Genomic DNA, 219,289 nt, shown 5'->3' with positions numbered 1-219,289 from the left:
CTCCGAAGGCCGCTTTTCACCCGATCTAAGTGATGCCGCCGTGGACAATGCTCGAAATAGTGCGCAAGGGCGCACATCACTCCCGCTATCACTCACGAGGTTTGCGCGCTATGCCGAGAATCAGCCGACTTGCACTCTGCGCCCTGTCTATGTGTGCCGTCATCCAAACGGGGACCGCATTTGCTGAGCCGACCGTTGCCCAGGTGAATGAGGCAATTCAGCTTGGACAGTACGCTCGCGCAGAGACGCTTCTGCACGAAGTACTGCCTCACCATCCGCATAGCGGGCTGGTCCACTATCTGCTCGCAGACGTGTTGTCGCGCGAAGGTGGACATAAAGAGGAAGCCATGCATCAACTGCAGACCGCGCGAACCTTAAGCCCTGGGTTGCCCTTCGCGCAGCCGCAGGACGTGGCACGAATCGAAGCGGGCGCACGCTCGGCCTCGCCGCTTCCGGTGGCCCCTGAACTAAACGGATCTCAGGAGCCTTCGCCTTTCAGCTTGGTTTGGCTGGTCCGGCACCTCGGGATGGTTTTGTCCGCCGTTGGCCTGCTGCTGCTCGCGATCCTCGCTGCGGCGTTTGCGGTAGTCAAGGGTCGACGAACCGCCCGCGGACTTCACTCGGAAGGTGGAAACGAGGGTATCGAGCCAGAGCTTTTCGGCGGCCCGAGCGGTGAGGAGCGTCACGAGGACCGCCCGCCGGTCGGCGAGCACGAGCCAGCCCGCTCCACGCGACACAATGCCGACGACGACGTTCTTGACCACAGTGCGCCGTACGGTTCAGCCAACTAGCACTCCCGACGTCTTGCGGCCGCCGTACCAGGCGGCGGCCACGGCACGAGACAAGGACGGCGTTGATGGTGCGCGCCCGAGACCTGATTGCGTGCGGCGCCAACCCGCTTCGGGCGCGAACGTCGCGCGGCGAGATCCTGCTGACCGGTGTATCCGCACCGCTTGAACTTCAGACTGGCACAAAGCCTGTGTAGGTCGGTGTCACCCTAACCAGCTTTTCGACAGAGCGCGCCGTTTTCAGTCCCAGGAATCCTGCGACCTCGGACACCGTTGCGCCAGACAGCAGAAGCCGCCGCGCATAGGTCGTACGCAGGACCCGCGGCCCCATGTCATCGCCATGGAAATTGATTTCCCGTAGCGCTTCAGAAACCTGGTTATATACGCTCACGTTCCCTAGCGGCTTGCCGCTGCGGCTTGGGAATGCGAGCGTCGGGTCGCCGCGACTGGGCCCGACGCAGCGTTTGCGCTCCGCAACCCACTCGCGCAACGGCTCAACGCAAAACCCGGAGAGGGCGACGCGATATGCGTCGGCGCCGCGTACGGCCGGACAATCGAATGACGGAACCACGTCGTTGAAAAGGAACTGGTCGAGTCTCGCGTGCGCCGCCTGAGAGGCGGTCAGTCCTGCGCCAGACAGTAGAAGAAGGAGCGCGCGCGTGCGGCGATCCTGCCACGTCGCCGTGGGCATTTCACCAAGCAAATACTCGTGCAGGCGCCCGTCCAACTGGGCTGGCATGCAAACCACCCGTGAGCTCACATTCCGCCCCTTGATCAGGTCGGAAGCGTCCTTCACCGGGTTCTCGCGGCGGTACCCCCGCATGACCAGGTGGTCCATAACGGCATTGATCAGGTTCGTGTAACGCTTAAGTGTCCTGCGCTGTGCCGGAAGCCACGGGCTTTCCTCCTGCTTGCGCAGACCTGGTTCCCCTTGATCGCGCCCAGACACCGACATCAGGAACGACGCCAGACCGTCGACGCCCACCGAGAGAACGGTTGATCGATGCTCGGCAAGGTAGCGGCAGAAGGCGCCAAACATTGCCTGGAACTGCCTGATGCTTCTGTCCGAATATGAGTACTTCTTCTCCATGGTCGCAACATAAAGTGCCCATTGCTGAAAAGCCATGGACGGCGCACTGAGCCAAAACTCGCGCGAAGGCGCGAGATCCTTCGCGCTCTTAGACGGGGTCTCCGTCTCGAGCTCCTCGAAAAGATCGCCTTGAATCGGCATTGCACACCCTCCTCTAACGCGGCATCAACCACCGGGATAGCACCAGGATATCCGGATTCGTTTGCGTTTACAAGAACTTAGATGGCGAAAGATTGTGTCCACACAACCAAACTTCCCTGCCCTTCGGGTATGCATGTCCCCGTGCTGCTGGCGTTGCGGCCCGAAGGGCCGTTTAAGTGAATAAGTGCGCCTTGCCGGTATATTTAGTTCAAGTTGCATTCGCTACTTCTGGCGTTATCCTGCGATATCTTCAACTTGCTGCCTCAGTATTCGATGAGCCAATTCGGCAACGTCACTCACATTCGCCGCGCGTGCGCGACACAGCCGCTTGAGCCGGCGGCGCTGCCGTTTCACTCCTGGGGCCTGGTTTTCGGTTTCAACGAGGCATCCCTCGAGGGAGTTGCAGGTCGACGAGTGGCCTCGAGCAACCTGCCCGGTGAAGTCAACACGTGGTGCGAAGGGACGCAGCCGTGGGCACGTCGCGGCCCCGAGACCTATGCCTTCGCAAGGAACGTCGTTGGGTTTCTTCGCCCGGACTGGCGGGCGTCGTTCTGGTCGCGTGCCTACTTCGAATCGGTCGCTCGGCGGTTTGCGAAGCAATTCCTGATTCCGGCGCCAACGACAGGCGCACGCGTGTCGCGCGCCGACCTGAATGCGTGGCTCGAGTCACTTGGGCTAGCCGCGCTCCCGCTGCCCTGCACCGTTACGCTGGCTCCAATCGACGCCCGATAGCCACAGGAGAGCGACTCGAGAGAGATGATCAATAACCGGGAAAGCACCCCCGCTTTCGACCGGTGTTCCCCAAAGCCGCCTGATACCCTGCCTTTCGAGTTGGCCACCGTACGCTGCATGCTGGCCCCACGGTGGCCCATGTGGCCCGCGCGTTGCTGCGCATAACCCACACAGGATTCGATCAGGTTATGTTGTCCGGCCTCCCCGTTGGTATCGCCTCTACGCTGACACCGCCCGATCCCGCCTTCTATGGTCGGGAAATTGAACCGGTCCTGCGCCCGCTCGGGTCTGCGATCGAGCCTGTCGCCAGGATGATCGTGTTGAGACTCCATGACGCGCTCGCGGTGCCCCGCACTCGCTCTCTCCTGGGCTGTCTCACGGATCTGGAGCGCGACAAGCTCGTACGTCGGCACACGCGCTACCTCCGCACGCTGGCCTCCGCGCGCCTGACTCCAACACGCCATCTTGAGATGGCCCTGCGTCTGGGTCGCTTGCATGCGGAGATCGGTATTCCCCGCGAGGAGCTGTTGGTCGCCTTAAGCGCGACACTGAAACTCCTTCGCGAAGCGCTGCCCGGGACCGACTATGGACACGCACACTACATCCTGAGCCAACGGCTCGTTTCCGATATCGCACAGCAGGCCGTGATGTACCAGGTCCTTCAAGATTCGCGCGCGAGTGTGCTCAGCGAGCTTGAACAGGTTGTGCGAGGGGTGACGTCCAATACGGACCTTCTCTCCCAGTGCGCCAGGGTGATCGGTGAATTGCCTGAGGTTGCCGCCTGCTCCTTTCTCGCGCCGGACACAACCGCCGCCTTCCAGTGGGGATGCATGGCGGGCGACGAGCAAATCCTGAGCGAAATCTCGGCCGTCGGCGTGCCAGACCTCGCGCCCAATGTCTCGCACCCGTCCTGCATTCCGTGGCAGGCGTGGAGCACCGGGCAGTCCATCCATTGCCTCAACGTCCGTTCGGATCCTCGAATGTGGCTATGGCAGACAGCATGCTGCAGCACCGCTGCGCGCTCGCTAGTCTGCGTGCCGATCTCAGCCCGCGACCGCACTCCGCGCGCTTTGCTCGCACTATTTTCACGCAGTCCGGGCGGGTTCGACTCGCCGGATCAACGTGCCCTCGTGCGGCGCCTGCAAGACATCATCGGCGCCGCCTACTCCCGTCTCGACGGGTTGCGCGATTCGGTCGATGCGACGAGATGCGCCCAGCGTAACCGCTGGGCCGAACTCATCAGAGCGGATCGTGCCCTTCAGATCTACTATCAACCGATCATCGACCTCAAAACCGGGCACATCATCAAGGCGGAAGCCCTTGCCCGGCTGCGCGATGGCGACAAGGTGATTGCCCCCGCGGAGTTTTTCCCTGGTCTTTCAGCCGGCGACTTCTACGAGATCTACCGCCGCGGCCTGCACCTCGCGCTGACACAGGGGAGTCAGTGGATAGGTGCCGGACTCAAGTTCCGCATTGCCCTGAATTTGCCCTCCAGCGCCCTAGGTGACCCGCGCTACCTGCATGCAACGACAAGCGCGCTGTCAATGACGCGATTCCCGCCTGAGATGCTCGAGCTGGAACTCCTGGAGACGGATGCCCTTCCCGGGGGGATTGATGTCAGACGCGCGCTCGAACAGTTCAAGGGCCTCGGAATTGCACTGGCCGAAGACGATCTGGGATCGGGGCACAGCAGCCTGAATCGTCTAAGCCAGCTTCCTTTTGACACCATCAAGATCGACCGGGCGATCGTGCGTCTTGCGGGCGCCGACGTCTCCCGTGCGCTGCGGTTCATCTATCAGCTCACGCGACTTGGCCAGTCGCTCGGGAAGAACGTGATTGTCGAGGGAATCGAGGACGTGGAGATGCTCAATGCAGTTCGTATTCTCGGCTCCGATGCCGCGCAAGGCTATGTCATTGCGGCTCCCATGCCTGCCGAGAATCTGGCGGGCTGGGTCAAAACGTACACGCCGTTCAGAATGCCCGCGACGGATTCCCCTGTCGGAATGCCGTCTCGCGTCGCGAGCCTGCTCCTCTGGGAGGAGCGGCTTCACCTGCTGTTAGACCGGGAGGCAGAGCAAACGCGACGGGTCACTGATATTCCGACTCCCTTTCCCTTCGACGGTGATGCCGACACGCACGAGGCGTTGATCGCCGCGGCTCGCCGACACGGTATGCGGAGCGCGCAGTATGCGGCCGCACGAGCGAATCTCCTCCTCGGCCTGTGCTGCCCTGAAGCATCCGCTCATCGACGGCAGCTTTCCGCCTGATCACGACGCCCATGGGCCGGCTCGGTTGGCGTCACAGTCAGCCTATCGATAGCCGCAGCGTCAATGTCAAAATGCGCTCTGACTCGGCAAAAGCGATCCTTCACGAATTTCCGGGGACCCACTACGCGGGCTCTACCCGGCTCCGCGATTCATGAGATTGGAGCAGTCGTCCGCTTATTCACAACACTCGGTCGTTCGATCGCTAAACTACAATTAGTGGCTAGCCCTCGTGACGTCGCGTCAACTGAGGTGCGATCCACGGCCTCGCTGAATTGATCGGCGAGTCGGCTACGATGGCTGCGCTCGAACAACAATCAAATATCTCTGATGATACCTACCAACTTGCTCAATCTCGTCGGCCCCGTGAATCCTGAACAGCGTAGGCAAAACTCTAGGCTTTTCAAAATAGATCGAAAAGATCGGATAGGTCAGATAGCCATGGATCACTATTGGAAGGAGCCTGACGGTTCGGAGGAGCCTGAGGATTGGCAAGGGCCAGACGATCCTGCTGCGAAGTGCTATGACATCGTCCGGGGCAATAATCCCCCAATCGGGTTTATCTGGATTGCTTGTGGCCCCGACGAAGAGATCCCGGAACAACTGAACGTTCACATTGAGTACGTGTTTGTTGTCCCCGCGGAGCGGGGCGGCATGGCGACATGGCTGGCGGATGCAGTGGGCGAGAAAGTGCGAAGCTCGCTTGATAGTCTTGACGCGAACTCGCCGATCACGACCATGAATTCGACATCCCAGCCGGCGACGTCAGTAGGCGTTAATTTTGTTCGCCGCCTAAACGGTGTGCTGAAAGTCCTCAGCCAGAGCCACGGGTTCGATTTCAGGTGTGACGAGGAATACATGCCCGATTGGGACGCTATCTAGACGACCCACAAGAGCGGGGTTAAGCCGCCAGACACTCTGAGCGAACTAAGGCGCGCGCGTTGCAGCGCTGTGGACGAACGTCTCCTATTGGCAAGATAGTCGACTGGCTTCAATACTGGCCGAGTGACACCGATCCGGTCAAACGGCGTCCTTCTCCGGAAATCTACGAAGAAAAAAAAGCCACCCCCGAAGGGGTGGCGTGTTGCCTGTCGTCGGTCTCATGCAGCCAACCTTTCGGCGCCAGCCTGGTGACGTTGACGCTCTCGTTCTTCCCGACGCACTGCGCGATCCGCAAGCCGTTGCAGCCGACGCTCGTATTGCAACTTCCAGACATCGCAGAAGTCCATGCCTTCCTTGATCGGTGCGATCACCCGCACGGTCTTACCCATCGCTCGCAAGCGAGCTGCGAGCAGGCCTGCGTGATGCTCACCCGCGCGGATAAGAACAGATTCGTCCTGGCCGCGTAGCTTGCGCCTTTTCTCCGAGTCGCGATCCGCATAAATGATCACTTCGTCGTACCTTGACCAGTCCAGATCAGCCTTCTCGAGATTGCCGCAATTCAGCATGCTGCGCACCTCGATACGGTTTTCGTACTTGGCGACCACCGCCAATCCGTTCTCCGCACCTTCGGTCAGAGCGACACGTCTGGACACACACGTGTTTAGCCGGATCGAGCCGCCCTGTGGGCCGGCCGGTGATGCCATCTCCTTCTTGGCGGACTCCGGCTCGCCATCCTTGTTGATGAAGGCGATTTTTCCTTGCCCGTTAGGCAGCAGGAAGCACCGCTGAAGCGTGCGTGCAGTCAGATCCCCCGCAGCAACCAGCCGCTGCAGAAAAACCGGAAAGCGCCCCTGCAATTTCTCGTCCATCCAGAAGTCGATCCCAGGATGGAAGCGCAGATCGGGTCCGAGCCACTCAATGCGCAAGCCCGGAATCCTGCCAGAGAGGTAAGTCCACGCTGGCGTCTCCTCTGTAATAGGGCGACTGCTTTCCCAGACCCGACGCAATGCGGCGCGTGCCTCATCCGGCGACTTCTTTTTGTACGCTTTCGCGGGAGTTGCAGGAACCAGAGGTGGACGCCCCTGGTTGTAATTCTTGCTCCGGAGTTCGGCAAAAATCTCCCCGATGGGCTTCCCGGTGATCTCGTGAATGACGCTCACGAGGCCGCTGCCCCCCGTTTCTTCCTTTGCGCAGTACCAGGCTGTGCCTCCTTTCCGGCTATCCCAGATGATGCGGAAGCACTTCGAGCCGGAGCACATAGGACACGTCGTCCACAGGCCGCTCAGGAGGTCCTTGTCATCCAGGTAGTACGGCGCCACGTTGAGCCAATCGACCTTGGTCACGTCGACCCGTTCATTTCCGTCTTTCATGATGTCTGCCTCTTGCCAACTATTGGCTAAATGAAAAGGCGCACTACGTCATCAGACTCGAGTTGAGCCTTCCTGATGGATGCACGCACACCCATCAGGAAAGCCCCCGAAGGGGACTTTCCCGAACCGTTTCCGGTCCTTGTTACATCGTTGACGATGCCCGCTGCCAGTCCGCCAAAGAGGCGTCCAGGAGAAATGGGATGTCGTCATCCGGAGGATCGTCATAGCCGCCATTCGCCGGCACACCGGAGGCCGGTCGATTCGAATGACCGCCGCCCGACCCACCACGCGAAGCGCCACCTTGCGACGGTCGGTTACCGGATGAGCGGGAGGCGCGGGGATTACCGCCCCGATCCTCACCATCAGCACCATCACCGCCACCAGTGCGACCTCCAAGCATCTGCATCTGGTCAGCGACGATCTCCGTTGAGTAGCGATCGGAGCCGTCTTCGGCCTGCCATTTGCGCGTGCGAATACGGCCTTCGAGATACACGGGCGAGCCCTTCTTGAGGTACTCGGACACGATCTCGGCAAGACGCCCGAAGAACACCACCCGGTGCCATTCGGTCGCCTCCTTGAACTCACCCGAGGCCTTGTCCTTGTATCGATCGGTCGTCGCGAGGCGGATGTTCGCCACCGCGTCCCCGCTCGGCAGATAACGCACCTCGGGATCGGCTCCGAGATTGCCAACCAGGATGACCTTGTTCACTGATGCCATTTCATGACTCCCTTGCTCATCTGAGCTGTTGCTAAAAATTCCTGCTTTAGGTGAGGCCGGCCAGCATCGCTGACCGGCCCCCGACCTTATTTGCTTCGACCACGTTTCACGACGTGAACGTCGTAGTGATTGATGGTCTTGTGCTCCGTCTTTCCGTTCGCCTTCGTACGCCACGCCTTCTGGAAGCCGCGTTTCAGGGTGATGGTGTCGCCAGCACGCACGAAGTGCTGCTTGACGAACTCTTCCACCTGGTAGCCACGGAACTGAAGCTCCTCTCCGTTCTTCGTCCGGATGTCGATCGCGTAGATCTCGAACGGCTCGCCCTTTTCCGGCTTTTGAAGTGTCGTGCCGTGCCGCAGCACCACGCCTTCGTGCCGCTTCTGGCCACGATAGGAGATCTCTTCCTCAACCCAGCCACCGTCTACTGTCGTGGCCCCCGCGGGCGCGGGCGCCTCACGGGGCACACGCTGTGGCGCTGGTGCAGGCTCGCGCGTGCGAGACGCTTGGGCTTGCTGCGGTTGCGGCCGAGATTCTCGTTGCGATTGCGCACGTGTGGCCGTGGAGGCCTTTTGCGCATCGAGTTCTTCGGCGCATGGCACATCCATCCACATCGGCGCGTGCTCGTACTGCGACGCAGGCTCATACATCGAGGGGTCGCCTTGGGTCGCCGCTTTTTGGACGGGCGCTGCGGGCTGATCCGTGGCCTTTGCTGCACCGTTAGCCGTTTGCTTCTCCGCCGCAGACGTCGCCTTCTTACGGGTACGCGTTGCCTTTGCGTTCGCGAACTCGCGACCCGTAAAGGCGATCGCCTCGGTAAGCGAAAACGCGGTCTTCTCTCCCGCAGCCGTACTGCGCATGTAGGGGGCGAGCGTGACCCGGGGGTGCCCGAGATGCATGCGACGGATTTCGCTGATCTGGCCGTCCTCGACATAGACTGAGAACAGGACCTTCTTGCCGGCGATTTCCTCCGTGTGGTGTTGGAACGCCACTGACCGCTCGTCACGACGTGCCCAGTAGCCCTTACCCATCGTTGACGGATGATCGGCCGACGCTCGACGAATCACCTTCGCGGGAGCCTCGTCGGTCGCGTCGTTAAGCTTTGAAGGCGAGGAAGCCTCACGCTTCACCGTCCTCTCAGCCTTCGGGGCTGACGCCGCCGGCGCTTCCTTAGCAGTAGCAGCCGTCGTGCGTTGAGCCGCGACTTCCGCTTCGACCGCGCGCTTGGCGTTTGCAACGTCGCGCGCTGCTGCGACCTTCGCACTCAACTTCGAGTACTCGCGACCGGATTTCACCGTGACGAAATACAGCACCGCCCAGGTGAGCTTCACAGCCACGAAGCACAGCTTCAGAAAGGCCGCGAGCATCGCGAACAGCCCAGCGTTATGCGCGGGGCGCCGTCCGTAGCGTCCGAAAGTTTGCGTCTTCAAGATTTCCTCCAATTTGTAACGTCTACGTATTCTTCGAGCTTGCGCTCACATTTCAGAACGAAGCCGGCATCGCAAAGCGCTTCGATTGCTCGAAGCATTGGTGCGAAGTGCTCGCGCACACAGCGAGCAACCACCCGGCGGATTCGCTCTGCGCCCCATCCGAGCCGATGACAGACGAATTCGAACGTCACCATCACGTCGACGATCGATCCCCCGTCAATCGGCTCAGGAGCTCGCGCGTCCTGAAGGCCGTAGATCCACTGCAATGCACCGTAAAGCCGCACCTCGTCGCGATCGCTTTTCTCGAACCCGAAAAGGTCCGCATTGGCGTTCTCGACGAAATTGCGGCGCTTGACGATTGCACGCAGGTCGTTCCACATGAGATTGGCGAGCAGCTTGCACATCACAAGCTCAGCGTCATCGCCGTCATCGATCTGGCACAGCAGCGCATCGAACGCTGCCGGGTCAACCCTGTCGGACGAGTCATCACGCACGGCTCGCTCTTCTTCCTCGCGAGCGCGGCGCGTGGCCGCGCTCTCGTTCATTCCGCCGTCCGCGTGAGCACGGCGGCGGGCATCCTTCATCAGGATTGCCCACGAGCCACCGACGTCTGCCGCACGCGTTACTGCCGCGGGCGTGTCACCTTCGTCGGCCTCGTGCTGGCAGATTTCCATTACGGGTAAAGCACTCCGCTCCACTGCAACGACCCGTACCGGAGGTAAGGGATCGCTCAACAGCGCGGGGAGCTTCGCTGGCGGTGCCAATACGGCTTCGCCAAACAAATTGAGGTTCATATGCATCCCCCTGTGTCGTGCCTCCGAGAGGCAAATAGAAAGCCGGGGATTGCTGTGGGATGCCTTTCCCGTACCGCACCGGGTACGGGAAAGACCTTGTGGGTCTTTCCGGGGTGGCTAGAGATCGGCTACGTTGATCACGTAGTCGGCCAGCCCCTGAACTTCCTTCGACTGAGTCACGAAGTACTCTCGTGCGTAGCCGCCAATCTCCATGCTGCGCCGCTTGAGCTGGACGAACTGACGCTTCTTCGTCTCGTCGAGCAGCCCGTCCGTCTCATCCGAAAAATGGGTGTCGGAATGAAGCCGGTTGCAGCGCGCCAGGTGAAGTGACACCGCACGCATGAGACAGTCGTTCACATAGACCGACTGCCCGCCGGAGAGGTCCCTTACGGGCTTCTCGCGACCATCCTGAGCATCCAGGACCATGATCTCGAAGCCTTCACGAAGCGCGCCGGAGCGCAGCGACTTTTGCGTCTCGAAGCGAAGCGAGAACCGCTGTCCGTAACAGGCAACGAGAAGATCGTTGGCGATCTCCGCAATGCCAGGACCGTCGTCATCGATCGAGAAGGCAACCAGCCCGTTACGGCCAAGTGCCAGAGCCACAAGTTCCCAGCCCTCGATCTCTCGCGCCAGTCGTTCCGCGATCGACGGTAGCGGCTCCAGTCCCACAAGCGAAGCCTGTGCGTGGCCGACCCGCTCGTACGCCTGCGCACGAAGTGTCTGCGCGGAGGCGATATCGGCCTTGAGCGACGCGGTAGTGCGCTCGGCCGCAGCCAAAGCCTCAGCAACTGCCTTGACTGCATTGGGGTCGGCCGTCGCCGGCAATGCCGCCAGCTTCACTTCGATTGCCTTGAGCGCTTCGTGATGTGCGTCGTGTGCCTGCTGAATGAGGCTTTGGCAGGAGGTGTTCGCCACGACGATCTCAGTCTGCAGTGCTGCATGCTGAGCCTGAAGCGCCCTTTGGGTCGCGCGTTTGCCGTCGAGCGTTTCGATCAGCCCAGGCCTCGCGGCCCGTGCTTCTTCAATCAGCGTGGACTTGGCGGCGATCGGCACGAGAGCGTCAAGGTCCTGGACCGCCCTGTCCAGTTCCTTTCGAAGCTTCGTGTCTTCCGCCTCAAGCGCATCCAGCTTAACGACTTCGGCATCTGTCGCAGCAAGGCTTTCACGCAACTGCCTGTAGCGCGCGATCTGCCCTTTGAGCTCGGTCGCGACGTCCGCCAGTTTTGCGCGTGCCTCACGTGCGTCCGTGAGCAACTCGCATTCACGTGCCAGACCAGAACCCGCACATGGCACCCGATCAGCAAGCGATGCCGTCCGCTCGAGCATAGCGTGCTGGGCTCGCGCTGCGGTACCGTTCGCGGTCACCGTCGCAAGGTCCCGCGTATGCGCCATGACGGCGCTGCGATGGGGCTTGAGGATGATGATCTGCTGCCCGATCACAGACAGCGTATCGGTGAGTAGTTGACGGGTCTGCTGCAGCGGCGACACCTTCCGGGCCGCATCGAGCACCGCGCCCTCCTCGGCGATACGCTGATCGAGCAGCAACAGCCGGCTTTCGCCTTCCGTGATGTCTCGCGCGAGCGCCTTAAGCGAGGTTTCGAGCTCCGTACCACGTTGGGTCAGATGCTGGACCTGCTTCGAGAATTGAGCCGTGATCTCGCTGCGGCGAGCAGCCGTGCGCCTTTCCTCGACGTCGATCTGCGCGCGCCATTCCTGACGCTGCGTTTCGACATGCTTGAGACCTGCCGCCTGCGCATCGAGTCGAACGCGCTGCTCACGCAGCGCAATGACCTCTGATTCAGCCTCCCCGAGCGCACCTGCGTGCCGGGAAAGTTGCGCATCGATCGCGCCGACTTCAGCACGGGCTGCATCGAACGCTGCCCGCACCTCCGCACCATCACGGATTCGGGCCTGCACGTCCTCGAGTTCGCGCCGCAGGTGCATGGCGATCTCGGCAGCGCTTGCGCTGTCGCGCAAAAGTTCGTCGTGGCCTAGCCACGCGCTCAGGAGTGCCTTCGCGTCAGCGTGCTCGTAGTCCCCAAGCAGCTTGCGCTTGTGGGCTGCAAACCGCGTGGTGAAGAACACCTCGGGCGAGCCGAGGATTGACTCGACGCAGTGGTCGTAGGTTGCGGTGCTGCCGTCCGAAACAGTGCCGTCGGAAAGTTTCACCGGCGCCCAGTCGTTGCCACTCCAGCGCAGCAGGTACGCCTGCTGGCTTTGCGACTTGCCGGTTGTCTTGAAGACGAGGTCAGTGCGGTAGAGGGTGTTTTCATGAGCCCAGTCGAGTTGCTTCTGGGCCAGGGGTTCAGCGATGACATCCCAGTACGAAAACGCCGATGGGCGATAAATCTTGCACTTTGACGGCATGAGCCGGTACGGGTGCAGGTTATCCATCAGCGTGGTCTTGCCGTCTCCGTTATCGCCGACGAGCGCAACAAGCTTCGCCCATTCGGGGATTTCGGTCAGGTCAAGTGTGATCTGGGATTTACGTCGTCCGGACAGGATTCCGGCGAACCCCCGCAAGAAGAGCTTTGCGGGTTTCATTGCGATCTCCATGCCGCTGTGCGGCGTATCAGAAACGGACGCGAGTGCGTGTTCTGACGTCGGGATCGACGCAGACCAATTTTCGCGCAGCGAATGCGCGGGAAAAATGACTGCGTTTTTGAACTACTGCTTATGCCGCCGTGCGACCAGTTCCAAGACTACACAACTTGTCGGACTGGCGCAACAGGGACCGGCGCTATGGGGCTCGCGCGCGGGCCATCGACTGAATGAATCAAATGTGAGGTTTGGGAAAGCCCGAAAGTCCCCGGAGGGACTTTCGAGTGGTTTCGATTAATCGCTAGGCCGCGAGTTGCTTCGCCGGACGGCGAAACAGGATCGGAAAGAGTGCAACGCCGACCGCTGCTACCGGAGCCACGACACCCATAACCACGTAGCTGGAATGGAGTGCGAGCTTGCTCTCTTGAATCGCGCTCCAAAGGAGCAGGATGAAACCGCTTTCGAAGAGGATTGCGAAGGCCAGAAACGCGTTGGATTTAAAGATCGATTTCATGATTAACCCCTTATGCGAATTAACGCCTGGAAAAGGAGTCAGCGCAAAGCGCTCGGCTGAGGCACTTGCATCAGCGGAACGCGCGGAGCGCCAGCAGTGCGCCACTCCCCTAGGGAAGCGGCGACCTTGCTTTTCAATGGTTACGCGGTAAGCGCACCTTGACGATTCTCCAGCGCCACGATGTGCGGGAGCAGACGTGCATATGCAGCCTTGTCGTCGGTGTCACCACCACGGTAGTTTCGAAGGATGGATGCGAAATAGCGAATTCGGGTCCCGCGAAACTCGAACGTGGGGTCCGAAACAATCGCGAGAAACTCCTCCACATTACCTGCCTGAGCCGCCACTTCGACCGGACGCATCTCGAACGAATTGACGCCATTGACGTCGTTCTCGTTCGGGTTCCAGCCGCTGGTCGTGCGATGACCGGTCAGGCTATAGAGGTTTCGCTTGATGGTTGTGTTCATGATTCACCCCTTTTGCGAATTAACGCTTGGAAAAGGAGTCGGCGCACTGCGCTCGATTGAGGTTCGTGCCTCAATGGAACGCGCGGCAATTCATGAAACGACTTGACTGCTTGATGCTTGGCTTGATGCCGATCTAACGGCTGGGATCGACTATAGCATGGGTCACCCGCCCGGAAGCCACGGGTGCTGACTTATGGTTAGGCACGCACCGCCACCCCCTGAGGGGCGACGGCGCGGTCCGTTAAACCAACATCGTTTCTGGTTGACGAAGTCTCTCGAGCAGCGCCGCTTGATGCACGGTTGCGTCCGGGAACCGCCCCAACGCGCCGGGGAAGTAGTCCAGATTCAGTTCCGTGCCAATCCAGTTCCGCTCCAGCGACTCGGCAACACGTCCGGTCTGGAACGACCCGCTGAATGGATCCCACACCGTGTCGCCTTTCACTGTCGTCATTTTGATGAAGTGTTCTGGCAATCCGGCCGGGAATCGCGCCGGATGCACCTTAAAGCCGTTCTCACGGCAGTGCCGCTGGTACCCGTCATTCGAGGCAGTATTGCTCAAGCTCAAAAGGTTGCCCGGGATCGCGCCGCCGTTGTCTGCCGCGAATGCGCCGTTGTTCATCTGGTGCCCGCTCGGACGGTTCGCGCCTGACTGACCGCCAGCCGCAAGGGTTGCGCGCATAGACTCGCTGTACGGCACGAGGACCTGACGGTTATCTCCATACGGCATGTCGTTGGGCGCGAACCAGTACAACGGCTCAATCGACGTCTTTACTCGGACGCGGCGAACCGTTACCCACTCGGCAGGCGACGGCATCTTCGCAGGGTTGTGCCAGGCGTAGCGTTGACACAACTTCCAGCCAAGCTCGTCCTCCAGGCGAATGATCAACCGCTCCTGGTAAGTCGAGAACGACGGCTCACCGCGATTCATCACGTCGCCCAGGTTGATGACGACCGAGCCGTCTTGGGTGAGCTTCTTCGGCCAGAGTTCCGCGATACGCAGCAACCAGTCGACGTATTCGTGGGCCGCTCGATTGCCATATTCCTTGGCCCTCAGGAGCGGGTAAGGTGGCGAAGTGAAGATGAGACGAACACTGCGATCATCGATGTGCGCCACAGCTTCTTCGGCTCGGCCATAGAGCGCGATCCCCTGCGCCGTTTCGAAGATCGTGATCACAAGGCCTGGGGTCGCACGATGGAGCGATTCCTTGCCTTGCCCGGTCAGTTCCCACACCGCGCGACCTGTCGGTGCCACAAGGCCGAGGGCCTTGGCTTTTTGCTGTGCCCAGCGACACGTGTGCTCGAAGCGGTTGTACGTGCAATCACCCGAAACGAACGTTTCGCTTCGCATTTCGTCGCTCACGCCCATCTTCAGTGCGAGCGCGTCATACAGGTCACCCGTGCGTGCACTACCACCGACGTTCTCCAGACAGTCGAGCAGAGGCAGAACAAACTGCTGCTGCGTGGGCATTGCGCGTTTGCTTTTCATGATTGGCTCCTTTTACCCCGTGGGGTGTTCAAAAAAGGGGCCGGTCTGCGGCGCGACGCAACTTCGATACGTGCCGCGGGGACCGCTTCGATGAGTACTGCCTCATCGAAACGTAGAGTCTCTAGAGCGGCTTGGGGCCGTCCTTTCGGACAGCCCCTCACCTGACAATGTGCAGACGAGCGTTTGACACGTGGTGTGACGCCGGCTGCTTCAAGTCGAGTTTCTAAACCGGCTGTGACTCTCGCCACAGCGTTTGCCAGTGCCCGGTGAAGCGGGCGGCGTATTTAGGCGAATGCCGTATTACGCAAGCGTTTTCTGCATGCTCATCCGAAGCGGCCGCCCGCGTGAAATTGAACGAACCAGTCTCGACCGCCGTGCCATCCAGTACGAGAAATTTGTCATGTAGCATTTGACGCTGATTGTCCACCCGTACGGGAATTCCATTCTCCTTTAGCATGCCAACCTTCGACGCCGGTCGCTGGTTCTCGGTCGCGTCGGCTACGACGGCAACTTGAACGCCACGTTGCTTCGCCGCGATTAGCGCACGCGCGACTTCGACAGAAGTGAACTCGTACGCGGCTACGAGGATCGTCGCGCGATCGCCTGGACGCACACGCACCTCGTTGATCGCCTTAAGCACGCGCGGCAGGGCCCCGCCGTTGGGCGAAAACCCGCAGTCCCATGTCGCACCGGGTTCGAAGGAAACCTCCTCTCCGAAGGGTTGCACGGATTCCGAGCGAGCGACCCGCGTGACACGTTCGGTTGCGCCGCTAAACGCGTGCTGCGCCATCGACATCAGACCTTCCACGGTTTGCGCCCGCGAAGAGGTCGATGCCATCGCCAGCATTAGCGCCAGGCTCGCGGCGAATAGTTTTTGCTTCATTGAATATTTCCTTGATCAGGTTACCTGCAATTGATCGCGCATCGCCAACACCCAGCATGCGCACTCTCGGTACGACGACCGACGCATCGTTCTGCGTTGCTTCGCACCACTTTCCTACCTTCTCGGCGAGCGTCGGTAGCGTTGAAATCCCGCTGCACCGCTGCCTTTGAGTCACCAGCAGCTTCGACTCGATCTGCACGTCGGCTGCGTTTGCGAGTGCCTGACGAACCGCCTGTGTGTCCACCGCCGCCGCATATTCCGCGTCGACTGTGTAGCGCACACGAACGAAGGCCCCCTCACATTCGATTGCTTTCTCGGCGAGCCACGCGACATCGGGGACACCTTCAAACGAGAAGTCCACCATGACCCGAGCGGGCGTTGGATGCAACGTGTGTTGACACGCATGAGAGCCGACAGTCCACACGAGAAATCCCTTTTGCCCAATCTCGCCGTGATGAAAGCGGCCAATGGAACCGCCGTAGGCGATCTCCTGGTGCACCCCGTCGACATCGCGCTCCCAGCTCTGATACTTGTGCAAGTGACCGAGCATCGTGGCTGTGGCTTGCGCGCCGTAAAGCGCACCGGCGGTGAACTCGTGGTCCTTCCCGGCCATCGGAACTCCATGCTCTGTCATCGAACCGCGGACCGTTCCATGGCCAACTTGCACGGTCGGTATGCCGCGTTCGCGTGCGGCGCGGTTCATCGGTCCGAAGACGCCGAGCATGAGGCCCGCGAGCACATCACCCATGGCTTCGGATACGTGCTCTGCGCCGACGGAAGCTACGAGGTCGCCGCGGTTCACGGTGGGAACGCACGACACGAGCAGGCGCGCCCCTTCCAGATCCTCGACCGACGTCACGGGCCGCCAGCTGTTGCCAACGAGAGCGACCTGGCCGATGCGCTCGACCGTCTCCACCGGGTAGCGTCCGCTCGCGAAGCGAAAGAGCGGCAGCATGCCCTGGTAGTCGTGCAGGAAGGTGCCCTGGATGATCAGCACCGGACAGTGATCCGCGAGGCGCCGGATCTGATGCATGAGAGCATGCAGCGCCGGCGAGTGCGCATCCTGCTTGTGGTCAGTCGAATCGCCCGTGAAAATTGCCACGTCCACCCCCTCCCCGATCGCCACGGTTACGGCGTGATCGGTACATCGCGAGGACTCGACGAGGTTGGTTGGGGAGTAATGCAGGTCACCCAACTGGGCAATCCGTACAACACCCGCGCTTTGTTTGCCGTTCATTGGTTGCTCCCATGCCACTGTGTGGCGAACAAGAAAAGGAGCCTTCAGACTTCCCGCTGGTACCAGGCAGCAGAACCTTGGTACCAGCGGGAAGCCTCCCCTGTTGGGGAGACTTCCTGCGGCTTCGAGCCGCGTTACGTTACGACTGGACGACTTCCTCGGGGCAGGCGGCCTTCATTGCCGCGAGCCCGGCATCGCGTCCGTTTGCGAAGAGCTCCCTCACGTGTGCGATGAGGGCACCCATCTGCGTGAAGTTGCGCTCCCACTCCCCGACGGCCTTCTTCGCATATCGTGCAAAGAGAGCAGCATCGATGTCGTAGTCCCGGGGAATGAGACGTGCTTCGAGGAGCAGGTCCACCTTCGGACCGTACTTCGCGATTTTCGCCAGTGCCTGGGTAGCCCCTTCGACCTCCGCGGGTTTGATCTCCCACCCCGTACCGGACCGATGCTCTACGTAACGCAGGAAGAGCTCGCGGTTGATCCCGGCAGAGTGCAACATCTCTTCGATGTGTGCGATCGGACTAGCGCCCTTCTGCACTTCGCTCGCTTCCGGCACGGTCTGCTCCTCACGCGCGAGCGGCTGAGCCTCCGACACGCTTGCCAGCCAGGCAGGCGGCGCGGCAACCGGCATCGGCGTGCGCCCAAGGCTGAGCATCGCAGCGATGTCGATTTCCGGGACGATGGTCGGGACCCACTGCAAGCCCTGCTTCCTGTTCCCGTTGGCGTCGAAGTACGTCCGCTGCTCCTGCACCTTCGTGATCCAGAAAACAGGCCTGCCCGGATCCTTCGGATTGAAGTTCGGCACAAAACCGAGCGCGTTGCGAATCTGATCGAGCGTCGACCAGATGTTCTCCGCTGCATATTCCGAGCTCGTTTCCATTTCCACGAGGCCGAGGCCGACAACGCCCGGCACATAGAACTTCAGGTGCCCGCGAAACGTACAGTGCCCCGCCTGAAATTCCTTGCACACGGAAGGCTCGCAAAGCCCCCGCACTTGCCAGTCGCGCGGAGGCAACCGCTTGACCCCTGCTTCACGCTGCGCCTTGATCGTTTCCGGATCGGGTGCAGCGAGCCGCTCGCAGACTCGAACACCAGCTGCGTTGAACGACGAATGAAACTTGTCGTCGCCGGCGTGGCTCTCGAAGCGATGCGGGAAGAACTCGAAGAGTTCGTTGCTGTGGAAGAACACCGGGAAGCGATGAAGCACGCGGCGCCCAGCCACGTCTTCGCCGTACTGCGCGAGGATTGCTTCCGGCAGGACCGCCATCGTGAAGTCGTCCGCTGCGAGGTGAAACTCCCGCGTGTTCACGGGCCGCATGGGGTTCCTCAGCCTTGTCTTTTCCGTGATCTCTTTCTCGATCAACGACGCGCGACGGCGTGTTGCACGGCCTGTTTCGTAGATCTTTACTGCCTGCTCGTTGGACTGCGCGGGCGCGGTCAACACCTTCGTGCCGCAGCGGATTTTCCCCGAGGCTCGCGGGCCGCCGTACTTCTCGGTGGTGCGATTGCCAAGGATGGTCATGGCCTTGTTCATAGGTTGCTTCCTCTCGGACGTGCGTCCAGATCGGTTATCGCGGGCGGATGCCCTGTCGATCCTCTGATGCCAGTGCTGGCGAAGAAAGGAAGTCATGCGCGAACGCACGGCCATGCGTGACATGGCCGTACTGCGGCAGGTTGCTGCGGTGGAGGACCGGCAGGCGGACAGCAACAGCTGCCCGCCTGACCGTGGTCATATTGAATCGGTCGCGTTTCGGTCAGGCGAGTGCCCACACGCCCTTTTCGACCGGGCAAAAGTCCGGGTAGATCTGGAGCGTCTGGCGTACTTTTTCTCGCCACGTGCTGTTGCTCTCGATCTTGTCGGTCGACGTCGAAACCTTCTCGTAAATCGCCGACAACGGTGCCTTGCCGCCAAGCTGCATGAGCACGCTTCGAACCACGTTGCGCCAGGTTCCCTGCAGACGAGCCTGAGCCTGTGAGGCGATCGCACCGAGCACCGCGAGCACCGTAGCCCGCTTGCGCGAGAACAGCAGGATGTACTCGTGAGTGATGAACGGTAGCTTCATCTTGCCGTACGACTTGAACGAGCTTTGGGCGTTGTGTTGGGCCTTGATGAGGACCCCCGCGAGTTCCGTTGCGGGCATGCGCGCAATGATCTCGGCCTGATACGACGTGTAGACGCCGTTGCGGCGCCAGTCACCGATGATGCAGCCATAGTAGCCGCCCGGTATCGTGGCTTCGCGCTGGTTCAGGAGCGCCAACTGCATCTTGCGGTGGAAGTCTTCGTCGTCTGCGCAGCGCGAGAGGTCATCTTGATGTGCCTCGGTGCCCCACTGCTCGCCGCTGTACGCGATCATGGAGTGGTACGGGGGGTGCGAGAGCACGAGATTGCCTGGCTCGCCCGTCTTCTCAAGTATCGAGTCGCGCAGGATGTTGAATCCTTGGTGCAGGTCGAGCCCGTACGCGCGGATGTTCATCTCCCTTGCTACCTCGATAGAGGTGCCAGAACCCATCATCGGGTCGATGAACACGGGGTCTGCGATGTCGCGCAGTAGCTGCCCGAACAGTTGCTTGTAGACATGGCCACTGCAGTTGCCGCGCCACTTTGCGTCGCCCCAGGGGCCGCGCTCGGGAAAAGACATGATGCTCATTGATGGGTCTCCAGTGATGCCCGGTTGGGCGTAAAAAAGCCTGGAGAGAGGCTTGCGGTACCTGTGGCACCGCAAGCTTGAAAGAAGAAGGGTTCGCGCTACTGCTGCGAACCCCTCTCCTATGGGTTGATGCGTGGCCTTGCGGCGTTGATCAGTGCGTCGTTGCCGACGCCCGGTTCAACCCGAGTGCACCCGTAATGGCGTGCACGATCGGCTTGAGAGGTTGCAACAGTTGGGCAGTAAAGTCGCGCGCTTCTTCGACTACCACCTGTGCATACCGGCTCATGGGCTTTCCTCCTTGTTGATGATTGCCTGCGTTGACCACTTACCGGAAGCGCGTGAAAAAGCGCTTCAGGCCGCACCAGCCTATCCAGACCACAACGACAAGGTGCATGGTCAGCACCACGACATGGCCGGCTTCCAGCACGAAGCTGACGACCGGATCATGTACCACAGTCTCCAGCTTGCCGTTAAGCCAGCCAAATCCTGCGGCGGATGCGCCTACGACAAAAAGCGCGGCCGAACCCAGCACAACGTCCGTCATCAACGACAGGAACATTTTTGCGGCTTCGTCGAGCATTTCTGCCAATTCCTTTTTTATGGTTTTTTTCATGGACTACTCCTTGATGCTTGTCCCATCTGGACCAACCAGACGTATGCCGAACAGTTCGGCGGGATTGATCAGGAGCCCGTAGGTGGGCATACCCAAGCAGAGTGCTTGCATATGTCAACCGCGAGGAATTTCGTGAATGGTGGTGATTGGTGTCCGGTCGTGAGACTCCCGAAGGACTCTCTCCCGAAGGAGTCTCACGTGGTTGCGGTTGACGCGATTACGACTGATGCAGGCGGGAACCGGCGCGACACGCAAGGCGCCACGAACCGGTCCGGACCTTGGCCGCCCTGCGAAGTGCGATGCGCGCAATGGGCACGAAGATGGGACGTGCTTTTGCAATGCATACGTACAGGGTAACGGCGGTCAGTTTGGTGATGACCCACACGAGGCGCATCAGAGCGATGACCAGGTTCAGCGCGACAATCGGACCTTGCTGTTGTGCGCGCTTCCTCTGGTTATTGCGATTGGTGGTGTGATGGTTGCTTTTCATGGTTGCTCCTGTGATTTACAAGTGGTTCCGTGAACGGACCACAAAAAAGCCAGGGAGCGCCAAATGCTGCTGGGCATCTCACGCAAGGGCGACCTTGCGTGAGGCGCGCTCTCCACCATCCTCATGAGGATGGCAGCGAGCGGCGGTTTCGTTTAATGAAGCCGGGCACGGCGAATGTGCCGGGCGTGACGAATCATGTCTTGCGTGATGTCGGCGATGTTGCGCACGCCGAAGAATTTCGCGACCTCCAGATCCGTGAGGTTGACACGGCCGTTGCCCCATTGCTCCGGGTACAGTGCGTCGAACCACTCCATTGCGATGTCGTCGTCGCTTTCTTCTGTGAAGGCGAGACGAAGATCGGCTGCGCTGTGCTGCAGCAGGAAGTCCGTAACATCAACTCGGGACTCCTTTTTCGAGGCATTGAAGCCCGTGATGACGGTTGCCAGGATGAGGGCCGAAGCCGGCGTCGAGAGGTTTCGATTCATGATTTGCTCCTGATGATTTGTAAGTGATTCCGAGTACGGAACCGAGAAGTCAGGAGATGCACGACAGATGGGCATCTCAGGCAAGGCGCCCTTGCATGAGACGTTTTGAATTACCAGGGATGGATGCAGTCCGCCACCCCGAAGGGTGACGGACTGTTGATTGCTGGACGAGAGTCAGATGTCCATGTCGCGGAATGCCTGCACCGATGCACCAATGAGGTACCCGGCCAGACACAGCGGCACGACCACGATCAGGATCGCGAGACCCCATCCTTCGATGACGCCACCGATCAGGGCCGAGTGGCCGATGAGGGCGTCGCCAATGAGTTTCAGCAACGAGATGTTCGCGGCTTCGAGCACGGCGAAATACTCGTTGAGTGCGGCCGTACCGCCTTCACGAAGAAGGTCGAGTCGGCCCCACGCTTCCATTACGCCGCCATAGAGCCACAGAGCGACTCCGATGAGGGAGACGATGAAGAACGGCAGCCACACCTTACGGTTTGCGAGACTCACAACGCCTTCCGCGAATGCACGACGCGCACGCACGGAGGCCGAGGGCTTGCGATAGATGGATTGCACGTTCATGGTTGCTCCTTTGATTTAGAAAATGTTCCGAGGACGGAACCGAAAAGGAGTCAGGCTCGAGCCGCGCGAAGACGCGTCAAACCTTGTCGGGCACACGGTGCCGGGCAAGATGGCTCTGAAATTTGCGCGGGGATAGAGAGGGAAAGGCTCTCAAGGAGCCTTTCCTGTCTCGAATGATGCTTTCGCCCGTTTGCCAGTCGGGGTGGCTGGACGGATCTTCGGTCAATCGCGCGGATGACACGTCATCGGCAAGCGACACGGAAGACCACGGGGACCGTTGCGCGTGAAAGCTACGCTTAACGAATGCAATAATCGTTGCGCATGGAAGCTACGCTTAACGAGTGCAATTGATGGTTCCAAGTGATGGTTTGCCAGTCGTGCCAAAGGAGGCGCGAAATCCTGGTAACCGTCGTGAACTCACCAACGATTTTCGCAGACAACGAATGCGTGCGGAAATTGCCGGGGATTCAGCTTCTACTTCTTCCTACATGATGCCGATCTAACGGCTGCTTGCAGGATAGCATAAAACCACCTGTGCGCCATTGATTGGTTGGGGGACGGTACGCAGACTAAGTCATCATTCCGAGGCCTGTGAAGGCGCCCTGACGCACCTTCGGATGGGTCTTTCGGAAAGAAAAAGGGGTGGCTTTCGCCACCCCTTCCCCGTACTGTGTTGCCGCGGGGGCTAGTTGCCCCCGCCCTGACTTTCAAGCCAACCGGCTTCTATTGGCATGCGTCGCAAAGTTCATATCCATCGTCACCCGGCCGCATCGTGCACACCGGCCCGTCTGCCTCTTCCTGCGCTACGACCGGCGCGCTCGGAACGGCGTTGAGCTGGCCCACTGGCGCCGTCGACTTCTCGACGTGCGTGGCGGACACCGTGCGCAGGTAGTAGGTCGACTTCAGGCCGCGCTTCCAGGCGAGCTTGTACACCTCATCGAGCTTCTTGCCCGACGCGCCCGCCATGTAGACGTTCAGCGACTGCGCCTGGTCGATCCAGACCTGACGTCGTGCTGCACACTCCACAAGGTACGTCGGATCAATCTCAAACGCGGTGGCATAGATGAGCTTGAGATCATCCGGGACGCGTGCGATGTTGCCCAGCGACCCATCGAAGTGCTTCAGGTCGATCGCCATGGCAGCGTCCCACAAACCCCTCGCCTTCAACTCCCGCACTAGCCTCCTGTTGACCACGGTGAACTCGCCAGAAAGGTTCGACTTCACGTAGAGGTTTCGCATGATCGGCTGGATGGCTTCCGATGCGACGACGATATTCGAGATCGTCGCAGTCGGCGCAATCGCCACGCAGTTCGAGTTGCGCATCCCGTACTGCCGGATACTTTCACGAAGCGCCGCCCATTCCGGCAGACGCTCCCTGACCTCGAATCCGAGCGGTTCCCCGCGCTCCTTTTCCAGCAGCGCCACGCTGTCCTGCGGCAGGATACCCCGCGACCAGAGCGAACCCTCGTACGACGGGTAGCGCCCGCGCTCCTTTGCGAGCTCGTTCGATCCCCGGTATGCGTAGAAGCTTACAAGCTCCTGAAGCTCGTCGGCCAGCGCGATCGCCTGCGCAGATCCGTATGGCACACGCATCTCCTGCAGCACGTCGTGAAAGCCGATGATGCCAAGCCCGACGGGACGATGCTTCAGGTTTGCGTTGCGCGCCTTGGCGACCGAGTAGTAGTTGATGTCGATGACGTTGTCGAGCATCCGCATTGCCACCGAGATGGTCCGCCCGAGGGCTTCCCGATCGATGGCCACGCGCCCGTCTTCCAGGATCACCAGATGACGCACGAGGTTCACGCTTCCGAGATTGCAGACAGCGATTTCCGACTCGCTTGTGTTCAGGGTGATCTCCGTACACAGGTTCGACGAATGGACGACGCCCACGTGTTGTTGCGGCGAGCGGATGTTGCAGGGATCCTTGAACGTGATCCACGGATGACCCGTTTCGAACAACATGCCGAGCATCTTGCGCCACAACTGCTGCGCCGGGACCTTCTTGTGCAGCTTAAGATCGCCCCGCGCGGCAGCCTGCTCATACGACTCATATTTCAGGTTGAATGCGGTGCCGTACAGGTCGTGCAGGTCCGGCACGTCCGAGGGTGAGAAGAGCGTCCAGTCGCCGCCTTCCATCACGCGCTTCATGAACAGGTCGGGAATCCAGTTCGCCGTGTTCATGTCGTGCGTGCGGCGGCGGTCGTCGCCGGTGTTCTTGCGCAGTTCGAGGAACTCCTCGATGTCGAGGTGCCACGATTCCAGGTATGCGCACACTGCTCCCTTGCGCTTGCCGCCCTGATTCACCGCGACCGCCGTGTCGTTGACGACTTTCAGGAATGGAACCACGCCCTGCGATTTGCCGTTCGTGCCCTTGATGTGCGAGCCGAGCGCGCGCACGCGAGTCCAGTCATTTCCAAGGCCACCGGCAAACTTGGACAGCAGCGCGTTGTCCTTGAGCGCATCGTAGATGCCTTCGAGATCGTCCGGGACAGTCGTCAGGTAACAGGACGACAGTTGCGCGCGGCGTGTGCCCGAATTGAACAACGTCGGCGTGGACGACATGAACTCGAGCGACGAGAGCACGCCATAAAACTCGATCGCGCGCGCTTCGCGCTCGACCTCGTTCAGGGCAATGCCCATCGAGACACGCATGAGCAGCCACTGCGGCAGCTCGATGCGCACGTCGTCGACGTGAAGCAGGTATCGGTCGTAAAGGGTCGTGATCGACAGGTAGTCGAACGCTTCGTCCTGTTCCGGCCGCACTGCTGCCGCAAGCTTTTCCAGGTCGAACTGCCCCAGCCGGTCGTCGAGCAACTCTGCCTCGATGCCCTTCTTCACGAACGCTGCAAAGCCTTCACGGTAAAAGCTCCCGGCGCCCGCCATGACCACAGTGCCACGCGACACCTCCGACACGAGGTCGGCGATGACGAGTCGAGCGGCCAGCCACGACGCGTCCGGATACATTTCCATGCGCTCGCGAACAGCCATGCCCAGCGCCTCGGCGAGCTTTTCCTCCGGCATGCCGTGGTAGGCCTGCTTGAGAGCTCGCTCCGCAATTTCCGTGAGAGCGGGCAGCTCCAGCCCGTGTGTTAGCGGTTCGAGCCGGGCAACCAGATCGTCCGCCGAAATCCGGTACGTGCTGCCATCGGCGCGCGTCACTTCGCGCGCGCCAGCATCGGTTGCGGACTTTCCTGCGGAATTGCGTGCTTCGCTGCGTTGCGCACGGTACAGCACATAGGCACGTGCGAGGGCATGGTCGCGACGCATGAGCGCAAGCTCGACCAGATCCTGGATGTCCTCGATCGGCAAACTCGCCTGGGTCTTGCGCGCGATGCGCTCGACCACCTCGTCGACTGCCGAATCGATGATGTCACGGTCCGCCTGCGATATGTCGCCGGGGTGGGCCTTGATGCCGCGCACGTCCAGCGTATTTTTCGTGATGGCGACACGAATTTTCGACGCGTCGAAAGGCACCGCGTCGCCGTTACGCTTGACAACTGTCTTGCTGATTAAGAGATCGTTTTTCATACATGCTCCACAGGTTATGGCGCATTGGCGCCGTCAAGAAACAGTGGCAAGCGGGAACGTCGGTAACGACGAGTGATCACCGGACAGGGACGAACCCTGACGGGTGCAAACTCGGTGGATGATGTATGTATCGCGGTGGATGAAATGGAGGGGTACCGGATTTCTCCGGTACCGATCTCGATCTCCAGTTACTCCCAGTTGAGCGCACCGCCCGTCTGGTACTCGATGACGCGCGTCTCGAAGAAGTTGCGCTCCTTCTTCAGGTCTACCATCTCGCTCATCCAGGGAAAGGGATTCGCCTCGTCCTCAAAAAGCATGTCGAGGCCGATCTGCTGGCAGCGACGGTTGCAGATGAAGCGCAGATAGCCCTTGAACATCGATGCGTTCAGGCCGAGGACGCCGCGCGGCATGGTGTCCTCCGCGTAGCGGTACTCGAGATCGACCGCTCGCCGGAACAGGCCCTCGAGCTCCTCCCGAAACGCTGGCGTCCACAGATGCGGGTTCTCCAGTTTGATCTGGTTGATGAGGTCGATGCCGAAGTTGCAGTGCATCGACTCATCACGCAGAATGTACTGATACTGCTCCGCGGCGCCCGTCATCTTGTTCTGTCGCCCAAGCGACAGGATCTGCGTGAAGCCGACGTAGAAGAACAAGCCTTCCATAATGCAGGCGAACACGATCAGCGACTTGAGCAATTTCTGGTCTGCTTCCGGAGTGCCAGTGTTGAACGACGGATCCGTTAGCGTGTGGATGAATGGGATGAGGAACTCATCCTTGTCGCGGATGGCCGGCACCTCATGGTACGCGTTGAAGATCTCGCCCTCATCCAGCCCCAGCGATTCGACGATGTACTGGTACGCGTGCGTGTGGATCGCTTCCTCAAACGCCTGGCGCAACATGTACTGTCGGCACTCTGGCGCCGTGATGTGACGGTAGGTGCCCAGTACGATGTTGTTCGCCGCAAGCGAGTCCGCAGTCACGAAAAATCCCAGGTTGCGTTTGACGATGCGGCGCTCGTCCTCGGTCAGACCATTTGGATCCTTCCAAAGAGCGATGTCGCGCGACATGCTGACTTCTTGCGGCATCCAGTGATTCGAGCAACCCGCGAGATATTTTTCCCAGGCCCACTTGTACTTGAATGGGACCAACTGGTTGACGTCGGTTGCTCCGTTGATGATTCGCTTGTCCGCAACATTGACGCGCCCGGCTGCTTCGGCGGGCTGAGCTGCGATCACGGATACCACAGCCTGGTTCCCCGCCCCCTCCGGGATGACAATTGGCGACGCGATACCGCGTTGGGGGTGCGCAGCGGTCGCTTCCGCGTCGCCCCAGTTCAGACTTGACATGATGAAACTCCATTGGATTTGTGCGCAATAAAGCGCAGTGGAAAAGACCGCTCCGGGCGACGCGCGAGCGAAAGCCGGCCGCAGAGGACTTGAGATGTGGAGATTTCGGGGACGCGCATGAAGCGGCGAATGCCGAGCATGCGGAATTGATTAGACGGGACCGCGCCCGAATAATCAGGGAATTGATGCCGCCTTTCGGCGATTTGAGATTGCGCGAGGCGTGCGCAAGAAAATCAAGAAACTCGTGCCGACAACTCGGCTGAACACATGGTGCATGAATTCGCCGGACAATGCAACAACAGAAAGCACCCCGAATATACGCGGTATTCCCGGTCGTCTTTTCGCAAGCACGGCTCAGAATCGGGCATCACATACGGGCAATCTTGCGAGCGCGTGTGCCGAGCGTGCCAGTTGGCTAGCTTTCGGTGAATCGGGCCGCCCCAGGAACCAGCTAAATGACAGAAACCATCCAAGAACGCGTGATCGAACCGAAGAACCTTGAACGCATCGAAGCGGTGCGCACCAACAAGGTGGCTGTCGTCGATGTGCAGGTACGAAATGCTCTCGTGCGACGTTGGTTCATGCGCGATTTTTACTTCGTCACCGGCCATCTCTTCATTAACGGACGCGCAAGACAGACCCGCGATCGGGTTGAGCGGGAACTACCCGGGCTCCTGAATAGCCTGCAGTACGCGGTCACCGGGTTGATGACGGATGCCGACGCATATCCTGCAGAGTTGCCCGATGATCTGCCGATATACGAGTTTCCGCTCAAGCTGGTGGATCCATGCGCGGCGATAATCTATCGGGAGCTGGTTCGGGCAGACACGGCCGCTGCGCGACTGTACGTGGCAGCGGAGAACGGCACGATCTCAATCGAACAGCGTGACGGCTTTGTCGATACGCTGATATTCGCGCTGCAGATGATCAAGCAGTTGTCGATCAACTACGTGCCGAAGACGGCTGCGGAACTGGCGGACGAACTGAAGATTACGTAAGCGCGGCATTTTCAATCCCGCTGCACGCGGCAGCGGGATTTGCGGACGCAACTTATGCTTCCACTGCCTCTTCTTCTTCCGGCTGCTCCGGTGGCACGATTCGTTCAATACCACTTTCGGCAAGAAACGGGCTGGGCGGCTTGCCGCCGCCGGTAGAGAGCATCAAGTCAATCCGGGCGCGCGTCATGGCGACGAACATCAAACGCCGTTCTTCTTCCAGCGCGCCGTCCTTGGCCGGAAAGACTTCATCTTCAGCGCCGACGATCCACACGTAGTCGAACTCAAGACCCTTGGAGCCGTGCGCAGTCATCAGGTCAACAGCCGTCGCCTTCTCGTCCTCGCCCTCCTTCTTCTGGTCCGCCTTCTCCCGCGCCGCCTTGATGGCTGCGAGCCGCTCACGCACCCCCTGAGCGTCGATGCCCTTGTCGGGATTCGCGCGCCGCGGCGAATACATGTCCCGCGCGATGTCGAGCATTGACTGACTGCGTTTGTCCGGCGCGGAGACGCTTAGCCACTCGTAAATGCCACGGATAAGCAGCGACTCGGCGCCTGCCTTGAGCGTTTCTTCCCAGCCGGTGAAGAGTTGGACGAAGTCGCGCCAGCGCTTTTTCGTCTCATCATCGATGTCGAACCGCTTGAAATCGTCCGCTTGCCCGAGAACCATACTCCCACGAAAGCATTTGTCGAGCTTTCTGAGGCCGTCCTCGGTAACCCCGTTCCAGGAGAGAAGTTCGTCGATTGCGCGTCGCTCGGGCTTGATGACTGTCTCGATCGCTTTGCCGAAGAGCATCACTTCGTGCTTGGCAAGGATCGACTCGCCGGCGGCGCGTCGGTAGGGAATGCCCATGCGCGAGAGCTTGGCCTCGACCTCATCGAGCCGTCGGTTGTTGCGCGCGAAGATCGCCGCTGTCGCTGACTTGCGCAGTGCCTCCTGCGCGTAGACGGCCGCAGCATGCGCCTCGTCATCGCGCGTCTTGAAGACCTGCCATCGCGTACGCCCGCCGTCGCCTTTCATCGCGATCATGGTCTTTTCGACGCGGCTGAGGTTGCGATCGATGACGCGGCTTGCGGCACTGACGATTTCACCGTGACTACGGTAGTTCTTGCCGAGCATCAGGCGTTCGGCACGGAACTCGCGCTCGAACATCAGCACGCCTTCATATCCGAGCGCGTTGCGAAACCCGTAGATGGACTGGTCGTCATCCCCGACCCCAGTGACAATCGTGCCGTTCTCGTGGAGAAAACGCGCCATCTCGAACTGCGGGAGGTCGGTATCCTGGTATTCGTCGATGAATCCGTGGGTCACGTTGAGCGAGGGGACACTCCCATCCTTGACGCCGCGAATAGTACGCAGCAGGATGTCCTGGAAGTCGATAACCTTGTGGCGCGCGAGGATGTCCTCGTAGACGTGAGCCAGTTTCTCATGGACGACTTCCTGCGCCGTGCGGCCGGATTTCACCTGCTCGATGATCCGGCTCGCGTCGTCGATGTCCATTTCCGGCTCGCCGATCTCGTTCATCGCGCGGGCAATGTAGGACCGCCGCGACCCTTCCTGCACCACCTTCCACTTCGTGCGGCCAAATGGCCACGGACGCCCCTCGAGGATGTCACGTCCGAACTCGGAGCGGATCTCCGGGAACGACATCAACTGCATGACCGAATGGAACGTTCCGACGAGCAGACGCGGCTTCGACGCGTCGCCGGCCAGCGCAATGGTCCGCGCGCGAAGTTCAAGCGCCGCTTCCCGGGTGAAAGTTACGGCGACCACGCGCGTATTTGCCTCCTGCAGGAGCGCCGCGATCTTGCGCGAAATCGTGTTCGTTTTGCCAGAACCGGGGCCGGCGATCACCATGCACGGCCCCTGGCACATCGCCACCGCCATTTGTTCCTCGTTCAGCGGCGCGAGGATTTGACGGACTAGCGCGCTCATGCGGCGGCTTCAGAATCGCTGTTCTTCTTTGCCGGGCCGGCCGCGCGGCGGCGCAGTCCGAGATTCGTGCGCGAGGCGAAGCCGTAGATCTTGCCGATTTCCTGCTTGAAGAGAAACTGCCGCTTGGCCACTTCACCGAAATCGACGGCGTCGTTCCATTCGAGCGAGCTCATTTTCTCGAGCGACTTGTCCGCCAACGAGATGGCCTTGAACATCTTGAAGCCCAGCGGGGTGCGGAACACGACGTCCAGTTCCACTGCGGCCGTCAGGATTTGGGGCACGACATATGGGAGCCCTTCTTCCTTGTTTCGCGCTTCAGCCTCGCGGACCATCTGATCGACGCGCCCATGTTCCAGCTTCGTATCCCGCGAGAACTCTTCGATCATCTCGGTGAGTTTGGTGCGCAGCTCCACGTACTTGGCGCCCATGACCATTTCACCGTATCGATCGAGGTTGTGCGCGCACATATCGATCGCACCGACGTAGCGCTCGAATGCCGAGCCCAGCACCCGGTCGCCGACGAGGGCCCGCACGGGCACCAGGACCACACCGCTTTCCTGCGTCGTGAGCGCCTTGCGTCCCTTCTCACGCTGGCTCGCTGCCTTTTTCATGAGGCGCGCACGCGTGGCCGCCGGGTCTTCGACTTCAGCCGCGGGTTCTCCTTCGCCCGGCGCCGCCGTACTTGCAGCAGGACGCGGCCCCCCCTCGGACATGCTCGCAGCCTCGTCCAGGTCGCGCAGGGCTCGTTCGGCCTCGAGCTCCTCCAGGGTCTTTTGCTGCAGCACTTGACCGTCGGCGGCGGCGCCGTCACCACTCAGGCCCGCCGTCACGATATGGCTGATATCTCCCGGCGCGATCTCTTGGGTGCTCATCTTGTTCATCCTTCACAGGGTTAAGGTTGCCTATAGCATCCGCTCCTGCGGGCTCATTCGTGAGCCGATTGACACAGCGTTTCGGGCTCCATTCGATTTTCGGGAGCATCACGACGCGGCGATGCCGTCGTCTGGAGAGAGTCCGCCAGCATCACCAGTTCGATTTCAATCGTGTCCACATCCGATGCGTACGCCTGCACCGAGGGCGGGATCTGCACTGAGGCGCGCATCTCGTCAGTAAGCGCGGGAGACGGCGTGCGCGTCCAATTGACCCCAAAGCGAAACCAGGCGCGTCGACGGACCGTGTCCACGCCGTTGCCCATGCTTCGCAGTTCGGTCACAAGGTTACGGTGCTTGCGCCCGAGGCCCACCACCAGCCGTTTGACTCGCGTCTCGAAGTCCAGGTCACCCTCTTCGCCCAATTGCCCGCTCCTTGCTAGTTCCGAGGGGCGCACTATACCCGCATCGAGGACTCGCTCAGCAGCGGAAAGAGGCCTATTTTCACGCGCGCAGGTTCCTTATGCGCCCGGCCGATTCCGTTGCGGTCCAGTCAGCGGCTGACAGTGTGCGGACGTCTAAGTGTTTGATTTTAATACGACGGCCAGCTTGCCGCAGTTACTACTTACTCCCTGAAGAGTACTGGCGGCAAGTTCACCCGCGCTTCACCAGGCCACAAATGCGGTCTACGACAGGCATTCATTCGGCCACGATCAGGCGCACGCGCTAGCTAGACTGCGCGCATGGTTCTCTGTATATCCGACCCGGCGTCGCGCCCGCTACAGGTGCGGTGGCTATTGTGCATGTTCCTCGCCGGGTGGCTTTGCTCGCACCCGCCATACGCGAGCGCCGGCGCTATCCTTCTTCCCTCCGCCATCTGGGCCCTCGATCGCCAGGGCCAGGCTTCGCCGTTAGCACTCCTGGCCTGGTATCTCGGGGTCGCAGGCCCGGTGCCAATCGCGGTTATCGATGTGGGCTCAGGATGGGCGATGGCGATCACCCTATGGCTGATCTATGGCACAGTCTGCACCGTGTCGACATGGCCAGCACTTCGCTCGCGTTCAACCCTGGAGCGCGCATGCTGGCTTTTCATACCCCTTTCCTTGCCTCCCCTCGGCCTCGCGATGGTTGCGCCTCCGCTCGCGGGGGCTGGATGGTGGTACCCGGGCGCGGGCGTCACGGGTATTGCTTTGATCATCTGGCTCGCTGGCGCAATGGCACGCGCACTCGACGTGCACTCGACACGCCCGCTGATCGCCCCGCTGCTCCTGAGCCTAGCGTTCAACGCGGTGGCGCCAACGACGCACGTACCGGCTGGCGTGCACGCAGTGTCCCTGCCCGTCGAGCAGCCGCCGACGGACCTTAAGGGCGCACTGGAGGCATCCCTGCACTACGGCCAAATGTTGCGATCGCAAGGTAGTTCAGCGTCGCAGAACGGCATGACGGTGATTCCGGAAAACGTGCTCGGTCCTGTTTCTACCGGATCGATCGGCCTGCTTCAACTTCCTCGAACGATGACGCTGGTTGCAGGGGGATTCGCGCCCGTACCATGGGCGGACTCGCCCCAAAAGGGAGTATGGATATTGCCTGCGCGAATATTCTATCCCGCCATCGAGCCCATCCCCTTTGTCGAGCCGCGTCTGCACCCGCACTGGAGTGCCATCGGCCGCACTGCAAAGATCGCTGGCCGCACGTATTCTCTTCTGGTGTGCTTTGAAGCGGCTGCGTCCCTGCCGCTGTATCACCTCCACTATCGGACGCCGGTGCTGCTGCTCGGTAACGGGTGGTGGGATCGACACGGGATCATGGATATCGAGACGTCGCTCGCGAAGGCGTGGGCTCGCCTGTATGCCGCACCGCTTGCGATTTCACGCGGTGAACCCATGCTCTGAAAAGCTCCCTTCTTACCGTTGCATTCGCTCTCACAGCGAAGCGAGCATGCCGTAATGTCATGCTCATGCGTGATATCCCCTCGACCACTACAGAAGCAGCCCGCGCTGGCGTCAGCATCGCGCCTGCAGGGCCGTTTATCGTGCGCAGGCATGCGCCGGGCAAGCCCTATGTCGCGTGGAAGAATGGCGGCTACACGCTCGTGTATCCGAGTGATTCATCCTATACGCCTTCGCTGTCGTGGTTCGCGCGCACGCGCTACTGCATCAACGCTTTTTTGCAGCGTCGTGAAGCGGGGTGGTATCTGCCTGATCTGGGCAAGAACTCATCTCGGGGACCCGATCAGCCGCGCGTTACGCGCTCGCCAAGCGCCTCCCGTGTGACGCGTCGACCGCGCACGCCGATGCGCACCATTGCACGTGCGATCGCATGGACAGGCTTGCGTATCGCCGGCCTCGCGTTAATCGGCTTCCTTGCGATGATGGGTGTTACCCGCTTTGTCCATGTCGATGCGGCAACAATCCTGCGATCGGTGCACTTCAGTATTCCTCACTTTCTGATGCCATGGCGTCCAGAGGAATCGGCTGGCGTCCCCGGTGCGAATGCGCCGAGCGAGAATCCGCAACCCGCGGCTGCGGCTGTGCCCTACCGCGCTCCGACGCAAGCGCAATTTACCGTGCAGCCCGCAGAAAGCATCCGTACGCATGCGGAGCGAAACTGGCTACCAATGCCGAGTGGCCCGCTACCATTTGGGATGCCTGTTTCGGGGCGCGCGGCGACGCCTTCGATCCATATGCAGTCGGGACCTCTCTTCGCGAGCCCGGACTATGACGATGATGCACAGGACTCGGTCACATTGCTCGGACAGGGTTCCGCGCGCGAGGCGACGATAGAACCGACGGTCGCGGAAGAACAGCCGGTTTCCATGGCTGCACCAAGCCCCGCTGCAGTCGAGACGCCGGAGAACCGGGCAACGCCGAACCAGGGTCATGCGTCCGCGGAGGTGCGTCACGCCGCGCCTTCTCGCAAGCCCGAGGCGCCCGCCAGGCCGGTAGTGCATCCGGGGCCTGCTTCGGCACATGCGCTGGCACCGACCCGCCTGCCGGCGAACGTGGCGTCACAAGATCCGTCGCCTCCTCCTCCGGTTCAGGACAGCCACGCAACGGTTGATGTCCAACTGATGCCGGTCGCGACTGCAGGCTCATCGGTGAGCGTTCATACACTCGGCGGCGATTCTGCCGATCAAGCGGGCGCGGGTTCGACGTCTTCGTCAGGTGAATCGGACGTGCGCCCGAAATTCAATGTCATTACGAAAACGGATGACTCGCTGGTCGTGCTCGATCACGGCCGCATGGAACAGATTCCAGTCGGACAGACGCTGCCCGACGGATCGACGCTTACCTCTGTACACGGACAGGGTGGCGGTTTTTCGACCTCGCGCGGCAGCTATGTCGCCTACTGAAACCTAAGGAGCCTCAAATGCTGGCCAATCAGAATACGCAGGACGACTCGTTCGCCCAATCGAGCAGCAGCACCAACGTCGCAAACATCTCGCAGTTCGTCAGGAACGGTGCGGAAAAGGCTGCGTCCGAAGTGGAAGGTCGTGGCACCCGCACGGTGATGCCGCTGCTCGGTCAGGCGCTCAACAATTTTCTCAAGCTGTTCCGCACGGACGACGACAACGTCTTCTATCTCGACCACGCGCAACACAACATCCGCTCATTCCTCAATGCCGACTTCGAGCTGGAAGGCACCATGAAGCTGCGCAATGGCGCGCTCTTCCAGGGGACGCTGAAGAGCCCCGGTTCGAAGGCGAAATCGGAAGGCACGGTGGTCATCGACGCGGGCGCATCGATCGACATCGACATCGAGTGCAAGGTGCTCATCGTCCTGGGCAAGCACACTGGCAAGGCCGTCGTGTCCGACCTCCTCGTCAACGTCGGCGCGCTCAAGGGCGAGTACCTCTGCGGCGCCTACGAGCAACTGCGCGGCTCGAAATTCAGCGGCACGCTGGAGCAGGCAGACTAACGCACAGCGACCATGTCTTCCGGGGTGCTCTCATCACCATGGACTCGCCGCGCAACGGCTGTTGGCGTGCTTGTCTTCTGGGCAGTCAATGGCTGGATGCACCCTGGCCCGTATATCGAAATGGCAAGAGAATCCCACTCTGCGCAGGCCCTGGCCAAGGTGCGCTGCGTCGTAGACCTCATACGGGGCTCTGCCAGCAACGTCTGTGCCGGTGCCCAGCAACCCGGCAAAGGGGCCCATTCATGAGCCGACAGTGGCAAGCATCCTACGAGAACCTGGGCGACGTTTCGGACAGTCTGCGCGATGCAATCAAGATGTTGCGCAAGGCCATACCGAGTTGTTTGCCCGGCCCAAATCCGCAGCCCTCTGGTCCGGTCGATGTCGTATCCGACCTCCAGCAGCGCCTTCAGGAAATGGAGGATCTGCTGAAGCGGTTCGAGAACGACCGCAAGAATTTTTACGTTTCGCATGAGACGCTGCCGACCGCGAAGCCGAGGACAGCATTCGCCTTCGGCCCTCTCCCTGCTGTAGAAAGCGCATGACGGAATCTGACTTGTCGCCAGCGTCCCTCGCCCAACACGGCACCCATCTGTTTCTGCTGGGCCCGCACGGATGCGGGAAAAGTACGTGGGGCAAGGCATTGACGGCGCACGGATACGTGCATCTGAGCGTCGGGCTGATCGCGCGCCTTGCACGCAAGCGTCAGCGCCCATCCGATATTCCGGGGCGCCTCCTTTTGCGACTGGCGCGCCATGTACCCGGTCAACCGATGGACGACGCCGCGGCGCGCGAACTCCTTGATTTCGCGCGGACCCTGGAGCGCGTGGTGATCGACGGTTTCCCAGGGCATGCAGATCATCTGTCGCTCCTGGACGATCGTGAGCGCTGGCGGTTTGTCTACCTCCTGACGCCTCGCCCCGTTCGCGAACAGAGGCTGCTGCAGCGTGCGCAGGACTCCCTCCGTAGCTGGACGCCTGGTGGGCGTTCTGCACGGGACGAGGCGCTTCCGGATCTGTGTCGCGCCCTGCGAGATAGGCACGCACTAACCTGCGTCTCTAACGCCGAAGCCAGAGCGCTCTAGGTGCTCTCCCGAACTGACCAGCACGACAGCGGCCGACGAAGCATTCAACGTCGCATAAACGGGAGCAGGCGCAGACGCGATGAGCAAATGTATTCGAAAAGGAATACGCGAGCGTCGCACGGATCGTCGCCAAGCTCAGCGCCCGCCGCAAGGAAGGCTCTTCGCGAGCATGGCGGGTGATAGTCAGAAGTCGCTACGTTCAGGTTCTCAGGGGACGACATACGACGCGCAAGCGTTCCGTACGCCAGCCGGATGCTGGCAAGCAAAGCAAGGAGAGTTTATGGAAGTCACCCGCAGAGCAAGCCTGCCTGGCCATCGGCTCCCGCTTCTGGCGCTCGCCGTCTTGGTAGGCGTAGCAGCGATTTCGGTTTTCGGCGTCCAGCATTCCGAGCATTCACGACAGCGAGCGGTTTTCTGCGCGCGGTTGAACCTGGACGACGCCCACTGTGCGGCGCGCATGGCGGAAAACGTGCGATCGTGGCAGCAGTAACGGATCAGTCGCGCTACGGCGAACGGAAGAGACCGTTGGCGGACGTCGATCATCTGATGAGAAAGAACCTCAACCACGGAGTAACTGTCATGAGCAGTGAGAACAAGCAAGGCGCAACGCAATCGTTCCTCTCGCGCCTCGGGGATGGCCGAGTGTTTGACTTGAAGCCCCGCGGTCCCGGGAACCTGGGTCACACTATCGTGATCGGGCAGACCAGTCGCGGCAAGAGCCTTGTGCACGAATACTCCGCCCTCCGTTTGAGCGATGCCGAGGTGGGGGCTATTCTGGGTCAGAGCGGCGCGCGGCAGGAAGCCCCGAAGAACTGAATGCCTAACACGCTCGCCCGTCGAGCGTGTACCTCTCCCCTACAGTAGCGACATCTGCACGTTAGTTCGTTCACCATCTTCGCGTGGCCCACCGTTCTCACCCGCGCCCGCGATCACCTGCGCGCTCCGGTTGCGGCGCGACAGGTCGGGCTCGCGCTGGTCCTGCCGGCCCCACGACGGCCTGAGAACCATACTCGCGAACACAGCGTCTGGTCCGATCCGTACGAAATCCTGCACAATGGTCCTTTTTGGGCTACCTGTGGATGAGCTTGCCAACGTGATGTTGAGGCTCCTGAAGGGCAATGGACGCGTGCGCCGCCTTCTGAAGCGCTCGTATAACCCGAAGCGCGCGGTCCGCTACGGCTCGGCCGCCAGTGCGCGCAAATTCGTCCTGCGCGCGTTCGATTGATGAAAGTTGTTCGGAGCACACGAACACGATTTCGCGAGCGTCTCCAGCCTTCAATGTCTCGTTGAGGACCTGCAACTGCTGAACTATTGCGGTAAGGACTTTGAACCCTGTACTGTCGCGTGGCAGGGGCGCCGACAAGCGCTCGAGTTCGTCAAGGCATTGCCAAAGGTCGGAGGAAGTAGCCTGCTCCATTCTTATCGTCTCTTTCAGTACCCTTAGTTTGTCCCACGCGCGTCGACGTGATGATGAGCGCCTGGCAAACGCGCGCCACCATGCCCACTGATAACGAAAAGCCTAGCGTAGAAGCTAGCGGAATCTCGGGTGAGGAACATGTTGCCACAATGTCCCTGTCCGGGCCACCTGACCCTGCGGCAACCACCGCTTAGCAGTATGGCGTTCTGTACTCGCGTCGGCCTCGCCTTTGCCCAAAGCGGGCCGGAATGGCGGTGAGAACTCTCCGGTCACTCTTGTGGATCGTTCTCACGCGCGAGGCCTGAATAGGGCCCTTCCATGTACTCTCAACCGGGAGACTCCGACTGGCGCGTGAGTGATAAGCCGCCCTTCCTCTTGCGGCCACCGAGCCCGCTACCCCCGCTGGCAGGCAACGCAAGGTCTCGCGCGATGCTGGCGGAATTCTGCTCGACTGGCCATACCCGCGCGCTAAACGCCCCCTCGAATTGACGGCGAATCGCCCCCGTTCTTTATCGGACCAACCGGGAAGCGCACGCGGATAATTGAGACTCCAGGGCCGGTCGTTTCGTCGACCTCTCACAATCGTGCTCGGATGAACTCGGGTTTCTCTAGCGATTTGGGTGCCCTGACTTCGGCATCGTGTGAGGCACAGTGATCAGGTGTGTAGCCACCGCCTCGTGATCGTAATCCCGAAGGGCAGTCTACTCGAGTCCCCGCTCTCCACTACCAGGGTCGCAATATGCCTTCATCCTGTTCCCGTCTACTTGTCACGTTCTTGCTTGCGGTCTCTCTGTCAGGATGCGGCGCAGCGGCTCTGCCATGTCGCGTAGTCTCTGCTGGTCTGAAGGTCGTGCCCGTTGTCGGTAGTGTCGCCGCAGCACCGGCAGACGCATGCGCCGCCGCGATCGACTAGCCGCGCCGAAGTGCTGAGCGGGCGTCCCTTTGGTTGCACCACAAGGAGGTCGAACCAAGATGAACCTTGTATCCGATGAACTCGCTACCCTGGCCGGCACGGTCATGCTCGTATGCACCGTAGTCTTGACTAACCAGCGGCTCGCTGGGGGGAAATCAGTAGAGATGTCGCGCTTGATCTGGAATCGCTCTATCGCAGTTCTTATGGTGCTTACGACTTCGCTTGCCTGGCTCGTTTTCCACCTCGGCTATCCGGTTGAGGCAGGGACACGGGGCCTCAGTCCCCGCTCCTACTGGACGATCCTTGCGTTCACTTACTGTGCGTTGATGGTTGCCTTCGCAGTGCACCTCCGCTGGCGGTCGATACGTCGCACGGCGAGCCCGTTTGTCTGGTGAGCGCGTCACGATTCAATCGGACTCTCCGAGTAGCACGGTCTGCGACGGCTACTACAGGCACTTCGCGTGCATACGCCACCGGTCAATGTATGAACGCCGCACCTTCACGACGCACTCCCTGCAACGCCAGGTGCGCGGCCCGGAGGCTGGGCCGGATGAAGCATGCTCGGCACGTGCTTACTATCATCAGCGAAGCGCGCCGACAAACAATCCGAAACGGACGCAACGTAGGACTCTTTGTCGCACAGAGTCGCGAGGTGACAGCTTACCCAGGAGGTAACTCCAAGCATCGAAGCCGAAACTGAAACTCTATATTGGAACTGCTCATGCGTACTTTCATCGTCCGGAAGCCGCGGTCCACGCGGTTGATCTGGAGCTTCGCGTTTGCCCCTCGTGCGGCGTCGCGTATGTGCTTCCACAGGAGTTCTGGCTCGAGCGGCGGCCGTTCGATAAGCCTTTCATCTTCAAATCGGTAGACGTAGAGTGTTGCAGCGCCTTGGGGTAGACGTAATTTTTCCATCTACTTGCGCCTTCAAAAATCGTGCATCAGATGCCTGCAGGAGGCAGTCGACTGCAAGCACGGCGGCGCGAGCGCGATGCCCCACGCTGTGAGAAGCCCATCGAAGCTGGGCATTGAACGCGTGCGTGGCGTTGGTAACGTCTCACCCGTTGCCCGATACCGAACCCGCTCCTTCGCGCCGGGGCTCGAACGCCCGACGCGCTCCAGCGCGCCGTTGCGTAGCGCGTACTGCACGGCATTCGATGCTGTATGCGACTCCATCATTCCTGACGCCACAATCTCCCGGACCGAAACGCTGGGGCGTTGCTGAATCCACGCGATCAGCGCTTTAGCATTTGCGTAAGTGCTCATTTTCTGCTGTTGGTGCTTGCCTCGGATGTGCACCCGATCTTTCGTTCAGGATCGGGAAGCCGTGATGCCACTGATAAAGCCTTCAACCCTTGCCCGCTCTATCTCATTCAACGTTTCCCAACCTATTGGCGCTTGAGGCTCTAGTCGCTTCGAATGCTCATGATCGAGCCAGCCGACTTCCTTGCCGTAGGCGCGCTCGATCTCGCGAGCCTTTTCATGCCCGATACTGCGTTTAGGGTTGGGGCCGATCAGCTGGTTGGCTTGCTGCCCCGTCATATCTAGCCTTCTCGCGAACTCGGCAGGCCCGTCGCAGGCAAGGGCCCTGGCGTTTTCAAGTCGTAACTCAATGCAGGTCTTCATGGATGTTCGCATGCTCGCGTTCGAGGTCCACATGGCCGACGTTGGAATCTACCTCGGTCAGTTCAATCCTTCGCTTTGCAAATAAACTGAACCGTCCGATTCCCTGCTCCAATGCGCCGGCAATGGAGGGGCAACATCGAGACGGAAAGGCTCCGCGCTGGCCCGATATCGGAGGTTCGAATCGCGCCAGAGCTGTAGCGTCTGCGAGGCCCCTTCCGAGGTCTAGCGCGAATTGACGAGCGTGTTGAGATGCACCTCTTGACCGTCATGTGAAAGGAGACGCAATTGGAATCGCATCGGATAGACGGTGCCCTCGCGCGCGAGACGGGCGATCAGATCGATCGAATGTCCGAGCATGTTGTTGAGGTCATCGCGAATTTGGTCCAGTTCGGAGCAGGTGCGCTGATACTGTTCCGTGGCAAGATCGGTCAATCCATCCACGACAAGCTCTTCCAGCGTCGGCTTGATGATCCCGCTTTGTTGAGGCATCCACTCCGGTGTAGGTTCGTTCTCGTTCTTCAATCCCCGGCCAATGGAGAACTCAACCTCGCTAAGACTTTGCCGCAACAGGAGCATCTCGAGGCGCGATTGCAGAAATTGAACAGCATGAGTCAGATTGTTGTTGCTCATAAACCTCCCTTCGGTTGTTAACGGTGGTTGACGGGGGTGCCCGTGGCTGATCCGTGAGCGAGGTACTCACGGGCCCCGGTGGCCGGCAAACCGGCCACCGGGCGTTGGCTTCGTCATTGTGTGTTCGCTATGCGTTCGAGGCTCGACGCGATCACGAGTACTGGGTTAAATGGGAACATGAGTGTAGCGCTGGGATAAATCAGGGAAGGCGAATGCCGGCTGCCGGGACCTCGACAGAGGGCAAGACCGTGAACGGCTTACCGAACGAGCTCGCGTACCTGATTGCCGCGAGGATCGCCTCGTCGGGCGTGTCGCGGCCGATCGTGACAACGCCCTCGCCGGACTTGAACTTCCCGTCGAGGATTGCTTTCACGTCAGTAGTAACATGGGCGCTAGCCACAGCTTCGCTAACGACCGGCTGTTTGGATCGGTGGCCCCATGATTGCGGGAACTCAGGCGGTTCATTCGGGGTTTTCATGGTCTATCCTTTTCATTCCTGCCACCGTGTTACCACCGCGACCTATACCGCGTTACCCTTTGCGTCGCACTTGAACATGCGGGCCTTCGTGCTGATCGATGGGATGAGTCGCCCTTCGATTGTGAACGAGGATTCCTTGACCAAATCGTAGGTCTCGCTTCGGCAGGTGTTTCCGATGCGTATCACGTACTCTCCCCCAACAGTAGCCTTGCCTCGCGCCTCGTGGCATTCTCCCTCATTCGGGTGATCGGGATCTTTTGCAAGAAGGCACGAGCCGTCGTCGCTTATCGAAATCGTGTATGGCATGTATTGTCGGGTGTCCTTGATCACGAGGGGCTCGTCGGCCATCGCGACGTTCATGACACACGCCAAGGTGAGCAGCAAGGTTACCTTTCTCATTTCGAATTCCCCGTCGACCTTGTTTCGAATATTTGTACAGCTTCGGTGAAGGCGCGCATTCACCACGCGCTACTCCAGATTCCGGGGCTGCGCCGTGCGCCTTTCGAGCAAATTCCCGAAGAATCGCCCCTACCCTCGACCGCGGTCGTGGATCTTCGATTCCCTGGCCAGTTCTTGCGCCCGCGGGGCGAATCTTCATTGTTATGTTGAGTGACGATCACCGCCTTCCCTTGCTGCGGATGCGGTCTCCTTAGCCCTCTCGCAGACCATGTGCGCAGCGACTGCCTCATCCTTGAGGAAGATCACGACCGGGCCTTCACGGAAGTCACCACTCATTGTCCCGTGTAGCGCCTCGCGTTCGTCATCGGTGAGATTTCGCCATTTGGCAATCCAGTCGAATTTACCAAATAGCAGACCAGATGGCGCCATCGCACACGACTGTCCTATTGAGATGTCGTGCTCGCGACACCATCCCTCCGCCGCTCGAAGAGCGGCCCATGTCCCCTTCTGGTCGAATTCGACGCGCATCGCGGCATCCCTCTAACTATTGATGCAATCGGACAACACTTCAAACGGCCGAGCTCTCAGTGCAACGTGGACGAGATACTCGATTTCATATCCTCTTTCACCGTGGGCGACGGCGGTATGTCCGGAGCCAGAACACGAAATTGTCTACGAGTGCTGCAGCCGGTAGTACGACGGCGGCCAGTCCGATTAGCGCTCGCCAGACCAGCGGCCCTGTCGGATCGAGGAAATTCTTCGCCAGACCGATCGCCACCACGGCGCACAAGACCCCGAGGCTAAAAAACCCGAATCTGCGCTTGAGGCTCGCCTGATAGCTATGAAAATAACCATCGGGTACGAGAAATAGCAGGATCGCTAGAGCGATCATAGGTGTAACGCATATCGCGGCAGCGAGCATTGAGATTTCCTTGGCGCTTTAGCTGGACAAGCCAATTCCATTCGTTAGTGTGTTGTATTGGCGTTCGGTGCAAGTGCAGTAGGTACGCTCGCTACGAGCGATATTGCCGCTAGCCGCGATGGGCCTCCTTCTGTCACCTCGCCCAGCTATTTTTACTAGTGGTCCGCGATTTGATATCTCCTCGTCTCAACGACCTGGAGTTGAGGCGGCTCGAGCACGATTCCCCAAGCCTTCAGCAATCCGTCGAAGCTTGGCACTGATTGCGCACGCGGAGTGGGTAACGCAACGCCCGTCGCTCGATACTGAACTCGGTCTTTTGCGGCGGCACCTGGGCGAATCACACGCTCTAGCGCTCCATTGCGAAGGGCGTACTGGACGGCGTCCGAAGCAGTGCGGGATTTCATTAGACCGGAGGCCTCTACGTCGCAGACCGCCGCGCTGGGACGGTCACGAAGCCATGCGAGCAGTAGTTCAGCGTTTTCGTGCGTGCTCATGTCGAATCTCCCTTAGCGAACCGCGAAATTGTCGGCGATGATCCGACCGCCGAGTTGACTGGGTCGGACCTCGTGGACAGCGCGGTGATCTACCAACTCCGCGTCATCGCGAGCAAGCGCGCGGCACAGCAGAAATAGGCAGTGGACGTCGTCGCTCATCATGTGTTGGATGCGGGTGGCTTCGACTCAATAATAGGCACATGTGCCTATTCAAGCAACGATTTTCTTGAGCTTTTTCAGGCGCTTCTCTAACGCCTCGATCGCCCAGTCCGGGCAGGCGCGCGCACTGGGCTTGTCAGCATCGGTGAGCCACGCTCGGACGGTGCGTGCCGAACAGGGCCGCTGAGTCTGAGCGGCGATCAAGGCAGCGCTCTCGACCTGTGTGATTTCGGCTTGTTCGAGGAGCGCCTTGTATCTTTCCTGGTTGGTCATACTGGTCCGTTCTGAAGGAAATTTGGGCGCCGGCAAATTAGGCACCTGTGCCTAATCATAGCACCGTGTCAAACGCCCTCTCCCAAGGGTGTTAACGGCACGCGGGCGTCATTCTTCAATCACCAGCCTGCTGCTCTTTTCCACCCTCACGATTTGGTCCAGTGGTCCGGCGGTAGCGCTCTCCACGGCTCGGTGCACCGACTCTTGACGGGCAGTCCTCCTTGCGTCGTACTCTCGCGCTTGAGCCCTGAAGTGGCGCGCGCTGCGGAAGTAGCATCGATTCCCCCCGGTGTTTCCAGGCGCATGTTTGCTGAGGCTCCATATTTGCCGCGACGCGGAAGGTGCGTCCTTAAGAAGACTCATCCGACTCTCGTCTGAGGGGAAACGGTGCGTGCACAATCTCCCCGGCTCTGCGCCACAACAATCTCTCCATGATCGTCACGACCAGTCAGTGCCATGTTGCGTTTCAATGGCCGACTTGGTGGTTGCGATCTACGATGGCGCTCGCGGCTCCCAAACGGGGCGGTCGTGATTCGAGATGAGGGTGACGAGTGAAACCTGGTGGCTGCCAATATTTTCACCGTCTCCAAGGCTCGACCGTTTGATCGGCGATGTTTGCACCTTAAGATGTGAGTTAGCAAATGCGCGTGCGGCGAGTTGCTGCATGAACGATCACCGCTAGTGTGTTGCACGGGGTAACGAAGCGTCCAGGGCCTGCGGATGTGCTTCGTTGATTTCACAATCCAAGATAATGAGGTGTTGATTTGAGAAAGTCGCTGCTTGCCGTACTGCTTTGCGTGGCTTCCTTGCCGGCGTTTGCAAAGTGCCACATGGACTATATGTCGATTGAATACGCTGCTTCCGAACAGATGACGCATGTGATCGACCAGCTCGTCGAGCTGCCGCAATATGAGGCGATGTGCCAAAAGCTCCAGCGCTCGAATGCGGAAATCCAGTTTGATGGATGGGCCGTCGTAGAGGGGGGCTCATCTATTGGCTTGGCGACTTTGCGCGTGGTGGATGCGAAGACCGGTCTTGGCACCGGTGAATTCTCTGCTCAGAGTATCGTCATGAATAAGGATGCTGGCGATGAGGTCGCGCGGATGAAGCTGCAGCAAGCGACAGCTGACGCGCTAGCGGGGTGGGAATGGGGAGGTAAATTCGACAAGGCACTGGCGAGCTTGGTTACCGCACGGCAGAAGCTTCGCTGAGTATCACTTGAGTTGAGCGTCGGAATACGTGCCCGTGGCTTCATCGTGCTGCTACGGGCGCCGGACGTCTCGCTGGCCGCCCGGCAACACTGAAATCTTCGACGTGGCGAATACCTGGAAGGGCTGCGAGACTAAGCCGGGCGGGCGATGCGCGCGTCGATGGTGTGGGAAACGGAAGCGGCGCGCGTCGGTGGGCATATCAACTGTCCCGCCCGACAACGCGGAGTGGTCGGGCGAGGGACATTTTGTACTATTCGAGGGCCACCTTGAAGCTGGATAAACTCTGTTCGGCGCGGATCGCCCTGGAACCCGCGCTTCTCGATCGCGAGAATACCGTGGACATCTCTTCGGCCAATGTCTTCGGCTTTTCCATCGGGATGGGGTCACCCGCTCGAACGAATTCACCCTTAGCGCGGACGCGTTCAACGGCGCTTTCGTTCGCGCGCCATTCTTCCACTTTCCTTAAATCCATTCCCTCCTCTTTCAGGCGTCGCTCGACTGCGTATGCGCTTTGATACCAAACGCCGATCTTGTCCTTTGACCAGCCGCGGTCATAGCTACTTAACCCAAGCACCGGCGCAATCGCGCACGCTAGGGCGGAAGACGACACCTCGCGCTCGGAAACGGTCTTGTAGATCAGCATTGCTGCAAGCAAGCAACTCTGAGCGTGCCAGTCCGTCGGCGTCGGGGCGTCGACCATCCCCTGGTAGCGGCTTCCTGGATACTCGCCCTTGGCGACGAGTGCCATATATCCGAGTGATGCGGCGGAGTAGGCGTGCAGGCTAGGCATACTGGCCTTAACGGCGCGCCCAACATGTTCGATCAGGCGAAGCGTGTCTCGACGCTCCCTGACGAGATCCTCGTTGTCTTCAATATCGCCCTCGTACCGTAGTGGCAACATCTCGGTGATGGCGGGCTCGGCGAATGCGTCGAGACTCGCGGGATCGCTCAGGGCAAGTACAGCTTGCGTTAGCGTATCCACAGAGGACGGGGACCGCATCGCGGCTTCGACCTCGGTTTTACGCGAGGAAAACATGTGCGAAACACCGTGATGCCAGTGGTTGCCAGACGCAGGAATGCCCTTCTCGAATGCCACCTCCACGGACCACTCTCCATCCCAGTCGAAGGTTTCAAATATCTTTTCATCTTCGAGCATGCGGGAGTGTTGCAGCGGATCGAACGTGGTCGTAGCGAGGTAACTCTGACCACGCTCCCGGAATCCTGCCACGCCTACCAGTCGGCTACCTTCCCGGCCGCGATACAGACTGACGGTGCCGGGCAAGCGTTCGTGCTCCCAAAGGGTGTCCCCTGGCTCGAGACTCGGAGCTTGCTTCAGTTGCTGAAGTCGGTGACCATCGATCAACCAGAGGGGGCCGGTAATCTGCGTTTCTTCCTCACCAATCGGCGCTACCGGTACTGCGTCGCCGCACAGCAGCGCAGCCAAGGCAGTATAGGCTGCGCTCCCATCAGGATCGAATACCTGAGCGACGATACCCCCGAGTTTTTCCGCAACGATGCAGGTGCCCAGGATCTCGGCGCGCTCAGTGGCGATCCACTTCACTTGCCATTGTTGACTGCCACCGGTCGCTGCGATCAGGGCACCACTGGAAAGCGCATCGGTGAGTGGTTCGCACGCAGCGGGCATTAGCTCGCCCATGATGAAGGCGTCGACAGCGTCTGATGCGTCACCCAGCTTCCCTGCTTGCCGCAGATCCTGCGCAAAGTCGTCGGGCAGCATTGCGATTTGCGCGACGAGCTTCGGCCAGAGGAAAACGCTTTTATCGCGATAGATTGCCCACTGATAAGGTGGGACACCTGTTCTGAGCAGGCGCGGTGTCTGCTCCGGCCACGGCTCCCGGTAATTCATGTAGCTCCACATCTCGTCCAGAAATAGCCCTTTCGACGCCGCGTCATCGGCGACGCGCCTCATCTTCGCCTCCAGGCTGATATCGAACACCGCTAGTTCGACGAGATGAAGCTTGAGGACAAGGGTTCGAGCCGAAAGAAGATCAATTCCGTAGCGGACGAACATGCGCCACGCTACGGCATTCGAGAGCTTTTCCATGCTCAGTGAGCCGTCCGGGACCGAAAATGCCGCTGTCGCCTCGCTCTGCGCGTCATGCAGGCCGTTGTAGCCCAACAGAACAGCGAGGGCATTCTGAGCCTGCATCAGGGATTGGTCACCGAGCGGCCAGATCTTTCTCAGTGCTTTGGCGACCTTCGTGTACGAACCATGCTGGAAGTCGGCATGGAGCAACGGAATACGCATATCAACTCCTTCCGTAGCGCGGATGAGACAGCAGTGGCTGGTTCACCGTTATGCGCTACGCGGGGTTGTGTGCGTCTAACGGAAGTTGAGGGTATTGCGTCTCGCGGCACTGCCTTTGCCATCACCAGCGGCACGACCGAGATGGGCCGTTGCCTGTGATACTAGCATGAGAATTTGCTGAATAGCGTTCACCCGATGCGAGCTATTCTCGGACATGGAGGTGGAGTTTTCGATACATCGAGAGCCACAGGATGCGCGCCACCAATAAAAACGCCCGTCGACACCCCCCGAAAAAGCAGGGAGCGCACGACGGGCGGGAAATGGCGCGGAAAAGGCGAGGCGCAGATACGGAGCGCCGCCGCACTCCCGAGTCTCGGGAGCACGATGGACGTCAGTTGCCATTGAATGAATATGCTACGACGGACGGATGCGTTGCTTCCGAGCCTTGAGCACTTCCTTGGTGAAACTTGTTGGCACTGCAACCACCGAACCCAACTCGCTTGCCACAAAGCATCGCAATGCTGCGACATGCGGCGTCGGTCCGCTCGCCTCGCCAGCTCTTTCGCCGTGGCAAATGAAGGCAGACCACTCACCCACTATTGGCCCGCGCTTCGGGCCGACGCTTATCAGGCTGCGATGGATAATGTCGATTGCCTGGTCTCCATTCGTGGACGGGGAAAACGGCTCGCCTGTGCCGTTGTAGTTGCGAACAGCGACGTTTGCGCTTCCGACATGCCTGAAGATGGACATGGCTACGGCCCAGTCGAGTTCGATACCGAGCAGATCGCGAGCCTTTACTAGCTTCATGCCTTCCTTCTCTGCCGGCAGACAAATTGGTTCGCGCTCGCGACAACACGTGCTTGCCACAGCTTTAAAAAAGGCGTCTAACGCGTCGTGAGGTACCTGCCCCCGACGCGCTGGCATCGAGATTTGGTGGTCGGAGCGTTGGTTCGCAGCCGCCGGATACGAGAGCACGACTTCCTCGCGCAGCAGCCAACCGTGAGCCCGCTCTGCAGCCGACCAGTCGTGGGAAATAAATACCAGACCGGTTTCGATGTCGACGTAAGCGGGGAAGCTGGTAACACCCTCAAGCTCCCATACATACTCGTATCGAGCGGGGACCATTTTCAGCCCATACAAGCGAACTACAAACTCCCTGTCGGTCAGCGGCGGAGAAAATTCGTTCAGCAGGGGCTGGGCGGCAGCGGCGTCGAGCGTGGCGAGCATTGCGTCCATTCTCGCGCATATCCCCTGAAACGCTTCCACCAGACTTGGATACTTGCCGATCGCATCCGCAGCAAGGCGCGTGAGGGGTTCCATGCCTTCTGCGTGTCGGAAAATCGCCACTTCCACTTCGAACGTCAAGTCGGCGCACTCCTTCCATCGCACGAGAGCGCGGCCGTACCGACGGTCACGGAGGTCGCGAATAACTTCCACCGACCAATAGCCATCCGGCGAGCAGGATTTCGTCGTGGTGGCCAAGCTACGTGATAGGGCGTGGAAGTAGATATCAGATTGCGTCACGAGTGCCGTTTGCGCTTCCAGCATCTCGCTTTGCGTTCCAGGAGTGCGCGTGGCGTCAGCCTCGTTACCGCAATCTAACCCTTCAGAGAGATAGCGTTGCTGTTCCGCCCACCATGCGGAATATAGTTCATCCGCCTTCTCGTCCGTGTACTCACCCGGCTCAGCATGACCCGTACGTCTCCAGTAGGCTGCCTGCTCATCGAGCGGAATATGATCGATGCTGGTTTCGCCAAGTGGTGTCCGCCCCGAATAGCGTGAGAACAAGGGGGCGTTGCGCTCGGTCGCGGACTCGCTTTCGAGGCGAGTCGCGAGATGGCGCAACGACTTGTCCAGTGAACCCTGCCAGACACCGCCAACCTTCCGGCCGTCGTCGCAATAGACATTGAAACTGTTGCCTTTGCGAATGCCGTGTCCGACTGTCACGCGCTGCACTGTGGGAACACCTTCTATGTCGTAATCGTCAAACCCGTGCTGAGATGACACCTGGGTAGCTTTCAGCAGGCTCGCTTCATTCTTCCGTTTCATCGTTTCCTCCTTTGTACCGCAAAGCGGTAGTTTGAAAGGAGCGAGCGCTAGCGCTCTGGTGAGCAAAGCTCATCGAAGCGTTCGGGTTCCCGGGGTTACAGTGGGTGTCGGTTTGGGGACTTATCGACGCGTTGCGTGCAGGAACGTGCGTGTGCCCATCATCTTGCGATTTCATCGTTCTCCTTTTGTGCCCCAGTGGTGGTGGGCCGTTAGTAAAGGAGGGAGCGGCTCGCGCTCGGAGTGACGGGTAGTCATTCTCAACGCTTGGCGGGGAGCTCGCCAGCCTCCCGAAGGTTGGCGTGGCGAGCATGCATTGCAGGTTGATAGTGTGATTCGACCGAAGTCAGTTCGCCAAGCTGGGGCAAACGTGCTCGATGTGGTTTCCGCTTAGGAACCGCTCGACATTCTTCTCTGTTAGCGCGCGAAATTCTGCGGCCATGTCGCGGCTCAGATACGCCAGCATCGCCGCGTCGAAGAGACAGCGCTGCCGCCAGGTAGCGTAGAGGCCAACTTCGAGAACGCTGAATACCGGCTCCCGTCCGGCCCGCAGCTCGCGAACACAGAAGTTTTCGGCAGAAGCGATGATGGTATCGTCGGCCGTGTACGGGGTAGTCATTGAACCACCTCGAGCGGCGCCTCCGCGACATTACCGGAATGAACCGGCGTTGCAGCCGCTGAACGTGAGCGCGTGCGACGATGGACAATACAGCCACGCTCTGTTCGGAGCTTCGCGCGCCGCACGTTTAGGTCGGCAATCTCGCTCGGGGTGGCCTCGCGTTGCGTCATCGCTGCGCCCTCGCTCTCGATCGTTGCCAGTTCGTCGTGAATCTGTTGCATGCGTTTGGCATCGGACACAGGGGATTCCGGCCGATTCCTGGCCACCGTCAAGACGTCAGAAGGCGTGTTGCGCGTCAGCGCGTTTTTGACCATCCGCTGGAAGCGCGCCTTGTCCTGTCCGGGTCCGACATGGGCAATCGCCGCAGGCGTCGGTTTGCCAGACCAGGAGTTTTTCTCGCCCGCCGAATGGTACAGCACCACCTCATAGGCGTTTTTGCCATCCGGGCGCCCACGCAGCGCCACGTGGCCGATCGCCACTCCGTACACCTTGGCAACTTCCGTCGCGATGCCGTTGTATTCCCAGGTGATCTCCGGAAGGTGCACAGTGCTCGCGCTTGCGGCGGTTACCTTCGTTTCGGCTTTTCTGTTCATAAGTTCTCCTTGGTGCCCTATTTGGGCGGTTGACAAAGGAGAGCGCGCGCAATGCGCGGCATGATGCTAGCCACGGCCAACGCTCGGATGAGATTCTCTCATCGCAGCGTATTGTGTGTCGGGGAGGGACTCGAAGCGCTCCTGGCTTCTGCCGGGAGGCTGAGGCGCGGGGGCCCAGGTGATCAGATCTCGTGCCGATTGAACGGCTCAAGTTATTCTAGCGCACCTGTACCGATAGCAACAGTCTTCCGGGTCTGACTACCGTGGCGGGGTTGGACCCGAGGTTCTCCGGTCGCGGCATGGAACTGGCACTGGCTCCGCTACACTGCCCTTACGAGTGTGAAAAGGGGCCCGTCGGGCGCCCCAGAAGCGGGCGGCCCGGCAGGTGTGTTGATGGTTGAGGGATTTGATTCCGGCGATTAAAGCGTCGGTCCGAGTCGGGCGGGCAGATCGATTGTCAGTCGCTGTCCGTAGGACTCGCTCAGATCTCCGCTTGCAGAGACATCGACATAGAGCACCGCACCGCCGCGGCGGTTGTCGATGATCGACACGGATTTTCCGCGGTATCGCTGGATCGCGACCTCCAGTGCCGCAAAATCAGCACACTCGGTACAGTTGCCAAAGTTCCTGATTCGAAACCTCGGCTCCGCGGGGAGGCCTGTACGAGCATGCCCGGCATCAGACGTCGTCTGCGGGTGGGTGCCACCTTTATTAGGTTGCGAGATCAATGGTTTCTCCTTTGCTGCCCGGAAGGGAATAAATAGGTGTGAGCGAGCGCGACGCCGAACGCGTGAGCTAGGTTTGTGTGGGGCACGCGCCCGGTTCCCGAAGGAACCGATTTGCTTGTCCGCACTAAAGCGTTTGCCACCCGGATCGCTCGTTCGCGAATGCACCTACGTGTGCATCGGTCAGCCGAAGTACCACACAAGGCACTGCCTATACGCAAGTGCCTTCATCGACTCAGCGATCTCTGATTCGACAGCGCCGCCATCTTCCGCATAAACCCGCGTGCAGACTGACTCGATATCGTGGAGAAGCGCCACTACTGCTTCACCTACAACCGAGTCGGGCTCGATGCCCGCGATTTCAGGGTGCAGATCACGCCAGAAGCTCGTATTGATGGCATCCTTCACTGTTTCGGGCGGTTCGATGAACTCATCCAGATAGCCGTCGACCACGAACGCCATCGCGTCGGTAAGCGTCACCGTCTCGGCAAGGTCGGCGTAGGACTGGGCCTCGCTTATGAGGCCACCGGCCCGCTCGCCGCATACCGTGAAGGCTCCCCCTTGCGTGATGTACGGAACGGCGCGTGCGTCGATCTTGATCGTCGGTCCTACCATATCGACCTCAATCACGACGTTAGCTGCCTGCATGCGTTGCGCAGCTTTCAAAACGGTCTGGGCGATTGCGCTAGGGGCCTCGCTGTGCCCGGTGGACGAAGCGGGGCTAGAGGGCGCTCGAGGTCCCGGGTCCTCGTCCTCTGCATCGCAGGGAGTGGGCCTGTGGTGGATCTTCAACGCCTTGGTGGCAACAACATCGCCGGCATCGGCTTGACGCTGAACGAAGTCGATTGCGTCCTCGTCATACTCGAATCGGTTGGCTTCCATATCGCGCTGGATCTCTCCATATCCGGAATCGTCGATGTTGAACAGCCCCCAGCCCTGCTCGTCTGCGACCTTACTGTCCTCGACCGTCCAGGCAGGCACTTCCCCAGCTTCATTGGTTCGCATATTCATTTTTTTCTCCTTTGGTACCCGTGATTGGGTCGGTTGCAAAAGGAGCGAGCAGACAAGTGCCCGGCCGGACCGGTGCCCGGCGAGACCTTCGCCAAAAATCGCGAACGCCGTCACCACCGCCTATCCCCTTGATCGGGACCAGAGCGGCAGTGACTGCATTCAGGTTGCTGTTACACGAGCGTGAGCAGCTCGGACACGATCTCGTCCTTAAGGCGCGCCCCGTCACCGAACCAGGCACCGATCAGGCGCTTCTCAGGACTTTGGGCGGTTCGCTCGAAGTCGACGAACTGAGTGACCGCGTTGACGAGGCCCCACGCCGTATTACGTACGCCGGCGAGGTTGGACCCACGACCACTTCCCCCGAATAGCTCGAGGATTTTGCGGTACCCCTTCGACTCGGTCACATCGACGTCGCTACCTTTCGGCTGACGGGCAGAAAGAACGCCGGCGAGCGCTGCGCCAGCTTCGACGCCGCTCATCTGCACCGCAGATAGCGACTTCATGCGGGAGACAAAGCGAGTCCAGGACTCGTCCGCCATGAGACCGAGGTCCGACTTCACGACATCCGGGTCAAACTCCTCGTCGTGACGGATACGGACCTGGCTGCTGGCGTCGCGCGAGAGCGCGATACGCAGCGTGTTGTTGCAGACCACGCGCGTGCTAGTGAAGGTAGCCGTCGTTGCCATCGACCCGTCATAGGACGTCGCCAGCAACAGATATGCGAGGAGCCGGTCGCCGTTCACGATGTCATTCGCAAGTCCCGTGTTGGCCAGTACCCACACGGTTTTCCCTCCAGAGAGTGAGCCCGCGGTTTCGATCTCGAAGCCGGCGCCCTTCACAAGGCTGCGGAAAAACTCCAGCACCTGCTTCGGCTGTACCACGCGGTAGCGCTTGGAGACAACCGATAGTCCCGCGTGCGTATCGCTACGCATGAGCACGAAGTGCCCGTCGAGCTTGCGCAGGGACGATGCGGAGCTTTCCGGTTCCGTTTCAAAGCGGACCGGCCGGCGTAGCACTTCCCAGTTCAGCCCCGCGAGGTGTTGCCATTCCTCAAGGGACGCACCGGACCGCACTTTCTGACCCAAGCCGTGCCAGGGCTGCATGCCAGCCCAGGCCATCTCGGCGCGACCGAGGTCATTGATGGTGAGTTGATGCATTGCGTTTTCTCCGTACTCCGGTGAAAAAAAAGGCAGCCCACCGCATGCGGTGGCTGCCTTGGTTTCGATTTGATGGTGAGGTATGCCGTGCCGGCGAACTGCTTGCCGGCACAGCCTCCCTCAGGCGGCAAGTGCTTCAGCCTTTGGGGCGGCGGTCTCGACGGGCCGCCACGGAAACGGCGTCGATCCGCGCGCGCCCGCTGGAAGCGGCAACCGCTGCACCAGCGAAAGCGACACCACGTCCGATGGCGACTCCTTGCGGGGAAACACCGCCGTGCGCAGCAGCATCTTCTGGAAGCGCTGTACGGCCTGCTCGTCGGATTTGGCTTCGACAGTGTCCTCGGCGAACGGGTCGAGGGAGTATTGCTGAAGGTAGCGCCCCTTCCAGAAGTACTCGGGCGGCTCGCTGTCCTTCTTTCGCACATATAGTCGCGCCTCCTGCGTACCGCAGGCGGTTTGCACGATGCACAGCGCGCGAAACGGGATTCCCATGGTCTTTGCCATAATCAGATTTCCTGGAAAATCCGGCCCGGGATGGACCGGCTATGTTGCGTTTGATGGCCGCACGGCTGCGTCAGTGCAGGCGTGGGATCAGCGATTCGGCCGGGCACAGGGCACGCAGCAACGGCAAAAGAACCGTGCGGCGCTGCTCGAGCCGGGGACCGCTGATGCAGAATTCGATGAGGTTCAGGCGACTATCGGTGATGACAGTGCCATACACGACGTTGCTCGTACCCGTCCGGTTGTGAAACTGGAAGACACGTGCTTCATCGTGCTCGAATTGCTGCGTTTTGCTGATAATGCGTGCGATGAAATCCGGATGCTCGAACAGGGTTCGAATCTTCTGGAAATCGCGTTGCTGCAGTTGCCCCCGTTCGAACTTCCGGCCGGGAGCCTGAACTGGATCGGAGAAGCGGGATCGTGGCGCCACATGTTTCGTGAACTGCGCCGGCCCCACTACTTCCTCCAGCTCGATTGCCTTGAGAAGTCGCTCGTAGGAGCGATTGCCTGTATCAGGGACAGGAATCTGCATGATCTGCTCCGTCTCGAAACGGCGAAGCAGTCCCTAGCGGAGACATGCCCCGCAAGGGTTAAGTGAACGTTGCCAGATTGGCGGAGAAACCCTGTTAGCCGGATCGATTCCGGGCTGAGGCGTGAGAAGCCCACGGCGCAGCGGTAGATACAGGGACCGCAGATGATAGATGAATTCGCCTGACGCGCAGTCGGGCTTTGGGAATTGCTGAGTGCGCGGTGCGCGCAGGTGCCGTGTTTGGCGAGGTGAAGAATCGTGCCTGCAAGCAGGCGTGGGAGCATTATAACGAGATTTCCGATGTTGGCCAGCCTTCGTTGTCCATGCAATTGTCGCCGCAGGCGCGCCGCGCCGGACAATCGATGTGGCGTTCAGGAATTTGCATCGGCTCGAGTCCATGATTGCGCTGGCGCCCAAGCCCGGGCTCCGGTTGGATAGGGATATAGCAGGGCCGAACGGGGGATCCGGATGGGCGATTTGCTTTCGTTAAAATGCACGTGACAATAGCCCTGTAGACCGAAATCCGCCGCCAGCTTCTCCGGCGGGGAACCAAAAATGGGTAACAAGGAGGAAGGGATGAATCCCCTCTCGATGATTGGCTTCATGACGATCTTTCGCGGCATTGTGCTGCTGGTCTGGGCCAACCTGATGTTCAAGGCCGCGGGCCATTTCGATCCGCACGCAGCCAGCTGGGGCACAGTGCTTGCGGCTGCGCTGATCGTCTTCCCGGACTTTCGCAGCTGGCCGCGTCTGTGCATCGCCTTTGTGATGCTCAGCGCCGGGTTGCTGCGCTGCGCGACCTCCTTTTCAGAGGACACGGCTCTGCTGTTCGCCGTCTGGGCGATCTCGGGGGTCGCCCTCTACTTCCACCCCGCCAGCTACCGGTACCTCGGGGTTGGTGGTGTAAAGCCCTCTGATACGAAGTCAGCGGGCTCGGCTGGAGCGACCGTGGGTTCGGCGCAGGGCGCCGCGCCGGCTCCGCAGCCCTCCGTGAGCGCCGTGCAAGCGCCGAAGCCGAGCCAGCCGGCCGCTCCACAAACCACGGTGCACTATGACTTCGGCGAGAACAAGCGGGCTCCGCGGTACCGTTTCGCTGACATGACCGGGATGTCGGAGACAAAAAAGCGTCTGCTCGCAGCCTCGCAGGACATCATTGCGGGGCGTGGGAAACCGCGCAACGGCATCCTGGTGTTCGGCGATCCGGGTAACGGCAAGACAATGTTCGCTGAGGCGCTGGCGGGGGAAATGCAGGTGCCCTTCTTCTCGATCGCGTACGGCGATGTCAACTCGATGTGGGTTGGTGAGGCGGTCCAGAAGGTGAAGGCGGTGTTTTCGGAGGCGCGTAAGCTAGGGTTCGGGGTCTTCTTCATCGACGAGTTCGACTCGTTCGTGAAGAACCGCGGCGGCCCGGCTAACGGGATGGGTAATGGCAGCAATCAGGATCGCGACCTGACGAACGTTATGCTGACAGAGATCGTCAACCTGCGCGGCACGAAGATTGTATTGATCGCGGCCACCAACCTCCTCGATGATCTCGACGGCGCGAGTGTGCGTGAAGGTCGCTTCGACTTTAAGGTCGAGGTTCCGCCGCCCGACTTCGAAGCTCGGCAGGCGATCCTGCGCCGCTCGATCGGCGAAGCAATCGGCTTCGAGTTCGCCGATGCCGCAGCGATCGAGATGCTCGCCGAGCGCTGGGAAGGGTTCAGCGCGAGCCGTCTTTCCGCAATCGGCGACGCGGTGGGTGACCTGCGCCGCGACGGCGAGTTTTCCGGCAAGGTGACATTTGACATTGCCGTGCGCGCGCTACGCCTGCTGCAAGGACGAAAGGGGGCACTGCCCGAGAACGTCAAGTCGATCGACGAGATTCTGATGCCGGCGGAATCTCGCAATGCGATCCGGGATCTCGCGTTCAAGATGTCGAACGTCTACAACCTGGAAAAGATTGGCGGGCGCCTGCCGGCTGGCGTGCTGTTTCTTGGTCCTCCGGGCACAGGCAAAACGCAGTCGGCCATGTCACTCGCGAAGGACTCCGGCGCAGCGTTCCTCAAGATCACGGGTGCAGAGATTGTCGCGAACCCGGCGGCCTGGGACAAGCTGTACCGCACCGCGTGCGATATTCGTCCGGCGATCATCTTCATTGACGAAGCAGACGGTATCCTGCGCAATCGCGAATTTTCGCACTATGGGATGCTGACCGAGAAGATCCTCACGACGATGGATGGCGCTGGCGGCCGCGTGCGCGATGTGATGTTCATCGCCGCGACGAACTACTTCGATCGGGTCGACTCAGCCGCTGTGCGCGGCGGCCGATTCGAGGAGAAGATCGTTTTCGACGTGCCGGAGAATGAAGATATGGCTGGCTACATCCAGAAGGCGGTTGATCGCCTGAGCGAAAGCTGGGAATTGCCGGGCTCCATCCACGCAATGCTGTGCGAGCGTCTGCTGGGGCGCTCGATCGCAGACGCAGATGCGGTCATCCAGAAAACCGTGGACGCGGCGGCCGTTCGCCGTCTTCGTGAAGAGACGACGGATATCCGTGAGTCGGACGTAGAGGCGGCTGCGCGCGCAGTGCTTCTCACGCCTGGCAAGGTATAGCCCGGCGGACCTGGTATCATCCACGCGTGCGCCGGGTGCGCAGCAACAGCAACGCGCCCGGCGACTGATCTCGAATAAACCTGTACCGTTAGCACGATGCCAACATCGACGTCTCTTAATCCAGAAATCGAGGACTTGCTGAAACGGGTGGTCCCGAAGTTCGAGGCATACCCGATTGTCACTTCCGCCGATCTGCAAGCGGAGCTGCAACACCTGCGCGTGAGTTTGAGACCGGCCGACTTCGAGGTGGTACTGCACAAGCTGCGCTCGACGCCCGTTACGCCTCCACCGAAAGAGCTTCAGCTCGTTGCCGAAGAACTCAACAAGCGATACGCGACGCGCGAGGAGGTCCGCCAGGCCATCAGCAAGGTTTGCCCGCAGATCTCGACTCGCCACGGGCTCGGCATGCAGCGCCATTTCCGCAAACCGCCCTTTACTCCGCTATCCGATGACTTGATCGCTGCGATCGGACGGGTGTGCGCTGGAAAGAAGACCACCCGCGAGGATGTGCAGGAGGCCGCAGAATCGCTGGGCTTTCGGCTCTCGCATGCAAACGTCAAGGCCGCCGCTCTACGATTGCGCATTGACCAGGGTTTGGGTAGAGGCGTTGAGGTTCACGGCATGACTCAAGCGTTGATGCGCGTCACGGTCGGGAAGAGTGGCCCTTCAATGAATCCAGAAATCGAGGACTTGCTGAAACGGCTGGTCCCGAAGTTCGAGACATACTCGTTTGTCAATTCCGACGACCTGCAAGCGGAGTTGCAACACCTGCGCGTGAACTTGAGACCGGCCGACTTCGAGGTGGTACTGCGGAAGTTGCGCTCGACGCCGGCTACGCCTCCACCGAATGAGCTTCAGCTCGTTGCCGAGGAGATCGACAAGCGCTACGCGACACGCGAGGAGGTCCGCCAGGCAATCAGCAAGGTTTGCCCGCACATCTCGATTCGTCAGAAACTCGGTATAGAGCGCCATTTCCGCGAAGTGGACTTTACTCCCCTATCCGATGACGTGATCGTTGCGATCGGACGGGTGTGCGCTGGAAAGAAGAACACCCGCAAAGAAGTACGAGAGGCCGCAGAATCGCTGGGCTTTAGGCTCTCGTCTGCAGACGTCAATGCCGCCGCTCTACGACTACGTGTTGGCCAAGGCTTCGGTAGAGACGTTGAGATTCACGGCATGACTCGAGACTTGCTGCAAGTCATGGTCAGGAAGACTGGCCTGTCAATGCAGATGGTGATACATCGCGCGCTCGTAGATAGTGCGCTGCGAATGGGTGATTTGCGCACGTTTGCGTTCGATCCTCGCAGCGAAGACCCGCTCGCATCAATGGCGGCCAGTTACGGACTCGAAATCCTGGTGGCCCCGACGCGAGGCGGGACATCTCGATAAAAGCGCTTCAGCCGTTGAGTTTGCGTACGAGATCGCTCATGACGCGCGGCATACCTTCCTGACTGCCCACGGTGTCCGGTGACACGACCCACTGGTTTCCGATGACAATGGTTGGTACGGCGACAAGCTTGTGGCTGGAGAATTCGGCCTGGCCCGCACGCACACGGGTCATGGTGTCCGGGCTGTGCACAGCCGCCAGGAAGGTATCGGCATCGAGTCCGTTCGCACGTGCCCACGCGCGAAGCTTCTCGTCGCTATCGAGCGCATTGTGCAAGCCGGAGATGGACTGAAATACTGCGTTCTGCAGGCGGTTCACTGCACCCATCCTGTCAAGTGCATAAAAGATCGCCGCTTCCTGCTCTAGGTCGGGCCGGCCGCCGGTGACGGGAATGCGCCGCACCTGGATGGCGTCGCCTTCGTTGGCAATCCACTTCTCAAGCGTCGGCTCAAACGCAGTGCAATGGGGACACCCATAGTAGTAGTAGTCGACCACCTGCACAGGACCTGGGTGCGAGGACTGGGATGCTGCGGCGACCAGCGGGGCATATCCTGTCGGGCTGAGGCCATAAAGCTCAGGGCCACGCACGAGCCCGATCGCGCCCTTGGCGAGCAGCGCAAAGACCATCAGCGCCCCTGTTACCCCGATCATCCCAAAGTTGCGCCAGAACCACCGCATATCACCCTCTCCTGTTGTCGACGAAGGCGCGGCATCAGCGTGCGTGCGGTGTGCCGGCCTGATCAGAACTCTACCGGCGAGGCGATCTGGGCACCAGGATGAATAAGAGCGTGAAACGGGTTCTTTTCAAGATGAATGACGGGCAACTGGCCGACGGATTCCTCATGCACCCGTCTTGCCGCGCCGCTATGCTGATTTGCACTCGCTTCGGAGCAGGAGATCATCGGTGTACACGCTCCCGCTTCGGGGGCGGCTCAACGATCAACAAGACGGAGTAGCGCATGTATCACCACAACACCCATCACTCCTTCAACCTGGCCGATCAGGTCGCCGGCGCGGCTGTTCGCGGAGCAGTCTATCAGGGCGAGCATCGGCTCTTCCACGGTATGAGCCTTCCGGAGGTTATTCTTATCGGGGTTGGCATTTGCGTCGTGGTCGCCTTTTTGATGCGTCGGCGATAGGCGCCCTTGGCAAATGATGTTGGGTGAATGGCCGGGTTCGTTGCCGTCGGCCGTTAGAACCTGGCCTCCAGCCAGCGCTCTCACGCGGCGCGGCCAATCAGCCTGCTGAAGAACCTTCCGATCGCGGTTCCTTCTTCTTCCTCGGAGTCGGTCGCCTCCTGCATGAGCTGACAATTCGGGCAGGCGTGATCCTCGGCTGCAACGCGCAGACGCATGCGAACCGCTTCGATGATCTCGAGACTCACCACCTGCGCGGGATCTATCCCGGCGCGTGTCAGTTGGGCGCTAAACCATGGCAGAAACCCTGGATGCCCTAAGGAATTCTCAAGGCCGTACGCGTCGATAAAGTCCCCGCATACCGGTGCGCGTTTCAGGTACCAGCGCTTCACCGCGCCGCCCGCCGCCGTGTAGCAAACGACCACGCGAGGTTGGGGCCTCACGAACTCCTGACCCAGATGGCGCGTCTCCCACGAGCGAAGGGCGACCGGGTCCAGCACGAGCGCGGCTGCGCGCCGTCGATCGCGCAGCTCGAGTTCACCACCGAGCGCCTCGTAGTCCTCAAGCGAAAGAATCTCCGCTATGACCGGCAGTCCGTCCTCGAACGCTGTGGGTTCCACCGTGATCACCGCGACAAAGAACGCGTCGCGTGTGGGGGAAAAAAACGCCGCGTAGGCATTTTCGCGGTCGCGGGCCTTCAGCAGGACCACCTTCGTCAAGCGCACCGCGGCCTCGACTTCTGTGGGCGCGTAGCCCGTCAAGCGCAAGGCGTTTTCGGTGACAAGTCGCCCTGCCCGCACGCTTTCACGGATAGACGCAAAGCGGGCGACGACATCCTTGTGTCTGAGACGGTGTATCTCCATGCAGAAACCTCGGTAGGCTCAATATCCATCCGTGCTGGCACGCAAAACGGGGTGCCCGGCAACCATGTTGGAGCGCACCGCGATGCGCTCGAAAATAGTGTTGGAAGCGCGCGCGGGACCCCCGGTGGAGATGTCCCGCTTGCGCTGGTTGCAGTTGATTATGCCGCGTGCGGCTGCTTCAGGTTGATCCGTGATGTGCGGCGCGCGGCGCGCCGGCACATCGCGCAGAACGCGACCCAGTCCATCGACCGATGCGTGATCACCTTGCTGTCCATCAGGATCACGCGCCGCACACCCTGGTAGCCGATGCTTCGCGCGTAGGACGAAAGGTCATTTGCGTGTCCGCAGGCAAGTAAGCGGTCGATCGTTCCCGAGTCAAACCGGGAATTGACGGGGCGGCCTTGATTGAGCTTGGTCATCGCGTCACGCCTCCGAATAGGCGATGCCGGTGATCTTGTCGATCGGGATCGCACGCCAGGTTTCCGGTGCACATGGGGTGCACCCATGCAGATACCCTGAGTTGATACCGAACGGCGCCTGAAGCACGACTGCCCGGCCATCGGCCGTGTGCACTTCGACGGCCTCGGAGATCCCCGGGCGCTGATTGTGACCCGGCGGCGTTGCACCACACATGTGCGCTCCCGCAAGGAACTCGAGGAGTTGGTCTTCAGGCGAGCGGTCGAGCATCGCGAGCCCGATGTCCAGCAGCTTCGCGGTGAGATCGCCTAGATGAGCCGCCTCCAGTTCGTCCTTTTCCGCACGGGTGACCAGATCCTTGTAGCTACGAATCATCTCGCCTGCCGCCATCTTGTACACGGTCTGCCACTGGTGACCATCCCAGAGAGAAATCGTTGCCTCATTTCGGTTAGGTGCGCTTGCCGTGCGCTTGTCAACCTGCACATCGACTTGCCAGCGCTTGCTTGCGGCGCGAAAGGTCCGCCGAAACACCTTGAAGCCGAAGTCATCCCCGAAGCTCTCGTGAATCACATGTATTGCGAAAGTCATCTTTGCGCTCCTTGCCCAGACAGGGCTGTTGTGAAAGCGGGAGCATTACGGCGTCGAGCCAGATGGAACCAGGATTCCAAGGGCCTTTCCGGAGAGCGACTCTACGGAAAGCCCCCTGAAGGGGCTTGGGACGGGTGCGAGAGCTGCCGCGCCCTGTTGAGGATGATGGCTACTGGTCATTCCGTTCGGTGAAATCCAGCAGCGCCTGCGGAAAATCCCCCCGCCCTGCCTCACCGAAAATTTCCAGGTGCTTCGCGACAGCTGCCTTCAGGAAAGCAGGCTCCCACGAGTAGGTGTTGTTCGAATGTCCGTGGGCGTTCTCGAAGGTGCACACAAGCCCGTGGTGCTCGCCCCAGCGAATCAACGCAGTGGCGATCGAAGGTGCGACGCCGAAGTCACGCAACGCCGGCCCTTCGCTACCACAATTGCGATGCTCGGCAAGCAGCTCGACCGCGCCGAACGAATGCAGCAGGCGCTGCGTCTTCGTCCTCGTCGATCGACTGGTCATGCCACGCTCCGGTGCGGCCACAGCTTCGAGAGACCCTTGAACGACAGGAGAATGAGACGCCCCGTCAGGCGCGCTGTCACACCTAGGTCCTCGATGTCGCTAAGGAACGATTCACCGTCCGCCTGACGTGAGGTCCCAAACACGGACAGGTGCGCGTTCGCCGGAATCTCTGCGTGGTCCCCAACGAGCTCGGCGCGCCACTCCGGTGTGATCCGGTCACGCGTGGAATAGCGTAGCAACTGCTCGTCCCCAGTCTGCACGATGCGCACCGTTGCCGGTACGCTCAGCTGTCTGCAACGAGCGTGGCTACCTTCCAGCATCGTGACGCGCCGAACCGTGACGGTGCGGCCCAGATGACGATGGAAGTCGGCCTTGATACGTGCTTCGAGAGCCTGCAGAGCGGTGTCGGCCTGGTTGCTTTTCATGACGAATACTCCTTACCCGGAACGGGCGACTGAAAAAAAGGAGCGCACATGGAGGCTTGCAGGGGCCGACCGGTATGCACGCCGCGGCGGGACCGCCGGGGCGTAGATGCGGGGTAGAAATGCGATGAAGCCCCCGAAGGGGCTCCATCGCCACAGCCACCCGGACGGGCGGCAGTGAGTTTGTGTTGCGATTAATGAATCGTGCCGGGCACGTATTTCAAGCGCGAGTCCGGCGCCGGGAAGACGTTCGGTGCGAGGAAAAGCTCCTCGACACGCGACTCGATCTCGCCCGTGGCCGTCTCGAGTGACGACACGAGCACCTCGCACAGGACCACCATGGTTCCATTCGGGTGACGGGTCTCGCAGTCCAGCTTCGATTCCTGAAAGGCAACTTCGGCCGCCGACGGGGAGTAGAACCAGTCGAACGAGGCGACGCCCTTGTCCTTACGCGCGACGACGGAAACGCTCACACCAGCTTCCACTTCGCTGTTCAGTTGCTGAGTATCCATTTCACTGCTCCTTGTCAAAAAAACAACGGAGCAGCCCTTACGGAGCATGCCCCGCGCGGGTTCAAGATGAGAATTTGCCGAAACGGCTGGAAATCCTGTCGCCCGAATCACATACCGGACTGTGGCGTGAGTTACCCACGGCGCAGGCCAGAGGAACAGGTCTATTACTGGTGAGAGACCATGCGCGGAGGACCCGGCAAGGCTCGAGAGTTTCGGAGGGCGCGCTGCCCAAAAGACGCCTTTCGGCGATTTGGCAAGTAATGCCTGCAAGCAGGCGTGAGTTAATTATAGCGAGATGTACAGCGGCCGACCGATTTTTTTGCAGGGGATTCAGCACTGGGCCCCCGATCCACTACCGATGGTCGAATTCTTGGTCACACTTTAGTCGACCAGTTCGCTGGCAAGCTGGTGCCCTATTGTGGTCGCGAAAGGTGCCCCCAAGAAACCCTCGCGCGCAGGGTCGCCAGGATGACCCCTGGCGCGGCGACACGAACAAGGCCGTAGCCGCGCCAGATTCCACCCATCACTCCCAGTTGCAGTCCGCTTCACTCGGGTCGACAACCGCGATATTTCCTCCAGCTGGATGATTCAGCACAGCGCCTCCCGAGATGCCCGGCCACTCAAGGCCATATAACGCGTTCTCGAGTTGTGCGGCCGTCATCGATTGCCAGTTTGCAGGGGGATTCATGGTTCCCTCCAATCCTGTACCCGGCGTAGGGCCCTGCCACATGATGTAGTAGTAGTGCGGGCCCGTAGAGGGATCGTTCACGACCAGCACCTGAATCGTCCACAGCCAGGTCCATCCACCAGGCTGATTGATGGAGGCGGGATAGACAGGATCGGTCATTGTGGCGCAAAACGCATCCGCCACAGCAATTGAAGCCACTGGGCTTGTTGAAGCGTTGGTCTGGCAGACAAGTCCAACCCACGACGAGCCGTTCCAGGTCGCTGCGGTCTGCGTCGTCTGATCAGAGGGGCACGTCGGTGCGGCAGTGTAGGTACATTGTGGACTGCTCCACGACGAGCCATTCCAGATCGGGGCCGCGGAAGTCGTCCAACCGGGGGCAGTGCTACACGTGGGAGCCGCAATGTAGGTGCATGTCGGGCTGCTCCAGTGCGAGCCGAGCCATTGCGCTGGGACGTCGGTCGTCCATCCCACCGCGGTTGAGCAGGTGGGCGCCGGTATGGCTGCGTGCGCGATCGGTGCGGCACACGTGGTGTCTTCATAGCCTTGCGAGCATCGGATGGGTGTCGCGTTGGCCGTGCTGGCAAAAATTAATCCTGCGGTGCCCGCAAGAATGGAGCGAGCAAGTGTCGAAAAAACAGGCATGACCAAAGCGATGGTTTCGATTTTCTTACCCTACGGGAAGGGAGTGAAATCTTGATGACAGGTTACATCTGTCAGATCGCTTGGTGTTCGAGCAAGGACGATAATACGGATAACGAATCAAATTCGATGTTAAGACAGGTGCACCTGTGAAGACTTCGTGAATCGACGCACGTTTCGTGGGGCGGGAATATGAAAGTCGACCCCAGAGGGGCCGACTTTCACGTCTCGCTTTCAGCCCGCTGCATACAGGCGGGAGGGTTGTCGCTTTTTGATCACGACTCCAACCGGAGCCGACTTGCTGTCGACAAAGACGCGCTGATACGCGTGCACCTGATCGATGGCGGCTTCCAGGTCGCAGGTGGGCTGTGCGGTCTCATCGACCCATGCGAACGAATCGTCGCCGTGATGATGAAAGATCTGGTAACGCAGGTCCGGCATCAGACGAACTTCTGCCACTGCGTCGTAGATCGGATGCATCTTCTGGGAGAACACCACGCGACCCGAAGGCGGGACGGCGGAGGATTCCTGGGATTTGAATTGCATATTCATGATGATCCTTTCGTGCCTTGAGGGCAGTTAAAAAGGATCGAGCCTTCTGCACTACTGCTCGCCACGACACGTGTCGTGGCGAGCAGGCCCCGAGTGGGGACTGCCTGCATTTTGTGTTGCTGTTTTTTGCGAGATCAGCCGACTAAGATCGCCAGCGCGTTCGCCTCGTTGGCGCCTTCGACCTGATGCGCTCGCTCGAGGTGCTGAAGCTGCTCACGCCAGTGCAGTACGTGCAGGACAGCCGTGTCGAGGACCTCGAATGGCTCTCCCCAGCGGATCGTGGCTGCGCTGACAGCGCGCACGCCATAGCGGTGGTCGGGCATGAGTCTGACTTCGATGCGCGTCTCGGGCGAGATGTCGACGCCGATCGACCAAAGCAGATCGCCTTCCGGGTCTTCAACCGTGTGGCCATGGACCAGCAGGTGCATCACCGCAACGGCGAGCCCTTTGGCGTGAAGGGCCGCGTGCTCCAGTTTGCTTTTCATCGTTCATGCTCCCGTCGTGTGCCTGATTGGCGGTTAAAAAACGAAGGCGGAGTCTGGGCGTGAAAGCGTCCGCCGGGCGCTTTCGGGGGCGGCAGGCCCGCGAAAGCATTGGCGCGTAACACGGCGCACATCACGACGACGCGCGACAGGGTGCAAGATGGTGAGATTTGATTTGCTGGGCTGGAAGCCCCGGATAAGGCAGCGGTGCAAAAGCTCTGGCGGATGCCCGAACAGAACGATGCAGGAGACTTTTGATTGCCGGCGAGCGGCGCTGGGGGACATGATGCCGATCGAACGGCTGGTTCGAAATATAGCACAACGCCAAAAGCGAAACGCAAATCCGCGAATGCCGGAATGCGCCCACCTGTACGTCGACTTGCGTTGCGTGGCACCACCCTTATAGTTGCCTCATCGCCTACCGGCCGGAGCGCAACCCGCAACGGCCACCCTCCGGAGCAAAGCTTGAAACACGCCGATACCTCGTCCTGCGTTGGGGGCGGCAGCGCCAGCCGCGTTGCCCAGCTCGACCTTTTCGCTGAACTCACGGCGATCTATCGCCCGAGCGTACACGCAAGCGCATTGCCCGAACTCGACAACCGTCAGGTGTATAGCGCGATTGCGGAGCGACTCGGGGTCGATCGTTCCGAGTTCGACCGGCGGGAACCTGTCGGCGCGAGCGGACAGCGCCATTCCCTCTGGAAGCGGAAAATCCGCTTCGGCCAGCAAACGCTCAAGCACATGGGTGTGATCGAACGCGTGGCCGGTGAACGTGGCGTGTGGCGGTTGACCGAGGCAGCAGGCAAAGGGTTAAGCCGTGCAGGCATGGGCGTGCGGCTTGTCGGATTCTCCACCGAACTGGGGGCCTGCATCTGGGGTTCGAATTTCGACGCGCTGCACGGACTGGAGGAGCCGATCGTCCTGATGCTCAGCTCATCGCCCTACCCGATTGCCCGGGCACGTGCGTACGGTGGACCGACCGACGCCGAGTACGTAGAGTTCATGGTGCGATCCCTCGAGCCCGTTGTGCGGCATCTGGCGCCGGGTGGCTCGATTGTGCTGAACATGTCCAATGATGTATTCGAACGCGGCAGCCCGGCGCGCTCCATTTCCCGGGAGCGGGTGATCATTGCGTTGCGCGAGCGGCTCGGAATTTTCAAAATGGACGAGATGGTCTGGGCGAACCGCTCAAAGCCGCCGTCGCCGGTCCAGTATGCATCGAAGGAGCGCTGCCACCTGAACAGTGGCTGGGAACCCCTGTATGTGCTCAGCAACGACCCTATCGCGTGGAAAAGTCGTGCGGACAATCGGCGCGTGCTGCAGCCACATACCGAGAGACAGCTTGCGTTGATCGCCCGCGGTGGTGAGCAGCGTGAAGCGGTCTACGGTGATGGCGCGTATCGTCTACGTCACGGCTCGTTTGGAAATCCGACGCAGGGGCGCATTCCGCGCAACGTCTTCGAGGCCGGGCACAATTGTTCGGATACCCGCGCGCTGCGCCGGCACGCAAAGGAACTGGGATTGCCCGCGCATGGCGCAATGTTCCCGACCTCACTGCCTGCCTTTTTTATAGATTACCTTTCGAAGCCGCAGGAACTCGTGGTCGATATATGGGGAGGGTCGTCCAAGACGGGGCTTGCTGCAGAGCGGGCGGGGCGGCGGTGGCTCACGATCGAATGGATGCTGGAGTACGTGCGCACGTCGGCTGAACTCTTCCGCGGGTTTAGCGGGTTTAACATGAGTCCGGCGCTTGCCGATGTAGGAGGTATCGATGCCTGAGTGTGCGAAGGCGCGCATCGCGCGCGCAGGAGTGCGCGCTTTCAGACTGGCTGGAATTGCCCTTTGTGCAGTGCCCGTTGTGACGTCGTTTGTGCTCTCGCTCGTGCTGTATCTGCGCGAGGCGGGGATGCGCACGGCCCTCGGCGCCTGGTTTGCCGGATGGAGCACCGGCAGGCTCACGCTAGCGGCCGCCGCCGCGCTCGCTGTCGCCATTCTTGCGATCGGCATCGGGCGCCATATGCTTGCCGAAGACCATTCCACCCCGCACAACGAGGAGACGAATCAGCGTGTTTAGCAAGCACCCGGGCGACAGCCCTGCCCTGCAGAACCGGTCACGAGGCTATCCGTGGGGCACGCGCGTTCCAGCGCGAATTCACATGCATCGCACCTGCGTCCCACCTGCCCCCTTGCCCGTGCCAGCCTATGAATATCCGATCGCGTGGGTCGGGATGATTTATCCCTGTTACGTCGACAGTTCTGGAGAGGTGGCTGCCATCCTGCGTAACGGTCAACTCATCCACGTCCCTCACGATTCCTTTCGCGTTGCTCAGTACCATCGCGACGACAGGGATCCTCAGTTGCCGACGCACCCGAACGCAACGAACCCACGAAAGACGGGAAATTTGAGCCATTCGCGTTTGCCGCCCTAAATTGCGGCAACGAAGCGCCGTACGGAGATCGAAACGCAGCCGTGCTAAGTGACAGCGCGGCATTACAACCCGCGAATCGATCTCTGAATGAACGAATACGCAACGCTGCACGAATGCTTCGAAGCCGGGCGTCTTCCCCGAGCCAACCTTAGCGCGCTGGAGACAAGGGAGATGGCGCAGGCGCCCGGCGATGTACGGGACGCAGCAATGGCAATTTTGAGCCGCGCCTGTGAGTACCTCGCGCACGTCGACTTCTGCCCGTCCATGATCACAACCGGGCGCGTGAGAAGCGAACAGCCCCGCGCAATATCTGCCCTTCCTGACGAGACCGCCGCGCGCGGTCCCCTGTCGTCCCTGTGCATGACGAGCGCCCCTGACATGCCGCAACGAATCTGGCGCGAGGCGCGAGCCATGTGTGTCACGACGCTCATCGGCATTGCCCGCTGGGAACTCTCGAAGTCCTTTCCTGAATGCAGTGACCTGCTTGAGCGCGCACGCGTCGCGGTGCTCGCTGCATGCAAGAGCGAGTCGCTTACCGGATCCGTGTGGTTCTCGATCAGCCGTCACATGACGACCGCGAGCGCACGCCGCTATCTCGAGCGAATGCTCAAACTTCTGCCGACCTGCTGGCTTGTAGTTCATCCGGAGACCCGGATACCCGCGTTTGTGGGCCCGTCTGATGCGCAGCAGAAGCGCTTGCAGTACGAGGCAGTCGCCCTCGCGAACAACCGGCCGCTTGTATTCAGTGCGCCGATCATGATTCACACCGCAGCAGAACCTGCAGGCGCCATCGCATGACCGCAGTTCCCTTCGATGCAACCTTCTCGCGCGACATTCTTCGCGAGCCCGATCTGCGCTTCGAGGTCGTTGCTGGCCGCCTGCCTGGGCGCGATGCGTCTCGCGGCGTGGTCGGTCTCGCGATGCTGACGCCGGCGGTGTTTCCGCCTCTCTTCTTCCTGCGCAAGCTCCAGGAGGTGCTGACCGGTCCCCGTGTCGGGCCCATCACGGCCGACACGCATGCGCCTGCGCTCGACGAGAGGCTGCAAAAGTGGTCGATGCGTCTCGCAGCGCGCTCTGCGCACCTGGCTCATGCGCGTGGGCATCACACGGCGCAGGTCGAGCTATGGGCGCGTGTGCCTCGCTTGCCGGAGCAACCACTTCATGCGGCTCTTTGCCAGATCACAACGCTCGACGCGGCGTCGCTCGATGACGTCGTGCACGCACTCGGGACCATGCGCTGGTCTCCAGATCTTGCCACGGGCCTTCACGATGTGTTGCCACGAAGCCCGAAAGCAGCTCACGCCGACTTCCAGTTCCAACGGTTGATGACGTCCATCACGAGCGCTGCCAGTCAGCGCCGTGCATGATTTCCATTGCGCCGGGCCACGGGTACAGTACGACGATGAGATACCTCTTGCCAGCTCTTCTCGCGCTCACGGCCTTGCACGCCAGTGCAGCGCCGGCGTACACGCAGGACGACGTCGATCGCGTCACGCGCTATATCGCCGAGCGCTACGGTGAGGGCACGCCGCTCGCGACCGCCGCGGGTGTCTATATTCGCGCGGCGGCGACGCTGTGGGAGGAAGCAGCGCGCACGCAGCAGTATGATCAATCGGCGACCGTGCAAGCCGCGATCCGCGAACTCTGCTTTCGCACACAGCTGGAGCTTGCGGGGGTGGCCAATCCAGCCGAGGACGTGGCTGCGCTAGAGCGTACGGCGCAAAATCCTGCACTGTACTCGGGCTACATCTACGCAACTGTTCTCGCCGGACAGCATCCGCTCGACAACGTGCAAATTACCCCTCGACAGGCGTGCGAGAAGGCAGGTGTTCCGCTACCCGTGACCGCGCAATAGGTACATCCTGGTGTTCCGACTTTTCTTCGTGGCGCATGACTCGATGCGATCTGTGGGGCAGCGTTCTACGTTGCGCGCCATCCCGCAAACCCCGAACGGGTGGTTGCATCAAACGCAAACTGCCGGGCAACCGGCTCGACAACCTGGAGAGTTAGATGAACAAGACTGAATTGGTCGACGCGATTGCCGCAAGGACGGGCTCGACGAAGACGGCTGCGGCCGAGCATCTCGACGCAACCATGGAGATCATCTCGAAGGCTATGGCTGGCGGTGATACGGTCCAGCTGGTTGGCTTCGGCACCTTCTCGACGGGCAAACGTGCTGAGCGCGCAGGTCGCAACCCGGCAACGGGCGAGGCACTCAAGATTCCGGCAGCGGTGACCGCAAAGTTCAGCGCGGGCAAGGCGCTCAAGGACGCGGTGAACGCATCCAAGGAAAAGGGCAAAGGGAAGGCGTCGAAATAAGTTTCGCGCCTGCGCCTCAGCTTGCAGCATTCGCTGTGGCCCGCGATTTACGCCGGCCGCAGCTACTACTTCCCCTGACAGGGTGTTAAGAGATTGCCCGGGCGGCGCCTGAGGTGGTGCGCACCGTTGGGTCGAGTGATTCGCGCAGGCGCTTCAGCGCCTGGCTATGAATCTGGCTGGCACGTCCGTTACTGATCTTCATGCGCTTGCTGATTTCAGTCATCGGCGTGTCGTGAAAGTACCGAAGCGTCACGATTTCCCGTTCGCGCTCCGGCAATTCTTCGATCGCGCGGATGAGGTCGTCGGCACGCTCCTGGGCAAGCAGCGCGCCGAGCGTATCAACGGTATCGGAGAGGGCAGCGAGGGTATCGAGATCGTGGAAGCTCGATTCGTCGTCGAGATGAACCCAGCTTTCGGCATGGACCATGGCGATCATGTCATGCACGGCCGAAGGCGTCATGTCGAGCTTTTCGGCGATCCGCCCTGGAGTCGGGCGGTCTCCAGTGCTCGAGATTTCTTTGGCGGCCTGGTCGATGCGCTTTGCGGTTACGCGGCTGTCACGCGAAAGGTGATCCTGCTCGCGAAGCGAATCCAGCATGGCCCCGCGGATTCTGGGCCAGCAGAATCGGAGAAAATCGTCTAGCGGCATGTCCGACTTGCGGTCCCACAACTGAAACAGGGCTATGCGCCCCTCCTGGCAGAGCTCTTCCCATCTGCCTTTCGACGGGCTTGCTCCCTGACCCCACCCGAGACAGCGTCGGGCGACTCGTTCGATGTCAGCATTCACTTGGTCCAGCAGTTCATCCGCCGTCAGATCCCCAACACGCCTCATATCTTGCCTTCTTTCATGTTTTTTCAGGCCCGCATATCTGTGCTGCTTGCAACTGCCCCGGACTTCAGATCACCCCGGATCTGTGCTGCGCACGCTGGCGGAGCACATGTGGCGCAATTGCATCTGACCATCGCCCAAATATGACAACTACCCCGTTGCTGCCAATGACCGTGCAGCAATAGTTGTTAGATAAGTTTTGGTAATACTATCTCGAAACGTTTGCGAGTTGCACCTCTATTTGATTCACTTCTGAAACGTTTCTGATCCGTGCGCATGAATATTGCCACTTCCTTTACCCAACTGCAAAGCTAAAAGGCGGCCAAATAACAGGCGTTTTTGGCGAATCTCACTCACGGCGCCGGTCATAATTTCGTTGATTACACACAATTACCGTGTGGCCTCTTTGCAACACATCACCGGAATGCCTGTATGCCCCGCACACGCTCATCCAGAAAGGTTGTTCGCCACTATCACTACTACCGCGAGAGGCCTTGGCGCAGAGTGCTCAGGTACGTGTTGTCGGGCATCGGCATCTTCATCGCATGGCGCGTTCTCACGCATGTACACGGATTCAGCGGGCTCGCTTTTTGAAATTGATGCAATGCGCATGATTCGAGCGGCACCACGCATTGATTAAAAGGATGCAATAAGCATGAATTGGAGCAATCTCCCACTGCGCGCAGACGATGTGACCCGTAAAGGCCGTGGCCGCGGCAAGGGGCGCTTTGGACTATGGGCGTGTGTCAACCTGATCTTCTGGGGAGTGGTCGCTCGTCAAGCCATGAAGATGGGGCGCATTGTCATCGTGACGGGCGCGCCCGATGCGGGGACAAACTGGGTGCTGTCCTTCCTGCCTGGCAAGGCCTTGGGACCGGACGGGGTGAAGACGGGTGAGAAGGCCTACGAGCCGGCCGCTAAGGACCTCGAGGGCACGCACCCGTTGAAATTCGTCGGGCCTCGCAGCTTCGAGCCACACGCGTTGCGCTCGATTCTCTCGCACCTGGGCTCTACCGGCCGGGCCTTTTCGATCGCGACCGGAGCCCGCCACGCCGAGTGGCTGCGCCGTGAGCTCGATCTGTACGCACGCGGCGAGAAGGCCCGCGGCGTATTCTGGTTGACGCTCGAGTGAGCGCCCGCGCCGCGATCTAGCGGTCGATTCTGGGCGGATTGATCCGACGGGCGCGGCGCACGGTCCAGTAGATCTCAGCGCCGACGGCTGCGGCACCCGCCACGATGGCAAAGAACACCACATCGTTCGCGAGCGTTTGCTGCGCGTACAACACAAACCCTCCGCGTGCCTCGAGCTGGATGACCTGCGCGACAGCCAATGGCGAGATCAGCCCGGCGAGGATCGCCTCCAGGAGCAGCAGTCCGAGCTGAAGCAGCACCAGACCAAGCAGGAACACCATCCCGAGAAGCGTTGCGTGACCGGCGAAAAGCATCGCACGCGCCCCGCCCTGCTGGCCGCGGAAATAAATCCGCATCTCGTCGACCATGCGCGCGGACTCGCCAGCGCCACCCTCCACTTCGTACTTGTGTGCGCTATACATCATCGTTTGTCGCCTCCTTTGCATTTCGGAATCACCCGAATTTAAAAACGAATTCGTTCGTCTGGGTAGCTGTGCAGTTATCGGGGTTGGATTAATGCGCAAACGTTTGGCATTCGAAATTCCATCCGATTTCAGTCGAATTAAAAATGCGCAAACGTTTCACATATCCGATTAATTCGATCGAGAAGTTAATCGAGAAGCCCAAAAGCCAATTCTTTCAGTTGCCTGACAACATGCTGTGCACGAAACCAGTCACCTGATCCATCACTACCTGCATGGCTGCGGCCAGGTGGTCAGTCGCCATCGCAGCGGCTCCGCTGTCGTCACCCGACTCAGATGACTTCATGGCAACGACCCAGATGCCGTTCACGCTGCACATGAGCACGCCGTTTTCTCCGTACCGGGCCGCCGTCCCGGGGGGCGTGCATGAGCCACCTGGTGTGCCATCGGCCGCTGCTGACATTCCGGGAAGCGCGACGCCGATAAAAACGGCGATTGTCGCGAGCGCGCGCACTGGCAAGACGGTGAGGCGGGAGCGATTGGGCATAGTGCGCTAGCGGGCGAATGTCTGTGGCAGGATTGTCGGGCAGGATTCCCGCTACCCCACGCCAGAAAGACGCCTGCTGGTGCCGCTCATTCAAATCCGGTCGCGGGGTGAACTTGCCGCGAACTCTCCCTAGGGCGTAAATAGTGGAATCCGCAAGCGATCCCTCCTTTAAGAATCATGCACTTAGTGTCGCCGGCCTTGTCAGTCGCTGACGGTCTGATTGCAAGGTGATTCTCGGCGCTCTTCTGTTTTTTGCCGATCTCTGTCTCATCTGGAATGCCGGCAGATCCCGCCAGGCACGCATCGGAGAAGTCGGTGAGAGATGAGTCGCGCTGGTCTTGGGCGCTCGACGCCACGCGTATCGCACGCATGGTCGAAGAACGACGATTCACGAGTTGCCTCGGGCGGGCGACCGGCACTGCAACCTCTGCCGTCGCTGCGTAGCGCCGTGCACCGCCTAATGGCAATTTACCCGCTCGCCACGTCGAATGCCGGCTCGAAGCGGCGGAATTTCAGGCTTTGGTTGAACGCGCGTGTCCCATCGATGCTTCGGCTTGTCCACAGGAAAACTGAATAATGTTGTGGACAAGTGAGGCGAAACGCTTGCCCATCAAGGCTTGCATCGCCGTGCCGCGATTTCGGGCATTTGCGAGGGCGAGAGGTTGCTCGTCTTGTCGTGTTGATCGCTCTAGCTCATAGCGCTTTTGAACGTGCGTCTGCGAGAGGGCATGCGCGGCTCTGCAGGTCGACTTGCATTCAATCTTGTCGGTTGTATCGTTGGTTCGTTGCATACACAACGTCACCTTCCGGACCCACCAACTTGAGGAAACCCATGCGCAAAACGCTTTCTATCGCTGCAGCGGCGGCGATCGTCTCTTTCGCCGCCGTTCCCGCACACGCCGGCGCTTGCCTCAAGGGCGCGCTCGTCGGCGCGGTCGCTGGCCACTACGCCGGTCATCACGCGCTCCTCGGCGCCGCCGCCGGTTGCGCCGTCGCTCATCACATGGCCGCGAAACGGGCCCGCGAGGACGCTCAGTACGATCGCCAAGCCCGCACGCTCGAGCGTCAACGCGCGGGGTAAGGATTTGCAGCGCGCGTCGGCGCGCGCTTTGCGTTCCAGTCCGCTCGGGGCATCCTGTATTTGATGTCCCGAGCGTGGGACAGCCAACTGGAGATAGTCATGTTTCTGTTTCGCGGGCTCTTCCGCTACGTCTTGGTCTCGGTTGTGATGTCATGCCTCTGGCGAGTGCTCTTCTCGCCCGGCATGCTCATGTCCCTCACCCATCTCCTCACTCCAACCGGGTTTCACGGGTTCGAAGCAACAAATCGCCACGAGTCTGCGCCGCACAATGCTGCGTCCGCGTGCGAGCGAGCCGCGTCCTGCCGGGCGTACCATTCCCATGACCGCGCCCAGGCGCCTCACGACGCTACGCGCGCCCTCGGCAACGACGATCCCAACGGGCCGCTCGCGCGCCGCTACCCCGACTCAGTGTGAGGGATCGCGGCGTGCGCTGAATGCGCCCTGCCGATCCCCATCATTCGTCGCCTGACTGGATACATGGCCGCCTATACTCGCGACATGGAGCCTACCCCACTCGAAACCCTCCTTCAGTACACGTTCAGCGATCGCTCGCTCCTGCGTCGTGCATTCACGCACCAGAGCCATAGCGAGGAGCACAACGAGCGCCTCGAGTTCCTTGGAGACTCGATCCTTAGCAGCAGCGTCGCAACGCTGCTCTATGAGCGCTTCCCGCTCCTATCCGAAGGTGGGCTCTCGCGTGTGCGCTCAAACCTGGTCCGTGAGCAGACGCTCCATGAAATCGCCCTGGCGCTGAAGATCGGCGACTATCTGCGACTCGGCGACGGCGAGAGGGCAAGTGGCGGGCGCTCGCGCACTTCGATTCTTGCGGACGCATTCGAAGCCGTACTCGGCGCGATCTATCTCGACGGGGGCTTCATTGCCGCGCGAGACGTGATCTATCGCATCTACCTGCCGATCCTTAACACCATCGATATTCGCCTCTTCGGCAAGGACCCGAAGTCCCGCCTTCAGGAATACCTGCAAGGCATCCGTCTCCCGGTGCCGGACTACGCGATCGTGCGGGTAATTGGCGAAGGCGCTGGGCGGCTCTACGAAAGCGAATGTGTAGTCCGCTCGCGAAGCGCAAGGACCACGGGCATTGGTCCAAACAGGCGGGCCGCCGAGCGTGAGGCTGCACAACTTATGTTGTCGAAGTTGCAGCCAGTCTGATCTCTGCTATAGTCGCATCAGCCGTTCGATCGGCATCAGTTTTTCAACTAGGAGGCCGCCCTCCTGTCTTTCGCCCCGCTGAGCCACGCTCACCCGGGCTTCTCGCCCGCTCCTTTTTCAGCGCCTGAAATCAGGCAAAAAGTGAGGAGCGTTCAATGGCAACCTGGAACAACCCATGCTACAGCACCGCTGCGCGGCCGATCACCGACCGCACTGCGTTAAACCGCCGTATGCATCGCAAGCCGATACCTTCAGTCGCAAACCCTACTGCCGCTAAGGGTGACCACGCTTACGTCAGCGACGTCGGCCCGAACAAGGTCACGGTTCGAGGCGTCATCAGCAGTGGACCTGATGCGAACGGGTTCTGCAAACTCGACATCAATCCTGTCCACTGGAATCAGGCTGGCTGCCGCGAGATCACCCGCCCGGGCTCGGACTTCCGCGTGTACGAGAAAGGCAGGCCAACCTACCACAAGCGCCGGTATTAAGTGCGTAGCCGTAGCACCAGCAATGCAGCATGCGCGCGCCCTTAGGGGCCGCGCAACTGCAGACACGTTGTCGCGCACTCCGCGCCACAAGACACATCGCGAGTAGCTCGCTGCGCCCCCCCAGGATCCCGAAAAGAGACGCTATCGCAACGAGCAAGCGGCGTAAAACCCCCGAATTTTTCCTTTTTTTGACCCTCAAGAAAATCCTGGTATCCCTAAACTTCTTTGGCTGGTCACCTTCGCCGCGAGCGGATCGTGTACCTCCATTTCTTTTCGCTTCCCTGTTGAATGTGTCGTCAGCCACGCTGAACACACCTAACCGAGAGTCGTCCATGCTGACTGCACAATCGGATCTGAGCGCAATATATGAGGTCAATCTTCGGTTCCTGCTCCTGATCCAGAACTTGCTTCGCGAAGACATAGACGCAGCTGTCGAACAGTTCGGCATGACCTCCGAGATGGCTGCCGTCATGGGGAATTTGAGCGAGGTGCAGGTCGACCAACTTGCGCGCTCGAGCTTCCTTCTGTGTCGCTTTCGCTTCAACGACGTTCAGATACTCTCGGCTCTTGGTGAAAAGGGTGTGAGCTCTCGCATTCTCACACGATCCGAAACATTGGTTTCACGCTGAGTACGGTGGCATTTCAGCGCTCCAAGCGTGCTACCATAATTCCCAGCCGTTCAATCGGCACGACAGCGACACCGTAACCTCACCACGTCAAATCCATCCGTTCTGGCGAGTCAAGGACTTCCCTGAGCGTAGCTGCTCTCTCCTTTTTTTGGTGCGCACTTGCGCAAGGAAGGAGAATCATGAACAGCAATCTGCAACAAATCATCCCGTCCGTGTCCTGCGCTCACGTGATGCCGTCTGCGATGACGAGCACCCCTGAATGGTTGGGTGGATTCGAAGCGCAGTACAGAGAAATTCTCCGCAGCGAGTACCTCACAGAACTCGACGAGGCGCTGGCCCGGAAGCTTCGAATGTCACAGCCTGCGCGTGAAGCTTTCGAAGAGGATCTCTGGTGGGACATCGTCGACGACCTGAAGTCGCATCTCGGTGCGAAGGCAGCAAACTCGTCCTTTGAAGAGCGTGACGATCAGGAGAACGCGATCGTCGAAGCCGAGACCTGGGTAGAGGAAAACGTGTCGAGTGGGCCGCACCGGAAGATTCTTGCATGCGCCCTCTACCTGTATGGCTTTATCGAGACTTCTGTTCGTCTCGGTCTCGCACGCTGAGTGAAAGGAGAAATACATGCAAGCCCTTCACTCGTCTGAAGCATTCGTCGAGGTCGATCATCTCAACGCCGTGCGAGCTATCTTCACGGTGCCGGCCGACGTATCGAAAGACACTGCGAATCACGCGTTCGCGGTGTTTGGCTTTCTGGTAAAACGTAACGAGCGACTCAGCCTGGGCGCGTTCGCCGACCGAATCGCGGGTGCCTACGACCAGGAAGAGCCTCGTATCCGTGAAGTCCTGCACGTGTTGCGTCGTTGCGCAAGCCTTCCCGTTGTCACGCACCCGATTCGATCGAGCCCGTCGGCCCTTATGCATGAGATCGCGTACGGTTCATAAACCGTATGCGTACGACCACCAGCTTCGCCGGGCTTCCGGCGGGCTGGTGCGTCGCAAGTCGGGGCTCGCATCCGCGAAAGATCATTGCCTTGCCGCGCTCCGCGTCGCAGGGCTACTGCCCTTCTGTTTTTCATTGGCCCATCGGGCAAAAACAGGAGAACCATGACTCACTTACTCATTTACCTCGCGAACCCCGAGGTTCGGGAAGCCATCATTGCGGTGCTCGGAAGCCTGGTTACTGCGGGTTCGGGCCTCTTCAGCCGCTATCATCGCGCAGCCCGCAGGCACTCGGAAAGGAAACTCGACCTTGCAATCGCCGACGTCGCTTTCCTGCTGGCCGTCGAGGAGCGATATGGCGAACTGCTTGAGAAGCATGGGCTTCCGAACTCGAAGCGGACGATTCGCGCTCAGGCGCGGACTGACGGCTATGCGTGGTCCGGTAAGTTCACGCCGGGTCGTGTCGCCGCCCGCAACTCCCACAATGGCGAACTTGGGGTTGAGCTTCGCCGCATGATGGCGCGGCTCGAGTCCGCCGCGGAGCCGCGTCGAGAAGCGGCCTGACGAACTGACAGAAACCGGGCAGTGTTCCTGCTGCCAGCATTAGCAACGGCAGGAATCTTCACGCTCGCGGCGTGCGTCGACGAGACTGTTCCGGAGTGCGCCGCATTCGCTTTGTGTGCTCCCGGATAGACGCGATCAGCACAGTCCCCCCCCCGTAATCCCCGGCAGCTCGCTGCCGGCGTTCGGGACAGCACAGGCTGTTCCGAGCACGCATGAGTGCCCCGTCGCTTTTCAACAGCCCAGATGGGCACGGGAGCTAACAATGAAGGAGCAACAATCGCAAGCCGCAGCAATCAAGGAGTTGATCGACCAAACGAAGACGAATCTTGTCGGCGTTACAGCGTATGGTCTCGAGTTGGCGGTGGTGCTCTCGACGATCTTGCAGCGACATGGCTATCTTGATGCTGAGCCCGCCGATCTTGCGGGACTGATCTCGGCCGGACGTGAAGCGCTTAGTGAAGGCAAGCCGGAATACGTCGCTGTCCAGGAAGGCGGGAGTTCGAAGGAGATCTACGTCCATAGCTTCGCGACGCAGAAAGCCGCGCAAAAGTGGAGACGTTCGTGCGCAACGTACAACACCTCCATCCCAGTGGCGGTTCCGAAATCGCTCACGCAACATCCGCAGTTTGGGTGCTTCGTACAGGACGTCCTGAAGGCCTCGCTCGACCTGTCCAGCCCACAAGACTAGCATCCCATAAATGATCGACCCGCAGCACGCGGGTTGGTCTCCTTAAAGCGGGATGAAGCCTGTGGCCATTGAGCACTGGTCTCGTCACGCAGGGCCGTTGAGTCCCGCATGACGCACCTTGCGTCGCGACTTCTTTGTTAGCCCGATGGGCAAGAGGAGTCAAACGTGAAATGCAACGCACCGGGTAATGTCGGGCAGCCTCCGGTCAAGATCATCGAATGTGGTTGCTGTGGGCATCTGCACAAGGCCGAGTTCGATGGCGAGTGCAGGGAAAGGAACAGCCGGTTTACACCGGACATGCTCGACGAGAGATATGGAGTGGCAGGCTGGGAGATTATCAATGTCGAGTACTAGCAATCTGTTGCCGTTTCTCGCCGTTCTTCTGGTGCTGATCGGGTTTGTAGCAATGCGCACCGAACTCGGACTGTCCGCGGAGGACGCGTTCGAATCGCCACGTCGTTTGCACGTCGACGACGAGTCATGCCCGGTGTGCAGTCAGCCGCTGCCGTGCAATTGCGACTGCTACCCAGAGGGCTCGGAACATCATTCGCACTCTTGCGGGTCTGCTCATCATCAGCACGATGATTGGCAGTATGAGCACAGTCAGGGATCTACGGATAACTGAGACCCTTCCCTTCGTAACCAGGCCATCGCCGGCACGCCCCTTTCACGGGGTAGCCGGCGACTGGTCGCCACTGATCACCCTGCCAGACGGTCGCGTCTCGCAGGGCACCCCGCCCGCTCCTTCACCAATCGCCCTTTGGGCAGGACAAGGAGTAAACCATGAAACAGCAATCTTTCGCGGGACAAGGCTCGCTCGGCTTTCTCGACGAGGCAGACACTGCGTACCTCGACGCCGTAATGCAGATCTGGGCATCGACGGCGATATATACGGCTTCTCCTGTTGTCGACACGATCCTCGATCGGCTCGGGTGGCCCGCTGCCGATGCATCGTTCGTCGATCCGAGCTGCGGAGATGGGATGTTTCTCGGCCGCGCGCTTGAGCGTTTGCTTGCAGGTCAGCCCCCGGGATTCAACCCGGTTGGGCGCATCGAGGGATGGGAGTTGTTTGAGGGGGCGGTCATCGAAGCACGGGTGCGCGTCGCGGGAATTCTCACCGCTCATGGGCACACAGCCGGTGCGGCCGCACGTATAGCAGGTGAAATGGTCAAGCACGGCGACTTCATTACGGCGGGCCCAAAGACACCGACCTGGACGATTTGCGCGGGGAACCCGCCGTACTTGCGATATGCCAACGTTCCCGACATCATCCGCCAGGCGCATCGCCGTCACGTCCCGGGGTATGCGATCGCAGACATGCTCCACAGTTTTCTTGAGCGGATTGCGCGCGTCGTAATCCCGGGCGGACAGATTGGGCTGGTGACCAGCGATCGGTGGCTGATAAATGATCAGGCCGCCGGGCTGCGCGAAGCGCTCGGTCGCTTCCTCTCGCTCACGCATCACGAGCGACTGAGCGTCGAATCCTCGTTCTATCGTCCAAAAACTCGCAGGCGTGACTCTCTACCGCGCATCCATCCGGTGCTCGTGACGTTCTCGACCGATCTCAAACAGGGTGTCAAGCTGACAAGCGCCCCTCACTATCCAGGTGTAGACGCGTCGGTGTATTCAGGAATTCCGACACTGGGAGATTTTGCAAAAGTGCGTCTCGCTCCTTGGCTGGGTACGAAGGGCATTTTCGTGGTTGACGCGCGAGTCGCAAGTGGGCTTCCGTCGGAGTACCTGGTGCCCGCAGTGGATACGGACGATTTTCAGAATGGCAACCTGGGCACACCGACGCGCTGGGCCATTCGCACTCTCCCGGATGAGGAGCCGCCAGCAGAAATCATGCAACACCTCGAAAGCCAGATGCATCGAATGGCGAAGCGCGGTCTCAACGGGAAGTTCTGGATGCCCCCAGAGTCGTGGCACAACATGGACCTCTCGCGCGAGTCGCTTCTGGTTCCCCGCATCGCCAAGGCACCAAGAGCGATTCGAGTCCCTGCGGGGTGCCTGCCGATTAATCACAATCTGAGTATCGTCTCGGGCAGCGAGGAACAACTGGCGGCAGTGGAGGCGGCGCTCGCAGACCCACTTGCGCTGCAGTGGGTTCGGGAGCACGCAGCTCCCTTGGAAAACGGTTACTTTTCGTTAACAACCCAGTTGCTTCGCAAACTGCCTATGGCCCACGCGGCTGCTCCGGCTTGATCCTCATCATCCACAACCGGCTACTCCCGCTCGCCCGTCTGGGCGAGTCGGGAGTCCCCACTTCCACGTTGTCGGCAGACGCGCTCGTCTGCCGACAACGCTTTCCGAAAATGACCCGCTTCCGCGTGCCGTATTCCACAGCGGATACGCGCCGCGTTCGCGTAGCTTTAGGCTTAAGGTACCCCAGGAGATATCGCATGCTCGATGTGCGCGTTGCTCATGCCATGTCGAAGGCTGGCGTGGAGTTCCACCTTGACGACCCAAAAGCTATCCTCATGCGCGCGAGCGCAGTCGTCAGCAAGCTGCTCATGCCTCTGCTGTATCGCCGCCCCAGCGCGCGCGACCTTCGCCGCCATGCCGATAGGGTCATCATTCCCGAACTTACCCGTATGCGCGTGTCTGCTGGGCTTTCCGAGTCGAGTGGTACTCCCTTTCTACATTGCGTCGCAATTGCGGGCAATGAAAGCGAAGGCGTGAGCGTTATGGAGTTCACGCTCGCACTGGCCTGTCCGAAGAGAGGCTGCTTCAGAACACTGGTCTCGATGAGTCCGCACGCCATCGCGCGGCTAATCCAGCGTGCGCGATTCGATTCGTTCCGTGCGGCCATGCCGTCGATCTACACCGCGCTAAACGCGGCGACCCAACTTCGCGATACTTTCCTGGATCTCGGGTGCATTCAGGCGGCCGTGCCTGCGGCCGGTGGGCTCTTTGTAGGTGATGTGCTGAGCGACGAATCGCTGGAACTCGGGAGCTGGTTCGTTCCGGGGGAATCGAACGGACACTCGCGCTGGGACAACCTGCACAGGTTGATGGGGAATATGGCCGGTTCCGACGGCTACCTGCGCTCGAGTGACGTCGGCTTTGACGCAGAGCTCGCTGCAATCGATCTACGCCTCAGGGAATGTCCCCTGCTTGAGAGTCGCTTCCCTTTTCTCTTCCAGCACTACGAGCGGCGAGTCAACCCGCTCGATGAGCGCTGGCGCCTGGCGCGTCGGCAGGAACAGGCACAGGGGCAGGCCGCGCAAGAAGCGGCTTAGACGCAGCGTAGAGGCGGGGCGCGAACCAGGCCGCGCCTCGAGGGGACCCGCGGAGCTAGTGTGCAGCAGCCACGCTCAACAAGGTTTCGTCCACCAACCAACGTGTCGGAGCGCCGTCCTTGCCATAGTGGACTTCCCCCTGTAGGCACCCACCATCGTCGAAGAACTGCTCGCGCTCGTCATAGCGCACGCGTTTCCACGGAGTAAGGGAAAACTCCGCCGGGGCAACATCGACCAGCGGGCCTACGGACACCCCCTCGGCGAGCACCTGCCTCGCCCAGGCGTCCAGCGCGTTCACGCTGCCGGGCGAGCGCTCAAGGCTCGTACTCAACTCGAAAGTCGTAAAGCCAGGCAGCGCGTCGAATTGCCCGACCTCAACAAGACGCGTGTACACGTCGTGTGCGCATGGCATGTCGCACTGGTGAAAAACGAGAACACGCGGTTCGATCTGCCGTTGCAGCGTAACAACCCAAAGACGACGTTCGATGTCGTTGCAGGTATTGAAGTCGTTCAGCATGGTCATTCTCCCTGGCCTGCGGGCCGGAAATGGGTGGGTGAATGAGGCGCATCGACGCCCCGTGAAGACTGAGGTCTTGACGGGAAGGGATCTGGGATGCAGCGGTGCCGACACCCACGAGGGGGTGCCGGATTCGCTGCGGTTTCGATTTATGCGAAGCCGTATGTTACGAGCTTCATTGCGTGCTGCAATCTGAAATAGGACTCAACCGTGGGTGTGCGTCCTGCGGACTGCGTCATGGACTGGCTGGCCGACGTGAGGGCCTTCGTGCCATGCGGCCGGCCGTGGATGCGGGCGCGATGAGTTGGAGATCACAAGGCCAAGCTGGGCCACGGGCGGCGCGCTAACGGCGGCATAACCACCTGGTACGAAGAGAGGCGATGCGGGCGGAGCCGCATAACCGTATTGCTCAGGAACGACGACGCAGCCAGAAAGGAGGCCCAACAACAAGGCTGCTACGAGGAATTTGCTTTTCATCTATCTCTCCTTGATGACCCGGAGGGTCAGAAAAAAGGAGAGGACGCTGTCGGTGCGTCCGGCTGAGACTTTGCCTTAGCGAGACGGATTGCGTCTTTTTCAGCGCGGGCGCGCCAAGAGAAACTGGTCATGCCGATCTAACGGCTGTAAGCAGAATAGCACAGTTCCTGTAAGCGGCTGTTGCGATCACAGGTGTGCGGGGACGAGGTCGTGCGATTGTATGTAGTGGAACCGGCATCCACTCGGGATGCCGGTCCTGCGACGGTTTCTGATTACGCGTGGTCGGTGGTGTGGGTCACGTCCGCAGTCAGCGCGCCAGATGCGTGGCTCCCTCCACCCGGGGCGCAGCTCACCGCGCTCTTCGGGAAGAGGACGTGGCCATCATCGTGCCAGGAGGTTACGGTCAAGCTTACCGCGCCGCTTGCCCGGTGGACGGGAAGCTGCTCGACGCGGCCGCACGCGCTGCGGGACCTCGCGGTTGCCGCTGACTCAACGGTTCGCGCAAGCACTCCGTGCGGGGCTGTGCAGCCGCCGATAACGCAGCCAAACAGCACGAGGATTACCAGGATATCGCCTTTCATGATGCTCTCCTTTTGCTCGCGATGAGCTTGAAAAAAGGAGAGGACGCGGGGGGAAGGCCCCTCGCCCGGCTGAGGAGGGTCTCAGCGGGACGGATTGAGTCGCTTTGCAGCGCGCAGTGAGCGGGTCGGAAAAACGTTGTGCCGATCTAACGGCTGGCTCTAATTGTACACACAATTTTCCCCGGGCAAACCAGGCCGCTCGATGTGCTACGTGCTATATTCGATTCCAGCCGTTAGATCGGCATCTCACGTTGCCCACCCAGTAAACTCTCCGCCTCGTTTCCCGCAGATCTACGGTATTCGATGCAGCCGAGCGACGACACTACACAACGTCGCACGGCGCCGCCCAATATTCCCGATGCTCTCGAGGGGGGCGCCCCTCCAGAGCAGTCCGCTCTCTCCTTTACCAACCACCCTACTTTCCGGGTAAAAAAGGAGAAACATGAACCGCAACGTCCAGAATCACGGTGAACTTCCGGCCAAGCAAGTCGCACCGGTTGTCGCCCGGTTGCGCGCGGACAGCGACTTCAACGTGGCCAACGCGCGTATGCGTCAGTTGATCGAGCAGCAGCCCCACGCAGTAAAGACGGCCTTCCTGGAGGCGTATTCCGTAGTCCTGGAGGCGGCTGAGGGTGTGCGTGACCAGTACCAAAGTGACTGGCGCGCCGCAAAGTCGAACAACAACCCGAAGACCGACAGGAAGACTATTTACTGTATCGCCCGTGAGGGGGACGTGGGCGGCGTAAGCTGGTTCGCGACGCCGGAGCATCGGAGCTCGGCCCAACGGTTCGCGGGCGACGTCGACTTCGACCTGGATGTGCCGTCAGGCGCAACGAGGGACGAGGTATCTGCCCTTGCGGATCGTGCCGCGTGGGAAAAGTGGTACGAAGGGGGGAACCCCGTGTGCCGACGCCCAGCAGGAAAAGCACCCCACACGCCGAACGCGTGCGACGATGAGCCGTCCATCACACGTTTGCCGCAAAACGTCATTGCACTGCATACCCGAGACGCGGATCTGACGTTCGTGATTCGGCGCGACTGGAGCGAATACGAAAGCCTGACGTTCGACGCCTCGGCTGCGAAGGGCTCCGCCGAGCAGCTCCTCCAACGTGCTCGTCGGGAAATGGCGCGCGCGCGTTACGCTGAAATTGCTGCAGCCTTGTGCAAGCCGTCGGTCGCCGAGGTGAAGGCGGACGATGCGGGGTCTGCGGCGCACGCAAGCAAGTAGCCGTTCACCCGGCCAGGACATCCGCCGCAACTCCCTCGAGGGGGCTGCGGCGGGATGGGCTGTATGCTCGTCATGATATAGTTGCTGCAGCCGTTCGATCGGCATCACACCATCCTCGCGCCGCCAGCCGGCCATTATTCTCCTGCGTGTCTGGCAGTGGAAGCCGCTGCGCTCCAGACGAGCGTTTCCAACGACCCTCCCCATCGCGTAACGAATACACGTAGGTCGTGCAGCGTTGAGACTTCCCCCTCTATCAGCCAGATCCTCATGCCCTCATGCGTGCTTCAGCAGGCTAACTCCCTTCTCGAGCGCGAACCATCTCCCGGTTAATTCAGGCCCTCGGGGCAAAAGGAGATGATCATGAAAGAGAAAGCGGCAGCAGAGGCGCACGTTGAGACGGAAAAAAGCTGGAGCGCACTCATGTCGCTCTATGAGACCCAGGTTCCATTTCCTCGGTACAACGGCAAACCGTCCGTGCTGCGGGCCGTGTCAGACTCGGACGCGGCGCGCATCCTTCGAAACGTACTTCCGGGGCTCACGCGTGAGGAGCATCAGTCCATGGCGAGCATCCACGAGGACATGGCTGAACGCTGCCGGCTTGCCTGGGATCTGATCGTGAATCTGGCGTCCGTCGAGACCTTCGCGCGCCCCTACGGATTCATGGACTACAAAATCTCCGGTATTGCCCGCGAGGAGTACTCCGATATCCGCAAGGACCAGCTTCGCGTTCTCGCCCACAACCAAACGAAGCACAGCCGTGCAGCTCGCGCGCACGCGAAGCTCGCCAGCGGTCGCATGAAACTGCATTGACGCCAATGGGCGCGATTCCGACAGGGATCGCGCTCGTTGCGTGCATGCGATCGTTCGCACCGATCGCGCGATGCATCTGCATTGTTCCGGATGGGACGCCCTCCCGGAGCACTCTGCTCTCTCCTTTTCAACCGCCGCCCACTTTTTGGGCCACAAAGGAGAAACGCATGAACCGCAAACATACAGAGGAACTCCAGGCCGTGCAGCCACGCGCGCCCGGTTACACGGAGCGCCTGAACAAACTCATCCGGTCAGCGCTGCACGCTGCCGTTGTGACACTTCAAAACTACAGCATCGGCGGGCAGACTCTTCGCAGCCGCCTGAACGTTGAGAACACGCGCAAGCTGCACGCTTCTGGCTTGACCCCGGGTGCGCGCTTCACGGCCCGTTACGCGCCAGGCATCATCGAAGTGGTTCTGGACGATGCAGGTGGCAACGTCGTTTCGCCCAAGCGCTTCGTGAAGCGAGACGGAAGTGTGGAGACAGGCAGCCGCATCGACCTGCGCTCCCTGCAGGTCCACGAAAACCTCTGTGGAGAGGAAAGTGTCCTCGCGCTATATTTGCCCGGGCGCCTCGTATTTGTGCATTTGCCCAGCGTGACACGCAATTGTGATCGCCTCGAGCGCCTGCTCGAGGCCGTGCAGTCCGGGCAGATCCAGTCGGTCGCTTTGTATGCAGGTGTGGGAACGCTGGATGCCGCGCTGCACGAGGGCTTTGCGAAGGCCGGATTCGAAAGCGCCACGGTGCTCGCGAATGACTCGTGGGAGAACGCTCTTGATTGTTTGCTCGCGGACAATCCCGCCAGCACACGCAGGACAACGTCCTTCGCAGGCGGCATCGAGCAGTTCGTGGCCTCCGGCATGCGCGTACCTGGAACGACGATGGTCACGCTCGGCCTACCATGTAAAGCCGCGTCGCGGTTGAATGTGCAGACTCGGGATCTGCCGGAAATGCACCCGGTCGCTGGCCACCAGGTACTGAATGCGGTCATGGCGATCCAGCAACTGGAGTTTCCGCCGCTCGTGCTCGTCGAGAACGTCCTCGCATGGGTGGACACTGTGTCGTTCACGGTCCTTCGCCGGGTGCTTCATGAGCAGGGATATCAGACGACGCTGGTTGGCGATTTCGACGACGAGGGAACCTACGGCGGGCTGAACTCCAACGACTATGGTGACATTGAGCGGCGTGTTCGTATGGCGCTCCTAGCGTACCCGACTGGCATCGACATCAGCTTCAAGGCCATGCGCAAAACGGGGCCGTCCAGGCGGACTGTTGGCGATGTCCGGCTGCCCGAGGAGCTTATCGACCCGGCCGAGTATGAAAAGGGGGCGCACCTGGCATCCGACCATAAGATCGCAAACGGGTGGCACATGCGGGTTGTCGATGACGATGCAACGTCGACTCCGTCGCTGTCGGCTGGCTGCTGGAAGCAGCGCGTCGAGGACGCGCGATTCAGGCATCCGGTGCACACAGAAAAGTCGCGGTTGCCGACACCGGATGAGCACGCGATGCTGAAGGGCCATGACCCGCGGATCGTTAATTCGCTGACCTTGAATACTCACGCGCATACCGCGCTGGGCAACGGGACGGCGAAACAGTGCTGGGTCGAGTTTGCTCGCGTTCTCGGGGAAGAGCTCCGTGCAAGGAAGGCAGATATGGCCGCGTATCTAAGCCGCATCCAGCAAGGCGTGACCGTCATGCTGAAATCCGGGGAGCCTGATCTGTTTGGCACGCTGGTGTAGCCAGATAAGCGCTCCGCATCCATCAAATCGTAACCTACGCCCACCGCTCACTCGTCGTTCAGAGTGATGGTGGGCGTCTCCCATCTTCGAACGGGGCCGACGGCAGCTTGCAAGGCGCCGGAGGAAGCATGCTATCCTGCGTTCAGCCGTTAGATCGGCATGAAAGCACCGTCAGCGTATTCGCGCATCCCATTCGCCTCGCCGAGCAGAAGCTCCGCCGGGCGCCTCATCTGAGTGCCCTCTCCTTTCATCAAGGCCCAAGCAAGGGCAAAAAGGAGAAATTCATGAGCAGAAATCCATTTTTCCAGGCTGTTCGACGCGGCACGTTTGCGGGTCAACCTGCAGGCAAGCTCGTGAACTGGCTCGCAAAGTACATCCAGGTACTGTTTCCCGAGGATGGCGTCGAATGGTGGTCCGACAACCAGTTCGCCCGTCTCGCGGATGGGTATCGCGCAGACACCGAACTGCCCGGAGCCGCAGCGATACACCATTTTGCGTGCTACGTTCGCACTGGGAATGAAAGTCCGATCATCGAGGTGAATATCGTGCCTAAAGACGGCGCGCCCCGCTCACTTACGACGGTGAAACTTTTCGCTCGGCGCGAAGTGTGTTGGAAGATGTGCGACGCGATCGCGCTGGCCCTCGATTCGATCTTTTCGTGGGAGGAAGTTCCGCTGATCGTCGAGATGTTCGAGAAGCTTCCGAAGCGTCACTCGTGGTCGATCGAATCGTGTCTGGCCGAGTCAGTCGTCTGCGAGAAAACGCCGAATTCCTTCACAGTCCGAACGGAAACCGGCACACCGATTGACGCGGTGAAATTCGATGACAAGCAACCGGAAACCGCGCGCTATGCGGTGGCTGCGGTGGAGCACGACTGGCTAAAGGTGCTCGGCATCTGCAGCGTCGACGTCAAACAAGTCGAGGCGACGTTGCTGTAGACGGTCTTGTGCCTTCCGCCGCTTTTTTGTCCAGCAACTTTCAACGGCCCCGCTCACGCGGGGTCGTTGGATCTAAAGCGCGTTGCGCCAGATTCGACATCTGGCAGAGCGTCTTGCTCACTCCTTCATCCATGGCCAATTGGCAAAAAGGAGTTTCCCATGAACGACAATGAATTGAACGCGGACGCCACGTATGTACAGGTCATGCGCGAGTGCAGGATGATTGCCGACGCCGCACACCCGGGCTACCATGGTCTGACGGACTGGATCAGCAACGTAGACGGCTTTCTGATGCGCATCGGAACCGATAAACCAGCGATGGCATCCGGAATGGTGAATGACCTCCACGCGCGCGGTACCGAATACTCAGTTGCATTCGGGTTCTCGCCGGAGCGCGTCCGCTACTTCGCTAACCGCTTGCTCGACGGCATTCTGCTGAGCAGCGACGAGAAAGTCATTGCGCCGATGATCGTCACGCAGGCGCTCGCCGCAGCCGGCAATGCTATCGCGTACCTGCGAGTGCGGGATGGAGAGGATGGGCATTCAGATGCCGAAAGGGCAATGATCGCGTCAGCAATCGCCGCTTTGGAAGGACTCACCGCGGAGAGTGACAAGAACGCCTGCTTGGGCGCACTGCACCAAACCGAGGTGCTTGTCCGGGATCTGTTCGCTCTATCCTCGACCGAGGTCGGACGACAGGGAACGGGGGTGTTGAATGACCTTCGCGTGGCGATGACCTTCCTGAGAAGCGGTATCGGCATGGCGCGCCAAAGCTTTCCCATTGTCGTGGGATCGAATGAAGCGGCAAGCCTTGCGCGAAAGCTCATGAGGGTGTCCTTGCCGGTCGTATGTCTGAACGCGCCCTGACTCCGGGCGGCGCGATGTCTGATGTGGCCGCCTGAGCGTCCAGCGCCACAGTCGTGACCGGAAACCCGACCTGCCTGCTTCCGTCCGGGAGCAGGCAGACCATCGGCTATGGATGGTGTATCAGAGGGCAGGTGGCTGAGCTTTCCGCGCCGTCACATCGGGGTCCACACGGGACTGATTGGCAGAATCGCAACATCATAGCCGCTTCCGTTTGCAAGGCCGGATTCGCGCGTTAAGCTACCGTGCATATCAAACCTTAGTCTGAATCATATGGCCCAGCGCTATACCGAAGAAGCGCGCGAGCGCCTTATCGTCTGGATCCGACGCAAGATGGAGGAATTCGGGATCACGACCGAGGCGCTGTCTGCGGCGATGTCAACACCGACCTATCGAGACGCAAAAGGCAACGAATGGACCGGTCGCGGAGAGCCGCCAGACTGGATCAAGGCTGCGGAGCGCGCGGGCGTCGCTCGCGAGTTCTTCCTGCAAGCGCCAACCAATTTGAAGAATGAGGAGCCTGCCGTTTCGGCCTTCTTCCGGCCACGCCATTGATTGAGCGGTGGCCGCGCCTCGCGCGGGGCGTTCTCGGAGTGATTGCGTGGAGATTGCTTACCAAAATGCTCCCGCGCGAACGCGAACCATGATAATCTTCGAGCAGCCGTTAAATCGGCACGACGCGGTACGCAGATCCTGCGCATCCACAGAATATCCGGGATATTCCCTATCAGTAGCATGCCTGCCACGGCACTTCGGAACGTCGTGTTCGACGCTTCCCTGATGGTGCCGGCCGAACGAAGCTCCCCTCCCCCGTTTTTTGGGATCGTCCTGAGTGCTCCAGAAAATTCTGGCAGTCGCGCATCGGCGCTCTTCCACTAGGCCATTGCGAGGCTCAACCCGGCACCGTCATTATCGACGCGCGATGCCCCGAGGGGTCTGTGAAGTCCAGAGACTCCCACCGTACGGAACACCCTGCTGAGACTCGGCTCACCAGGGCCTTTCGCCCGTTTCTTTGTTATTGCCTCCACAGGTAACAAGGAATACTCATGACTCACAACTTCACCGAAGCGGCACGGACCATAGGTTTTGTAGTTCCTCCCGCACGGCACATCGAAAAGCAGTTGCGTCAGCTTGGGTACCTCGGCACGGGGCTACATCAACTGGCGAACTCCGCCCACGGTGACTTCGACGCCGATGTCATCCGCGCCATACGGAAAATCGCGACGATCCGCAACAAGGCGTCTCATGAAGACGACTTCCTGATGAGCGGTCACGACAAGGAAGGATTCCTCGAGACCTTCCATTTCGTGGACGGCGAACTTCAGGCACGAATCGACCTGCGCGCTCGTAAAGGGGGCGTCGATCCGGAGCAAAGGTTGAAACAGCAAAAAGACACCATCGCGAACTGGGTCATTGCGGGCATCGCGCTCGTTGGTCTGCTCGTCTGGCATCTTCATTGAAACAGGGGCAGTGCTGACGGCTTGTGCCGGTCAGCCAGCCCCTCCCCCTCCCATCCGGGCGCCTGTCTCGATGGGGCATCTCCCCATGCCACTCCTTTTACAAACAGCCTCGAATCGAGGCACGGAGTGAACCATGAACAAGCAAAGCAAGAATCCGGAAACCGCCCTGCAGAAGCGCGCCCAGAACTTCGTTTCGGAGCACGTCTACCGCAACGTAAGCGCGATCGTAGCGGTACTCCACACGAATGCGAACGCACGAAAGGCCTTCGACCTCGACGCCGATGAGGTGCGTGGTCTCGTCGAACATCGCGATTTCGGTGTCGCTGTTCTTGCCCACCTGGAAACGGACATCGACGTCGACGAACTCCACGCGCTTCTTTCGGCCGACGCGCTCGAGTTCGATACGGCAGCGCCGCAGAAGGAACTGGCTGCCCTCTTCTTCGAATACCTGAAGTCGAACGAAGAGATCGAGGAGTTCGCCGACGAGCACGGCATCGACCCTGAACGCACGGAAGTCAACGAGCAACTGGTGGTCAGCGACTATCTGGCCGCACGGCTCGAGGAAAAAGGTGAAGTCGTCGAGCACGACTTCCTCGGCCTGACTGTATGGGGGCGCTGCGAGGGTGGACAAATGGTCCACATGGACAAAGTGATTCGCGATATCGTCCGTGAGACCAGCCTCGCTATAGTCGACCCTAACATGGTCGGTACTGACCTCCGGCGCCTGCGCGCAGAGATCGTGCGAGGAAAGACGGAAGGCAAGACCGACGCGGACCTTCTCGACGTCGCTCGTACCGAGTTCGATCGTATTCTCGGTGCCGAGGGCGAGGAGTTGGCGCAGGATTGAGCGCGCACTGGCTCCCAATACCATTAACGCAACACGGGACACCCCGGCCGCCAAGGATTCTCCGGCGGCGGGCCTGTTCCCCTGAGAGATTCGCTCAGGCAAAGCCTTGCCTTGTCTGAGCTATCAGGCTCGCTCCTTTTTTCAAGTCCAACAGGGCAAAGGAGTTGAACCATGTACCAGCAACCCACCAGCGGTAATACGATGCGCCTTTCCACGGTAGACTCGATGTTTGGCGCCCCGATGGGTCGAAAAGCAACGCACGCGATACGTAACGCCACGCTTCGTTTCATCGTCCACGTCTGCCCTCTGGACATCCAGGGATACGACGAAGGAGGCGCATACTGGGGCATGCGCAACAGCGGTCAGCATCTCTGGCGCGCGGTCTCTGAGGATGGCGAGGCGGAGTTCTTCTTCGACGCGCCCACTCGCGAGAAAGCGGCTGCGCACGTTATCGGGATCTACCCCGAAAGCGTAGTCATCAACACGCCGCCGACGCGTCTCGCCGAAGAGTTCATCCTTGGCTACATCGAGACGGCGCTCGCGCTCGGGGACGATACGCGGGAAGGTCACGAGAGTTCGGACCTGCGCACCTTCCCCGTGAACGCCGAAACGGAAACGACGATGCGCTCGGAGTGCCTCGCATTTATCGAAGCGCACGGTGATCTTCTCAATCGCGCCTATGCGCACCCTGGCTATAGCGCGTTTCTAGCGGGCGCTGACCTCTGGTGCACGCGAAACGGTGAAGGCGTTGGATACTGGGATAAAGGCGCGGATCCAGCAGATGCATTCCATGTGCTGACCCTGGCGGCGAAAGCTCTCGACAATCGCTACATCGAAGTCGGCGATGATGGAGAAGTTCACCACTACCCTTCACTTACGTCTACACGCATTCAGTAATCGTCGGGAACGCGCATCGCCCTGGGGCCTTGCGCGTCCCCGGACATCCCCGGAATCACATCCAGCGCGAGTTCGGCGGCGAGGCTGCTGACGCGCCGCTTGCATCGTAAGCGCACGCCCACCTTCCTGTGCTGTCGAGAGCCGACACCACAGCCCAACAGGGCTCTCTCCGATTCGATCGCCTTAAAGGCAAAGGAGAGACTCATGAAAAGCGAATTCGAGAAGCTCATGGAGCGCCATCTGGGGCCCCGTGGTGTTCTACCTGAAAACCAGATTAACGCTCACCTGGGTGACGAACCGATCATGCGTGTGGGCGTTCCTCAGCGCAGCGGCGCGCTCGCCCTGAACGCTACCCTCAAGCAGTATCCGGTAATGGTTTCGGCCAACGCTTACTGGGACCCGAAAAAGCAGTGCTTCAACATCCCAGAGCACACGCCGCTGATTGATGCAAACGTGGCGGTAGACTCAGCCGGGTTTGTGGCGATGATGCTGTTCAAGTCGAAGGGGTTGCAGTCCGGGATGTGTGGTGTGTTCCCCTGGTCATACGAACAATATCTGACCTTCGCGAACCTGATGCGTCCGGCATGGTACAGCGCCCCCGATATGTGCTGCGAACCGCAAGCCGTCTCGGGACAGGACGAAATCGACTGGCGAATCGATGCGACCGGAACGCTTCTCGAAGGCTGTATGCGCGTCCTTTACGAGTGGCAGGACCAGCTTGCGAAAGGCGGATGCAATACGCAGACGATCACGGACCTCGTGCGAATCCCGGTGCCTATCGTACAGGGGTGGTCGATCTCGGACTATCTCGCGAGCCTCGAGCTGACCCTGCAGGTCTGGGAACGTTGGCAGCCGTGGGTAGCGCCGCCAGCGCTAATGGGTCTGGGCTCCGTGTGCCGACGGGACCTTCATCATCCTGAGCACGGGCTTTTCGCGATCCTTGAGCAACTGGAAGGACGGTTGCCGAAAGGGACGAAACTGCATCTGTTCGGAGTCAAGGGCGCGGCGCTGGATCGCGTCCGGATGTATGACTTCGTCGCGAGTTTCGACTCCATGGGTTGGGACTACGGCGCCCGGCGGCAGGCGCTGCGTAGCGGCATGTCGAACACGATGGGCCATCGAATCGGCAAGATGAACGAATGGATGTCGAAGGCAACCGAGCGCATGCGCCCCAAAGCAGGAGACCAGTTCCGCTTGTCTTTCTGACGCTCGCGGCCATCGCGCTCCCGCAACCATCCGGACCGCACACTGCCGCAAGGCAGTGTGCGTGGCCGGAGCGTCTCGCAGGGCTACACCCTCCCGGACGTTGCGTCCGACTCTCTTCTCAACCGCCCTCAGGGCACGGAATGGAGTCAACCATGAATCAGGAAACAGGCTATCTCGAGTCGCACCAGACGAAAGTGCCGGACCAGAAGGAAATGTTCTACCGCGCGCATCGTCAGATTGCGGACGGCAATGAGGCCTTCATGGATCTCGTGCGCGATGGGATGACGCGCGAGGAGCTGGCGCGCAACATCGAGCGCCGGCCGTCGCTGTGGAAGCGCTTCGAGGGCTTTCTCGACGTGCTGCCATGCGGCGCAGTTGTCACGCATCCGGAAGCTGACGCGAGTCTCACGCTCGCCTGAGATCGAAACCCCGTCTTGATCCGCAACCCTTGGCGCCTCCCTTTCGGGGAGGTGCTTCCGACAAGGCTCACCTGGCGCTGCGCGCCACGCGAGCAACACGCTCGACTCCTTCATCAACCGCCCTCAGGGCATGGGAGTCACCATGAATCAGCAACACATCATTTCGCAACGCTACAGCCTCACGATTGACGGCATGCAAGTGGAACTGGCCACGCTTGGTCACGTCCTTTACCACCTCAATCGCCACGAAATGGATCCTGGGGTGCTGCCGCGGCCCGAGACCCTCGAAAGAATCAACGCGACCTGCGATGGTGAAGCCTTGAATGTGGTCGAGCAGCGCCGCCCGAGCGGTCGTGTGTTCGGCATCTGGACTTCGGGAAGCGAGAAGCAGGCGTTCCTCTCGATGATCGACGAGATCGACCGCGAAATCATGCGGATCGATGGCGTGCAGCGCGCTCCGCACGAGATGTCGTACTACGACTGGATGGCTGTCGTGTCTGTCGGAAGAGCGGCCTACAACCTCTACCCGTGCTTTCCGGGAAGAACGGACGTCGAAGTCGACTTCATGTCGCTCTGCACAGAGGAGTTTTTCCGGCGCTTTGGGCACGGTCACAACGGGCCGGTCTACGGCAACGGCGACACGAACGCGCGGCATGACGTACACGTGGCCTATGCGCTCATGCAAGGCAAGCCGGTCCCGGAGTACGTGATCGCGTGGTATCGCGATGGCGACGGACAGCGAAAGAGCAAGGCAACGGACCTGAGCGGGTTCGACGTCGTGCTTGCGGTCCCCGAACTGCGTGGCGCGCTTACGCCGGACCAGTTCCGGTTTCTGTCGCACGCACGGCGGGAGATCGAGAAGCAGACCGGTGAGAAGCTGCCTGTCACGTTCGATGCCCTCAAGCCGTATGTCGAGGTGCTTACGCGGCTTGATCGAAAGGCCACGTCTGTGGACGCAGATAACGCGCTCACTGAAGCTGGCCTCCTCAAGACGCCGGGCCTTCCGGAGACGATGACGGCGACCCCGCCCGATCTGTCGGCGCTTTCGGAGGCAACACGTGAGTTGCACGCGATGCTCGCCGATGCCCAGTTCGAGAACACCGTCAAGCGGCTGGACCTCGAGCGCAGCAATGGGAACCTCAGTGAGCGGGCATATCTCTCCGGGATGGAAATCGCGAAGCGCAGCCGGGAGACATACTCGCCAACGTGGGCGATCCAAATGGCGACCGCCATCGAAAAGCGCGACGTCGAGTTCCTGCTGCGAGCCCTTGACCAGGCGGACAGCAACGAGACGTCGAAGTTGTTCTTCGCGAAGCGGTACGGCGTGAAGCTCAAGGGGCTGAACCAGCAGAAGCGCCGTGCGGCGATCTACGCATACTGTGGCTATAGCCCTGAGCTGCAAGCGCAGCACGAGGGTAAGCTGCAGGGAGCAAAGGAAGCCACCATGCGCGAGCGTGAGGCTAAGCATGCCGCGGAGGTGGCTGAAAGGGTGAAGGTCAAGACGCCCGACGGCGTCAAAACCATGCGTCAATTCATCGACGATGCGGTGGCTGATGGCTTCACCATGCTCCTTGAGCACCGCCACGGGAAGTTCCACTGGTGCCTGTTCAACCCGGAAAAACGGACCATTCTCGGTCTGTCGGTCAGCCAGGGAGGTCTCGCCTACGCGCGTGACACACTGCGTCTGCCGGTTCATCCGAAACTCGGCTGACGCTAAATGGCCCGCTCCGGCGCCATACCCTTCGGGGTGTGGTGCTGGACGGACCATTGCCGCTTGGCCCTGACAGGACCCATCCGGGTCCCGCTCAGGCGAGTGCTCCACTCGCCCGAGCGCGTTCCGCGCTCCCCCGTGTTCATTCTCATGACTGTAGAGGAGCTTTTATGGATATCCGCTTTTTTCGTCGTGGAGAGCCCTTCCGCCTCGACCTTGGACCATACGGTCACTCGGCTCCACGATATGTCTTTAGCAACTTGCCGCTCCCGCTGAATCCGGCAGACCTTCCGGCGGGGTTCTCCGGGTCAATCCCATGCATTGGGCGTGCGATGCTCGTGGGCTTTTCGTCGTCGCAGCGCGGCGTGGGTCACAAAACGCTGGTCGCGATGCCAGCGAGTGTCGCGACCGACTATCCCCCCGGCACGCCCGTGGCGCTCCACTACCACAGTGAAAAACTGCTCGCTCGCGGCGTGCTGGTCGGCGTCTCAATCAGCGAGCGCTCAATGCCGCAGATGCGCGTCGCGTTCGCCTGAACCGGTCAACAACTGAGTGTGCGGGGGGGCGCGTTCGAAAATTCTTCCGCGCGCCCGCCTTGAATGCATTTATACTTGTGCCAGTCGTTAAATCGGCACGATCTCCTGATTGTCTTCACCTTGAGCCCCAATCCTGGCCCCAAGGTTCCGAATTTCCCCACGTCGTCCATTAAGCATCCGTTCCGGCATCGCCTGTTGCCAGAGCGCGTCGCAGCGCCCTTTGCTTTTCAACTGCCCACCGGGCATGACATCAAAGGACGTCATCATGGATAACCGCGAAACACTTCTTTTGCTCCGAAATCTCTCGGCTCTTTCGATCGAGGAGCTTAGGGATATCGCCGGCAACGGACTGCAGTCCGGCGATATCTGGACCCCAAGCCTTGTAGTCTGCCAGCGTCCAGAAGGGGACTGGTGCTACTGGGACCGCCGAGAAAACTGCCCCAGCAAGCGAGACGGCTTCAAAACCGAGGGCGAGGCTCTCACGGTCGGAATCGTCGATAAAGGCGTCACGCAAGAATTCATTGCCGAGTACGGCCTCCTCGATCTGCCGGAGAACTTCCTGCTCAACGTCATCGATCGCGCAAGTCAGGGCAGCCTGGACAAGCGCGTGGAGATGCTCGAGCAGCAGATCACTTGGATGTGGAAGATGCTCTCACCGGGCCAAAAGCTTATTCACTTCGGGTCCGAGGCAATCACCGAGCACGTCGATTCGGATGTGTACGACGAGGGTCGCGACCAACTCCTTGCGTCGCAGGAGCACGCTATCGAAAACGGGGCCCGCGCCTCGCTTCTCGATCGTCTTGTCCTTCGCTTTCCGGGGCTCGCAGGACTCAGCGAGGACGTCAATGGTGGAGACCTTGTCGGCTTTCTGAACCAGGTGATCGCAGAAAACGTTGTTTGATCGAACCACCGAACAGGGCATTCGCACGGCGGGAACGGGCATAGCCTGTCCCCCGTGTGAACGCTCTCGTCCATTAACGCTATGCAACCACCGCGTATCGAGCGCTGATCGGTATCCGGGCACTCCGTCTCTGACGGGGTGTTCCGGAGCCTTCAGCGCCCGGCGCTACCTCCACCCCGATCGTGATGCGCGGCCCGGCGCCGTCCATCACGCGCATCGCGTGAGCTCGTCATTCCAACGCCCACTGGGCACTGTTTGAGGGGTACACATGAAAGGTAATGTTGGAGTTTTTCGCGTCCAGATGGTCGCGCAGGGCTTACTCGCTTACCAGCTTGAGCTGGGTAACGCGAAGCTCGCCGCTCAGCGCGCACGGGATCTTGCTTACCCGTTTGGCGCAAAGGAGATCCCGGTCGATGGTGATCTCATCCGCCTCGAAGTCAATGGCATTGTCTTCCGTGCCTATGAGGTGCCGCGCGCCGTGGAGACACCGATACAGGATGATGTCGGCTATCGGTCGCTCTTGTCGCCAATCGAGCGTGAAGTCGGGCGCATCGCCGTATTGCGCGACAAGACGGGGCTCGGCTCCGTTTATCTCACGCCGGTGCCCCGAACACGCGCCCCTGTTATTGAGGTTGGGCGCTACGCTGTCTTCGACGGACGCAACTCGATGCCGCTCGATCGCGACATCGGGCGCATCGAAAGCGTGAGTGATTCCGGAAAGACGGTAACCGTGTCCGGTTCGACGACGCGCCAGCGCGCGAACCGCGGCGACATCGTGCAGACCTTCTCGTATGAGGACGACGCGAAAGCGGCCATTGCCCATTCACAGGCGACCGCGCTGGTACTCGACTATGTGAAGTGCGCACGTGAATCCGCGCTCGTGGAACTCATGGACGACACGGAGTAGTCCACCCGTTTGTATGCGACCTGACCTGCTCACTGCCGGCCTGCCCTTCGGGGCGGCCAGCAGGTCGGCTCTTGCCCCGACGTTTGGACACGGCAGCGCACGGCCTCGGCATTCACCATGCAAACATTCCGCTGCTCCGCACGCCCTCGCGTGCTCGGGCAGAACCGGCATCACGAACACGAGGTCGGAAGGCCCCCTGCTGCGCCAGGCGCGCAATAACACACACCCATCGTCTCTCGTGAAAACCCTCCTCCCGGGAGAGGATCGTTAATCGAAATTCCGACGCGTGGCCACCAAGCCGGCGGCAGCGCGACTCGCGCGTATTGCGCTGTTCCGCAGGGTCCCAACCCTGCCGAGCACACCCGTGCCCGATCGCCATCCCCTTGGAGAGGAGACTGCCATGCCTACGCTGATCCACGCACTTTCCGAAGTCGCAGACGTCATTCGCAATGGCCTCTCGTGTGAGGCGCTTGCTGTCATGCCGCAAGGGCGGCTCCCGGACTCCGTTCTCGAAGCCGAGCTCGAGGACGAGCGCCCTTTCGTTGGCACGAACGCGCTCGCGCCGATCGAGGCGCGCATTGGGGCTCCGCGTACGCTTTTCCGCATCGAGTGGGGGTACCTGACGCTCTCCCGCTCTGAAGGCGATCGCAACGTTCCACCGCACGTCAACCTGTGCGTCTACCTCGACGAGGCGATCAAGGACCCGACGATCTCTTACGACCTGGCTGCCTATCTGCCTCGAGCGATCCGCGACCTTATTAATGCGCGCGATCAACGTCGGTTGCGGCTCTGCATCGATTCGGGCGGTCCGCTGTGCTGCGCGGAACTGACATTCTGGATGGAAGGAGACGCCAGTGCACGTGAGCGCTGCAGTGCTGACGTGAGCGCGTTCCTCGCGAGCTTCATCGGTGGCGGCGCGCTCGAGCTCGCGCTCGACGAGGTGACGGCCGTCATGTGAGCGCGCTTGCACTCGCTGTCAGCCGTGCGACCCTTGGAGTCAACGATGTCCCTCTGGCGTCGTGACAACACGGGAGCACTTCCATGACCCACTATCTGTCTATCACCATCTTTTCGATCCTCGCCCTGAGCTTCTACTCGAACTACCGCCGGGGCGAACTGCGCCTTGGCTATGGCGCCGCTACCTGGCTCGCACTGTCCTCGGTTGTGGCCACGATCTGGTCTCGCACCAACGTGGCCTACTTCCTTGCCAATCTGTCTGTGACGCTGGTGGTTCTACTCGCAATCGTCCAGATCCGCCGTGGCGCCAGAAACGGCGTCTGGGCTCCGCCCGCCAGCTGCTCACGGATCTCGAAGCTTCACCGCATCAAGCTTTTTGCCTGTCTCGCGTTCGGCATTTACTGCGTGTGGACCGGGGTATATGGCGTCGCTGCCGATTCGCTGACCGCCCGCGCGACCGCGCTGTTCAGCGGCACTATCGTTATCGGAGGCCTGCTGTGGATAGCATTGCCGGCGCGCCTTTACAGCCAGGCGCGGTCCTGAACGTTACGGTCACCTGGAGCGGCCGCACGCGAGATGGTACGCTGGTCCAGGATCCTTCTCGAGATATCTATGGCACAGCCCTTCGTCCTTATTATGATCGGGGTCCAGACGCTGGTCTGGCTGCGCATCTACTCCAGAACCCATCAGCGGAAAGGCTATGCGGTCGCGATCATTCTTTCGATTCTCGCGCTGCTCCTCGCCGCGCTCGGTCACGTTACTTTTGCGTATGCACTCGTGAACCTGGGCTTCACGATCACCTGTTTGCTCTCACTCGGGCGTTTGCGATCGGAATTCCATGCGAGCAAACCCAGAGAGGGAGGGCTCGTGCGGCTTTTGCGGACACACAGTCCCGGACAGTGGGCGCGAGTCCTCGTCGCCGCAACACTGGCGACGGTCTTGGGCACCTGGGCGTTCACGGGTGGCGGCGCCTACGGTGTGTCTGAGGGGATTGACGCGCTTGTGATCGCACTGGGAATCGCGTGGATGTACTGGTCCACCCTCTCCCCCGATCCAACATGCGATCGCGTGTCGTAACCACGGGGCACGACGAGAGGGTTCTCGATGTTGGGCTCGATTCGTCGTTGGCTTCTAGCTTTCGGGTTGCCAGGATGCCCAGGCCTAGTTCTCGCTTGCGGCGCTGCTGTGCGCAGTAGGACGGTCAGCGTTAGATCCAGCACCGGTCCAAGCCGCCAACCCACTGATGGTCTTCAGATTGAGCGGAAACTCCAGCAGGACGTGAAGCTGGCTTAGATACAGGCTCAAGAGAAAGCCCGCTCTAAAATCCGCCGCATAGCACGCCATCACGGCCACCCATACGAGCGCCATCGCGGCCATCCGTGCGACCGGCACCCGGGCCCATCCGATAACTGCGACCTTTGCGCCCCATTCTACGTAGTGAAAGAGATAGGCAAAACCCACCAAGCCGGTAATCCTGGCGACTGACGTCCCCGAGACGTTCAGCAGTTCGACGACCGGACGAAAAGCCTCAAAGCCTGCGATGCCCGCGCCCGCCGGGTCGGCCGCGACGGGCACGAAAGGGAGCAGGAAGCTCGCGCCTGCCGCGAAGAGCACAATCACCGAAGTGATGCCCGCCGCGCTTTTTCTGCGCCGGGCGCCATGGAGCATGAAAGCAGCGGTCAGGAAGAAGACGTGGATAAAGGTAGGCACGAGCATCGCGAGCAGTACCGCGGCCGCATGCGACTGCACGCCGGGCAGCGCGAGCATGGCAACCCCGCCGAAGAGCAGCGTGGCCGCCGCCGTCATTGAAATGGCAAGAGCAGCTGCGACCACCAGAGCGAGCAGCACCACGGCCGCCCCATACCACGGCTGATGCCCGACCACGCCCACTGTTGTCAGACCGAGAATCAGAGCGAGCAGTGCCATGGTGGGTAACACACCCCGGCGACGCGCGAAGTACCGACGATCATGCAGCCAGGATATCTCCGTGAGGTAATGCGCCGGCCCAAGAATCGCATAGGAGCCAACTAGCGTCTGGTAGGGAAAGAGATGCGCACACAGACAGCACAGCACTATCAGGGCGACATTCAGTCGGTCGGTTGCCGCGGCGGCGCCGGCAGCGGATCCCTGCAGCGACGACCGCGCGGCGCGAGCGTGACCAGTGCTTAGCATGGCGCGCCGGCCTCATGCTTTGTTGCGCCCAGCGGCCACACGCGCAGTGCGCGTGCAGCCGCTCGTCGCGGCGCGGAGGGGACGATCGCCTCCAGCGCGGACAGAAAACAGTCCAGCGCCGCTAGCGTTTCGCCGATCTCAGGGTGCGCCCTCAGCAGATCCGGCGCTTTCTCGACGAGCGCGCCCATCAACTCACGGTTCTCGTCGATCCTCTTCCAAAGTCCACACTCGTGGTTTTCAACAAGATAGCAGAGGTGATTCCAGTCCTGCGCGCTTCGCCGCTTCCGCGTGACGCTGCAAAAGACGCGAGCGGCCCATCGTATTTTGCGAGCAGGAACAACAAGGTGATGGTCCTGTCCTCCACCAACCTGAAACACCCGAAACATCCCCACCAGTTCGACCAGCGGTAGCGGCAGATCTGGCATCGGCCAGGCTGGAACCGCGGAGACGGAAGCCGGGCAAACAGCAACTCCTGCGCTCGCGATAGCGCGGTTCGCCAGCGCGCAGAGATAGGCGTCCGCGCTGTCGAGCCACGACACAATCCACGGGTTGCGAATCAAAATCTCCGACGCCTCGTTTGCGAGTAGCACCAGCAGCGCACGCTGGGCCGAAATTTGCTCCAGCACGCCACGATCCTGCGTGAAGAGCATGCGGTGTAAGTCGTGAAGGGGCGAACCGGCTTTAGGTAATCTGGACGAACGCGGCATTGGTGGCTCCGGAGCGCGGACAATCAGGAGGACGAGGATGGTTGTTGGGGCACTGGCCCGTCAGCATCTCTACGGCAGGTTTTGGCAGGGTTTTAGGGTTTAGGGCAAATTCTCCGCACGCGAGATCTCCCGGATGGACGCGGCTCGTCACTCGCATTTGCGTTGCAAATCCCTCAGGCGATACTCGGTTCGTGACGACATACAGACATGTCGGTCCCCAACTGCATCCCGGGAGCGAGCCTTGAAGCGCGAAAGCATTTTTGATATCGATTCCTACACCAAACGAAGCCAGTTCCTGCTGGACCTGGGCTGGGACCTGGTCGTTGACCTTTTCGCGGGTGCGGGCGGCGTCTCCGAAGGCATCGAAATGGCGTTACATCGCCATCCTGACATCGCGCTCAATCACAACGAGGACGCGTTGAGCCTGCACGCGATGAACCACCCCCAAACCGAGCACATCATCGCGGACGTGCGCGAGATCTGTCCTCGAGTGGCGACCCGTGAACGTCGTGTAGGACTCCTACATTTATCGCCCGATTGCCGTGACCATTCGCAAGCGAAGGGCGGCCAACCGCGAGATCGAAAGGTTCGCGCGCTGTCCTGGGTCGGTGTTCGTTGGGCGGGCACGGTTCGCCCGCGAGTGATTTCGCTCGAGAACGTGCCCCAGATTTTACGCTGGGGCAGGCTCATCGCCAAGCGTGATCCGGTCACCCGCCGCATTGTCAAGATCGACGGCAGCGTCGCAGCGAAAGGCGAACATGTGCCGCTGCGAGAGCAGTTCCTCGTGCCCGACCCGAAGCGCGTCGGCCAGACGTGGAAACGCTTTGTCGCGATACTTGAATCAATGGGATACGTCGTAGAGTGGCGTGTCGATCGTGCCTGCTTCAAGGGCGCAGCCACGTTTCGTCAGCGCTTATGGATGTTCGCGCGGTGCGACGGCCAACCGATAGTGTGGCCCGAGGATTCGCATGCGGTTATGCCCGCCGCCGGTCAGCAGGCGCTTCGCCCCGCCTGGACGGCGCTCGACTTCTCAATCGAAGGGCGCAGCATCTTTGGGCGTGAGCGGCCGCTCGCCCCTGCCACGTACCGGCGCATCGCCGTTGGCGTCGAACGATTTGTCCTCTCGTCGGCGTTGCCATTCATTCTCCCACGAAGTTCACGCTACGAATCAGGATGCCAAACGACCAGCATCTTGCCGGATGCTACCGGCACCAGCGTTCTCGTGCCGGCAGCTTCGCTTGACGTGGGTTACATGGCCCAAATGAACGCTGGGTACTTCGCGCTTCGGAGCGTACCAGGACGCGACCTTCGTCAGCCGGTTTCCTCTATCACCCAAAAAGGCTCGCAACAGCAACTGATCGCGCTGCATCTCGTGCATCTCCGGGGCAACTGTGATGCGCGCAGTGTCGAGGATTGCCTGCACACTATCAGTGCGGGAGGTCAGCATCACGGGCTTGTGACAACGTACCTCGCCTCCGAACAGTCTCTTTCGGCCCAGGAGCGCGAAGGCGCGCGCCGTGTCGTGGCGCTCCTGCGCGAGCACTGCGTTCTGCCCGAGGGGGACCCGGATGATATTTCAGGTGTGATCGTAAAGATCAACGGGGCGCATTATGCAATCGTCGATATCAAGCTCAGGCTGCTGACGCCTCGTGAGTTGTTCCGCTGCCAAAGCTTCCCCGATGACTACGTCATAGACCGCGGGCACGACGGTCGGGAGTTTTCGCTTACGAAGCAGATCCAGTTCTGCGGTAACAGTGTGAGTCCGGTCTGGGCTGCGGCATTCATACGAGCGAATCTGCCCGAGCTTGTGGTCGCGCGCGCCGACAAGAGCGCCTGGCGCTCACGCCACGGTACGCCGAAAGCACAGCGTCTCGCTGCGTAAAGGCATCATCGGACATGTGGTGCCTTTTCGATCCGAACCGATACTTCCGGCGTGATGACGCGGCGGTCTTCCGGCCACACAACAAGGCCGGCGCGCCGAGCGCATCGTACTGGTACGCCGCGCCGCCCTGGTTTGGCTATCCCACAGTAGATCTTGAAATCCGCCGTCGGCGCTTTCGTACGCCTGCGGCCGCGATGCGCCATGTCGACAATACCTGGCCCGAAGTCCCTCCACCAGACAACACATCACCAGGGGTGCTCGCGTGACCATCTACGTTGATCGACTCGAAGACTGGGGCTTCATCATCCGCGGCCGCAGGGTACGCAGTTGTCACCTTTTTACAGACGGCCATGACATAGAGGAGTTGCACCGGTTTGCAGAACGTATCGGCATGCGGCGCGAGTGGTTTCAGGTGGCCCGTTCGGCGCCGCACTATGACCTCACGCCCTCGCGCCGCGCTGAAGCCGTTCGCCTGGGCGCGATCGAGGTCGGGCGCCGCGAGGCCGTTGCGATCTGGCGTGCACGCCGTGAGGTAGTCGCCAGCGGGTCGGTCGGCCCTACTACACCCTAGCTCTTAACCGATTCACCGCACCGCAGTTAGCAGCGGTGGCCCTCGACACCGTTGGAGGGGGGCAGGTCACGCCAAACGCTGCGGCGACGTCACCGCCTAGGGGGCGGCTTCAACGCGCCGTTTGCGTTTGCAACGACCAGAATTATCCTGGTCACGTGCCCTTCTCTCACGGTGTTGTGATGCCGCACGCGCTATTCCAATCGCCCCCTGCACGCGCGCCCCCACGGCGCGCAGCCGGTTTCATTGTGCACTTATCCACCCACCCAATCTGCAAGCAATGGGGAACCCATGCAGAACCAAATTAATCGATGCCTGACAGGATTCGGTATCGCCATGTTGCTCTATGGCCCCGCATCGTACGCAGACGGGCCGCCAGAGGCATATGACAATGGCGCGCCAGTCCGACGTGGTATCAGGCCCGACGACTATCTCGTGAACGCCGACGGCGCGAAGGAAGATCCGAACGCGAGAATGAGCGACGCTGCCCGCGCGTACCGCAATGGCTGGATCCGTCGGGGCAACACGGACGACCGGATACTCAAGGGCGTCATGAGGAAGCAACACGAAGAGGACATGGCGAACCTCACCGCGCGGTCTGCGAGAGCCGCACCTCCTGAGGCTCCTGAGCGGCCGGCGCCACAGTATTTGCCACCGGCCGCTCCATCGTATGAGGACGGCCCGCTGCCCGCGCAGTACGCGCAAGGCGGGTATCCCCAGCCAGTGTACGCCGCCCCCGTATATGCGGCACCGCCCCCCGCGCCCATGCCTCAACCGATTGTTCAGTACGTCCCGGTGTATGCCTCGCCGCCGCCCATGTATCAGCCGGTGGCGGCTTACGCACCGCCCGCCGTCCCCGTGGCCCCGTACCCCGTAGTGCAGGTGGGGTTTTACGGCGCACGCGCCTGGTGGGGCGGTGGCTATCGCCGGTGGCGCTAGCCCATCGGTCGAGCACGAGGCCGGACGGATGCAAAGTACCCGGCCATTCCTCCAATACACGGATAGCTTCGTCGAAGGAGACGCGGGCCCGGCCAGCAATTTGCTGGCGTGCTATCCCAACCCGACCGAACAGCCGGGTGTCCGCGCAATACCATGAACCTACGATTGCGCCCCCTCACTGCCGCATTACTGATGGCGGCATGTGGCACATTCCCCGCCTTCGTCCTCGCTGACGATAGTTCTCGCACGATGACTCCCGCGGAGCTCGCGGCCCTCAGGCAAGCCTATGCAGCGGGCTATCAGGCCGCCCACGCCGACGGTGCTCAAGCCCGGTCTGGTGGCGGCGGCCCCGGAGCATCCGCGGCCGGACCTGCGCCGAACGTGGCTCCTCCCCGCACGATGGTCGACCTGAAGGAAAGTTATAGTGACGCCGGAGATGTCGAAACGGTCCAGCAGATTCCGATCTCAGCGCTCCCATTGCCAGATGGGCCGGTTGCCCCCGCAACCGCTGTTGCACGCCCGCCTGCGAAGGCTGCGGAGGCTTCGATGCAGGCGGCACCGCGTGCGCGAGCACCGACGCGAGCGCAGCTGGTCGCAGAGTTTTGCGCGGCAACCTCGGCACAGCCCGCTGCCAGGAGTGAAGCCCAGCACCCTTCAGCGACAACGATCGCAGGCAGCGATCAGATACCCGACGATAGCAATGCGGACGACGATGCCCCTGTCGTCACCCCTCAGCAGTTCGAGGCGGACGCGCAGGAATACGCGCGGCAATTGAGCCAACGCGAGTCCGCTCAGCGGGCTGCGTCCCCGGAGGCAACGCCGGCGATCCGAACTGCCTATTCTTCGACGCCATCGCATGCGGTGGCCCCCGCACCGCAACGCTTCTGGTCCGCGCAGTACCACACATGGGTCACAGTGGACAACACCGCTGATTGACGTTCTGGGGGCGCCGCGTCTCTATGGCGCGGCCCCCTGCTTTTCATACTCGCACGCGGGGTGAACGCATTCCGTTGGCAAATGTGCGTATCGCCTCCCCCCGATCGTGATAGACTGCCTCTCGGTCGCTCGGCGGCATAATCTTCAAGTTTTCACTCGCGCATCTGGAAAGGCGCAACGCTTTCCCAGAGCCCCGGCTCTCTCCTTTTTGCCCCGCGTTTTCACGCACAGGAGAGAATCATGAATCTGCAAGCCCCCCTCGTAATCCACAGCACTCGCAACCGGTGCCTGAATCTTGGCGACGGCGTCACTGACGTTCTCCGTCTCCACGAAATCGCGACCGACGCGAAGCTGACTGCGATCCTCGATCACGAAATCAAAGACGGGACCATGTACGTGCTAGGCACCCGTGCAAACACGGATACGGCGCATTTACTCATCGCCGATCTGATCTACCACTATGGGCCCATAGACGGCGAATGGTCCTGCTGCTTCGATTCGATGGCAGAAGTCGGCGAGCCGTACCGCCCGTGGTTCCACGAAGCAATCCGCCGCTCGGACATGGTGGTTCAGGAGTAACCTGAGCCCGTCCACCAGCTCCGTCGCCTGCCTCGACACATCTGTGTCCGGGCGGGCGGCGCAAGTCCCGTCGAAAAAGACGGCCATGTTCCCGGAATCCTCTGGCTTCCGGCCAGCGTTCACGCGCTGCCCGGAAGTCCACCTCTCCGCCTTGACAAATCCCAACACGGGGAAAAAGGAGAGATCAATGAATCCGCAACAATACCGACGTGCGCAATCGCTCGCCTCCCGTCTTACGACCGGGAGGTTCGCATGAACGATCAGATTGGCTTCGACTTCGCGAGCGAAGATCGCACGCCCACGGCAACCACGGTCTTCACGGCGCCGCCCGGTACATGGAATCACGCCAATTTCGACCTGGATGCCTACAGGGCCCAGATGCACGTTGCTGGACGCAACCTCAATACGGTTCCGGACGAAGCACTCGGCCTATACTCGGCCGCCGTAACGCGAGCGCTCGCAGTGTTGGCTGAGATTGACGCTGCCGACGAGGATGCGCCAATCGGCGTTCTTCTGAGCGGGGTACGAAGCCTCAGCTTCAAAGCAGAACCGACGGCCATCGATTCGTTCAGGCAATTCTGTGAGCGGCATGGAAGTGAATCCACAGACTGTGATGGCTTGCAGATCAAGATGCACAAGCTCTTCTCTCAGACGTGCTATGCGATGCATCTCGACGGTGTTGGTTCCATCGTTTCCTATTCGTGGTTAGCGCACGGTACGGAAAGCTTGAGGTTCCATACGACGGTGGCACCGGAGCTTTTTCCGAGCCATCGGGATGACATGGAAAGTCTCGAAATCCCCTGGGCCTCCTGGGGCCCGGAAGCGTCGCGCCTCAGTTCGGACCCGGCCGGGAAAACAACCACCTGTATGCGCCCATTTGTCGTCGACGGCCGGCTGTACGCACGCGGCGGCGCGCTTTACCGGGGGGCTCTCAGGATCGGCGATGCCTGGCGACTTGGTGCGCCAGAGGATTGGGCCGGACCACACTACAGCTACTGTGACCTCCTCGAGCTCTGGAACTACGGAGAACTTCAACGAGGAGACATGCGGGGCCTTATCGTGCAAGTCGGGGCCAAACGGTACATCATCGAACGCGGACTTGAGGTTTACGATCGGAAGGGAACGACCGCCGCCCAGGCCGATTTGCTTGCCGCTGCCGAGTCGGAACCCCGTGGGTGTAATGAGTCGGACTTTGTCGAAACTGAGGACGAGCTTGACCTTCAAGCAGTCTGATATTACGCCCGTCCCGTAACGCAACTGTTGCCGGTCCGACCTCCTCGGGGAGGCTCGGACCGCAACACCCCCTTTTTTCCCTCGCCACCGCCATTCCGCCGTGCACCTGCACGGCGGAGTCGAAACTCTCCGCTTCCTTTTGCGCTCCACGCGCACTTACACGGAGAAAACCATGAATGAGCAACGCAACCTTCAGATCGGGTGCCATCCCCTGATAGCTGGCCGACGCTACCCCGTCGCGCTCCACCACTGGTGCGCGGGGGAGCTTCGGCAATTCCTGACCGGAGATCATTACCCGCGCCACACGTTTGACGGACACGAGCAAAGCCGCCGACAAGCTGCGGTCGACGCGCTGGACGCCGGTCGCTACGTGCCCGACGTCGTGCTATCGGAGGACCCGGAGCTCGTCGACCTGGCCGCGGAGCAGCGCAGTGCCAGGAACCTGCGAGATGCGAACCACGAGTGCTATGTCGCGCGCTTGAGTCAGGCACGTGATCGATTCGAACGGAAGATTGGGTTCTCGATTTCCTTCGAGGCGTACCACGCGCAAATCACTGCGATCCTCAAGGGCTACTTCAGCCGCGAGAGCGTCCACATGGGCAATGCGTACGACTGGCTGGACGAGACGGTGGTGCTTCAATGCATTCCGGGGCGCCGCCCGCGCTACTGCCAATTCGGCATGCTGGATGCGGGCCGGCAGCCGGTGCTGCGAATGCGTTTTGGTGCGGAGATGGGTTTTGCGCACGACGTCGAGTGGGACGTAGTAAACGAACTGCTGCTGGCGCTGCTATGCGCCCGGGAAATTTCGCTCGAGCACGTCTGGATTGTGTTCGGCACCGGTTGGCTTCCACGCGCGAGCACCATCAATGTGTCGACGACGCGTTTGTTGCCCGGCCGGGATCACTCTCGTGTACTGGCCTCCGAAACCCTATGCGATGCCTGACTCGCGCCGCAGCCAAGTAACCGATCCGCTCTCGTCGCGACGAGGGCGGATTTTCCTGATAGAAGCAGGACCGAAGCCCTGGCGGCCGATCACAGCCAACATTCCGACATGCCGCTGCATGTCCGAGTATCCGACTCCCCTCTTTTCCCGCAGTCTTTTCGAGTTCCGCTTCTGGAGCGACTGCTCCGAGTCTCCATAGGCTGCCGACCCAGCTACGCGCTTTTGGTTGGCGTCGCGCCTGGATCAGCTGGTCAGCCGAAGACCAGGCCGGATCAAGAGTTGCGCGGCTCCCCTGGTGGCCAGTCGACGCTGTTCGTGCGAAGACAAATGCCTGTCCGCGCGCGCCCCGTACTGGACTTGCGTTTCGAACCGCGCGCGAGACACTGGCGGCGCAGCTCAAAACTGAAAGTAAACCGCCCTAAACATCGAGAACGTCAATGAACAAAACCATTATCCCGGTCATCCACTTCGATAGCGAGGCGCAGGCAATGCGCAACGCAGCACGCGCGTTTGACGCGGGGTGCGACGGAGTCTTCCTGATTCATATGGAAGGACTGAATGATCTGCTGACTCCGGTGGCGCTTCGCATGAAGTCGCGGTGGCCGGAAAAACTTGTCGGCATCAACTACCTTGGTGAGGATCCGGCCAAGGCTCTCCATGCCAACGTCGCCAACGGCCTTGACATGACCTGGACCGACCTGCAGCTCACGCACAGTTCCAATGCCCCGTGGACGTGTGCCGCGATGATTCACGCGGCGCTGTTAGAGGCACCATCGCACCGTTTCTTTTCGGGCGTTGCGTTCAAGCATCAGCGACCCGAGCCGAACCCCGAGACCGCCGCGCGCATGGCTGACAAATTCGGATTCGTCGCGACTACCAGCGGGGTAGCGACCGGTGCGGCTGCAGAAGTCGAAAAGGTGGCGCGAATGCGCGAGGCACTGGGCGACGCTCCGCTGGCGATCGCGAGCGGCATTACCCCCGAGAACGTGCACAAATACGTGCCATACGTTAGCCACATACTTGTGGCAACCGGGGTCTCTGAGTCATTTCACGAGTTCGATTACGAGAAGCTCCACAGGATGCGCAGTATATGCGACCGACGAGTAAGCCAATGACCGCCCTTGCAAGAGCGACGTGCTTATCGCGCCCCGCGCTTCGGCGCAAGGATTCAGATCCTCGCATGGGATCAACGGGACATCGTAGGCAACTGACTGCAAAAAGAAACGCCCGCCGCATCCCCGACTTGGGATGGGCGGGCGATTTTCCTGAATCAAATCGAGGCCCGTCGTGCACCCGCTTGCGGGGTGTCGACGGGACCCGACTATGCATCGCTCATTACGCGGCGAGTCTGGAGAACAGGTCGAGATCGACATCAATCTGAGGTGCATCGTCCCAGAAGTCAGCCTGACTCGCATCCGTCCTCGCCTTGTTTGCCCATTCACGCCGAGCGTCCTCCGGTAGGTCCTTGTACCGGACCGATTTCCCGATGACTGATTCATGATCGTAATCGAGCGTAAGCCCGAGCCGATCCTTGAACGAGGTACGCCGGCAGACTTCGTCGTGCTTGCGCTGGTGCCCATGCGCTACCGTGATTACCCCGTACTGCAGATACCACTGATATGCCCATGTAACAGCCCCTGGCGCAAGATAGCCATCGTGATACTGGAGCATGCGCTCCATCTCGAAGTCGATCATCAGACATGCACTTTCCATGTCGACGCTGAACGACTGCTCCGTATTCAGCTTCCACGCCATCTTGCCAGGCGCCACTTCGACTAGTTCAGGCTGACACCCGATCTCCGTGAGCGCTTCCCAGTACGGATCGCGAAGACCCGTGAAGGCGTCGCTCACCGCGCTGTCGTCCCACTCCGTTCCAACAAAGAGAAAGCGGGTCTCCGGCACCGGCTGAACGGGCGCGGGCGGGATCTCGGGTACGTCGTATCGTATCCCGCGTTGCTCGATATCGCGGATATCGGCCCAGAGCGAGAAGGGTCTCGCGACACCGTACAAGGACATCGTGGCATCGAGCGCGACAAGGATGTCAAGCGGCAACAGCTGGAACTTAGGCTGTTCGCCGGCTCTGGTTGCGCGCCGACGTTCGTCGTAGTCCAGTTGCAGCATGTAGCGAGAGAGCTCGCGCAGCGTAGCCGGATGGAAAGTATCAGGACCTATGGCCACATACCCCGCACGAATCGTGCGCCCCACCCAGTTCCGACGCTTCCAGTCGTAGCGAATGTTCCGGATGAATTGATTGAGCTTTAGCAAACCGGAAGCGTATTCATACTGCTTGTCGTACGCAACCATATTCGCCAACGATTTATCTTCGGACTGCTGACATAGAACACATCCGAATCTCTGACCACACCCTCCGGACTTCGACTGACTCCCCTCGAAAATCGCATCAGCCACGACGGCGCATGACGTTCCCCCGGCATCGGCATAGATGCGCATCGTGTCGGAGAAATCCGAATACGAAGGCCACATACCGGAAGCATAGAGTGCAAGACTTTCCCATACGTCGTCCGTGGTCATGAACGCAATCGGCGAAAGCACATATTCGCCATCCTTGTTCAAGACCGGGCGATCAGCGCGATCACCGCGGGACTTCATCAAGATACCGCGTCGCTTACTCTCCCCAAATCTCGTCCCTAACATGGTCGCTGCCTTGCCGCGTCCGTGCGCCTTCAATTCATCAAAAAGACGGCGTCGGAATGAACGTTGTGGAGTTATCTTTAAGGATACCGAACAATCTCCTTTCATTCCGGCGTAACTCGGAATCGCGCGCCCCGATAAAATGCTCACCTGCCACGTGCTCAGCAATGATGGTTCGACAAGATGCGTTGTCGCTGTAAAGCCGCTCTTCTTGGCGAATGCTTCGATGCGCTCAAACTCCTTGCGAACGTGTGCCGAGATTTCGCTGTTCTCGATTCGCGTGTCCGACGAGGTAAAGATCACCTCGGGGCGTTGCTGCTTGCCGAGGGCCGCGCGCAGAACAAGCGAGCGCTTCAGGTTTCGCCGCGCCACAAGCGCCCCACAAAGACCCTGGCCCCGCGCTCTGCGGTACCGCAAACTCCTCGGATTGTTGATCTCATGGGTGATATCATGAGCCGCGTGGAGAACGATCGCGCAAACTAATCCGGAGTCCTTCCCGGAAGTCGCGACTAAAATTTGCCACGACCCGATCATCAGGCGCTTGACAGTGCGAACCGCGCATTGAATCTGGTCTTCGACCGGAATCGAAGCTACCTTTTCCTCGAAAAGTGGAAACGTTGCGTATTTCATGAATTCCTCCTTGTGCCAGTGGGTGGCGAATTAAAAAGGAGGGAGTCGCCTGACTCCGGAGGACAGTGCCCTACGTAGTCGCGTTCAAAATAAAGCGAAACGCCCACGAAGGGCGGTCGCTCAACTACTAAGTTTTTGTGGGTCGTGTGCCGACAGAGTCGATAGCCTGCGCGCACAGAGCACTCAAATTTGGCATCGCGAAGTGGTGCGCGATTTTATGTGGGTGTCGCTACTATCGGGGCCCTTATCACCAAAGCGTCCGGTTTGGCGGCCCGCCGGGCCTAACCGATATCGACGGATCGTATCGGCGGACTCTGGGGACCGTAGAGCTCCTTCCAGCAACTTTGTGGGCCGTAAATGTCGAGGACCTCCGCCGCATCCTCCGGGTTACTCAAGTCATAAAAGATCCGCTCGCTTGTCATTGACACGAGCCGCACCCATGGATCGACGAGATAACGCCCGGCTAGGATCGCGAAATCGTGCCCCTCCGGGTGAAACTCTTCCCTGGCGCAACGCGATGTCGGATTCTGGGAGTTCTGGAACCCGACAATATGCGTTTGCTGAGGGAGTCGCGCGCGAATATGAAGCGCGTAGTTCGTGCAGATAGTCGCGGAGGAGCCGTCGGGAAACACGGATATCAGGTCCGGGCACTTCTCCCGCAATGCCTGGTACATCTCCGTCCCCTGCTCAAGCGAGATACGCTCCTGGGTCTCTGCGTTGACGTAGCCGATACCGAACGCCTTGTCGGTGCCGAAGTGCGCCTCGACATACCGCGCGACCGCTTCCGGCGACGTGAAGTCCAAGCTCGGCGACGCGTCATTGCTTTTCATGATGTTGCTCCCTGCCTCATGGGCGAATAGATAGGAGCGGGCACGGTGCCCTGCGCAGTGCAGACTGTGCAGGATATGGGAAGCGTATGTTGATGGGGTCTTTCAGGTCGGCTTGAATCAGCCGAGCAAGCTATGAATATAGGTGCCAGCTGCAAGGATCATTGCGGCGCCACCCGTGAGCACCGCCATCTCCCGCCAGCCTCTTGTCAGGACGACGCCGCATGCGGTGCACAGTCCACCCCAGAACAGGGCTGCGAATGTCAGCGCCATTGACCCGGGCATCCAGTAAAACGGCATGCCGGTTGCACGGGCCGATATCGCACGCACTGCGGTCAAGAGTAGAGTCACGGCGGCCGCCATCAGGAACACCAGGCCAAGGGACTTTGCGGTGGGGCGATGCAGGCGGAGAGATTTTTCGTTCATTGTCGGGCCGGTTTCAACGGTGGCTCGGAGATTACCATGCGTGTCCGCTGTGTCGAGGGCATATATCCCGCGTGGGCGTGCGCGCGCCTCGGAGTCGTGCCGCGGCCCGGACTGATTGGCAACGGGGGGCAGCTCTGTAACAGAGCGCCCTCCCCGAGTTCTCCCTTCAATGAAGCGAGAAGGCCATGTGCGGATCCCCCGCCGCGATCTTCGGTTGGGCCTGATCCATGATTTCCCGGATCGTGCGGATAACGCTCGCGCGCACCGTGTTGTCGCCTGGCACGCCGTTGCGATCCATCACCTTTCTCCAGTCGAGCGTACGTTGGAGATTCACTTTGGCCTCGTGGATCCGGGCCGGCAGGCTCTTGAGGATCTGGCGGTCAGTCACGACGTCAAAAAATGCGTCTAGCACGATCAGCGATGCGCCCTGGCCGTCTGCATTGAGTTGTTCGAACAAAGCTCGGCCCTCGGCCTCCGGCATAGCGGTTTCGACGACCTGGCCATCCTTCTCGTGGATGAGCAATGCATTGCGCTGAGCGATAGGCAGCGAATTACCATTCATGAAACTTCTCCCTTGTTATGCCCTGAGGCGTTGAATAAGGAGAAGGCGCTGATGCGAAGTGCGCCCGGGTGAGATTACCGTTCTCATCGGGGCGACCGCGAAGGCGGGATCTGGTGCGCGATGCGCTGGATTGACGGATGAAGGACTTTATGCCGATCTAACGGCCACCTGCAATGTATCAAAGGGGGTGATTCAGCGCAAGCGGTGAGCACGCGCGGCACTGGTCTCTTGTGCGTAGTGGCTCAACTGAAAGCTGTTTGTGAGCACCGGCGCTGCCCATGGCTGACCGTCGACGCCCGGCGGGCCTTGCGCCGCGAGGTAGAATGTCGCTCCGCTCGCACGTGGACAGCCCGCGTTTCGAACAGACTCACACTGGCAGCCACGCGCCTCCCAGCGGCGGCGTTTGCACTGTCAGGGGACTACTCCATACTAGCGACACGCCCACCCCATCCGATACCCGATGGACATCATCCTCAACGCCACCAGTTCAGTCGATCCCACCGCCCGATTTGTGCGAGGCACACTCTGGCAGCACGGGGGCCACGTGATCATCGCCGAGTCGTTTCATGACAGGTGCCTTTACTTCCGGTATCGCGACATCGTCGGCGGCGGGAAGATGAATGAAGATCGCTGGTCGCGGCTCGAGCCTGTCCCCGCTGCGGAAGGGGAAGCGTTGCGCTATGCGCCGATCAGTGGCAACTGCTGAGAGGCACAATGAGACTCAACGTACGCAAGATCTCGCTGTGGAGCTCGATGGCGTTGGCCCTGTGGGCCCTTGTCACTGCTGGAGATAGTGGTCTTTCAGTGGAAACAACAGTCATCCTCCTTGGCTGCGTAACGGTGCTTCATCTACTTGTGATGAGCAGCCTGTCCTGGAGTGTGCTTCGAAAAAATCTCCCAGCCCGCCGTGGCGTCGCTGAAGGCGTTCTACGAATAGCGTTGCGACCTTGGTTCTTCGGCGCCGGCGTGGCGCTCTGCGGGCTCGCAACGCTCATGCAGTATGACTGGCTACCCGCGCCGCAGGAGGTCACGATTTCGGCCTGGGTAGCGATTCGTATCGTCACGGCGCTTGCAATCATGATCTCGCACGGCTACTACACGATTCTCACTTTTTGCCTCGTGGTTCCGCCTGAGGAACTCAAGTAGAAATGGCTTGAGAGTCAACCACCAAAAAACCAGACACCTGAACGATGCACGCCAGAAAAAACCTCCATCGCCGCATCTGGACCGCCCTGGCGGCCATCTTTGTAATCGAAGCCGTCGGCCTCCTCGTGATCGCGCCTTCATGGCGCGGCGGAAGCATACGCGGAAGCGTCAACGCACTCGCGATGATGTTTGTTGGCGCTGCGCTCGCGTTCCTGCTACTCGCGATCACACGCTCGGGCAACGGAATCTGGACACGGGCGAGCCGCTACCTCTTCGCCGTGGCCGGGGGATTCGCGGCCGATGTCGTGCTCACGTGGGGCCTGTGGGCTGCAGGCTTTCCGATCGAGAACGGCACCGTGCGCCGCGGACTCATGCCTGAAAACTACTGGCTCGGACCCGCGATGCTGGCCTATGCCGTGGTAGTTTGGGTGGTCTACCGTTCAAGCCTTAGCCGCGAGGACCAGCAGGCGCCCCCCGTCCGGTCCGCGCGCTGAACCGCGCGTCGCGCTACCTGGTTAGCCATTCGCCCGGTCAGAGTCGATCAAGCTCTGAAGCTTGTCCCTCTCGGCTTTCAGGGAGCCGTTCGAGCCGGGCATCTCCAGACCGCCAGTATCGTCGAGCGCCCTATCGAAAAGCGCGCGGTACGTCCAGTTGCTGATCTTGCCGTGGTTCGCCGCTACGGCTTTTGCGATGTCATGCCGCGCGCCCTCGTGGAGATGCGGCCATGCCATGCTGAGGGTCGCATAGGCAGCCGGCTCGACTTCGCTCATCACGTGATACGTGGCCATAGCGGCGGCGATCGCAGGCATGCCGAGCGGAATCAACAGGTAGTTGGTGAAGAAGCGTCGAAGGTTCATCGCTGGCTCCCAAGCATGCCGCCGAAAGGATCTGTGCTGCTCAGGTAGGTGTGCCCGCCGAACCACGAGAATCCGCAACGGATGACCCATTCATGGTCCGCCTTGCCGTAGATTTCCATCCCGGTGCCCTTGCAATCGGCCAGTTGGAGACGATCGAGCGTAGCGTGACTCGCCGCGCCAATATTCCTCGCCAGAAAATGCGGATACGTCTTTCCGTTGACCAGGTACAGGCGCTCCCCGACGTTCAGGATCGCACCTGCGAACACCACCAGACAGGCCAGCGAGACGAAAAGGCCGGTTACCCTCAGCCCGGAGTGCTTCGATCCCATGGCACCGATAGACAGCGCCAGCACGGCGAGAAAGAGCCCAATGCTCGCTGGCCCAAAAAACGCGCTCCATGAGCGCCCCTCGATCCCCGCCGTCACGCCCATCGACAGACATATCCCGACGGCGATTTGCATCACCGGACTACGCATTCCCCGCACGACAATCCCCTTTAGTGATGGCGCGAACCACGCCTTTGATTGGTTGCCATTCTACCCGTGGCGATGATCGTCGTTGGTGCAACGATTCCCTCTTCTCCGCTACGCCACAGGCGCCCTGCTTCCGCTAAAGAATTGGACGCTGCGGCCGTTGACCATACGTAGGCTCGATCTTTCCGCGGTGCCCGCCCGAAATCTTCACCCGTTTGGGGCCCCGGGACCCCGAAGGCGCGGTCCGGGCACGCACCTTTTTCGATACTGCTGCTCGTCGAGCCGAACGGCCATCCTTCGGCACTCCTCGAACTCCTGTGTCGAATTTTGCCCGACTCGTCGGTCTATATCGGCGTTCGTCGGATAGTGCGTGCGCGAACCGTTCCAATGCGCCATAGTCCGGTCCGGGCTTCATGGGTGACGGTTCTCGGTCCATTTGCATGTGCGACTGCGGGCAGGAAAATTGAAACACTGGACCCCTCACCGGCGTAAGCAAAGCGCTGATAACGTCCCCAAAGAACTCACCCTCGAAGAGAGAGACTTCATATGCCGACTGCGATCATTGCCGACGACGAACCCATTATGCGCGAAATGTTGCGCGAGCAACTTGCTTTGCTGTGGCCCGACCTGGAAGTTGTCGCCGAGGAGGGCGACGGTGTGGCAGCGTTGCGAAGTATCCAGAAGCTGCGCCCCGATGTAGCGTTCCTCGACATTCGCATGCCCGAGTTGACAGGTCTGGAGGTTGCACGCTCACTCACCGTCCCGACACAGGTTGTGTTCGTCACTGGCTATGACCACGGCATCGAAGCAATCGAACTCAACGCCGCACACTACCTGCTCAAGCCTGTTGAGATCGGAAAGCTCCGCGACGCGGTCGCTCGCCTGCAGAGTGCACTTGAGATCACTCGACCGAACGCAGCGCCGCCGACTAAAAGGTACACGCAGCACCTCCACGTCGAGTTATCGAGTGCGAAGTCTGGCTCCGAGAAGAGAGTAATGCAGATTGATGTCGACGACGTACGCTACTTCCAGTCGGACAGCAAAGCAACGCTGGTCGTCACGGACACTGTGCGCGCTTCGATAGCCAAAACGTTGAAGGGGCTGTTATCCGAGCTTGACGAGCGCTGGTTCGTGCAAGTCAGCCGGGATGCGATCGTCAACCGCCGGCATGTTCATGCGATCCACCGTGTGGACAGAAAAATGCGCCTTGAACTGCGGGGTCATGTTGATCGAATCATGGTTACAGAATCGCACCAGCATCTTTTCAAGGCCGACTGATCATGAATTTTCGTGCTACGGTGAGGCGAGTATTCGGCTCTGCGGTGCAAGCGGGTATCTTCATCGCAGCAGCAATCCTGATGGACATTCAGTTTGTGGCGTTCAACGAGGGAACGGGCAGTGCAACTACGTTTTCGCTCGTCGCGACCCTGGGCATTACTGGGTTGGTACTCACCAGACGGCAGGCAGGCGGGTCACTTCTTTCGATTGGACTTTGGTTAGCGGAAGTTGTGGTCTCCGCAGCCATCATGGGTCTCGTCTTCGCGACTTTCGTGCCACTTTTCTTCCGGTACGCGAGGCCTGGCTTCAATCCGATCGTCGCTCTTACTGTCGTTGTTCTCTTCCTGCTTGCCTTGTTCGTGATAAATCGCCGCGGCAACCGGGTGACCGAGCGGCGCGTTCAGATCATTCTGGCAAAGCTCGAAGCAGAGATTAAAGCGCACGCAATCGCCGAAAGGGAAAAGGCAGTCGCGCAATCACGGGCGTCAGCCCTGCGCGCGCAGCTCGCCCCACACTTTCTCTGGAACACCCTCGCCCAACTCGGTTATCTCATCGGGAAGGATCCAGAAGTCGCGAAGGAGATGGCGCAGAACCTCGTAACGTACCTACGTTCGCACACTGGGGCCTCCGAGACCGACTTATCGACCCTGGGCGAAGAGTGTGACGCGGTCGAAGCCTACCTGAACATCATGAAGGTGCGTATGGGCGGCCGACTGTCGACGGATGTAAAGATTTCACAAGACCTGCGCGACGTAAAAATCGCGCCCTTTATCATTCCTACCCTCGTGGAGAACGCGATCAAGCACGGCGTGGAGCCTAAGAGCGGTGCCGTGTGGGTCGACGTGCGCGTCAAAAGAGAGCCTCTATTCGGCGACATATCGATCGAAGTCTTGGACAACGGCGTGGGGCTCCGGCGAAACCCAGACACCCGTGGAACGGGGCTCGGCTTACCCAACGTGCGGGAACAGATCCGCCTTCATTTCGGCGAATCAGCGAAGCTGTACATCACTAACCGACCCTCGGGCGGAGTCCTCGCCCGACTGGAATTACCCGCTGAACAGCAAGCGCAAGGAGACCAGATCGCCGCCGCGGTCACTCCCTGATGGCAGTGACTGCCTCGTGATGATGGGCGCGATACGGCAGTTGGGTACCGGGCCCTTTGCCGCCTGGATGGATCGCGCTGGAGGTCGGTATGGCCCACACGTGCCGTGCATCGGGTCACGAATGAATCGCTGGACTTGAACAATATTGATCAATAGCCACACCACACAATATGAAAAAATTCGGGAATTCTCAGAAAAGGCGTCTCGTGACCGTACTGGCGCCCGTTCTCCTCTCGTTGGTGACGACGCCGGCGTCTGCCCTGATTCTGAGTCAGAACGTGATCACTGACGGAGCTTTCGTCTTTCACGTCGGCGCACTGACCCCAGAGAACCAATATGACGATGACTACGTTGTCAGCCGGGCGTACCTAGATATCATGGTGCTTTCTGCGGTCACGCGGGGCTTCTCAATTATCCCAAGCGATCACCCCCTCTTCGGTAAGCCAGAGCGACGGTACTTCGAGGGAGATGCCTTCTCATCGGTTCGATGTCTCGATTCGGAGTGCAAGAAAGTGGTCGCCACCACAACCGATGGGCAGGAGATTCAGGTCGATCAGTTGAATTTTGAGTACAAGTATGCGGGGAACCCGATTAGTGCCGACTACGTGCTGCCGATTCGCTCGGTAGACATCACCCCCATGCTGAAGCCTGATGCGACCGTGATTCCGACGGAGCGGCGAAATATCCCGGTTGATCTGGTCGCGTTTCTCCGACGGGATCCATCAATGCATGAGATCCACTTTCTCACGAAGGAGATGACGAAAGCCAGCGCTGATCGGTCCAAGGCGATTGACGAGGCCGCGCGTCAGGCGAACGTCGCACGCCGTCAAGAGGAGGAGCGAGATCAGCAGGAAAAGGCGCGTATTTTCGAGCAGCGGATGGATGCTCAGCAACGGCAAGCCGAAGCGAGGTTCATCCACGAGCCCGTCAACCACACCATCAGTTGCACATCCGGATCCCACATCATGCGTGCCGGAGCAAACATTGATTCTGTCACTTACAGTTGCAGTGGCCTCCCAGAGTGGGATCAGGTGTCAATCAGGCAGTTGCAGGGTGCGGGCTACGAAGTTGACCAAACCGATCAGCAACCAGTCCAACTGGCTGACGACCGGGGCTTTGTCCAGGGTACAGGCTATCGCGTGAACCTACTCATGAGGAAAGTACGCTAGTGCCCTGTGCATCGGGGCAAAGGACGCTGTTGTGCCCCTGAGGGGGCTCAACCAGTGCGATCAGCCGTCCTGCAAGGCCGCTCCCCTCAACGATGAGACGTCCGCTCGTACTGTCGTAGTCGGACGGGCGTCTCATCACTCGCGGCCGCGCGCCCGCTGATTTCCACGAACTCGGCCCTCGCCATCGTGGCTGCTAGTGAAATTACACTAGCACCTCCTCGAGTAGGGACCTCCCTGTCTGAACTCGGGGTGGAACGGGATTCAAACAACGGGGTTATGTTCCACCGAGGCGCGACCCTGCGTGGTGGGGTGGGCGATAGTCCCAGGCGGCCGTCGGGAATCTCTTCAAAAATGGGCACCTCTGCGGTCATCTCGTGGGTTACTTTACCGCCGACGACCCTCCGCATTTGGCGTACTGGCGCGCATGCGCCAGCGTTCGTCGCTCCAATCCCGCATTCATCCCTCCTATCCGGCGTTCGTCGGCTTCATGCGGACGTTTCGATCCGTTTGTCTGATACTGATTCCTCGCAAGCAACCTGGCTACGGTCCACCACCGGCGCCGGTTCTGCCGGAACAGTCCCGCAAAATTCCCAAGACGAGAAGGAGAGAACAAAAATGATCGATGCGCTTAAGCAGGACTTCTGCGCACGCTTTGTGTCGGTTGCGTCCTATTGGATCAGCGTCGCCTACCTGGCGCACGCGCTTGCCGATTGGGTGCGGCCGGGGATGGGGTTGTTCGCCGGGATGGCCGCCGGCCTAGTAGGCTACGTGAGAACCTTTGAAGAAGCCGGATCGGGTGGGTACGCTCATCCACACGACGACCAGGGACGCAAGATGGACTGGCCAGTGCAAAGCCCGTACGAGCCGCAGCAGATCAACCCGTCGACCGGATGCCCGATGATCGATGGGATTGGCGGCGTCGACACGAGCGGTCACAGATGGGGAAATTGAGAGGCGGCCTGCCCACTGCATCCACGGGCGATCCGCGATTGGACGGGGCCGTCGCCCCATTACTGACATGACGGAGGACGGATTTGGAAACCACCTACAGCGCTGGCGTCAGTCAGGCGGCCGTTGCTGCCGAGATTGCCCGAAAGTATGAAGCCCTTCTGGTTGGCCTGGGCGCGACTGGCGAGTGCCTGCATGAAAAGTTGGCGAGCGTCGAGGCGATGTTCCCCGACGCCCTGCGCGACCGCCTGCGCTACATTGCTACAGTGCGAAGCAAGCTGACCCAGCAGGGCATCGTAATGCCGTCGGATCAGTTCGATAGCTTCAAGCATCGCGCCAACGAAGGGCTCGAAGTGCTACAGGAGGTCGTAATCTGCCAGGGCGTAACCGAAGCGGTGGCACAACCCCAGCCAGCCCCCGTCCTGACCCGGCCTGCGCAGAGACAGAACCGATCGCCGATCCTGGGCAAACATCGGCGTTTCTACTTTCGAAGTGCTGTCGTGGGAACCGCACTTCTGGTCCACTATTGGCCTACTCTGGCGCACTGGTTCGAAACCGCGATTGGCCAGTGACGACGGCGATGCCCGCCCCCCCTTCCGGGGGCAGGTCCCGCCCATCGTCCCAAGACCGGGGGCCGGTGTAGAGTCCCGGCCCCGGCTCCTGGCGCGTTACGTAGCGTGGACCGCCCGCAGCGCACCTGGCTCCACTTGGTAAAAATCTGCGAAGGGGAGCAAGTGCCCGACAACGGGTATGTTCCTGACCTGGCCGAACGCGACGTGACGCTCGCCGCCGCAGTCCCGCGTTGCTGCAAACGCGTTCATCGCCCTCCTCGCGTCTCCCCGCCTAACACCAGCGGGGCAAGCAGCCGGAACTAGGCGAGGAGCTCGATACCCGCAGAGCTAAAGCGTTACTTTCACGGCGGCCTCGGGCGGTGCGCCTACGGCCAGATGCCAAGTGCTGCCTCCCTGGACAGGGGACTTGGGTGCATATCGTCGCGCCCGAGATTACGGAACAGCGCACGTGCGCCCTGCGCCGCATCAAATCCGCCCTGTTGCGCAAGCGCAAAGCCAAATCGATCGGCCTCATATTCCTGCGCGCGTAACAGCGACTTCGCGGCGCCCGCGTACTTCGATAGCTCGGCCCATGTACCCGGATGCAGGCCCGTCCGCTCCATGATCGTTTGCCAGACCTGACTCTGGTGACCGAGTTCAACGTGGCCCATCTCGTGCGCGAGCACGAACGCGAGTGTATCGTCACTCCACACTGATACATCCCAGTCGGACACCGCGATCTGGCGATCGGGCAGGGCGAAGGCCGGCACGTCCAAACCCCGTGGCATCTTCGCCTTCTGGAAGACAATCACGCGCCACCTCGGTTGACCGAGCGCCGCGCTGAGCTTCCCAACGATACCCAAAGCACGGGAATATTGCGGTGACCCCTCCGGGACGGCGATACCCTCGATCGCGGAGTCCATGTCCCTCGCATAGTCCTGCGAGAAGCGGTCCGAAAGCGCCGCGACACCGACCGTATGAGCCAGCGCAGCCGGCGATGTCAATACAACAGAGCAGGCTATAGAAGCCATACAGGAGCGGAACGTCCGGTTCATGGGGGGGATTTCAGCAATGACCACATGCGGACTGTAATGGCCCGTACGCGCCACAACAACGTCGACACGACGAATCGCACCAATTGCAGGACGACCGCTCGTAGCACCGGACGAAACGCGCCGCGAATGAGGTGTTTGGGACGCGATCTTCAATTGCGGTGACGCCTCAACCCGCAAGACTGCAGCGCGTGCCGATCCCGGAGACGATCGCGCGAAACATCGATGTTCAACCGTCCAGCATTCGTCGCACTCTATTCGCGTTCGTCCCTACCAAACCTCACTCGTCCGAAAGTAAAGGACGGCGCAGCTCGCGCTCGCGATACTTCCCCCCATGACGACTCACCCGCCCTTCCAACGGCTGCTGCGGCTCAGAGAGCGTTGTCGGTGACTGTCGAGCGAGGTGCCTGCTCGATCAAGCCGAAGGGCAAAGCTTCAGTATCTCGCCGGTGCAGCCAGAAACAAACAATCGCTTGATCTCGCTAACCAACTTCCAGAGCGAATAACAGATGCCCTTGCTCCTCGTTCTCGCGCCTCCGCTCGTCCTGCTCGGGTCGATCTTTCTCCTCAGCGTGATCCGTCGAGCGAAAGGCTCGATGATCACTGCATTACTGGGTCTGCTCTTTGGCTACGCCTGCACAATCGCCGGGATATGGCTATATTGGCTCCCACCTCTGATGTTGCGCCATTGGAACAATGCGGCAATCTGGCTGGTGCTCGTCGCTCCCTCCTTGCTCGTTCTGTGTTCGGTCGTCGTGGTCAAGAAAACTGGCGTCGCGTTCACATTCGCGGCCGCGTTTGCCTTTGCTTACCTCCACATGTACACGATCCTTGTATTTGCGTGCAGTGTATTAGGTGACACGTGCTGGTGAAACATCGCAGGTCTATCGGGGCATCAGGAGTGCTGTCTGTTTTCAACGTGCTGAACGTTGCGGAGCAAACCAAGTGAAAAGTTCAGAACCCTATTTACTCGGCGACCGCAAACAGATAGGATTGCTTCGTGCTGGTTGGTTGAAATACCCGCCACCTGCACACCTCTTCGCCAAAGTCGCGAATTCATACCTGGATCAGACGCCCGAATTGCGTCTGCCGTTTTGAGTTCATTTGCGCTTGCGCTGAGGAAACGATGAAGCAGATCTCCCCCAAGGGTCGCACGGCCCGCCGCAATACCCTCCCCCTGAAACGCACGGTGCTCTGGGCCGCAAGGTCTTTCCACGGGGCGCTCGGTCTCTACGTTGGCATCGCATTCGAGGCCGGCCAACTTTCTGTTGCGCTCACCACGGCTGCCGGCCTGCGTTGGGTTCCCGCTCGGGACGCGCTCACCGACGCTGAAGCGCAAATTTGGGCTTCTACCGGCTTTCGCCGCTCGGCGCCTCGTGCTTGACACACCACGAATCCAGTTCGAAGCGTAATTCGCTTCGAACTGGAGCGCCCCACATTTTGACGTGCATGGCCTCCCACGAGCATGGCGCGGCCGGCTTTCGACTCTCGCAGGAGTTCCCGATATGGAAATACTCGTACTCGCACCTCTCCTGGTTCCTCCGTTCATCATGATGCAAATCCTCGCTGGACACGCGTCTACACACTTCGCGAGATTTCCGAAGCGATGCGTGATCGTAGCGATGGGTATCGGGTACCTCGCCGCCTTCGCAAGCATCGGACTCAGCCTTGCCCGATTCGGCAGTCTCGACGGCAACCGTTTCAACAGGACTATCTGGCCCACACTGATCGTGCCTGTTGTTGCCGCGCTCCTCCTGGCTTTCGCGATCAGCGCGTTGTTCCGGATCGCTTGCCCCAGAAAGTACTTCACCCTCGCATGCGTCTTTAGTCACGCGCACCTCACTGGCTATTGCCTCTTTGGGCTTTGGAGTGCGAGCCCGGGCGTGTTTAAGGAGGCGTTGTCGCTGCGCTGGATAGTGCGGCTTTTTCACATGTGACCCAAAGTGCAGAATGCCCTGTGTCCGTCCCACACCTTGTTAATAAGCATTCCTACGTAATGAAAGAAAAACTTGTGAAGGTTGATGTCGCATTCCTCTTTCAACTCGCCGGAATGAAAGCCGGCGAAAGCGTCGAGCCCGCCCTGTTTCACAAGGCATTCGACGTGTATCGAGCTGCCTACAAACGGATCCTCACAGAGTATCGGGACCGACCTTCAGCACGCAATCCGGACGGCTCTCGCGCCTATCGGACTGAAGCGTTCTCGGCACTCGCGGACCCTCGAGACGGCGCAAAGGTGTTCGCCGTGTGGTTCACCAGCGACCGCGCGTTCTCGCGCCCGATGCTCATCGACCTACTCTGCCTATGCAGCATGCGCATGGTCGATGCAGCAGTGGAGGCCGGTATCGCTTGTCTCTTTCTGGGGGCAAGAGAGGTCAAGACCTATGAGACGGTCGAGACCTCGGAGCTTTTCTAGTGCCAGGAGAACACGACGGGACGGAGGGACGATGTTGGAGCGTAGTACCTCACATCCACGTCGCCTTTCAGTAATACACGACTGAATAGCGCAGGCTGCTGCCGCATACCGGGGCGCACACTCTTAACAATGGGAAAAGACAATGAAGAACAAGACATTTGCCATAGCCGCTTTGTCACTCGCCCTCGCCGCTTGCGGTGGAGGTTCGAGCGCCAACGGCAGTTCCACCCCGAGCGCTACGGCGCCGGCAACTTCGGCATCTGCTCCACCGGCCGTGACCGTGCCGACCGTGACGAACACACTCACCCAGGGAGCTGGGGTAACCTGGAATCAGGGCACCGTCAATCTGGCCGTCAACGTCAAGGGCGCGCAGCAGGTTACGCCCTTCGTCAATGTCGACAGAAGGATCGTCTGGACTGGCAGCGCCCTGTTTGCCATGGCGGGGTTTGACGGGAGCTTCGATAAAGCGACCGCGAATGCCCTCGCGGGTACCTTCGCGTATATCAGTTCGGTCGATGGCAAGACCTGGCAGGCCGGCACGAGTCAACTTCCTGCTGCCGCCGGGTCTGGGTTTGTGATGTACCCAGAAAGTATTGCGAGTGACGGCAAGGGAACGCTCGCAGTGTACGGCCAGGCGATTCCCGTCGGCACCAGCTATCTGGATGGTGCAACCGCACCGGACGAGGTGAATGCCGCTGGGTCAACGGTAACGAGCGAGACGTTGTGGTCCTCGTTTGTTGCGTACGCAAACGCGAACGACATGTCATGGACCGTCACCATGCTCCCGATTACGAGTCTCCAGGGCGGGCAGATCTCGTATGCGTATGGAAACTGGTGGGTCCAATACTATCCCTCCGGAACGCAGGTTAGCCAGACCGCCAGGATGAGTTCACCCGACCTCGCCCACTGGGCAGCCTCGACAGCGCCGAGCATCAACTTTCTGGCGCCCTTCGCCGCAAAACATCCGTATTGGGCGACAACCGGCGATTCACTCTACTACTCCGACGATCTGCAGAGCTGGACGTCGAAGCAGCCGACAACTGCCAATGGGAACGTGCGCTACGTCGGCCTCCCGCTTGCGAGCAGTACCGCCCTGGTCATGAACGCGCAGAGCATCGAAACCTCAACGAATCAGGAGATCAGCACGACCAACATCATCGCATCCGCTGACGGGAGCCAATGGGCAAGCGGCGGCTTCGCAACCTTCGAGCCGCAGAACTTCGGCTTTACCTGTGCCAATCGATTCTTCCTGTGGGGTTTTATCGGCGACGGAATTTTCTTCTCCAATGACTCGCTTAACTGGACGAATGTCGCCTTGCCCAAGCTCCAGAACTCGAGCGGTGGTGTCGCTCAATACATTTCTGGGGGATGCCAGGCGAATGCGAACCGCGCGGTGATCTTTACCGACAACAACGGGGTCATCTACTCGGACTGAACTGAACCGCAAGTTTGACCTGCCTCGTAGTGGGTAGAAAATGAGCCCAGCTGGTCGCGATTCCGCATCGTTTGATCGCCAGCTGGCTTCCTTTAGCCCGAGAGCAGATAGTTCTGCATCACCCGTACCCTAAACGACGGCACGCGCTGTGCCGTTAACACAGCGTGGTGGAAGGTCGGCGTATTTCCACCCTGCAAATCAACTAGAAGAGGTTCTAAATTGAAAGCCAATCTTGTAAAGGGGTTCTTCGCGGCAACCGCAATGTTGGCGGGCGTTCACGCACACGCGTGGGAAGCGACCGCGACCGATAGCATCAACAAGCCTTACATCGCTTACAACATCGCGAGCCCGAAGGAAGCGCAGTTTGAGGCGCTCAAGCTCTGCGCAGATGCTGGCCGAAGCGAGTGCCATCTCGTTGGCAAGCCCGTGGACAAGACTGCAATCGTTTTTGCTCGAGGTGATTCGGCCGGGACTAGTGCCGCCAAAGCCGATCCGATGACAGCTGCTAGCGTTGCTCTTGCTGGGTGCTCACGATTGACGACGCATTGCCGGATTGTCGCAGCTGTCTGGGACGAAGGGGCGACCTGGACAGTTATGGCGAAGTCTCCCGAGTACTTCGCCTTCGGACAAGGAAGTACGCCCGAAGAAGCCGATGCTGCCGGCCTTGCCGACTGTCGCAAGAACAGCAAGACGAGTGCGTCGTCCTGCAAAGTGATCGACTCGCCCGGCGAGGGGCACCGCTATTTCGTACGCGTGGTGGGTACCAACGGGACCGGCACGTTCGCGGGCGCCTCTACGAAGGAAGCGGCAACTGAGTTGGCCATTGCAGGCTGCGCGAAGAAGTACGGTGGCGATAAATCATCCTGCACGATCGACCCGAAATTCGGCATTGAAGTCGGCACCCCCACGTCAGCACCCGAATCGATGAAAAAGGTGACTGCGATGGTCCAGCCCGATTGACGGAGCAAACCTCGCCGTGACGGGGCGTGGAGCAGCCAGCGCGCCCCGCGGTCCGTTCTTCGTTAGCGCCTACGTGGGGAAGACCGACGATACGTCCCACGCCCTCGCGCCTTGATCGTATCCACCGGCGTCCTGATCCGATGCAAGAGCCTTTATCCCGGGCCAGGACATCACGCCCCCCCAACAGAAGGCAAACCCGCGACGCCACGGTTGGCAACGCGATGGACCCATATCGCTAGGGACACCTATGCGCCGCGGTCGGGCGCGCAGATTCGCAAGCCTGTATGCGTATCAGCGGGCGAACTGTTCTTCCTCGTCATCCATCGACCACGAGCATTCGCGGACCGTGCGCAACGCCAGTTCCGCTTTCGGCGCATTGCCCCAGTTCCTCCACTGCCCGGGCTCGTGACGCAGTTCGATCTCGTACCACGTCGCGCGACACGCCATACGCTCGACAACGCGCACCGCGAACTCTCGTTCGTTACCGGGAAGCCTGAACATCACAAGGCGCGCGGTCGCCGGGACGATCGCCTCTTCGTCGTAAAACTCCCGCGCATATTCTGGGAGATCTGGATCCCATGGGTCCATCTCACGGGCCGCGGCAGGCACAGCATCTTCGCACGTGGGCGAATCACTGCTCTCATCCGCATTTGAAGCGCCCAACGCACTCGGCAAAACAGACCCCCGATCAGCGTCCACACCACAATCGCCACGCTCAGAGGCTTTGGACGATGCGTTGTTTGTGGCGGCAGCGCACGGCTGTCCCGCGAGACCTGGAATGAACGACAACTTCGCGCCAAGCGCTATTGGGGCCAGTCGAGGCTGGATAGATACCTGCTGAATGAACTTCGACGGTTGCTGGACGTTCAAGGGAATTCTCCGCGCTCGTTGTTCGAAATGCTCCTTCGCAATCTGCACCGTGTGCCCGTCGCGGTCCTGAGTGCCGCCGGCGATGATTCGGTGGTTACGGCGATCAGTCACGGCTTGCCTCGAGAGCTGCACGTATTCGGGCACACTACTTATTGCACGCTCACGACCTCGATCTCACGCGCCTCGGGCGCGGCGTCAGGTTTCGTCGGTACCACGAGTTCAAACTCAAAGATGATTTGTCTCGAGGGTAGTCGAGACAAAGCGACGCTCTCCGGAATCGAGGAGGTCTTGAAGTACGCGGGTTTCATGCCTGTTGTAGTGAGGATGTTGCCTTCGGGCATAGCTTGCCAGTACGAGAAGAACCCGAAATTCTCGTCCGGCCTGATGTTGTAGCAGATCCCGCGCACGCGGCTGCCAAACTCCCCCCACGCCTTCTTTGAACCCGCCGCGTCGCGGCCAACTGCGAGCCCGGGAATCAGGTATCCGTTTATAAAGACGTCCGCTTCGTCCTTCAACTCACGCGACACATTGTCGAAGGCGAGAATCTCAACCCGGCAGCCACGGCTCTGAAGCGCCCGCACGACCTTATTGAAGTCGCCATCTCCTGTTACGAGCATCACACTGTCCAGACGATCCGACTCTGTCAAAGCATCGACTGCCATATCGAGGTCGGCGTTAGACCTCGATCTCTCGTTTCCCTCACCGTCAATGTAGTGTTTGACCGGCTTTATTGTTACCCGAAAGCCCTGATCCCGGACCGCCGCGTGAAAGCGCGAACTCTTTTGTGCATATTCGGGGTCCCTCTCGGCACGCCGTTCGTCGTAGGCGAGATACACGTTCAGTCTTTGTGGCTCCCCGCCGCCGCGGCACGCGAGATCTCGAAGCACGTCATACCGCAGGCCATACCCGCCATTCAAATCGATATTGCTTGCATCAACGTAGACACCAGCACGTCTTGCCATTCTCTTGACTCTCTCCAGTGAATAACGGATTCGCGTATTTCAAATAGTGAGCAACGATCGCGTCCGTTCTTTGCATCCGGGTGCCACCGACTGGAACACCCAGCAGGTAATACGGCTCATAGCGGGAATTGTTTAGGGCTTGGCAGGTCGTTCCGGAATCGTTGCGAACGCACCCACCTAAGCTCGGCGCTAACGCAACGGTCGGCGTGCAGCGTCGATGACCTGCGCGGCCAGTTCCGCTGCGGCTCGTACGTGCCTCGGGTCCTCAGCCGGCGCGCGGTTATCCGCGTTTGTAACGGCTGGATTGCGCAGCACCATCGAGGCCGCGGCTCCAAGCTCCACCTCCTGCCCCGACGGAACAATGGCCTTGCCGCGTCTAAAGTAGATCACGCCGTCCTGCAGATAGAGCCAACGCAGCGCGTGTACGCCAATGAGCGGCGGATTTAGCCGTCCGGCCGCACCTGGTGCACGGTCACGCCGACGAAGATGGATCCGCACGTGTTGCTCGACGCTGTGCCGGAGCCGGGAGATCTGCTCTGCGACTTCAGGGGAGTCGTCAGTGCTCGGCGAAAGAGGGTCGTTGATGCGGACCCTTCTGAGGACGCGGCGAGTGTGCCACGCTGTAAGCCCGGCGCCGAGCATCGCGCCGCCGCCAGCCAGAGCCACGGATTGGAGAATTGACATCAGAGCCGTGCCTCGTCCGCCGGGGCCCTCCGGTACCGCAATTGCCCATTCCGATCCAGGACGAGCGCCCGGAGCACCTGGTTATGGACTTCGTCTCCGCTTGTTGGGCAGAGGTGCGTGGAGTTGTTGGTGGACATGTCCCTTTTGCGTGGAATGCAACTACTACGAGCCCACATCATACGTGCCCCCTCTTCTTCCATGCTAGAGCGCGATGCACGAATTCCACAGTTCCGTTGCGGTAAGCGTTTGGGAAAGATGCCTCGACCCGGCGGGAAGACGACGAGATACACGAGATGCGCGAGTCACGCGCAGAGTCAGTGCTGACCTGTATTGCTTTTAGCGTCCGCGGCCGTGTGCGCGCAGCACGCCGCCGGTAAAGCGACGTGCCGCTTCCCGGCACTCGAACCAGTTACGACTTCGTGGCCGCCGCAGAAGCGCCGCGCGTGTCGTTCACCGTCACAGTCGCCTTGACGAACCAAGCGCCGTGGCTGTCCTGGCCGCTTGACAGCACTGTCGGCACATCGGGGCTCACCACCACCGAGCCGCCAACCGAAATCCGCTCGACTTCCGGAAGATCGACCGGCCCTGCGCTCGACGGCGCCTTTCGCATGGCGCTCAGCACTGCCTTATCGAAGCGGTAACTCAAGGCCACCTTGCCGTTGTCCATGAGGCGCGGCGTCGCACGCAGAGCAACGCCAGCATCGACTGTGTCAATATCAAGCTCCCCGTGGGGCGGACAGTGCCCCCCACAGCGGCCACTGACGTACGGGATGCGATCGCTCGTGTCGTGAACTACGTCGAGACCATCGAGCGTCTGGAGCATCACATCCTGCACGTCCTTACCGCCCTCGTTGAGAACGATGTGAATCGAGACAGGAGTTCCGGACGTGTACGCGCCGTGAATGGTAGATAGCGCCGGAGGCAGGCCCGGGGCGTGGGAGCCCTCAGCGACGCCGGTGTCGGGCGCCGCCGCATGGACAAGCGACATCGAAGTAAGCAACGTCGCGCCCGCAAGGGCACGGAGAAACAGTTTCGACGGATTCAGATTCATCTCAGGGATTTCCTCTTTACGGGAACAACACACTCGGGCAGGCCCTTTCGAGCCCTCTTTTACGAACGCCAGTCTTGGACGGCGCATTTCAAGACTTAGTGAGTCATGCGCGAATGCGCGTAGTCTGATCCTGGCAATGCCGCCCAGCGGAAGCGCTCCGGTTGTTGTTGAGCGGCAAGTGCCTTGCGGGCCAGAACGTCCAGTTGGCGCAGCAACCCGCAGGCTTCCTCGTTGGTGGACGGGTCTGAATAGGCAATCATGAATACCCGGATAATCTGAACGAGCTCGCCCATGACGCTGTCGTTGCGGGCCAGCGCGAGAACCGCGAACTGCTCGAGCATCGCCGCTGGCGCGCACATCAGGTTATCGAGACTCGTCGCCTTAACGATTTCGCGAAACGTCGTAAGCAGAATCAGGCGCCGCTGCTCCGGCGACATCGGCGCGCCGTCCTCGTCGACGGCCCGCACGCGCGGCACGATCGCCATCGCTTCGTCTACTTTGCTCTCGATGCGCTCGTTATCTTCATCGCTCCAGCGCGGGTCCCGATTTCCTATCTCGTGAAGTTGCATATTCGCCGCTCTCATATACGGTGTGGGCCGAACAGGAACTTGAGCCTGTGCGGCCGCAAGCTGGGAAATGCCCAGCCTACGCAAGGTGGAAGATACGGTTTGACCGAACTTCGAACCCTTCAAAATTCTCTCGAAAAGCCCGTACGGCATTTCGCCGGGAAGTTTTAGGGGGCGGTCGGGGAAAAATGTTTCAGAGCCATCGCCGATACGCTATCGCCCAGAAAGACGCCACAAGCGCCGCGTACGCAGAGCCGGTGTTCTTCTGGGGTTTGTCCGTGAGGCGCCGCGCACCGCGTTTCTCATGGCTTCCCCGCCGATTCTGCAACTGCTGCGCTGCTCACGATGCGAGCGATGCTGCGCCGGTCGGGACAGCAAAAAAAACGCCGCCTCCGAAGAGAGCGGCGTGAAGGGGTAATACGGTAAATTGCTATTGCCTGGATGGGCCATGCAGGACCCCCGGTTCCCCACCCTCCACGATCAACAGGTGCCTGACCTTCGTCAGCGCCTTCCCAAGCAGGTTGGTGCCACGCCAGCACCGCTGGTCGAGAATTCGCGGATCGTTCCATGCCAAACCGACGCCCCAAATGCTGTCATAGGGGCTCGCTTCAACGAGTGTCGTGTTACCGGTCGCTATAAGCTGCGCAGCAAGCCCCGGATTCTGCCGGAACTTCTCCCGGCACCCAACCGTGACGATGGACTCACGCTTTGCGACCCATAGCGACTCATCAAAATGCATCACTGTGCGTCCGAGCCTCTTCTGCTCGCGTGGGGCGCGCGCCGCGAGAATTTCGCTGGCAGTCGAGCGATCATCGAACAGCATTGCTTTCGCGTACATCATGAACTGTTCGACGCACGTGAATTCAACACCTCGAAACGCGAACTGGCATTGATGCCAGTTGCTCAATGCGTCCTCTGCACCGAAGAAGAGTGTCATACCTTGCACCTGGCGCATGTCTAGCTCCCTTCTGCTCGCGACGACTGCGGTCGAACCGCGAAGTGAACGTGCAGCAAGCCGCCTTCTGTTGTGCGTCGGGCGGTGGGATCTACTGCGGGCGCGTTCGCGGAATGCAACTTCTTGATCGTTGAGTTCACTTCCTTTCTCCTGTAGCGACGAGAAGTGCCCCCTAGACGGAAGCAGTCCCGGTCTCGGGTGAAAATGCCAGTTGATCGAGTGTCAACAAGACGTGCCAACGAATGGCGTCAAAAATTGGCGCTGCCTGTTCTCAGTGACGCGGAAGCCGAATAGCTTTCGAGTCCTCGCAGCTTGCGCGGCTGTCGTAAGGAGACGTCCGCACGCAACGGATGCCCCAAAGGGACCCGTTGCGGCTGACGTGTATTGCGTTTGATCAGGCAAGGCGCTAGCTGACCTTGACCGTCACCCACCGACCGTCAATGAGACGATCCAGGAGCGTGGCGCCATTCAGCACATAGCGGTGCTCCGTGCCGCTGCGAGCCTTGCCCGGGCGGATTGTGTGGGTCGGGTTGCTGAGTTGAGCGTCTTTCATCTGCTTCTCCACAAGGTTGCAAAGAAGCGTCCCCATCGGGGATCGCGTCCCGTGCTGGGTTAAAGGTCTCTCTTGATCGAATCTCAACAAGTCATGCCAACGAGCGGCCGTTTGAAAGTAGTCGACAATGTTCAGGAACCCGCAAGCGGGGAGCTTGCGGGTTTCGGTTGCACTGCCTTCGCAGTGTTCTCCAGGCGGGCAAAGCCCACCTGGAGAAGTCACTTCAGCCAAAGCAAAGTTCGGACTGTTGCGGGTACGACTGTTCCACAACACTCTCCCTACCCTTGGCCTTTTTCAGATCAAGCAGGGCGGCATACCGATCAAGCACGCTCTCGGCGTCTACGCACTGGGCCGCGAGCCCGAGAAGCGCGGAGACCTGCCGACGCACACGAGCAAGCAACTCGGCCTCCTCCCGCGTGGGAAGACACGTCGGCCACCCAGACTCATAGAGCAAATGCTTTGGAATCTCTGCCTCGATGACCTGGCGTTGCACGGCGATCGCTTTGGCTTCCTCGACCTTGCTTCGCAGAGACGGCGGCAATATGCCAGGGGCCACATCGGCCAGCCACCTGTTCCCCTGAAAAGCGAAGGATGACCGCGCCTCCAGTTCGACCATGCGGATATACGGTTCGTGGTTGTCCTCGCACAGCGCCGAGGCGATGAGATCCGCCTCCGACGACATGATGCAGAAGCAGCAACTCACGCGGGACATACCGTACCTCGTGTAGGCCTCGTGCAGCCTGAGCCCAGCATCCTCGATCGCATACGCAACGTCCTGAACCGGCCAGTCAATAATCGCGTTCCACGTGATTCCGACCCCGCCCTTACGGGTCAGGTCGGAGTTCGGCGCCCAGATCGGCATCTTGCTGCGCTGTTTGCTTTCTTGCCGTCGGATGCCCGTCACGTTAAGAATCTCCCCTGTCGGGAAGCGCTTGCGTAACGCACTGGATATGATTTTTGACTTCAATTCGCTGGTACAGAAGCGCATCGATGGCGTGCTCCACGGAAGAATCAATCTGACACAGGAGAGATCCTCGTATCGAGCGACATTGTTCTTCCAGCGTCCCTCCCAGCGATCCAGCATGTCGCCTGCCTGACGTCGCACCACGAGCAGTTCCCACCCGAGACGTTGGGCGAGACGCTCGCAACTCGGCAAGCTGTCTTTCCACTCGATGCGGCCGAGGTCCGAATGCACAAGAAGGCGTGGGCCGGTGTGACCGATTTGATCCAGGTGCCGGGCCACTGCGATCGCACATGCATCGGAGTCCTTACCACCCGATATTCCGATCGAAACCGGCACGGAGCGATCCAGCAAGGCGTCGATTTCCGGTGAGCGCGCGACCTCATTTGCCTTTCCCGGTGGCGCGCCTTCAAGAAATTTCGGTGTGGCAAAGCGAATTACTTCGACCGCGTCGCGGCTTTGAGTCAAGACGTTCCCGTTCATGGCTACTCCTGTTTGTCCAGAAGGACATAGAAAAAGGAGTGAGCTTTCGCTCGGCTGGACGGCATCCAGCGAAGCGTGGCGAGATGGAGCCCGCACGTCCCCTAAGGGACGGCGGGCTCGATTGCACTTGATACCGCGCGCTCAGGCCGCGGCGGGTTGCTCCTTCACGGCCTCAAACCGTTCCGGGAAATACAACCGCGTTGCGAAATACCAGCCTACTGCACTGGCGGAAGCCCACGACATGAAGAGCAGTGCGTCGTGCGTCTGCGCGCCAAGGCTATGCAGCAGAGCGATTTTCTCGTTCACGAAGGACATCGCCTCGTGCAGTGCCGTTCCGAGCCGGCCCGTAATCGCCTCAACAAGGATTTCGAGAACGAAAATCTCCTTGTAGTGGTCGACGAGTACGTCCCGCACCATCTCGCGCAACCTGCGCACGAGAACGAGCGCAGCCACTGCAATCGTGGCGTACGTGGAGTTGGTTCCGGCCAGCGCATTGAGCGTTGCCCAGAAGCCACCAGCCTCCTCGAAGGGACCAGGCGCGAACGCGTGACCACTCCGGAGGAGGACCATATAACTGACCACCGTGGGTACGACCGTGACTACGACAAACCTGACCTCGGCGGAGGTATTCTTCGCCATTGCCATCAGCGTCGTCGGAACACGAGCCAGCGCGTTCAGAAGCCACGCCACCATTGCCACGAACCGCGTCGTGGACTTGCTATTGAAGAATTTCTTGAGCATTTTTACCGCCTCTTGCGTTTAATGTTGAACCCTGTTTGCCATGAATGGCTAAGGGAATCCAAATTCGCGGAAACGGGAGCTTCCGGGAATTGCGCAGTGCGCCAGTCGTATAGCGTATTTCTTCGGATTAGCAATCGGAACGGCGAAGGGGCGCGCGGCGTGGCGTCAGCGGAGAGTTGCTTGCGATGGATTGCGGCGGTGCGGGGGCGAGGGCGGCCGCATGAGGGCTTAAACCCGGCAAGGCGCGCCTGAAATGGCACCGCGAAGCACGGCAGAAATTGCAGGAGTGAGATGCGTGCGAGGACTTTGAAGCTCATGCCGATCTAACGGCTCGACGCAGAATATCACAATCCGGGCGCTGTGTCGGCTGCGCAAGTTCGGTCTTCGATAGTGGGACCCGGGCGCGCCTCTCGAGGCGGGCCGGGACTCCGCCCTTCTCGCGCACTGTGAGATCCGACCAAACGTAGCGCCGCGAATCTCCTCTTCGGCCACCCAGCACCTTCGCCACGCGTGGCCCGGCGCGCCCACTATGGCTGCGCCAAGGTCTCCCGCATGAACGCGTACGCGCCTTCGATGTCCAGAAAGAGCGAGGCATAGTTCCTCTGCAGGAGTGGTGACGGCAATAGCGCATCCCACTTCTCGACCGCAAGATTCTGGGCGCCGGCAAGCAGAACCTCAGGCGGCAGGGGCGCGCGAGAGAGGATGTCCCTGATCGTCCCGAGCAGCGTCTGTGGCGTGCAATCCTCAAACGACAGGCAGATTCCTTCGTTCACCACGGCGACGTCGAAGAAGCGTAGCAACAGCGCGATCGTGTTCTGCACCTCATCGCCCTGCCAGATGAAGACGCGAAGGGTGCCCGCATCGTCGACATATCGCGTTCGGCCCAGTTCCAGGCGTCGGAAGATGCGGCGGGCGTCCATGAGCAGTTTGTTCGCCGCGTCGTCGAGGTATGCAAGCGGCTCTGCACCCGAGAGTACCTTATACATTTCCTGGCGCACGCGTGTATGCACGAGTCCCGGGCTACCCCCAAACGACGGAGCTTTCCCGCCTGCGCCCGCCAGCACATGCACGATACGCTGATTTGCGTCGACCTCCTCGATCTTCCAGCGGCGGCCGGCGAAGAGCAGGAAATCCCCCGGCGCGAGCGGCGCGGTGACAGGCAGGGAACCGAGTACCTTTTGATGCGCCATCAGCCGATATTCCTCGGGGCTGGAGAACGCGGCGTAGAACGAATAGTGGCCGGTGATGGCCTCGCCCTTCGGACCATGAACCAGCGTGCCTCCGCTGTCCTGCGCAAGGATTTGGTGCTTGCCGAGCACGCGCAGCAGTCCCCCAAAATCCTCCTGCGACACCGCGCGGAATGGTCCTTTCACGCACAGTAGCTGCCACACCTGCGAGGCCATAACGCCGCCATACTGGCCGATGACCGAAAGAATCTGCTGGATGAGCGTCGAGAGATGCAAGCCGCCCGCGCGCGGCGGCTCTACCCACCGTTGAAGCAACAGCTCAATCTGTGCGACGAACTGCACGAGCGCCTCCCTGAGCCCCTCCGAGACCGGCGCGCGCGGGTCCAGGACCTGCTCCAATGCGTAGCCTCGCAAGATGGATGAGGTTCCCTTGCGCCGCCCGGTGCGCCCGAGCCTTTGCCGGAGATTCGCCACTGCAGGTGCTGGCCCAATCTGCGCGACCGACACCACCGGGCCGAGATCGACCCCGAGCTCGAGCGTCGAGGTAGCCACCGCACTGGCTGGTCGTTCCGTCTGCTTGAGCGCGCGCTCGGTCTCCTCGCGCAGATCACGCGAGAGGTTGCCGTGGTGCGGCCAGAACTCTGGGGCCCGCCCATCCCGCTCGCACATCATGCGCAGCAGCGTCGTGTACTGTTCGACCTTTTGGCGGCTGTTCGGGAAGATCAAGTGGTTTGAGCCGCAGAGGTTCCTGTACAGATCGCGCGCGATCGACAGCATGCCTGTGGGCGTAATGTCCTCGAGCGTCACCTGGCGCCCCGCATCTGCCATGGCCTGTACCTGCTCGTCGGAAAGCCTCGGCGGCCCGTCGAGGTAGCCCTTAACGAGGATTTTCAGCGTGGCCGAGGCGTCGCGACTCTCAACGATCGTTGCCTTTGCGCCCTCACCCGGCCTCAGGAACTCCGCCGCAATGCGCACGTCCCCAAGCGTCGCGGAGAGCCCCACACGTGGCACTCGGCGGCGCAACGCGGTTTCCAGGCGTGCGAGGAGGCTTTGCAACTGCTTGCCGCGCTCACTTCCTATGAAGGCGTGCAGCTCGTCGATCCCCACGTAGTCGAGCCGCTCGAAGAGCGCCGACACACCCGAGCCCCGGTTATAAAGCATTGCCTCGAGCGACTCCGGCGTAATGAGTACGACCCCCGCCCGCTTTCTAGCAAACTGTTGCTTGCGGTGCGCAGCGACGTCCCCATGCCACGGGATGACGGGGATATCCAGCGATTCGCACAGGCGCGAGAGCCGGTCCCACTGATCGTTGATGAGGGCCTTCAGGGGTGACACGCACAAGGCGATGCGCCCCGCGCCTTCGCCGCGAGCCTCACACGCCAGCATACGACTCAGAATTGGTAGAAAGGCGGCTTCCGTTTTACCAGCCGCAGTGGCCGCCGCGACGATCACATCGTTTTGCGCAGCCATGATTGGCGGGATGGCGCGCTCCTGTGCGTCCCGCAACTCGGTCCATCCTGCCGCCCAGATCCAGCGCTGAATCATCGGGTGAAGCAGGTCGAAGCTCGTCGATTCAGAGCTGGAATCCCGCAAAGCCTTCGCCCTCCGTTGTCTCGCCGATGATCTCCAGTTCGGCCGCGCCCCCCTCATCCTTCTCGACTACGAGCTTCTCGATCATTGCCGTCCACGGGGTTTCGGGGTACTGCTCAAGGACTGAGAGGAGATTGATGAACGCCGTGATAGTCGTACGAGGCGTGCGAAAGTAAGACTCACCCACACGCTTTTCGCAGTGATGCATAAACGCCTGAATGCCGTCGTCGGGCAGCAGGTACTTGCTTGGATCCCCCAGTGCATAAACCCTCCGGATGTTCTCCAGCAGCATGTAGAGGTCCTCACGCGTGAGCGCGGAGAGATGCAAAACCGGGTGCTGGTAGTCGATGAGTCCACCCTTGGCAAAGGTATTCTCGGCGAGACGCGACTGCAACGCAGCGTAGCTGTAAATACCGCGGCGCGTATCGAAGAGCGAGTCCGGCGTGCAGCCCATGATGAATCCGAGCCCCTCGACGGTACCCTGAAGCACATCGTTCAGGATGCGCAGGATCTGCTCGTAGTTGGCGTTGCGTGCAGCAGGGTTGGCGAGCTTATACAGGTTGACGACCTCATCCAGAGCGACCAGCATCCCGTCGTAGCCGGCAAGTCGCACGAATGCCGCCATAAGCTTGATCTGGTCGTAGACCGTCGCGTCATCGACGATCGTGCGCACACCAAGCGCCTGCCGCGCGTCCGTTCGCGTCGTGAACTCACCTCGAAACCAACGGATCGCATCCAGTTTGAGCGTCTCGTTGCCCTCATTGTGTCCGCGCCAGTAGGCGGCGAGCACCGTCGCAAAGTCGTAGCCGTTCACCATCTCGGTCAGGTGCGCGCATTTGCGCATGATGAGCGTCTCAGGCGCTTCGCCACTTTTGCGTGCATCCTCAATTGCCGATGCTATGAACCTCTCAAGCACCGCCGCAAGTGCGCCGCCCTCAGGCTTGCTGCGCGTGGCGAGGTTCTTCATTAGCTCCGCGAACAGCGACCTTGCCTGGCCGCCGGTCGCGTAGATCCGCCGATCGGGGTTAAGGTCGGCATAGGCCGTAACCAGCGACATTTCGTGGGCGAGCGCACGCACGAGTCGCAGGAAGAAGGTCTTGCCTGATCCGTATTCGCCGACCACGACGCGAAACGCCGTACCGCCCCTGACAATGCGCTCGGCGTCCGCGATAAGCGCCTGCACCTCACGCGCGCGGCCAACCTGGATCAGGTACTGTCCGGTGCCGGGGACGACGCCCGCGCGCAACGCCTGGAGAACCGCGTCGCGATCGCGGGGACGGATTTTGCGTTCCTGCATATGTTCCTACCTCTAGCGGGGGGAGTGTTACCCGGAAGTTCGTGTCTCTTTTGGCGACGACCAGATAGGCCGGCGCCAGGCGCTGCCCAGTGTTTCAACCGCGCTCGCACGCTTCACTTTCTAGCTGGACGAGGCCGACCGGCCCGACCCAAAGAACACGGTCAAGATACGGCGTCAGATCGTCCGTGTGCAGTTCCTTGCGGCTCTTGATTGCTTCCGTCAGTTCGAGAAGCAGTTCGCCGTTTTTCTCAAAGAACGCAGCCAGGTCCGAACGCTGGGTCTCCAACAGACGATTGAGCGCGAACCCGTTCAATTTCACGTCGGCGTCGCTTTCCGGAGTCGCCACGAAAACGTCACCGAAGCCCGAAGCCAGGTATTGCCGCGCCTTGCGCTGCCATTTCGCCATGTCCTCTTCTGAACCCGGCGTTCGCACTCCGGTCACAGAATGCTCTGCCACTGCGCCAGCGAGGCTCATGTACATCGACCACCGCAGAAAAGTCTCGGTACCCGTCTGAGAGCTCAGATTGCTCTGGACGGAGCCAAGAATCGGATCACGGGGTCCGCTCGATCTGAGGATAAACACACGGAGCTCCGTCGGGCGCGGTTCCAACGCCGCAAGCATCAACGCGTGCCCGGCTTCGTGCGCTGCCGTCTGGAGCTGCTCGCGCTCGCTGCGTGGCCTGCGGGACCCCGCAGCCGCATACCCTCTCACCACCAGCGAGGTGGACCCTCTCGCGAACACAACCAGTCGCGACGGCGTCGCGCGGAACGCAAGATAGACGGCCACAACCGCCGCAGCCATTTCAATGGCGGCCTCCGGATTGGTTCTTACCCACGCGAGCAGCGCATCGATGTCCCCGCCGAAAAAGCGGAACGCCACGGGAAGCAATGTGAGCGCTGCGACCTTTTCGGCGGCCGAAATCGCGAAGCTCCATACTCCGGCTTCCCCGCGGGCGAACATACCCACGACCGCATACAGCATCCACAAGAGCAACGCCATATCGCCGACGCGCTCAACGTCCGCGATCACCCTTTGCAGTTCCGGCGACAACGAGGAGAGCGCTGGAGCCTCGTGGCCCATGACGATGCAGGCCGCAATAAGCCACGCGAGAGGAATCAGTCCGCCCCCAAGATCCCTCGCTTCGTCCAGCAGCCGTGCGAATCCTGGCCACCGTCGTCGCATCTCTGAGAGCCGAGGCCGCACAAACCGTTCACAGAGCGCGAGTCCCAGCCAGAATCCTCCCAGCCCGAGGCAAAGCCCTGGAACGGTGAATCTCATTCCAACAAGAATCGCGCACAGCCAGTAACTCACGCTGAACGCCACGCTGCCGATAGAGAGGCGGCTCATCAGTTGAATATATTTTTTCATTCGTCATCTCTCGCGCTGTTTTTTGATTCATTCGTACCCAGTTCGACCATTCGGCCCTGCTCATCGAATGCAGCAATCCGGGGCACCCGGTCGCCCGCATCCCAGGAACTCTCAAGCTCGCGACACTCGCTACATACGCCACGCCCCGCTGCATGGTCCACTCGGACCCATTGGCAGGTATCGCACTTCCCGTCGACGTTGAGCCAACACGGAGAGGAATCGCGGCAACCACAGCCGATACAGGACGCCTCGGTGGCATCTGCGATGGCGTAGGCGCGATACCACTCTCCGGCCGCGTCGTCATACCTCTCGCAGTCCAACGACGCCCAAAAGCCCGTTGAGGTATCGCGATAGCGTCCCTTCTCATCGAACAGGGCACGGCACGCATCCGGATCCTCGACAGACAAATTCGTGAAGGCATCCCACGATGGTCCGTGTTCAGTAGATGCGATGAGCGGCAGGGTTCCCTCTTCCTCGAAGCGGGCGATCATGTCGTTGAACGAGATGCGCTCCGCCGGATGCGGAGTATCGTGCCCCAGGGTGTCCACGCCCTGGAAACTAAAGCCCTTCATCTCGCGGTATAGCGCACGCGCCATTTCCCGACCAATCCCGCTGTATTCTCGAAGAACGCCCGTCGGAGGCTGTAACCAGATTCGAGACTCCCACGCGGGTTCGCCGTAGCCGCCGGTGACTTCCCTCGAGCCCCCAACGATGACGGTCCATCCGGCGTGAAACAGTTGATTTCGACGTGACAAGCATTGATAGATGACCATCGGTGTGAGCTGTTGCACCTCGACCCGGCGATTGCGTTCGAACACCGCCTCGTACTGATCCTGGTGCTCAAGCAACGACCAAAGCGCGCTCGACCGGGCATCTATGCCCGATGCCCTACACTCCTTTGCCAGTTGTCGCATGTCATCGCCAAGTGCACCGACCAGATTCGCCAGAAGCTCGCATTTCTCCCCGAGCGCGGTCCGCCGCAACACGATACGCAAAAGCGCGGACCTGGCGGCGAGGTCGTTCAACGCTAGGCCTGCGGCAGTCGTCGCCGCCCCTTCGGCCAGCTTCGCTACGCTCTCCATTTCCTCTTTCCCTTTCAGCATCTCCGCATCTTCGCGACAACACGCGCCGCCCTCGACCGCGACTTTCATTCAGCACTCGCTTCGCCATCCGGAGAACCCGCAGCCCGGCCCCTTGCGTTTACCGCCGAGCCGTCGCGCCGTTCCGCGATCTGTACATTGAACTCGTTGATCAGCTTGTCGATCGGATTATCGAAGAGCGGTCCACGGGTGGCCTGCAATTCCCGTATGAGGTACTGTGGGCCGGTCAAGGCAAAGAGCAGTTGCAAGAGGGCGCTGGTGCTCACACGCATGGTCTCCGGCCGCTCGTGTGGCTGGGTGATGATGAGAGCGGGTACTGAGCCTGTGCTGGCGCCAGGAGCGTGGCCGTCAGGATGTGAACGCATTACGGGTGGAGGTCGCTGCTGCATGGTCATCGAAGGTCCGCGCCCCCTTCACGACGACGCGCGAGCCGGGCCTCACGCCAAACGCGCCACTTTCCCGCGTACCCTCCGGTAGAGAGCGAGTACGTGTGGAAGATCTCCATACGATTGAGCAAACGCACGGTGCGCCGCTTGATCTTTCGAATACCCATGAATGTGTGATCGCCATGAAGGCGCCGCGCGTCAGCGGCGCAATATTTCGATGACCTGCCAGATCGCAACGACAATTCCCGCGATCAGGGCGAGAGAACAAAGAATTTGTGCTGAAACCGTGCTCGAGAGGCGAGCCTTCAGCGCGCCCCAGAACAAGCCGAAACAGGCGCCCGCGTTTCCGGCGATGAGGAGCCATCCGGGTAAGACGATGCCTGTCCCGTTCAGAAGCGTTGAGTGCACTAACATTGCGAACATCAAGGTGGCGCTGCCAAACAGCGGCAAGACCCAATCGTTCCTGTTGATCCAGGATGCATGTGCTTGAACCTTCTCCATTTCCGACCTCCACGTTTTTTTAAGTCTGTCGCTGACCACGTGCTGCGCGCTCGCGCAACGCGGCACTTCTCTATCAAGTCGCCGGGTCGCACGGAATCAGGTTCCGTGGGATCGATGCCTCGTTCCCGGCTGCGACGAGGACCGTACCCACCATTGCATCCAGCAAGACGGCGGAGCGGGCATAACCGATCAGTAACTCCCGCTGCAACAGAACGAGCGATGCGTTCTGGTTTGCACGCACAATCCCAACAGCCTCGTCATAAAGCGGATCGTCCTTGCCCCGCCCTTCAATCACCAACGCCATTACCATTCCTGTTCAATCCATGCCCCGGTTTATGCCGGGCCTTGCGCGAGACCCAGATTTACTTCGAGCGGGTCCTCTCCCTCGATGAGCGGCTCATCGAACGCGTCGAACGCCGCCTCGTTTATCCTCTCGAGCGCACCATCCACTAACAGACCGACCTGCGCACACGCCTCTGCAACTTCCGCACGCGTCCATTGGGGCCTCTCAAGCAGACGCATACACAACGAGGCATACGCCCCCTCTAGAGGCAGCGGGCAGTCAGGCAACTCGCCGAGGAAACTGTCGCCCGTCATGGGAGGCGTGAGGTCGCGAATCTGGTGCTCGCGGGATGCGGGCACATCCTCTCCGGTTCCCTCAAAGATCTCGCCGAGCACCCGCCCGACCGTAGCCGTTTCCTCGCGCAGCTGGGCAACACGCCTCATGTCAAGGCTGCTCGTCGCTACCTGCGTGTTACCCTGCAGAATCGGCATGCCAACGTAAGTAGTCCCGAATTCACTCACCTTCGAAACGCACGCCGACCGCTCCGTCAGAAGCTTGAACAGTTCCTGCTTGAGCATGCCGAGTGCGTCGCAGTAGTGCTCGAGCAACGCCATGACCTCACGCGAAGGCATCGCACCACCCGCGTACGCAACATCCACCAAGGTCCTGGCCAGCACGGTACGGTCCGTATCACCCAGTTTTTCGAGGCGTCGCTTCATGCTTCCGGCCGGTTTGGCTGGGGCGAGCGTGGGCGCGCTCAGCGCAACCAGGAGCGCCTTGAGGCGGAGGTAGTTTCCAGGCTCCAGATCGGGCCAATCAAGGATTGCCGAATCAGCTACCGAAAACACGTCGTCATTTCCCGCGAGCCCGGCGCGCAGCAGATCCGCTATAAACCCGACCCGTGTCACCTGTCCGACATTCGGGACAGGCGCGGCAGGCGTCGTCCCTCCGTTGAGACGGAAGAACACGAGGGGGGTGTCTGCCTTCGGCGCTGGAGACCCGGTGCGCACATCTGGCTCGAAGCCTAACTGCAGTGTGTTCGCGAAGTGCGCCGACAAATTCTTGGCAGACAATGCCTCCAGCGCCGCGTTGACGTCTATCGGTGCTAGCAACGTGGCAAGACTCTGCGCATCACTGAGGTCCTGATTCGTCGGCAGCGCTGCGATCAGCGCCTCCATTCGCTGTCGCACGCCCTCTGGCCACAGGGCATATGGCAGGAGCAGCCGCGGCCAGTCCTTCGTTTTCGCGTGCGGGTTGTTCGCGACGTACCTAGCGTACGTATTCACCTCCCGCGCCGCCGCGCGCCCCATCTCCGAGACAAGCGTGAAAAGCGCCCCTTCACCTTCGCTTGCTGACCCGCTTGGTGGTTGCAGGCGAAGCAACGCTGAAGAGAGCCCCTGATAGCGCCACAACGGGGCGTCGCTGAACTGTTTGACCGCACCGAGGCGAACCGCGAATGGCCCGCTTGCCTGTACCTCGAAGGCCTGCGCGAACTCCGCATACGCTCCGCGCACCAAATCCTGGCCACCGAGCCTCGGATCCGACAAGAACCACGACAACATCCACCGCGCTGGGGGAACCTGACCATCCTGCAACGCCTGAGACAATGCGATACGATGAATGTCCGGAAAGTCCGTAGATGCCCCGGCTTCGGGCGGCGCACCCGCATAAAGCCGTGTGCCCTCGACGAGATGGCAATACGCGATGAGGCTCTTAGCCCGTTTGACAAACCGCGCGTTCCGGTAGACGTGCGCCAGTTCACTGAGCTCCTCCCTGATCGCCGGCAGCGAGGTCTTCGCATCGTCCCAGCGGCGAGCTTCAATGGCCACGCGCCGCTCAAGGCCGTAGTAGAAGAGGTACAGGAAGCCCATGTTCGCTTTCGGGTCCCTACGTCCGCGCGCTAGCCAGTGCAGATACGCTGCGCGATCGTCTGGCCGCGCGCCAGCATAGGTGGGGTTGTAATCCAGCGAACTTTTTCGATAGTCGTCGTCATCACCGATCGGCAGGTCTTCGTCGACAAGACTGGGTTCTATGCCGTGCAGGCGCGAGCCATCCCCGCCACCGCAAAGATAGAAAAGGCCGTCGCAAAGGCTGTAGCGGTGCACCCGCACTTCCATGTCCGCCGGCACCCAAAAGTGCGTGAGATTCCCTGCCCTGTCCGCTCGCTGGGCTGGCTCGTCCGGGCGGATGCGGTAACTCTCGCGTGCCTCGGGTTCGGGATCGAACGTATGGAAGCGATCGAATGACATGGGAGCCGCGGCGCGTTCAGGTCATCAGATTGTTGTCGACGCAGGCTCGCTGACGGATCAGAACGATTGTCTGGAGCCGCCCAAGTCGCAAGGCAATAGTCCTCTGCGGTGACGTCACCGTGTAGGCCACACCGTCGCCCGTGTGCCTGATGCGCGGGTTGAGCATCTCGAAATTGCCCTCGCGGTCCAGCGCGAGCATCTTGGGGACTTCGGTCATCTCGGGCAAGACCAGCGTCACGTGATCCTTCGACCACTCGACGCGCTCCGGCCGGAACTCGTCCGCGCCGCCGGACATGAACTCGGCCTGGCATGTGGGGAAATGCGCGCGGGCCTCGACCGGCACGGCCGCATGCGATGAAAACGCGACCGCGGCCAGGGCTAGACCACTGACGCAGGATTTCAGGACCGTTAGCGAAAAATTCATGTCGAAGACCAAATAGTGTTCCGGGACCCATCGCCTATGACAGGCGCAAGGCCCCGCGAATGAGCATGTCGGGAACCCGTACGGCATTTGAATGTGAAGTTTTAGGGCGGCCGGCACAATTTTTTCGTACCTGTCCAGGAGTCGCCAGGGTGACGGAATCGGCAAGACAGGCGTGGTCCTGGTCAAGGAGTCCTGTGGAGGCTGCTCGACGACTCGTACATGGTGCGTCGGGTCGATCGGCGCGGCGGTTCGACATGTCGATCGTTGGATTCGACGGGATGCCCTGTATTGTTTATCTCCGCCGGGACGCCTCGAAATAGTCGAGGCGTCCCGGTGCCGGTGCTCTCAGTTGCACGAGCCTAAGTCGTCGTGATCGGGATCGAGGCGATCCAGAAGTAGTCCTACTGCGAACTCGATGAGATCCTCTCCAAACTGAGGGAACGCCTCGATATAGCGGTGAAGGTGGGCGCGGGTCGGAAGATCGCACTCACACGCGAAGTGCATGAGTACACCCTCGAGCTGCGCACCGTCAGTGTCTTGGACTTCCGCCCGCTTCGCTGCGGACTGAATCCGGTAGATGCGGGTTGGCCCGACGTGGAGAGTTTCCCATGCGGAGCCCGCCAGCACCGAGATCAATTCGCCAGCAGCCCCCTCGAATTGCACAGCAACGACGTAAGTCTGCACACGCATGACGCGCACGCCGCATATAGCGCGGATGTGTTCGAGGAGTTCATCGGTAACCCTGTTGAGCGGCTTGATCGGCCGCAGCAGGAATTGATTCATCGTCATCTCCAATGTCGGGCGAACCTGCCCATATGTGGAAATGGCAGCGCAAGCGCAAAGCCGGCAAAACTGTTACATATTCGCCCGTGAGGGGGAGCGCAGGACACGTCGTGCTTTTGCGATCGCGAGCGGATGCGCTATCCTGGGGGACCTGCCGTCGAGATCCGTTAGCGTGGACGCGATGGCGCAACTCAACATCCTGGGCACGTGATCGCGCTGCCAGTACTCTTGAAGAGGGCCGGGAATGGGACAAGCAAGGCAAAGAGGGACGCTCGACGAGCGTATATCAACGGCGAAGCCGAGGGTGCGCAAGCCGAATGCGGCGCAACTGAGGGCGGAGATGCTGGCGGTGCTCGCGGGCGCCGGTGCACAGGTGATCGGGATGACACTTGATGCAATGAATGGCGGCCCGACGCGCCGGGCGCTCATCGCGCGCGCGGCCACGCTGGGCGGTGCGCCTGGCAACGTCGACGCGCACAAGACTGCTGGCCCCGAAGAGCGAGCAACGACGCTCTCCGACCGCCGCCTGATCCAAAGATCCGTTGATATCGGCGCCGCGGCGGCCGAAGGGGCCGCAGCGCGCAATGGCGACTGAACAAGAGCTTCTGATCGATTCAATGTCCGAAGCCGAGGCCCATGAACGACTCGGTTATGACTTCACCCACGCGATTGTGGTGGGTGTCGCGTTTTGTGATCGCTGCCGAAGTGAGGCGGTCGAGGCTGAAGACTTCAGCGGCGCCGCGGCTTACGAGACCGCTGGGCGGATCGCGCGCCTGATCCGCTGGATCGATAGCCACGACACGCGCGCGCCGACCGTTTTCAACGGCGACGGCACTCTTACGGTGACAAGCACCGTGGTATTCGCGGGAGGACTGACGAGCATCGAGCGCGAGGTGATACCGGCGACCCTGCGTGCGGCGCGCGCGCTGCTTGGATATTGACCTGAAGCGCGCGCTTCTGTGGCGCAGGCGGCCTTCATGCGCGGATGGCAACGGCCCCCTGCCCGGGGGCAAAGCTGCAGCACCTCCAACGCCAGCGCGCCAAGCGTTGCAAAAAAAGCTGGCCGCTGCACTACAACCTTTGGGCTTTCTGCCGTTTAACAAAGGACACGCGTTCGAGTCCGACGCGAGCACAGTCATCCGGGCGCGGTGATCCTACGTCCTGTCGCGCCTTGCACCACTGTTCGCGCTTGCGACAATACCAACACCCCGGCGCCCACAGTTCGTCGTGAACAGCCAGGCGTCAACTTCTTGCGTACGGAGTCACTTTTTGATGTTCAGCGTCAACCCTCAGGCGTCGAGTGAAACGCGCGCGCATAGCTGGCACGATACCGCCACCTACCTAATTACCGTCGCGTTTCGCTTCTGCATCCTGCTGTTGGCTTTGTGGTCGGTTCGCTTTACGATCGAGCGGCAACACGCATGGGTCGGCGTCGACGACTATCACCAATGCGCGCCATCCATGGGGCTCAATGGAATCTCATTTGCGTCTGGCTGCGAATACTCGGACGTCAGCGTGAGTCCCAGCCTCCTGCACCAGACGTATCAGATCACCGCCCCCGATGGGTCCCGGACGCAGACCCGATTTGACGAACCCATTGTTGGGAACGGAAGCATCGGGGTGGAGCACCGAACCGTCGGCACGTGGCTGCTTTACGCGATCGCCGCGTTCGCGCTCGCACCAACGCTGTGTCTCTCACTGCTCGCGAGCGCCGGTTTGAGGATGCCGCCGCGCCTGATGCTCCGGCAGCGCGCCCGCTTTGCCGCCATGGCACTGATCGCACTTGCTGCCCTACTGATTTTTGCGCCAACGCTGCGCGAAACGCTCGCCCTTCATCGAATCGAGTCCAGTGAGTTGGATGCAAGATTCATGGATCTCACGACATTCGCGACTGTCGTGCAGACCTCAACTGGCGGCGACCTCCTCCTGCTTGGGACCGACAACTACGACCGGTCAGTGCGTGTGGCGGGATATGGCTGCCATCTCTATACCGAACGCGGAGAACCGATCGCGCGCAATGCATTTGGCGGGGCAGCCACGGTCAAGCGCTCCGCGCTGCCGAACGACACGCGGTTCGTGGGGCACTGCCTCTACCCGCATTACAACCATGCGCTCGGAACCGTGTGATTTGTGTGTACGAGTTTCGAGTTTCTGTCGTAACGCCGGCAAAGCTGGCTCAGTTTTCGATGCGCCGAGCGCAATCCGACGCTGAGAACCGGAACATCCAGGAGGGGAGGACATGGAAGGAACAAACGAACCACGACTGAACTCAGGCCCAGCAAGTACGCTGACCAGATGGCTCGACCAGACGACCCTCGGTCCGCGCAACCACAGCCCGTCATGTTACCTGGGTCACCCCGACAGCCAGAGGCGTTTCTACGACTGGCTCATGTCTGTGGGAAAGCTCTCGCGCCGGAACGGTGTGCTGACGATCGACCTGTCGGCGCGAAAGCTCGGGATGAAGTTCGCTGAGAAAGTGAACGGCCCTGGTTGGGGCGCGCACGCGATGCTCGAAATGCGCGTGCGGCGGGAGGGCTTTCACATTTTCAGACGCTACATCAACATCACCTGCCTCGTCGGCGGACCTCAAGCGTATATCGACTACGCACTAGAGGACGCGGCACGCCTGCTCATGCTTATCGAGAAGGAAGGGATCTCGGGTATCAAGGACGGACGCGGGCGCCGGCTCACGCAGGCCCCCGTAGATGATCAGGGACGCCTCGAGATCCGCGAGGGGGCGCTGCGCATCGAGTGCAACGAAGATATCGTGTGGCTCAAACGTCAGGCCCGGGCACTTGTCCCCCAGGTGGCCGAAAAAGACGGCCCCGCGAGCGATCCGAAGGTGCCCGCCGGCTACCAGGGCAACGACCACGTCACGGGCGCGCCACAAGAGGCGGTGGCGATAAATCCCGGCTCGGGCCTGCCTACGATTGGCGGCATTGGCACCCCGGACATCGGCGGCAACCAATGGGGTTTCGGCCCAGGCTCGGGCATGTGACGGCCATCGTCCGGCCCGACTCTTTAGTCGAGGAAAGCCGGATTTCCCTCGCTATTCATCGCGTTCGCTGGCTCACGCCGCTGATAGACTCGCACACGTCTGTCTAACCGCCGTAACTCCCCATCCTGGAAGGCCCGATTCCTGGCGGGTGCGCCGAGTCCTCGAGGCGCGCCGCTGAAGCTTTTCGCCGGACTTGCGGCACTGTTAAAGAAATACGCCTCGATGCCAATATCGCCTATATCCGCTGACCATCGTTATCGTGAGGCGGGCCGCTATGCGCGCTTGTGTCGTGAGCAGAAGCGATTGCCGATACACCAGGTTGCCAGCGCTGTAGGTGTGTCCACAGGAACCGTTATCAGATGGGAAAAAACCGGTTTCCCTCTTTATCTTTCACGCGAAGAACAACGCAGTTGGGAGCGCGTGCTCGGTCTTCGGCGTGGCACCCTCCTCTCGCCCCCGCCTATGCCGGCCGAACAAACCATCGGCCAGCGCGCATTTGAGCGCCGTGAAGAGATTGGTGAGAGCCGGGTAAGGATCGCGGTGCGCCTCGGGCTTAGTACCTCCGCACTGCGCGTGTGGGAAACCCGGACTCCGGACGAGGGTTTCTCGCCGGATCAACTCCGCGCCTGGGAGCTCGCGCTGAAAGTGGTGCCCGGTAGCCTCGGAAGCACGTCGGACGACGTGGGCCGCGCGTTCGGGACCGAAAATACCGCTCCCACGAGCACAATCCGTTGGATCATCGACACGACCGCAGAACGCGCGCTCGATTCAACGACAGGTTTGACGGATAAGGCGCGCGAACGGTGCCGGACGATCTACTCGCTCCGCTACGGTGTCAATGTGGCGGAGCCGATGACTCTCCTTGGGATCGCCCGCGACCTGTCCTTGTCGGAAGGTCGAATTTCCCAGATCCTGCGCCCGATCACCCCTGAGCGGTTTGCGAAGAAGGCCGACGCGCGCGTTTTTCGGGAACTGGCCAAAGCCGCCGTGCCCTACTTGCCGTGTTCTGTAGATCGACTGGGGGAACTTCTCAGACCATTGCTTGGGGAAGGGATCTCGGTGTACGGGGCCATCGGCTTCGCGCAAGATGCTTTCGGCATCGAGATTCTCTCCGTGTCGAAAGTGAAGACACTCACTGGCTTCGAGTTCGTCGCCCATGCACCCGACGCACCTGCTCCTACTGCGGGGAAGCATAGCGCCCTGCGGGCACTCGCAAACGGAATGATTCGCGCGTGCGGCGCCGCCCATATCGGGCTTCTTCGCCTGAATGCGATTGAACAGCAGTGGAGCGGTCCGGAAGTGGCGGCCATACCGGAGGTTCTTGCTGAGATAAACGGGTTCGAGTGGCTGGAGGACGCCGACCTGCGGGGCGCGCAATGGTTCTGGTTTGGTCTCGAAAATGCAGGTCTCAACCCGGTCGTCTCCGCAGCGCGGCGCATCATGGCGACTGCTGACCACGCCATCCCCATCGAGACGCTCATCGCGGGCATTGCCCGGGTTCGTGCCTTTCGGCAATCCCGCCACGAACTAGGCCAGCTGCTTGATGTAGACCCGCCCGTTACGGTCATTGAGCGGTTGCTCAAGCGGCTCACCTTCCTTGAATGGGAGGGTAGCGGCGGAAATCGATGCCGCCGACGAGCCGCGGCAAATCTGTCGTACAAAGAGGATCTCTGGGAACACGAGGTTGTTCTCTTCGAGGCAATGGTCGCCCAGGGGAATGTCGCGCGCCGCCGCGACCTCCTGGACCAGGTTGTGGCGTCGGGGGCTGCCACTCCGCTCAGCCCGGCGCTGTCGCTCACATTGCACAGCTCCCCCCTTTTCGCGAGGATCTACCCGAGCGTCTACCGTCTTGTCGCTCGCGAACCCAGCCGCGACGCCATGATTCGTGCAATCGAAAATGCGCACGTCTGGGAATGAACCGCCGCCCCGTCATTTCCCGCGTTGATCGCGTAGCGCGCAAGGTGCCCTTGCGTTAGACCGGGCCCCATCTACCCTACTCTCATCGTGCCATCTGTGGCCAACCTTCACGGAGAGAGTTGAGATGAGTGGCACCATCGACCTTGCGCTCGATGACTGTCGGCGCGCCGGTTGCAGGGCGTTTCGCGATCACGGTGTGACGTGGTTAGCGCGGCACAGCTTCCCGCACGCCGGCCCCCCAGCACGAAGCGTCTTGCGCGGGCACACGGAGGAGCGCCACCATGCGCACGATCGCGCGCTCTACGAAACCCTCTCCTTTCACAGGCTGTGCGTTCGCGACAACGCAAAAGACCGGGCGTGGGCCGAGCGTCTTTCGATTGGAGACACCGGACGCCACGAGCGCCCCAAGGGGCTCCTGGCAGCCAGGTTTCGTGCGCCGTGGGGAAAGTCGCTCCAACCTGAGCTGCACGTCTGCAGTTTAGTTTGCAGTGCAGACAATCTAGACCGACAATCACACGCTTCTGTGGAGCATTTTGTATGGCAAACAAGGTAGAGCAATTCCTGAGCAGCATTTCCGACGACGATCTTCGACGTGTCCTGCGTGACTACAAGGTCCAGCGAGAAACCGGAATCATGCCAGAAGGGGCCATGCGCGGGCTTGCGCGCGACATCCACGAGCGCTTCGGCCTGAAGCTGGCTGACGCCAGTGCCGTTATCTCAGAAGGCGTGCTGCGCATTGCGGCATATCGCTGGGCGGGCCTTTGAAATGGACGCTGCCAGCGCGCCGCTCGCCTTGCGCGCCAGCTCGATGCTGAAAATGCTTGCACAGCCAGTGTCGCCAGTGTCTTCGCACGAGAGGAGATCGTTCCGGTATTTGGCCGAGTTCGAGGTCCGTCTCTCACGCTCGGGTGGCGCTTCCTCAGCTTGCACCCTCGCTCGCCCTGGTAAACTACGGGGTATTGACCGCGCCTGCCGCCTTGTTGCGCCGGGTCGCTGAACCTCTCCGCCCTTTTCGAAATGTCCGCCCGCGAATACTATCCGCAGTTCTTCCGCCGCACCCGCCCCTGGGCGGAGGTCTTCTCCCGCGCCGTGACCGCAAACGACCTGTCGGCAACGGGGAGCCAACTGTTCTTCCGCGCATATAGCGATGCGCTCTCGAGAACCCCTGGCGCCCCTGCCGCAAAAATAGGGCGTAGGACCCGCGAGGCTCAAGGCGCGCTCGCTTTTGGGGAGTGGCTGCGCCGCGGAAGCATCATTTACGACCTGAACGACGCCCTGACGGAAGCGCTCGATCGGTCTGACCCCGGTGAAATCCGCCCAAGTGACCTGCACCTACCCTTCGACGTCATGTACGTGGCTTTCGGCGCGCGGCATGATATCCGCCTGCATAGCGGCGTGCTGGTGACTGGTGCGTGGCTGATTCACTTCCCTGGTCAAAGCTTGCGCTTTGTGCTTACCGCGCCCCAGCCTGCCGATACCCCGTGGTGGGACCGACATGAGGAGTTTTTCGACACGCGCCTCATGTACGAATACTGGGAGCGACCGCTCGGCGAAGCAATCGACGCCTCGCTCGATGACGACTACAAGGATCTAGAGCACGCATCGATGACAAAGACGCTCGCCGGCGGCCTGTCGAAGGACGACGCTGATGAGATCGCCGCACTCTTCACACACCTCGAGCAAAATCGGGATGCCTACCGCCGCGCGGTCAGCCTTATCGTCAACGCGCTGTGCTTCATCACGGCGTACCAGGGCGATGTCGAGGAGCGGTGGCAGCCGGGGACGCCCGAGAAGTGGATCGGCAAAGCGGACGCAGGCACGTCCAAGGAAGTGGCACGCGCCCGCTCCAAGCTCAATGCCATGGGCTATCGACGGGTGCTAAGGGTTGGGGACATGTTCGGCGCGCGATCAGCAAGTGCGCCTCGTGAAGGAACCTGGCGGCGCGGCCACTGGCGCAACCAGGCGTATGGCACCGGCTACAGCCTTCGGCGGGTGCGCTGGATCATGCCAATGGCAGTGCTGGGTGGACCCAGCGACGCGAAAGAAGAGCGCATCTACGAAGTACCCGAAGCGGCACCTGCGAAGCGCTGAGGGATCACATGGCGCGCTGAACCGAGCCCGAAGCCCCGGTGATGTCTTCCCCTCGATACCATGGCAGGGCCGCGGAAGTAGCCCTCCTCCTGGAGTACGCAAATGAATGCGCCTCGTAGGGCTGTTCGGGCGTGGGAATCCGCGCGAACTCCCTTCACGGGCAGCGTTGTCTCGTTTTCCTATGTGTTCTGCTCACCGTTGCCAGCCTTCGCCACGATGGCTGGCTTGCCTTCCCCCAGGATCATCCATTGCAGGAACACGTATGCGACGCCTGCGAAGACCCCGAGCAAGTATGTCATGGTGATTCCACCACCGATTCGCTCGATCAGTTCGTCCGCGTCTTTCGGTTCGGACACGATGATCTGTCCGCGGCTGTCCTTTACGGTCGGCAACTTCAGATTCTTGTTTACGAGTTCTGGGTGCATCGAGAGATACCACCCGGACGCCGCCGCCTTCCCGCTAAATCCACAATCGGCACCAAGCCACAGGAAAAAGACCAACGCAGGCGCGATCAGGAATACGATCAATACCTTTCGAATGACGCCGATTGCGTATTGAACCGTCGCGTGCTGGATCTTCTGCGCGACCATCCAGGCAAACGCGAGAACCACGCAGGTGAAGATCGGCGCGAAAAGGATTGGTGTGGTGTTGTTCATTTTCGGGTGTCAACAGTTTCGTTGCCGCCAACGAATGCAAATCGGCTCTTTTACCCAGCGTACTTTCTGACCGCTTCTGACCAGCGTCGTTCGCGCTGGAAGACTTCCTCTTCGATCTGTGGCACGACGTTATCGCGCATATCGTCAAGGAATTCTTCGATCATCTTCGCGTCGGCAGCGTCCACCGGCCGAAGCGAAGGAATTTCGTTGAACCATGTCATCTTTTTTTCCCTAGCAGATTACTTGCCGTAACTACGACGGTCCCTTCCGTTCGAATTCACATAGTGGAGTCGCCAGAAGAAAAGCGCGCCTGCGTTCACCAGCATCGCGAGCAACAGGGGGCCAGCCAGCGGTCCCAACGATGCCACGGACTCTGGCCTTGCCTCCAAAGCATCCATAACCAGATAGCCACCGATTATCAAAGGCGCTCCCATATACAGGATAAACACAAAAATATGGCCGATCAGCTTCATCATCGTTTCCTATCTGACTAAGGGCGTAGTTGCCCGCGGTTCTGTGATAGCGCTTGAAGTCTTCGTGCGATTTAAAGGAAGTACTTGATCGGATGCTTCGGATGTTGGACTCATGGTCAAATTCCTGTCGTCACTCAGGCCGCACGTAAAGCTGCGTCGTGGTTGTATTGCGCGACGAGCAATTCCCACCCGGCGCTCATGATCCTGCAGCACCCTTCGAACTCTGCCTTAAACGACATTGCAGGTTCGTCGACAGCAAATCCGGCAGCGAGGTACCGCGCGACCTGCGACTCGACGTCCGGTATCCACATCGCGTACGGACCCTTTTCATTCGGGTAAAGGAAGCCACATTCGCACAGCATGTTGCCGACGTGCGCGCTCCCGGATCCTGTCTCGTTGTGATAGCTGATTGCGCAGGGCACGCCGAGCGCCTCCTGGATCAGCAGCGCCTCGTTTGGATGCCCCAACTGCGCCCTGAAACGCGTTTCCCACTCCGTACCTTTGCGTGGTGCGCACATGCCGTTGCGGTCGGCGCGACCGAAGTCGGGATGCGGCGCCTTCTGAAACCTCACCCGTGAGATCGTGCCGTCGAGCAGGTCCGTTGTGAACTGCATAACGCCGAGTTCCCGCGCCAGCGACTGGCACGCATCGAACGCACGATGGCGCTCGGCGACGAACGACCTGCACAGCTCGAGCGCCTTCCCGCCTTCGATGAGAAAATGGAGATCTGGGAATTCCACCGGTTGCATCATGACCTGCCTCTGTCTCTGGAAACGTTGTCTATCAGCTATGCGCCGTTGAGCGGGGACGCTCACCGGGCTCGACGAATCTTCTATTCACCCGAGTGCTCGGCGCCGCGCCAGACCTTGTAGTTCGCGAACGAACCAAGGAGCGAAACGCATACAAGCACGACCAACGACCATGTTGAGAAGACCGGCAGAAAAATCCTCACGTCCGGGTCACGCAATACCAGTTCCACGATCTCCGCGCGCGCCAGGATGACATACCGGACCACGAGCCAAAGGTTGATCGCCACCACGCTCAGCAGCGGCGCGGGTGCCTTTGTGTAGACCACTACCGTTATGGCTGTCCCGACCGCGCAAATCGACATGCATAAAGGTGCCGGGAAACCGACCATCACGCCAGCGGCCAAGCCGACGAGAATCCAGAACGCGAATACGCCGAGGTTCATCGGCGACCCCGATTTTGATGTTTGCCCCACCTTCAGCTCCTTTACTGACATGCCAACGTGAACCCGGCAGGGTGCGCCCTCGCCTTCGGCGCGCGCAGCACCACCGAAGCTGTACGGCTTCTGGAGGAAAAGTTTTAGGGCGACAGCGATATACGTCCGCTGGCGCCGGTGGCGGCAGCTCGTGCGGCGATCGCCCGGAGTGAAAGCGACCTCTGGAGAATTAGGCGAAGAGATAGAGGGCACACCGGCCATGCGGCTTCGCCGGAACCAGGCCACCCCTCGGGGGCTTGCCGTGATCTGCCCACTCTTGATGCACGCCGCGAGTGCATTGACACGTTGGCGCGGGCCGCGCTATTCTTGCTCCGCGACGTTTTTCCCGACCGACACCGTTGCCGGTTAACTGCGGATTCTGAACGTCGTCGTGTAGCCCACCTTCTTTTGGCATGACAACTTTCCAGTCAGCTCGGGGCGTCGCGTGAACGGCAACAGCTTTCCCAGGACGCGCCCGGCTGCATGGAGTGATCATGCAACCCTCGTTGTTACTCAAGCCGGTCAGCAAGGCGCTGATCGCCGCGTTCGCACGCGAAGGCGTTCGCGTAGGCCCTTCCACTGGGCCTGACCTCATCGTTTCCACTTATGGTTTCTGGACGGCACAACTCGCGTTCGAGTACGCCACGCCGTTCATTATCGCCCCTGCACCAAAGTTGACTCGCGAGACGCCGGCGCATATGCATCTGAAGTGGACGATTGAGCGCATCAAGGGCATTGCGAAGGTCGATGACTGGAAAGCCCAGCAACTCGCCGCTATCACCAATGACGTGGTCCGCGAGTCCGGGCTGAGCATCGACATGCAGGCCGTCGTCTTCGACCAGCGACTGGCGACCACCCGCGAGCGCATCCTCAAGGCGCTGCGAGACCCAGATTTCCCGCCGGTGCACGCGTCGGTCGCGATCGGGGCGGGCCTGTTGCCCGAAGCCATGTCGAGTCTCGACGCGCATCTTGCACAGATGGGCCCCGAGCGCGCCTTGGGACCAGGCGGGCACGGCACCATCGCGGAGGTCGTCGCGCGTGACGCGACCTATCTGTGGCAACGCCCGCCACGCGAACTGCGCGAATTCGAGTCCGCCTTCGTCGACTGGGTGCACATGCGTGATAACAAGCCCTTTTCCGCCGAAATCGGCCTCGGCTTCTGCCTGCTTCAGCCCTACGTCAGCGCCGGGCGCCGGCAGCTGCCGAACTACAGCGTGTTCTCGCCAATCCTGCACTACCGAGAGGGGTCGCAGTGGCGCATGAGTGGCATCCCCTCCACGTCGTACCGTGAAGCGGAGCCGTTCACCCGTGGCCAACGCCCATTGGCGGAAGTGATCGGGGCACCTGTGACAACGCTGCAGCGCGCGGCGGTGTGCCCGGCCTGCATGGATGTCTTCGCACCAGCGAGCGCAAACGCACCGCACCGCTGCCCCGATGGCGGTCCGCATGCGCGACACCTGGTCGACACCCTCCGCGCTCGCTACGACAGCGGTAGTACCACCTTTACTGCGAGCGAGCTGAACAAGGATTCGCGGCCGCGGCCCGGGAGCCAGGACGGGGTTGTCGCCGTGCAAGCGCTCGAACAGTTCCTCTTGACGCACCGCGCAACCCTGGGACTGCGCGCCTTCAATGGCACCTGGGCGCTGATGCGCCGACCGACCATCATGCTGACGGCAGGCGCCTCGCCGGCGTCACCTCTCGAAGGGGCTTGATCATGGGCGTCCAACTCATCTGCGGCAGGCAGACACCCTTTGACCTGGGCTTCGAACACGGCGCGGAGGCAGAAGAAGACCCTTCAGCACTCGAGTTCTGCTCGCGAGTTCATGAGTACCAGCTCGGCTTCATCGTGGGGCGCAGCTTCAGCGAGGCAGTCAAGCGCGCGAGCCATGCTGCCGCCGCGGCGACTGCCGGCGCGCTCGGCAGTCGCTTTGGCGTGAAACTGGACGACGTGCTCGAAGCCATGCGCATGACCGACGAGCACGAACACATCATCCGCCAGGCTTATGCGCACTCTGACGCACGCACGTAAACACATAAACGACACCAGGCGCTCGCGCGCCCCGAATGACGGCCGGTTGCCGTCAACGATCAGGTGAACCCGATGACGCTAAAAATCCAAGGATCCATCCTCGTTGAATGTGCAGGGGAGCGACTGAGCATCCAGGGAGCGCAGTTCGGCCTCGAAGAGGACGGTACCCGTAATCTCGGCGACGGTGACTTTCAATACGAGGCTTTGCACATCTATTTCGATCCCGAAGACCGCTTCAAAATCCTGGTCGAATCGACGTTGCTCCAGGGCTCCGTGACGATCTACCCGGCTAAGGTTGAAGAAGGATCAGCAGTTATCGTCGAGGACAACCTCGACGCCGTTGAGGGATGAGCAATCCTGTCCGGCCTGATACTGTCAACGTGACCGAGATGGGGCCGCCTCTGGCGGCCCTTTTTGTCTCTTCGCCCCCCGCTCCAGGATAGGGTCCGCGTCGGTCAGACCCGACCGCCACCCTGAAAACGCCGAGGTTATATAACGACCTTCGCGGACCGCAACCGGCGACGCGAACCGTCCCAAAAGATCGATTTAAAGCGGAGAGCCAACGAACTCGAGTATCACTCGCAAGGTGCTTGTCGCGGTCGACCGCCTGCCGTTACAGGAGCAACCCACAGGCAAGGATGCCCGGCTGACCCAGTTCATGCCCCTGATGAAAGACAAAAAGAGTCCGCTTCACCTATCCGCGGGAGGGCGGCCGGCGGCTCGTCGCGGAAGTGCCCACCTTGCGCGATCTCCGGATCATGGCGTACGCAACCAACCTTCGAACGCCACGCGAAAGTGACATGCTGTGAACTCGCCGAGAGCACATCGCCGGGCGAACGATGTTACCTCGATCTCGAATGCCCCTTTCATTCGGGGGCCCGAGGCGAATATCCCGAAGCACCGCTAAGGTAGTTCGATCAATTGAAATAAGAATCGAATTCTCATTGAGAGCGATGCTACGAGAGAAGTTTTGCGGTGAACGCAGGGCGGACACTGAAAGGCTATCGTTGCCGCGCACTTAAATAGCCCGGAGCACCGAACACCGACGATGCAATCCGCATAGACGCTCGATTTTAGCAAAACATCAGCGTAATTTTCTGGAATTGGGATCCTGAGAACGTTGATGAACGAGAGGCATTTATATGCCGTAGCGCACGCCCCAATGCGACACTGAAAAACAACCAAACGCACGTCTTTTCGAGTTCGAGGTCAGAATGAAACTTGGGAAACATCTCACACCCTTCGCGGACGATATGGTCGACGCCGCAAAGAATAACAATGGCGTTCTCATCATGGGGAACTATCTGCTGAGTTCCGTGACTGACGGTGGAACATTAAATCCTTTAACGATGGACACCGAAAATTCGGTTGTATGCGTTGTCAAATACCGCGGCATTCCATTTGGCCTATTTCAGAACGGTCAGCTAGAAAAATCATACAAGATTGGCGACGAAACGGTAACTGGGACGCACGCCGAAGATTGCTTCATGTCTGCGTGGGAGGAGTTTCAGGAATTAACTGTGCTTCGAGATAGCGCTGATCTGGCGGCCGCAGGAAGGGGTCAACAGCTTTTTATCACGCTGAAAATCAATAAATCGCCTTGCATAGAATGTACGGCAAAATTAATTAAGTTCAAAAAGGCAAACCCTCACGTCTCAATCAGATTAAAGATATTGCAGCTATATTACGGTAGTGGTGGCACGAAAGGCGTCGGGTCCCTGACAAATCGATTGAGCATCCTTGCCTTGATGAGCTCTGGCTTTTATATCAAGGAATGGGTCATTTTCAAGAAGGCGAACCCAAGAAGGGAACAAACCAAACTTGGCTATATTCATGAACTAAGGAATATGACTGCCATATTTCTTGACAATACCGCGTCGAAAAAAATCTTTAGTGATGAGGATGATCAGGAGATCGTTCTGAACGAGACCGAGTTAAAATACTTGACGTTTCGGAGAAAACTGGCGGGCGACACCATCACTCTAAGCGAACAGAAATGGCAGGCACTTGAAGATATCCGCAGCCTTGGCGAGAAATATAGAAAAAAATCTGAAATGACTGAGGCCGAGCAGAAAAGACACCAATATCTTGTCGATCTGGGTTTCGATTTCGAGGACGTCAACCTCGAGATGTTGCACCGGAGACTTATCACATCGTTTAATCTGTATAAGCATGTGAACATTGCTGTTCCGACAGGCCTTATTAGCGCCGATGATTACTCTTCTAGCGAGGACGATGATTCGATCAGTGTGGACGATTAGGGCATTCTCTCCTGAAGACTGCCAATCCCGGTCTGGCCGCTGTCTACCCGACGACGAGACTTCGTGCATCGGCGCTGCGCCCTAAGCGTTCGTACAGAAGCGCGCCGAGATCCCCCTGGAATTCGGCCGGGAGCAGCTCGGGGAGATATCTCGATCGCCCTCGTGCACGCCCATTCGGCACACATTCGGATGACCCTGTGACGCGCGACCAGTTCAAGTCAGCCAGGCAGTCGCCGGCCGCTCACGCAGACCGAAGAACCCCATGACGGCGGCGATCGCGACGGCGCGGGACGGCCCAACACAGCGGCCCTGCGACCGCCTGTGGTTGATCTATCTACCACGACGTTGCCACCGCTTCCCCCCGCAATGGTAGCAGCGCTCTTTACCGCCAACGTCCCGGACACTTCGTTGGCAACGAGCGAGCCCACAGGCGCCGCCCAGGCCTAACACTGCGAGCATCGCGTCATTGCCACTCTTTCCGCAGTTCGACGTCAAGCTCCTGCCCGTTCGGAAGGGCAAGCGCCTCGCTCTCCCCGACCCGCATCGTCTTGACTCCTACTACCGTAGCAGCAGGAAACACTCCCGGATGGAAGGTGCAACCCTGGAATGTAACAGCAGCCGGTTCGGATTTATCCTGAACCACTGTCGCATCGATCAAGGTCGCCACCGCGCCATCCTCGCGCCCCACCGGATAAATCATCACAGCGAGCCCGCCCGTGGGCACCGTGATGCGCTGTTCCCACTTCGCGTGACGGCTCTCGCCCGTCCAGCTGCAGTCGGTTTGGGGCCCGCTCTCGACGGACTGGGTTGAAACCGCAGCCGGACGGGGTGATCCGGATGAGAACTGGAACGGCTCACCAAGTGCCCATACGGCGTCGCTGCTCGAGACTACATTACCATTCTGCTTAAGCGTGACCCTGTAGGCGACGTGCGCCGCGTCACCGGCCGCGTATGCTGCGACACCATGCATCGCGCACACCGCGAATAGCGCGCCAGCGATCTGCGCCTTCAGGCCATTCGCTACCGCGATAGCATTTACCATGCGATTATTTTTCATATTTCGTTATCCTACTAAATATAAAGCCAGCTTGAAATGACAAGCACGAGGGCGACGCGCCAACCCGAAGTCAGCGCCCCCCTGGTCGACAGCACCCGCGTAGCGTTGGGTACGAGGCTCACTACGCCCCGCGCTATCCCGCTACTCGGCGAAACGTGATGAGGTAATCCTTGCCGTCGAGCCAGTGCACTACGCCGACACGTGATCCCGACTCGGTCAACCCGTGGATCACGGTGCTCCCTTCCCAGGTACCGGGAACCTTGCCGGACATTGTCACATCAAAGGCAACGCTGTCGGCCATGCTGTCGCGAACGTTGCTGACCGTCATCGTCCAGGAGCCGTTATACACATCCGAAGGGCTTGCGTTTGTGGATAGGAGGTAGCCAAGTTCCTCGCTAAACTTCACAGGCTCGCCGTGGGTCACCTGCTGCCCAACGGGAGACACTTCGCCGCGAGCGTCCCGCGTCGTTACCGAAATCGCAATTGGCAGTTCGGGCGCGACAGATTGCTTTGCTGCAGGTGCGACCCCGTCTTCGGTCGCAGACGCCATCGACACCACGCTCGCCAGCGCAAGCATTACGGCAATCTTCTTCATTTTGTTTTCCTCTGGTGTGTATCTCATCTGGCCGTACCCGCAGGCTCAATCTTCGGAACGTTTCGTTGCGCCTTCGGCCGCCCGCGCTTGAGCGGCGCAACGCGTCGGCTCGCTTCACCTGAAATTCTCGCGCGGAACTCGTCGCTGCCAAGCAACCAGCCCTTGACGGTTGCCTCGATCAGCGCCTCGCGGCCCAATTCGTCGACTGGTGTCTCAAGCAACTCTTTCCATGCCCGCTGGCGCTCAAATGGCGTATTTCCCAGCGCCCAGATGTGAGCATGGTCGGTGACAAGTGCGCTGGCCTCGATGCCTGCGTGATGCCTGTAGCTCGACCAGCGCCAATCGCCCGGCTCCGCGGCGTGGCCGCGCGCAACAGGCGCGCATTCAACCGTACGCAAGGCGAGAAAGAAAAAGCTATCAGCCTCGAACACGGTCGAGCGGTAACGTCCCACCCAAAGCGTACCGTTTCGCGCGTACCTCCGATTGAACGCCGCCACGTAGCGGCGTCCGATCGCTTGCAATGTGAGCGGAAGACTCTCCTCGGTCGAGGGCGTCGCTATCAGATGCACGGCATCGGGCATCAACGCCCACCCGTGAATCAGCGCACCATGCTCGCGCGCGGCCTCTCTTAGGCATTCGACGTACAGTTTGTAATCCTGCTCGTCGCGGAACGCGGGGGCGCCTGCATACCCAGTCAAGATTACGTGTTGCGGTTGTCCGGGAACATAAAGTCGTGGAAGCCTTGCCATCTCTATACCTACGATATCTCGAGCTGCTCGCCAAATGACGTGCGCGGCAAGCTTAGCCCGCCAACTTCTCGGCGCAAGTCGCTGAAATTTCCTCGATCCCATACAACTTGCGACAGGCCGCCCGATCTCCTGCCCGAGATTGCCACTCGTCTTGCCTTTCCTTGCACGCACGTAGAACTGCCATGTCAAAAGCCGTGAATTCACGCGCTTGCGCAATCACCGTATCGCGCCATGCCATTCCACCTTCGACCTGATGGCACAGGGCGAGCATTTCCGTGCACTGGTGCTCGGCGAGCGCCTTGTAGTCATCGCGCGGGGCTTCGAACTCGAGCGTCATCCCGATACCGAGAAAGAACCCAAGAACCAGAGTGATTGAGCCGCCTGCGAGACACTGATCCGATGACGGCTTCCATCCCGCGATCATCAGACAGACACCGACGGTGGGGAGTAGACACAAGCCGACGATCTGCAAAATGAGCCGATTACGGTTGCTCACGTCCTCTATCTGACGGCGCATGGCAAGCTCGCTCGCGGACATCGGAGCATCCAGTTGCGGAAGACCGTCACTCATCTTTTCCCCCTTTGATTTCCGGCAGGCTCGCCAACCACCGGTACGCGGATCTGTTCTCCTCAAGGAGTACCAGCAGGCGCGCTATCAGTGCAATCCGCTCCTCATCGCTCGGCACACTACCGTCGGGCAATCGTGCCTCACCGCGCTCTAGACGCGCGATCTCCTGCTTGATCATCGTGCCTTCGTCGAGCACTGCCCCTAATGCGATCTGCTGAGGTGTACGCTGATGTTTCACCCTCTAGTCCTCGAGATCGACCATCTTGCGGCAGTCCTTTTTTGTGGACGGGCAAAGAAGACGCGTGCCGTCTTGCATCGTGATTAGCAGCAACGCGTCGCCAAGGGGTGCGGTGAATGCCCCAGCGACCATCACGGTACGAAGGCTGGTATGAACAAGCGAATGCAGGCTTGAGTCGGTGGAGACGACACCCATCACCACCTTTCCAGTCAGGCTCATCCCGATGCCCGTTCCGCTTGCACCCTCAGAGCCATTGAGTGTGGTCGACAGATATCTCCCCGCTGCTTCCTCCGAAGCAACCTGATGGCTGCGGTAGTCGTCGATCCCCACCACGACGCCGGCGCAGAGTATGGCGCCAACGAAGGCAACAGAAATTCCGGTAATCTGGAGCGCTTCTCTCGTCCCGTTCTTCATCACGCCCCCTACTGTGCCGTGCTTGCAAGCTGTGCCCACGACACATGATTGCGCTGCAAGAACGCTTCCTTGCTGATGACTTGACCAACACATCTCTGAATCTCGGCGCGGACATACCCAGGCGCATCGTCGGTATCGACATTCGTACTGGATACGACCCAGCTCACACCTTGCCTGTGTGCCGCCAGCTGGATAATCTGATGCGGCACGAAGGTTCTAACCTCGGCGCCACTATGCATCGCCTTGCACGAGCCCAGCATGAATGCCGTGCCCACGCTATCGCCCATGCTCAGTGTGCTGTACTGGGACGGAACGATCTGCGTCAGCATCCGTTCGAGCACCTTGCGGACGCCCGGCTTTACCCCCGGCAACGATACGAGTGGCTCGTAAGTGCCCGCCGATATCGAACCAAAAGTCCCGGTTTGCTCTCCCCCGCTTACCGTCCCAGGGACCGCGGCGGCTGCACCATTCTGCGCCCTCGCACTGACCCACTCAGCGCGTTGCTTTGCCTCGTATGCGCCTTTGTTCGCGATTGCGTTCGCGCATGTTTCAATGGCTGCCCGTACCCGCCTCGGCGGGGTATCGAGGTTGACATCTGTGTTGTCGATTGTCCAATTGGCGCCTTGCCGGTGCGCCTTGAGGAATACGTACTCCCCCTGGACGACGGCGTCGACGCGCGTATTTCCAATAGTTGCGTTACATTCGCCGGGAGCACCCGGGACAGCGAAATCTCCCTTCACTCCTATATCGAGCGCGCTGTATCCGGCGGGCACGATCTGGATCAGCATTTCCTGGAGCGTTGTACGCACGTCGGCGTCAATTTGTGGCCCGGGTGCCACCGGGACTGAAGCTAAGGCCGTGACCTGCTTTTGCGCATCCCGAGCGGTACGCTCAAGAGCGCGCTCGTCGCTCGCACCCTTTGCATGTCCCAGGAAAGCCACCAGAACGAGGGCGATGAAGGTCGCCAGACCACACCACATCTTTTTGCTCATTTTTTAACCTCGTCGCTTGCAACCCGATTCATCGTCTTTTCGGCCTCTGGCGAGAGAGCCATCAGTTCAGGCAGTTTCTCGATCAAACCAGACACCTCCTTCGCAAACGCGTCGCCCCCAACCTGGCGCGCACGCTCGACCGCGGCGGCCGCACACACCGTTGGGTCCCCCCCCTGGGTAACCGTGCTATAGAAGCGAAACGCGAAAATGTTGATGTGCCGGATCGCGATGCAATCGCGGTAGTGTTCGTTGACGAATTCACCGGCCTTTCCGCTTGTCGCGATCCTCGTCCAGTTCGCCTCGTCGCTCTTCTTCATTGCGGCCACTGCGACGCCGATCTGGTGGTTGGTCCAGACCATTGAGACAAACGCGTACACGAGGAGCACAGCACTCAAAGCGGTCCGTATGTGCCTGGGAGAGCGCTCTCGCTTCATCGCGTTAGTCGCAATGATTCCGAGAAGCTGGCCCGCAGTGGCCGCCAGCACAGCCGCCCACCAGAGGGTCAACTCTCCCACGAGAACGACCGCCAAAACCGCGGCGGTACCGCCGAAGGGGTAATAGCGGATACGCTTAGCAGGCGCACACGCTCCAAGCACGCCCCCCACTACAATTCCGCAGATGAGCGCGTACAGGCCCACATGTTCAAGCTGGCTCAACATCCTCGCCTACTCCCACTTTATCCGGCTCGCGCGCGGCCTCATTGCTTTCCGAATGTCCTCAATAATCCACCGGGCCACGTGGAGTTCGCTATCTACTTCGCAGTCCTTCCTTACCGATGTAGGGACTCTTGTTCTCGAACCGCTCAGTCCAATTTGAACATGCCCCGTGAGAGGTGCCGGCTCGCCCCCACCGGAACAATCGGTGAGGTCATTATCCTGAATTGGGGACACCCATTTACACCGAATGCAGTGGTAAAAACGCCTTCTTTCAAAGGCAGCCGCGAGCGCGATGCGCAAGCAGCAAGCGTCAGTGGCTGACAGTCAGCTTCGAGCTAAGTCTTTGTTTTAATTGAACCTCTGCGCTTGCCAATTGCGCTACTTACGACCTGCATAGAATTCGCGGCAAGTGCGGCTTGTCCAGGCGTCGTCGGAGCGCCATGGAAGGCGGCGTGGTCAACCGGCGCGTTGCGAAACCGACGTGCACTGCGATCGCCCCAGAAATGGCCGAGCTTTTCCGAGGCTTGCGGCGCGGATGTGCTGGTAGTCTGGATCGGAGATCCTTGCGGCGTCCACCACACCGCACGCTACAGACGCAACGCCCCACCATGGAAAAGTCCGTTGGATAACCGAATCAATCCCTGCGAGGAAGCTGAGGTTGCCGAGCGGACATATGTGTCCGTGGACCGTTGCATGTCCTGGCGTAGCGGCTTGCCACAAGCCCCACGCCCTACTTCTGGAGGCCTGCTGATGAGTTGGGAAGAACAGATCGCAGCTGTGAAAGCCGATATTTCGACCTCGTTCTGGCTCAGGCGCGCCATCGACGAGTTACATAGACGCGATCCCGTGGACGCGGCAAAGGACGCGCGCCTGCTCGCAGAAATCATGGACGCACGCTGCGATGCCCTGCTCGGTACGCGCGTGGATCCGGCCGGTGCCGGGGGTGGCTTGCCTGGATGAAAACCGGGGGGACAATGGTCGATAAGGCAACCATCGATACCCGATTTCCCCGGGTCGAAAGACGGAAATCCAACCATTATGGCGAACACAGCAACCCGCACTCCCTCGCCCGCCGAGATGGGCATCGGCGCGAACATCCGAACACTTCGCCTGATCGAAAACATCGACCAGACGACACTCGCGGAGCGCCCCGGCGTCAGCCGCAGCGCGCTGCGCAGCCTGGAGGCTGGCGGTGGTAGCAGCCTGCAGACCTTCGTGAGCGTACTGCGCGCGCTCGGCCGCGAATCGTGGCTCGACAGCCTGACGCCTGTGGCGCCCATCACTCCAATGACGGTAACACGTGAGGGCGTGGAGCGACTGCGCGCAACCGCCACCAGACGTCGTCCCGCCCGCCACAGGGCCGCCCGCAAATGAGCGAATCCCTCACTCTCCGCGCCGGATCGCTTCCCGAGCCCCTCAAGGTGCTCTCGATCAGACAGCCGTGGGCATGGCTGATCGTCCGGCCTGACCTTGCCGCCGGCGCGCGCGCGCTGGCGACCTCAAACGGCGAGTTCAAGGACATCGAGAACCGGTCATGGTCGACCAGATACCGCGGCCGCGTGCTGATCCATGCGAGCCACACGATGACCCGGAGCGACTACGACAACGCAACACGCTTTCTGGATGTTGGTCCGCCCGCCCGCCTCGGCATCACGCTTCCAGGACGCGAGGCGCTTGAGCGCGGCGGCGTAGTTGGAATTGGCACGCTAACGCAGTGCGTAGCGCCGGGGTGCCGGCGATCACCATGGCACGTGGATGGCATGTACGGATTCCAGATCGCCAATGCGCGGCCTCTACCATTCATCGCTTGCAAAGGCGCACTCAGCTTCTTCGAACCGCATCGTCATCTTCTGGACGAGCTCGAGCGTCTGCAGGTCCTCACAGCCCCAACACCATGACTCGTCGCGCACGTCTGACCGTCCCCGCCGAGAACCTCCTGCGGAGCTCGATGATCCTTTTTGTTAGCACCGCTGACTCCACCCTGCTCTCTGGGCCCCACGCTGAAAGGTTCTGGGAGAGCATTAGGGCACGCGCCATTCCGCACTATTTCGCGGGCGCGGTGTCGGATCTCGACGGCCAGAGCGAGCCCCGAGACCTGGTTTGGACCGCCGGCCGCAACCATGTGGTCGCGCTAGGAGATACGGTATCGACCGTCTGCAGTTCCCAGGGCATTGCTCACGAAGTCTTTCCGGACCCTGAGGCGACCGATTCCGACGTTTGGCGTCAGATCGATCGCCAACTCGACTCACTTGCCTCCCGATTGCCGCTCGACGGCCATCGTTACACAGCAATTCGGGACCGTCTGTCCCATCTCGGTTATAGGCATGAGTGGGAATGGGCCCACACCGTCACGCCGCCTGAGGCCGCCGATGCGTTTGCGTACCAGGCGATTTGGGTCATCTGCTGCAGCGGATTCCGTGCACAGGCGGCTCGGGTAACCGAACAGAAGGTTCTTGACGCACTCGCTGCTGGGCGATCCGCGACGGATGTCTTCCCACGCAGCGGTAAGGGACGTGCCATCGACACAATATGGGCCAACCGTAGCCGCTACTTCGCCGGGTTCCGGGAACTTGTCGCTCGCGAAGCGAACGCTGAGGCCGTGATCGAATGGCTGGCGATGACGAAGATTCCCTACGTTGGCGGCGGAATCTTGCGTTATCACTTCGCAAAAAATCTGGGCATAGCCTGCGCAAAGCCGGATCGCCACCTCGCAAGGCTGGTCGGCGTGCCCGAGGGCGCAAACCCAGAACAAAACTTCCACGCTGTTATGGCGCTTTGCCGGCGACTTGCGGAAGCCACCCACGACAAGGTGGGCGCAGTCGATCTCGTCTTGTGGCGGGCGTGCAATCTCGGGATTCTCATGCCATGAGGCGCACGCCCCGCGCCCGCGACACCAGCGATTGCCGCGTCGCACTCTTACTAGCTGCGGAATCCAGGATTTCGCTCAAATGAGGCTCTTATGACTTCCCCAGACCTTCGCATCGAAATTTCCCATCCGATCCCGACGGAAGAGAACGCCGGCCTGCTCCTGTTCAGCCTCCTGCACTCCTACCTCGAGATCGCACGGCTGTTCCCCTCTGCGCAGGTGGAGCCCGACCTCGTTGCCCAGGCACGCAAGGAGCTCGCCCAAACCGGCGTACCAGCCACCCCCTTCTCGAAGTCGGTCGCGGGCCGCCATATCGCGTGGCTCCATCATTGCCTGCGCGAATCGGGGCATTGCATTGACGGAGCTGCGTGCCAGCAGGCTTGCGGTGCGAAAAACCCCTGTGCCCGCGAACACCGCCCCGGCGGCGCGCCGCTATGGGCTTCGGCCCTCTCCGACGACTGGACGCTCGAAGGAAAGGCGACGCCGAGACACGACGCGGGCAGGAGTTCGTTCGACCCCGGCGCCGCGGCTCGGTTGCGCTCGATCGTCAATCGGCTTGGCGTCAGCGCGCCAGAGTCGGACGCCGAAATGATGGGAGCGCTGTTCGCTGTGCTCGGGAACGTGCGCGCTGGCATTGATCGCTTGATGGGGAATCCGAAGCCCGCCGGGTCTGGTCAACCCGGCTAGGCGACCGAGCGCCGTTCGACATCCGTCTGTGCGCCTGTAAAATCGGTTAGGCAAAGCTGCAAATTCCAACACGCAACGGCAGGCGCAATTCTTCGAGCCGCAGGGCTCAAGATTCGTATGGATCGGCCGTTGTGCCTGATGTCAGCAGCCTCATCCCGAACCAGGGCCACCTTACCCCGTTGCCGATTCGCCCCATGACACCGAAAATCATTCCTGTAACTCTGGTCACCCTGATGCTCGCTGCATGCAATTCCCAGAAGGACGCGAGTAACGCCACCTTCGCAAATGCGCTCGAAAAGCATCTCGCTGGGCCGGGGAGCTGCATTACCATCAAGCCGTTCGTGAGTGCTGCCGATCGCCAAAGCTACCCCATGACCGTGACCCTGTTCGTGAAGAAAGGCTGGGACAGCCAATCCGTGGTCGACCAGAACAATGCGATCATGACTCGCCAGCTCGATCCGCTAGTGAAGGCCGGCGTTTTGTCGGTGGCGCCCGGGAAGAATAGCGAAGCCGCGCCCGCCCGGATCTACTCGCTGACCGACGCGGGGCAAAAGGCAATCGAAAGTGCGGATAGCACGGCAATGTGCGTCGGCCACTATAAGGTCGACGAAGTGGCCAGTTTCACCCAACCCGAAACTGTGAACGGTCAGACTACCTCGCGCGTTATTTTTACCGCGAGTCCGGTCGACGTGCCCGACTGGGCCAAGCGCCAGGATGTTCAGAACGCCTATAGCGGACTTGCCGACGCGCTAGCACCGCAAATCAAGAGCGCAAGAACGCTTGTGCTCGCGAGCGATGGATGGATCGACGCCGCGGAGTTCCGGCAGTAACCACTGCGATAGTTGCCGACAACCAAGCAATATGAACGACGGCCCGCCAATGTCACGCCTACCACACCCGCGCCAGTGCGCTGACCCAATCGGGCTTACTTGTTAAATCCTCCTGGTTACTAGCGATCGAAATACCGCCGATTGCGTAGCACGGGCTTCTGCGGCCGGTGATAGACGCGTGCAACATCGCCAAACCCGGTCTTCCTTCGAACCAGGGCGTCGAGATATCGCCTCGGGTCGGGGAATTTCGCAAGCAGCCGCGACGTAAGGCCACGGTTGTAGAACTGCAGGGCATCCGCGAACACGTTCGCGACCTCGTGAACCGCGAGACGCTTCATGAACTGCTTGCGGTTCCCGCCCGCCAGGAACGCGCTAAGCGAAGGGACCGAATATTCCACGCGAGCGACAAACTCCGTGTCGCGCGCACAGTCAAGTGGCGGAAATACGCTGAAACGCTTGTTGGAGACAAGATCCTCGAACAACGTTGAATGGCTCAACATATACGGGATGATCTCTGGCACGTCGCCAGAATACCGCGCGGTCTCTGCCGGCGCATCGCACGCGAAGCCGACGCGAATGATCACGGTGTCACCATTATCTGCCGCTCTAGCGTGACACTTCACATCGGCCAGGAGCATCGCCGTCGCGACACGCTCCAGATCCGGAATCCTGATTTTGCCCCAAGCGTTCTTGATGTCTTCCGAATACACCATTCCCTCTTATCTGGCGATGATTACCCGCATCTGAACGCGGGGCAGAAGCGGGGGCCAACTGGCGCCGGCCCTACGAGTGTTTGCAGCCGTGGTTCCCGTGCGGATCAACCCAATCGCAGACCGTCCCGAGGTCCACTTGGGTCGTCGTTGAATTTACCCACGGGATGTATGCGTAACCCAGAAAGGAGAGTGCAACACGGTACTCCCATGAGCCATCGGAGTTTCGCGCAAACCAAACGATCCTGTCGAGATGCTTCCGAGCGTAGTCATCAGAGACCAGCCTCACCTCCGCAGCTCTGTACATAAGGAACGAGCCGTCGGCCCTCGAGAGAAATCTGATATTACTGATCAAGCAGTAGGCTGCAAAGACGACAATGGAGAGAAGCAGCCACTCTTGTGCGCGCCGGATACCACGGCGACTGGCGGACAAACGCATTATGTTTCCTTCTTGTTGTGCTGTTGCCGACCTTCGGCACGCTCCTCGACTGAGCTCAGGAAATCACTGCTCCTGGTCGCCGCGCTTGTACAGCGACGAGCCTCCCCCCGCTCACCGTTCGAGCTCTCTCGTTCGAAGTTCGTGCGAGGATGACTTGCTCCGGTGCGCACGCACTGGGCGTCCACTCCCCGTCGTGCTTTAAACGCCTTATTTCGCACCTTGCGCCTTGATGCGATCGATTATGTCGAGCGCGGCTCCCCATGCGGCGGTCGAGTCGGCTTCAATACGGTACAGCGCGCCGACCCACCCGGGCCATGCCATCAGGTCGACCGTGCCGCCGGGCGACGAGGGCCTTTGGTCGCGGCTCCATGCGAAGAGTTCGCCGCGCTCGCGAGGTGTCAACCGCTCAAGCAAGGACGGACGCGACTCCCCTACGAGGATCAGGTTGTGCGCCTGTGACGCCGCACCAGGTGCCTCGCCGCTTGCCGATTGAGTGGATTGAACCCTGTTGCCGCTCCTTTCGACAAGATAGAAGCCCTGTTTGCGCGCTCCCGCTCGAAGGTCGGCCAGAAAGGAGTCAGAATCCACTTGATCCATACCCTGAGGCCACGGCCGCTCCAGAATATGCTCCGAGAATGCGGTAGCTACGCGCCCACTGACCTCACTGTCTTCGAGGCCCCACTCGGAGATCTCCGCAATCAGATCCGCATTGAGCACATCAAGCAGCTGCTTGTGCGTCAAGCGCACGCCACTGATATCCTCGACGAGTTCGATGCAGTCGTTCGCGTCTTGTTCGCTCAAACCGTCTGGGGTGCCATCGTTATCGTGCATTGCCAATCTCCCTCCCAATCAAAGAGGCTTCAGGGCGATGCCCTGCAGCAAGTCCATTGGGCAAACCTCGCGTGGAAGGCTCACGAAAACGCAGTCCGTCCACCGCATCATGTCTCCATTGAGAAGTTCAATCGTAAACAATACCGCGGTCGGCATGGGCCTGCCTTCCTTGCCTTCGTTCCACTGATCCGCGGTGTAGCAAGGCTCATCAGCGACAGCTGTGAGCCTGCCAACGCGGTGTAAGGCCGGGCTCCTGTGAGCGGTGGTTTCCACTACGAGATCGCCTACCTGGGGGCTACGGAGTCGCTTCGCCCACTCTGTTTTGTGGGCCGTCAGCGTCAGAGTCAGCGTTGCAAGCGACTGGGCGCACGCGATCAGCACTTGCGAGAGATCCTCGGAGGTAAGCAATCTCAGCTTCCTTGAATCCTTACCGCTGCTCAATGAGGAATTTGGAGCGATCCTTCACGTCCGCGATCCACGCAGGCGCACGCGCGAGACCGCTCCAGGTCTCACCTGTTTTGGGATTCCGGTACTTTGCAGGTTGTGGGCCGCGGCGGTAATTTCCAGATTTGGGCACCTTCGCTCCTGCGGCCGCCTTCGAGACGATCGCCGTGCGCGTCCCCTTCACCGCAACCGGGCGCCCCGTGGTCGCAGTTTTGCGATGCGCTTCCTTCTGCATGTACGCCTCGAGATCGGCGAGCGTGAGTTTGCACAGCGTCATGAGCTGTGTGATCTTCTCAAGCGAATCCGCCTGGAAGTCCGCGCGGAGCTGGGCCATCTCGCGATGGATACGATTGATTTTCGTTGCTGACATTGCTATTCCAGATCTTCTGCTAGCTATGTTTATTTTCTAGCCCGGGTTCGTGGAGAATGCCTCTCGAGCCCCCGAACACTCCTACGGCACTCTCACTCCACTCACGCTGCAGCGATCTGCTTGACTACAACGCTTAACTGGCCCCATTCGCGAAGATGCCGGCACCGCTATAAAAACAACACGCATCACTCAGATCGAGTTCACGCATGTGCCAACGTTAGGAACGGGTGATGCCAGGGTCGCAATAAGCGAATAGCCGGGATATTGCTTCTGTGCGGTCCTGGCAAAGTCCTTCACTGCAGCGTCACTGTCTCCAGCAACGACAATCGCCTGGATCGGTTTGATGACGTCTGCGGCACCATTCTTTCGTAGTACCCCTGAAACCATGAACCGCTCCGGCTGATGAACCTGCCAGCCGACCCGCGCCGATCGAACATCAAAACTACCCGCAAAAGCGGGCATAGATGCCGCTGCAATCAACGTGGCAGCGAAAACCGCAATGAACCCCGTGCGCATATCCGATTCCCCCGATGTCTGATGCTCTTCCCTAGCCCTCGAGCTCCGCCCGACGATATGCTGCTTTGCGAAGCAACATTGCCTCGAGAACCTTGCGCGCTTCCTGGGCGCCGAAGCAGGCAAACGAGGACAGCGCACTGGACACACGCCTCACCACACCATCCGGGAGAACGGCGCACACCGAGGTCCGAGATGGGGATTCCGCACAAGAATTGGTTGCGACCCAAGCGTGCTTGTCAGCCGAAACTAGGGATCAATTTTAGTATCACCATGATACCTGTCAAGGAGCTTCGCATACTTCTTCTTCAACCCCTCCCTATGAATGAGAAGAAGGCCAATGAGCATCCGCGCCGTCTTGTCCGTTATGACCTGATTCCCGGTCGCAATGCGCTTCACACTGACTTCCGATATGCCCAGCGCGTCCGCTGTCTGTGCATGCGTCCATCCCAGGTCTTCCTGGACTTCCCTGAATTGTTCTGGCGTCACTGAACACCTCAATCTATCGCCTGCTTTTGGTATCGTGATGATACTGTAAGAAGGTCGCGAAGCTCCACGCCCGAAGTATCACAGTGATAACGTCATTTCCAGCGCATTCTTGAGCCCCGGGAACAACTGAGTAGCGCTTTTTGCGCGCGCCATGGCAAGCGCGCGAAGTATCCACTACTACCTGGGCGCGGTTGCTGTTCCTGATTGCTGGGTCGATGAGATCCCCCTGAACTGTGATATCCTTGGGGCAGCCGTTAAATCGGCAAGATGCCGTAACACCTCTCCTCCTCGCGCCGCATTCCTGCGAGCAGCACATCTGGCGGAGCAGCGATACCAGTGCCCCCCGAAGCCGGCGATCAGCACCGGGCGGGTTGCTTTGTCCTCGCTGCGCGCTACAGTGCACTCATCCACAGGAGGATTCCCATGTCTATCGAAAAATTCACTGCCGCAAACGGCGAGCGGGTCACGAAGGTGACCGTCGAAGACGGCACCGGCGTCTTGTATGTCCCGGACAGCGTGCCTGCCGAAGCCCTGCCAAAACTCGCAGAACTGTTCGCTGAGCAAGAGGCTGTCGCACTCGAGGACATCCGTCAGCACTTTGGTGAAGCGGTATATGCGACGTTCAAGGACGACCCGGCAGCCGCCGAGCGCATGGTCCGTGAACGCCTCGCGGCCGACCTCGGCTCAACGCCCCGTCAGTAAGCTCTTTGCCTCTTCGCTTGGGTAACAGCGGTTACCCAAGCGCGCCTCGCGCGATCTCCTTTTCCCTCCGCCTCGCGGAATGACACAAGGAGAATCATGAAGCGCAACATCCCCGTCCTCAATCAATGCCTCCCGGCATTACGTCTGTCGCTACGCAGACGTTTGAAGGCTCGACTCCACAAGCAATCCGACACCGTCCCGGCCCCCGCGCGATCGGACGCAGTCACTACCTGGTTCAACAACCTGGCTGAATCGGAGCGAAATACCCGCAACGAAATCAGCCGGATTCTCGGCCAGCGTTCCTAGCAATCAATCAACCACAATCATCGAGGAACGATAACCGTGGATTCCATGGATTCATCGCATATCGATTATGGCGTGCTTGTAAAGTGTCTGTTTCCGTATGTCGGCGCGCCGGCGAAGCCCGGCCCGCGCCCGCACTACTGCATGGCGCTTGCTCCCGAACTGCCGTTCAAGGGACGCAAGTTCATCGCAGTGGCGTACGGGACATCGAAGCTCGACGACGATCTACTCGAAGAGCATCAAGGCATGATCCTGCGCGTGTCATCCGAGTTCATCAAAGGCGAGAAGCCTCCGCAGCCCACCGGGTATTTTGTCATGGACCATGTGGCTGTCATTCCGTACGAAAAGGAATGGGTGTTGCCGTTTTCGGCACGCTTTGACTTCGTGACGGTGGAGCAAAGCAGAAAGAGCGCTGCACACGGCCGTCTTTATGAAAACCTGCTTTTCACCCGACCGTTCAGCAATGCAGCTGCCAAACGCGCCGTCACCCGATTGATCCAGACTGGAGCAATCGGCCTGATCGGCGCTGCGAAACTCCGATGATTGCTGCCACCCGCCCTGTGCGGGTGGTAGCTTCATCGACCCGTCATTTACGAACAACCCGCGCGCGAGTCCCTGCCACCTTCCCAACTGCTTTTCCGTCTGACGCACCGAAAAGCACCCCGCATTCTCCTTTATCAGCCGCTCCAACACGGAGCAACAAGGAGAACTCATGAATTGCAATGCTCAGCAAGATCGCCCCAATCTCCCAGCCGCGAAAGCATGCACACCGCTTCGCGATCTGCCGCACGCGAAGGACGTGGCAGAACGACTGGTTGCGGAACTGACCCGCGCGGAGACGCTCTTGCGGCAGGCGATCGCTCCTCCCGTAGGCCACGAGTGGTGGAGTCAGGGAAAAGACCGCTTCAACTGGTATCTCGGCGATCCGATCCGTTCGACCGAGGGCGGATTTTCACTCCACATCCGCAAGGCACCGCAACCTGGACAAACCGACAAGGAGCGCACGAGCGATCCCACTCAGATCAGCGTCGAGCTCCGGCTCTTCGCTCCAGCCTGCGAATACCGCGACGGTCGCAAGCGGATGCACGCCCGCCACCACGGCGACGATCGCTTCGAGGCGATGGTGTCGGTCAACTCCGGGCCGCAGTGGGCCTTCCAGTACACCCGACACCTCGTCGAACGCGAGCCGTTCGTCTACGCAGGGACTGTTGAAGAACTCTGCACGGTCGCGGCAGCGAGGGTCAACGCGGGCCTCACTCGCGCGCTCGAAGCCGTCAGCCGTTGCTCCCGACGTGACGCCCCTGTAGCGACTTGATCCACCGTTAGCCGAAAGCACAGCCCGGCAGCGCGCACCCCACGCGCTACCGGCTTGCATTGCCGGCTTTTCCTGGGACACTGGTCCCACGAGATTCCTGCGGAGTTCCCATGTCCAAGGTTACATCCTCATCGCGCGCCATCACACGTGCGCGTTACGCCCTTCGCGTGCAGTCCATCGCGGACGGCGAATTGGCGTATGACGTCTCGATCGATGACGTCCGCCGGTTCCGTATCGAGGTCTCCCACGGCTGGCCTGTGGAGTGGCGCCTCTACGCTACGACCGACGCTTCGTGTGCTCGCCAACCGATCGCAATCGAGAACGAGTACTTCGACATCCTCGATCAACTCGAACGTGGAGAACACTGGATGCCCGCTGATTCAATCGAACGCCCAGTTGCGGCTCCTACGCCCATAACGTACGTACGCTTTCCAGAGTATCAGAGGGGGCGCTGAAGCCCTTGCGAAGATCCACGTACTGAAACGTGGGATTGGCAACACTCCCACCCTTCCACCCGCTAAGGCGAGAACGCCCCCGCGCGCCCAAAGACTACCTCCCGTGAGACCACGATGGCCACACCCTCGATTGCCGAACCTGGCGCAGCTACCGTCCCGCACGAAGCGGTCCGCGCCCCAGCCGTTGGCGCTGCCCGCAAGCAGGCCGCTTCCTCCGCACTCTCCCTCCTGCCTGCATTTATCGACAGGCTAAGGTGGGGTCGCCTCGACGCGGCGGCCGAACTGATCGACCAGATGAGCGCAGCGCTGGAGGCAAGCCACCCCGCAATCGCGGCCAGAATACGGCGCCAGCGCACGTTGCAGGCCACTCCGATTTCGATGCCGAAGGACGTCGTGGACCTGGAGGAGCCAACGAGGAAGTTTGATGATGTTGTCATGCCTGCGAATATCGAGAAGGCAGTGATGGATATCGTCGACGAGCATCGGCACGCAGATGAACTTGCCAAGTTCCACCTGAAGCCTCGCCACAGGGTTCTCCTCGATGGGCCACCTGGCAACGGAAAGACCATGCTCGCGGAGGCATTCGCCTGCGAACTCGGGGTTCCGTTGTTGCGCGCGAACTATGCCGGGTTGCTTGACAGTCACCTCGGCGAAAGCGGCAAGAACCTCTCCAAGCTTTTCCAATACGCCGGCAATGGCCCCTGCGTACTCTTCCTCGATGAACTGGACGGGATCGCTGCGTCGCGCGACTCATCGGACGTGGGTGAGATGCGGAGAATCACGAATCAGTTGCTCATTCTGATCGACCGCACACCGGCCCACTGCGTACTGGTGTGCGCAACGAACCTGCCTGGCACAATCGACAAAGCACTTATGCGCCGCTTCGACTTCCGGCTGCATCTCCCAGCGCCCGATCGCGAACGGATCCAACGGTGTGCGCGCAAGGAGCTAGCGCCCTCGCTCACACCCGGGCACGACATCTCAATCCTTGCCGATACGCTTGCCTCGCGGCCGTTCCCCAACCTGGCGAGCGTGTCGGATCGTTGCTGCGAGATCCGGCGCGACCTGGTGCTAAACCGAGGACGCGCAGTCACGGAGATTGCCTCGCGCGATCCAGACTAGGTTCCCCGGGCGGCGCGCGCCTGCCCCTGCCGACGCAGGGTGACGCCCGCTGATTGGCCGAGTGAATGGTTTCTGGGCATCGATTTGCAATCCGAATCGTTGGCCCTACCCTCAAACCAGATTGTCCTCGATGTCTGTGGCGACACCACAGGCCTTCAGGGCGCCCATCAAACAACCCATCGAGGTAGCGCAGTGAGTGACGGTTTCACGTTCAGCGAGAGCGGAGCCAATGACGACATCGGCTTCACGGTCAGATACATCGGTGGCTGCCGTATCGTCTACGGTGGCGTCCCGATTTCCGACGTTGAGATGCTGGCTCAGGGATTCAGCGATAAGGCGGTAATGTCCATGGACCTTTGCGACCTACTTGGTGCAACGTTCGTGATCGGCGAGCCGGATGCGATTGCCGCGTTGCGATCGCAGGACAACCTGCCCATTGCGGCCAAAAGGCGAGCCGAGGCCAGCGAAGCCTCCAATCTCGGCCTGCACGAGGAAGTTTCGAACTGGCTACTCAAGGGGGAGCGCGGCGCGTCCTCGAACGCGATCTGCAAGGCCATGTTTGGCCTTCCGTCCACTGCAGCGCCACGGCACCCGCGCGACCCCGATGAACTTCGGCGCTGCTTGCTGTTTCTCGACGCCGCTCGTACGCACGACAGGATTGAAGTCATGCGGGAGGTCTCTCCGGAATGGGCTCGTCTTGTTGCCAGGTGGGGAGAGATCACAACCCTTTTCAACGAGGAGTGCGCGGCTGGACCGCTTGCCCCCCGGACCTACGCGCTGATGCAAGAGATTCTGGCACCGGGAGGCGCCAGCGCGCCAACCTGACGCTGTCAGGGTGATCGAGGTCGCAGAAGAAGCGTGAATCGCCTTCGGCATTTGGCTATCCAGAGATATCGTGTGGAGAGGAGTTGACCGTGCAAAGTGAGAAAACGGAATTTCGTATGCAAGCTAGGAGGAGACGCCATGGCTGAAAACACTACGATCGAGTGGTGCGACCACACCTGGACGCTTGTTGTTGGCTGCAACCCAGTGTCGCCAGCCTGCGCCAAGTGCTACGCAGCGCTCATGGCTGCACGACTGGAGGCGATGGGACACGATAAATACCGTGGCCTCGCTACGAGAGCAGGCAACATCGGCAAGTGGACGGGTGAAGTCCGCTTCGACGAGTCCGTGCTGGACCTGCCGCTCCGCACCCGCAAGCCAGGCCGTTGGTTCCTGACCAGCATGGGCGACATCGCTCATGAGAAGGTAACGGACACGCAGATTGCTGCTGCGTTTGGCGTCATGGCGCAGGCCGAGCGGCACACGTTCATGGTGCTTACCAAGCGAATCGAGCGGTTTGCTTCTCTGCTGACTGGGCCAATACTGCGCAACGTGTTCATCGGCTGCACGGCCGAGAACCAGGCGCAGGCTGACGCTCACCGACCGCACATGGAGACACTGGCCGCCCGCGGATGGAACACGTTCGTGAGCTACGAGTCGGCGCTGGGGCCTGTGAACTGGGCTGGCTGGGAGTTCCTGCAGCAGCTCATCAGCGGAGGAGAGTCAGGCAATGAAGCTCGCCCCTCCCATCCGGACTGGCACCGTGCAGCGCGCGACTTTGCGCTGAAGCACAAGATTGCGTACCTATTCAAGCAGTGGGGAGCGTGGGGCACTGCAGCCTTCAACGCCAGCACGGGCCTGCCCGTCTTCCGACAGTTCCCCAACTACCAATCGTGGGTCAACAAGGGCAGCACCTGGGTGCGAGGTGGCATCTGTCTGGACACGGATGGCCGAGAGTTGGAGAACGGCGGTGACATGGCACGCGCCCGCGACGAAGGCAAATTCCCCGTAACCATCATGCACAAGGTCGGCAAGAAGGCCGCAGGTCGCCTTCTGGATGGGGTGGAGCACAACGGATTTCCACACGCTGGCGCCTGTTCTCCCTGAACAATATTCAACACGCCACTCCGAAGAGCCAGCCTTTTAAAGGATTCGTCGCTTCTGGTCGATATTCAGGAGGGAGCGCCGCTATGCTCCGGATGACCTCCGTTGCGGTAGCGGCTGAATTTCAGCAACCGGGTTCCCGATGTAAAGCGGTTGCTGCCACTACAACTTGAAAATGAGGATCACCCATGCAGTTCAAGCGTACCTTCATCGCGCTGTCGTTTGCATCGCTTCTCGTTATGGGCGGCTGCGCGTCAGTGCCGATGGGAGACTCCGCGCAAGATGCCACGCTGAAGACCTTCCACGCGCCGCAAGAAAAGGCCGCCGTCTACGTGTATCGAAACGAGAGTATCGGAGCCGCCGTCAAGATGGACGTCTCGCTCGACGGCAAGCCAATCGGCAAGACAGCATCGAAGACGTACCTCTATGAGGAGGTCACGCCCGGACATCATCAACTGATCTCCGAAGCCGAAAACAACTCCACACTGGACATCGACGTCGTCGCCGGCAAGAACTACTACGTGTGGCAGGAGGTCAAGATGGGCCTGCTGTACGCACGTAATAAACTTCAGCTCGTCGACGACGAAACTGGCCAGGCAGGCGTGAAGGAATCGAAGCTCGCCGTGCCCGCGACGGCCGCACAATAAGCGCGCGCAATCTCCAGCCCGCCTAGGCGGTTTCAGCGTGGATCCTGGCCACGCTCCGCCCCCTCCTATTCAGCACGCCAGTTCCCGCCTCTGTGCGGGAACTCTCCTCCCGTCAAATTCAAGCCGCCACCTTGTTGTGCCGGGCCACAGATGCCCTCGCGAACGCGCCGTGGGCATACCGCTGCGACGGCTTCCACCTCCCCCGGCAACGGGGACGGCGCGCAAGGCCGCAATTCAGGGCGCATCGCGCGCCTCCGGCGACGCCATGCCGACGGCGGTGCCAGCGTTGCTCTCCGCATCGAGCGCGGACCGTCGTTTCATGCTCATGCCGCGGTTCAGTGAGCCTGGGAATCGCGCTCCACCGAGGCGCCACCACAAACAATGGCAACGACGCTGCTGTTAGGGCCATAGCCTTCAGTAATCGGCTATGGAGCAAACCCAACCCGTTGCATCATTGAACGGGCTTCGGCAATGGAGAGTTCAGGGAAGAGCGCCGGACTGTATGCGACCTGCATTTCCACGCTGCTATCGGCTCTAACCTCCGGTCGCACGATTCGAATGTGCTTCAATACGTCGAACAATGCTTCATCACGTGTGAGTAGGCGAACGCGGACTGGGAGAAGAAGTTGCCTTGCGACCGCCTTCACCATTCCCACGCGCGTGAGAGCGTGGAGGTCCGACAGCACGTTATGGACATTCGGCTTTGCCGGCTTCAACACGCCGCGCGCGGCATCGCTTCCATAGAGGCAAGCGAGACACAGCATCACGATCGCGTCGTTGGCACCCAACCCATTCAGGTGCGCGAGCCGCACCAATTCGTCTTCCACGCTACGGCGCCTGTTGGCTGCGACCTTCTGGGTGAGCAATGGCGCCGCCGTCAACACGAAGGCCGCCCTTTCGTCCCACTGGCTTTCCCTCAACCCGGTGAACAGCGATGCAACCGTATCTTTCGAGCTCAGGAGTTGATCGGCATCGGTGCTAGCGCGTGTGAAGAACTGCCTGACCGCAAGCGCCTCCTTTTGAAGGGTGGCCGCCTTTTCTGGCGCGCTGTCTTCTAAACCCTTTTCGCCCTCTATGATGGAAGGTAGCGGACTCATGCTGTGCGTCGGCAGGTCGAGCGCACGAAGCGCTTCGAGGTAGGCCTGCTTTTTCGGGTCTGTCTGCACCCGCCCTGCAACCACGTCCTTGATTAACGCGACGACGTTGCGGTCGAGAAGGAAGAGCGCGTCAGTCGGGACGACCTCACCGTTCAACGGGAGCCTCCCCTGACTGATCAACGAGCGCCTCTTCACGTGCGACGAACAGGTTGTGATGGCGTTTAAGCTGATCCGCTGAAGGGCATTCCTCCTTGTCGAGCGGATACGCGACGAGCCTGCGGCCGCGGAACTGCGCGTACTCCGTCCATTCGAGCGAGCGGGCGACGCAGACGCGCCCGTCGGAATCGATTGTTATCAGATGCAGGTCGAACAGGGTATGGATGTCGGCACGCAGGAGCAGGCCATTGGTGATGGCGTAGTTTGTCTCGAGCGCGTGCGGTACGATGTGTGCCGCCTCTAGCAGCGCTTCGACCGTTGAGCCGCTGACTGCGCAAACGCAGCCATATGCGCGGAGCAGACGCTCCCGAAACTTTCTCTGCCCGCGCCGCGACCAGATCGTGGCAAGCTGCCTTTCCTCGCTGGTGTCCCCGCTGTCCTCGTTGCGAGATTCGCCGGACCCGCTCGGCGCGGATTCGCCTTGTGGCCCGGTGCGCGGCGCCGGGGTCGGAGACGACTCGTCTGAGAAGCGACGAAAATCTACAAACTGCTGCTCGAGGTTGTATCGGACCGTCCGCCAGCCCGCGCGCTGCCATGCATCTGCCCAAACGTGGGAGCTCCCAACCTCAGTGTTGCTCCAGAACGGCGGATGCTCGTAAGCGGAGCGAGGGAGCTTCGACTGGAGAATGCCGTTGATCTCATCGAACGTGAGCCGGACAACATCGCCGGAAAGGCCGCGTAAGTACGCTTCGAGGGGGTCGTATTTGGCCATGACAAATGCGCAGCCCCTATTGCGGGCCACAGAGGTTAGTTCAGGGAGAGATAGCATACCAAGGTTGCTCAGGTAGTCTGTCGATGACTGCTTCGCCACCGTCCCCGGTGTGAAATGTGGTTGTGCTGGGCAGAGACGCAGCGCGTTTGCTATATACGATGCGACAGGCACAATCAAATGACGTCGCGATCTTCCCTGCCTGCCCGGTGAGTTCGCAACCGAACTCGGGACTCTATCTACATACTATGGAATCCTCTTTATATTCCACACAGGAGGTACTGATGACCTATGCCGATTTTTATCAGATTCTCATCGAAGCTGAGCAACGCCGGGACGATGAAACCTTGCCGCATGAGGTTCGCGGGCGGTCTGAGGAAACGGTCTCACTCTGCAAGGAGCGGATGGCGCGCGAGGGCCTCACGCGCGATCGCCTGATCGAGCTCGCTGCCCTCTGACCGGAACCCAAGGGTATTGCGCAGCTAACCTGGATGTGAGGATTGTGATATACCTTTGAGTTATCACAAATCTCACTCGAAAAAAGGGCGCGATGGCTAAGCTGCACGATGGTGATTCTACTGGCGGCATCTCCGTCCGTAGGCCCAGGGATTCGTCAACGACGGGTTCGCCAGCTCCAGTAGATGTGTGGCGAATCGACCAAATTGTCGTAAGACTGGATGCCGCCCGAGCGGTCTTGAATGAGACTCTCCGAGCCTTGGACACCTTAGGCCCGAGCATCACGCCGCAGATCAAGGCGGAACTCACGCGCCTTGTGCGCCGACGCATCAGCGAGCAGGAGGAGATCGCCCTCCAGGGGCTCGTCGACGCCTCGCCGGTGAAACTCGTGTCGCCATCACGGGCTGAGATGGAGGCGAAAGCGGTGCAGGCGGTCCTCTCTGGTACCGACTGGGAGACCGCGGCGATAGTTGGTACGCGCGCGAACCCCCGCGCGGCGAACGCGAATGCCGTTGCGAGTCGATGGAAGAAGGAAGGCAAGGTGTTCAGCATTGAACGCGCTGGCCTGACGTTGTACCCGAGGTACATATTTGACGAACTCGGCAACCCCATTCCGGAGGTTGCGCAGGTGCTCTCGATTTTCGCGGGTTACAGGCCGTTCAGGATCGCCTCATGGTTCGAGTCACGAAACAGCATGCTGGATGGCGAGCGTCCGCGGGTGGCGCTTGCGTCCAACCCCTCGAAAGTTGTGGAGGCGGCCAGAGACCATGTGGTCGGAGCCGTGCATGGTTAGGAAAAAGCACCCTCCTCCAAAGACTCCATTTACGCTGACCAGCGTTGCGCCGACGACCTGGTACCGCGTCCATCCAATCGACCCGATCACCAGGGACTACCCGCCGGACGCCTACAACGCATCCGGCAAGGGCAACGCCCGGTTCAGCCCTTTAAGGCGCCCGGACAACAACGAAGTGATTCCGACCATCTACGCCGCACAGTCGCACAGGGGTGCAATCGCTGAAACTGTGCTGCACGACGTGCCCTTTCCTTCCAGCGGGTATCTGCACGACCTCGAGCGGGACCGCAGATCGAGCCTGCATCTGAGTGAGGTCGGTCTGCCGGCGCTGAAGCTCGCGAACTTGACGGCGACCGGACTTCGCGGGCCGGGGATATTGCCCTCCGAGCTTTTCGAAGGGAACAAGAGCGACTATCCGCGCACGCGCAAATGGGCGCTCTGGATCTGGGAGAACATGCCCGCAGCACAGGGTTTGCTGTGGATGTCGAAGCAGGACACTCAGTCGCTGGCCGTGATGCTCTTCGGTGACCGGATATCGGCACCGATCGTGGACCGCAAGCAGTCGCGTCACGTTATCCACTATGAAGATCTGATCGTTGAGCTGCTAGCTGAGATGCAAGCAACGGTGTGCCCCGCGCTTTGAATTGCACGTGACGCTCTGGCGCAGGGTGCGCGCCTGTGCCGGGCCAGGCAGAAATAGCTCCTGCAAACACGCACTCTTTTTTAGCTAAAGTAGGCATGGCGTTCGGGTTCCTATACTGAGCACCACAACTACCAGCGAGCCTCGCTATGTCGGACCTGAACCAAACCTCGAACATCGTCCTCGTCAAAACAAATCAGTATGCGATAGGGCTGCCCGGACAGCACCGGCTGTACACCCAATTCGTCAACACCTGCACTGCCCTTGCAGGCGTTGACCCCAAGACTGGCGTCACATTCCTGTGCCACCTGAATACCTGTGCAAGCGTCAGTACTCTGCCAAACCTGGTGGCAGAACTGCGGAGTCATGTTGACGATGTCTCCCGCTTCCATCTTTACACGGTCGGCGGCATTCATCCCCGCTGGTATTGGGCGGCTTCACTGGTGCTCGCACCCCTCGGCTGGGTGATGTTCGAAAAATCTGGCCTTTACAGTGGCGTGCTCGCCGCGACCGCCGGCGCGTTACTTTTGCCATGCTTCTTCGGCATGACCCGCCGCTCGATTCGACGCGAATTGAAAAAGCTCGATGTGTTCGCTAACTCTCCAGTTACGCTGGGCTTCTCCTGTGCGGCGGCAGGTCTTGGAAAACGCGATATTACTATTGACGAAAGCAGTCGCGAAGGCGGGCCGCGCGTGCGCAGTTATTGGCGCGACCCGACGGACCAGAACTTCGAAGTGACACCCGCGCGCCGATTCTCACGCGCATGGTGGACGTTTAACTGGGTTGGGATGACCCGGGCGGACGGGTCCGCCCTATTGAGGAAATCTCCCTGTGCCGCAGCGCTTACGGCCCCTGCTCAATCGCGGGCCTCGGACCCAGGCGACAGCGCCGCCTAGACTTGCGCTAACGGCCTGCTAGTCATATTTGCGGGCGCCCGCATCGCGGGTGCCCGCCATTGGCCGCTTCCGTTGTGGTGCGACCCGAACAGTGCTGATCGGAATCAGCAGACTGGGCAGCGCGCCTTCTGGCGGGGGGATAACGCCGGGCTTTGCGCGCGCACACCGTCGCTAGCTTATGTTGACTTGCTCGAACGCTTCTTTTGCCCCCCCGCACTTTTCGCCCCCGCCTTCCTTGCCGGAGCATCCCGCTTTTTTGCCTGGACGCTTCGGCCGCCGGGTTTTCCCCTTGCAGGGGCGCGCCAGCAAGTCGAGACATCCAGAACCGCAATCTCCGGCTGTGGACCCGTGGGAGACGCTCGCCGGATACGGAGGGCATGCTCCTTCAGGTGCAATACAACCTGCGTGAAATTCATCCTGGTGCGCTCGGGCAGGCTCCAGCCATATCGGCGCGGCTTCTGGTGAACAAGCACAAGCAGCCCTTCTCGGCAGTCACGGGCGCGAAGGTACTGGCCGCACAATTGAGTCTCCAGGGCGGCTTCCAGTTGAGCAAGCGTCCAACTTTCAGCGACCTTGATTTCGACGGGTATCTTCGCTGCGCCGCTGCGGGCGGTTAGGACGATATCAGGCTTTTTCGCGGCGACTGTCTCGGGCTCTCTCTCAACCGAGTAGGACCACCCCTGCACGAGGCGCAGGCGATCGGCAAGCCAGGACTGTACCGCCGCTTCGTCAGGCAGCGCGCACAAGGTAGCCCCCTGCGCGAAGTCGGCGTGCAGCAGATCGTGCTGGATATCACCGAGACGCCGTAACGCAAGCGCCTGCAATTCAGCGCCGGTTACTGGCTCCACCTCGCAGCGCCGCTCGAATCGAAGGGCGTCGCCCGCAGCCCACGCGTGCGCCTCCGAGTCAATCGCCGCGCGCTCGCGTGCAAGCGCCTCGATGTGCGCCGCGCGATCCAGGAAGGCCGGGTGGACCTTGAGTGTGTGAAGCGCGTCGAATGTCGCGCGTCCGGGCGTCTCGTAGAGCCGGTTAAAGGCGATGCCTCGGGCATCGGCCGCGCTATCGCGAAGGTCGGGCGAAAAAGTCGCACCGCTTGAGCGATCAGGGTCATCATCGGGGCGTGCGTTGTCGTATGCGATGGTCACGAGCCGCTGCAGGGTCGACGCGTCCATAGCGCCGGCGCGGCCTGGGAAAAATGCTACGCGCGAGCCGAAGAGTTGAGGCAGCACCGGGATGACGAGCGCGGTTCTGGCAGCCCGGTCAAGCATATCGAGCTTTTCAACAAGAGCCTGTGTCGCGTCCTCGGCGTTAATCGCGGCGGCGAAGCCGAGGTACGCGGCGGCAACCAATGGATTGGCGCTGGCGTAGAACCTTTCGATCGCTGTCCGATAGGCTTCCGGCCGCATATCTGAATCCATCCCTCGCAGGACAACGGACAGGACCGGCTGAAGGAGGCCAGGGTCGAAATCCGCGCGGGACTCCAGTTCGCGCCAGACGGGTCCGGCTATCAGGCGAGCGACGTTCAAGGGGCCGCGACTGATGTACTCCAGCAGATTGCTGCGTGGCTGCTGTTGCGGCGTATCCAGATCGCACCGTATCTCGGTCATCAGGACGTCCTTCACGGGCGTCGGCCACGCGCCCGCGAGGTCCTCTATCCACCAGGGCAGCCCGTTGATCTCGTGCGTTGCGTACTGTGCCGCAAGAGTGGCTTCCGCAGCATTTAGGATGCCTGTCCACGACGACCGGGACGCCGCCTCCAGTGAAACGCCCGTGAGGCCCAGCAGGTTGCGGTCGCTCAGTAGACTGCGGCTTGCGGGCGGCAGCGAGCTTCGCTGCACCGGCACGTGCTCGCGCCAAACACGGCGGGCCGCCAGCGCAAAAGCGTCCGCAGCCCTTTCCCCAACGAGTTCGGGAAGGGGCGCGAGGCTCGCAATCACGTTGCGGGTGCGTCCCCTGTTCGCTGCGCGAAGCAGTTGCCATAGGCGATCAAACGCCACGCTGACCTTACCAGGAGCAGGCGGCTGCAGCTTGATCAAAGGCTCCGGGTCGGCTCGGAGGCCCTCGAGAAAAGTGACCCAGTTCTGCTCCTCTTCGGCGATGCGCCGCTCGTTTTGCGTGGTCAGATCGTGAATGCGCTGCCTGCTTGCTTCATACTCTGCCGACGCGACGGCAGGTTGCAGGCACGCGTCGAGCTCCGCGCTCATCTCGGCGGAACCCTGCGCCGCGCGGCGGATGCGCGCGAGAATCTCCGACGGCTTGCCAAGTACTGCCCACAGACTGAGTGCGGCGCTGGCAGCGAGCCGTTGTTGATCCGGCAACTCGCGTGCGGGGCCGTCCTCAAGCAGCCAGTCCAGATCCTCGGCTCTCAGTTCAGGATTCCAGCCCGCTGACGCGAGGTCGAGCACGCTCCTGATCACTCGACCGCCAAACGTCCTGCCTGTGGACAGGGTTTGAGCTGCCCGCCAGAACGCTGCGCGGCGCCGGGGCACGCTCTGGAGAAGGCGCTGCACCGCTTCGGTGAGCTTCTCGTTGCCACTTCCGAGCGGCATACCGAGGCTTCCGCAGAACCAGAGGGTCGCGTCGATCGCCGCTTCGGGGGCGGTCTCGGGACTCACGATTGCGAGCAGGCGCTCGGCTGCAGCAGCGAGCAGAAACTCAAGCGTGTCGTTCCTTTCGCCTGGCAATACGTCGAGGCGTGGCGCCCGGCATGCCTCGAGCGACAACAATCCGCGGATCAGGCTCTCAAGATCACCTGGATGTGTGAGCGTGGCCATAAGGTCTGCGCATGCCCACTTGAGCCCAACGCCGCCCGTGTCGTCAATCAGCCGACCTGCCTCGAAGATGCCAACGAGGTCGCCGACCGTGATGAACTTCGGGAAAAGCTCCTCGATCGTCGGCACGAGTATTTCGTTGGGCACCGTATCAAGGTGACGCTTGATATACGTCGCATACGCTTCGCATTGACCCTCGTCCCCCGCCGCCAGCAATGCCTGAGCGGCCAGATACGCCGTACGGTCGTCGTCGCACGCGCCATAGGCTGCGGCGGCTGCAATATCGGAACATTCGTGAATCTTCCCGAGCCAGATAAGCATCAGCAACAGCGTTCTGATTTCAATGTCCGAGTTGTGCGCTTCCCAGAGGCTGCGCAGGGTCGGTGCAAGGTCCGGCTGTGCGAATCGGGTCAGCGCGTCGGTGTCCGGCACCGGTCGCTCCTCTCCCCCGCCAATGCGTTCGACGACCGCGCGGAGCGCGGCCGCGCGAACCGACGTCGGGAGACTTGCGGGATCGCCGGCCGATAACAGAACGAAGGGCTGACGGCGAACGACCTCACGAGCGACATCGGCATCCGAGATGCTCAGCCACGCCGCGGTTTGCTGCATCGAAGGACGGATGAGATCGAGACCGTAGTTTTGGGCAAAGAGCAGTTCCCTCAGCTGGTGGCGATGAAGGTTGGCCCCGCGCAGGCGTGTAAGCCACTGTGCGGTGAGATAGCTGCTAACCACGCCATCGTTGTCGTTGTGAAGGCGGACGCGCCCGTACGCAGCCGGGTCGAACGCCGCCCGGTCCAGTAACATCACACGCTCATCTCCGGGCCAGTCCGGCAGCACGGCGTTGATGTCGATCGCCTCGCTCTGCGCGGCGACGGGTGCACCACTGTCGGGGATAATGATGGTCTTCTTGCGCCCTAAAACCAGCGCGGCGCCGACGCGCTCGACCCCCTGCATCGCTTTTTCCGCGCTGAGCCGGTCGCGACGGGTCCGCTCGACGTCAGTCTCCCTGATGCGCTCACGCAAGCTTTCGGCAATCATTTCGGCGTAGCTTCCGAGGCGGCCTTGCGCGAGCCAGTAGCGCACCAACCAGTCCAGATCGAGCGGGCGGCGCGAGATCGCCAGCAGGTTGGCCGTGCGCAGGGCCCCGAGGAATGCGTCGGCGTCGCCGACACCCTGCCGGGTCGAATAAGTCCGCATCTGCGATTCATCCAGCGGTGCCATGACGACGATCAGAGGCTCCTCCTTGGCGGGCGGTGCGGGAGGCTCTTTACGGTTCACAATGCGCCGGACCAGCTCGCGCAGTTCGGGGGTCGGCAAAGGCTGGGGCTCCGGTATGGGCAGTGCAGCCCGCAAACGCTCTCCATCGCGGGTGAATTCCCATTCCGTTACGCGCCCCGACAGAACAATGTACGCACGGGCCTCGTGTCCCTCGATGCCATCCCCAATCATGCGCAGCGCTTGATCGATCCGAATCCGCTCAAACTTTGCCTCGTCGATGGAGTCGACGAAGAACCACGCGTTCTCATCCCCTGCTTGCCATTGTTCGAGGCGGGCTCGGCTTGCGGCATCGAGCGCGCGGGACAGCCCCGCGCTCGCCACATCATGGAGGGTTGCGTAGAAAGCAAATCGACCCGCGTTCGCGAGCAATTCGGCCTGACGTTTCAGCTCGGTTGTTTTTCCGCTGCCGGCCTCAGCGAGGACGACTACGCGCCGTCGCATCTGGAGGTCTGCCCACGTCATCAGATGGTCCGCGTATCCTGGCCACAAGAGCATTGGCTCGGTAGCGGAGTCCTTGTCCAAAACGTAAAAGCGGCGGTGAAGCTCGATTGTCTCCATGGCGATCCCGGTATGCAGCGCGCGCTCAACGTGACGGTTCGGGAGCGTGGTGCGCGATGCGTATTCATTCCGTGCAGTCGCGAGCATATCCTGGCGGCGCGTCCCGGTCCGGAAGACCGACCTCTGACGCCGAGAGCAACCAGGGCACTCTCAAGAGGGATAACGACGCCGCTACCCGGGCCGTTGCCGCACCGGGACGCTGCGTCGTTGGAGTTCCTGCCACGAAAACCCAAGGCGGCATAGGTTCGACCCGGCAAAGACAATGATTCACCCGCAACAAAACTCCACGGGCACGCCAATTAACAGTTTGTCTTCACCGACCTTAGCAATCAGGACTATTGTTAGAGGTAAGCGAATCGACAGCAGATGCGTCGCCCGCGAGACCGATAGAAAAGTACACCTTCCGCCCGGGGGATACGTAGAGAGCGCCCCGACTGCGGCTGAATCGCCGTCACGGAGAGCATATGTTTCGAAAGATTCTGGTCTACGGGCTTCCTCTGTATTTGTATGCGCTCGAGGCTCTGATACGGACAATCGGCGCGATCCACACCGAAACCGTCCTGGGCCCCACGCTGGCGGGCGCGGGCATCGGTTTTCTCCTGGAGGCCACCGATCTGAAGCCGATGAAGCTTTCGCCGGATGTTGTGGCGGCGCTGGGCAAGCTCGACGCGAAGGTATATTCCGAGCGGGAAAAGCGCCTGGTCGACTTCATCTGGCTGGCGTTCTGCCTGTCCCTGGGCGCGTGGATGTACTCGCTGTTCTGCACCTTCCATCCAGAGGCTGGGCCAGTGGCGTACGCCTCCTTGTTCATCGGATGCGGCGTCTTCTTCGTTTCAATCGTCCTGTCGGCGGTTAAGGAGAACGTCAATGCTTGATCCCATCAGTCTCTCCGTAGTCACACTGACATCGGCCCTCGCATTTGCGGTCAAGCCGATTACGAAGGCACTTCTGGAGGCACTCAGGGCTCGCCTCCTCGGCCGTGAGAGCAAGGTTGTGATCAGGAGCCACGATCAGACTATCAAGGTGATGCCTAAGTCAGCGTTCGAGAACATCAAAACCCAGGACCTCGAAAAGCTGGTTGCCGAACTCGAAAAGCAGAGGGCGGACTCACAGGCCGAGCCGTCGGACCCTGAAGCGAAAAAGTGACGGTTGCACACCGGCAAGGAATGCGTGGCTGGCATACGGAGGCAGTGCGGGCGCCAGTGACGAGCCATTGCCCCCGCGTTAGTGGAGATGAGATGGTCAGGCTCACCGCAATCATCATTTCGTCAGTGCTCGCGCTCATCGGAGCGACATTCCTACTGGTCCAACTCAACCTCATCAGTGCGTCCCGGATCGGACTTCTTCCGCCGGTGATCGCGCTGACCATCGCCCTTGAGGTTGGCGTCTGGGCAATTCGCAGGAGACGGCAATGAACTCCCCGATAATCACGATCGGTATCGCCTTGAGCCTCGTTGGCATGATCGCTGGCAGCGCGCCAATGGCAATAGCCGAAAGCAATGGCACAGCGCGGCGTCCGCCGACGACGCAGGGAGTCAATACGACCGTTCCCCTCGATAAGGTCTCGGGAATCGTAGACTGGTTCGACTCCCTCATGGACAAGTTTGACGCGATCGAAGTTAAGGAAAGCCGCAAACAGTTTGTGCGATCGGTTAAGGAGTTACGGACCGGTCTTTATACACTGGAGCAGGACAGTCAGCACTTCCTCTCCCAAATTCCGGACGCTCGACCGTCGCCCGAAAAGACCGCGAAACTGCTGAAAACGAACACGTTACTTCTGGTGGAAGTCGAAGAGCTGATCGCGAAGAAGAACAATATCGGCGCGGACATCATTTACAACGGCGGCACGGACACGGAAGCACAAACTTCGTCGAGGCTTCATCGCAAGGAAATGACCCTTGACTACGTCGAGGGGCAATTGACGGACACAACCGCCGTGTGGAGCGCGGCCACGATCCGCGCGGCGCTCGCTCGCGGAATCGAAGACGTCCGCAAAGCCCAGCTGGCATGTAATGACTTTCAACACACACTGGAGAACGCACCACAGACAAAATTTCACGGATGAAGCCATCGCTCCAAGTCGCGCCGCCACATGCCGCGTGCGTAACCGCCAACCACGACGGTAATCGGCGTCATCGCCATCCGCAGAAGGCACGCTAACCAGCCAAATGTGCTCGCGCCTCTTTAGCCGCCTGTTGTCTACATGGTCCATCGCCCGCATACTGGCTCACGGATCCTTAGTCCGGCTGAAACCAAACACGAATAGCAACTTCCGCAAACCCTTCTGCGCGCAACGTTTCGACGTTGATTACCTTAACACCACTTGATTCGAGCCAACGGTCTGCCGTGTCGATTGCTGTTTGAACGCTGCCACAGGCCAAACCAAGCATCCGCTTTTCGATGTCAAAGTCTTTGCACTGAATCTTCACTATACCCCCGTGATTAGAACAATTTACGCTGCGTGAGACGCTGCTCGCGCGCACACCGCTCCGAAAGGATCGAGCCCACGCCAGAGACCCGAGAGAACGAGCAATCGGCTTACCGTCTGACTCCATATTCGACGCGCGCACGCGCCTCAACCCAGGCCAAAGCGACGCCGAGGAAAGCCATCACGCCAGACAGCCCTCCAAGCAGAATGAGCGTTCCCCTGCTCAGCGAAAAGCATGGGTCGTACAACGACCCGCCATCGCACTGCGCTGGAAGCATGAGCCACGCGAAGACGGTGACAACCGCACCCATTAACCCAGCCAGGAGCGACAACGGAGCAAGCGCTTCGCGAACCGAGATCTGCCGACCGCCGTCCGCCTGCGAAACGCCCGTAGCGATGCCAAGCGTGAACCAGAGTATGTCCATTCCTCGCCCTTATCTATCGTTAAACATTGGAGCTGCCCACCCTGCAACAAGCGAAAAATGGCCGCGTCGTGGCCACTGCAAGCAGCAAGCACCCGCGGCCTTCGCACAGGTCGAGCGACTAACAAAGAGATTCGCATGCACGGTCACCGTCACTCCTTTTCTGAAGGGGCGCCCGCAAAGAGGCAGTTCCAGCCATCGTTCCCTACCCGCCGCGGAATGACGTTCATAAGCAACGTGATGCCCACGATCAGCAGGCCTGCAACGCATAGAGCAGCCTGGATCGGCACCGGAAATGGCAAGACAGCGTAAAAATGAACGCATGCTGCACCGAAAATCAGATCCCATGCAGGCCCAGCGGCCGCGATCAACCGCACCTCGGTCCGAGTCATCCCTCGATGCGCGTCATCGCCAAAGTGCACGGCCATAAGCGATTGAATCCACAGTTTCGACTTGCCACGCAGAGGAAGAAAAATCAGCGATCCTCTGGCGCCAAAAAACCGCCCGACCACCCAATGTGCGCCCTCGTGAAGGCTTCCCGATATGATTACGATCGGTATTGCCAATAGCAACGCGATTATTGAATCTGGTGGTTGCAGCGAGCGCAAGTAGTCAACTATTCCCATAGGTCCTCCAGCCGAGCTATAACCCGGCAGTCATTGTGCGTGTCCGGCTATTCGGCGGTGAGATCTCGAAAGCGGGCTTCGATTATGTCTTCCAATTCAGCATCTTCTACTGCTATGAGAAGCTGAATGCCCTTCTTCGCGTTGATGTTTTCTACAGCGAGAGGCATCGCCTCGTCCAACAGGACACTCAAGTCGGACGACATCATCGTTTGCCCACTCAGTACTCCGAACGTGAACCATCTCAGCAAGTATGGGTCTTCACTTGCCTCCCACTTCTGGACGCCGGGTGTGAGAAACATCTCTTGAAACCCACTGTCGGCGCCTTGCAGAGATCTGAGAAGCCCGCGGCCCTTAGCAGATTTATCGAAGATAAGCACGCAATGCGGATTCGAATCGTTCGTCATTCCCTTTCCTTCCCCGCTAGCTCGCTCCCTGCATGTCCCCCGCCGACGAGAAGGCACAGCATCGTTGCGTCGAAAGCAAACTTTAATTTCATCTTTGAGTACCGTGTTATCCGTGCCGGTTGCGACTTGCGATACGCAAGGCATCCGGCAGTACCATCGCGATAGCCACGACGAACACGACGGTCGCAGCAGTCTCATGGTTCACAAAACGCAGCCACAGACCAGAAGCGCCTAGAATCCACAATCCGTAGTCTCGAACGTTTTCGGTTCGTTGCAGAATCGCGCACTACATTCCCCTTCTTTCCACGCGGCCCAATATGCGCCCCGTATAGTTTCCTGTTCAAGTTAGGTGGGTGGCGTCAGACCCATTTCCGGTTCGTCAGGGCGGTGAACTTACGGGTTAGCAATCGCTACGAAATCCAGTACCGCGATGAGTGCACCGAATGCGACCAATCCGCCGCAGATCGACTTGTGCCACGCGTCCGCACGACGCACTCCAAACGCAGCCTTCGCGAGCGCAAGGACACCTATCACCGCGAACACGATTCGCTTCGAATGTGATGCAACATTCAACCCGCCCGTAAGGGTGGTAAGAAGCGGACAAGCCAATACGGCCAAGAGGCCAATCATCAACTCCGGCAGCCAATCCTGGCGTGCACTCTGGTCTGCATCTGAATCCTTGTTGGAAACCTGTTTCATGGTCATTTATCGCTTTCCGTTCCACTATCCGGTGTGTTGGATCGGCCCTTACGTTTTGTCCGGGCTCATATCGTCGTCAATGCAATCGCGCATATCCTCCTGGGCGCCGAGCAGCCAACTTACGTCAGCGTCCGGGCGACCCAGCGCGCGTCGAGCGCCGGCATCGGCATCCTCCAATGCGGACCACTTCTTGAAAACGCTTCTCGCTTGGATCATGTTCCGCCCGGTTCTCCGATATCAGTTCAAGTGCAGGTCATCGACCATTTCAGTTCCGGCCAGGCGAGCCGACTGCAACGTGAGCGACTTACCCGGACGGACCTCCGCCATCCATCTATCCGCCTGATTTCCATGCCCTATCGCGACGTTAGCGGAGCAGTCCATGAAGTCGGGTCCATTCTCGCGGTCCTTGAATCGCTCAACGTTCACCGGCCCTACGGACAACGCCACATCATCCTTATCGTCAATCTGCTTCGCAGCGTTCTGGAATAGAGCAGAACACTGCGAGCGGGCTGACTCGATCTCGTTACGGGTCGTCGCCAACTGATACGCCAAGTCTCCAACTCCGACCACACCGGCAATCGCCAAAGCGGCGACAAATGCCGCCGGCCGCCGCCCCGCTTTCTTGTTTTCGTTGCCCTCGATGACCATTCTCGTTTTCCGTTGTTTCACCTACTAGTCCGGCCGCACCGCATACAGGGCAGTGCCACAGCAGAACACGCCCACCCCTAGAACGGCTAACCACAACCACGACGAAGCAGCGGCATCGTGATAGGCGCGAATACTAAGCATGACGCTCAGCGACGCTGCTATGCCAGCAATGCCGTACCTGATGCGATATTCGCTATCTCGAATCCACATCACGATTGTGCTGACCACACTAATCACCAACACGGCCAGTGCCGCATTCCAAATCGAGTTCGATGTGAGCATCTGTCTTTCCTTGGCATCTGCACGTCTCAATGGTAGCCGCACCTGGGGCGCCATGCCGCAGTTCGCCACCATTCAGCGCGTAACTGCTAGGTTGACTCCGAGCGGCCACCATGCGACGGGAACACCGGGAAAGTGCTGTGCCAGCAAAGCGGCGTAGGCGTCGTCGTCCTATACCGACATTCGAGGATAGCGACTCCACGCAACTGGTCGAAGAAAATCGTACCGTTAGCTTTTTGCCCGTCGCCTTCTCGTTGGAACAGCACCTTCACCACCGATGGTCTCTTGCTTTCCCCACATCATTGACTCCTTGTTTTCCAGTCTGAAACTACTTCTTCTCGCTGTGGCAAATCGGCTTCTTGTCATGATCCACAATGCGGATCAGCGTGGGTACGCCATGATCCTCTGTGAGACCCCACAAGCACCCTTTGCTGTCGATCACTGCGCTTACCTTCCAGAGCGGCTGTGCATCGTGATACAGCATGTCCGCAGCTTCCTTTTCACCAGCCGTCGCCACCGTTACACAGGTCGCCAAAACGACCAGTAAAGCCAGCTTCTTCATTGTTATTCTCCGTATTTTCCGTGGTGTTTTCAGACTACCGGCTGGGCCGGTGGCACGGGGTCGCAGCAGTGCGTGGGGAACTCCCAGCTTGCATCTTCGAGCTTCGGGCCGCTCGCGTAAAACCAGTCGAAGTCGTCTTCCCGATCTGCCGTGACCAGCCGAGGTTCTTCCCAGGAGGGTGCCCATACCCAAAGCGCCCTACCTGCGAACCATTCTTCGCCCGCGCTAAACTCGCGCCAGTTGCTCAGTTCCATTGTTTTCCGTGCTTATCAGAAGCCGTCCAGGTCCGGTTCTGTGACCGGTGCCTCGGGCATGCCGAATTTCGCCAACAGGCGGTAGTGCGTCGCCGCGCCAAATTTCGGTTCGCTGATTGGAAACCACGAATCGCCTTGGGCGCGGAATTCGACAGGGTAGCCGTCTTGATGGAGGGCGAAAGCAAGGGCGCGGACTGCCAACGGTACTTGACCGAACGGCTTATCGAGTGCCTTGTTCAACGACACTAGGGCCGCGCTGGAGCGAACGCCGCCGTCAACGTACAGCTTGAGGGTAAAGCCCGCGTTGTACGCATCTGAACAGAACGTAAAGAATTCGTCGTGGCCCTGCTGTTCTGCTGTCATGGTGTGTTTTCCCGAGTTCAGTTGCCGTTATCGCTAGAGCGACTTGCTTTACGCTTCAAGTCCCACACGATGTATCGACCCACTAGCGGCGAGGCGACTCCGCGATACAGTGGCTCGCCGAGCGCGGCACCAAGGGCGAATGTCACCAACAAGATTTGCCAATGGGACAGCCCGAACCATTCGAACCGCTCCGCTACCGCCTCTAGCACATAGGCTGCCCCACACGAGAGCAGCAGCGCTGGAATCCACGTCAGCAACTCAATTGTGATTTTTCGCTTCACGTCGATTTCCGGTACTTTGGTCAGTGGGTGCTCATAATAGCTAGCAGGGTGCTTGCGGCAGAGAACAGAACCGAGATTGCAGTGGTGCCTGCCGCCCACATATTGCGGCTACCAGCTTCATCGAGAAATTTCTGCATTGTCACCCCGCCGTCGAATTTCGCTGGGGGAGCTTTAGGTTTCGCTGCCCAAAACCAGAGTGCTACTGCTATGAGGCCGAAGACAGCGGAACCGATTTGCATCCAAAGAGAAATTTGTTGCGTTGCCATTACGTATTTTCCGTCTCAACTACTGGTACTCAGGAATCGACGCGAATTCAGCCGGTGTCATGGCGTCAAACTCGATGACAGCCTCCAGACGCATACCGGCCTTCGGTTCGCCATGCAGCGCTGTAAGCGCAGCGGTGATTTCGTCAGCCTTCACGACAAGCGTTTCGTCGCCAACGGTTACGCGCGCGATGAGGATTGGCGCGATACCGTCGTTCTTCGTGTGGATATCAGAGACGGCATCACGCAGCTGCTGGACACCATCGCGATATGCCTGCGCCGATGCGCCTTCGTGAAACTCGTCTACGATGATCGCTTTTTTCTTCATAGGGTTTTCCTAGATGGCCTACGCGACGCGATACGCAGACGCAAGATCGTGCACGGAGAAGTAATCCTCATCGGCGCTTACAACGCCCGCCCCCTCAATGCGGACTTCGTTCGTCGGTGCGTACACTGCGACAGTGCCGCCGCCCGTGTAGTAGACAATTCGGGTGCCGCTATGCACGTCGAGTTCGATACGGCCAACCTGTTGCGCATCAATCGCACGGAGAATCTGTACCACCGAAGCGGCTTCGCGCTCGCTCAAAATCAGATCGTTTGCTTCCATCGTTTTCCTACGCTTTCAGAGTTATTTGCTTATCAATCTGTCAATGATTGGAATCGCCTTGTAGACGATGTACGACAGCACGAAAGACAGGGCGAGTCCATCGAGGCCGAGCGGTTCGTTCCACAGCGACTTGAACCAGACACAGAACACCAAGCTCGCCGTACACAGAGCGCAAAACAGCATGAATCCCACAAAGCGGTGCCCCGCGCCCTTCACGGCCACGTGATGCGCTTGCTTCAGTGCATCTTTCAATGATTGCTTCACGCACACCCTCTCAATTGCTCCCGGCCAGCAGCTCTCATCCGTGCGACGTGCGTGTTCACAATGAACGCGACACTCCCACCAAAAGTGAGCGCCGAGACAAGACGCAGCCAGAACGGAACCGGAATGCTCCATGCGGTCAATGCGTCAAGCATTCCGATCAACAGAGCCGCCGCATACGTCATCACAACAACCGGACCCACCACTCGCTGGACTACTCGATGCACCAGTAAGCCGGTAGCGTATTCGCGGATCGCTCGCCTGAAAGACAGCAATTTCGTCGTGGTCTGTTTTCCGGTCGACTATTCGATAAGCCCGAGTTCGCGACATTCGGATTCGGCATCTGCCCACATGTCGCGCTCGATCATTTGATACGTTGCGGCGATATCGCGCGCATAGGCGGCTTCGTCCGTCTCAACGAGGTCACGAAACCAGCCCCAATCCATCAAGGCCATGTCGTCCGCTTCTACCAGCTTGCGATAACGCGGTATAGCGATAAGAAAGTTCTGCGCACGCCGCACAGCACCACCGTATTTCTCGACCAGGTGTTCCGGCCACACGTTGTTTCCATGCACGACGCAGTGCCCGAATACCTCGCGGGCTTCCTCGCCTACAAACTGTCTGCGAAGACGCTCGGGAAGGTGAAATTCCACAAAGCGTGTGAGCGCAGTGCGCGCGACTGCCAAACGTATTTCGGCCAGTTTGAGGCTATCGACATTGTTCATGCAGTTTTCCGTGTTCAAACCCAACGACTTACCGGAGTCGTGTAGTCGAATCGCCACTCGAAATAACAGTCGCTCGGACGCTCGTATTCCGATACCAGCGTCAATTCCAATGCCTGATCGCGGCACCAGTCGCGCAGGAATGCTTGAACAGCTTAGGGACTTTGACGCGGCCACAATGCGACGGGAACACCGGGAAAGTGCTGTGCCAGCAGAGCGGCGTAGGCGTCGTCGTCCTTTACCGACATTCGAGGATAGCGACTCCACGCAACTGGTCGAAGAAAATCGTACCGTTAGCTTTTTGCCCGTCGCCTTCTCGTTGGAACAGCACATTCACCTTACCGATGGTCTCTTGCTTTCCCCACATCATTGACTCCTTGTTTTCCGTTGTCCATGTCCTCAGGAGCTTGAGCCCGCGAGCAGCGGTGAATTTCTGCGGACGGGCTCGAAGCGCACGCAACTTACCCCGCGAAATAGTCGCAAGACCCACCAGCACGCACCTGCCGGGTACTTCGTTGAGACGCCATTTCCCCAAAGGGTTGCGTAAGCGATATCGTCCATGACCCATCTGCCTATAAGCCTAGTACGGCACTTTGAGTGCAATGTTTTAGGGTGCGGGCAAAGTTTATTGTTCTGCAGGGGCGATCCCTTCAGGTGTGAGGGCCCTCCGACCAATTGCCGGGCGGCACCATTGATCGCCCCTATCGCAGTGTGTGCGATTTAGCCTGAGCAATCATTTCTCCAGCGACAGCCCATGCGGTCGCCTCCGCCCCTACCTGCGCGAGGCAATCCAGCCACGGGGTACCGGGGGCCGCCCTGAAGATCGCCAGTGCCCTCTGGTAGAGAGGGCCATCGCCCGGCACAGTTTCGTCGAGGAATCGGCTGCTCATCGAGATAGCGAATCCATAACGGTGTGCCGCCCTCACATAACTCGCGAGGAGTCCAGTGGAACACGGGAAGCAAACCTCGGTATCGCTGCCGTCGCCCTGGCCAATACGGTCTTCGACCTCAACGGGCGAATGTGCCTTTACGGCTCCTGGCACGACGACCCCTGGTACGGACAGGTCGTCGGCGCCCGTCTTCGCCGGTTCGCTCAGAGATTCGCGCAATGCAGGTAGCATCGAGCATTTACCGCTGCGGGTGACGACGTTGGGTCTTGCCGTCGACGCTTCGTGCCGGTCCGCGCGGGTGGGCGCCGACGAAAAAGGTCGGTATGTCATTGTCCTCCACAACTCTCCTGTCTTGCCTAGTGTCCGCTACCGTTCACGTCTTTGAATGAGATGGCGGCGGGTACGCCGTCTCGAAGATCGAGCCCGTATCCTCGCGTATCAATCAAGTAGCCCAATCGATTCGTGACGCTTACATTTTCCACCTGTTCGTGGACCGTGTAGGTCAGCCCGGGCTTGGTATCAAATTTAATGTAATAGTATTTCTCGCAAAGGGCGCCTCCAGTGCAGACCCCAACGGTGTGACTCCCCGGCGCGACAATGTACTCCCGTGCGAAAGGCCGTTTGTGGCCATCAACATTGCCGTCCCGGTCGGGCAGGACGATTTTTGAGCTTCCGTCAAGATCGGTCTCGGACGATTGCTGAATGCCGGCTCCGGCACATCCGGTTACGCAAGCGACCAGAGTGGCTGCGAAAAATATGCTCCTCATCCCCGCTCCTCAAAGAGTTGTATGCCGCGCAAGTTCGCTGTTGGTCTGCGCGACCGCCGATACGATTGATTCACAGGCAAGCCTGACGTTGCGGTTCACGGGATCAACGACAATCCACACCACGTCGCCGGCGTCAAACCCCCGTGCGGTCATCGCCTGGACGATCCGGTTAAAAACGGTTGCGCCAGAGGACCGCTTCACACAATCAATCACGGCATCCGATCCTTCGATCCTATACTCGCCCAGCGCAACCTTCGACACGGCGTCAACAGGCAGCGTGCAGACCTTGCTGGAGACTGCAAATTCTGTCATCTCGAACGGAAAAGTTACCGAGCCGTCGTCGGTTACGATCACGTCAACGCGGTTCGAGACGCTACTGAGCGCGTTGAACGCATTTGCCAGCGCGACTGGGTCGAGTGGCCGCCCGACAAGCGCATAAATACCCCGCGTAATGAGCCTGAGGGTTGGCGTTGAACCCACTGTGAAATTGAGTGTGACGAATTTGACGTCAGGAAGCGCGTCCCTGAGTTGCCGCCTGATCGCCACGCCCCCGTGGCTTTCGAGCACTCGAACAATGCGGAGCTCCGTGTCGGAAAGCTCCTGCTCCATATCGAACGACACATGCGCGCGAAAGTCGTCGAACTGCACCACTTCAGTCCAGGCCATCCGTTCGAGCACCGCGCGCGCGATGTGGATCGGCGGAGTGAGCATGAGCGAGCGCTCGCCGTCGTACTCCGCCGTGGCTGTGCGTTCGCGGTACCTGACCATTGCCGTCAGGATTTCACTAATGTCGATTCGCCCCGTGGCTACCGCGAACATCTTGCGCGCGACAGTCAGCAGGACGTTACGCGCAGGGACAGAGGAGCCAAACCAGAACCACGATCGATCAGCGTCCAGCCACTCGAATCCCTCCACCGACTCAAGAACGCGCACATGGGACGCGTCTAGACCATGGATGAGCGCGCAGCCACCGGCCACCGTTGCCAGATGCGCGGCACCGCAGGAGCGGATCATGGCGTAGGCCGTGCTCCGTAGCAATTTGACGTCGCTTATCTCGAACGACTCGCCTGCATCGGGAGCGTATGCGATAGACTCGATCGCCGGCCCAACCGCAGGCGTCTCCGGTTCGCTGATGCGCACGATCTGGGCGCCGAGTATTTCCACCGCAAACCGGTTTGCGGATTCGATTGAAAGGTGGTCTCCGAGCAGCGAGCGGACCTTCTCGGTCAGCACCGCTGCGGGCAACGGAAGCAAAGGGTGGCACGCCTCCCTTAGCACGTCGAGCGCCGGCACAATGAATCGATATCGCGGGATGCGATCGATCATTACGTCGAGGATCTGTCGTGCGCGCTCACGCGTAATCCCATGCGCCACCCCCAGTTCGGTAAGCGTTCTAGCTCCATCGGGATGGAGGCCATAGCGCGACGTCAGCATTTGAATGGCCCGCTGGCTACGCTCTCCGCGCGGCAGGCTTTGCCATTGCGGATCCCACTCACGCACTGACAGAACCGTGGCGATCATCGTCATCGCCTCCGCGAAAGTCCCGCTCTGAACCCGCACCTCGCTCGCCCCCGCATCCGCGATGGGCCCGGGTTCAGGCTTGTGCGCTGACAACCATCCTCGCGGAACCACCAGCATTTCCTCCCAAATCGCCAACTTCTCCGGCGAAAGCGTCCCCGGTATCTCCCCGCTTTCCCACTTATCCAGCGTTGAAGCCGACACGCCTAAGTGGGCCGCCATCCTGTCGCGCGACACCCGCAGCGCCTTCCTCCGAACTCGCGCTCGACGGCCAATTTGCTCCCCGATTTCGCGCGCTATGGTCGGGTGGGAGGAACCGCCAGAGTCGGGCTCACAGACGGCAATGACGGGCTCGGGAAGATCTTTTCCCCGTGGCTCCATAAGCCAACCCTCGGGAGCTTGTAGGGCGGACTCCCAGCGACTCAGTCTTTCCGCGCGCATGCTTGCTGGGAGGAGCCCGGCCTCCCAGCGGGAGATCGTCGGAGGTGACACATCGACAAGGGCAGCGAGCGCCGTCGGACTCAGCCGAAGGGCTTCGCGCCGCTCCCGCACGCGGCGCGCGATATCCTCATGCTGCGACCGAGCTATCGTGACTCGAATGTCATCTCTCACGAAGCACCGCCTTCGGTTCGGACTCGATGCTTGGTCACGCTTCCCCCTTTACCCGTTCGTTGTTGTGGTGACACAAATCGCATCCAGATCACACGAATGCCACCGGTAGCTTCTCATCGGTCTACAGCTATCCGGCGCCAGCGGCTTCGGCCATTCGGAAGTGGCGTGTTCTCGCCGAATGCGGACCCTACGCTGATACATTTTCCGCCACGCCGTTTCCGCGCGGGGTGCTTGTCTTCGTGTCACGTCGGTGCCGCGAGGAACCGGTCCAGGGCCTCTTCCTTGTATGCAGGATAGACCTGCTTCATCAACGCGAATGCTGCACGCGCAACTGTCTCGAGATCGGCGTAGAAATTCGGCTCCGTGACGAGATCAACGTCCGACTTCACCACCCCGGCAAAGCCACTGTATTCGTCGCCGCATTCTTGCTCGATGTACCAGCGACCGTCACCCGCCTGCACTACCATAAGGCGCGAACGCGGGAAATGCCGCTGCCCCTCTTCCTGATACGTCCAATCAAGGTGGTAATGCATCCGTGTCCGATACTTGGAACCTGTGTACATGGCCGGCATCCTTATCTGTCAGTTCGGAGGGCACTTCATTCCAATGCGCGCGGGAGACCTTGCGTAGTTCAGGCGGTCAGCTTAACCCGAGCGCCTTGCGGTCCTCAGTTTGCCGCATCAAATCGACGGCGTATGTACGCGCGCAGTGCGTCGGCCGTCGACGCATCTGAGTCCTTGCCGGCGTCGAACCAGACGTCCGCGAACGCCTCGGCCCGTACCTCGTTGAAATCCTCTGCATAGGCGTACTCGCGAGCGATGCGTCTCGCTTCCTCGATGCTCTGGACTTCGTTACTCATGGTGCTCTCCCTATTCCACTGGCACGATTGCTTGCCCATTCTTGCGCTCCACCAAGCTAAAAGAAAATCTGCGACACGGCGACTCTGGCCGGTATCGTGCTCCAAGTGGGCGGGCGACCGTTCAATCGCAGCGCTTCCCGCAGCAGTTATAGTAGACACTTATCCCTCCAGTTTTCCTTGCTTAATCGAAGGTTGCGCGATCGGGCCGACGAAGAGTCCTTCGATCACATATTCCGACCTGCCAGTCGATGGGAGATACCAGACCGCCTCCGCGCCACAAAATGTGACATCACCCTCACTATTGACCTGAACCACGACGGGAGAATCATCGCTGGCATCGACGAAATACCAATAGAATCCTTCGCCGGGTTCACGGCCAGGGATGAAAAATTTTTCGACCGGTCCGGCTTGTGTTGCTGCCTGTTCCATGCGTTATCCTAGTTCGTCTGCTTGGCGGCCCGAACCTCAATGATAGCGCCACGCGATGCGAGCTGCGCCTGCACTTCCAGATGCTCGCGGCAGACGCGCGTGAAAGAATCCACGAGCTCTCCAATGGTGGCCGAAGTCAGCGCGGAGTCCGTTGTGTGCTGCGTGCGTAACAGTGGCGACGAAAACGGTCGCCGCGAAAAGGAATTGTCCTTTTCATCGAACCTGCCGGTCCTCACTTGCGGGCAAAGCTCGCTCCCGAGCGGACGCTACTATTTGGAGTATCCAGCCGTTCGCAGGAGCTTTTCCGAATCCTCGCGGAGCTTCGCGACTCTTGCTTCAACCGCACGCAACTTCGCTACCTTCACTCTCAGGATGATGTCCCAGGTCACCGCTTCGTGTGATCCCTTCAGGTATTTCTTTGAAGCATCCATTTCTGTCAGGCGGAGCGTCGCAATCCGCGCCTGAAGGCTAGGATTCACCTCCTCGGGCTCTTGAGTGTGTTCGACGGCATACACCAACTTTGAGAGATCAAAAACCGGGTGCGATTTTGACTCGAACGTTTCCCTGCCGTAGCGAATCGCATCCCAAGCGAAAATCTCAAGCGCCATCTTCTCTGCCTTACGCATTTGCGCGCGCGTTTGACAGGCAACGATCCCGACACCGTTGCACTCGTTGATGCCATGCTTGTGATAGTCGCGGGCGCGACTCCGAATATTCGTTGTGAGCCCAACCTTGGATCTACCGTTGTCAAAACGAAAACAGTAGATGACGGGGAGTCCCTCATGCTCCTCTACTTGCTTTTCTACATCGGGATTCATTTCATCAACTCTGTCTTTAAGTTCTTGGATTTTCCAGATTGTGGAGGGGCCGCACACTCCCTGTTCGCGTCCCTCTCCAATGGGTTACGTGAAGGGGCGGGGTACAGCACCCGTTTTCCGGTTACTCGGCCGCGTTAGCTCGGCGCTGCCGCCCATCGTCGGCAATAGCAAGGCGTCGTGCTCTTTGTCGCAGCCGACATTCGTCGTGCCAAAACCCGTAGTACGCAGTCGGTCTTGCTGGCTCGCCGACGATCAGCAATACGCCTTTCCGCACTCGGGCCAGCTGATCGTATTCCGCGGCAGCCGACACGCAGCGAGAATGTCGGGTTCGTGATCAACGCGCACTCCGTTGATCTTCATCTGCTTGTAGCCGCCGGGCGAAAACGACGTATAGGCGGCGTCAACGCACGCGGCCCGCGTCAGGTTCGATTTGACTGTTCCCTCCGGTGTGGATTTCGTCACTGAACCCTCAAGAACGAGATCGATCTTCGCTCCGTCCATACAGTGTGCACCGCCGGAGGTGCTGAGCTTTCCATTGATGGAAATCGGGTCGTCTCCGTGACTCGCGACCGCCAGCAATGCCTTGCATTCCCTCGAACTGAACGTGCCCAAATGCTGGCGAGCGGGTGGCGAAAATCCGGTGTCGGCCCGCGCGAGCGACGCTCCGCAGAGCATCAGAATCGGAATGGCACGTAGTATCGGATTCACTTCAATCAGCATCCTGTTTATCTCTCCAACCCGGGGTTCCCGGGATTGCGCGAACATGGCCCACCTCTGCCCATTTCCCGTTAGATCTCTATAACGAGATCGGTGTATTTCGAGAGTTGGCCATCGGCCGTCACCAGCCCCAGGGGTTCGGACGGTGCCTGGGCGACGAACATCACGAACATCCGATCGAACGGATCGCGGTGAATTTCCGGCAGATCGCGCACGAGCGCGGCATGCACCGCGCGCACCGGCAGCTCCGAAAACCCGCCCGCCCCAATCTCGCCGACCAGCACGTTCGCGTCGACGTCGAGCTTGCCGAGGCCCGCCTTGACTGGATAACGGCCGGTTCCGGGGATTCTGTAGGCCCGGATCCGGCGACGTGCGCGCCGGCCCGGGTGCCGGTGCAGCGCGCGGTATGATCCACGGGTGACCCACCCTGGGATGCCACCCATGTGCACGAACTACAGCGCGACCCGCGCCGACCTCGAGCGGTTGATGCGCCAAACCGGCCTGGAATTCGACCCTGGCCTGCGTGCCTGGCGAGAAGACATCTGGCCGGACTATGACGCGCCCGCTCTGCTGCCGGACGGCGACGGCGCCCGGGCGGTGATGGGCACCTACGGATTCTGGCCCAAGTTCCTGCAACCCGAGAGGCGCAACGAGGCCGGCAGAAAGCAGCAACCGTTCTCGACGTATAACTCCCGGTCCGAAGAATGCGCGGTGAAGCGCCTCTACGCGGGCGCCTGGCGCGCGGGTCAACGGTGTCTTATCCCGGCTGGCTACGTTGTCGAGCCGAATTGGGAATCAGGGAAGAACGTCTGGCACCGGTGTGGCCTCGCCAGCGGCGAACCGTTCGCTGTGGCAGGCCTCTGGAAGAGCTACGATACGCCTCGCGGGCCCGTGACAGGGGTGACAATGCTGACAGTCAACGCGGACGGCCACGGCGTCATGGGCCGCATGCATCGCCCCAACGAGGAAAAGCGCAGCGTTGTCATCCTGCGCCCTGGCGACTACGAAGAGTGGCTGCACACAACGAACGTCGAGGCGGCCCGCTCAATGCTTCAACTGCTTCCGGCCGAGGAGATGATGGCCGGCCCGGTATCGGGTACTACCGGTTCCCTCCTATAAGGGCCGTGCGCTCACAGCGCTTGAGACACAAGGCCCCCGAGACTGACCGGGTTGCCACCGATCAGCGTGCGCGACGCCGTCAGGGTTTGGTGCCCCGTCGACGCGGCTAACTAGCGTAGCCTACCCCCAAGCAATAGAGCGAGACACCTTCCCAACTCAATGACTGGCCGGCAGCGTCAAAAAAGAAAGCCCGCCGAATCCCGAAGGGAGACGGCGGGGGTGAATTACAGATTGATGCTTACAGGCCGGGAGACGGGCTGCGGCGAGCTTGATCCATGCCCGCCTCGTGCACCAGATCTGCCGGGACGTCGACATTTTCGCCAAGCTTGCTCGCGACGTAGCAGCGCATGGCGGCGATGAGTGCGGTTTCGCCGTAGTAACGGCTCTCACGCTTACCGTCCAGCCACGCTTCATACGCTGGGGCACCGTTTAGCAGGATCGGACAAAGGTGTGGGCGCTCGCGATCAATGATCGGCCAGCCTTGTGCTGGATTGGTTGATGGCGTGTAACCTCTGCCGATCTTCGTCTGGATGCCTTTTGGCGCCTTGTCCCATATCCAGTATCCAGCCTCCGACCCGCTCTTGAAACCCATTGGATCGCGAGCAACTGGCAAATCTTCGCACTTTGCTACCGCCCATTCGAGGGTCACCCCGGCCAAATCCCGAGCCTCGACGGATACGGTGTGCGCTCGTGCGTCCGCCACTTTCCGTTCAGCGAAGCCGAATTGCGCCTTCAGATCCTCCACATGCGCATTGGCCTGATCGATAAGCGTGGCATCTACGCGCAGACGATCATTGAGCGCAACGGCCTCCCTTTCGATTGCCGCGCCCGTCATCGGATGAATGTTGCCGCCCTCAAGCTGACGAGTTGCCTCTGCAACGAGACCGGGAGCCAAACCCATACGTTCGCCCACGAGAACCATGATTGCGTTCCCATCGCCGTTCGTCATCGGTTTTACCGGCACTTTCACCTGTTCGTTCTGTTGCTGATTCATGATTCTCTCCTTGGTTTGCCCGAAAGGGCTGTTTGAAAAATCGGAGAGGTACTGCATCGGATCAATGCTCTGAAGACACTGACCGGATGCGGCGTGGCGCTTGGAACGGAGCGATTGAAACGCTCGGATGAGTGAGAAGCGCTCCCAAAGGGAGGCTGAAGAGGCGCGTGTCCGGATGAAGACATCATGCCGATCGAACGGCTCGAGGCATTCTATAGTATCCGCTGCCGTAGCGGCTGACGTGCAGAGGAGAAAGCCCGCCGGTCCCTTCGGGGACACGGCGGGCGAGATTGCAGGTTGATGGATTACGCGCCTTGCGACAGGCCGGCTTGCCCTTCGTCAGATTCGTCGGCGAGAACCGAAATCACGTCCGACACATTCGTCTGCTGACCATCTAGGTGGTAGCAGTTTCCTGAGATCCATATCGACCGGATGCCTTCCAGCTGCGGATGTGGCTCAACAAGCTCCACCTCCCAGTACGGGTCGCACCAGTCGTCGTTCCAGTGCTTGAGACTTGGCTCCTCGGTCCTTGCAACACGGACCTTGGCGGGCGGATTGAGCCGAACGTCGACCGAGTCGGTACCACGGTATCCGGACACGACCCGAACCAGAACGATCTTCCCAAGCATCTGCTGGTAGTCTCCGAGGACGCGCGCTTCGATAACGGCCGGATCGGAGTTCGCTGCACCCAAAGCGAAGACTTCTTGAATCGATAGCCACTCGGCGTCGTGGTTACACGAAAGCGGCAACTGGCTACCGCTGCCGCGCTTCATGCGTTCGTCACCGGTGAAGCGTGTTGCTGCCTCGAAACCACCCCACCCGTCTTCGTTCGACCAGAATGCGCCAAGCGTTCCATCAACGTCTTCCTCGCCCTCACTCTTTGAGTGAATGACATACGAGGCGGTCTCCGGCACTTCCTGCAACTTCCCGTCGCGGATCTGAGCACCGAGCAGATCGGCCGTTTGCAGTGCACGCGGGCCACCATCGACAGACCAGTACGCCGAGAAGACTTGGTTCCACTCGTACCGTCGGCCATTGACGCTGATGAGATCCATACCTTCGATTCTGCCAGCCTGGCCCTGACGCGAGCTCGACATCGCTGAACCGCCGGGTGCCTCGCCACTTCTTAGCGCATCCGCAAACTTCTGCATCATGCCTTCCTGCGTCGGCGTGGTGAACTTACCGTTGAGCTGGATGGCTGCAACCCAGTCACTGCTATCGAGCAGGTGATAAAAATTCGCGTCGCCGTCAGCCCTCACTCTGATGTTGGGGATCGGCTCGCTCGCGCCATAAGCCTGCCTGCGCAGATCCGCAAACGTCGCATCAATATCGAGACCGTTTGTGGCACAGAATCGCCGCAACGAGACGAGTAGCTGCCGCACCTGCACGGAAGCATCACCTGCAATACTGAGACAGGTGGAATGCACCTCCAGTGCCGCGCACGCAGCCACGAGAGGCAGGTCCGCTTGCTCGACCGGCTCCCCGTCGACTTCATAGAGCACGAGCGCATTGTTGACGCTTGCCTCGAAAAGTATCGGGTCGCCGTCCGGCCACGCTCCCCCGTTGCAGTCGGCGGTGTTCAGCGCCGCACGCAATCGTGCCTCAGCGACTTCACGAGTAGTGCCCTTCACGCGAATTGCTGCGCTCAGATTGCAGTCAAACGCGTACTCGTGCTCCGACAGTTGATCCTGCGTGGAATTGCGGTTCATGAATTTCTCCTTCTTTACCCGTTGGGGTCGTTGAAAAGGAGAGAGCGAATCGCTCAGCGAGGCTGTGCCGTGCTGAACGGTTTCCCGACATAAATTCGTGATGAAAAGGCGAACGGTGCGAATGCGCTTTCTCGCCCACTTTCCCGTATCAACGGCCGCCGGCACTCCAGGGAGTGCACAGCGGCCGCGAGTTCAGGGGTTGCAGACAGAGTTATCTCGCGCCTGGCTGAATCATGCTCGTCTATTCCTGCATCTTTGCGCGGATCGTTTCCGGATCGAGCTCGTAGAGGTGCGCGACTGTGGCGATCCCCTCCTCACCCAACGCTTTCACGGCATCCGACAAGGCCGCCTCATATGAGTCCGTGATGCCCTCGTTGCTAAGCGCCTGCCACAACGACCCTTGCTCATCGGCACGAAGCAGCACGCCGATCAGGCTTGGCAGCACGTTGAACGAGCCAACGATGCGTCGCTTGAAATGCTCCTGCTCGAGCGGCGTGTCACCTGGCTGGAAGATCTCGGCGACCTTACGGTCCTGATCGTCGATGATGAAGCGCCCCGACGGCTTCAGAAGCTGTCGCTTAAAGACCTTCGATTCTGGCAGGTGCATCTTTTCAGGGAATCGCGCTCGGGCCTGCTCGAGCATCTCCCCGGTTATGTCAGTCAAACAAGGGACCCCGAAGAAGTCTTCGATCGATGCGACGACGCGTACGGTGAACGGACCCTGATGCTGAATATCCGTCTCGGAACTGTGAAAGACAAGCTCCGAGCTTTCGGTGGCATCACGCAGCGCGTGAATGTCTTCCAGCGACATGCGAAGGATTGCCCCAGTCGCATCGAACGAAGTGACGCCGTCGATATCGCTGACGCAGTCGTTGACTAACGCTTGTGGCTGGAATACGGCGATGATGAGCCGCCTGTTCGCCGCCTTGCGCTGCCCGATCCGATTTCCGGACCCGACCTCGAGCGCATACGCATCCTCCACCGTGCCGTCCGCCTTAAAGTGCACGTGAAACGTCGCCTTGTGCGAGTCCGCATCCGGGGCGTCGTCGTCGTACTGGAGAAAGACACACTTGCTGTATTTTGCGTCGCCCCCGGTTTCCCACCCGTTGTGGTCCAGCACCTGAACCCCATCGCCAAAGTCGTACTCGATGAATTCCGCTTCCGCAAAGCCAGCGCGGAAAATTTCCCGCGCGCGGGTGACGTCGAGGTTGTTCTTGCAGTTCATGTGTGCTCCTTTGTGACCCAGAGAGGTCGTTGAAAAGGAGGGAGCGAAGCGCTCAGCCAGACTCATCGCCTGGCAAAACACACTCACGACGCTCGCACCGAAACCCCGGCGGGGTCCACGGCGCGCGTCGATCACACTTGTACGGATGCACGATCAAAGGCCACCCGCCCCGTCGCCAGCAAGACGTCCGAGAAGTCCTCGATTTCATAGCGCGGATACCACCACACCTGACCACGCGCAATTGTGTCGCCGTCATCCGGATACTCGACGTCATCCGAGAGCATGGGCGCCTGAGTCAACGCGCCGACATGCTCAGGAAGGATCGGGTACAAGACTCCGTTACCCAGAAGGCCGAACTCGTCGAGCATATCCGAGAGGAACCGGACATCATCGTGCCCGACACGGTCCTTGATATCTTCGAGGGTCTCGCGTTCCTTGCTGCTTTCGATCGCCAGGATCAACTGGCTGGAAGTCGTTTCGATTTTCATGACTTTCCTTTCGTATGCGCACACGGCGCAGTGGAGAAAGCGGAAAATCAGACGCTTTTCGGTCAAGCCGACGGAAAAGGTACAGGAGGATTTCGGGCGGCAGCGGGTGCCTGGGAGGTGCTGATTGAGAACGACTGATGCCGATCGAACGGCTGGAATCGAATATAGCACAAGTCCATTGCGCAGAATTCATCTCCCCTTCACCGAGCGGCTCAAGGGAACGGTCCGCCACAGCCTCCGGAGAGGCGTGGCGTTCCGATTGCGATTGAATTGCGCACGTCGAGAAAAAATCACGCCGCGCCATCGACCTGCCAGCAAGCATCCCGCGCCGGTGCTCGCCGCAGGATTTCCACCTGCCCGGGCTCAAACGCGATTACCACTGCCTCGCCCGATGCTCCGGGCAGTTCGGCCTTCCCGAAGGGATAGACCACAACCACGCCGTCGTGGCCGCGCTCCCGAAGGCTCTGCATCACCTCGAAGCCGTAGCCGGCCATTCCCTCGCGCTCCATCCGCTGAAGCACGAGCGCCAGCGTCGTCGCATCCAGTACCTGCTCGAGCAGCTCGATGTTGGCTTCCGCATCTAGCGACTCGTCGCTGGGATAGAACCAGAAAGGGTTACGAAGCGCTACCCTCGCCTCTATGACCATCCGACCGCCGCCGTACTGCGCGGCCGACTCCACCCTGTCTGCGAGATAGATCCCTGGTCCCTGTGCGCCCGTGCTCGACACATTGAAGCACTCGAAAGGCGTCTCGGCGCGTGTCCCGTGGTAGCAGACGTGCTCGAAATTTCCCTGCTCTGCTTGCTTCACCGCTCTCCCGAACGATTGACCCGCAGCCCTCGAGGAGGCCCGCGGGGGTTTCAGGATGCGTGCTCAGGCCGCGATCACATCGCCGGCAACCGGCGCGCGACGTGCTTGCGTACGCGGCTCGGGCCTCGGACGCGCCAGCGGGACTGGCTCACCAAAACGCACGACCAGCGCACCCTGATCAGTCAGGGTCGGCGCGAGCTCGCGGTACCCATAGACGGGATCGTCCGCTACCCAGCTAAAGCTGTGGTCCGATTGACGAACTCCCACCCGGTCTGAGAGCACGAAATATTGTTGGGCCCGGGGGTTCCAATGCCTGCGCAACGCGTTCGCGAGGCGCTCGATCGCCACGGCATCCGGATCCTCCGGCAATTCCTTGCGCAGGACCTCGTCCATTCGCATCGCCTTGATTGCGAGCAGGCACCCCCAGCGCGCCTGCTTGCGCACAAAAACGATGGCCGCCAGGTCGTTAGCGAAGCGGTCGGACTCGTCGTGCTTCTGGACAGCGCTGCGCAGACCCGCGCCGTCGATATGAAAGAGGTCCCAACCTTGCTCCGTTGCGGCACGGCTGTTCTCAGCGGTCCAAAGGTCGGCCGCGGCGGTTTGTGTATCGATTTTCATGACATTCTCCTGAGTTGCCCTCGGGGCGGTTAAAAAGAAGTCGAGACGAACTCGGGTGAACATGCTCAACCGAATGCACTCTGATGGGCGACCAGTCGCTCCCTCTCGGGAGCGACGGTGCCGTTGTTGCGTGGCTGCGCGATGCCGGTTAGCCCAACTGCCAGACTGCCTGTCTGGCCAGGATCATCGCCTCGTAGTCGGGGCCCTCGTGCTCGAGCTGCAGGCTGTTTGTCTGAACCATGCTCACGCCGAAGGGCGAGTCACGCAGATTTTCCTGAGCCTGCTTCGTGAAGCCCCTGTAGACAGGCCTGCCATGGAGATTGCGCGTGCGGATGACGACGTAACCAGCCTTGGCCACCGCGTCGGCGAGCGCGTCGTCGTTGCCGATGTCTGCGTGCCCATTGTTGCCAAGCGAGATGCTCCAGATCGCGTTCGCGACTTGCTCGTCAAACGGCTGCCAAGCCCGTTCGGACTTCGACTCGTCGGAGACGGTCTCTCTCCACATCGTGAAGAGTGAGCCGTCGGCCGCCAGCGATGCGAGATGCGCACCGTAGCCAGAGCCGTAGTACTCGTAGCCGGTTACCGACACCGAGCGCTTCTCGTGCTCCTGAGAGCCCTCGTCGGTCACGGAGATGACGAGCTCGCAAGCTGCACGTCGATCGTCATCGGCGCAATCGCCTTCGCTTGCCCAGATCCTGGCTGTCAGCGCATAGCGCCGATCCCACGACCTCATCGAGCACTCGCCGCTATACGCTTCGGTCGTGCTCTGCGCCCTGCGGAACCCGTCAACGCCAGGAACACGATGGCGCATGTCGGCTACGAACACCCCAGGTTGCCCTGCATCCAGATGGTTTCCATTCATGGTCTTCTCCTTTCTGGCCAAAGGGCCATTGATCAAAGGAAAGAGCCGATCGAATCGAGCGCTCAGCCAGACGACCGCCTGGCGCAACGCACTCCGCAAGGGAGTCTCCACCGGCACCCCAACGGGGTACACGGTGGAGCTTGCTTTTGAAGGATTGCATTAGGTGGCGTGTCCGCCGATGATCCTGTCAGGTCACGCCTCGGCGGGCGATGGCGTCGACATACCCAACCGGGGCGTCACGATCGGCGCGCCGTAACGCTGGGCGTACTCCTCGGCCAGTTGCTGACAACGCTCTGGCGTCTGGATGCCGGTCACGGAAGAGCCGACACGGTCGCCCTTCATAACCACCACAAAGTACGGACCCTGAATCGTATGCTCGGTCCGCCCATGCTTGATGACGCGCCCGGCCGGAGTGATCGTGCTTGCCGAAGTCGGCTCACTGGTGCTGTTCATGAAACGTCTCCTGCTTCAGACCGCGAGGCTGTGCGTGATGACTCGAAAGCGATTGCCCGGATGCTCCTGGCAGGAAGGCTTCTCCGCGCGCGGCGAGATGCAGCACGCGGGCGAACTTCTCGCACAGATCGTCAAAACCATGCGCGCTCTGGTTCGCCTTCCGCTGGTGGCAGGAACTGACCGGCTCTCCGAACACTGCCGCATTGATCTGTGCGTTGGACCAGTGTCCGATATGCCATCCGAGATCGTGCTGGTCCGGCAGCGGATCATTCGCGTCGAGGTCGATGCGCACTGAGAGCCCACGTGCAGCGACCACGTACAGCATGACCTCGTGCGGCAGATCGATTTCACGTTCCACCCTGGCACCGCAGGCGCGCGCCAGTTCCTCGAGCTTGCGCGCCATGACGGCCCGGTCCGCCTTGCGACGGACTGACAGTTCTCTTTTCTGCATGTTGGTTCCCTCGCGTGTGAGCATTGAGTGGATCATCGCCACGTCGGCGCCACACCCAGACTCGAACCCTGTCGGCGGTTCGGGATGAGGAGCGCGGCTGCGTGCGCTTCCTCGATCGTGGCGAATCTCGCCGTCTCACAGTCGCGTGCGTTTTCCTTGATGCGGCCGTTCGTCCCTAGTGCACGATCATCCGCGGAGCCACCGAAGAACGCGTCGCCCGTACCGTGAAACTCGATCACGATCATCGACTTGGGCAAGACCCGCCACTGCGATTTGTGCTGTTCAATGCAGGCGGGGTCGGTCAGATCGGCTGTTTGCTGGTTGTCATTCATCGTTACTCCTTCTTCCCATAGTGGGCGTTAAGAAAAGGAGTGAGCAGCATCGCGCTGAGCGGGGTCGTGCGATCCGACTCAGCGGTGGCTGCGCGCACAACGTCCACCGGCGCCAATCGCGCCCAGTGGAAGTCGCGCGCTCATCCGCTGTGCGAATTTCCATCATCTCGTCGATCATCTGAGCGTACGTGATGGTGCTTTCCTGGTGCTTCTCCATGACAGCGAGCGCCCGCAACTTCGGGGGAACGCAGGTCACGATACTCGCCCCCGATACTGGCATATCAGGCCAGCACGCGAGCACCACCTTTCGGAAGCGCTCACGGCCCGGCTGCCTAAGTCAAAAGTTGCACTGGGATCTCCACGAACTCACCATGCTTGCTCGCCACCCAGCAACGCATGGCAGCCACCAGGGAAGTCGGGCTTAGGAAATGGTCCTTGCGCCAAAGGTCATGGGCTCCGGTACCGATCGGCATCTTCGCCAGCCACCATCCGTCAAGCCTGTGCGGGGGGTTGGGTCGGCGAACCATGTCGCGCTTATAACCATCTGGACGATAGATTTCGTCGCCCTTGCTCGCATCGTAATGACGCGTTTCGTGGATACTGAACGGCGGCGTCACAATCTTGCGCGTGCTGATGCCTTCACGCTCGATGATCGGCCAGCCGTACACGGGATCCGAAGAAAACGGCGGTGGTGCCACGACGCCCGATACCACCAGGTCGGGACGCTGGATGCAGAAGTGATTCTGCTCTTCGCAGCTCGCGCTCGCCCAGTCTAGTGCTGCTCCCGACAGATCTCGTATCGCAACCCGTTTCATCGCAATCTTGCTGTTCATGAGTCTCTCCTGTCTTCCCCAACGGGATGAAAAAAGAGTGGCCGCGCGGGCTCAGGAAAGTCTTCGTGACTTTCCGGAACCCCGGCGCTGCAGCGTTGATCAGTTGCCAATCAGTGAAGCGCGCGGGCGCTCCCTCTCGGGGGCCCGCTGCACGCATTGTTTCGAACAGAGAGTGTTTTCGAAGTGCGGCCGCACGAGTGACTCAACCGCATAAAGCTGTCGTAGCCTGCAGCGCGAAGCCAGGCAACAGGCTTCAGGAGTTCACTATTACTTGTTGGGTTTGGGGCTGATCCCATACTCCGCCAACACCCGCTCCGCGGGCTCACCGTCGATCGCCGGGTGTTCGGCCGCAAGGGGCACATGCTGAACGAGATATGCCCTAAAAGGCATGTCCTGGACCATGTACCCGTCAGCACCCTGGACTCGCTCGGTGACCCTGGCATCCCAATAGTTCTGACCAGCGATCGTGATCCAGCGTGCTGGTCGCGGCTGGAAGGCATCGACGATGTTCTGAAGGGCCTTCTCGAACTCTCTCGCTTCATCGAGCGCCTGCACACGGAACGATGCGACGCATCCCTCACCGAGGTGGAACTCCGTTTCCGCCAGGCCTTTCAGTCGGTGCACGACGTCGAGCGCGAAATTGCCTGCCTGACTATCCCATGCGCTCGTGTATTGCCAGCCTGCACCGAAGTCTCTCGGCAGCGAAAAGTTCAGGGTCAAGCTTGAGAGCGACACCTTGCGTGAAGTACCAGCCTGATTGCATTTCATCGATTCTCCTTCGTACCCGAGAGGGCGTTTGAACAAGAAGGGAGCACGCGCTCCGGGGAGTCTCTGACTGCCCGGAACGTCCTCAGAGGAAGAGGGAGATGTTGTGCGGTCTCGCAGGCCTTATGAGGGCCTTGCTCGAGCTCTCACGTGTCGTCGCCGCGGTCGCGCGACCCGCACACGCTGCCCCAACGACGGGGCACAGCGTGTGCGTGCAACGATCCGCTAGCTGACGGCCGAATAGTCAGCATTTGGCCAGTGCGCGTCGATCATCGAGTGCATTTCGTCGACCGAGCGTGCGTACGCACAAACGTCGTGAGGATGCTCCTTGCCTTGCGCCAGCTGCTGCTGGAATCGCTTTTGCCGCAACACGAACAGGCCACCTTCCTTTACGACATACATCGAGGCGCTTGATGGGACATTCGCGGGCGGCGTGACTTCCGGCTTTTTGCTCGTCATGGTTCTCCCCTTCTTACCCGAGTTCGGGTCATATAAAGGAGCGAGCGCTATGCTCATCTGGATGCGCATCCAGATCAACACACCGCTGAAGTTCGTTGTCTTGTAGCAGAGGGTGCACTAACCACCGCCGCCGTGTAAAAAGCGCGCAGGATTCGTGAGACCACGGTGGGAATGGCGCCCTCTCTTTCGAGAGGGGCCGAGATTGCGTGGCAGGATGAGACTTCGGCTCCGGACAGATCGGAGCAAGCGGCCTGCCCAGGTTGCCATGGCTGAGCCTCGCTTGGCGAGGAGAACCCAGCCCGCTTACCGCGTATAGCTCGCGTGAAGCACACGAACGCCAACGCTGGTCAGTGAGGTGACCAGCTCGGAGCCGTCCCGGAAGTGGAAGTAAGTTCGACTCACTCCCTCAAGCTTAAGGGTCTGCACCGTTGCATCCGCGTCAATGGGGATGTCGAGCTCGCCCGTCCTGTCAAACGCCTGCAGGACGGTGGTGGCGATGCTCTTCACGAGGCATCCTTGATGCGCTCGTAGCGCGTTCCAGCGGGCATGCGCGTCAGATGCGGCAGCCCGTCATGATCGCGCATCTTGTTGATGTTCCAGAGGGCGTCCTGCGCCTTCGTCTGCATCATCGTCTCCGAAACCACGAACGACTGGATGCTGCCCATGTCGGGAACAAAGGGAACGGTTACGCGGAATTTGCTCATTGATTTCTCTCCGTGATGCCCGGTTGGGCAGTTAAAAAGAGCGCGGAGATGACGCCGGTACCCAGTGGTCCGGCTGAAATCAGGTTCAGCGAGACGTGCGGGTGAAAAGACAATTCAGGCGCGTAAGCGCGGGGGAGACCTGCAGACATGATGCCGATCTAACGGCTAGCCGCAGAATACCACAACCCACCCGCCTGTTAGCGTGCTTTTTCGACCGCTCACTCTCCTGCGGGACACCGCTCGGTCCTCGATCCGGCCGGCGCCCCTTCTTACTCGCCTCGCAGCACTGTCTGCGGGCCCAACACCTGCGCTTCGGGATGGGCGAACACATACCGCGCGTTCGCCACATCCTGTGCGTCGAGCGTGAACCCGCGTTGCATGCGGCGGTGAAGCTTGGGATGATCCAGATAGAAGCAATCGCCGGGCTGCACCGAGTTTGCCACGTCGTTATAGTTCTTCACCTGCCCAAACGGGAGCATCAGCCACGGCGGGCACCAATCTACCTGCGTCTTGCCGCCATCCGCCTTGTCCAGATCGCGGGCCTTCTGCGCGAGCTGGTAGGTGGTGAAATCAACGATATGGCCGAGCACCACAAGCCACGCGTGGTAGCCAAAGCCGACCGCGTCCTCCGGCACGTAACCCTGGACCCGTGGGGTATGGGAGACGACATCACCGTCCCCGGGCCCAAGGCGAAATGCCGCTTCTCCGACTGCCAGGCGAGCGTCGAAGCCAAGATCTGTCAGCAAGACCTGTCCGAGCGCCGCGTGCACGTAGCAATCGGCACCCAGGTGGCTGCTGGCGGCGCTCGCGAGCCGGCTAAGCGTATGCGCGACCTGCGCTACCGCCGCACGAAGTTCGTCGGTTCGCGCGTCCTGCATCGCCTTGCGCCGGTTTGCCTCACCCATCTGCCGATTCCTTTGTGTTGTATCCCCGGCTGCGCTAAAAAAACCACTCCGAAGATCTGATGTCAGCGCCGCCCTTTGGCCACGCCCGCGCGGACAACGCTCGCGGTTACGGGGCCACATGAATTCCATACAGCGCCGCACACGCAATGCTATTCCATGATCGCTTTTCACGCACCCGGAAGCCCGACGGTCCAGGACGATTGCCGACACTGTGGAAGCGGCCATGCGGACGTGGGAAGTGTCCTCACGGCCAAGACTTTGACCGTTCAGCATCGGGCACGGATCTGGGAGCGCGTCCGTGCGACGAATCTTGCGGCCCGCTGGCGGAAACGACACGCCAGGCGACAGCACCCGTGAGCCGGCGCGCTTCTGTTGTCGCGGCGCCCACGACCCCGACAGCTTGTCAGGTGCTGATTACCAGCACGTCTCGACGAGACGTTGACCGAGAAGCGGCGCTAACAACGTCGAGCAACGTATCCGCGAACGAGCGGAAGGCCTCGTCCGCAGGCTGGCGGTTTCGCAGATCGTTTGCCAGGGTCGAGAGCAGGACCACGTCGGCCGCGTCAACCAGCACTGAGCGCTCGGGAGCACTGTCGTCGCCGACGATTCCGTCGAGGATCGAACCCGCGAGCGCGTCAAAGACATCACCAACCGCTCGCGAATTGATCGATATCGCCGAGAGGGACCTGGCGCCGGCCGCAGTGGCCGCCTTGCGCACGTCCGGCTGCGTAGCGTTTAGCGTACCCGCAGGTACGGCGAGAAATTCAACGATTACGCCCATCCCGATTCGCCCATCCATCTAAAGTCTGAGAACACGGTGGCCGGCCAGTTCTCCTGCACGGCGCGACTGGCGCGCGAAGCGGCAATCGCTGCGAGCGCGGCGGTCGGGAAGTCCACGAAGGAAGATGCGGTGATTGCACTGGCGGAACCCCGCTGAATCCGCTCGAGTTCCGTGCGAATAGAAGCCTCCACGGCGCGGTCTGTCATGTAAAGAGCCCGTTCAATCCGCATGAGCGGGTGTGGCGAATCGCCTCGATTGAGACGAAGGGCCGCGACCGCGAACGAGGAGTACCTCCGGTCCTGCTCATCGGGAAGCGCTTCGCCCTGCCATGCGCCACGCAACAGCCAAGCATCAGAGACTGCCGCGTCCCGATCCAGATCGCTCGTCGCAGCAAGGATTCGTGCGACAACGCGGGGCGCGTTTCGGACCTCGGGTTCGCGTTCGTCGCGCATGATGGCGGCAATCGTCGCACGCCGAAGCTTCGTGGGTCCATGGATAATGGCCAGGCAAAGGTCCACCAGCAGAGCCTCCGGGGGCACATCAAACCCAGTGAGAAGATCTTCCGTGGTGCCCTGATAGGCGACCACAGCTGCCCGGAACCTTTCGGCATCACGCAGGTAGTACGCGGCGCCCATGAACTTCACCAGGCCCCGCTTCATCTTGAGAATGGCATCCGGACGCCGCTGGATCTTCGCACTCGCCCGCGCAAATTCCACCCGGTCCAGATGGCCGCCGGTTATTTCCATCTCGTCGCGGCAGATTCCGCGCGCGAGCGTATCGAGATTATCGGGTAGCATCACTGGCAATCGAACTTGTCCAATCGGGTAGTCTGTGTGTTAGCCGTATCAACCTTACCCCGCGCGGCAGCGTAGGCGAGGCGGCCGTCCTCCCATGCTTTCAGGATGATCTTACCGGCCTCGCGCCTCGCGTCCTGGTACGCTTCACCACTGTTGTCGTTTTTCATATACATCGCGCGACTGACTGCATACTCGATCTGGGTTTGCTTGATCTCGTCGACAACAAGATCCTTCAGCAGGCTCGACGGGCCTTTCACGCTACCGTAGGTGCTGGCCCCGCCTTTCGCCTCCCCGACGATCACAAGAGGCTCACTGCTCCCCGGGATCTCGACGCAGACCATCACATTCACATTGTACGAGCTGCCCGGCTCCAGGTAGATGAGCGCACTTCCTGATCTCACCTCGATCCATCTCGGGGCTATCTGGACCGGGTTCGCGAGTATCGTCGCTGCGAGATCCTGACCGAGAAGTGCGGACAGCTCGTACAGCAGCGCCACGAGTCCGATCTCCTCCTGGTGCCGTCGTAGCGCTGTCTTCGACGCCCCCGCGACCAGGGCGGCGATCGCCTGGAGCGCATTTTGTGAGCGCGGCGCTAACGCGGTCGCCGGCAAGGGTTTCCACGCCTTGAATGCGGCGGCGCAGATGGTCATGGCCTCCCTGAAGAAGGCCTCAATGAGGTTCTCGGAGACCCGTGCTACGAAGAGCGCGTTACGCACGTCAGTCGCCACCTGCACTACGTCCGCGGGAGCAATATGTGGCGATTGCTCGTATCGCTTCAGCGCCTCGATTATCTGACGCGCGTTGTGGTCATTCCTGAACAGATCGGTCGAGTTCAGCTGCCCGAGAAGTGTCTGGATCGTCACGAGGTCCGAGCCGCCGCCCCCGCCCGTGCGCGGGTAGGATGTCAGTCCGCCACTCACGCCTCACTCCCCTGTCCATTCACGGGCTGCTGGGAAGGCCAGGCGCCGTCCGGCTGCGCGCTGATCAACCCGCCAGCAGGGAGCACCCCCGCTGGCTTGTCCATCAATTGCTCGAGTTCCTCGAGTGAGTTCCAGATTCTGGGGGCGACGTCGCGCATTTCG

253 protein-coding genes (1 of these 253 running past the window's edge) are annotated in these 219,289 nt (G+C 60.3%); 107 read left to right on the top strand and 146 right to left on the bottom strand.

Going from position 1 to position 219,289, the window contains the following annotated elements; translation table 11 throughout:
• Positions 1-467: 467 nt before the first annotated feature.
• The gene (locus U5A52_RS17360; protein WP_321935596.1) at positions 468-764 is read right to left on the bottom strand and encodes a hypothetical protein; all 297 of its coding nucleotides are present in this window, start codon (positions 762-764) and stop codon (positions 468-470) included.
• A gap of 196 nt (positions 765-960) precedes the next feature.
• Entirely contained in the window at positions 961-2,019 is a 1,059-nt protein-coding gene (locus tag U5A52_RS17355) for a tyrosine-type recombinase/integrase (RefSeq protein ID WP_321935594.1), read from the bottom strand.
• Positions 2,020-2,939: 920 nt separating this feature from the next.
• On the opposite strand from U5A52_RS17355, the gene U5A52_RS17350 reads away from it, so the two are divergent.
• Positions 2,940-5,018, top strand: a complete 2,079-nt coding sequence (locus U5A52_RS17350) for an EAL domain-containing protein (protein ID WP_321935593.1) — start codon at positions 2,940-2,942, stop codon at positions 5,016-5,018.
• Positions 5,019-5,456: 438 nt separating this feature from the next.
• Entirely contained in the window at positions 5,457-5,897 is a 441-nt protein-coding gene (locus tag U5A52_RS17345; RefSeq protein WP_321935592.1) for a hypothetical protein, read from the top strand.
• 218 nt (positions 5,898-6,115) lie between these two features.
• Here the strand turns inward: U5A52_RS17345 and U5A52_RS17340 are convergent, their stop codons facing one another.
• The 19 genes from U5A52_RS17340 to U5A52_RS17250 form a co-directional block, all read right to left on the bottom strand.
• Complete coding sequence (locus tag U5A52_RS17340) at positions 6,116-7,267, bottom strand: toprim domain-containing protein (RefSeq protein ID WP_321935591.1); 1,152 nt, start codon at positions 7,265-7,267, stop codon at positions 6,116-6,118.
• Positions 7,268-7,409: 142 nt separating this feature from the next.
• Positions 7,410-7,985 (bottom strand): single-stranded DNA-binding protein, encoded by a 576-nt coding sequence (ssb, locus tag U5A52_RS17335; protein ID WP_321935590.1) that lies wholly within the window; start codon positions 7,983-7,985, stop codon positions 7,410-7,412.
• A gap of 86 nt (positions 7,986-8,071) precedes the next feature.
• Positions 8,072-9,412, bottom strand: a complete 1,341-nt coding sequence (locus tag U5A52_RS17330) for a hypothetical protein (RefSeq protein WP_321935589.1) — start codon at positions 9,410-9,412, stop codon at positions 8,072-8,074.
• Positions 9,409-10,206, bottom strand: a complete 798-nt coding sequence (locus U5A52_RS17325) for a hypothetical protein (protein ID WP_321935588.1) — start codon at positions 10,204-10,206, stop codon at positions 9,409-9,411. Before U5A52_RS17325 ends, U5A52_RS17330 begins: the two co-directional genes overlap by 4 nt.
• A gap of 117 nt (positions 10,207-10,323) precedes the next feature.
• On the bottom strand, positions 10,324-12,750 hold the full coding sequence (locus U5A52_RS17320) for a hypothetical protein (RefSeq protein ID WP_321935587.1): 2,427 nt from the start codon (positions 12,748-12,750) through the stop codon (positions 10,324-10,326).
• A gap of 298 nt (positions 12,751-13,048) precedes the next feature.
• Positions 13,049-13,261, bottom strand: a complete 213-nt coding sequence (locus tag U5A52_RS17315) for a hypothetical protein (RefSeq protein WP_321935586.1) — start codon at positions 13,259-13,261, stop codon at positions 13,049-13,051.
• 140 nt (positions 13,262-13,401) lie between these two features.
• Positions 13,402-13,725: a hypothetical protein gene (locus tag U5A52_RS17310; protein ID WP_321935585.1), complete on the bottom strand. Its 324-nt coding sequence runs from the start codon at positions 13,723-13,725 to the stop codon at positions 13,402-13,404.
• Positions 13,726-13,966: 241 nt separating this feature from the next.
• Positions 13,967-15,211, bottom strand: a complete 1,245-nt coding sequence (locus tag U5A52_RS17305) for a site-specific DNA-methyltransferase (RefSeq protein ID WP_321935584.1) — start codon at positions 15,209-15,211, stop codon at positions 13,967-13,969.
• A 223-nt stretch (positions 15,212-15,434) separates the two neighbouring features.
• Positions 15,435-16,094 (bottom strand): phospholipase D family protein, encoded by a 660-nt coding sequence (locus U5A52_RS17300; protein ID WP_321935583.1) that lies wholly within the window; start codon positions 16,092-16,094, stop codon positions 15,435-15,437.
• Entirely contained in the window at positions 15,982-17,331 is a 1,350-nt protein-coding gene (locus tag U5A52_RS17295; protein WP_321935582.1) for a hypothetical protein, read from the bottom strand. The genes U5A52_RS17300 and U5A52_RS17295 overlap by 113 nt, the downstream gene beginning before the upstream one ends.
• A gap of 139 nt (positions 17,332-17,470) precedes the next feature.
• Positions 17,471-18,865: a hypothetical protein gene (locus U5A52_RS17290; protein ID WP_321935581.1), complete on the bottom strand. Its 1,395-nt coding sequence runs from the start codon at positions 18,863-18,865 to the stop codon at positions 17,471-17,473.
• Between the two features lie 220 nt (positions 18,866-19,085).
• Entirely contained in the window at positions 19,086-19,979 is an 894-nt protein-coding gene (locus U5A52_RS17285; RefSeq protein ID WP_321935580.1) for a hypothetical protein, read from the bottom strand.
• A 151-nt stretch (positions 19,980-20,130) separates the two neighbouring features.
• The gene (locus U5A52_RS17280; protein WP_321935579.1) at positions 20,131-20,265 is read right to left on the bottom strand and encodes a hypothetical protein; all 135 of its coding nucleotides are present in this window, start codon (positions 20,263-20,265) and stop codon (positions 20,131-20,133) included.
• A 39-nt stretch (positions 20,266-20,304) separates the two neighbouring features.
• Positions 20,305-20,592, bottom strand: a complete 288-nt coding sequence (locus U5A52_RS17275) for a hypothetical protein (protein ID WP_321935578.1) — start codon at positions 20,590-20,592, stop codon at positions 20,305-20,307.
• Between the two features lie 217 nt (positions 20,593-20,809).
• Complete coding sequence (locus U5A52_RS17270) at positions 20,810-21,082, bottom strand: hypothetical protein (RefSeq protein WP_321935577.1); 273 nt, start codon at positions 21,080-21,082, stop codon at positions 20,810-20,812.
• A gap of 152 nt (positions 21,083-21,234) precedes the next feature.
• Positions 21,235-21,567 (bottom strand): hypothetical protein, encoded by a 333-nt coding sequence (locus tag U5A52_RS17265; protein ID WP_321935576.1) that lies wholly within the window; start codon positions 21,565-21,567, stop codon positions 21,235-21,237.
• Between the two features lie 174 nt (positions 21,568-21,741).
• Entirely contained in the window at positions 21,742-22,152 is a 411-nt protein-coding gene (locus U5A52_RS17260) for a hypothetical protein (protein ID WP_321935575.1), read from the bottom strand.
• A gap of 723 nt (positions 22,153-22,875) precedes the next feature.
• Positions 22,876-25,680, bottom strand: a complete 2,805-nt coding sequence (locus U5A52_RS17255; protein ID WP_321935574.1) for a ribonucleoside-diphosphate reductase subunit alpha — start codon at positions 25,678-25,680, stop codon at positions 22,876-22,878.
• Positions 25,681-25,868: 188 nt separating this feature from the next.
• On the bottom strand, positions 25,869-27,026 hold the full coding sequence (locus tag U5A52_RS17250) for a ribonucleotide-diphosphate reductase subunit beta (protein WP_321935573.1): 1,158 nt from the start codon (positions 27,024-27,026) through the stop codon (positions 25,869-25,871).
• Positions 27,027-27,481: 455 nt separating this feature from the next.
• Between U5A52_RS17250 and U5A52_RS17245 the strand changes: the two genes are divergently transcribed.
• Entirely contained in the window at positions 27,482-28,024 is a 543-nt protein-coding gene (locus tag U5A52_RS17245; RefSeq protein ID WP_321935572.1) for a hypothetical protein, read from the top strand.
• Between the two features lie 52 nt (positions 28,025-28,076).
• Here U5A52_RS17245 and U5A52_RS17240 read toward each other — a convergent pair whose 3' ends face one another.
• From U5A52_RS17240 to U5A52_RS17230, 3 genes are read right to left on the bottom strand one after another with little or no spacing between them, the layout of a single operon-like run.
• Entirely contained in the window at positions 28,077-29,954 is a 1,878-nt protein-coding gene (locus tag U5A52_RS17240; RefSeq protein WP_321935571.1) for an ATP-dependent helicase, read from the bottom strand.
• Positions 29,951-30,826, bottom strand: a complete 876-nt coding sequence (locus U5A52_RS17235) for a hypothetical protein (protein ID WP_321935570.1) — start codon at positions 30,824-30,826, stop codon at positions 29,951-29,953. The genes U5A52_RS17240 and U5A52_RS17235 overlap by 4 nt, the downstream gene beginning before the upstream one ends.
• A gap of 53 nt (positions 30,827-30,879) precedes the next feature.
• Entirely contained in the window at positions 30,880-31,248 is a 369-nt protein-coding gene (locus U5A52_RS17230) for a hypothetical protein (protein WP_321935569.1), read from the bottom strand.
• A 564-nt stretch (positions 31,249-31,812) separates the two neighbouring features.
• Between U5A52_RS17230 and U5A52_RS17225 the strand changes: the two genes are divergently transcribed.
• The 9 genes from U5A52_RS17225 (at position 31,813) to U5A52_RS17185 (ending at position 38,152) form a co-directional block, all read left to right on the top strand.
• Complete coding sequence (locus U5A52_RS17225) at positions 31,813-32,715, top strand: hypothetical protein (protein ID WP_321935568.1); 903 nt, start codon at positions 31,813-31,815, stop codon at positions 32,713-32,715.
• 59 nt (positions 32,716-32,774) lie between these two features.
• On the top strand, positions 32,775-34,175 hold the full coding sequence (locus U5A52_RS17220; protein WP_321935567.1) for a hypothetical protein: 1,401 nt from the start codon (positions 32,775-32,777) through the stop codon (positions 34,173-34,175).
• Between the two features lie 17 nt (positions 34,176-34,192).
• Complete coding sequence (locus U5A52_RS17215; protein WP_321935566.1) at positions 34,193-34,741, top strand: polymer-forming cytoskeletal protein; 549 nt, start codon at positions 34,193-34,195, stop codon at positions 34,739-34,741.
• 242 nt (positions 34,742-34,983) lie between these two features.
• A complete protein-coding gene (locus U5A52_RS17210) occupies positions 34,984-35,283 on the top strand; it encodes a hypothetical protein (RefSeq protein WP_321935565.1) in 300 nt (99 codons plus the stop codon).
• Positions 35,280-35,822, top strand: coding sequence for an AAA family ATPase (locus tag U5A52_RS17205; protein ID WP_321935564.1), 543 nt, complete (start codon positions 35,280-35,282; stop codon positions 35,820-35,822). The genes U5A52_RS17210 and U5A52_RS17205 overlap by 4 nt, the downstream gene beginning before the upstream one ends.
• Positions 35,823-36,102: 280 nt before the next feature.
• Positions 36,103-36,312, top strand: coding sequence for a hypothetical protein (locus U5A52_RS17200; RefSeq protein ID WP_321935563.1), 210 nt, complete (start codon positions 36,103-36,105; stop codon positions 36,310-36,312).
• An 89-nt stretch (positions 36,313-36,401) separates the two neighbouring features.
• Positions 36,402-36,638: a hypothetical protein gene (locus tag U5A52_RS17195; protein ID WP_321935562.1), complete on the top strand. Its 237-nt coding sequence runs from the start codon at positions 36,402-36,404 to the stop codon at positions 36,636-36,638.
• Positions 36,639-36,876: 238 nt separating this feature from the next.
• Complete coding sequence (locus tag U5A52_RS17190; RefSeq protein ID WP_321935561.1) at positions 36,877-37,047, top strand: hypothetical protein; 171 nt, start codon at positions 36,877-36,879, stop codon at positions 37,045-37,047.
• Positions 37,048-37,978: 931 nt separating this feature from the next.
• Positions 37,979-38,152, top strand: a complete 174-nt coding sequence (locus U5A52_RS17185) for a DUF6726 family protein (protein ID WP_321935560.1) — start codon at positions 37,979-37,981, stop codon at positions 38,150-38,152.
• Between the two features lie 1,311 nt (positions 38,153-39,463).
• On the opposite strand, the gene U5A52_RS17180 is transcribed toward U5A52_RS17185, so the two are convergent.
• From U5A52_RS17180 to U5A52_RS17150, 7 genes are all read right to left on the bottom strand, one after another.
• Positions 39,464-39,778: a hypothetical protein gene (locus tag U5A52_RS17180; RefSeq protein WP_321935559.1), complete on the bottom strand. Its 315-nt coding sequence runs from the start codon at positions 39,776-39,778 to the stop codon at positions 39,464-39,466.
• Between the two features lie 222 nt (positions 39,779-40,000).
• Positions 40,001-40,408 carry a hypothetical protein gene (locus U5A52_RS17175; protein ID WP_321935558.1) on the bottom strand — a complete coding sequence of 136 codons (408 nt, stop codon included), beginning with the start codon at positions 40,406-40,408 and terminating at the stop codon, positions 40,001-40,003.
• 199 nt (positions 40,409-40,607) lie between these two features.
• Positions 40,608-40,886, bottom strand: a complete 279-nt coding sequence (locus U5A52_RS17170) for a hypothetical protein (protein WP_321935557.1) — start codon at positions 40,884-40,886, stop codon at positions 40,608-40,610.
• Positions 40,887-40,928: 42 nt separating this feature from the next.
• On the bottom strand, positions 40,929-41,285 hold the full coding sequence (locus U5A52_RS17165) for a hypothetical protein (RefSeq protein ID WP_321935556.1): 357 nt from the start codon (positions 41,283-41,285) through the stop codon (positions 40,929-40,931).
• Positions 41,286-41,486: 201 nt separating this feature from the next.
• Entirely contained in the window at positions 41,487-41,714 is a 228-nt protein-coding gene (locus tag U5A52_RS17160) for a hypothetical protein (protein WP_321935555.1), read from the bottom strand.
• Between the two features lie 196 nt (positions 41,715-41,910).
• Positions 41,911-42,207 carry a hypothetical protein gene (locus U5A52_RS17155; protein ID WP_321935554.1) on the bottom strand — a complete coding sequence of 99 codons (297 nt, stop codon included), beginning with the start codon at positions 42,205-42,207 and terminating at the stop codon, positions 41,911-41,913.
• Between the two features lie 704 nt (positions 42,208-42,911).
• The gene (locus tag U5A52_RS17150; protein ID WP_321935553.1) at positions 42,912-43,133 is read right to left on the bottom strand and encodes a hypothetical protein; all 222 of its coding nucleotides are present in this window, start codon (positions 43,131-43,133) and stop codon (positions 42,912-42,914) included.
• 830 nt (positions 43,134-43,963) lie between these two features.
• On the opposite strand from U5A52_RS17150, the gene U5A52_RS17145 reads away from it, so the two are divergent.
• Positions 43,964-44,344 (top strand): hypothetical protein, encoded by a 381-nt coding sequence (locus U5A52_RS17145; RefSeq protein ID WP_321935552.1) that lies wholly within the window; start codon positions 43,964-43,966, stop codon positions 44,342-44,344.
• A 250-nt stretch (positions 44,345-44,594) separates the two neighbouring features.
• Here U5A52_RS17145 and U5A52_RS17140 read toward each other — a convergent pair whose 3' ends face one another.
• The 9 genes from U5A52_RS17140 to U5A52_RS17100 all read right to left on the bottom strand — a co-directional run bounded on the left by U5A52_RS17140 (position 44,595) and on the right by U5A52_RS17100 (position 53,797).
• Positions 44,595-46,613 (bottom strand): hypothetical protein, encoded by a 2,019-nt coding sequence (locus U5A52_RS17140; protein WP_321935551.1) that lies wholly within the window; start codon positions 46,611-46,613, stop codon positions 44,595-44,597.
• Between the two features lie 414 nt (positions 46,614-47,027).
• The gene (locus U5A52_RS17135) at positions 47,028-48,662 is read right to left on the bottom strand and encodes a phage protein NinX family protein (protein ID WP_321935550.1); all 1,635 of its coding nucleotides are present in this window, start codon (positions 48,660-48,662) and stop codon (positions 47,028-47,030) included.
• Positions 48,663-49,005: 343 nt separating this feature from the next.
• A complete protein-coding gene (locus tag U5A52_RS17130) occupies positions 49,006-49,278 on the bottom strand; it encodes a hypothetical protein (RefSeq protein WP_321935549.1) in 273 nt (90 codons plus the stop codon).
• Positions 49,275-49,871 carry a hypothetical protein gene (locus tag U5A52_RS17125; RefSeq protein WP_321935548.1) on the bottom strand — a complete coding sequence of 199 codons (597 nt, stop codon included), beginning with the start codon at positions 49,869-49,871 and terminating at the stop codon, positions 49,275-49,277. The genes U5A52_RS17130 and U5A52_RS17125 overlap by 4 nt, the downstream gene beginning before the upstream one ends.
• 419 nt (positions 49,872-50,290) lie before the next feature.
• Positions 50,291-50,422 (bottom strand): hypothetical protein, encoded by a 132-nt coding sequence (locus U5A52_RS17120; protein WP_321935547.1) that lies wholly within the window; start codon positions 50,420-50,422, stop codon positions 50,291-50,293.
• A 357-nt stretch (positions 50,423-50,779) separates the two neighbouring features.
• Positions 50,780-51,607, bottom strand: a complete 828-nt coding sequence (locus tag U5A52_RS17115; RefSeq protein ID WP_321935546.1) for a hypothetical protein — start codon at positions 51,605-51,607, stop codon at positions 50,780-50,782.
• Between the two features lie 170 nt (positions 51,608-51,777).
• The gene (locus U5A52_RS17110) at positions 51,778-52,764 is read right to left on the bottom strand and encodes a DUF932 domain-containing protein (RefSeq protein WP_321935545.1); all 987 of its coding nucleotides are present in this window, start codon (positions 52,762-52,764) and stop codon (positions 51,778-51,780) included.
• Between the two features lie 120 nt (positions 52,765-52,884).
• Positions 52,885-53,268: a hypothetical protein gene (locus U5A52_RS17105; protein WP_321935544.1), complete on the bottom strand. Its 384-nt coding sequence runs from the start codon at positions 53,266-53,268 to the stop codon at positions 52,885-52,887.
• Positions 53,269-53,338: 70 nt separating this feature from the next.
• Positions 53,339-53,797, bottom strand: coding sequence for a hypothetical protein (locus U5A52_RS17100; RefSeq protein WP_321935543.1), 459 nt, complete (start codon positions 53,795-53,797; stop codon positions 53,339-53,341).
• 573 nt (positions 53,798-54,370) lie between these two features.
• Here U5A52_RS17100 and U5A52_RS17095 point away from each other — a divergent pair.
• Together U5A52_RS17095 and U5A52_RS17090 are read left to right on the top strand one after the other, a co-directional pair.
• Positions 54,371-56,389 (top strand): AAA family ATPase, encoded by a 2,019-nt coding sequence (locus U5A52_RS17095; RefSeq protein ID WP_321935542.1) that lies wholly within the window; start codon positions 54,371-54,373, stop codon positions 56,387-56,389.
• A gap of 96 nt (positions 56,390-56,485) precedes the next feature.
• Positions 56,486-57,778, top strand: a complete 1,293-nt coding sequence (locus U5A52_RS17090) for a hypothetical protein (RefSeq protein ID WP_321935541.1) — start codon at positions 56,486-56,488, stop codon at positions 57,776-57,778.
• A 7-nt stretch (positions 57,779-57,785) separates the two neighbouring features.
• Here U5A52_RS17090 and U5A52_RS17085 read toward each other — a convergent pair whose 3' ends face one another.
• Positions 57,786-58,454, bottom strand: coding sequence for a thiol:disulfide interchange protein DsbA/DsbL (locus tag U5A52_RS17085; RefSeq protein WP_321935540.1), 669 nt, complete (start codon positions 58,452-58,454; stop codon positions 57,786-57,788).
• Between the two features lie 62 nt (positions 58,455-58,516).
• On the bottom strand, positions 58,517-58,678 hold the full coding sequence (locus tag U5A52_RS17080; protein WP_321935539.1) for a hypothetical protein: 162 nt from the start codon (positions 58,676-58,678) through the stop codon (positions 58,517-58,519).
• Between the two features lie 57 nt (positions 58,679-58,735).
• On the opposite strand from U5A52_RS17080, the gene U5A52_RS17075 reads away from it, so the two are divergent.
• A complete protein-coding gene (locus U5A52_RS17075; RefSeq protein ID WP_321935537.1) occupies positions 58,736-58,915 on the top strand; it encodes a hypothetical protein in 180 nt (59 codons plus the stop codon).
• 80 nt (positions 58,916-58,995) lie between these two features.
• Here U5A52_RS17075 and U5A52_RS17070 read toward each other — a convergent pair whose 3' ends face one another.
• From U5A52_RS17070 to U5A52_RS17030, 9 genes are all read right to left on the bottom strand, one after another.
• Complete coding sequence (locus tag U5A52_RS17070; RefSeq protein WP_321935536.1) at positions 58,996-59,673, bottom strand: hypothetical protein; 678 nt, start codon at positions 59,671-59,673, stop codon at positions 58,996-58,998.
• A gap of 260 nt (positions 59,674-59,933) precedes the next feature.
• Complete coding sequence (locus U5A52_RS17065) at positions 59,934-60,194, bottom strand: hypothetical protein (RefSeq protein ID WP_321935535.1); 261 nt, start codon at positions 60,192-60,194, stop codon at positions 59,934-59,936.
• Positions 60,195-60,198: 4 nt separating this feature from the next.
• Positions 60,199-60,780: a hypothetical protein gene (locus U5A52_RS17060; protein WP_321935534.1), complete on the bottom strand. Its 582-nt coding sequence runs from the start codon at positions 60,778-60,780 to the stop codon at positions 60,199-60,201.
• Positions 60,781-60,949: 169 nt separating this feature from the next.
• Positions 60,950-61,288 (bottom strand): hypothetical protein, encoded by a 339-nt coding sequence (locus U5A52_RS17055; RefSeq protein WP_321935533.1) that lies wholly within the window; start codon positions 61,286-61,288, stop codon positions 60,950-60,952.
• Positions 61,285-61,713: a hypothetical protein gene (locus U5A52_RS17050; RefSeq protein ID WP_321935532.1), complete on the bottom strand. Its 429-nt coding sequence runs from the start codon at positions 61,711-61,713 to the stop codon at positions 61,285-61,287. The genes U5A52_RS17055 and U5A52_RS17050 overlap by 4 nt, the downstream gene beginning before the upstream one ends.
• A gap of 191 nt (positions 61,714-61,904) precedes the next feature.
• On the bottom strand, positions 61,905-62,222 hold the full coding sequence (locus tag U5A52_RS17045; protein WP_321935531.1) for a hypothetical protein: 318 nt from the start codon (positions 62,220-62,222) through the stop codon (positions 61,905-61,907).
• Between the two features lie 523 nt (positions 62,223-62,745).
• Complete coding sequence (locus U5A52_RS17040) at positions 62,746-63,069, bottom strand: hypothetical protein (protein WP_321935530.1); 324 nt, start codon at positions 63,067-63,069, stop codon at positions 62,746-62,748.
• Between the two features lie 714 nt (positions 63,070-63,783).
• Positions 63,784-64,101: a hypothetical protein gene (locus U5A52_RS17035; protein WP_321935529.1), complete on the bottom strand. Its 318-nt coding sequence runs from the start codon at positions 64,099-64,101 to the stop codon at positions 63,784-63,786.
• Between the two features lie 134 nt (positions 64,102-64,235).
• The gene (locus U5A52_RS17030; protein WP_321935528.1) at positions 64,236-64,586 is read right to left on the bottom strand and encodes a hypothetical protein; all 351 of its coding nucleotides are present in this window, start codon (positions 64,584-64,586) and stop codon (positions 64,236-64,238) included.
• A gap of 462 nt (positions 64,587-65,048) precedes the next feature.
• Between U5A52_RS17030 and U5A52_RS17025 the strand changes: the two genes are divergently transcribed.
• The 6 genes from U5A52_RS17025 (at position 65,049) to U5A52_RS17000 (ending at position 69,331) form a co-directional block, all read left to right on the top strand.
• Positions 65,049-66,362 carry a site-specific DNA-methyltransferase gene (locus U5A52_RS17025; protein ID WP_321935527.1) on the top strand — a complete coding sequence of 438 codons (1,314 nt, stop codon included), beginning with the start codon at positions 65,049-65,051 and terminating at the stop codon, positions 66,360-66,362.
• Positions 66,363-66,441: 79 nt separating this feature from the next.
• A complete protein-coding gene (locus U5A52_RS17020; protein ID WP_321935526.1) occupies positions 66,442-66,657 on the top strand; it encodes a hypothetical protein in 216 nt (71 codons plus the stop codon).
• 733 nt (positions 66,658-67,390) lie between these two features.
• Positions 67,391-67,810, top strand: a complete 420-nt coding sequence (locus U5A52_RS17015) for a hypothetical protein (protein ID WP_321935525.1) — start codon at positions 67,391-67,393, stop codon at positions 67,808-67,810.
• Positions 67,807-68,379, top strand: a complete 573-nt coding sequence (locus U5A52_RS17010) for a hypothetical protein (RefSeq protein WP_321935524.1) — start codon at positions 67,807-67,809, stop codon at positions 68,377-68,379. The genes U5A52_RS17015 and U5A52_RS17010 overlap by 4 nt, the downstream gene beginning before the upstream one ends.
• A gap of 47 nt (positions 68,380-68,426) precedes the next feature.
• Positions 68,427-68,867, top strand: a complete 441-nt coding sequence (locus tag U5A52_RS17005; protein WP_321935523.1) for a hypothetical protein — start codon at positions 68,427-68,429, stop codon at positions 68,865-68,867.
• Between the two features lie 155 nt (positions 68,868-69,022).
• Positions 69,023-69,331 (top strand): HU family DNA-binding protein, encoded by a 309-nt coding sequence (locus U5A52_RS17000; protein WP_321935522.1) that lies wholly within the window; start codon positions 69,023-69,025, stop codon positions 69,329-69,331.
• A gap of 85 nt (positions 69,332-69,416) precedes the next feature.
• On the opposite strand, the gene U5A52_RS16995 is transcribed toward U5A52_RS17000, so the two are convergent.
• Positions 69,417-70,163 (bottom strand): sigma-70 family RNA polymerase sigma factor, encoded by a 747-nt coding sequence (locus U5A52_RS16995; RefSeq protein ID WP_321935521.1) that lies wholly within the window; start codon positions 70,161-70,163, stop codon positions 69,417-69,419.
• Positions 70,164-70,815: 652 nt separating this feature from the next.
• On the opposite strand from U5A52_RS16995, the gene U5A52_RS16990 reads away from it, so the two are divergent.
• Complete coding sequence (locus tag U5A52_RS16990) at positions 70,816-71,292, top strand: hypothetical protein (protein WP_321935520.1); 477 nt, start codon at positions 70,816-70,818, stop codon at positions 71,290-71,292.
• Positions 71,293-71,308: 16 nt separating this feature from the next.
• On the opposite strand, the gene U5A52_RS16985 is transcribed toward U5A52_RS16990, so the two are convergent.
• The 3 genes from U5A52_RS16985 to U5A52_RS16975 form a co-directional block, all read right to left on the bottom strand.
• Complete coding sequence (locus U5A52_RS16985) at positions 71,309-71,659, bottom strand: hypothetical protein (RefSeq protein ID WP_321935519.1); 351 nt, start codon at positions 71,657-71,659, stop codon at positions 71,309-71,311.
• Positions 71,660-71,930: 271 nt separating this feature from the next.
• Entirely contained in the window at positions 71,931-72,260 is a 330-nt protein-coding gene (locus tag U5A52_RS16980) for a hypothetical protein (RefSeq protein WP_321935518.1), read from the bottom strand.
• Between the two features lie 512 nt (positions 72,261-72,772).
• Complete coding sequence (locus U5A52_RS16975) at positions 72,773-73,051, bottom strand: hypothetical protein (RefSeq protein WP_321935517.1); 279 nt, start codon at positions 73,049-73,051, stop codon at positions 72,773-72,775.
• Positions 73,052-73,092: 41 nt separating this feature from the next.
• On the opposite strand from U5A52_RS16975, the gene U5A52_RS16970 reads away from it, so the two are divergent.
• The 10 genes from U5A52_RS16970 (at position 73,093) to U5A52_RS16925 (ending at position 81,061) form a co-directional block, all read left to right on the top strand.
• The gene (locus tag U5A52_RS16970) at positions 73,093-73,341 is read left to right on the top strand and encodes a hypothetical protein (RefSeq protein WP_321935516.1); all 249 of its coding nucleotides are present in this window, start codon (positions 73,093-73,095) and stop codon (positions 73,339-73,341) included.
• A 477-nt stretch (positions 73,342-73,818) separates the two neighbouring features.
• On the top strand, positions 73,819-74,511 hold the full coding sequence (gene rnc, locus U5A52_RS16965; RefSeq protein WP_321935514.1) for a ribonuclease III: 693 nt from the start codon (positions 73,819-73,821) through the stop codon (positions 74,509-74,511).
• 155 nt (positions 74,512-74,666) lie between these two features.
• Entirely contained in the window at positions 74,667-74,999 is a 333-nt protein-coding gene (locus tag U5A52_RS16960; RefSeq protein ID WP_321935513.1) for a hypothetical protein, read from the top strand.
• Positions 75,000-75,331: 332 nt separating this feature from the next.
• On the top strand, positions 75,332-75,628 hold the full coding sequence (locus tag U5A52_RS16955) for a flagellar transcriptional regulator FlhD (protein WP_321935512.1): 297 nt from the start codon (positions 75,332-75,334) through the stop codon (positions 75,626-75,628).
• Positions 75,629-75,807: 179 nt separating this feature from the next.
• Positions 75,808-76,233: a hypothetical protein gene (locus U5A52_RS16950; RefSeq protein ID WP_321935511.1), complete on the top strand. Its 426-nt coding sequence runs from the start codon at positions 75,808-75,810 to the stop codon at positions 76,231-76,233.
• A gap of 16 nt (positions 76,234-76,249) precedes the next feature.
• Positions 76,250-76,570 carry a hypothetical protein gene (locus U5A52_RS16945; RefSeq protein WP_321935510.1) on the top strand — a complete coding sequence of 107 codons (321 nt, stop codon included), beginning with the start codon at positions 76,250-76,252 and terminating at the stop codon, positions 76,568-76,570.
• Positions 76,571-76,732: 162 nt separating this feature from the next.
• The gene (locus U5A52_RS16940; RefSeq protein WP_321935509.1) at positions 76,733-77,131 is read left to right on the top strand and encodes a hypothetical protein; all 399 of its coding nucleotides are present in this window, start codon (positions 76,733-76,735) and stop codon (positions 77,129-77,131) included.
• A gap of 262 nt (positions 77,132-77,393) precedes the next feature.
• Positions 77,394-77,819: a hypothetical protein gene (locus U5A52_RS16935; protein ID WP_321935508.1), complete on the top strand. Its 426-nt coding sequence runs from the start codon at positions 77,394-77,396 to the stop codon at positions 77,817-77,819.
• A 783-nt stretch (positions 77,820-78,602) separates the two neighbouring features.
• The gene (locus U5A52_RS16930; protein ID WP_321935507.1) at positions 78,603-80,024 is read left to right on the top strand and encodes an Eco57I restriction-modification methylase domain-containing protein; all 1,422 of its coding nucleotides are present in this window, start codon (positions 78,603-78,605) and stop codon (positions 80,022-80,024) included.
• Positions 80,025-80,221: 197 nt separating this feature from the next.
• Positions 80,222-81,061 (top strand): hypothetical protein, encoded by an 840-nt coding sequence (locus U5A52_RS16925; RefSeq protein ID WP_321935506.1) that lies wholly within the window; start codon positions 80,222-80,224, stop codon positions 81,059-81,061.
• Positions 81,062-81,116: 55 nt separating this feature from the next.
• Here U5A52_RS16925 and U5A52_RS16920 read toward each other — a convergent pair whose 3' ends face one another.
• Complete coding sequence (locus U5A52_RS16920; RefSeq protein WP_321935505.1) at positions 81,117-81,578, bottom strand: hypothetical protein; 462 nt, start codon at positions 81,576-81,578, stop codon at positions 81,117-81,119.
• Between the two features lie 1,500 nt (positions 81,579-83,078).
• Here U5A52_RS16920 and U5A52_RS16915 point away from each other — a divergent pair.
• The 13 genes from U5A52_RS16915 to U5A52_RS16855 all read left to right on the top strand — a co-directional run bounded on the left by U5A52_RS16915 (position 83,079) and on the right by U5A52_RS16855 (position 95,294).
• Positions 83,079-83,864 (top strand): hypothetical protein, encoded by a 786-nt coding sequence (locus U5A52_RS16915; protein WP_321935504.1) that lies wholly within the window; start codon positions 83,079-83,081, stop codon positions 83,862-83,864.
• 360 nt (positions 83,865-84,224) lie between these two features.
• Entirely contained in the window at positions 84,225-84,674 is a 450-nt protein-coding gene (locus U5A52_RS16910; protein WP_321935503.1) for a hypothetical protein, read from the top strand.
• Between the two features lie 167 nt (positions 84,675-84,841).
• A complete protein-coding gene (locus U5A52_RS16905) occupies positions 84,842-86,416 on the top strand; it encodes a DNA cytosine methyltransferase (RefSeq protein ID WP_321935502.1) in 1,575 nt (524 codons plus the stop codon).
• 128 nt (positions 86,417-86,544) lie between these two features.
• On the top strand, positions 86,545-87,354 hold the full coding sequence (locus U5A52_RS16900) for a hypothetical protein (protein ID WP_321935501.1): 810 nt from the start codon (positions 86,545-86,547) through the stop codon (positions 87,352-87,354).
• A 159-nt stretch (positions 87,355-87,513) separates the two neighbouring features.
• Positions 87,514-88,221: a hypothetical protein gene (locus U5A52_RS16895; RefSeq protein ID WP_321935500.1), complete on the top strand. Its 708-nt coding sequence runs from the start codon at positions 87,514-87,516 to the stop codon at positions 88,219-88,221.
• A 270-nt stretch (positions 88,222-88,491) separates the two neighbouring features.
• Complete coding sequence (locus U5A52_RS16890) at positions 88,492-88,773, top strand: H-NS family nucleoid-associated regulatory protein (protein WP_321935499.1); 282 nt, start codon at positions 88,492-88,494, stop codon at positions 88,771-88,773.
• Between the two features lie 491 nt (positions 88,774-89,264).
• A complete protein-coding gene (locus U5A52_RS16885) occupies positions 89,265-89,678 on the top strand; it encodes a hypothetical protein (protein WP_321935498.1) in 414 nt (137 codons plus the stop codon).
• Between the two features lie 133 nt (positions 89,679-89,811).
• Positions 89,812-90,525, top strand: a complete 714-nt coding sequence (locus tag U5A52_RS16880) for a hypothetical protein (protein WP_321935497.1) — start codon at positions 89,812-89,814, stop codon at positions 90,523-90,525.
• Positions 90,526-90,696: 171 nt separating this feature from the next.
• Positions 90,697-91,422: a hypothetical protein gene (locus tag U5A52_RS16875; protein ID WP_321935496.1), complete on the top strand. Its 726-nt coding sequence runs from the start codon at positions 90,697-90,699 to the stop codon at positions 91,420-91,422.
• A gap of 204 nt (positions 91,423-91,626) precedes the next feature.
• The gene (locus U5A52_RS16870; protein WP_321935495.1) at positions 91,627-92,628 is read left to right on the top strand and encodes a hypothetical protein; all 1,002 of its coding nucleotides are present in this window, start codon (positions 91,627-91,629) and stop codon (positions 92,626-92,628) included.
• 152 nt (positions 92,629-92,780) lie between these two features.
• Positions 92,781-93,047: a hypothetical protein gene (locus tag U5A52_RS16865; protein ID WP_321935494.1), complete on the top strand. Its 267-nt coding sequence runs from the start codon at positions 92,781-92,783 to the stop codon at positions 93,045-93,047.
• 142 nt (positions 93,048-93,189) lie between these two features.
• Complete coding sequence (locus tag U5A52_RS16860) at positions 93,190-94,758, top strand: hypothetical protein (RefSeq protein ID WP_321935493.1); 1,569 nt, start codon at positions 93,190-93,192, stop codon at positions 94,756-94,758.
• A gap of 170 nt (positions 94,759-94,928) precedes the next feature.
• Complete coding sequence (locus U5A52_RS16855) at positions 94,929-95,294, top strand: hypothetical protein (protein ID WP_321935492.1); 366 nt, start codon at positions 94,929-94,931, stop codon at positions 95,292-95,294.
• Positions 95,295-95,381: 87 nt separating this feature from the next.
• Here U5A52_RS16855 and U5A52_RS16850 read toward each other — a convergent pair whose 3' ends face one another.
• Complete coding sequence (locus tag U5A52_RS16850) at positions 95,382-95,561, bottom strand: hypothetical protein (protein ID WP_321935491.1); 180 nt, start codon at positions 95,559-95,561, stop codon at positions 95,382-95,384.
• On the opposite strand from U5A52_RS16850, the gene U5A52_RS16845 reads away from it, so the two are divergent.
• From U5A52_RS16845 to U5A52_RS16825, 5 genes are all read left to right on the top strand, one after another.
• On the top strand, positions 95,560-96,195 hold the full coding sequence (locus U5A52_RS16845) for a hypothetical protein (protein ID WP_321935490.1): 636 nt from the start codon (positions 95,560-95,562) through the stop codon (positions 96,193-96,195). The genes U5A52_RS16850 and U5A52_RS16845 overlap by 2 nt on opposite strands.
• A 301-nt stretch (positions 96,196-96,496) precedes the next feature.
• Positions 96,497-97,102, top strand: a complete 606-nt coding sequence (locus U5A52_RS16840; protein WP_321935489.1) for a hypothetical protein — start codon at positions 96,497-96,499, stop codon at positions 97,100-97,102.
• A gap of 400 nt (positions 97,103-97,502) precedes the next feature.
• Positions 97,503-98,060: a hypothetical protein gene (locus U5A52_RS16835; protein WP_321935488.1), complete on the top strand. Its 558-nt coding sequence runs from the start codon at positions 97,503-97,505 to the stop codon at positions 98,058-98,060.
• Between the two features lie 83 nt (positions 98,061-98,143).
• A complete protein-coding gene (locus U5A52_RS16830; RefSeq protein WP_321935487.1) occupies positions 98,144-98,602 on the top strand; it encodes a hypothetical protein in 459 nt (152 codons plus the stop codon).
• 69 nt (positions 98,603-98,671) lie between these two features.
• A complete protein-coding gene (locus U5A52_RS16825; protein ID WP_321935486.1) occupies positions 98,672-99,136 on the top strand; it encodes a hypothetical protein in 465 nt (154 codons plus the stop codon).
• Between the two features lie 84 nt (positions 99,137-99,220).
• Here the strand turns inward: U5A52_RS16825 and U5A52_RS16820 are convergent, their stop codons facing one another.
• Positions 99,221-100,231, bottom strand: coding sequence for a hypothetical protein (locus U5A52_RS16820; protein ID WP_321935485.1), 1,011 nt, complete (start codon positions 100,229-100,231; stop codon positions 99,221-99,223).
• Entirely contained in the window at positions 100,225-100,881 is a 657-nt protein-coding gene (locus U5A52_RS16815) for a hypothetical protein (protein WP_321935484.1), read from the bottom strand. The genes U5A52_RS16820 and U5A52_RS16815 overlap by 7 nt, the downstream gene beginning before the upstream one ends.
• A 298-nt stretch (positions 100,882-101,179) precedes the next feature.
• Here U5A52_RS16815 and U5A52_RS16810 point away from each other — a divergent pair, with 298 nt between their 5' ends.
• The 7 genes from U5A52_RS16810 to U5A52_RS16780 all read left to right on the top strand — a co-directional run bounded on the left by U5A52_RS16810 (position 101,180) and on the right by U5A52_RS16780 (position 109,133).
• Positions 101,180-102,820 (top strand): DNA cytosine methyltransferase, encoded by a 1,641-nt coding sequence (locus tag U5A52_RS16810; protein WP_321935483.1) that lies wholly within the window; start codon positions 101,180-101,182, stop codon positions 102,818-102,820.
• 262 nt (positions 102,821-103,082) lie between these two features.
• Positions 103,083-103,391 (top strand): DUF4031 domain-containing protein, encoded by a 309-nt coding sequence (locus U5A52_RS16805; protein ID WP_321935482.1) that lies wholly within the window; start codon positions 103,083-103,085, stop codon positions 103,389-103,391.
• A gap of 288 nt (positions 103,392-103,679) precedes the next feature.
• Positions 103,680-104,327, top strand: coding sequence for a hypothetical protein (locus tag U5A52_RS16800; protein ID WP_321935481.1), 648 nt, complete (start codon positions 103,680-103,682; stop codon positions 104,325-104,327).
• Positions 104,328-105,503: 1,176 nt separating this feature from the next.
• Complete coding sequence (locus U5A52_RS16795) at positions 105,504-105,842, top strand: hypothetical protein (protein WP_321935480.1); 339 nt, start codon at positions 105,504-105,506, stop codon at positions 105,840-105,842.
• A 252-nt stretch (positions 105,843-106,094) separates the two neighbouring features.
• Positions 106,095-107,075, top strand: coding sequence for a hypothetical protein (locus U5A52_RS16790; RefSeq protein ID WP_321935479.1), 981 nt, complete (start codon positions 106,095-106,097; stop codon positions 107,073-107,075).
• Positions 107,076-107,247: 172 nt separating this feature from the next.
• Positions 107,248-108,018: a hypothetical protein gene (locus tag U5A52_RS16785; RefSeq protein WP_321935478.1), complete on the top strand. Its 771-nt coding sequence runs from the start codon at positions 107,248-107,250 to the stop codon at positions 108,016-108,018.
• Between the two features lie 437 nt (positions 108,019-108,455).
• The gene (locus U5A52_RS16780) at positions 108,456-109,133 is read left to right on the top strand and encodes a hypothetical protein (RefSeq protein WP_321935477.1); all 678 of its coding nucleotides are present in this window, start codon (positions 108,456-108,458) and stop codon (positions 109,131-109,133) included.
• Between the two features lie 220 nt (positions 109,134-109,353).
• Here the strand turns inward: U5A52_RS16780 and U5A52_RS16775 are convergent, their stop codons facing one another.
• The 4 genes from U5A52_RS16775 to U5A52_RS16760 form a co-directional block, all read right to left on the bottom strand.
• The gene (locus tag U5A52_RS16775) at positions 109,354-111,300 is read right to left on the bottom strand and encodes a phosphoadenosine phosphosulfate sulfotransferase (protein ID WP_321935476.1); all 1,947 of its coding nucleotides are present in this window, start codon (positions 111,298-111,300) and stop codon (positions 109,354-109,356) included.
• Between the two features lie 281 nt (positions 111,301-111,581).
• Positions 111,582-112,130 carry a hypothetical protein gene (locus tag U5A52_RS16770; protein ID WP_321935475.1) on the bottom strand — a complete coding sequence of 183 codons (549 nt, stop codon included), beginning with the start codon at positions 112,128-112,130 and terminating at the stop codon, positions 111,582-111,584.
• A 117-nt stretch (positions 112,131-112,247) separates the two neighbouring features.
• Positions 112,248-112,553: a hypothetical protein gene (locus U5A52_RS16765; protein WP_321935473.1), complete on the bottom strand. Its 306-nt coding sequence runs from the start codon at positions 112,551-112,553 to the stop codon at positions 112,248-112,250.
• 166 nt (positions 112,554-112,719) lie between these two features.
• The gene (locus U5A52_RS16760) at positions 112,720-113,115 is read right to left on the bottom strand and encodes a hypothetical protein (RefSeq protein WP_321935472.1); all 396 of its coding nucleotides are present in this window, start codon (positions 113,113-113,115) and stop codon (positions 112,720-112,722) included.
• A gap of 460 nt (positions 113,116-113,575) precedes the next feature.
• Here U5A52_RS16760 and U5A52_RS16755 point away from each other — a divergent pair, with 460 nt between their 5' ends.
• From U5A52_RS16755 to U5A52_RS16745, 3 genes are read left to right on the top strand one after another with little or no spacing between them, the layout of a single operon-like run.
• Complete coding sequence (locus U5A52_RS16755) at positions 113,576-113,821, top strand: hypothetical protein (protein WP_321935471.1); 246 nt, start codon at positions 113,576-113,578, stop codon at positions 113,819-113,821.
• Positions 113,822-113,829: 8 nt separating this feature from the next.
• A complete protein-coding gene (locus U5A52_RS16750) occupies positions 113,830-114,261 on the top strand; it encodes a hypothetical protein (protein WP_321935470.1) in 432 nt (143 codons plus the stop codon).
• A gap of 44 nt (positions 114,262-114,305) precedes the next feature.
• The gene (locus tag U5A52_RS16745) at positions 114,306-114,755 is read left to right on the top strand and encodes a hypothetical protein (protein ID WP_321935469.1); all 450 of its coding nucleotides are present in this window, start codon (positions 114,306-114,308) and stop codon (positions 114,753-114,755) included.
• Between the two features lie 21 nt (positions 114,756-114,776).
• Here the strand turns inward: U5A52_RS16745 and U5A52_RS16740 are convergent, their stop codons facing one another.
• On the bottom strand, positions 114,777-115,118 hold the full coding sequence (locus tag U5A52_RS16740) for a hypothetical protein (RefSeq protein WP_321935468.1): 342 nt from the start codon (positions 115,116-115,118) through the stop codon (positions 114,777-114,779).
• Positions 115,115-115,579, bottom strand: coding sequence for a hypothetical protein (locus tag U5A52_RS16735; protein WP_321935467.1), 465 nt, complete (start codon positions 115,577-115,579; stop codon positions 115,115-115,117). The genes U5A52_RS16740 and U5A52_RS16735 overlap by 4 nt, the downstream gene beginning before the upstream one ends.
• A gap of 558 nt (positions 115,580-116,137) precedes the next feature.
• On the opposite strand from U5A52_RS16735, the gene U5A52_RS16730 reads away from it, so the two are divergent.
• The 5 genes from U5A52_RS16730 (at position 116,138) to U5A52_RS16710 (ending at position 120,661) form a co-directional block, all read left to right on the top strand.
• Positions 116,138-116,869: a LytTR family DNA-binding domain-containing protein gene (locus tag U5A52_RS16730; protein WP_321935466.1), complete on the top strand. Its 732-nt coding sequence runs from the start codon at positions 116,138-116,140 to the stop codon at positions 116,867-116,869.
• Between the two features lie 2 nt (positions 116,870-116,871).
• The gene (locus U5A52_RS16725; protein WP_321935465.1) at positions 116,872-117,972 is read left to right on the top strand and encodes a sensor histidine kinase; all 1,101 of its coding nucleotides are present in this window, start codon (positions 116,872-116,874) and stop codon (positions 117,970-117,972) included.
• Positions 117,973-118,178: 206 nt separating this feature from the next.
• The gene (locus U5A52_RS16720) at positions 118,179-119,141 is read left to right on the top strand and encodes a hypothetical protein (protein ID WP_321935464.1); all 963 of its coding nucleotides are present in this window, start codon (positions 118,179-118,181) and stop codon (positions 119,139-119,141) included.
• A gap of 615 nt (positions 119,142-119,756) precedes the next feature.
• Positions 119,757-120,092 (top strand): hypothetical protein, encoded by a 336-nt coding sequence (locus U5A52_RS16715; RefSeq protein WP_321935462.1) that lies wholly within the window; start codon positions 119,757-119,759, stop codon positions 120,090-120,092.
• A gap of 83 nt (positions 120,093-120,175) precedes the next feature.
• Entirely contained in the window at positions 120,176-120,661 is a 486-nt protein-coding gene (locus tag U5A52_RS16710) for a hypothetical protein (protein WP_321935461.1), read from the top strand.
• Between the two features lie 365 nt (positions 120,662-121,026).
• On the opposite strand, the gene U5A52_RS16705 is transcribed toward U5A52_RS16710, so the two are convergent.
• Positions 121,027-121,695 (bottom strand): M48 family metalloprotease, encoded by a 669-nt coding sequence (locus U5A52_RS16705; protein WP_321935460.1) that lies wholly within the window; start codon positions 121,693-121,695, stop codon positions 121,027-121,029.
• Positions 121,696-122,201: 506 nt separating this feature from the next.
• On the opposite strand from U5A52_RS16705, the gene U5A52_RS16700 reads away from it, so the two are divergent.
• From U5A52_RS16700 to U5A52_RS16675, 6 genes are all read left to right on the top strand, one after another.
• Positions 122,202-122,564: a hypothetical protein gene (locus tag U5A52_RS16700; protein ID WP_321935458.1), complete on the top strand. Its 363-nt coding sequence runs from the start codon at positions 122,202-122,204 to the stop codon at positions 122,562-122,564.
• Positions 122,565-122,818: 254 nt separating this feature from the next.
• Positions 122,819-123,076, top strand: coding sequence for a hypothetical protein (locus U5A52_RS16695; RefSeq protein WP_321935457.1), 258 nt, complete (start codon positions 122,819-122,821; stop codon positions 123,074-123,076).
• 121 nt (positions 123,077-123,197) lie between these two features.
• Entirely contained in the window at positions 123,198-123,629 is a 432-nt protein-coding gene (locus U5A52_RS16690; RefSeq protein WP_321935456.1) for a hypothetical protein, read from the top strand.
• A 59-nt stretch (positions 123,630-123,688) separates the two neighbouring features.
• Positions 123,689-124,105: a hypothetical protein gene (locus tag U5A52_RS16685; RefSeq protein ID WP_321935455.1), complete on the top strand. Its 417-nt coding sequence runs from the start codon at positions 123,689-123,691 to the stop codon at positions 124,103-124,105.
• Between the two features lie 142 nt (positions 124,106-124,247).
• A complete protein-coding gene (locus tag U5A52_RS16680; protein WP_321935454.1) occupies positions 124,248-125,540 on the top strand; it encodes a hypothetical protein in 1,293 nt (430 codons plus the stop codon).
• A gap of 219 nt (positions 125,541-125,759) precedes the next feature.
• Positions 125,760-126,500, top strand: coding sequence for a DUF4189 domain-containing protein (locus U5A52_RS16675; protein WP_321935453.1), 741 nt, complete (start codon positions 125,760-125,762; stop codon positions 126,498-126,500).
• Between the two features lie 291 nt (positions 126,501-126,791).
• On the opposite strand, the gene U5A52_RS16670 is transcribed toward U5A52_RS16675, so the two are convergent.
• The 19 genes from U5A52_RS16670 to U5A52_RS16580 form a co-directional block, all read right to left on the bottom strand.
• Positions 126,792-127,481: a hypothetical protein gene (locus U5A52_RS16670; protein WP_321935452.1), complete on the bottom strand. Its 690-nt coding sequence runs from the start codon at positions 127,479-127,481 to the stop codon at positions 126,792-126,794.
• 38 nt (positions 127,482-127,519) lie between these two features.
• The gene (locus U5A52_RS16665; protein ID WP_321935451.1) at positions 127,520-128,332 is read right to left on the bottom strand and encodes an NYN domain-containing protein; all 813 of its coding nucleotides are present in this window, start codon (positions 128,330-128,332) and stop codon (positions 127,520-127,522) included.
• 189 nt (positions 128,333-128,521) lie between these two features.
• Complete coding sequence (locus tag U5A52_RS16660; RefSeq protein ID WP_321935450.1) at positions 128,522-129,016, bottom strand: hypothetical protein; 495 nt, start codon at positions 129,014-129,016, stop codon at positions 128,522-128,524.
• A gap of 409 nt (positions 129,017-129,425) precedes the next feature.
• The gene (locus U5A52_RS16655) at positions 129,426-130,067 is read right to left on the bottom strand and encodes a hypothetical protein (protein WP_321935449.1); all 642 of its coding nucleotides are present in this window, start codon (positions 130,065-130,067) and stop codon (positions 129,426-129,428) included.
• 95 nt (positions 130,068-130,162) lie between these two features.
• Positions 130,163-130,636, bottom strand: a complete 474-nt coding sequence (locus U5A52_RS16650) for a hypothetical protein (protein ID WP_321935448.1) — start codon at positions 130,634-130,636, stop codon at positions 130,163-130,165.
• A 427-nt stretch (positions 130,637-131,063) separates the two neighbouring features.
• On the bottom strand, positions 131,064-131,588 hold the full coding sequence (locus U5A52_RS16645) for an NADAR family protein (protein WP_321935447.1): 525 nt from the start codon (positions 131,586-131,588) through the stop codon (positions 131,064-131,066).
• A gap of 406 nt (positions 131,589-131,994) precedes the next feature.
• Positions 131,995-132,141 carry a hypothetical protein gene (locus U5A52_RS16640; RefSeq protein ID WP_321935446.1) on the bottom strand — a complete coding sequence of 49 codons (147 nt, stop codon included), beginning with the start codon at positions 132,139-132,141 and terminating at the stop codon, positions 131,995-131,997.
• Positions 132,142-132,364: 223 nt separating this feature from the next.
• On the bottom strand, positions 132,365-133,585 hold the full coding sequence (locus U5A52_RS16635; RefSeq protein WP_321935445.1) for a phosphoadenosine phosphosulfate reductase family protein: 1,221 nt from the start codon (positions 133,583-133,585) through the stop codon (positions 132,365-132,367).
• 141 nt (positions 133,586-133,726) lie between these two features.
• On the bottom strand, positions 133,727-134,326 hold the full coding sequence (locus tag U5A52_RS16630; protein WP_321935444.1) for a hypothetical protein: 600 nt from the start codon (positions 134,324-134,326) through the stop codon (positions 133,727-133,729).
• 527 nt (positions 134,327-134,853) lie between these two features.
• Positions 134,854-137,106 (bottom strand): DEAD/DEAH box helicase, encoded by a 2,253-nt coding sequence (locus U5A52_RS16625; RefSeq protein WP_321935443.1) that lies wholly within the window; start codon positions 137,104-137,106, stop codon positions 134,854-134,856.
• Positions 137,087-138,400 carry an ATP-binding protein gene (locus tag U5A52_RS16620; RefSeq protein ID WP_321935442.1) on the bottom strand — a complete coding sequence of 438 codons (1,314 nt, stop codon included), beginning with the start codon at positions 138,398-138,400 and terminating at the stop codon, positions 137,087-137,089. The genes U5A52_RS16625 and U5A52_RS16620 overlap by 20 nt, the downstream gene beginning before the upstream one ends.
• Before the next feature lie 94 nt (positions 138,401-138,494).
• Positions 138,495-139,769 carry a hypothetical protein gene (locus U5A52_RS16615; protein ID WP_321935441.1) on the bottom strand — a complete coding sequence of 425 codons (1,275 nt, stop codon included), beginning with the start codon at positions 139,767-139,769 and terminating at the stop codon, positions 138,495-138,497.
• The gene (locus U5A52_RS16610) at positions 139,766-140,920 is read right to left on the bottom strand and encodes a hypothetical protein (protein ID WP_321935440.1); all 1,155 of its coding nucleotides are present in this window, start codon (positions 140,918-140,920) and stop codon (positions 139,766-139,768) included. Before U5A52_RS16610 ends, U5A52_RS16615 begins: the two co-directional genes overlap by 4 nt.
• Entirely contained in the window at positions 140,917-141,135 is a 219-nt protein-coding gene (locus U5A52_RS16605; protein ID WP_321935439.1) for a hypothetical protein, read from the bottom strand. The genes U5A52_RS16610 and U5A52_RS16605 overlap by 4 nt, the downstream gene beginning before the upstream one ends.
• 318 nt (positions 141,136-141,453) lie before the next feature.
• Entirely contained in the window at positions 141,454-141,756 is a 303-nt protein-coding gene (locus U5A52_RS16600; RefSeq protein WP_321935438.1) for a hypothetical protein, read from the bottom strand.
• 73 nt (positions 141,757-141,829) lie between these two features.
• Entirely contained in the window at positions 141,830-142,060 is a 231-nt protein-coding gene (locus tag U5A52_RS16595) for a DNA translocase FtsK (protein ID WP_321935437.1), read from the bottom strand.
• Positions 142,061-142,089: 29 nt separating this feature from the next.
• Positions 142,090-144,288, bottom strand: coding sequence for a TerB N-terminal domain-containing protein (locus U5A52_RS16590; RefSeq protein ID WP_321935436.1), 2,199 nt, complete (start codon positions 144,286-144,288; stop codon positions 142,090-142,092).
• 16 nt (positions 144,289-144,304) lie between these two features.
• Positions 144,305-144,724, bottom strand: a complete 420-nt coding sequence (locus U5A52_RS16585; RefSeq protein WP_321935435.1) for a hypothetical protein — start codon at positions 144,722-144,724, stop codon at positions 144,305-144,307.
• Between the two features lie 333 nt (positions 144,725-145,057).
• Positions 145,058-145,495 (bottom strand): hypothetical protein, encoded by a 438-nt coding sequence (locus tag U5A52_RS16580; RefSeq protein ID WP_321935434.1) that lies wholly within the window; start codon positions 145,493-145,495, stop codon positions 145,058-145,060.
• A gap of 304 nt (positions 145,496-145,799) precedes the next feature.
• Here U5A52_RS16580 and U5A52_RS16575 point away from each other — a divergent pair, with 304 nt between their 5' ends.
• The 7 genes from U5A52_RS16575 (at position 145,800) to U5A52_RS16545 (ending at position 152,501) form a co-directional block, all read left to right on the top strand.
• A complete protein-coding gene (locus U5A52_RS16575; protein ID WP_321935433.1) occupies positions 145,800-146,090 on the top strand; it encodes a hypothetical protein in 291 nt (96 codons plus the stop codon).
• Positions 146,080-146,436 carry a hypothetical protein gene (locus U5A52_RS16570; protein WP_321935432.1) on the top strand — a complete coding sequence of 119 codons (357 nt, stop codon included), beginning with the start codon at positions 146,080-146,082 and terminating at the stop codon, positions 146,434-146,436. The genes U5A52_RS16575 and U5A52_RS16570 overlap by 11 nt, the downstream gene beginning before the upstream one ends.
• 331 nt (positions 146,437-146,767) lie before the next feature.
• A complete protein-coding gene (locus tag U5A52_RS16565; protein ID WP_321935431.1) occupies positions 146,768-147,622 on the top strand; it encodes a hypothetical protein in 855 nt (284 codons plus the stop codon).
• 112 nt (positions 147,623-147,734) lie between these two features.
• Positions 147,735-148,493 carry a hypothetical protein gene (locus U5A52_RS16560; protein WP_321935430.1) on the top strand — a complete coding sequence of 253 codons (759 nt, stop codon included), beginning with the start codon at positions 147,735-147,737 and terminating at the stop codon, positions 148,491-148,493.
• A gap of 462 nt (positions 148,494-148,955) precedes the next feature.
• The gene (locus tag U5A52_RS16555; RefSeq protein ID WP_321935429.1) at positions 148,956-150,410 is read left to right on the top strand and encodes a hypothetical protein; all 1,455 of its coding nucleotides are present in this window, start codon (positions 148,956-148,958) and stop codon (positions 150,408-150,410) included.
• Between the two features lie 537 nt (positions 150,411-150,947).
• Positions 150,948-151,175 (top strand): hypothetical protein, encoded by a 228-nt coding sequence (locus U5A52_RS16550; RefSeq protein ID WP_321935428.1) that lies wholly within the window; start codon positions 150,948-150,950, stop codon positions 151,173-151,175.
• Between the two features lie 252 nt (positions 151,176-151,427).
• The gene (locus tag U5A52_RS16545) at positions 151,428-152,501 is read left to right on the top strand and encodes a hypothetical protein (RefSeq protein WP_321935427.1); all 1,074 of its coding nucleotides are present in this window, start codon (positions 151,428-151,430) and stop codon (positions 152,499-152,501) included.
• A 179-nt stretch (positions 152,502-152,680) separates the two neighbouring features.
• Here U5A52_RS16545 and U5A52_RS16540 read toward each other — a convergent pair whose 3' ends face one another.
• The 5 genes from U5A52_RS16540 to U5A52_RS16520 all read right to left on the bottom strand — a co-directional run bounded on the left by U5A52_RS16540 (position 152,681) and on the right by U5A52_RS16520 (position 155,074).
• Positions 152,681-153,157, bottom strand: a complete 477-nt coding sequence (locus U5A52_RS16540) for a hypothetical protein (RefSeq protein WP_321935426.1) — start codon at positions 153,155-153,157, stop codon at positions 152,681-152,683.
• Between the two features lie 50 nt (positions 153,158-153,207).
• Positions 153,208-153,378 carry a hypothetical protein gene (locus tag U5A52_RS16535; protein WP_321935425.1) on the bottom strand — a complete coding sequence of 57 codons (171 nt, stop codon included), beginning with the start codon at positions 153,376-153,378 and terminating at the stop codon, positions 153,208-153,210.
• An 18-nt stretch (positions 153,379-153,396) separates the two neighbouring features.
• Complete coding sequence (locus U5A52_RS16530) at positions 153,397-153,633, bottom strand: hypothetical protein (protein ID WP_321935424.1); 237 nt, start codon at positions 153,631-153,633, stop codon at positions 153,397-153,399.
• Between the two features lie 131 nt (positions 153,634-153,764).
• Positions 153,765-154,382: a hypothetical protein gene (locus tag U5A52_RS16525; protein WP_321935423.1), complete on the bottom strand. Its 618-nt coding sequence runs from the start codon at positions 154,380-154,382 to the stop codon at positions 153,765-153,767.
• Between the two features lie 80 nt (positions 154,383-154,462).
• Positions 154,463-155,074: a hypothetical protein gene (locus U5A52_RS16520; RefSeq protein ID WP_321935421.1), complete on the bottom strand. Its 612-nt coding sequence runs from the start codon at positions 155,072-155,074 to the stop codon at positions 154,463-154,465.
• A 272-nt stretch (positions 155,075-155,346) separates the two neighbouring features.
• Between U5A52_RS16520 and U5A52_RS16515 the strand changes: the two genes are divergently transcribed.
• The 4 genes from U5A52_RS16515 to U5A52_RS16500 all read left to right on the top strand — a co-directional run bounded on the left by U5A52_RS16515 (position 155,347) and on the right by U5A52_RS16500 (position 159,142).
• The gene (locus U5A52_RS16515; protein ID WP_321935420.1) at positions 155,347-156,564 is read left to right on the top strand and encodes a hypothetical protein; all 1,218 of its coding nucleotides are present in this window, start codon (positions 155,347-155,349) and stop codon (positions 156,562-156,564) included.
• Positions 156,565-156,566: 2 nt separating this feature from the next.
• Entirely contained in the window at positions 156,567-156,881 is a 315-nt protein-coding gene (locus U5A52_RS16510; RefSeq protein WP_321935418.1) for a DUF2623 family protein, read from the top strand.
• Positions 156,882-156,953: 72 nt separating this feature from the next.
• Positions 156,954-157,232, top strand: a complete 279-nt coding sequence (locus U5A52_RS16505; protein ID WP_321935417.1) for a hypothetical protein — start codon at positions 156,954-156,956, stop codon at positions 157,230-157,232.
• 863 nt (positions 157,233-158,095) lie between these two features.
• Positions 158,096-159,142 (top strand): hypothetical protein, encoded by a 1,047-nt coding sequence (locus U5A52_RS16500; RefSeq protein ID WP_321935416.1) that lies wholly within the window; start codon positions 158,096-158,098, stop codon positions 159,140-159,142.
• A 463-nt stretch (positions 159,143-159,605) separates the two neighbouring features.
• Here U5A52_RS16500 and U5A52_RS16495 read toward each other — a convergent pair whose 3' ends face one another.
• The 8 genes from U5A52_RS16495 to U5A52_RS16460 form a co-directional block, all read right to left on the bottom strand.
• Positions 159,606-160,199: a hypothetical protein gene (locus U5A52_RS16495; RefSeq protein ID WP_321935415.1), complete on the bottom strand. Its 594-nt coding sequence runs from the start codon at positions 160,197-160,199 to the stop codon at positions 159,606-159,608.
• A 133-nt stretch (positions 160,200-160,332) separates the two neighbouring features.
• The gene (locus U5A52_RS16490; RefSeq protein WP_321935414.1) at positions 160,333-160,794 is read right to left on the bottom strand and encodes a hypothetical protein; all 462 of its coding nucleotides are present in this window, start codon (positions 160,792-160,794) and stop codon (positions 160,333-160,335) included.
• Positions 160,795-160,817: 23 nt separating this feature from the next.
• Positions 160,818-161,543 (bottom strand): transposase, encoded by a 726-nt coding sequence (locus tag U5A52_RS16485; protein ID WP_321935632.1) that lies wholly within the window; start codon positions 161,541-161,543, stop codon positions 160,818-160,820.
• 52 nt (positions 161,544-161,595) lie between these two features.
• Entirely contained in the window at positions 161,596-162,114 is a 519-nt protein-coding gene (locus tag U5A52_RS16480; RefSeq protein ID WP_321935413.1) for a hypothetical protein, read from the bottom strand.
• Positions 162,107-162,349: a hypothetical protein gene (locus tag U5A52_RS16475; protein ID WP_321935412.1), complete on the bottom strand. Its 243-nt coding sequence runs from the start codon at positions 162,347-162,349 to the stop codon at positions 162,107-162,109. Before U5A52_RS16475 ends, U5A52_RS16480 begins: the two co-directional genes overlap by 8 nt.
• Positions 162,350-162,352: 3 nt before the next feature.
• Positions 162,353-162,763, bottom strand: a complete 411-nt coding sequence (locus tag U5A52_RS16470; RefSeq protein ID WP_321935411.1) for a hypothetical protein — start codon at positions 162,761-162,763, stop codon at positions 162,353-162,355.
• 8 nt (positions 162,764-162,771) lie between these two features.
• Entirely contained in the window at positions 162,772-163,755 is a 984-nt protein-coding gene (locus U5A52_RS16465) for a hypothetical protein (protein WP_321935410.1), read from the bottom strand.
• Positions 163,752-164,414, bottom strand: a complete 663-nt coding sequence (locus tag U5A52_RS16460) for a hypothetical protein (protein ID WP_321935409.1) — start codon at positions 164,412-164,414, stop codon at positions 163,752-163,754. Before U5A52_RS16460 ends, U5A52_RS16465 begins: the two co-directional genes overlap by 4 nt.
• Positions 164,415-165,161: 747 nt before the next feature.
• Between U5A52_RS16460 and U5A52_RS16455 the strand changes: the two genes are divergently transcribed.
• The 6 genes from U5A52_RS16455 to U5A52_RS16430 all read left to right on the top strand — a co-directional run bounded on the left by U5A52_RS16455 (position 165,162) and on the right by U5A52_RS16430 (position 168,794).
• The gene (locus U5A52_RS16455; RefSeq protein WP_321935408.1) at positions 165,162-165,371 is read left to right on the top strand and encodes a hypothetical protein; all 210 of its coding nucleotides are present in this window, start codon (positions 165,162-165,164) and stop codon (positions 165,369-165,371) included.
• A 78-nt stretch (positions 165,372-165,449) separates the two neighbouring features.
• Positions 165,450-165,785, top strand: a complete 336-nt coding sequence (locus U5A52_RS16450) for a helix-turn-helix transcriptional regulator (RefSeq protein ID WP_321935407.1) — start codon at positions 165,450-165,452, stop codon at positions 165,783-165,785.
• On the top strand, positions 165,782-166,309 hold the full coding sequence (locus U5A52_RS16445; protein ID WP_321935406.1) for an ASCH domain-containing protein: 528 nt from the start codon (positions 165,782-165,784) through the stop codon (positions 166,307-166,309). The genes U5A52_RS16450 and U5A52_RS16445 overlap by 4 nt, the downstream gene beginning before the upstream one ends.
• 50 nt (positions 166,310-166,359) lie before the next feature.
• Complete coding sequence (locus U5A52_RS16440) at positions 166,360-167,280, top strand: hypothetical protein (protein ID WP_321935405.1); 921 nt, start codon at positions 166,360-166,362, stop codon at positions 167,278-167,280.
• A gap of 90 nt (positions 167,281-167,370) precedes the next feature.
• Positions 167,371-167,964 carry a hypothetical protein gene (locus U5A52_RS16435; RefSeq protein ID WP_321935404.1) on the top strand — a complete coding sequence of 198 codons (594 nt, stop codon included), beginning with the start codon at positions 167,371-167,373 and terminating at the stop codon, positions 167,962-167,964.
• A gap of 194 nt (positions 167,965-168,158) precedes the next feature.
• The gene (locus tag U5A52_RS16430; RefSeq protein WP_321935403.1) at positions 168,159-168,794 is read left to right on the top strand and encodes a hypothetical protein; all 636 of its coding nucleotides are present in this window, start codon (positions 168,159-168,161) and stop codon (positions 168,792-168,794) included.
• Positions 168,795-168,913: 119 nt separating this feature from the next.
• On the opposite strand, the gene U5A52_RS16425 is transcribed toward U5A52_RS16430, so the two are convergent.
• The 4 genes from U5A52_RS16425 to U5A52_RS16410 form a co-directional block, all read right to left on the bottom strand.
• A complete protein-coding gene (locus tag U5A52_RS16425) occupies positions 168,914-169,507 on the bottom strand; it encodes a hypothetical protein (RefSeq protein WP_321935402.1) in 594 nt (197 codons plus the stop codon).
• A 643-nt stretch (positions 169,508-170,150) separates the two neighbouring features.
• Positions 170,151-170,774, bottom strand: a complete 624-nt coding sequence (locus U5A52_RS16420) for a hypothetical protein (protein ID WP_321935401.1) — start codon at positions 170,772-170,774, stop codon at positions 170,151-170,153.
• A gap of 427 nt (positions 170,775-171,201) precedes the next feature.
• Positions 171,202-171,588, bottom strand: coding sequence for an H-NS histone family protein (locus U5A52_RS16415; protein ID WP_321935400.1), 387 nt, complete (start codon positions 171,586-171,588; stop codon positions 171,202-171,204).
• 189 nt (positions 171,589-171,777) lie between these two features.
• Entirely contained in the window at positions 171,778-172,104 is a 327-nt protein-coding gene (locus U5A52_RS16410; RefSeq protein ID WP_321935399.1) for a hypothetical protein, read from the bottom strand.
• A 909-nt stretch (positions 172,105-173,013) separates the two neighbouring features.
• Here U5A52_RS16410 and U5A52_RS16405 point away from each other — a divergent pair.
• The 9 genes from U5A52_RS16405 (at position 173,014) to U5A52_RS16365 (ending at position 179,060) form a co-directional block, all read left to right on the top strand.
• Entirely contained in the window at positions 173,014-173,292 is a 279-nt protein-coding gene (locus U5A52_RS16405; protein WP_321935398.1) for a hypothetical protein, read from the top strand.
• 96 nt (positions 173,293-173,388) lie between these two features.
• On the top strand, positions 173,389-173,598 hold the full coding sequence (locus U5A52_RS16400; protein WP_321935397.1) for a hypothetical protein: 210 nt from the start codon (positions 173,389-173,391) through the stop codon (positions 173,596-173,598).
• Between the two features lie 36 nt (positions 173,599-173,634).
• Positions 173,635-174,138 (top strand): hypothetical protein, encoded by a 504-nt coding sequence (locus U5A52_RS16395; protein ID WP_321935396.1) that lies wholly within the window; start codon positions 173,635-173,637, stop codon positions 174,136-174,138.
• Between the two features lie 169 nt (positions 174,139-174,307).
• Positions 174,308-174,910, top strand: a complete 603-nt coding sequence (locus U5A52_RS16390) for a hypothetical protein (protein WP_321935395.1) — start codon at positions 174,308-174,310, stop codon at positions 174,908-174,910.
• Between the two features lie 110 nt (positions 174,911-175,020).
• The gene (locus U5A52_RS16385) at positions 175,021-175,365 is read left to right on the top strand and encodes a hypothetical protein (protein ID WP_321935394.1); all 345 of its coding nucleotides are present in this window, start codon (positions 175,021-175,023) and stop codon (positions 175,363-175,365) included.
• A gap of 114 nt (positions 175,366-175,479) precedes the next feature.
• A complete protein-coding gene (locus tag U5A52_RS16380) occupies positions 175,480-176,487 on the top strand; it encodes an ATP-binding protein (RefSeq protein ID WP_321935393.1) in 1,008 nt (335 codons plus the stop codon).
• Between the two features lie 192 nt (positions 176,488-176,679).
• Positions 176,680-177,312 (top strand): hypothetical protein, encoded by a 633-nt coding sequence (locus tag U5A52_RS16375; RefSeq protein ID WP_321935392.1) that lies wholly within the window; start codon positions 176,680-176,682, stop codon positions 177,310-177,312.
• Between the two features lie 138 nt (positions 177,313-177,450).
• Positions 177,451-178,416, top strand: coding sequence for a DUF5131 family protein (locus U5A52_RS16370; RefSeq protein WP_321935391.1), 966 nt, complete (start codon positions 177,451-177,453; stop codon positions 178,414-178,416).
• 185 nt (positions 178,417-178,601) lie between these two features.
• The gene (locus tag U5A52_RS16365) at positions 178,602-179,060 is read left to right on the top strand and encodes a DUF2846 domain-containing protein (RefSeq protein WP_321935390.1); all 459 of its coding nucleotides are present in this window, start codon (positions 178,602-178,604) and stop codon (positions 179,058-179,060) included.
• Positions 179,061-179,485: 425 nt separating this feature from the next.
• Here the strand turns inward: U5A52_RS16365 and U5A52_RS16360 are convergent, their stop codons facing one another.
• Both U5A52_RS16360 and U5A52_RS16355 read right to left on the bottom strand, forming a co-directional pair.
• Positions 179,486-180,313: a hypothetical protein gene (locus U5A52_RS16360; protein ID WP_321935389.1), complete on the bottom strand. Its 828-nt coding sequence runs from the start codon at positions 180,311-180,313 to the stop codon at positions 179,486-179,488.
• Positions 180,303-181,085: an HNH endonuclease signature motif containing protein gene (locus U5A52_RS16355; protein WP_321935388.1), complete on the bottom strand. Its 783-nt coding sequence runs from the start codon at positions 181,083-181,085 to the stop codon at positions 180,303-180,305. The genes U5A52_RS16360 and U5A52_RS16355 overlap by 11 nt, the downstream gene beginning before the upstream one ends.
• A 281-nt stretch (positions 181,086-181,366) precedes the next feature.
• On the opposite strand from U5A52_RS16355, the gene U5A52_RS16350 reads away from it, so the two are divergent.
• From U5A52_RS16350 to U5A52_RS16335, 4 genes are all read left to right on the top strand, one after another.
• Positions 181,367-181,540: a hypothetical protein gene (locus tag U5A52_RS16350; protein ID WP_321935387.1), complete on the top strand. Its 174-nt coding sequence runs from the start codon at positions 181,367-181,369 to the stop codon at positions 181,538-181,540.
• Between the two features lie 257 nt (positions 181,541-181,797).
• Positions 181,798-182,331 carry a hypothetical protein gene (locus tag U5A52_RS16345; RefSeq protein ID WP_321935386.1) on the top strand — a complete coding sequence of 178 codons (534 nt, stop codon included), beginning with the start codon at positions 181,798-181,800 and terminating at the stop codon, positions 182,329-182,331.
• The gene (locus tag U5A52_RS16340; protein ID WP_321935385.1) at positions 182,324-182,974 is read left to right on the top strand and encodes an RES family NAD+ phosphorylase; all 651 of its coding nucleotides are present in this window, start codon (positions 182,324-182,326) and stop codon (positions 182,972-182,974) included. The genes U5A52_RS16345 and U5A52_RS16340 overlap by 8 nt, the downstream gene beginning before the upstream one ends.
• Before the next feature lie 146 nt (positions 182,975-183,120).
• Positions 183,121-183,867 (top strand): hypothetical protein, encoded by a 747-nt coding sequence (locus U5A52_RS16335; protein ID WP_321935384.1) that lies wholly within the window; start codon positions 183,121-183,123, stop codon positions 183,865-183,867.
• Between the two features lie 176 nt (positions 183,868-184,043).
• Here U5A52_RS16335 and U5A52_RS16330 read toward each other — a convergent pair whose 3' ends face one another.
• A complete protein-coding gene (locus U5A52_RS16330) occupies positions 184,044-188,561 on the bottom strand; it encodes a hypothetical protein (protein WP_321935383.1) in 4,518 nt (1,505 codons plus the stop codon).
• A gap of 377 nt (positions 188,562-188,938) precedes the next feature.
• Between U5A52_RS16330 and U5A52_RS16325 the strand changes: the two genes are divergently transcribed.
• The 4 genes from U5A52_RS16325 (at position 188,939) to U5A52_RS16310 (ending at position 190,539) form a co-directional block, all read left to right on the top strand.
• The gene (locus U5A52_RS16325; protein ID WP_321935382.1) at positions 188,939-189,349 is read left to right on the top strand and encodes a hypothetical protein; all 411 of its coding nucleotides are present in this window, start codon (positions 188,939-188,941) and stop codon (positions 189,347-189,349) included.
• Positions 189,342-189,620: a hypothetical protein gene (locus U5A52_RS16320; protein WP_321935381.1), complete on the top strand. Its 279-nt coding sequence runs from the start codon at positions 189,342-189,344 to the stop codon at positions 189,618-189,620. Before U5A52_RS16325 ends, U5A52_RS16320 begins: the two co-directional genes overlap by 8 nt.
• Positions 189,621-189,712: 92 nt before the next feature.
• Positions 189,713-189,889, top strand: coding sequence for a hypothetical protein (locus U5A52_RS16315; RefSeq protein ID WP_321935380.1), 177 nt, complete (start codon positions 189,713-189,715; stop codon positions 189,887-189,889).
• Complete coding sequence (locus tag U5A52_RS16310; protein ID WP_321935379.1) at positions 189,886-190,539, top strand: hypothetical protein; 654 nt, start codon at positions 189,886-189,888, stop codon at positions 190,537-190,539. Before U5A52_RS16315 ends, U5A52_RS16310 begins: the two co-directional genes overlap by 4 nt.
• Before the next feature lie 937 nt (positions 190,540-191,476).
• Here the strand turns inward: U5A52_RS16310 and U5A52_RS16305 are convergent.
• The 21 genes from U5A52_RS16305 to U5A52_RS16205 all read right to left on the bottom strand — a co-directional run bounded on the left by U5A52_RS16305 (position 191,477) and on the right by U5A52_RS16205 (position 204,346).
• Positions 191,477-191,950, bottom strand: coding sequence for a peptidase (locus tag U5A52_RS16305; RefSeq protein WP_321935378.1), 474 nt, complete (start codon positions 191,948-191,950; stop codon positions 191,477-191,479).
• 47 nt (positions 191,951-191,997) lie between these two features.
• Positions 191,998-192,354 (bottom strand): hypothetical protein, encoded by a 357-nt coding sequence (locus U5A52_RS16300; RefSeq protein ID WP_321935377.1) that lies wholly within the window; start codon positions 192,352-192,354, stop codon positions 191,998-192,000.
• A 393-nt stretch (positions 192,355-192,747) separates the two neighbouring features.
• Complete coding sequence (locus U5A52_RS16295) at positions 192,748-193,059, bottom strand: hypothetical protein (RefSeq protein WP_321935376.1); 312 nt, start codon at positions 193,057-193,059, stop codon at positions 192,748-192,750.
• Between the two features lie 231 nt (positions 193,060-193,290).
• The gene (locus tag U5A52_RS16290) at positions 193,291-193,701 is read right to left on the bottom strand and encodes a hypothetical protein (RefSeq protein WP_321935375.1); all 411 of its coding nucleotides are present in this window, start codon (positions 193,699-193,701) and stop codon (positions 193,291-193,293) included.
• Positions 193,702-193,725: 24 nt separating this feature from the next.
• The gene (locus tag U5A52_RS16285) at positions 193,726-193,983 is read right to left on the bottom strand and encodes a hypothetical protein (protein WP_321935374.1); all 258 of its coding nucleotides are present in this window, start codon (positions 193,981-193,983) and stop codon (positions 193,726-193,728) included.
• 325 nt (positions 193,984-194,308) lie between these two features.
• Positions 194,309-194,542 (bottom strand): hypothetical protein, encoded by a 234-nt coding sequence (locus U5A52_RS16280; RefSeq protein ID WP_321935373.1) that lies wholly within the window; start codon positions 194,540-194,542, stop codon positions 194,309-194,311.
• A 269-nt stretch (positions 194,543-194,811) separates the two neighbouring features.
• Complete coding sequence (locus U5A52_RS16275; protein ID WP_321935372.1) at positions 194,812-195,159, bottom strand: hypothetical protein; 348 nt, start codon at positions 195,157-195,159, stop codon at positions 194,812-194,814.
• 17 nt (positions 195,160-195,176) lie between these two features.
• Positions 195,177-195,440, bottom strand: a complete 264-nt coding sequence (locus tag U5A52_RS16270; protein ID WP_321935370.1) for a hypothetical protein — start codon at positions 195,438-195,440, stop codon at positions 195,177-195,179.
• 20 nt (positions 195,441-195,460) lie between these two features.
• Positions 195,461-195,706 (bottom strand): hypothetical protein, encoded by a 246-nt coding sequence (locus tag U5A52_RS16265; protein ID WP_321935369.1) that lies wholly within the window; start codon positions 195,704-195,706, stop codon positions 195,461-195,463.
• Between the two features lie 19 nt (positions 195,707-195,725).
• Complete coding sequence (locus tag U5A52_RS16260) at positions 195,726-196,031, bottom strand: hypothetical protein (RefSeq protein ID WP_321935368.1); 306 nt, start codon at positions 196,029-196,031, stop codon at positions 195,726-195,728.
• A gap of 18 nt (positions 196,032-196,049) precedes the next feature.
• Positions 196,050-196,310, bottom strand: coding sequence for a hypothetical protein (locus U5A52_RS16255; RefSeq protein ID WP_321935367.1), 261 nt, complete (start codon positions 196,308-196,310; stop codon positions 196,050-196,052).
• A 21-nt stretch (positions 196,311-196,331) separates the two neighbouring features.
• On the bottom strand, positions 196,332-196,574 hold the full coding sequence (locus U5A52_RS16250; RefSeq protein WP_321935366.1) for a hypothetical protein: 243 nt from the start codon (positions 196,572-196,574) through the stop codon (positions 196,332-196,334).
• A 299-nt stretch (positions 196,575-196,873) separates the two neighbouring features.
• Positions 196,874-197,296, bottom strand: coding sequence for a hypothetical protein (locus U5A52_RS16245; RefSeq protein WP_321935365.1), 423 nt, complete (start codon positions 197,294-197,296; stop codon positions 196,874-196,876).
• Positions 197,297-198,539: 1,243 nt separating this feature from the next.
• Positions 198,540-198,950: a hypothetical protein gene (locus U5A52_RS16240; protein ID WP_321935364.1), complete on the bottom strand. Its 411-nt coding sequence runs from the start codon at positions 198,948-198,950 to the stop codon at positions 198,540-198,542.
• Positions 198,951-198,959: 9 nt separating this feature from the next.
• Positions 198,960-201,020, bottom strand: a complete 2,061-nt coding sequence (locus U5A52_RS16235; protein WP_415774016.1) for a helix-turn-helix domain-containing protein — start codon at positions 201,018-201,020, stop codon at positions 198,960-198,962.
• A 302-nt stretch (positions 201,021-201,322) separates the two neighbouring features.
• A complete protein-coding gene (locus U5A52_RS16230) occupies positions 201,323-201,643 on the bottom strand; it encodes a hypothetical protein (protein ID WP_321935362.1) in 321 nt (106 codons plus the stop codon).
• 104 nt (positions 201,644-201,747) lie between these two features.
• Positions 201,748-201,939 (bottom strand): hypothetical protein, encoded by a 192-nt coding sequence (locus U5A52_RS16225; RefSeq protein ID WP_321935361.1) that lies wholly within the window; start codon positions 201,937-201,939, stop codon positions 201,748-201,750.
• 159 nt (positions 201,940-202,098) lie between these two features.
• Entirely contained in the window at positions 202,099-202,368 is a 270-nt protein-coding gene (locus U5A52_RS16220; protein WP_321935360.1) for a hypothetical protein, read from the bottom strand.
• 269 nt (positions 202,369-202,637) lie between these two features.
• Entirely contained in the window at positions 202,638-203,186 is a 549-nt protein-coding gene (locus U5A52_RS16215) for a hypothetical protein (protein WP_321935359.1), read from the bottom strand.
• Positions 203,187-203,438: 252 nt separating this feature from the next.
• Entirely contained in the window at positions 203,439-203,906 is a 468-nt protein-coding gene (locus tag U5A52_RS16210; RefSeq protein WP_321935358.1) for a hypothetical protein, read from the bottom strand.
• Between the two features lie 68 nt (positions 203,907-203,974).
• A complete protein-coding gene (locus tag U5A52_RS16205; RefSeq protein WP_321935357.1) occupies positions 203,975-204,346 on the bottom strand; it encodes a type II toxin-antitoxin system VapC family toxin in 372 nt (123 codons plus the stop codon).
• On the opposite strand from U5A52_RS16205, the gene U5A52_RS16200 reads away from it, so the two are divergent.
• Positions 204,345-205,022: an SOS response-associated peptidase gene (locus tag U5A52_RS16200; protein ID WP_321935356.1), complete on the top strand. Its 678-nt coding sequence runs from the start codon at positions 204,345-204,347 to the stop codon at positions 205,020-205,022. The genes U5A52_RS16205 and U5A52_RS16200 overlap by 2 nt on opposite strands.
• 238 nt (positions 205,023-205,260) lie before the next feature.
• Here U5A52_RS16200 and U5A52_RS16195 read toward each other — a convergent pair whose 3' ends face one another.
• The 20 genes from U5A52_RS16195 to U5A52_RS16100 form a co-directional block, all read right to left on the bottom strand.
• Positions 205,261-206,016 carry a phage protein NinX family protein gene (locus tag U5A52_RS16195; RefSeq protein ID WP_321935355.1) on the bottom strand — a complete coding sequence of 252 codons (756 nt, stop codon included), beginning with the start codon at positions 206,014-206,016 and terminating at the stop codon, positions 205,261-205,263.
• A 305-nt stretch (positions 206,017-206,321) separates the two neighbouring features.
• Complete coding sequence (locus tag U5A52_RS16190; protein ID WP_321935354.1) at positions 206,322-207,725, bottom strand: hypothetical protein; 1,404 nt, start codon at positions 207,723-207,725, stop codon at positions 206,322-206,324.
• A gap of 241 nt (positions 207,726-207,966) precedes the next feature.
• Positions 207,967-208,950, bottom strand: coding sequence for a hypothetical protein (locus U5A52_RS16185; RefSeq protein ID WP_321935353.1), 984 nt, complete (start codon positions 208,948-208,950; stop codon positions 207,967-207,969).
• A gap of 131 nt (positions 208,951-209,081) precedes the next feature.
• Positions 209,082-209,438 carry a hypothetical protein gene (locus tag U5A52_RS16180; protein ID WP_321935352.1) on the bottom strand — a complete coding sequence of 119 codons (357 nt, stop codon included), beginning with the start codon at positions 209,436-209,438 and terminating at the stop codon, positions 209,082-209,084.
• Between the two features lie 290 nt (positions 209,439-209,728).
• Complete coding sequence (locus tag U5A52_RS16175) at positions 209,729-210,247, bottom strand: hypothetical protein (protein ID WP_321935351.1); 519 nt, start codon at positions 210,245-210,247, stop codon at positions 209,729-209,731.
• A gap of 63 nt (positions 210,248-210,310) precedes the next feature.
• Positions 210,311-210,865, bottom strand: a complete 555-nt coding sequence (locus tag U5A52_RS16170; protein WP_321935350.1) for a hypothetical protein — start codon at positions 210,863-210,865, stop codon at positions 210,311-210,313.
• Between the two features lie 148 nt (positions 210,866-211,013).
• Positions 211,014-211,727, bottom strand: coding sequence for a hypothetical protein (locus tag U5A52_RS16165; RefSeq protein WP_321935349.1), 714 nt, complete (start codon positions 211,725-211,727; stop codon positions 211,014-211,016).
• A gap of 192 nt (positions 211,728-211,919) precedes the next feature.
• Positions 211,920-212,180 (bottom strand): hypothetical protein, encoded by a 261-nt coding sequence (locus U5A52_RS16160; protein WP_321935348.1) that lies wholly within the window; start codon positions 212,178-212,180, stop codon positions 211,920-211,922.
• Positions 212,164-212,673, bottom strand: a complete 510-nt coding sequence (locus U5A52_RS16155; RefSeq protein ID WP_321935347.1) for a hypothetical protein — start codon at positions 212,671-212,673, stop codon at positions 212,164-212,166. Before U5A52_RS16155 ends, U5A52_RS16160 begins: the two co-directional genes overlap by 17 nt.
• On the bottom strand, positions 212,664-212,963 hold the full coding sequence (locus tag U5A52_RS16150; RefSeq protein ID WP_321935346.1) for a hypothetical protein: 300 nt from the start codon (positions 212,961-212,963) through the stop codon (positions 212,664-212,666). The genes U5A52_RS16155 and U5A52_RS16150 overlap by 10 nt, the downstream gene beginning before the upstream one ends.
• 332 nt (positions 212,964-213,295) lie before the next feature.
• Positions 213,296-213,796, bottom strand: a complete 501-nt coding sequence (locus U5A52_RS16145; protein WP_321935345.1) for a hypothetical protein — start codon at positions 213,794-213,796, stop codon at positions 213,296-213,298.
• Between the two features lie 267 nt (positions 213,797-214,063).
• Complete coding sequence (locus tag U5A52_RS16140) at positions 214,064-214,564, bottom strand: hypothetical protein (protein WP_321935344.1); 501 nt, start codon at positions 214,562-214,564, stop codon at positions 214,064-214,066.
• A gap of 222 nt (positions 214,565-214,786) precedes the next feature.
• A complete protein-coding gene (locus U5A52_RS16135; RefSeq protein WP_321935343.1) occupies positions 214,787-215,020 on the bottom strand; it encodes a hypothetical protein in 234 nt (77 codons plus the stop codon).
• 303 nt (positions 215,021-215,323) lie between these two features.
• Positions 215,324-215,527 carry a hypothetical protein gene (locus tag U5A52_RS16130; RefSeq protein WP_321935342.1) on the bottom strand — a complete coding sequence of 68 codons (204 nt, stop codon included), beginning with the start codon at positions 215,525-215,527 and terminating at the stop codon, positions 215,324-215,326.
• Entirely contained in the window at positions 215,524-215,724 is a 201-nt protein-coding gene (locus U5A52_RS16125) for a hypothetical protein (protein WP_321935341.1), read from the bottom strand. The genes U5A52_RS16130 and U5A52_RS16125 overlap by 4 nt, the downstream gene beginning before the upstream one ends.
• Before the next feature lie 269 nt (positions 215,725-215,993).
• Positions 215,994-216,629 carry a hypothetical protein gene (locus U5A52_RS16120; RefSeq protein ID WP_321935340.1) on the bottom strand — a complete coding sequence of 212 codons (636 nt, stop codon included), beginning with the start codon at positions 216,627-216,629 and terminating at the stop codon, positions 215,994-215,996.
• A 403-nt stretch (positions 216,630-217,032) separates the two neighbouring features.
• Entirely contained in the window at positions 217,033-217,410 is a 378-nt protein-coding gene (locus U5A52_RS16115; RefSeq protein ID WP_321935339.1) for a hypothetical protein, read from the bottom strand.
• Positions 217,401-218,210 (bottom strand): hypothetical protein, encoded by an 810-nt coding sequence (locus U5A52_RS16110; RefSeq protein WP_321935338.1) that lies wholly within the window; start codon positions 218,208-218,210, stop codon positions 217,401-217,403. Before U5A52_RS16110 ends, U5A52_RS16115 begins: the two co-directional genes overlap by 10 nt.
• Positions 218,207-219,127 (bottom strand): hypothetical protein, encoded by a 921-nt coding sequence (locus U5A52_RS16105; RefSeq protein WP_321935337.1) that lies wholly within the window; start codon positions 219,125-219,127, stop codon positions 218,207-218,209. The genes U5A52_RS16110 and U5A52_RS16105 overlap by 4 nt, the downstream gene beginning before the upstream one ends.
• On the bottom strand, positions 219,124-219,289 hold the 3' portion of the coding sequence (locus U5A52_RS16100) for an AAA domain-containing protein (protein ID WP_321935336.1). It continues 4,673 nt past the right edge of the window; 166 of the gene's 4,839 nt are visible here — the last part of the coding sequence; its start codon lies off the right edge, out of view — the gene reads right to left on this strand; its stop codon occupies positions 219,124-219,126. Before U5A52_RS16100 ends, U5A52_RS16105 begins: the two co-directional genes overlap by 4 nt.

It is taken from the genome of Paraburkholderia sp. J8-2, assembly GCF_905220195.1.
Classification (GTDB): domain Bacteria; phylum Pseudomonadota; class Gammaproteobacteria; order Burkholderiales; family Burkholderiaceae; genus Paraburkholderia.
This window is presented reverse-complemented; position numbering and strand designations above follow the sequence as displayed.

What these genes read in the sequence shown, in the direction of transcription:
- U5A52_RS17355 (WP_321935594.1), bottom strand. Translation starts at nt 2,019, where the DNA reads ATGCCGATTCAAGGCGATCTTTTCGAGGAGCTCGAGACGGAGACCCCG.
- U5A52_RS17350 (WP_321935593.1), top strand. Translation starts at nt 2,940, where the DNA reads ATGTTGTCCGGCCTCCCCGTTGGTATCGCCTCTACGCTGACACCGCCC.
- U5A52_RS17345 (WP_321935592.1), top strand. Translation starts at nt 5,457, where the DNA reads ATGGATCACTATTGGAAGGAGCCTGACGGTTCGGAGGAGCCTGAGGAT.
- U5A52_RS17340 (WP_321935591.1), bottom strand. Translation starts at nt 7,267, where the DNA reads ATGAAAGACGGAAATGAACGGGTCGACGTGACCAAGGTCGATTGGCTC.
- ssb (WP_321935590.1), bottom strand. Translation starts at nt 7,985, where the DNA reads ATGGCATCAGTGAACAAGGTCATCCTGGTTGGCAATCTCGGAGCCGAT.
- U5A52_RS17325 (WP_321935588.1), bottom strand. Translation starts at nt 10,206, where the DNA reads ATGAACCTCAATTTGTTTGGCGAAGCCGTATTGGCACCGCCAGCGAAG.
- U5A52_RS17320 (WP_321935587.1), bottom strand. Translation starts at nt 12,750, where the DNA reads ATGAAACCCGCAAAGCTCTTCTTGCGGGGGTTCGCCGGAATCCTGTCC.
- U5A52_RS17315 (WP_321935586.1), bottom strand. Translation starts at nt 13,261, where the DNA reads ATGAAATCGATCTTTAAATCCAACGCGTTTCTGGCCTTCGCAATCCTC.
- U5A52_RS17310 (WP_321935585.1), bottom strand. Translation starts at nt 13,725, where the DNA reads ATGAACACAACCATCAAGCGAAACCTCTATAGCCTGACCGGTCATCGC.
- U5A52_RS17305 (WP_321935584.1), bottom strand. Translation starts at nt 15,211, where the DNA reads ATGAAAAGCAAACGCGCAATGCCCACGCAGCAGCAGTTTGTTCTGCCT.
- U5A52_RS17300 (WP_321935583.1), bottom strand. Translation starts at nt 16,094, where the DNA reads ATGAAGCAAAAACTATTCGCCGCGAGCCTGGCGCTAATGCTGGCGATG.
- U5A52_RS17295 (WP_321935582.1), bottom strand. Translation starts at nt 17,331, where the DNA reads ATGAACGGCAAACAAAGCGCGGGTGTTGTACGGATTGCCCAGTTGGGT.
- U5A52_RS17290 (WP_321935581.1), bottom strand. Translation starts at nt 18,865, where the DNA reads ATGAACAAGGCCATGACCATCCTTGGCAATCGCACCACCGAGAAGTAC.
- U5A52_RS17285 (WP_321935580.1), bottom strand. Translation starts at nt 19,979, where the DNA reads ATGAGCATCATGTCTTTTCCCGAGCGCGGCCCCTGGGGCGACGCAAAG.
- U5A52_RS17280 (WP_321935579.1), bottom strand. Translation starts at nt 20,265, where the DNA reads ATGAGCCGGTATGCACAGGTGGTAGTCGAAGAAGCGCGCGACTTTACT.
- U5A52_RS17275 (WP_321935578.1), bottom strand. Translation starts at nt 20,592, where the DNA reads ATGAAAAAAACCATAAAAAAGGAATTGGCAGAAATGCTCGACGAAGCC.
- U5A52_RS17270 (WP_321935577.1), bottom strand. Translation starts at nt 21,082, where the DNA reads ATGAAAAGCAACCATCACACCACCAATCGCAATAACCAGAGGAAGCGC.
- U5A52_RS17265 (WP_321935576.1), bottom strand. Translation starts at nt 21,567, where the DNA reads ATGAATCGAAACCTCTCGACGCCGGCTTCGGCCCTCATCCTGGCAACC.
- U5A52_RS17260 (WP_321935575.1), bottom strand. Translation starts at nt 22,152, where the DNA reads ATGAACGTGCAATCCATCTATCGCAAGCCCTCGGCCTCCGTGCGTGCG.
- U5A52_RS17255 (WP_321935574.1), bottom strand. Translation starts at nt 25,680, where the DNA reads ATGAAAAACGATCTCTTAATCAGCAAGACAGTTGTCAAGCGTAACGGC.
- U5A52_RS17250 (WP_321935573.1), bottom strand. Translation starts at nt 27,026, where the DNA reads ATGTCAAGTCTGAACTGGGGCGACGCGGAAGCGACCGCTGCGCACCCC.
- U5A52_RS17245 (WP_321935572.1), top strand. Translation starts at nt 27,482, where the DNA reads ATGACAGAAACCATCCAAGAACGCGTGATCGAACCGAAGAACCTTGAA.
- U5A52_RS17240 (WP_321935571.1), bottom strand. Translation starts at nt 29,954, where the DNA reads ATGAGCGCGCTAGTCCGTCAAATCCTCGCGCCGCTGAACGAGGAACAA.
- U5A52_RS17235 (WP_321935570.1), bottom strand. Translation starts at nt 30,826, where the DNA reads ATGAGCACCCAAGAGATCGCGCCGGGAGATATCAGCCATATCGTGACG.
- U5A52_RS17225 (WP_321935568.1), top strand. Translation starts at nt 31,813, where the DNA reads ATGGCGATCACCCTATGGCTGATCTATGGCACAGTCTGCACCGTGTCG.
- U5A52_RS17220 (WP_321935567.1), top strand. Translation starts at nt 32,775, where the DNA reads ATGCTCATGCGTGATATCCCCTCGACCACTACAGAAGCAGCCCGCGCT.
- U5A52_RS17215 (WP_321935566.1), top strand. Translation starts at nt 34,193, where the DNA reads ATGCTGGCCAATCAGAATACGCAGGACGACTCGTTCGCCCAATCGAGC.
- U5A52_RS17210 (WP_321935565.1), top strand. Translation starts at nt 34,984, where the DNA reads ATGAGCCGACAGTGGCAAGCATCCTACGAGAACCTGGGCGACGTTTCG.
- U5A52_RS17205 (WP_321935564.1), top strand. Translation starts at nt 35,280, where the DNA reads ATGACGGAATCTGACTTGTCGCCAGCGTCCCTCGCCCAACACGGCACC.
- U5A52_RS17200 (WP_321935563.1), top strand. Translation starts at nt 36,103, where the DNA reads ATGGAAGTCACCCGCAGAGCAAGCCTGCCTGGCCATCGGCTCCCGCTT.
- U5A52_RS17195 (WP_321935562.1), top strand. Translation starts at nt 36,402, where the DNA reads ATGAGCAGTGAGAACAAGCAAGGCGCAACGCAATCGTTCCTCTCGCGC.
- U5A52_RS17190 (WP_321935561.1), top strand. Translation starts at nt 36,877, where the DNA reads ATGGTCCTTTTTGGGCTACCTGTGGATGAGCTTGCCAACGTGATGTTG.
- U5A52_RS17185 (WP_321935560.1), top strand. Translation starts at nt 37,979, where the DNA reads ATGCCTTCATCCTGTTCCCGTCTACTTGTCACGTTCTTGCTTGCGGTC.
- U5A52_RS17180 (WP_321935559.1), bottom strand. Translation starts at nt 39,778, where the DNA reads ATGAAGACCTGCATTGAGTTACGACTTGAAAACGCCAGGGCCCTTGCC.
- U5A52_RS17175 (WP_321935558.1), bottom strand. Translation starts at nt 40,408, where the DNA reads ATGAGCAACAACAATCTGACTCATGCTGTTCAATTTCTGCAATCGCGC.
- U5A52_RS17170 (WP_321935557.1), bottom strand. Translation starts at nt 40,886, where the DNA reads ATGAAAACCCCGAATGAACCGCCTGAGTTCCCGCAATCATGGGGCCAC.
- U5A52_RS17165 (WP_321935556.1), bottom strand. Translation starts at nt 41,285, where the DNA reads ATGAGAAAGGTAACCTTGCTGCTCACCTTGGCGTGTGTCATGAACGTC.
- U5A52_RS17160 (WP_321935555.1), bottom strand. Translation starts at nt 41,714, where the DNA reads ATGGCGCCATCTGGTCTGCTATTTGGTAAATTCGACTGGATTGCCAAA.
- U5A52_RS17155 (WP_321935554.1), bottom strand. Translation starts at nt 42,207, where the DNA reads ATGCTCGCTGCCGCGATATGCGTTACACCTATGATCGCTCTAGCGATC.
- U5A52_RS17150 (WP_321935553.1), bottom strand. Translation starts at nt 43,133, where the DNA reads ATGACCAACCAGGAAAGATACAAGGCGCTCCTCGAACAAGCCGAAATC.
- U5A52_RS17145 (WP_321935552.1), top strand. Translation starts at nt 43,964, where the DNA reads ATGGACTATATGTCGATTGAATACGCTGCTTCCGAACAGATGACGCAT.
- U5A52_RS17140 (WP_321935551.1), bottom strand. Translation starts at nt 46,613, where the DNA reads ATGCGTATTCCGTTGCTCCATGCCGACTTCCAGCATGGTTCGTACACG.
- U5A52_RS17135 (WP_321935550.1), bottom strand. Translation starts at nt 48,662, where the DNA reads ATGAAACGGAAGAATGAAGCGAGCCTGCTGAAAGCTACCCAGGTGTCA.
- U5A52_RS17130 (WP_321935549.1), bottom strand. Translation starts at nt 49,278, where the DNA reads ATGACTACCCCGTACACGGCCGACGATACCATCATCGCTTCTGCCGAA.
- U5A52_RS17125 (WP_321935548.1), bottom strand. Translation starts at nt 49,871, where the DNA reads ATGAACAGAAAAGCCGAAACGAAGGTAACCGCCGCAAGCGCGAGCACT.
- U5A52_RS17115 (WP_321935546.1), bottom strand. Translation starts at nt 51,607, where the DNA reads ATGAATATGCGAACCAATGAAGCTGGGGAAGTGCCTGCCTGGACGGTC.
- U5A52_RS17110 (WP_321935545.1), bottom strand. Translation starts at nt 52,764, where the DNA reads ATGCATCAACTCACCATCAATGACCTCGGTCGCGCCGAGATGGCCTGG.
- U5A52_RS17105 (WP_321935544.1), bottom strand. Translation starts at nt 53,268, where the DNA reads ATGGCAAAGACCATGGGAATCCCGTTTCGCGCGCTGTGCATCGTGCAA.
- U5A52_RS17100 (WP_321935543.1), bottom strand. Translation starts at nt 53,797, where the DNA reads ATGCAGATTCCTGTCCCTGATACAGGCAATCGCTCCTACGAGCGACTT.
- U5A52_RS17095 (WP_321935542.1), top strand. Translation starts at nt 54,371, where the DNA reads ATGAATCCCCTCTCGATGATTGGCTTCATGACGATCTTTCGCGGCATT.
- U5A52_RS17090 (WP_321935541.1), top strand. Translation starts at nt 56,486, where the DNA reads ATGCCAACATCGACGTCTCTTAATCCAGAAATCGAGGACTTGCTGAAA.
- U5A52_RS17085 (WP_321935540.1), bottom strand. Translation starts at nt 58,454, where the DNA reads ATGCGGTGGTTCTGGCGCAACTTTGGGATGATCGGGGTAACAGGGGCG.
- U5A52_RS17080 (WP_321935539.1), bottom strand. Translation starts at nt 58,678, where the DNA reads ATGATCTCCTGCTCCGAAGCGAGTGCAAATCAGCATAGCGGCGCGGCA.
- U5A52_RS17075 (WP_321935537.1), top strand. Translation starts at nt 58,736, where the DNA reads ATGTATCACCACAACACCCATCACTCCTTCAACCTGGCCGATCAGGTC.
- U5A52_RS17065 (WP_321935535.1), bottom strand. Translation starts at nt 60,194, where the DNA reads ATGACCAAGCTCAATCAAGGCCGCCCCGTCAATTCCCGGTTTGACTCG.
- U5A52_RS17060 (WP_321935534.1), bottom strand. Translation starts at nt 60,780, where the DNA reads ATGACTTTCGCAATACATGTGATTCACGAGAGCTTCGGGGATGACTTC.
- U5A52_RS17055 (WP_321935533.1), bottom strand. Translation starts at nt 61,288, where the DNA reads ATGACCAGTCGATCGACGAGGACGAAGACGCAGCGCCTGCTGCATTCG.
- U5A52_RS17050 (WP_321935532.1), bottom strand. Translation starts at nt 61,713, where the DNA reads ATGAAAAGCAACCAGGCCGACACCGCTCTGCAGGCTCTCGAAGCACGT.
- U5A52_RS17045 (WP_321935531.1), bottom strand. Translation starts at nt 62,222, where the DNA reads ATGGATACTCAGCAACTGAACAGCGAAGTGGAAGCTGGTGTGAGCGTT.
- U5A52_RS17040 (WP_321935530.1), bottom strand. Translation starts at nt 63,069, where the DNA reads ATGACCGATCCTGTCTATCCCGCCTCCATCAATCAGCCTGGTGGATGG.
- U5A52_RS17035 (WP_321935529.1), bottom strand. Translation starts at nt 64,101, where the DNA reads ATGAATATGCAATTCAAATCCCAGGAATCCTCCGCCGTCCCGCCTTCG.
- U5A52_RS17030 (WP_321935528.1), bottom strand. Translation starts at nt 64,586, where the DNA reads ATGAAAAGCAAACTGGAGCACGCGGCCCTTCACGCCAAAGGGCTCGCC.
- U5A52_RS17015 (WP_321935525.1), top strand. Translation starts at nt 67,391, where the DNA reads ATGCCGCAACGAATCTGGCGCGAGGCGCGAGCCATGTGTGTCACGACG.
- U5A52_RS17010 (WP_321935524.1), top strand. Translation starts at nt 67,807, where the DNA reads ATGACCGCAGTTCCCTTCGATGCAACCTTCTCGCGCGACATTCTTCGC.
- U5A52_RS17000 (WP_321935522.1), top strand. Translation starts at nt 69,023, where the DNA reads ATGAACAAGACTGAATTGGTCGACGCGATTGCCGCAAGGACGGGCTCG.
- U5A52_RS16995 (WP_321935521.1), bottom strand. Translation starts at nt 70,163, where the DNA reads ATGAGGCGTGTTGGGGATCTGACGGCGGATGAACTGCTGGACCAAGTG.
- U5A52_RS16990 (WP_321935520.1), top strand. Translation starts at nt 70,816, where the DNA reads ATGAATTGGAGCAATCTCCCACTGCGCGCAGACGATGTGACCCGTAAA.
- U5A52_RS16985 (WP_321935519.1), bottom strand. Translation starts at nt 71,659, where the DNA reads ATGGTCGACGAGATGCGGATTTATTTCCGCGGCCAGCAGGGCGGGGCG.
- U5A52_RS16980 (WP_321935518.1), bottom strand. Translation starts at nt 72,260, where the DNA reads ATGCCCAATCGCTCCCGCCTCACCGTCTTGCCAGTGCGCGCGCTCGCG.
- U5A52_RS16975 (WP_321935517.1), bottom strand. Translation starts at nt 73,051, where the DNA reads ATGCAACGAACCAACGATACAACCGACAAGATTGAATGCAAGTCGACC.
- U5A52_RS16970 (WP_321935516.1), top strand. Translation starts at nt 73,093, where the DNA reads ATGCGCAAAACGCTTTCTATCGCTGCAGCGGCGGCGATCGTCTCTTTC.
- rnc (WP_321935514.1), top strand. Translation starts at nt 73,819, where the DNA reads ATGGCCGCCTATACTCGCGACATGGAGCCTACCCCACTCGAAACCCTC.
- U5A52_RS16960 (WP_321935513.1), top strand. Translation starts at nt 74,667, where the DNA reads ATGGCAACCTGGAACAACCCATGCTACAGCACCGCTGCGCGGCCGATC.
- U5A52_RS16955 (WP_321935512.1), top strand. Translation starts at nt 75,332, where the DNA reads ATGCTGACTGCACAATCGGATCTGAGCGCAATATATGAGGTCAATCTT.
- U5A52_RS16950 (WP_321935511.1), top strand. Translation starts at nt 75,808, where the DNA reads ATGAACAGCAATCTGCAACAAATCATCCCGTCCGTGTCCTGCGCTCAC.
- U5A52_RS16945 (WP_321935510.1), top strand. Translation starts at nt 76,250, where the DNA reads ATGCAAGCCCTTCACTCGTCTGAAGCATTCGTCGAGGTCGATCATCTC.
- U5A52_RS16940 (WP_321935509.1), top strand. Translation starts at nt 76,733, where the DNA reads ATGACTCACTTACTCATTTACCTCGCGAACCCCGAGGTTCGGGAAGCC.
- U5A52_RS16935 (WP_321935508.1), top strand. Translation starts at nt 77,394, where the DNA reads ATGAAGGAGCAACAATCGCAAGCCGCAGCAATCAAGGAGTTGATCGAC.
- U5A52_RS16930 (WP_321935507.1), top strand. Translation starts at nt 78,603, where the DNA reads ATGAAACAGCAATCTTTCGCGGGACAAGGCTCGCTCGGCTTTCTCGAC.
- U5A52_RS16925 (WP_321935506.1), top strand. Translation starts at nt 80,222, where the DNA reads ATGCTCGATGTGCGCGTTGCTCATGCCATGTCGAAGGCTGGCGTGGAG.
- U5A52_RS16920 (WP_321935505.1), bottom strand. Translation starts at nt 81,578, where the DNA reads ATGCTGAACGACTTCAATACCTGCAACGACATCGAACGTCGTCTTTGG.
- U5A52_RS16915 (WP_321935504.1), top strand. Translation starts at nt 83,079, where the DNA reads ATGAACCGCAACGTCCAGAATCACGGTGAACTTCCGGCCAAGCAAGTC.
- U5A52_RS16910 (WP_321935503.1), top strand. Translation starts at nt 84,225, where the DNA reads ATGAAAGAGAAAGCGGCAGCAGAGGCGCACGTTGAGACGGAAAAAAGC.
- U5A52_RS16905 (WP_321935502.1), top strand. Translation starts at nt 84,842, where the DNA reads ATGAACCGCAAACATACAGAGGAACTCCAGGCCGTGCAGCCACGCGCG.
- U5A52_RS16900 (WP_321935501.1), top strand. Translation starts at nt 86,545, where the DNA reads ATGCTATCCTGCGTTCAGCCGTTAGATCGGCATGAAAGCACCGTCAGC.
- U5A52_RS16895 (WP_321935500.1), top strand. Translation starts at nt 87,514, where the DNA reads ATGAACGACAATGAATTGAACGCGGACGCCACGTATGTACAGGTCATG.
- U5A52_RS16890 (WP_321935499.1), top strand. Translation starts at nt 88,492, where the DNA reads ATGGCCCAGCGCTATACCGAAGAAGCGCGCGAGCGCCTTATCGTCTGG.
- U5A52_RS16885 (WP_321935498.1), top strand. Translation starts at nt 89,265, where the DNA reads ATGACTCACAACTTCACCGAAGCGGCACGGACCATAGGTTTTGTAGTT.
- U5A52_RS16880 (WP_321935497.1), top strand. Translation starts at nt 89,812, where the DNA reads ATGAACAAGCAAAGCAAGAATCCGGAAACCGCCCTGCAGAAGCGCGCC.
- U5A52_RS16875 (WP_321935496.1), top strand. Translation starts at nt 90,697, where the DNA reads ATGTACCAGCAACCCACCAGCGGTAATACGATGCGCCTTTCCACGGTA.
- U5A52_RS16870 (WP_321935495.1), top strand. Translation starts at nt 91,627, where the DNA reads ATGAAAAGCGAATTCGAGAAGCTCATGGAGCGCCATCTGGGGCCCCGT.
- U5A52_RS16865 (WP_321935494.1), top strand. Translation starts at nt 92,781, where the DNA reads ATGAATCAGGAAACAGGCTATCTCGAGTCGCACCAGACGAAAGTGCCG.
- U5A52_RS16860 (WP_321935493.1), top strand. Translation starts at nt 93,190, where the DNA reads ATGAATCAGCAACACATCATTTCGCAACGCTACAGCCTCACGATTGAC.
- U5A52_RS16855 (WP_321935492.1), top strand. Translation starts at nt 94,929, where the DNA reads ATGGATATCCGCTTTTTTCGTCGTGGAGAGCCCTTCCGCCTCGACCTT.
- U5A52_RS16845 (WP_321935490.1), top strand. Translation starts at nt 95,560, where the DNA reads ATGGATAACCGCGAAACACTTCTTTTGCTCCGAAATCTCTCGGCTCTT.
- U5A52_RS16850 (WP_321935491.1), bottom strand. Translation starts at nt 95,561, where the DNA reads ATGATGACGTCCTTTGATGTCATGCCCGGTGGGCAGTTGAAAAGCAAA.
- U5A52_RS16840 (WP_321935489.1), top strand. Translation starts at nt 96,497, where the DNA reads ATGGTCGCGCAGGGCTTACTCGCTTACCAGCTTGAGCTGGGTAACGCG.
- U5A52_RS16835 (WP_321935488.1), top strand. Translation starts at nt 97,503, where the DNA reads ATGCCTACGCTGATCCACGCACTTTCCGAAGTCGCAGACGTCATTCGC.
- U5A52_RS16830 (WP_321935487.1), top strand. Translation starts at nt 98,144, where the DNA reads ATGACCCACTATCTGTCTATCACCATCTTTTCGATCCTCGCCCTGAGC.
- U5A52_RS16825 (WP_321935486.1), top strand. Translation starts at nt 98,672, where the DNA reads ATGGCACAGCCCTTCGTCCTTATTATGATCGGGGTCCAGACGCTGGTC.
- U5A52_RS16820 (WP_321935485.1), bottom strand. Translation starts at nt 100,231, where the DNA reads ATGCTAAGCACTGGTCACGCTCGCGCCGCGCGGTCGTCGCTGCAGGGA.
- U5A52_RS16815 (WP_321935484.1), bottom strand. Translation starts at nt 100,881, where the DNA reads ATGCTCTTCACGCAGGATCGTGGCGTGCTGGAGCAAATTTCGGCCCAG.
- U5A52_RS16800 (WP_321935481.1), top strand. Translation starts at nt 103,680, where the DNA reads ATGCAGAACCAAATTAATCGATGCCTGACAGGATTCGGTATCGCCATG.
- U5A52_RS16795 (WP_321935480.1), top strand. Translation starts at nt 105,504, where the DNA reads ATGAATCTGCAAGCCCCCCTCGTAATCCACAGCACTCGCAACCGGTGC.
- U5A52_RS16790 (WP_321935479.1), top strand. Translation starts at nt 106,095, where the DNA reads ATGAACGATCAGATTGGCTTCGACTTCGCGAGCGAAGATCGCACGCCC.
- U5A52_RS16785 (WP_321935478.1), top strand. Translation starts at nt 107,248, where the DNA reads ATGAATGAGCAACGCAACCTTCAGATCGGGTGCCATCCCCTGATAGCT.
- U5A52_RS16780 (WP_321935477.1), top strand. Translation starts at nt 108,456, where the DNA reads ATGAACAAAACCATTATCCCGGTCATCCACTTCGATAGCGAGGCGCAG.
- U5A52_RS16775 (WP_321935476.1), bottom strand. Translation starts at nt 111,300, where the DNA reads ATGAAATACGCAACGTTTCCACTTTTCGAGGAAAAGGTAGCTTCGATT.
- U5A52_RS16770 (WP_321935475.1), bottom strand. Translation starts at nt 112,130, where the DNA reads ATGAAAAGCAATGACGCGTCGCCGAGCTTGGACTTCACGTCGCCGGAA.
- U5A52_RS16765 (WP_321935473.1), bottom strand. Translation starts at nt 112,553, where the DNA reads ATGAACGAAAAATCTCTCCGCCTGCATCGCCCCACCGCAAAGTCCCTT.
- U5A52_RS16760 (WP_321935472.1), bottom strand. Translation starts at nt 113,115, where the DNA reads ATGAATGGTAATTCGCTGCCTATCGCTCAGCGCAATGCATTGCTCATC.
- U5A52_RS16755 (WP_321935471.1), top strand. Translation starts at nt 113,576, where the DNA reads ATGGACATCATCCTCAACGCCACCAGTTCAGTCGATCCCACCGCCCGA.
- U5A52_RS16750 (WP_321935470.1), top strand. Translation starts at nt 113,830, where the DNA reads ATGAGACTCAACGTACGCAAGATCTCGCTGTGGAGCTCGATGGCGTTG.
- U5A52_RS16745 (WP_321935469.1), top strand. Translation starts at nt 114,306, where the DNA reads ATGCACGCCAGAAAAAACCTCCATCGCCGCATCTGGACCGCCCTGGCG.
- U5A52_RS16740 (WP_321935468.1), bottom strand. Translation starts at nt 115,118, where the DNA reads ATGAACCTTCGACGCTTCTTCACCAACTACCTGTTGATTCCGCTCGGC.
- U5A52_RS16735 (WP_321935467.1), bottom strand. Translation starts at nt 115,579, where the DNA reads ATGCAAATCGCCGTCGGGATATGTCTGTCGATGGGCGTGACGGCGGGG.
- U5A52_RS16730 (WP_321935466.1), top strand. Translation starts at nt 116,138, where the DNA reads ATGCCGACTGCGATCATTGCCGACGACGAACCCATTATGCGCGAAATG.
- U5A52_RS16725 (WP_321935465.1), top strand. Translation starts at nt 116,872, where the DNA reads ATGAATTTTCGTGCTACGGTGAGGCGAGTATTCGGCTCTGCGGTGCAA.
- U5A52_RS16715 (WP_321935462.1), top strand. Translation starts at nt 119,757, where the DNA reads ATGATCGATGCGCTTAAGCAGGACTTCTGCGCACGCTTTGTGTCGGTT.
- U5A52_RS16705 (WP_321935460.1), bottom strand. Translation starts at nt 121,695, where the DNA reads ATGAACCGGACGTTCCGCTCCTGTATGGCTTCTATAGCCTGCTCTGTT.
- U5A52_RS16700 (WP_321935458.1), top strand. Translation starts at nt 122,202, where the DNA reads ATGCCCTTGCTCCTCGTTCTCGCGCCTCCGCTCGTCCTGCTCGGGTCG.
- U5A52_RS16695 (WP_321935457.1), top strand. Translation starts at nt 122,819, where the DNA reads ATGAAGCAGATCTCCCCCAAGGGTCGCACGGCCCGCCGCAATACCCTC.
- U5A52_RS16690 (WP_321935456.1), top strand. Translation starts at nt 123,198, where the DNA reads ATGGAAATACTCGTACTCGCACCTCTCCTGGTTCCTCCGTTCATCATG.
- U5A52_RS16685 (WP_321935455.1), top strand. Translation starts at nt 123,689, where the DNA reads ATGAAAGAAAAACTTGTGAAGGTTGATGTCGCATTCCTCTTTCAACTC.
- U5A52_RS16680 (WP_321935454.1), top strand. Translation starts at nt 124,248, where the DNA reads ATGAAGAACAAGACATTTGCCATAGCCGCTTTGTCACTCGCCCTCGCC.
- U5A52_RS16665 (WP_321935451.1), bottom strand. Translation starts at nt 128,332, where the DNA reads ATGGCAAGACGTGCTGGTGTCTACGTTGATGCAAGCAATATCGATTTG.
- U5A52_RS16660 (WP_321935450.1), bottom strand. Translation starts at nt 129,016, where the DNA reads ATGTCAATTCTCCAATCCGTGGCTCTGGCTGGCGGCGGCGCGATGCTC.
- U5A52_RS16655 (WP_321935449.1), bottom strand. Translation starts at nt 130,067, where the DNA reads ATGAATCTGAATCCGTCGAAACTGTTTCTCCGTGCCCTTGCGGGCGCG.
- U5A52_RS16650 (WP_321935448.1), bottom strand. Translation starts at nt 130,636, where the DNA reads ATGCAACTTCACGAGATAGGAAATCGGGACCCGCGCTGGAGCGATGAA.
- U5A52_RS16645 (WP_321935447.1), bottom strand. Translation starts at nt 131,588, where the DNA reads ATGCGCCAGGTGCAAGGTATGACACTCTTCTTCGGTGCAGAGGACGCA.
- U5A52_RS16640 (WP_321935446.1), bottom strand. Translation starts at nt 132,141, where the DNA reads ATGAAAGACGCTCAACTCAGCAACCCGACCCACACAATCCGCCCGGGC.
- U5A52_RS16635 (WP_321935445.1), bottom strand. Translation starts at nt 133,585, where the DNA reads ATGAACGGGAACGTCTTGACTCAAAGCCGCGACGCGGTCGAAGTAATT.
- U5A52_RS16630 (WP_321935444.1), bottom strand. Translation starts at nt 134,326, where the DNA reads ATGCTCAAGAAATTCTTCAATAGCAAGTCCACGACGCGGTTCGTGGCA.
- U5A52_RS16620 (WP_321935442.1), bottom strand. Translation starts at nt 138,400, where the DNA reads ATGCAGGAACGCAAAATCCGTCCCCGCGATCGCGACGCGGTTCTCCAG.
- U5A52_RS16615 (WP_321935441.1), bottom strand. Translation starts at nt 139,769, where the DNA reads ATGAAAAAATATATTCAACTGATGAGCCGCCTCTCTATCGGCAGCGTG.
- U5A52_RS16610 (WP_321935440.1), bottom strand. Translation starts at nt 140,920, where the DNA reads ATGAAAGTCGCGGTCGAGGGCGGCGCGTGTTGTCGCGAAGATGCGGAG.
- U5A52_RS16600 (WP_321935438.1), bottom strand. Translation starts at nt 141,756, where the DNA reads ATGGAGAAGGTTCAAGCACATGCATCCTGGATCAACAGGAACGATTGG.
- U5A52_RS16595 (WP_321935437.1), bottom strand. Translation starts at nt 142,060, where the DNA reads ATGGCGTTGGTGATTGAAGGGCGGGGCAAGGACGATCCGCTTTATGAC.
- U5A52_RS16590 (WP_321935436.1), bottom strand. Translation starts at nt 144,288, where the DNA reads ATGTCATTCGATCGCTTCCATACGTTCGATCCCGAACCCGAGGCACGC.
- U5A52_RS16580 (WP_321935434.1), bottom strand. Translation starts at nt 145,495, where the DNA reads ATGAATCAATTCCTGCTGCGGCCGATCAAGCCGCTCAACAGGGTTACC.
- U5A52_RS16570 (WP_321935432.1), top strand. Translation starts at nt 146,080, where the DNA reads ATGGCGACTGAACAAGAGCTTCTGATCGATTCAATGTCCGAAGCCGAG.
- U5A52_RS16565 (WP_321935431.1), top strand. Translation starts at nt 146,768, where the DNA reads ATGTTCAGCGTCAACCCTCAGGCGTCGAGTGAAACGCGCGCGCATAGC.
- U5A52_RS16560 (WP_321935430.1), top strand. Translation starts at nt 147,735, where the DNA reads ATGGAAGGAACAAACGAACCACGACTGAACTCAGGCCCAGCAAGTACG.
- U5A52_RS16555 (WP_321935429.1), top strand. Translation starts at nt 148,956, where the DNA reads ATGCCGGCCGAACAAACCATCGGCCAGCGCGCATTTGAGCGCCGTGAA.
- U5A52_RS16550 (WP_321935428.1), top strand. Translation starts at nt 150,948, where the DNA reads ATGGCAAACAAGGTAGAGCAATTCCTGAGCAGCATTTCCGACGACGAT.
- U5A52_RS16545 (WP_321935427.1), top strand. Translation starts at nt 151,428, where the DNA reads ATGTCCGCCCGCGAATACTATCCGCAGTTCTTCCGCCGCACCCGCCCC.
- U5A52_RS16540 (WP_321935426.1), bottom strand. Translation starts at nt 153,157, where the DNA reads ATGAACAACACCACACCAATCCTTTTCGCGCCGATCTTCACCTGCGTG.
- U5A52_RS16535 (WP_321935425.1), bottom strand. Translation starts at nt 153,378, where the DNA reads ATGACATGGTTCAACGAAATTCCTTCGCTTCGGCCGGTGGACGCTGCC.
- U5A52_RS16530 (WP_321935424.1), bottom strand. Translation starts at nt 153,633, where the DNA reads ATGATGAAGCTGATCGGCCATATTTTTGTGTTTATCCTGTATATGGGA.
- U5A52_RS16525 (WP_321935423.1), bottom strand. Translation starts at nt 154,382, where the DNA reads ATGATGCAACCGGTGGAATTCCCAGATCTCCATTTTCTCATCGAAGGC.
- U5A52_RS16520 (WP_321935421.1), bottom strand. Translation starts at nt 155,074, where the DNA reads ATGGCCGGTGTGCCCTCTATCTCTTCGCCTAATTCTCCAGAGGTCGCT.
- U5A52_RS16515 (WP_321935420.1), top strand. Translation starts at nt 155,347, where the DNA reads ATGCAACCCTCGTTGTTACTCAAGCCGGTCAGCAAGGCGCTGATCGCC.
- U5A52_RS16510 (WP_321935418.1), top strand. Translation starts at nt 156,567, where the DNA reads ATGGGCGTCCAACTCATCTGCGGCAGGCAGACACCCTTTGACCTGGGC.
- U5A52_RS16505 (WP_321935417.1), top strand. Translation starts at nt 156,954, where the DNA reads ATGACGCTAAAAATCCAAGGATCCATCCTCGTTGAATGTGCAGGGGAG.
- U5A52_RS16500 (WP_321935416.1), top strand. Translation starts at nt 158,096, where the DNA reads ATGAAACTTGGGAAACATCTCACACCCTTCGCGGACGATATGGTCGAC.
- U5A52_RS16495 (WP_321935415.1), bottom strand. Translation starts at nt 160,199, where the DNA reads ATGAAAAATAATCGCATGGTAAATGCTATCGCGGTAGCGAATGGCCTG.
- U5A52_RS16490 (WP_321935414.1), bottom strand. Translation starts at nt 160,794, where the DNA reads ATGAAGAAGATTGCCGTAATGCTTGCGCTGGCGAGCGTGGTGTCGATG.
- U5A52_RS16485 (WP_321935632.1), bottom strand. Translation starts at nt 161,543, where the DNA reads ATGGCAAGGCTTCCACGACTTTATGTTCCCGGACAACCGCAACACGTA.
- U5A52_RS16480 (WP_321935413.1), bottom strand. Translation starts at nt 162,114, where the DNA reads ATGAGTGACGGTCTTCCGCAACTGGATGCTCCGATGTCCGCGAGCGAG.
- U5A52_RS16470 (WP_321935411.1), bottom strand. Translation starts at nt 162,763, where the DNA reads ATGAAGAACGGGACGAGAGAAGCGCTCCAGATTACCGGAATTTCTGTT.
- U5A52_RS16465 (WP_321935410.1), bottom strand. Translation starts at nt 163,755, where the DNA reads ATGAGCAAAAAGATGTGGTGTGGTCTGGCGACCTTCATCGCCCTCGTT.
- U5A52_RS16460 (WP_321935409.1), bottom strand. Translation starts at nt 164,414, where the DNA reads ATGTTGAGCCAGCTTGAACATGTGGGCCTGTACGCGCTCATCTGCGGA.
- U5A52_RS16455 (WP_321935408.1), top strand. Translation starts at nt 165,162, where the DNA reads ATGAGTTGGGAAGAACAGATCGCAGCTGTGAAAGCCGATATTTCGACC.
- U5A52_RS16450 (WP_321935407.1), top strand. Translation starts at nt 165,450, where the DNA reads ATGGCGAACACAGCAACCCGCACTCCCTCGCCCGCCGAGATGGGCATC.
- U5A52_RS16445 (WP_321935406.1), top strand. Translation starts at nt 165,782, where the DNA reads ATGAGCGAATCCCTCACTCTCCGCGCCGGATCGCTTCCCGAGCCCCTC.
- U5A52_RS16440 (WP_321935405.1), top strand. Translation starts at nt 166,360, where the DNA reads ATGATCCTTTTTGTTAGCACCGCTGACTCCACCCTGCTCTCTGGGCCC.
- U5A52_RS16435 (WP_321935404.1), top strand. Translation starts at nt 167,371, where the DNA reads ATGACTTCCCCAGACCTTCGCATCGAAATTTCCCATCCGATCCCGACG.
- U5A52_RS16430 (WP_321935403.1), top strand. Translation starts at nt 168,159, where the DNA reads ATGACACCGAAAATCATTCCTGTAACTCTGGTCACCCTGATGCTCGCT.
- U5A52_RS16425 (WP_321935402.1), bottom strand. Translation starts at nt 169,507, where the DNA reads ATGGTGTATTCGGAAGACATCAAGAACGCTTGGGGCAAAATCAGGATT.
- U5A52_RS16420 (WP_321935401.1), bottom strand. Translation starts at nt 170,774, where the DNA reads ATGCACGATAACGATGGCACCCCAGACGGTTTGAGCGAACAAGACGCG.
- U5A52_RS16415 (WP_321935400.1), bottom strand. Translation starts at nt 171,588, where the DNA reads ATGTCAGCAACGAAAATCAATCGTATCCATCGCGAGATGGCCCAGCTC.
- U5A52_RS16410 (WP_321935399.1), bottom strand. Translation starts at nt 172,104, where the DNA reads ATGCGCACGGGGTTCATTGCGGTTTTCGCTGCCACGTTGATTGCAGCG.
- U5A52_RS16405 (WP_321935398.1), top strand. Translation starts at nt 173,014, where the DNA reads ATGTCTATCGAAAAATTCACTGCCGCAAACGGCGAGCGGGTCACGAAG.
- U5A52_RS16400 (WP_321935397.1), top strand. Translation starts at nt 173,389, where the DNA reads ATGAAGCGCAACATCCCCGTCCTCAATCAATGCCTCCCGGCATTACGT.
- U5A52_RS16390 (WP_321935395.1), top strand. Translation starts at nt 174,308, where the DNA reads ATGAATTGCAATGCTCAGCAAGATCGCCCCAATCTCCCAGCCGCGAAA.
- U5A52_RS16385 (WP_321935394.1), top strand. Translation starts at nt 175,021, where the DNA reads ATGTCCAAGGTTACATCCTCATCGCGCGCCATCACACGTGCGCGTTAC.
- U5A52_RS16380 (WP_321935393.1), top strand. Translation starts at nt 175,480, where the DNA reads ATGGCCACACCCTCGATTGCCGAACCTGGCGCAGCTACCGTCCCGCAC.
- U5A52_RS16370 (WP_321935391.1), top strand. Translation starts at nt 177,451, where the DNA reads ATGGCTGAAAACACTACGATCGAGTGGTGCGACCACACCTGGACGCTT.
- U5A52_RS16365 (WP_321935390.1), top strand. Translation starts at nt 178,602, where the DNA reads ATGCAGTTCAAGCGTACCTTCATCGCGCTGTCGTTTGCATCGCTTCTC.
- U5A52_RS16355 (WP_321935388.1), bottom strand. Translation starts at nt 181,085, where the DNA reads ATGGCCAAATACGACCCCCTCGAAGCGTACTTACGCGGCCTTTCCGGC.
- U5A52_RS16350 (WP_321935387.1), top strand. Translation starts at nt 181,367, where the DNA reads ATGACCTATGCCGATTTTTATCAGATTCTCATCGAAGCTGAGCAACGC.
- U5A52_RS16340 (WP_321935385.1), top strand. Translation starts at nt 182,324, where the DNA reads ATGGTTAGGAAAAAGCACCCTCCTCCAAAGACTCCATTTACGCTGACC.
- U5A52_RS16335 (WP_321935384.1), top strand. Translation starts at nt 183,121, where the DNA reads ATGTCGGACCTGAACCAAACCTCGAACATCGTCCTCGTCAAAACAAAT.
- U5A52_RS16330 (WP_321935383.1), bottom strand. Translation starts at nt 188,561, where the DNA reads ATGCTCGCGACTGCACGGAATGAATACGCATCGCGCACCACGCTCCCG.
- U5A52_RS16325 (WP_321935382.1), top strand. Translation starts at nt 188,939, where the DNA reads ATGTTTCGAAAGATTCTGGTCTACGGGCTTCCTCTGTATTTGTATGCG.
- U5A52_RS16320 (WP_321935381.1), top strand. Translation starts at nt 189,342, where the DNA reads ATGCTTGATCCCATCAGTCTCTCCGTAGTCACACTGACATCGGCCCTC.
- U5A52_RS16315 (WP_321935380.1), top strand. Translation starts at nt 189,713, where the DNA reads ATGGTCAGGCTCACCGCAATCATCATTTCGTCAGTGCTCGCGCTCATC.
- U5A52_RS16310 (WP_321935379.1), top strand. Translation starts at nt 189,886, where the DNA reads ATGAACTCCCCGATAATCACGATCGGTATCGCCTTGAGCCTCGTTGGC.
- U5A52_RS16305 (WP_321935378.1), bottom strand. Translation starts at nt 191,950, where the DNA reads ATGGGAATAGTTGACTACTTGCGCTCGCTGCAACCACCAGATTCAATA.
- U5A52_RS16300 (WP_321935377.1), bottom strand. Translation starts at nt 192,354, where the DNA reads ATGACGAACGATTCGAATCCGCATTGCGTGCTTATCTTCGATAAATCT.
- U5A52_RS16295 (WP_321935376.1), bottom strand. Translation starts at nt 193,059, where the DNA reads ATGACCATGAAACAGGTTTCCAACAAGGATTCAGATGCAGACCAGAGT.
- U5A52_RS16290 (WP_321935375.1), bottom strand. Translation starts at nt 193,701, where the DNA reads ATGGTCATCGAGGGCAACGAAAACAAGAAAGCGGGGCGGCGGCCGGCG.
- U5A52_RS16285 (WP_321935374.1), bottom strand. Translation starts at nt 193,983, where the DNA reads ATGCTCACATCGAACTCGATTTGGAATGCGGCACTGGCCGTGTTGGTG.
- U5A52_RS16280 (WP_321935373.1), bottom strand. Translation starts at nt 194,542, where the DNA reads ATGAAGAAGCTGGCTTTACTGGTCGTTTTGGCGACCTGTGTAACGGTG.
- U5A52_RS16275 (WP_321935372.1), bottom strand. Translation starts at nt 195,159, where the DNA reads ATGACAGCAGAACAGCAGGGCCACGACGAATTCTTTACGTTCTGTTCA.
- U5A52_RS16265 (WP_321935369.1), bottom strand. Translation starts at nt 195,706, where the DNA reads ATGGCAACGCAACAAATTTCTCTTTGGATGCAAATCGGTTCCGCTGTC.
- U5A52_RS16260 (WP_321935368.1), bottom strand. Translation starts at nt 196,031, where the DNA reads ATGAAGAAAAAAGCGATCATCGTAGACGAGTTTCACGAAGGCGCATCG.
- U5A52_RS16255 (WP_321935367.1), bottom strand. Translation starts at nt 196,310, where the DNA reads ATGGAAGCAAACGATCTGATTTTGAGCGAGCGCGAAGCCGCTTCGGTG.
- U5A52_RS16245 (WP_321935365.1), bottom strand. Translation starts at nt 197,296, where the DNA reads ATGAACAATGTCGATAGCCTCAAACTGGCCGAAATACGTTTGGCAGTC.
- U5A52_RS16240 (WP_321935364.1), bottom strand. Translation starts at nt 198,950, where the DNA reads ATGAGGAGCATATTTTTCGCAGCCACTCTGGTCGCTTGCGTAACCGGA.
- U5A52_RS16230 (WP_321935362.1), bottom strand. Translation starts at nt 201,643, where the DNA reads ATGTACACAGGTTCCAAGTATCGGACACGGATGCATTACCACCTTGAT.
- U5A52_RS16225 (WP_321935361.1), bottom strand. Translation starts at nt 201,939, where the DNA reads ATGAGTAACGAAGTCCAGAGCATCGAGGAAGCGAGACGCATCGCTCGC.
- U5A52_RS16220 (WP_321935360.1), bottom strand. Translation starts at nt 202,368, where the DNA reads ATGGAACAGGCAGCAACACAAGCCGGACCGGTCGAAAAATTTTTCATC.
- U5A52_RS16215 (WP_321935359.1), bottom strand. Translation starts at nt 203,186, where the DNA reads ATGAATCCCGATGTAGAAAAGCAAGTAGAGGAGCATGAGGGACTCCCC.
- U5A52_RS16210 (WP_321935358.1), bottom strand. Translation starts at nt 203,906, where the DNA reads ATGCTGATTGAAGTGAATCCGATACTACGTGCCATTCCGATTCTGATG.
- U5A52_RS16200 (WP_321935356.1), top strand. Translation starts at nt 204,345, where the DNA reads ATGTGCACGAACTACAGCGCGACCCGCGCCGACCTCGAGCGGTTGATG.
- U5A52_RS16205 (WP_321935357.1), bottom strand. Translation starts at nt 204,346, where the DNA reads ATGGGTGGCATCCCAGGGTGGGTCACCCGTGGATCATACCGCGCGCTG.
- U5A52_RS16195 (WP_321935355.1), bottom strand. Translation starts at nt 206,016, where the DNA reads ATGAATCAGCAACAGAACGAACAGGTGAAAGTGCCGGTAAAACCGATG.
- U5A52_RS16190 (WP_321935354.1), bottom strand. Translation starts at nt 207,725, where the DNA reads ATGAACCGCAATTCCACGCAGGATCAACTGTCGGAGCACGAGTACGCG.
- U5A52_RS16185 (WP_321935353.1), bottom strand. Translation starts at nt 208,950, where the DNA reads ATGAACTGCAAGAACAACCTCGACGTCACCCGCGCGCGGGAAATTTTC.
- U5A52_RS16180 (WP_321935352.1), bottom strand. Translation starts at nt 209,438, where the DNA reads ATGAAAATCGAAACGACTTCCAGCCAGTTGATCCTGGCGATCGAAAGC.
- U5A52_RS16170 (WP_321935350.1), bottom strand. Translation starts at nt 210,865, where the DNA reads ATGAAAATCGATACACAAACCGCCGCGGCCGACCTTTGGACCGCTGAG.
- U5A52_RS16165 (WP_321935349.1), bottom strand. Translation starts at nt 211,727, where the DNA reads ATGAATGGAAACCATCTGGATGCAGGGCAACCTGGGGTGTTCGTAGCC.
- U5A52_RS16160 (WP_321935348.1), bottom strand. Translation starts at nt 212,180, where the DNA reads ATGAACAGCACCAGTGAGCCGACTTCGGCAAGCACGATCACTCCGGCC.
- U5A52_RS16150 (WP_321935346.1), bottom strand. Translation starts at nt 212,963, where the DNA reads ATGAATGACAACCAGCAAACAGCCGATCTGACCGACCCCGCCTGCATT.
- U5A52_RS16145 (WP_321935345.1), bottom strand. Translation starts at nt 213,796, where the DNA reads ATGAACAGCAAGATTGCGATGAAACGGGTTGCGATACGAGATCTGTCG.
- U5A52_RS16140 (WP_321935344.1), bottom strand. Translation starts at nt 214,564, where the DNA reads ATGAAATGCAATCAGGCTGGTACTTCACGCAAGGTGTCGCTCTCAAGC.
- U5A52_RS16135 (WP_321935343.1), bottom strand. Translation starts at nt 215,020, where the DNA reads ATGACGAGCAAAAAGCCGGAAGTCACGCCGCCCGCGAATGTCCCATCA.
- U5A52_RS16125 (WP_321935341.1), bottom strand. Translation starts at nt 215,724, where the DNA reads ATGAGCAAATTCCGCGTAACCGTTCCCTTTGTTCCCGACATGGGCAGC.
- U5A52_RS16120 (WP_321935340.1), bottom strand. Translation starts at nt 216,629, where the DNA reads ATGGGTGAGGCAAACCGGCGCAAGGCGATGCAGGACGCGCGAACCGAC.
- U5A52_RS16115 (WP_321935339.1), bottom strand. Translation starts at nt 217,410, where the DNA reads ATGGGCGTAATCGTTGAATTTCTCGCCGTACCTGCGGGTACGCTAAAC.